This is a genomic window from Streptomyces sp. NBC_01176 (genome assembly GCF_045039825.1).
GTDB lineage: Bacteria > Actinomycetota > Actinomycetes > Streptomycetales > Streptomycetaceae > Streptomyces.
In genome coordinates this window covers 4,359,605-4,590,290 of the sequence record NZ_CP108600.1, presented here as the reverse complement: position 1 = coordinate 4,590,290, position 230,686 = coordinate 4,359,605, and the positions used below count along the sequence as shown (strand labels likewise).

Genomic DNA, 230,686 nt, shown 5'->3' with positions numbered 1-230,686 from the left:
CGCCGAAGCGGTCGATTCGACGGAGACGCCCGAGGACGTGGCCGGAACGGGCGAGGAGACGAACGCCGACGCGGGTGAGGGCACGGACGCGGAAGCGACGGCTGAGACGGCTGAGACGGCGGACAAGGGCGTCGGCGAGAAGGAGGCCGGCGCGGAGTCGGAAGCCGGGGCGTCGGACGTGCCCGAGGCCGCCGAGGCCTTCTCCCCGGCCGGATCGTCGCTCTTCCTGCGGGCCGACGCGGCGCTCAGCCGGATCGCGGGCGGTGCCGCGGAGGCGGACGTCCCCGACGGGGACGGCGACACCGGCAGCACCGACACCGGCACCGCCTCGGACAGCGCCCCCGCCACCGACGGTGAGGGCACCGCCGACGGCGACGCACACGGCGACGCGCACGGCGACGCACACGGCGATGCGGACACCGCCACCGAACCGGCCGCGGACTCCGATCCCGAGCCCGACCCCGATCCCGAGGCCGAGTCCGTGCCGGAGGACGACGACCCCGGGGCCTTCGCGGGTGCCGAGCCCGGCGACTCACCGGCGCAGGGGTCCGCGCACGACGCCCCCGCGGCTCCCGCGAGCGCTCTGAGCCTCTTGGACGAGCAGCGCGCGCGGGCCGACGCCACCGACGTCGCCCCGTCCGCGCCCGGAGCCGAGGACGAGACGGACGGGACACGGCCGGCGACGACGCCGGAGGCGGCCGACGAGCACGAGCGCACGGACACCGTTCCCGCGCCCACGCAGGCCCCCGCGCCCACGCCGACCCCGGCGCCCGCTCCCACCCCCGCTCACGCGAAGGCGTCCTCGGCGGCCGATGAGGTGGCCCACCCCGCGCAGCCGGTGAAGCCCGCCAAGCCGGTGCGTCCCTCCGGGCACTTCACCGTGCCGACCGCGGTGGCCGTCGTACCGACCACGCCCGCCCGGCGCCCGTCCGTCGAGGGCGGGTTCGACTTCTTCGGTACGCAGCAGGGGGCGTCCTCCGACGCGATGGAGTCCGTGCAGAACGAGGACCTGGCCGACGTGGTCGGCCAGGAGGCGCTCGCCCTGCACAAGGCCGAGGCCGAGGCCGGCTTCAAGCCCGCCGACGAGGAGTCCCGCGGGGTCGGCCAGGTCATCGACCTGACGGCGCACGACGAGACCGAGCACATCGACGTGGGCGTGCTGCGGAGCGCGGTTTCCTGACCGCGCCTCCCCCGGCCCGAGGCGTCAGGGGTTCACGTACATGAGGGCAGTGGCACCGAGCCACTGCCCTCTCGCCGTCAGACCCTCCCGCGGGCCCTCCCCGCCAAGCCTCCGCACCAGGCACTCCCGGTCATGCCATCCACCGGTCCGGCCGGGCCTCCCGCCGCCCCGTCCGTGACCGGTCCGCCTGCGCCTGAAGAAGCTCCGCGGCCTCCGGGGCGCTGCGCAGCCGAGCCGTCACCGTCTTGCCGGCCCCGGTGTCCACATGGACGTCGGCGAGGCCGTGGAGGCGTTTCCAGGGTCCCTGCGTCAGCCGGACGCTCTGGACCTTCGCATGGGGCACGAGGGAGAGGGTGCGGCGCAGCAGGCCGTGGCGCGCGGCGAACACGGTGTCGGTGACGGCGAGTCCGTACCCCCGCCACCAGAACGGCACGCACCACCCGGCCCGGCGCGGCGGCCGGGACAGGGCGGACGGCACCGTCACCCCCGGCAGCACGCCCGCGACCACCGCCTCGGCGACCTCGCGCGGGGCGACCGGCACGAGGACGGAGTTGGACGACCCCGCCACGTCCAGCTCGACCCGTACCCATCCGCGCCGCCGCCACAGCAGCGGCTCGGTGATCCGTACGGTCTGCACGCGCCCAGGCGGCACCGTCTCGTGCGTACGGTCGAGGAGGCCGTGGTCGATGCGGAGCCCGTCGGGGGAGTCGCCCACCGTCCAGTCGTACTCGCCGACGAACCGGCCCACACTGCGTGCGCCTGCCGCGCCGAGCAGCGGCACCCCGGTCGCGAGGACCGACCACACGCTGTGGGTGGCGAACCAGAGCACGGGCGGTACGACGAGCGCGGCGGCCAGGGAGCCCCAGGTGGCGCCGGTGAGGACCAGCGAGACGGCCAGGACGCCCCCCGGGACGTGCAGCAGCCGTCGTACCGGCGCCTCGCCGACCTCGTGCGCCGTCTCGGGGGCGAAACCGGCCGCGCGGGCGAGGAGTTCGGCGCGCAGGGCGCGGGCGTCGTCCTCGCCGAGGAAGGCGAGCTCGTCCTTCTTGTGCGTCCCGACGACATCGAGTTTGAGTTTGGTGACGCCCGCCACCCGGGCCAGCAGCGGCTGGGTGACGTCGACGGCCTGGAGCCGGTCGAGCCGGATGTGGGCGGTGCGCCGGAACAACAGGCCGGTGCGTATGCGCAGTTCCGTCTCGGTCACCGCGAAGTGCGTGAACCACCAGCTGAGGAACCCGTAGAGGGCGGCCGCCGGGACGATCACGGCGAGGCCGATGAGCAGCGCCGTCGTCGTCAGCCGGGTCAGCTGTTCCTGTGCCTGATCGGGGTCGTGCACGGCCCAGCCGGCTATCACGGCGACGGGCGCCCAGGCCCGCCGGAACGGCGTCACGGGATGCAGGCGCCGCTCGACCAGCGGCTTCGCCTCCCGGGCGGCGTCCTGCGGGTCGGGCGCCGGCGTCGTCACAGCCCCGCCGATCGGGCCTCGCCCAGCTCGGTCAGCCGGTCGCGCAGCCGCTCGGCCTCGGCCGGGTCCAGGCCCGGGATGCGCGCGTCCGTCGCCGCGGCCGCCGTGTGCAGCTGCACGCTCGCCAGCCCGAAGTGCCGCTCGACGGGGCCGGAGGTCACCTCGACCAGCTGCATCCGGCCGTACGGCACCACGGTCTCCTCGCGGAACAGCACCCCCCGGCTGATCAGCAGGTCGTCCGCGCGCTCGGCGTACCGCCAGGAGCGCCAGTTGCGCCCCAGCATCCGCCAGCCCCATCCCAGCAGAGCGAGCGGCAGCAGGGCGAAGGCGGCCCAGACCGGCCCCGCGAGCAGTCCCGGCAGCAGGGCGACGGCGAGGGTCAGCAGTCCCAGCCACACCACCAGCAACAGTCGGCGCATCCGCAGCAGCCCCGGCGGCAGCCCGGTCCAGACGGGCTCCGAGGCGGTGCCGACGGGGGCTTCCGTGCTCCGCTTTTCCATGCCGCAAGGGTACGTACGCCAGACTGTGTCCATGACTCCCAAGACGGAGACCACGATCGGTATCGGCGGCGCCGCGGAAAGCACCGACATGGTGCTCAACATCGGGCCCCAGCACCCGTCGACGCACGGCGTGCTGCGGCTGCGGCTCGTGCTCGACGGCGAACGGATCCAGCATGCGGAGCCGGTGATCGGCTACATGCATCGCGGTGCGGAGAAACTGTTCGAGGCACGCGACTACCGCCAGATCGTCATGCTCGCCAACCGCCACGACTGGCTTTCGGCGTTCTCGAACGAGCTGGGCGTGGTGCTCGCCGTGGAGCGGATGCTCGGCATGGAGGTCCCCGAGCGCGCGGTGTGGCTGCGCACGCTGCTCGCGGAGCTCAACCGCGTCCTCAACCATCTGATGTTCCTGGGCTCCTACCCCCTGGAGCTGGGCGGGATCACGCCGATCTTCTACGCGTTCACGGAGCGCGAGGAGCTCCAGCACGTGATGGAGGAGGTCTCCGGCGGGCGCATGCACTACATGTTCAACCGGGTCGGGGGCCTCAAGGAGGACCTCCCCGCCGGATGGACCGCCCGCGCGCGGGACGCGGTCACCGCTCTGCGCTCGCGGATGAGCGTGTACGACGACCTGGTGCTCGGCAACGAGATCTTCCGGGGGCGCACCCGGGACGTGGGCGTCCTCGCACCGGCGGCCGTGCACGCGTACGGCGTGAGCGGGCCGATCGCGCGCGCCTCGGGGGTCGACTTCGACCTGCGCCGCGACGAGCCGTATCTGGCGTACGGCGAACTCCAGGACACCCTGAAGGTCGTCACGCGGCAGGAGGGCGACTGCCTGGCCCGCTTCGAGTGCCTCCTGGAGCAGACGCACAACGCGCTCGACCTCGCGGACGCCTGTCTCGACCGGCTGGCCGAACTGCCGCCCGGACCGGTCAACCAGCGCCTCCCCAAGGTCCTCAAGGCGCCCGAGGGCCACACGTACGCCTGGACCGAGAACCCCCTCGGCATCAACGGGTACTACCTGGTCAGCAAGGGCGAGAAGACCCCGTACCGGCTGAAGCTGCGCTCGGCCTCGTTCAACAACATCCAGGCGCTGACCGAGCTGCTGCCCGGCACGCTGGTCGCGGACATGGTGGCGATCCTGGGATCACTGTTCTTCGTGGTCGGCGACATCGACAAGTAGCTCGACGGGCAGGCCGTCGAACAGGGTGCGGCGGCCGGACCGGGACACTCCCACCGGCTGCAGCAGCCAGCCGAAGTCGCCCAGGCCGCCGGGCGCGGTGAGCTCGGCGGCCTCGCCCGCGCTCGCGAGGGCGCGTACGTACGCGGCAGGGTCGCTCGAAGCCAGCGTGAGCGCCGGTCGTGCGCCGCTCACGCCCAGCGCGTGCAGCGCGGCCCGCTGGGTCACCACATGCCCCCCGGGCAGCACGCACGCGTCGAGGGCGACGTGCGCCGTGATGTCGCACGACCCGTCGGGCACGGGCCGCGTCTCCCGGCCCGCACGAAAGCCCGTGAGCGTCCCGAAGGGCGGCCGGGCGGCGGCGAGGTGGGCGTAGTCGACGGCGACGGCGAGTCCCCGGTCGAGGGCGGCCACGGCTCCGGCCCAGGCCGTGTCCCTGGAGAGCCCGATCTCGGCACGGCCGCCCTCGCCGGACGCGGGCCACCACGCGCGCAGCCACCGCGCCTCCGCGCCGGCGACGGGCTCCCCCAGGCGTTCGGTCCCGTCCTCGGCCCGTACGAGAACCAGTCGCCGTACGCCCTCGGAGTCCACCTCCGCCACGTCCACCGGCACGTTGTCCAGCCACTCGTTGGCGAACAGCAGTCCGGTGATCGCCCGCGGGGGCTCCGGGAGCCACTGGATCCGGGGGTCGAGTCCGGCGGGGCGCGCGGCGCGTTCGACGGCGTACCCGCGCGCGCGGGTGGCCACGTCGGCGGGGAGCGCGGCGAGGACACCCGTCACCAGTTCGCCGTGACCGGCCGCCATGTCGACGAAGTCCAGCACGGCGGGACGGCCGAGGGCCTCGTCGACCCGGCACAGCAGCCGGGCCACGGCCGCCGCGAAGAGCGGGGACGCGTGCACCGACGTACGGAAGTGGCCCGCGGGCCCCTCGGGCCTGCGGTAGAAGCCCGACGGGCCGTACAGCGCCTCCTGTGCCGCCTCGCGCCAACCCCGCCACACACCCGCCGTCTCATGCCTCACCGGGCCAGGCTAAGCGTCGGGAACGGGGAGAGTCTCCACCTTGGGGAGTACGAGCACCGCTCCCGGATCGGCCCTCCGGTTGACCCCTGCACACTGCACGCTTCCCTACTCTGGGTTACGTGCAGCGCCTCTATGACTTTCTCCGCAGACACCCGACGTGGGTCGACGGCTTCTGGGCCGTCGTCCTGCTCGGGATCTCCGCCGTGAGCCTCACCAATGTCAACGGCGCTGCGAACCACCACGGGTCGCTCGCGACGGCCCTCCCGATCGCCCTGGTCCTGAGCCTGGTGGTGGCGCTGCGCCGCCGTATGCCCGAGAAGATGCTGGTCCTGGCGGCCGCGATGGGCCTCGCCCAGCTCGTCCTGGACGTCGAGGTGGTGCCCGCCGACTTCGCGATGCTGGTGATCATCTACACCGTCGCGGCGGACGGCGCGCGCTGGGCCTCCCGCTTCGCGCTGATCGGCGGCCTGTGCGCGGCGACCCTCTCGCAGATCCGCTGGCCCCAGATGGAGTCCAGCTCGCTGGGCAACGTCCTGATAGCCGCCTTCCAGACGGTGCCGTTCGCGCTCGCCTGGGTGCTCGGCGACTCCATCCGCACTCGCCGTGCCTACCTCGCCCAGCTGGAGGAGCGTGCCGCCCGGCTGGAGAAGGAGCGCGAGGCGCAGGCCAAGGTCGCCGTCGCCGCCGAGCGCGCCCGGATCGCCCGCGAGCTGCACGACGTGGTCGCGCACAACGTCTCGGTGATGGTGGTCCAGGCCGACGGCGCCGCCTACGTCATGGACACCGCCCCCGAGCAGGCGCGGAAGGCCCTGGAGACCATCTCGGGGACCGGCCGCCAGGCGCTCGCCGAGATGCGCCGCCTGCTCGGTGTGCTGCGCACCGGCGAGCACCAGGAGGTCGGCGAGTACGTGCCGCAGCCCGACGTGGAGCAGCTCGACGACCTCATCGAGCAGTGCCGCACCTCGGGGCTGCCCGTCGACTTCAAGGTCGAGGGGACGCCGCGCCCCCTGCCCAGCGGCGTGGAACTCACGGCGTACCGCATCGTGCAGGAGGCGCTCACCAACACGCGCAAGCACGGGGGCCCGAACACCGGCGCGAGCGTGCGCCTGGTCTACTTCGACGACGGCCTCGGCCTGCTCGTCGAGGACGACGGCAAGGGCGCGCCCCACGAGCTGTACGAGGAGGGCGGCGCCGACGGGCAGGGGCACGGCCTGATCGGGATGCGCGAGCGCGTCGGCATGGTCGGCGGCACCCTGGACGCGGGACCGCGGCCCGGTGGAGGCTTCCGCATCAGTGCCCTGCTGCCGCTCAAGCCCGCGCACTGACACCTGTACATGTGCAATACGTCAGCATGTGCGATCCGTAAGCAAGTGAAGTGAAGGGACCCCGATGGCGATCCGCGTGATGCTCGTCGACGACCAGGTGCTGCTGCGCACCGGTTTCCGGATGGTGCTCGACGCCCAGCCGGACATGGAGGTCGTGGCCGAGGCGGGCGACGGTGTCGAGGCTCTCCAGGTGCTGCGGGCGACGGCCGTCGACGTGGTGCTGATGGACGTCCGCATGCCGAAGCTGGACGGGGTGGAGACCACGCGCCGCATCTGCTCGGACCCGAACCCCCCGAAGGTGCTGATCCTCACCACCTTCGACCTCGACGAGTACGCCTTCTCCGGGCTGAAGGCGGGCGCCTCCGGCTTCATGCTCAAGGACGTGCCGCCCGGCGAGCTGCTCACCGCCATCCGCTCCGTGCACAGCGGCGACGCGGTGGTCGCGCCCTCCACCACCCGGCGCCTGCTCGACCGCTTCGCGCCGATGCTGCCCAACGCCGGCAAGGACCCCCAGCACAAGGGGCTGGAGCGGCTCACCGACCGCGAGCGCGAGGTGATGATCCTGGTCGCGCAGGGCCTGTCGAACGGAGAGATCGCGGCACGCCTCGTGCTCTCCGAGGCGACCGTGAAGACCCACGTGGGGCGCATTCTGACGAAGCTGGGGCTGCGGGACCGGGTGCAGGTGGTGGTCCTCGCCTACGAGACGGGGCTCGTACGGGCGGGCGGACACCGCTGATCCGGAGGCGGGCCGGGCGCGCCCGGCCTCTCGCGGTCCCACCGGGGCCGTGGGGCGCGGCTCAGCGCAGGATGCCCTCGAGGAAGTCGCTGCCGAGCCGGGCCACGACCGTCACGTCCAGCTGGTGCAGCACGTACCGGCCACGGCGCCGCGTGGTGATCAGACCCGCCTTCTTGAGCACGCCCAGGTGCCGGGATATCTCGGGTGCCGTCATCCCGTTCACCTGGGCCAGCTCGCCCGTGGTGAACGCGCTGCGGGCCAGACTCCGGCAGATCCGCATCCGGACCGGATGCGACAGGGCGGTCATCCGCAGCGTCAGCTGCTCCAGGGAGGACGGGGCGGTCAGCTCGGGGGAGCCGACCGGGTAGTGCAGCACCGGCTGCCAGCCGTACCGGTGCAGCACCATCAGGTGCGGCCAGCCGAGACTCGTCGGCACCAGGAGGAGGCCGCCGTCCCCGGTGGACGTCCGGCCCTGGCCCAGCTTGTCGACCGTGATCGTCCGGGTGCTCTCGTCGAGCGCCAGCGCGGGGGAGACCGAGGCCACGGCCTCCGCCAGGCCCCTGCGTCGCAGGAGGTCCGTCTTGAGCCGGGCGTCCGCCGCGAGCTGGTGGCGCAGCCGGGACCAGGTCTCCGCGAAGAACGCCTCGTCGCAGTCCTCCAGGAACTGCCGCAGCCACGCCCGGATCTGCGGGGGATCGTCCAGCAGCCGCCGGCTGAACCGCACCTGCTGGGGTCCGCGCGCGGCGGCCAGCTCCAGCGCGCGGTGCTGCAGCTTCGGGTCGGAGAGCGTGTCGGGGCCGGGCCCCTCGTACGGGAGGGCGCAGGTGAACTCCAGCGCCGCGTCGACGAACTGCTCGTCCGTCAGCTTGTCCAGCTGGTCCAGCTCCTCGGCGAGCGTGGCGCCCGGGAGCGTGCTCCGGCCGGGAATGCCCGCGTACGGCAGGAACAGGTCGGAGAAGGTCGACCGCCACAGGAAGTCGGCCTCGCACATCCGGTCGGCGAGATGCGGGTCCAGCCGGGGGGTCACGCCGGTCGCCCAGCCCTGCAGCCCGGGGTGGTGCCCCGGCTCGGACAGCGCGTGCAGCGCCATCCCGAGCTCGGCCAGCGGCGAGGGCACGACGGCGATCCGCTCCGGCCGCAGCCCGCTGACATCGATACGCACGCTCATGACCTCATGGTGCACCCCACCACCGACAACGCCGCCGCCGATTGACGGCGGCCGTCAATCGGGGCGACGTGCGCCGGGCGCGGGCGCAGGCTGGGAGCGGAACCGGGGCGGACCGCGCGGGGCCCACGGATCCCCCGCCCGTCCCGAACCCGTCCCGAGAGGCGATCCGTCATGAGCGTCACCCAGCAGTACCTCCTCGACACCCACCGGGCCCGGCAGCTCGGTGAACCAGGCCCTCCCGCGCCCGGACGGCACGACTGGCGGGCCGTCCGGGCGCTGCGCGACCACCGGCGGTTCCGGGCCGTCGTGGCGGGCCGTCCGGCCCGCGGATCGTCCCGGGAGGTCCTGGGCCGGTGGCTGCGCGGACGGCGGCGCGCCGGCTGCTGACCCGGGCCGCGGACGGCCCGGCGGGTCCGGGATCTCAGCCGGGCAGCCGCGCCACGAAGTCCGCGACGGCCGCCTTCACGTCCTCGGCCGTCCACTCCAGACCCGGGGCCCCCACCGTGACCTCGGTGAGCGCCAGCCCCGGGCCGCCACGACTCCAGCGCGTGAAGAGACCGGTCCTCGTCTCCTCGGTGTGCAGCGTCGCCGTGTCCGTGAGCACCTCGGCGTCGTAAGGGAGCCAGACCTGGAACTGATGGGTGTGCGGCTCCTCGGGGTGGACGCGCGCCCAGGGCACCCCGGCCTCGGCGAACCCCTCGCGCAGGGCGGCGGCGACCACGCGCGCGTGGGCCACGTACGCGGGCAGCCGCGGCAGTTCCCGGTCCAGGCCGATCAGTGCCCCCAGGACGGTCGGGAACTGCTGGAAGACCATGCCGCCGTACCGGTGCCGCCAGGCCTTCGCCTCGTCGATCAGCGTCCTCGGGCCCGCGACCGCCGCGCCGCCGAGGCCGCCGAGCGACTTGTAGAACGACACGTAGACGCTGTCCGCGAGGCCCGCGATCTCGTCCAGGGTGCGGCCGAAATGCGGGGTGCACTCCCACAGCCGTGCTCCGTCGAAGTGCACGACGGCATCCCGCTCGCGCGCCGCCTCCGTGACCGCTTCCAGCTCCTCCCAGGTGGGCAGCACGAAACCGGCGTCCCTGAGAGGCAGTTCGAGCAGCAGAGACCCGAACGGCTCATCGAGGTCCCGGACCTCCTCGGCGGTCGGCAGCCGCGGTTCCCCTGTCACCCGGACCGGGCGCAGGCCGCTGAGCGTGCTGAACGCGTGCCGCTCGTGCACCTCGGGGTGGCCGAGCGCGTGCATCGCGACGGTCGCGTCGCCGGTACGGCCCGCCCAGCAGCGCAGGGCGACCTGCTGGGCCATGGTCCCGGTGGGGAAGAAGGCGGCCGCCTCCTTGCCGAGCAGCCCGGCGACCCGCTCCTCCAGGGTCTCCACGAGCCGGTCGCCGTACATGTCCACCGGCCGGTCGAGGTCGTACACGCTCTCGGCCCCGTCGTTCAGCCAGGCCAGCCGCGAACGGACCGTCTCCTGATGGCCGGCCCGCCACAGCACCCTTTCGGCCGCCTGCCACGCGGCACTTCGCCGCTCCCGCTTCCGCTCCGCCGTCTCGTCCCGGTCCTGCCCGGCCGTCTCTTCCGTGTCCCGCTCCGCGGCCTGTTCCCGGCCCCGCTCCGCCGAATCGCTCATCCCCGGATGATGCCGTGCGCCGTCCCGTACCGGCACCCCGATTTGCTCACCCCGCGTGACCTGCGGAAACCCACAGCCTGTGGACAACCGAAACGGCGCTCGAACCAATCGCGTTAACATGACGAGAAATCGTCCGGTACCCCGAGCGGACTGGAACGGAAGGCCGCCGTCGAGTGAGTACATCCCACCAGCCAGAACCCAAGGACCGACCCGCCCGCCTCAGCGTCGGCGTCGTCGGCGCGGGCCGCGTCGGTCCCGCCCTCGCGGCGGCCCTCCAGCTCGCCGGCCACCGCCCGGTCGCCGTGTCCGGGGTCTCCGACGCCTCCAGGCGCCGTGCCGCGCTGCTCCTGCCCGACGTGCCGCTGATGCCTCCGGCCCAGGTCTTCGAGCGCGCCGACCTCGTGCTGCTGACCGTCCCGGACGACACCCTGCCCGGACTCGTCGAAGGACTCGCGGAAACCGGCGCGGTCCGGCCCGGCCAACTGCTCGTGCACACCTCCGGGCGGTACGGCGCGCGGGTGCTCGACCCGGCGCTCAGGGTGGGCGCCCTGCCGCTCGCGCTGCACCCCGCCATGACCTTCACCGGCACCCCCGTGGACGTGCAGCGGCTGGCCGGATGCTCCTTCGGGGTCACCGCGCCCGAGGAGCTGCGTCTCGCCGCCGAGGCCCTCGTGATCGAGATGGGCGGCGAGCCCGAGTGGATCTCCGAGGAGTCCCGGCCGCTCTACCACGCGGCCCTCGCACTCGGCGCCAACCACCTGGTGACCCTGGTCGCCGAGTCCATGGACCTGCTGCGCGCGGCGGGCGTCGAGGCACCCGACCGGATGCTCGGCCCGCTGCTCGGCGCCGCCCTCGACAACGCCCTCAGGTCCGGCGACGCGGCCCTCACCGGGCCGGTCGCGCGCGGCGACGCGGGCACGGTCGCGGCCCACGTCGCCGAGCTGCGCAAGCACGCCCCGCAGACCGTCGCGGGCTATCTCGCGATGGCCCGCGCGACCGCCGACCGCGCCCTCGCCCACGGACTGCTGAAGCCGGAACTTGCCGAGGACCTCCTCGGGGTACTCGCCGACGGCGCGACCCTGCCCGACGACGGGAGCGACCGATGACCGTCCTGCTGCGCACCTCCGACGACCTGCACGCGCGCGGACGCGGCGACCGCCGGGTCGTGGTGATGACCATGGGAGCCCTGCACGAGGGCCACGGCACGCTGATCCGCACCGCACGCGAGATCGCCGGCCCACGGGGCGACGTCGTCGTCACCGTCTTCGTGAACCCCCTCCAGTTCGGCGCCGGCGAGGACCTCGACCGCTACCCGCGCACCCTCGAATCCGACGTCAAGATCGCCGAGCAGGCGGGCGCGGACGCCGTGTTCGCCCCCTCCGTCGACGAGGTCTACCCGGGCGGCGAACCCCAGGTCCGGCTCTCCGCCGGCCCCATGGGCGGTCGGCTGGAGGGCGCCACACGCCCCGGCCACTTCGACGGCGTGCTCACCGTCGTCGCCAAGCTGCTGCATCTCACCCGGCCCGACACGGCACTGTTCGGGCAGAAGGACGCCCAGCAGCTCGCCCTCATCCGCCGCATGGTGCGCGACCTGAACTTCGGCATCGAGATCGTCGGCGTACCCACCGTGCGCGAGGACGACGGACTCGCCCTCTCCAGCCGCAACCGCTTCCTCTCGCCCGAGGAGCGGCGCACCGCCCTCGCCCTCTCCCAGGCGCTGTTCGCCGGCCGCGACCGGCACGCCGCCCAGGAGGCCCTGCGCGCGCGGGCCCGCGAAGTACCCGCCACGCGCGCGCGTGCCGAGGCACTCAGCGCGATCGGCGAGTCCCGCGCCGCCGCCGACGCGCACGCCGTGTCCAAGGCCGCCCCCAGCGGCCCCTCCGGTGTCCGCGCGGCCGCCCGCGTGATCCTGGACGAGGCGGCCCGTCTCCGGCCGCCGCTGGCCCTCGACTACCTGGCACTGGTCGATCCGTCCGACTTCACCGAGATCCAGGACGACTTCACCGGCGAGGCGGTCCTCGCCGTCGCCGCCCGGGTCGGGACGACCCGCCTGATCGACAACATCCCCCTCACCTTCGGAGCCGCCTCGTGACCGGCAAAGGCACAGGTACCGGTAAAGGCACAGGTACTGGCATACGACTGCACGCGCCCGCCCCCGGCTGGGCCCTGACCGCCGACGTGGTGGTCGTCGGCTCCGGCGTCGCCGGTCTCACCGCCGCTCTGCGGTGCGAGGCCGCGGGCCTGACGACCGTCGTCGTCACCAAGGCCCGCCTGGACGACGGTTCCACCCGCTGGGCCCAGGGCGGCATCGCCGCCGCCCTCGGCGAGGGCGACACCCCCGAGCAGCACCTCGACGACACCCTGGTCGCGGGCGCGGGACTGTGCGACGAGGACGCGGTACGCATCCTCGTCACCGAGGGCCCCGACGCCGTACGCCGCCTCATCGCGACCGGAGCGCACTTCGACGAGTCCTCCGAGGGCGACCTGGCACTCACCCGCGAGGGCGGCCACCACCGCCGCCGCATCGCGCACGCGGGCGGTGACGCGACGGGCGCCGAGATCTCCCGGGCACTCGTCGAGGCGGTACGCGCGCGTGGCCTTCGTACGGTGGAGAACGCGCTCGTCCTGGACCTCCTCACGGACGCCGACGGCCGCACCGCGGGTGTGACCCTGCACGTCATGGGAGAGGGCCAGCACGACGGCGTGGGAGCCGTGCACGCCCCCGCCGTGGTCCTCGCCACCGGCGGCATGGGCCAGGTCTTCTCCGCGACCACCAATCCCTCGGTCTCCACGGGCGACGGCGTGGCCCTCGCGCTGCGCGCCGGCGCCGAGGTCTCCGACCTCGAATTCGTCCAGTTCCACCCGACCGTGCTGTTCCTCGGCCCGGACGCGGAGGGCCAGCAGCCACTGGTGTCGGAGGCGGTACGCGGCGAGGGCGCCCACCTGGTCGACGCGGACGGCGTGCGCTTCATGGTCGGCCAGCACGAGCTGGCCGAGCTGGCGCCCCGGGACATCGTCGCCAAGGGCATCATGCGCCGCATGCAGGAGCAGGGCGCCGAACACATGTACCTCGACGCCCGGCACTTCGGCGCCGACATGTGGGGGCACCGCTTCCCGACCATCCTCGCCGCCTGCCGCGCCCACGGCATCGACCCGGTGACGCAGCCCGTGCCGGTCGCCCCGGCCGCCCACTACGCCTCCGGCGGCGTCCGCGCCGACGCCCGGGGCCGCACCACGGTGCCCGGCCTCTACGCCTGCGGCGAGGTCGCCTGCTCCGGTGTGCACGGCGCCAACCGCCTCGCCTCCAACTCCCTCCTGGAGGGCCTGGTCTACGCCGAGCGCATCGCGGCCGACATCGCGCACAGCCGTGGGGAGGACGGCCTCCACGCGCGCGTGCCCGAGCCGGTCCCGCACCCCGACAAGCCCGCGCACCCGCTGCTCGCGCCGGAGGCCCGGTTCGCCATCCAGCGGATCATGACGGACGGCGCGGGCGTCCTGCGCTCGGCCGAGTCCCTCGCCCAGGCCGCCGACCGTCTCCAGCGGCTGCACACGGACGCCCGTGACGCCCTCGACGAGAACGGCAAGACCTCCGAGCCCGGCGTCGACACCTGGGAGGCCACCAACCTCCTGTGCGTGGCCCGGGTCCTGGTCGCCGCCGCCCTCCTGCGCGAGGAGACCCGCGGCTGCCACTGGCGCGAGGACCACGCCGACCGCGACGACCTGGACTGGCGCCGGCACATCGTCGTACGGCTGAATCCCGACCGCACGCTCGCCGTGCACACCACCGACACAGCAGACTTCCCCCCGACCCTCCCCCAGGCAGACGGCCCCGCCCGAGCAGGGGAGACCCCCATGCCCCCGCAGACGCCCCGCAACCAGGAGCAGTGACCGAAGTGAGCACCCCCGACCTTCCCCTCGCCCAGAGCGGCGGCTGCGGCGACGGCTGCGGCTGTGGCGGCGCCGACTACGACGGCGACGAGACGTACCTGGAGTGCGGCCTCGACCCCGCGCTCGCCCAGCTCCTCGCCGACGCCGGGCTCGACCCGCTGGAGGTCGAGGACATCGCGAACGTCGCCATCCAGGAGGACCTCGACAACGGCGTGGACGTGACGACCGTCGCGACCATTCCCGAGGACGCCGTCTCCACCGCGGACTTCACCGCCCGTGACGCGGGCGTCGTCGCGGGCCTGCGGGTCGCCGAAGCGGTCGTCTCCGTGGTCTGCACCGACGAGTTCGAGGTGGAGCGGCACGTCGAGGACGGCGACCGGGTCGAGGCGGGACAGAAACTCCTCAGCGTCACCACCCGCACCCGCGACCTCCTCACGGCCGAGCGCAGCGCGCTGAACCTGCTGTGCCGCCTGTCCGGCATCGCGACCGCCACGCGCGCGTGGGCCGACGCCCTGGAGGGCACCGGCACGCGCGTGCGCGACACCCGCAAGACGACCCCGGGCCTGCGCTCCCTGGAGAAGTTCGCGGTGCGCTGCGGCGGCGGAGTCAACCACCGCATGTCGCTCTCGGACGCCGCACTCGTCAAGGACAACCACGTGGTCGCCGCGGGCGGCGTGCAGCAGGCCTTCACGGCCGTCCGTGAGGCGTTCCCGGACGTCGCGATCGAGGTCGAGGTCGATACGCTGGACCAGCTGCGCGAGGTCCTGGAGGCGGGCGCCGACCTGATCCTCCTCGACAACTTCACGCCCGCGGAGTGCGAGGAGGCGGTGACCCTGGTCGCCGGCCGGGCGCTCCTCGAGGCCTCGGGCCGGCTCACCCTCGGCAACGCCGAGGAGTACGCCAAGACGGGCGTCGACTTCCTCGCGGTGGGCGCCCTGACCCACTCCTCGCCGATCCTGGATATCGGCCTGGACCTGCGCGACGCGTCGACGGACGAGGCTTCCACGGACGAGGCGGAGTAGGACCCATGCTCCTCACCATCGACGTCGGCAACACCCACACGGTCCTCGGCCTCTTCGACGGCGAGGAGATCGTCGAGCACTGGCGCATCTCCACGGACGCCCGCCGCACCGCCGACGAGCTCGCCGTGCTCCTCCAGGGCCTGATGGGCATGCACCCGCTGCTCGGCGAGGAACTCGGCGACGGCATCGACGGCATCGCCATCTGTGCCACCGTCCCGTCCGTGCTGCACGAGCTGCGTGAGGTGACCCGCCGCTACTACGGCGACGTCCCGGCCGTCCTGGTCGAGCCCGGCGTCAAGACGGGCGTGCCGATCCTCACGGACAACCCGAAGGAGGTCGGGGCGGACCGCATCATCAACGCGGTCGCGGCCGTCGAGCTCTACGGGGGGCCGGCGATCGTCGTCGACTTCGGTACGGCGACCACGTTCGACGCGGTCAGCGCGCGGGGCGAGTACGTGGGCGGTGTCATCGCGCCGGGGATCGAGATCTCCGTCGACGCGCTCGGGGTCAAGGGGGCCCAGCTGCGCAAGATCGAGGTGGCCCGGCCGCGGGCGGTCATCGGCAAGAACACCGTCGAGGCGATGCAGTCCGGGATCATCTACGGGTTCGCGGGGCAGGTGGACGGGGTCGTCAACCGGATGGTGCGGGAGCTCGCCGAGGATCCGGACGACGTCACGGTCATCGCGACCGGGGGGCTGGCGCCGATGGTTCTGGGGGAGTCCTCCGTCATCGACGAGCACGAGCCGTGGCTCACGCTGATCGGGCTCCGCCTGGTGTACGAGCGAAACGTGTCCCGTACCTGAGGTTCCTTCGCCCCCGTCCCATCCCTGGGGGCTCCGCCCCCGGACCCGCCTCGGTCTGGACGGCCTCGTCCTCAAGCGCCGGACGGGCTGATGGTGCCGGCCTGGGCTGCGGATCTTCAGCCCGTCCGGCGCTTGAGGACGAGCCCTTCGGGCGAAGCGGGGGTCCAGGGGGCGGCAGCCCCTTGGCGGGGGTCTGGGGGCGGTGCCCCAGGGGACGGGCGGGGTCAGGACACGCGTAGGGGGATATGGCGGATTTTGTCTGATTAGCGCGTATCGTCACGGCATGCCCACGCCCTACGGATCCCGCGGCGGCATGGCGTTCGGTGCGCAGGAGCTGCGTGTGCTCCGTCGCGCTCTCGCCCTCGCCCTCCATCCCGCTCCCGCCTCGGCCGAAGACGTCCAGGACTGCCTCCGGCTCGCCGAATCCGTCGACGAGGCGGCCCGCGAGGGAGCCAGGCTCCGGGCCTTCCTGCTGGCCGACCTCTCCCGCTACCGGGCCGCGCTGCCCGGCACGGCCGCCGGCTACCTCGTACTCCTGGAAGAGACCCTGGCCACCGGCTACCGGCCGAATCCGGACGATCTCGCCGCCCTGCGCGCCCTGCGCGGCAACCCCGCCGCGGCCGCCCTGCTGGAGCGCTGCTGCGACCTCGCCGAACGGGACGTCCGCGCCCGCCTGGCGGGCCGCACGGCCACTCCCACGGTCCCGGCTTCCCGCACCCGGCTGACAGCCCTCCCCGGCGGTCTGGCACGGGCCGCGGGCCCCGACGAGCCCGTCCGGAAGCCGTCGGACCGGCCGGCCGCCGATCCGAAGCCGAACCCCCCGGGCAGGAGTCCGCGCCCGGACCGCCCGATCCCCACCCCGGGCGAGGTCTTCCCGCCGAGGCGCAAGCCCGCGCCGCCCCCGGTGAACCCCCCTCAGCAGCTCGCGGCGGGCTAGCTACTCTGGAGGCATGGACTATGTCTCCGCGCTCGTGCCCCCCGTAGTGATGGCCGTGTTCTTCATCGGGTTGATCGTGACGATCGTCAAGACCCAGGGCGGTGCCAACAAGTCCAAGGAGGACGCGGTCGTCGACGCCGCGCTCGCGCGCGCGGACAGCGCCCGCCAGGTCTCCCGGGACTCCGAGGCCTGAGCGCCCGGCCCCTTCGGGGCGCTCATCGGCGTACGACTCATACGTTTTTCGAGTCGTACGCCCTTTTTGTTGCTGATCTCCCACTATTGTTCTGAGCTGTGCCTCGCCCATTGGGAGAACTCGAAGACTCGGTCATGACGCGGGTGTGGAAGTGGAACCGTCCGGTGACCGTTCGAGAAGTCCTGGAAGACCTTCAGCAGGAACGGTCCATCGCCTACACCACGGTGATGACCGTTTTGGACAATCTCCATCAGAAGGGCTGGGTGCGTCGCGAGGCGGAAGGCCGGGCCTATCGATATGAGGCGGTCTCCACGCGTGCCGCCTACTCCGCGGCCCTCATGAACGACGCATGGTCGCAGAGTGACAACCCCGCGGCCGCTCTCGTCGCCTTCTTCGGCATGATGAGCCAGGAACAGCGCCATGCGCTGCGCGACGCCATGCGTATCGTGCAAGGTCCCGAAGAAGGTCCGGGCGATGCCGAAACACGGGCGGCTCCGGAAGCTTCCGGCGAGAAGCACGAGGAGAAGTCGGGCGAGAACCCGGTCGAGAACCCGGGCGAGAACCCGGCCGGGAACGCAGGTGAGAAGCCGGGCGGCGAGAACCCCGCCTCGGACCGTGACGGCACCGGGCGATAGCGTCCGCTCATGCCAGCAGAGCATCCGGCGCGGCGGCCCGCGCCGCATCCCGCAGACACCGCGAAAGCCATCACCGTCCGGCGGGCCAGGACCGGCGATGTCCCGGCCGTGCGCCGCCTCCTCGACGCGAACGTCCGACGCCGCATCCTCCTCGACAAAGCCACGGTGACTCTTTACGAGGACATCCAGGAGTTCTGGGTCGCCGAGCGCGACGCCGGCTCGAGTACCGAGGTGGTCGGCTGCGGTGCGCTGCACGTGATGTGGGAAGACCTCGCGGAAGTGCGCACTCTCGCCGTGAACCCCGCGGTCAAGGGCGCGGGCGTCGGTCATCAGTTGCTGGAGAAGTTGCTGGAGACCGCCCGCTGGCTCGGTGTTCGCCGCGTTTTCTGTCTCACCTTCGAAGTGGACTTCTTCGCGAAGCACGGCTTCGTGGAGATCGGTGAGACACCGGTCGACACCGACGTGTACGCCGAGCTGCTGCGTTCCTATGACGAAGGTGTCGCGGAGTTCCTCGGTCTCGAACGAGTGAAACCGAACACCTTGGGCAACAGCCGGATGCTTCTGCATCTGTGATCGCCGGCCACTATTCCGCCGGACCGCCTTGCCCGCGTTCCCTATGTCCGAAACGCGCACGTTTCCGGGCTTCCAGTGGCCCCCGAGTCTCCCCCAGGGGTTTGTGTTTTTCCAGCAAAAGCGGTTTGCTTTCCGACGTACTGCAGTACTGCATATAACAGGGGACGCGAAACGGCGGCCTACGCCGCAGACCCTCGGCCCTCACGTTATCGATGAAAGGAAATCCGGTGGCACAGAAGGTTCAGGTCCTTCTTGTCGACGACCTCGACGGTGGCGAGGCGGACGAGACCGTGACGTTCGCGTTGGACGGCAAGACCTACGAGATCGATCTCACGACCGCCAATGCGGACAAGCTGCGTGGTCTTCTCGACCCCTACGTGAAGGGTGGGCGCCGTACCGGTGGCCGTGCTTCGGGGGGTCGCGGAAAGGCGCGCGTCGCTTCCGGTGGCAGCCAGGACACCGCGCAGATCCGCGCGTGGGCGAAGGAGAACGGTTACGAGGTCAACGACCGTGGCCGCGTTCCCGCGTCCATTCGCGAGGCCTACGAGAAGGCCAACGGCTGAGCGCACGCGCGCCGCAACCGGATGCGGTGGCACTGCGTCGCCATCGTGTCCACGAGTCGTACGAGATCGGGGGCGCCCCCACCGCCCCCCATGGCCGACAGAGTCGGCAGCGAGGATTCCACCTCGCCCCCCGGCTCAGGGGGCCGCAGCCAGACGGCGGCCCCCTGCGGACCGGACCCGCCGGCGGTGAGCGGCCCTTCGGGCATCCCCGGCGGCAGCGGAGCCCCGATGCTCCCGCCCACGCCGATCGCCGTGAGATCCAGCGCGAGGGCGCCCCACTCCAGCCAGTCGAGCAGCCCCGGCAGCTCCTCGGCGCTCCCCGCGGCCACCAGCAGCCGCATCCGCGCCCCGCGCCGGACCGGCCGGCCCCCGCGCCGGGACGGTGAATCCGCCGGGCCGACCGCGGAATCTCCTGAATCTCCGTGCGGCGCCCGGAAAACCGTCTCCTCCCGCGCTCCGGAATCCCGTGGATCGCCGGAATCAGTGGATTCACCGGATTCTCCGGAATCCGCATGCCGTTTCGGCGGGTTTCTGTGCAGCGCCACCGGGGACGTCGGACCCAGGTGCCGCAGGGCCGCGAATCCCGCCTCCGCGGGGACTTCCAGCACGTCGAAGCGCCTGCCGGTGGCCAGCCGCACCGGTGAGCCGGGCACGGTCGTCCAGCCCAGTTCGTTCTCGTACCACCTCCGCGTCCGGTCGCTCGGGTCGAGCGGGAGGCGAGGAAGGGGGACAGTGGGAACCATGACAGGAGCAACCGACGGAAGGGCTCCAGAGTTACGCTGGGTGTTTCGTGATGAGCGCAGAGTGTCGAACAAGGGGGCGCGCGGGGACGATCGGCGGCGCAAAGATGTTCGCCCGTAGCGGAGGGAACCTGTGCGCGCCGCATGGAGTGTCAGTGCGTACGGGTAAGACATCCCTAGTGGGAGGGGCGACACGCAGTGCCTTGGCACCTCACGTTCGCCATCGGCGTACAGCTCATGAGGGTATCTGCCTGGCCTGCGGGAACATCGTCTCGCACCATCAGGTTGGAGCAGATGTCGGCGTTCGGGGTCAGGAGGCCAAGGACGGTGTCGGCAGTTGGAATGAGCGGTCCCCGCTTGCGGGACTAAGCTGCGGAAGGACAGGGAGGGGAGCGTCCCCTTACTGCCTGACCGCTCTGAGGAGCGATTAACGATGTTCGAGAGGTTCACCGACCGCGCGCGGCGGGTTGTCGTCCTGGCTCAGGAAGAAGCCCGGATGCTCAACCACAACTACATCGGCACCGAGCACATCCTCCTGGGCCTGATCCACGAGGGTGAGGGTGTCGCCGCTAAGGCCCTGGAGAGCCTCGGGATTTCGCTCGAGGCGGTCCGCCAGCAGGTGGAGGAGATCATCGGGCAGGGGCAGCAGGCTCCGTCCGGCCACATCCCCTTCACCCCCCGTGCCAAGAAGGTCCTGGAGCTCTCGCTCCGCGAGGCCCTTCAGCTGGGCCACAACTACATCGGCACGGAGCACATCCTGCTCGGCCTGATCCGAGAGGGCGAGGGCGTCGCCGCCCAGGTCCTGGTCAAGCTGGGCGCCGATCTCAACCGGGTGCGGCAGCAGGTCATCCAGCTGCTCTCCGGTTACCAGGGCAAGGAGACCGCCACCGCCGGCGGTCCTGCCGAGGGCACCCCCTCCACGTCCCTGGTCCTCGACCAGTTCGGCCGGAACCTCACCCAGGCCGCTCGTGAGTCCAAGCTCGACCCGGTCATCGGGCGCGAGAAGGAGATCGAGCGGGTCATGCAGGTGCTCTCCCGCAGGACCAAGAACAACCCGGTCCTGATCGGTGAGCCCGGCGTCGGCAAGACCGCTGTCGTCGAGGGCCTGGCGCAGGCCATCGTCAAGGGCGAGGTGCCCGAGACCCTCAAGGACAAGCACCTCTACACCCTGGACCTCGGCGCGCTGGTCGCCGGCTCCCGCTACCGCGGTGACTTCGAGGAGCGCCTGAAGAAGGTCCTCAAGGAGATCCGCACCCGCGGCGACATCATCCTGTTCATCGACGAGCTCCACACGCTGGTCGGTGCGGGTGCCGCCGAGGGAGCCATCGACGCGGCCTCGATCCTGAAGCCGATGCTGGCCCGCGGTGAACTCCAGACCATCGGTGCGACGACTCTGGACGAGTACCGCAAGCACCTCGAGAAGGACGCGGCCCTCGAGCGCCGCTTCCAGCCGATCCAGGTGGCGGAGCCTTCCCTCCCCCACACGATCGAGATCCTCAAGGGCCTGCGCGACCGTTACGAGGCACACCACCGCGTCTCCATCACGGACGAGGCGCTGGTCCAGGCCGCCACCCTGGCCGACCGCTACATCTCGGACCGCTTCCTGCCGGACAAGGCGATCGACCTGATCGACGAGGCGGGCTCCCGGATGCGCATCCGCCGGATGACCGCGCCGCCGGACCTCCGCGAGTTCGACGAGAAGATCGCGGGCGTCCGCCGCGACAAGGAGTCGGCCATCGACTCCCAGGACTTCGAGAAGGCGGCCTCTCTCCGCGACAAGGAGAAGCAGCTGCTGGCGGCGAAGACCAAGCGGGAGAAGGAGTGGAAGGCCGGCGACATGGACGTCGTGGCCGAGGTCGACGGCGAGCTGATCGCCGAGGTCCTCGCGACCGCGACCGGCATCCCGGTCTTCAAGCTGACCGAGGAGGAGTCGAGCCGCCTGCTGCGCATGGAGGACGAGCTCCACAAGCGGGTCATCGGTCAGAAGGACGCCGTCAAGGCGCTCTCGAAGGCGATCCGCCGTACCCGGGCCGGTCTGAAGGACCCGAAGCGCCCGGGTGGTTCGTTCATCTTCGCGGGCCCGTCCGGTGTCGGTAAGACCGAGCTGTCCAAGGCCCTCGCCGAGTTCCTCTTCGGTGACGAGGACGCGCTGATCTCCCTCGACATGTCGGAGTTCAGCGAGAAGCACACGGTGTCGCGTCTCTTCGGTTCGCCCCCCGGTTACGTGGGCTACGAGGAGGGCGGCCAGCTGACGGAGAAGGTGCGCCGCAAGCCGTTCTCGGTCGTCCTCTTCGACGAGGTCGAGAAGGCCCACCCGGACATCTTCAACTCGCTGCTGCAGATCCTGGAGGACGGTCGGCTGACCGACTCCCAGGGCCGGGTGGTGGACTTCAAGAACACGGTCATCATCATGACGACCAACCTCGGCACCCGGGACATCTCCAAGGGCTTCAACCTGGGCTTCGCGGCCACGGGTGACACGAAGTCCAACTACGAGCGCATGAAGAACAAGGTGTCGGACGAGCTCAAGCAGCACTTCCGTCCCGAGTTCCTCAACCGCGTCGACGACGTGGTCGTCTTCCCGCAGCTGACGCAGGACGACATCCTCAAGATCGTCGACCTGATGGTCGGCAAGGTGGACGAGCGCCTCAAGGACCGGGACATGGGCATCGAGCTCTCCCAGTCCGCCAAGGAACTGCTGTCCAAGAAGGGTTACGACCCCGTTCTGGGCGCGCGGCCGCTGCGTCGCACGATCCAGCGCGAGATCGAGGACACGCTCTCGGAGAAGATCCTCTTCGGCGAGCTGCGTCCCGGTCACATCGTGGTCGTCGACACGGAGGGCGAGGGCGACACCGCGACCTTCACCTTCCGCGGCGAGGAGAAGTCGGCACTGCCCGACGTCCCGCCGATCGAGCAGGCCGCGGGTGGGGCCGGTCCCAACCTGAGCAAGGAGGCGTAACCCTCCGGGTTCGCCGCAGTAGGAGACGAGGGGCTGCCCCGGGACTTCGGTCCCGGGGCAGCCCCTCGTCCTGTTGTTCACGGCGGTAGGCATACGGGGACGGATCCGGCCGTGGCCCCGTCTCAGGCTCCGCCGACGGGGTTGCGGCCGGAGACAGGACCTCCGGGCGAGCCCGGGGCCGGATCAGGCCGTTCCGGAGCCCCTGGCGTGGCCGCACCCGAGCCGCTGACGTGGCCGCTCCAGAGCCCCTGCCGTGGCCGCTCCCGAGCCATTGGCGTGGCCGTAACGGAGCCCCTGGCGTGGCCGCTCCCGAGCCATTGGCGTGGCCGCGGACGGTACATGGCCGTGCCGCCCCCACCGGGCCGCTTGTGCGGGCCCGGAAGCCGTACGACAGGCGACGCCGACGGCAGGCGGATATGCAGGCAGGCCAACGTGCGCGGGGGCGTACGAGGGCCAGGCCTCGGCGCACGGTCCGTGCGCGCGGATCCGCCCACCTTCGTCTCTCCCCGAGAGGTCCGGTTCGCCTCGGGACCGGGGTCGCGGGAGGGACCGGACCGGGCCCTGTAGGCGCCTCCGCGGTGACATGACGCACAGGCGATTTGTCCCGTACTAGGACTGTTAGTGGAGGGACCCAGGGGGGCAAATCGGACTTTTCGAGCAAGGCTCACCCGGGGGTCCGGGGGCTCGCGGCAGGGGTGGGGCGAAGGGTCGTTCCCGCCCTGCTATGCGGGGTGAGAAGTGGGGTTAAACCTAACTTCTTCCAGAAAAAACGGACGAATCAGTGCACGGCGTAGCTTCTGTCAAGGAGTCGGTCGTTTCGGGGTCAAGTACGACCTAGCGTCGTAGAAGGGGGCTTTGGGGATTCGCCGGGGTCCGGGTTACCAAGGGATGGCCCCCTCCGGCAGCGACGAGCTCCGGGTGGGTTCAAGTCCCCCGTCCCCGTCTCCATGAGGTTCAGATGTCGAAGCGTGTCACGTCCCGTCACTCCCGTACGTCCCTGCTCCGTAGCCGGACGGCCGTCCTCGCCGCCTCGGTGGGCGCCTCGGTCGTGCTGGGCGCCGGGATCGCGTCCGCCAGCACCCTGGACAGCGCCGCCACCAGTACGACGGCCAGTGTGGTGCAGACCCAGGCCGCCGCCCAGGCCAAGGCCGCCGGGAAGGCTCAGCACACCACGGCCAAGAAGGCCGCTTCCTGGATCGACCCGGTGAAGAAGTACACGCTGTCCGCCACCTTCAACCAGGCCGGCGGCATGTGGGCCCACAAGCACTCCGGCCAGGACTTCGCGGTTCCGCTGGGCACCGACGTGTCCGCCGCCCACGGCGGCACCGTCGTCAAGGCCGGCGGCAACGGCGCCGGCGACGGCCCCGCGTACGGCAACGCCATCGTCATCAAGCACGGCAACGGGACGTACTCCCAGTACGCCCACCTCTCCCGGATCGACGTGCGCATAGGCCAGGTCGTCGCCACCGGCCAGCACATAGCGCTGTCGGGCAACACCGGGAACTCCAGCGGACCGCACCTGCACTTCGAGATCCGTACGACCCCGAACTACGGCTCGGCCATCGACCCGGTCGCCTTCCTGCGCGCCAAGGGCGTGACGGTCTAAGCACACCCGGGTGTGACCTCGAAGGCGTGATGGTTCACGGAGCGACGGGACCGCTGTGCGCCTGCGTCACCAGATCGACGGCGACCTCCAGGATGGCCTTGCGCTTCTCCTCGGGGTCGCCTTCGACGTCCTTCAGCATGAACATCCCGGCATGCATCGAGAACAGCGCGCTGATGCAGCGGACCTGGTTCGTCAGGTCCGCTTCCGGCTCCTTGAGCAGGTCGATCATGCGGATCATGCGGTCCTTGAAGTCCTCGCCGGTGCGCAGCTCACGGACGGCGGCCTGGTTCTCCTGCATGAAGCGGAAGAGCGGGGCCGCGTCCGCGAGGGCGTTGCTGTAGCGGTGCAGGATCTCCTGCTTCGTCGCCAGCGTGCGCGGCTGCTGCCGTCCCCACTCGATCAGCTCGTCCATGGGCCTGGACAGGTCCTGGAAGAGGCTCTTGAGGATGTCTTCCTTGGTCTTGAAGTGGTAGTACAGCGCCGCTTTGGTGACGTCCAGGTGCTCGGCGATCTCGCGCAGCGAGGTCTTCTCGTAGCCGTGCTCGGAGAAGAGTTCGAGGGCCACGTCCTGGATGCGCTGACGGGTGTCCCCGCGACGCTGTCGCTTGGTGCCGTCCATGGTGTCGTCGCCCATCCTGTTACTCCTCGCGCTCCTTGAAACGTACGTGACGCCTCACGGGCAAATCCAGGAAAACTTACTTGACGCCCGGCTAGTTACAGGGCTACTTTCCCTCAGTGTAGTCAACTTGCCGGTCGGCAAGTAAGTAGCAGAGCAGGGGCAGTCGCCCCGGACACCAGTGGGCATCCAGCGGGACCCAGGGGAGTGGGAATGATGGCGGACAACACGGAAGCGGTCATACAGACCGGGAAACAGGCCGAGAAGCAGCCACGCAGCGTACGGGTCGTCCTGCTCGCGCTCATGATCGCGATGCTCCTCGCGATGCTCGACAACATGATCGTGGGCACGGCGATGCCGACGATCGTGGGCGAGCTGGGCGGCCTGGAGCACCTGTCATGGGTCGTCACCGCGTACACGCTCGCGACCGCCGCCTCGACCCCGATCTGGGGCAAGCTCGGCGACATGTACGGGCGCAAGGGCGCCTTCATGACCTCGATCGTCATCTTCCTCGTCGGTTCCGCGCTCAGCGGCATGGCGCAGGACATGGGACAGCTGATCGGCTTCCGTGCCATCCAGGGTCTGGGCGCCGGCGGTCTGATGGTCGGCGTCATGGCGATCATCGGTGACCTCATCCCGCCGCGCGAGCGGGGCAAGTACCAGGGCATGATGGCCGGCATCATGGCGCTCGCCATGATCGCCGGACCGCTGGTCGGCGGCTCCATCACGGACCACTGGGGCTGGCGCTGGTCCTTCTACATCAACCTGCCGCTCGGCATCGTCGCGCTGCTGGCCGTCAGTGCCGTGCTGCACCTGCCGAAGAAGCGGGTCGAGGCGAAGATCGACTATCTCGGTGCCAGCCTGCTCACCATCGGCATCTCGTCGATCGTGCTCGTCACCACCTGGGGTGGCAGCGAGTACGCCTGGGGCTCCGCGCGGATCATGGAGCTCATCGGCATCGGCGTCGCCGCGCTCGTCGGCTTCGTCTTCGTGCAGACCAAGGCCGCCTCGCCGATCCTGCCGCTGCACATCTTCCGCAACCGCAACTTCACGCTGATGTCCGTCATCGGCTTCATCACCGGCTTCGTGATGTTCGGCGCCGTGCTCTTCCTGCCGCTGTACCAGCAGTCCGTGCAGGGCGCGTCCGCGACCAACTCCGGCCTGCTGCTCCTGCCGATGCTCGGCGCGATGCTGGTCACCTCGATGGTCGCCGGGCGGGTCACCACCAGCAGCGGCCGCTACAAGGCGTTCCCGGTCGTCGGCAGTGTGCTGATGTCGGTGGGCCTGTTCCTGCTCTCGCAGATGGACACCGGTACCACCCGGCTGACCTCGGGCCTGTACATGGCCGTGCTCGGCCTGGGCATGGGCTGCCTGATGCAGATCACGATGCTGGTGGCGCAGAACAGCGTCGAGATGAAGGACATGGGCGTCGCGTCCTCGTCCACCACCCTCTTCCGTACGCTCGGTTCGTCCTTCGGCGTCGCGATCATGGGCGCGCTCTTCAACCACCGCGTCCAGGACGTGATGGCCGAGCGGGCCGGGGCGCTGGGGTCCAAGATGACCGAGCAGTCCGCGCAGCTCGACGCGGCCAGCCTGGCCAAGCTGCCGGCCGCGGCGCGTGAGGCCTATCAGTTCGCGGTGTCCTCCGGGACGCACTCCGCGTTCCTGCTGGGATCCGTGGTGGCCCTGGGCGCACTGGTGGCGGCGGTCTTCGTGAAGGAGGTCCCGCTGCGGGGCGCGGGAGCGCCGGCCAAGTCCGAGGCCGAGCCCGCGCCGCCGATGGAAACCCTGGCGGAAACCGTCTGACCCCGCTCGATCCGAAGGCCCCCGGCGTGTCCGCCCCGGGGGCCTTCTCCCGTAACAGGGCGTCCATCGGGTGTCCGGGCGTCCACCGGCGTTCATGGGCGCCCAGAGACCTGTGATGTGTACCGGTGCCGCGAGGGCTCCCGCTCCCTCACGCCGGCAGCAGGGGGAAGCTGCCCGTGTTCGTGGGCGCGTGCTCCGGCAGCCACAGCACCGCGACCGCGCCCTCCGCGGCCACGTCCTCCGGGGCGCCCGCGGGCCGGATGTTGCGGAAGGTCAGCCGGGCGCCGAGCACCCGGGCCTGGCCCGCCGCGATGGTGAGGCCCAGCCCGTGGCCGTGGCCCGAGCGGTCGCTGCTGCCGGTGCGGAAGCGGCTGGGGCCGTCGGCCAGGAGTTCCTCGGGGAAACCGGGACCGTGGTCGCGCACCCGGATGACGCGGCCCTCCACGGAGACCTCGATCGGCGGTTTGCCGTGCCGGGCCGCGTTGGCCAGCAGATTGAACAGGACGCGCTCCAGGCGACGCGGATCCGTGGTGACCTCGGACTCGTGGATCACGCGTACGACGATGTCGGCGTCCTTGGCGGCCACCCGTCGCGTGACGAACTCGCCCAGCATGATGTCCTGCAGTTCGGCCCGCTCGGAGGCACCGTCCAGCCGGGCCACCTCCAGGACGTCCTCGACGAGCGTGCGCATGGCCTGTGCCCGGTCGCGGACGAGTTCCGTGGGGCGGCCGGGGGGCAGCAGTTCGGCCGCGGTCAGCAGTCCCGTGACCGGTGTGCGCAGCTCGTGCGCGATGTCGGCGGTCACCCGGCGCTCGGCCTCGATGCGCTGCTGGAGCGCGTCCGCCATGGCGTCCACCGCCCGCGCCAGGTCGTCGGTCTCGTCGCGCACGACCCCGCCGATCGCTTCCCGTACGCGGACGTCGGTCTCGCCCTTGGCGACCTGGTTCGCGGCGGCCGCGGCCTTGCGCAGCCGGCGCGACAACTGACCGCCGATCAGTACGCCGAGGGCGCTGCCGCCGAAGACGACCGCGATCGAGCCGATGATCAGCGCCTGGTCGAGGTCCTTCATGACGTCGGTGTTGCGGTCCGTGAACCCGGTGTGGAGCGAGAGGACACGGCCGTCCTTGAGGGGCACGGCCGCCCAGATGTCCGGTACGCCGTTGGGACGGTCGGCCACGTAGGTGGCTCGCCGTCCCTCCTCGACCTTCGCCAGCAGGTCTCCGGGGATCGTCGGGTCGTCGACCTTGACCCCGAAGGACTGCGTGCGGCCGGACTCGTACATACGCTGGGCGACCTGGATCCGCTCGTCCGCCAGATCACGCGAGTTGTCGAGCATCGAGACGCGTGCCGCGTTGTGCACGACGAGGCTCAGCGCGACCGCGACGAGGGCGCCGACCATGGCGATGGCCGCGCTCAGCTTCCACCGGATGCCGGTGCGCATACCGGTCGGTCCGGCCCCGGCGGGCCGGCGACCACGGGCGGGTCTGCCGCCGCCGCGGAGGCGCTCGCCGCTGCCGCTGTGGTCGCGGTGGTGGGGGCCGCCGTGGTTGCCACCCGAGCCCGCGCCGGTCCGGGCGCCGAAGCCGGCGGACCCGCCACCCGTACCGCCCGGTCCGCCGCCGTGGAAGGGAACGTCACCCGCTCCGCCGTACCCGCCGCCCGGTCCGCCACGGACGCCGCCCCGCCCGCTGCGATCGCCGACCGGTCCGCCAAGGGTGCCGCGCGGCCCGACGCGCTCGCCGTTCCGTCCGCCGTGAGCGCCACCTGGCCCGCCGGTGCCGGCGCCGGATGCGCCGAAGCCGGTGCCCGGTCCGCCGGAGCCGCCGCCCGGTCCGCCGTGGACGGTGCCCGGTCCGCCGGAGCCGCCCCCCGGTCCGCCGTGGACGGTGCCCGGTCTGTCGTCGTCCGCCGGATTCCGGCGCTGGAACATCCCCCGCATACCCTGCTCAGGCCTTCAACTTGTAGCCGAAACCACGGACCGTCTCGATCCGGTCCTGGCCGATCTTCGTGCGCAGTCGCTGGACATGGACATCGACGACGCGGGTGTCACCGCCCCAGCCGTAGTCCCACACCCGTTCGAGCAGCTTGTCGCGGCTCAGCACCGTGCCCGGCGCGGACGAGAACTCCAGCAGCAGCCGCATCTCGGTGGGTGTCAGTGCGACCCGCACCCCGCCCTTGAGCACCTCCATGCCCTCGGTGTCGATCTCCAGGTCCCCGTCCCCGAAGGAGAGCAGACCGCCGTCGACCGACGAGGGCGTGTCCGTGCCCGCGTTCGGACCGCTCGCGTGCCCGAAGCGCCGCAGCACCGCGCGGATGCGGGCGACCAGCACGGCCCCGTCGAAGGGCTTGGTCACATAGTCGTCGGCGCCCGCCTCCAGACCCAGGACGACATCGATCGAGTCGGCCCGCGCCGACAGCATGATCACCGGGACGGTGGACTCGTCACGGATACGACGGCACAGGCTGACGCCGTCGAGGCCGGGGACCATGACGTCCAGGAGGGCGATGTCGGGACGGTCCGCACGGAACGCCTCCAGGCCCGACAGGCCGTCGGGCATCGCGGTGACCGCGAAGCCATCGCGTTCCAGCGCGAGTTGCGTGGCCTCGCGGATGACATCGTCGTCCTCGACGAACAGGACGTGGGTCTGCTCTGCCATCCGGCTGCTCCGTTTTGTTGCGTCTGCTCTTCAGTTCGCGGCGGGGGAGGGGGCGTCGGTGGCGCCCACCGCATTGCTGTAGTCGTTGTGCGTCCGGGACTCCTCGGTGAAGTGGGTCGCGGACCAGCCGTAGGTGATCACTTCTTCGCTGGAGGGGTACGACACCGGGTCGCCCTTCTTGTACAGCTGCTGGGTGACCACCAGATCGCCCCGGTCGATCTCCGCGTAGACCGGTGGCTCCTCGGTCTTGAACACGTTCTCGTACCGGCCCTTCTCCTCGCGGTACACGTACGAGCCGATGCCGACAGCGTCTCCGCAGGTCATCACATTGACCACCACGTCGTCCGAGGGCCCCCCGGTCAGTTCCCCGTACGACACGTCGACCGGGTACTCGTCGGCCACGCACGGCTTGAGGGCGCTCTTGACCGACGGACTGACCTCGGGATCGTCCTTGACGAGCTTGACCACGTCCACCCGCTTGGGGGCCTTCGTGGCCGAGGGGGAGCCGGTGGGCGTCGTGGGGGCCTTGGCCACCGCCTCGCTGCCCGCCGGGCCCTCGTCACGGGCCCCCGTACCCCCCGTGGCACAGGCGGTCAGGAAAAGCCCGAGGGCGGCGAACACGGCCGTCGCCGCGCCCACCGCCTTCAGTACCCGGCCGGCCCTCCTGGCCCGAATTCCTAGGCCGCGCAACGCTCCCGCTCCTTACCCGGTTCGAGCGCGCGGGCGCCGCGCTCCTCCTGGTCCCGACTCTCCAGCTCCTCGCGGAGCCGGGCCAGCGCCCGGTGCAGCGTGCTCTTGACCGTTCCGGCCGACATGCCGAGCGCGGCGGCCGTCTCCTCCGTGGACATCTGCTCCCAGTGTCGCAGCACCACGACACTGCGCTGCTTCGGAGCGAGCACCTTCATGATGTCCATGAGGAGCGCGCGGTCCGCGTGCTGCTCGGTGGAGTCCTCGACGCGGGCGTCCGGCAGCTGCTCGGTGGGCACCTCCTCGAGCTTCCGCGCACGCCACCACTCGGTCCGCGTATTGATCATCACGCGGCGCAGGTACGCGTCGGCCAGCCGCTTGTCCGCGATGCCGTCCCAACGGCCGTACGTGCGTACGAGCGCGGTCTGGAGCAGGTCCTGGGCGTCGACGGGGTCGGGGACCAGGCGACGGGCACTGCGCAGCAGCGCGTCCTGCCGAGTGCGGACGTACTCCTCGAATTCGAGCACCTCGCCGTGCGCCATGATCAACCGCCTCCATCCCCGTTTCCGACCCGCCTGCTGACGCCTGCTGTCGGTGGTCCGTCGCTTGTGTACCGCTGTCGTTCCGCTGTGCGTGCGGTACGGAAATGAAGCTACGGAGGCGTTGTCACGGGGTTGTCCGAGACAGCCTGCGACGAGCAGTCGGCTGTACGTCGGTTGTGTAACGGAAGGAGGAGGCGGGTAAAGCGAGGCGGCTACATGTCCTGTTTGGGGATGTTTTGGCAGGTCAGGAAGCGAGGGATGGCCGACATCAGGTCAAGGGCAGCCGATACAAACCGCCCGTGAGGGGTTCGACGAGTCCGTCGGCGACGAGCCCGTCCAGAGCCCTCGCGCGCTGCACGGGCTCCTCCCACACGCGGTCCAGGGCGGACTGCGGGACGGGCGCGACGGCTTCCCTGAGTACGGCGAGCAGCTTGCCGCGCACCTGACGGTCGGTGCCGGCGTACGTCTGGCCGCGGCGCGGCGGGCCGTCGTGCTCCGGCTTGCCCGCCAGCCGCCAGGCGCACTGGTCGGCGATCGGGCAGCGGTGGCAGCTCTCGTTCTTCGCCGTACAGATCAGCGCGCCGAGTTCCATGGAGGCGGCGGCCCAGCGGGAGGCGGTGCGCTCGCTCTCGGGGAGCAGGGCGCGGGCGAGCTTGCGCTCGGCGGCCGTGGTGGCGTTCGGGGGGTACTGCACGCCTGCCACGGCCCGGGCGAAGACCCTGCGCACGTTCGTGTCCAGCACGGCGTGCCGCTGGCCGTACGCGAAGGAAGCCACCGCCGCGGCCGTGTACTCGCCGATGCCGGGCAGCGCGAGCAGCTGCGCGTGCTCCGTGGGTACGTCGCCGCCGTGGCGTTCCGTTATGGCGACCGCGGCGCCGTGCAGCCGGAGGGCGCGGCGGGGGTAGCCGAGGCGGCCCCAGGCGCGGACGGCTTCGCCCGGGGCCTCCTTGGCGAGGTCGGCGGGGCGGGGCCAGCGGGCCACCCACTGTTCGTACACGGGCAGGACGCGGCTCACCGGGGTCTGCTGCAACATGAACTCACTGACCATCACGCCCCAGGGGCCGGCGTCGGGGCGGCGCCAGGGGAGATCGCGGGCATGCTCGTCGAACCAGGTGATCACCGGCTCGTGCAGGGTCTCGCCGGGGGCGGAGGGCTGGGGGCTGGGTGTGGGCAAGGTGGGTGCAGTCATGACGTTTCCGATCCTGCCATGCGTCGGTGCCGGGGTGTGTTTCTCGCGTACATGGGCGGGTTGCGCGACCGCACCCCGGCGCCCTGCCCGACCCGTCCTGTCCCCGGGGCTCCGCCCCAGACCCCGCCAGGGGCGCTGCGCCCCCAGGACCCGCGCTTCGGCCTGGACGGCCTCGTCCTCGAGCGCCGGACGGGCTGGATGTGCGAGCCCGCGCTGATGGGGCGCCGTCAAAGGCTGACGCCCGGGGCCGGGAATTTCAGCCCGTCCGGCGCTTGAGGACGAGCCCTTCGGGCGAAGCGGGGGTCTGGGGGCGGAGCCCCCTGGTACGGATGACGGGGGCCCCCGCCCGTGCTCGAGCGAAGCCGAGAGCGTGGGGGAGGGTAGGGGCGGCGGGGGCGAAAACCGGACGGGGGTGACAACCTCACCGGGCTGTCGAGATGATGATCCGGAAAAGTTGACGCTCAGGGCGGCGGGTGGGGCAAGCCCCGGCTCCGATCTCTCGTACAGTTTGCGCCGTGGGATCTCTGCGCAATCCGGTCGGGCCGCTACCCTCCACCATCTACTGGCGTCGGAGGGCCGTTCTGCTGTCTCTGGTGGCGCTGTTGGCGCTGCTGACGGTCTGGATCGTCAGCACCGGGGGCGGTGGCGGCAAGAAGGGCGCGGACGGTTCCAACGGGAAGGGTCCCGTGGAGACGATCACCCCGGGCCCCTCCGGATCCGGCCCGGCGATAAGCCAACACCCGGGCGGACGCGACGAGTCGAGCGGCAGCGCGAACCCCGGCGGCAGTGGCGGCGGCAGCGGCGACGGCTCCGGCACCGGGGACGGTTCCGGCAGCGGTTCCGCCGGAGGCGCCGGCGGCTCGGACGGCGGCTCCGGCGGCGGAGGCATCGGATCCGCCGGATCCGCCGATCAGGTCCCGGCCGGTTCCACACTCCCCAACTGCACGGCAGGCGCGGTCAGGTTGACCCTGCGCAGCGTGCACAACTCGTACGGACCCGGCGCCAAGCCCTCGGTCCAGCTGGTCGCGAAGAACTCCTCCGGCAGTGACTGCAAGGTCGATCTCGGCCCGAAGAAAGCCGTCCTGACGATCACTCAGGCCGGGGAGGACAAGAGCTTCTGGTCCTCCGCCGACTGCCCCAAGGACGTCTCCAGTCTCTTCTTCCGTGTTCCGGCCGGCGGCCAGGTGACCTACACGGTCGACTGGGACCGCACGGCCAGTGCCCCCGAGTGCGCGACGCCTCCGGCGGGTTCGGCGTCCGCGGGCACCTACCTGGTGGAGGCGAAGGCGCCGGGGCTGGCCAAGGCACAGACCTCGTTCGTCCTGACGCAGGACTGAGACCCTGGGCGATCCGGCCTCCTAGGCGGTCAGGATCCCCGGGTGATCCGGGCGCGGGGGTGATCCGGGCGGGGGGGTGATCCGGTCCCGGGGGCGGTCAGGAGCCCTGGGTGACCCGGATTCTCGGGTCACCCCAGGGACAGGCAGGCCACCCGGCGGGCGGACCGCCCGTATCCAGGCCGGCGCCCACACCCCGGTCGCCCGTCAGACGTACCGTTCCAGGATCGACGACTCCGCCAGCCGCGAAAGCCCTTCGCGCACGCTGCGCGCCCGCGCCTCGCCCACCCCGTCGACCGCCTGGAGATCGTCGACGCTGGCCGCGAGAAGCTTCTGCAGACCACCGAAGTGCTCGACGAGACGGTCGATGATCGCGCCGGGCAGACGCGGGACCTTCGCGAGAAGCCGGAAACCGCGCGGCGAGACCGCGGAGTCGAGCGCCTCGGGCGAGCCGGTGTAACCCAACGCCCGTGCCACGGTGGGCAGTTCGAGGAGCTCGGCGTGGGCGAGGGCGTTCAGCTCGGAGAGTGCCTCGTCGACCGTGCGGGAGCGCTTCGCGGTCGGCTCGGGCACGTAGTCGCGGACCACCAGCTCACGCTCGGGCTCCACGCCAGCGATCAACTCGTCGAGCTGGAGGGCGAGCAGACGTCCGTCCGTGCCCAACTCCACCACGTACTCGGCGATCTCGGTCGCGATGCGGCGCACCATCTCCAGACGCTGCGCCACCGCCGACACGTCCCGGACGGTGACCAGGTCCTCGATCTCCAGCGCGGAGAGCGTGCCCGCGACCTCGTCGAGCCGGAGCTTGTAGCGCTCCAGCGTCGCGAGAGCCTGGTTGGCACGCGAGAGGATCGCGGCGGAGTCCTCCAGGACGCGGCGCTGACCGTCGACGTACAGGGCGATCAGCCGCATCGACTGGGAGACGGAGACGACGGGGAAGCCGACCTGCTTGCTCACCCGGTCCGCGGTGCGGTGCCGCGTACCCGTCTCCTCGGTGGGGATCGTCGGGTCCGGGACCAGCTGCACGCCCGCCCGGAGGATCTTGGTGAGGTCCTTGTCGATCACGATGCCGCCGTCGAGCTTGCACAGCTCGCGCAGCCGGGTCGCGGTGAACTCCACGTCCAGCACGAAGCCGCCGGTGCACATCGACTCGACGGTCTTGTCCCAGCCGAGCACGATGAGTCCGCCGGTGTTGCCGCGGAGAATTCGTTCGAGCCCGTCGCGCAGGGCCGTGCCGGGTGCCACGGCGCTCAAAGAGGCGCGCATCAGGCCATCGGCACCGGAGCTCCCACCGGACTTTCCGGGAGCTGCTGCCCGGTCGTTGGCTGCCACTGCACTCCTCCGGTCGCGGGTTTCCGGTCGCCCTGGGTTCGTACGGACGGGCGAGACCACGGCAAAGTCTACCGGCGCTCTTCGTCCTCCCGTGGGGCCTCTCGACGACGCGAGCGCGGAAGGACCCGCAGCGCCTCGCCCATGTCGGCGACTTCCAGGACCTTCATACCAGCCGGCGTCCTGCCCGGATCGCTCGGAACGAGGGCGTGGGTGAAGCCCAGTCGGTGGGCTTCGGCCAGCCTTCGCTGCACCCCCGTGACCCGTCTGACCTCCCCGGCGAGGCCCACTTCACCGATCGCGACGAGGTTCTTGGGGAGAGGAGTGTCACTCGCCGCGGACGCGAGCGCGAGGGCGATCGCGAGGTCCGCGGCCGGCTCGGAGAGCTTCACGCCGCCGACCGTCGCCGAGTAGATGTCACGCTTTCCGAGGGCGCTGATCCGGCCCCGCTGCTCCAGGACGGCCAGCATCATGGAGACGCGGGAGGTCTCCAGACCGGAGGTCGTCCGGCGGGGGGACGGGATCTGCGAGTCCACCGTGAGCGCCTGCACCTCGGCCACCAAGGGCCGGCGGCCTTCCAGGGTCACGGTCAGGCAGGTGCCCGGGACCGGCTCGGCACGGCGGGTGAGGAAGAGGCCGGAGGGGTCCGTCAGGCCCGTGATGCCCTCGTCGTGCAGCTCGAAGCAGCCGACCTCGTCCGTCGTCCCGTAACGGTTCTTGACGCCTCGGACCAGCCTGAGGCGGGCGTGCCGGTCGCCCTCGAAGCTCAGGACGACGTCCACGAGGTGTTCGAGCAGGCGGGGGCCCGCGATCGCGCCGTCCTTGGTGACATGGCCCACGAGGAGGGTTGACATGCCGCGCTCCTTGGAGGCGCGGATGAGTGCCCCGGCGACCTCACGGACCTGGGCCATACCGCCCGGGGCGCCGTCGATCTCCGGGGAGGCGACGGTCTGGACCGAGTCGAGGATGAGGAGCGACGGCTTCACCGCGTCCAGGTGGCCGAGGACGGCCGCGAGGTCGGTCTCCGCGGCCAGATAGAGGTGGTCGTCGATGGCCTTGATGCGGTCGGCCCGCAGCCGGACCTGGCTCGCCGACTCCTCACCCGTCACATACAGCGTGCGGTGCTCGTCGCTCGCCGCCTTCGCCGCCACGTCCAGGAGCAGGGTGGACTTCCCGACGCCGGGCTCGCCCGCGAGCAGGACGACCGCGCCGGGCACCAGGCCGCCGCCCAGGACGCGGTCCAGCTCGGGCACGCCGGTGCTGCGCGCGGTGGCCTGGCGGCCGTCGACCTGGCCGATGGGGACCGCGGAGGTGGTGACCCGGCCGGGCGTCGTGGTCCGCACCGCGGGTGCGCCGTACTCCTCGACCGTCCCCCACGCCTGGCACTCGGGGCAGCGGCCGAGCCACTTGGCCGTCTGCCAGCCGCACTCGGTGCAGCGGTAGGACGGACGGTCCTTCGCGGTTTTCGTACGGGCAGCCATGACCGAACCGTAGCCGAGGCCACCGACAGCGCGGCCGGCTGTCATGCCCGCCGCGAGCCCGCCACCGGCCCGCTCCCTCCGTCCTCCCGTGTCGCGCCGGGGGCTTACGCCGACCGGAACCCGTCGCGCGCCCCCCGTCCGTCGCCGCCCGTGGAGGCCCAGGCCACGGAATCGGAGTGTCGTGTCCCCTTATGAGGGATCGTTTCACCCGTACGGATTAAATATGCTCAAGGGGGAAGAAGGGGTCGCCGTCGGGCACCTACGGTCGCACGGGTGATGAGCAGCAGTCCGGAGACCTCGACACACACCACGCACACCACCGGCGCACACCGGGCGCACGGCGCAGCGCGCAAGCGGGTGGTGCCCCGTGGCGCAGCCCGCACGACGGCTCAGCACCCTCCCGCGCGCTACGAGCCGTATCTGGACGGCCTGTTCACCTACTGCCTGTCCGTGCTGTGCGACCACGACGCGGCCACCGCCGCGCTCGGTGACGTCCTGGCGCTCGCCGACCGCCGGGGCCAGCGCTGCCCGGAGTCCCCGGACGATCGCCGGGCCTGGCTGTACGCGCTCGCCCGCTGGTCCTGCCTGCGCAAGCTCACCGAGGCCCGGCGCAGACACCAGGCGACGCACGCCTCCGGCCGCCGTACGACCCCCAAGGGCGACAAGGAGGCCGCCGACCGGCGCGCGGCCGAGGCGCTCGCCGCCCCCCTCTCCGAAGAGGCCCGGGCCCAGCGACAGCGCGAACTCGCCCTGCTGGCCTGGCCGGAGGCCGCCGGCACCACCCCCGAGCAGCGGGAGGCGCTCGAACTCGCCGTCCGCCACCAGCTCGCCGCCCACGAGGTCGCCGCCGTCCTCGGCATGGACGCCACCAAGGCGCGCGAGCTGCTCGCCTCCGCGGCCTGTGAGGTCGAACGCACCCGCGCCGCCCTCGCCGTCGTCGAGACCGGCAGCTGCCCGAGCGTCGCCCTCCTCACCGGCGACAGCCAGCTGGTCCTGAGTGCCGGCCTGCGCCGCGAACTCGTCCGGCACGTCGACGACTGCCCGCGCTGCCGCCGCACCGCCGAACGCGCCGCGCCCGGCACCTGGCCCGGCACCGTCACGCCCGCCGCGCTCCCCGTCCTGCAGGCCCCGCGCGCCGCCCTGCACATCGCGCTCGCGCACGTCCCGCGGACGCGGGGCGGCGCGCCGCGCTTCGACCGGCGCGGTTTCCCGATGGACCCCAAGGACCGGGCCGCCCGCCGGGACCGGCTGCGGGCGCGCGCCGTCACCACGACCGTCGTCGCCACCGTCGTCGCCGCGCCCGTGCTCGCCCTCTGGGCGGCCTACCGCGGCGCGCCCCTCACCGGAGAGGGCGCCGACGGCCGCCCGGCCACCGCGAGCGAGGCGCACGGCCACGACGGCATCGGCGGCGAGAACGCGGGCGGCTACGAGAACGCGGGCAACGCCAGCACCAGACCCGGCAGCCGCTTCGCCAAGGGCGACAGCACGCCCGACGTGTCCGTGGAGGTCACCAGCGCCGCGGGCGCGGGCAGCGCCGCCGGACAGCTCTCCGTCCAGGCCACGGGCAGTGGCGACACGACCTTCATCACGCTGACCGCGTCCGGGAGTTCGCCGGTCCACTGGTCCGCGCGTTCCGGAGCGCCCTGGCTCTACCTCAGCCGGTCGTCGGGCACGATCGCTCCCGGGGAGAGGGTGACGATCAAGGTGTACGTCGATCAGCTCCGCCAGCCGGTGGGCGCCTGGCGCGCGCGCGTGGCGATCGCACCCGCGGGCGCCGTGGTCACGATCGGCGGGTACGGGAACGCGGGCCCGTCCGCCCCCGCAGGGTCCGGCCCCGGCCCGGTGCCGCCCGGTAGCCCCACCCCGTCCGGCCCCGGCTCGGCGACGCCCTCGTCCGGTCCCGACCCGTCGCCGACGCCTTCCGGCCCGTCGCCGACGCCCACGCCCACGGGCCCGACCCCGTCGAACCCGGACGGCTCGACCCCGCCGCCCGAGGGCACCGGCGACCCGGTCCCGTCCTGACGGTCAGACGACCGGGTCGGCGGGATGCGGCGCGACCAGCGGCAGCTGCGAGGCCAGCCGCTGCTCGCAGAGTTCGACCAGCCGGTCGTAGCCGGCCTTGCCCATCAGTTCCACGAGCTCCGGGCGGTACGAGACGTACACCGGGTCGCCCGCTCCGTGCGCCGAGGTCGCCGACGTGCACCACCAGTGCAGGTCGTGGCCGCCCGGACCCCAGCCCCGGCGGTCGTACTCGCCGATCGAGACCTGGAGCACCCGGGTGTCGTCGGGCCGGTCGATCCACTCGTACGTCCGGCGCACCGGCAGCTGCCAGCACACGTCCGGCTTGGTCTCCAGCGGCTCGCGGCCCTCCTTGACCGCCAGGATGTGCAGCGAGCAGCCCGCGCCGCCGGCGAAACCGGGCCGGTTCTGGAAGATGCACGAACCCTGGTACGGGCGCGTCTGGCGCTCGCCGTCCTCGTCCTGCGACACCCAGCCCGACTCCAGGCCGACGTCATGGTGCTGCCAGAGGTCAGGCGTGAGCCTCGCCACGTGCCCGGCCACCCGCTTCTCGTCGTCCTCGTCCGAGAAGTGGGCCCCCAGCGTGCAGCAGCCGTCGTCGGCGCGACCGGCCTGGATGCCCTGGCAGCCGCTGCCGAAGATGCAGTTCCAGCGAGAGGTCAGCCATGTCAGATCGCACCGGAAGACCTGCTCGTCGTCGGCGGGATCGGGAAACTCCACCCATGCCCGCGCGAAGTCGAGTCCCTTCTCGTCGGACGGCGAGGCCTTCACCGGCGCCGCCTTCGGGGACTTCTTGGACTTGGTGGCCTTCGCCTGCGAAGAACCCTTGGTCGAATTGTCAGGCTTCGCCTTTTTCGTCTTTGGCACGCGTCCAGGGTAAGTCGCCGGAGGCCGCTCCGGGGACGGCGGGCGGGCCCGGCCGCAGTAGCGTTCCGTACATGAGACTCGGTGTCCTCGACGTGGGTTCGAACACGGTGCATCTGCTGGTGGTGGATGCACACCCCGGCGCGCGCCCGCTGCCCGCGCACTCGCACAAGGCCGAATTGCGGCTCGCCCAACTGCTCGACGAGAGCGGGGCGATCGGTTCCGACGGTGTCGACAAACTCATCGAGACGGTCCGGGACGCGCTGGAGGCCGCCGAGGACAAGGGTGTCGAGGCGATGCTGCCGTTCGCCACCTCCGCCGTGCGCGAGGCCAGCAACGCGGACGACGTGCTGGCCCGGGTGCAGACCGAGACCGGTGTCGAGCTCCAGGTGCTGACCGGTGCGGAGGAGGCCCGGCTGACGTTCCTGGCCGCCCGTCGCTGGTTCGGCTGGTCGGCGGGGAAGCTGCTGGTCCTCGACATCGGCGGGGGATCGCTGGAGATCGCGTACGGCCTGGACGAGGAGCCGGACGCGGCGGTGTCGTTGCCGCTGGGCGCGGGGCGGCTGACCGCGGGCTGGCTGCCGACCGATCCCGCGGATCCGGCCGACATCAAGGCGCTGCGGCGTCATGTCCGGGCGCAGATCGCCCGTACGGTGGGGGAGTTCAGCCGCTTCGGTGCCCCCGACCATGTCGTCGCCACCTCCAAGACCTTCAAGCAGCTCGCCCGGCTGGCCGGGGCGGCGCGCTCCACGGACGGGCTGTACGTGCAGCGTGAGCTGAAGCGGCGCTCGCTGCAGGACTGGGTGCCGAGGCTCGCCTCGATGACCGTGGGCGAGCGGAAGGAACTTCCCGGGGTCTCGCCGGGGCGGGCGGGACAGTTGCTCGCGGGGGCGATGGTCGCCGAGGGGGCGATGGATCTCTTCGGGGTGGAGACCCTGGAGATCTGTCCCTGGGCTCTTCGGGAAGGTGTCATCCTGCGGCGTCTGGACCAGATGGAGTCCGTGTAGCCGTGTAGCTGTCACCGTGGCCGTCGGGCGGCCTGGAGACGCGGGCCCGCGATGATCGGGCGCCCTCAAAGGCCGACGTCCGGCGTCCTGTGTGTCAGCCCGTCCGGCGTTTGAGGACGATCCCTTCGCGCGACCGGGGGTCAGGGGGCGGAGCCCCTCGGCGAGGCCCGCGGGCACCCCCCTGCACGAGGTCCGAGGAAGAAGCCCTTGACGGGGCCGGGGGAGGAGCCCCCTGAAGCCGGCGCGGCCGGTTCGTGGGGGTCCGTGCGTCACCGCCTCCCCGCGCCCAGGCCACTCCCCGTACTCTGTCCTTCGTGGCAGAACCAGTGGTGCGCATCCCGGATGCGAAGGTCGCGCTGTCCACGGCGTCCGTGTATCCGGAGTCGACGGCGACGGCCTTCGAGATCGCGGCGCGCCTCGGGTACGACGGTGTCGAGGTCATGGTGTGGACCGACCCCGTCAGCCAGGACATCGACGCTCTGCGCCGGCTCTCCGACCACCACCGGATCCCGATCCTCGCCGTCCACGCCCCCTGCCTGCTCATCACCCAGCGCGTCTGGTCCACCGACCCCTGGACCAAACTCCAGCGCGCCCAGGCGGCGGCCGAGAAGCTCGGCGCGAGCACCGTCGTCGTGCACCCCCCGTTCCGCTGGCAGCGCCAGTACGTGCGCGACTTCGTCTCCGGCATCTGGCGCATGGCGAACGAGACGGACGTGCGCTTCGCCGTCGAAAACATGTACCCCTGGCGCTATCGCGACCGCGAGATGCTCGCGTACGCCCCCGACTGGGACGTCACGAAGGACGACTACCGCCACTACACGATCGATCTCAGCCACACCGCGACCGCCCGCACGGACGCCATGAACATGATCGACCGCATGGGCGACCGCCTGGGCCACGTCCACCTCGCCGACGGCAACGGTTCCAACAAGGACGAGCACCTGGTCCCGGGCCGCGGCACCCAGCCCTGCGCCGAGCTGCTGGAGCGCCTCGCGCTCGGCGGCTTCGACGGCCACGTCGTCATCGAGGTCAACACCCGCCGCGCGATGTCCAGCGCCGAACGCGAGGCGGACCTCGCCGAGGCCCTCGCCTTCACCCGCCTGCACCTCGCCTCCGCCGTCAAGGTGCCCCGCCGGTGACGGACGCAGCCCCCCGCCGCCGGGGGCGCCCCTCCCGTACGCAGACGGAGGCGGCCCCCGCCACCCGCGACCGCATCCTCGACGCGGCCCGCGAGGAGTTCTCGGAGCGGGGCTACGAGAAGACGTCGGTCCGGGGCATCGCGAAGGCGGCCGGGGTCGACTCCGCCCTGGTCCACCACTACTTCGGCACCAAGGAGCAGGTCTTCGAGGCGGCCGTCGAGGTCGCCTTCGCCCCCGCTCTGGCGGCCCCCACGGCGGTCGAGGACGGCCCCCTCGACGGCATCGGGGAACGCCTCACCCGCTTCATCTTCGGCGTCTGGGAGAACCCGGCCACCCGCGCGCCCCTCCTGGCGATCGTCCGTTCCGCCGTGAACAACGAGACCGCCGCCGCCGTCTTCCGCCGGCTCATCGCCGCGCAGCTGCTGCGCCGTATCGCCCGGCAGGTCGACCTCCCCGACGCCGAACTGCGCGCCGAGCTGGCCGCCGCCCAGCTGGTGGGGGTGGCGATGCTCCGTTACGTGATCAGGGTCGAGCCGCTGGCCTCGGCGGACCTGGAGCCGATCGTCGCGCGGGTGGCCCCGGTGGTTCAGGGCCATCTCACCCTTCCGTGAGCAGGTGAGCGCTCCGGTCCGGCGCACCCACGAGTGGCCCGTGCCCCGGGGGCTCTCGGTGTCCGGCGCCCGGATTCCACGGCTTCCGGCGCCCGGACGTCCACGGGATCCGGCGCCCGGCGTGCAGGAGTGGTGCCCGGCGCCCGGAGTCCAGGAGCGGTGCCCGGCGTCCAGGTGCGGTGCCCGGCGTCCAGGGGCATCCAGTGCCTCGGCGGCCACGGGCATCCGGGTCCCCGGCCCGCGAGGGCATCCTCCGCCCCGCGCGGGCGCGGCGCCCCGGTCCCCGCCCCCGCGCCCGCGCACCAAGGGAGGCACCGGCCGCGCGAGCGTCGTCCTCCACGGCGCGGCGCGCCGCCCCGTACCCGCGCACCGAGACAGGCATCCCGCATTCCGGACGCCGCGTCCGAATCCTGGCGGGGCGGCGTAGGCTCGATGCAGTCATAACTCTCCGAAGGAGCGAGCGACGATGCCCGAACTGAGGTCCCGCACAGTCACCCACGGCCGCAACATGGCGGGCGCACGCGCCCTTATGCGTGCCTCCGGTGTACCGGGCGCGGACATCGGACGGAAGCCGATCATCGCGGTCGCCAACTCCTTCACGGAGTTCGTGCCGGGCCACACCCACCTGCAGCCGGTCGGCCGGATCGTCAGCGAGGCCATCACGGCCGCCGGGGGCATCGCCCGCGAGTTCAACACCATCGCGGTCGACGACGGCATCGCGATGGGTCACGGCGGCATGCTGTACTCCCTGCCCTCCCGCGACCTGATCGCGGACTCGGTCGAGTACATGGTGGAAGCCCACTGCGCCGACGCCCTGATCTGCATCTCGAACTGCGACAAGATCACGCCCGGCATGCTGATGGCGGCCCTGCGCCTGAACATCCCGACGGTCTTCGTCTCCGGCGGCCCGATGGAGTCCGGCCGCGCCACCCTGGTCGACGGCACGGTGCGCACGCTCGACCTGGTCGACGCGATCTCCGACGCGGTGAACGACAAGATCTCGGACGAGGACATCCTCCGTATCGAGGAGAACGCCTGTCCGACCTGCGGCTCCTGTTCCGGCATGTTCACCGCCAACTCGATGAACTGCCTGACCGAGGCCATCGGCCTCTCCCTCCCCGGCAACGGCTCGGTGCTGGCCACCCACACGGCCCGCAAGGGGCTGTACCAGGACGCGGCCCGCACGGTGGTCGACATCACGCGTCGCTACTACGACGAGGACGACGAGTCGGTCCTGCCGCGCAACATCGCCACGCACGCGGCGTTCGAGAACGCCATGGCCCTCGACATCGCCATGGGCGGCTCCACCAACACGATCCTGCACCTGCTGGCCGCCGCCCAGGAGGCGGGCGTCCCCTTCGGCCTGGACGAGATCAACGACGTCTCGCGCCACGTGCCCTGTCTCGCCAAGGTCGCCCCGAACGTCGCCAAGGACCGCACGTACTACATGGAGGACGTGCACCGCGCGGGCGGCATCCCGGCCCTGCTCGGCGAGCTGCACCGGGCCGGCCTGCTCAACGAGGACGTCCACTCCGTGCACAGCCCGTCCCTCTCGGACTGGCTGAAGACGTGGGACGTGCGCGCGGGCTCCCCGTCCCCCGAGGCGGTCGAACTGTGGCACGCGGCCCCCGGCTGCGTCCGCTCCGCCGAGGCCTTCTCCCAGTCCGAGCGCTGGGAGGCCCTCGACGAGGACGCGGAGAACGGCTGCATCCGCTCCGCCGAGCACGCGTACTCCAAGGACGGCGGCCTCGCGGTCCTCAAGGGCAACCTGGCGGTGGACGGCTGCGTCGTGAAGACGGCGGGGGTCGACGAGTCCATCTGGACCTTCGAGGGCCCCGCGGTGGTCTGCGAGTCCCAGGAAGAGGCCGTCGACAAGATCCTCCGCAAGGAGATCACCCACGGCGACGTCGTCGTCATCCGCTACGAGGGTCCCAAGGGCGGACCGGGTATGCAGGAGATGCTCTACCCGACCTCCTTCCTCAAGGGCCGCGGCCTCGGCAAGACCTGCGCCCTGATCACCGACGGCCGTTTCTCCGGCGGCACCTCGGGCCTGTCGATCGGCCACGCCTCCCCCGAGGCGGCCTCCGGCGGCACCATCGCCCTGGTCCGGGACGGCGACCGCATCCACATCGACATCCCCAACCGCTCGATCGAGCTCCTGGTCGGGGACGAGGAGCTGGCCGCCCGCCGCTCCGCCCTGAACGGCGTGTACGCCCCCGCGAACCGCGACCGCAAGGTCTCGGCCGCCCTCCGCGCCTACGCCGCGATGGCGACGAGCGCGGACAAGGGCGCGGTCCGCGACGTCTCGAAACTGGGCTGACCCACCAGCGCACACCCCAGGGGCCGCTCCTGCCGGGGCGGCCCCTTCGCGCTGTGCCTCCCGCCCCACTCGACCCGACCTCGGGTTGCCCGCTCACCAGGCCGCTTCGCGGTACAGCGGGCGGAATGGTCATTCACCAGGTGGAGGGACGGCTCCCGTCGACGGCGAAGAGCGATCCGTCCGGAGCGGAGGAGTAGACCTTCCCGCCGGCCACGACCGGCGCCGGAATCACGCCGATCAGCGAGCCCCGGCCGTCACCGAGCCGTGCCCTGGTCTGCCCGAGCAGCGTGCCCCGCGCGGCGTCGACGGAGAGCAGCCGCCCGTCCACCGCGGTGAGATAGAGCCGCCGGCCGGCCACCACCGGAGCCGAGGCCATGGTCACCGAGGTCTCCGCGCGCCAGAGCTGGGCCGAGGCCCGGGTGTCGACAGCGACCAGCGTGCCGCCGCCGGCCAGCAGATACACGGTGTCGCCCTGTACGACGGCCTGTGACGACGACAGCGGGAGCGGCAGCGCGACGTGGCGCACCGAACCGGCCGAGACGTCGTAGCGCACGACGGCGTCCGTGGACTGGACACTGTCGATCGAGGTGAACCAGACCGTGCCGTCGTGGGCGCCCACCACGGTCAGCTGTCCGTCCAGGCGTCGGTGCCAGCGGGTGGAGCCGGTCTGCGGATCGACCGCGTCCACGCGCGAGCCGGTCCCGGCCTTCGTCACCGTGTAGGCGACGCCGTCTCCGAACGTGACGAAGCTCGGCTCCGACTGCCCGGGGACGGCGTGCCGCCATTTCTCCTCGCCGGTCGCGGCGTCCAGAGCGGTGACCTCGCCGTCGGGTCCGGTGAGCAGGACGACACCGCCGACATGGGTGATATGGCCCCTGTAGCGCGCGAGGTCATGGCTCCACCGGGTCGCGCCCGTGGCGGGATCCAGCGCCTGCAAGTGCAGGCCGTCCCCACTGAGGACCTGCAGCAGTCCGCCCGACAGCACCGGTGGCGCCGTCGAGCGGTGGTTCCCGCGGTGCGCGTCACCGCGCGACCACAGCACCCGCCCGTCGGCCGGGTCGACCGAGGCGGCCAGGACGCCCGGACGCACGCAGTACAACTCGTGCGGCGCGTAGGTGCACTGCGGCAGACCGGCGGCCTTGATGTCGGGGGCTCCCAGATACAGGTCCCACGGGTGGAAGGAGCCCCCCGACGGCAGCCCGCCCGTGTGCTCCTTCGGGACCCGGACGTCCGAGCCGCCGTGCAGGGCGAGGACGCCGATGACCACGGCGGCGAACACGCTCGCGGCGGCGGCGAGAGGGAGCCGCCAACGTCGCCCCGACACCTTCCCGGACCCCGGTCCGGAACGGCCGTCCCCCCGATTCGCGCCATCGCCCGGCAGCGCGCCACCCCGGCGATGCGTGGGATCGGGATCAGGACCGGGCTCCGGTGCCGGCACCAGCGGACGGGCCGCCCGCGCGGGCGCCGGGGAAGCGGCCTGCGCGGGCAGGGGACCGCCTTGCTGCGCGGCCCTCGCCCCCGGCCCGCTCGCACCGCGCTGGCCGGGAATGAACGCCTGGGTGTCGTACGAGGCCGACACCGACTTCAGCGCCGTCATCAGCTCGTCCGGTGTGGGCCGGTCCTCGGGTTCCTTGGCGAGGCAGCGTGACACCAGATCGGCCAGCTCTTCCGGAACCCCCGTCAAGTCCGGCTCGTCATGGACGACTTGATAGGCGACGAGATAGGGACTGTCGGAGGTGAAGGGACCGCTCCCGGTGGCCGCGTGCACGATCAGCGAGCCGAGTGCGAAGACGTCGGCGGCCGGTCCGACCTCGCGCGGACTGCGGAACTGCTCCGGAGCCATGAACGGCGGGGTGCCGATCAATTTGCCCGTCTCGGTGTGCAGTTCACTGTCGGAAGGCCGCGAGATGCCGAAGTCGATCACTTTGGGGCCGTTGTCGGCCAACAGCACGTTGCTCGGTTTGAGATCGCGGTGCACGACACCGGCCCGGTGGATGTCGCGCAGCCCCTCGGCGAGGCCGGCCATCAGATGACGCAGCGGGGCGGGACCCAGCGCGCCATTCCGCTTCACGTGTTCGGCGAGGGTGGGACCGGGGATGAAGAGCGTCGCCATCCACGGGTGTTCGGCCTCGGGATCCGCGTCCACCACGGGCGCGGTGAAGGCGCCGCTGACCCGTCGGGCCGCAGCCACCTCCTGCTTGAACCGCCCCCGGAACTCGGGGTCTTGGGAGTACTCCGCGTGTACGACCTTGACGGCGAGCCGCAACCCGGAGGCGGACCGCGCCAGATGTACGACGCCCATGCCGCCGGAGCCGAGCTGTGACTCCAGCAGGTACTGCCCGGCGTACATCGGATGTTCCGCTTCCGGTTCGGTTCCGGCGCTGCGCTGTGGCGGCATCACTCACCCCCGTGGGTATGTCCGCATGCGCGACGCGCAGAGCCTAGTCGATCCTTCGTGCGAAACATCGGCGGCTTGCTAGCCTCGGCGCTCGGCACCAACATGGCGTGAATCATTCAGCGGGGGAGGCCAGGATGGCCACGGAAGACATAGAGATCACCGGCGCGGCGGACACGGCGGACACGGAGTCCTTGCACGCGGCGGCGACCCAGACATATCCGATCGCTCCGGGCTACAGCGTGAACGTCCGCAGTGGCCCGGGCACGCACTACTCCGTCGTCCGCACGCTGTCGGCGGGCTCGTCGGTACCGATCTACTGCCAGTGCCCGGGCGAGTCCATCAGCGGCTACTACGGGACGACGAACATCTGGGACAACATCGCCAACGGCCAGTTCGTCTCCGACGCCTACGTGAAGACGGGCAGCGACGGCTACGTCGCGGGGCGCTGCGCCTGAACTCGCCCCCACGCCGGCGATGACCGGCGTGGGGTCACCCGCACCCCTAGTGACAGGACAGAGGGATGAAATTCGAGGGACGCAGATCCGCCGCGTTCGCAGGCGCCGCAGCCGGCGCTCTCCTGATGGTGATGGGGTCGCCCGTGGCCGCGTCCGCGGACGGGCCGCCGACCTACCCGATCGCGCCGGGCGCCAGCGTGAACGTCCGCAGCGGCCCCGGCACGGGCTACTCCATCGTCAAGGTCCTGCCGACGGGCTCAAGGGTCGTGATCTTCTGCCAGACCCCCGGTGAGACGGTCAGCGGGTACTACGGAACGTCGAAGATCTGGGACAACGTCGGCAACGGCGAGTACGTGGCCGACGCCTACGTGAAGACGGGCAGCGACGGCTACGTCGCGCCGCGCTGCGCCTGAGCTGAACGACGCCAGGGGTTCGGGCGAAGCCGGGTCCCGCGGTGACCGGAGCGATAATCGGCGTGTGAGCGATACGACCGAAACCGGTACCGGTACCCCCGTGGGACCCCAGCCCGAGCCCCTCCGCTTCTTCGGGACGTCCTGGGTGGAGCACGACGGCGGCTACACCGGCCGCCGCGCCGGCGTGGCCGTCGGCTCCTTCGCCGCCGCGGTGGCCGCCTGCTTCGTCCTGCGCTTCGCCTACCAGGGCCTGACGATCGCGGACGTCGGCAGGCCGGTGACGATCCTGGTCGTGGTGATGTTCGCGGTGTGCAGCGCGCTCGCCTTCCGTCACACCTGGGACGCGTTCTCCAAGCGCCCCGACCCCGACCGCCAGGCCTCCCTCCGGGGCCTGCTGGCCATCGGTTTCGTCGGCACCCTCCTCGCGTACTCCGTCCGTTCCCTCACCGAGGCCCCGGGCGAGAAGCTGCACCGCGAGGAGTACGACACGGCCCGCGCGCGGTACGAGCGCCGTTCCGCCGGCCGCACCCGCAATCCGTCGAGGAAGCGCCGGGCCGCCGGGTCCTGACGGCATCCCCGTCCGGCAGCGGAAGCCCGGGTTCGGGACCGGGCCGGCCGGGACGAAAACCCCTGTGCCCCCACAGCGACACCAGCCACCATGAACGTATGACCCCCTCCTCCCACTCCGACGCCGACACCGGACCCGAGGCGAAGACCCCGGCCGACCCGGGGTCCGGCACCGGACCCGAAGCTCCGGCCGACGCCGACGCCGACGCCGACGCCGACGCCGACGCCGACACCGGACCCGAGGCGAAGACCCCGGCCGACCCGGGGACCGGCACCGGACCCGAAGCTCCGGCCGACGCCGACGCCGACGCCGACGCCCGGAACAGGACCCGCGCCACCCGCGCCCACTCCTTCAACACCGCCGCGGCCCAGTACGCGGCGAACCGCCCCTCCTATCCTCCGGCGCTCTTCGACGCGATCGAAGAGCTCGCCGGCCGCTCCCTCACCGGCGCACAGGTCGTCGACGTGGGCGCCGGCACCGGCATCGCCAGCGCGCTGCTACGGGCGAGGGGCGCGCACGTCCTGGCCGTGGAACCCGGCGAGGGCATGACCGCGGAATTCCGCCGCACCGTCCCCGGCATTCCGATCGTCCGGGGCGACGGCAACGCCCTCCCTCTCCTCGACGCCCGCGCCGACTTCCTGACGTACGCCCAGTCCTGGCACTGGACCGACCCGGCCCGCTCCCTGCCGGAGGCATTCCGTGTGCTGCGTCCCGGCGGCGCCCTCGCGCTCTGGTGGAACACGGACGCCCTCGACGTCCCCTGGATCGCCGCCCAGACACGCCGTATCGAGCGGTACTTCGGCGACGAGCAGGCCAGCAAGCGAGGCACCGGCAGCAAGGAGGGCGTGGCCGGCACCCGTACCGAGCGCGCCTTCGAGGGCGCTGCCCACATCCCGGACCACGCCCACCGCGTCGTGCGCTGGAGCCGTCACGTCCCCGTCGACACCCACCTCGCCAACATCACCAGCCACTCGATCTTCCTGGTGCTCGGCGAGGAGGGCACCGAGGCCTTCCTCGCCGAGGAGCGGGCCCACCTGCTGGAGGCGTTCCCCGACGGGCAGGTCGAGGAGGTCTACGACGTGCTGGTGATCGTGGCGACCCGTTCGTGATCCCGCGCGGCGGTCCACCGTTCCAGGGCCGCCGCACACGCGTGATCCACATGCCGCAGCCCGCCCAGCTCCAGCCGTACGTCACGGTCGTCCGGCAGCGCCTCCAGGGCGTCCAGCAGCTTCGGCAGCCGCAGGAACGTCGCGTTCCCCACCACCCGTACGACCATCCCCGCGGCCCCCCGGTCCTCGGTCTCCACGTGCACATGGCTGATGTCCCACGCCGTCTTGGCCACGGCGAGCGCCAGTCCGACCAGCACCCCCTCGAACAGGTTCCCGGCCACGATGGCCACCGCCGTCACGCCCAGCACCACGACCTCACCCCGGTGCCCGCGCCACAGCACCCGCGCCTCCCGCACCGGCACCAGCTTGCAGCCCGCGTGCACGAGCAGTCCCGCCAGCGCCGCAACCGGAATGACCCCGAGGACTCCGGGCACCACCGCCGTGAAGACCAGCAGCCACAGGCCGTGCAGCACCCGCGAGGCCTTCGTCCGCGCCCCCGCCTGCACGTTCGCCGCACTTCGCACGATCACGGCGGTCATCGGCAGCGCCCCGAGTGCCCCGCACACGGCGTTCCCCGCGCCCTGCGCGATGAGTTCGCGGTCGTAGTCGGTCCGCGGGCCCCGGTGCAGCCGGTCCACCGCCGCCGCGCTGAACAGCGACTCGGCCGACGCGATCAGCGCGAACGCCAGCACCGTCCCGAGCACGCCCACTTCCGTGAGCCGCCCGAGCTCCGCCAGGGACGGCGGCTGCACGGAGTCCAGCAGCCCGCTCACCGTCACCCGCCGGACGGACAGTTCGAACAGGCCGGTCGCCGCCGACGCGAGCGCCACCGCCAGCAGCGGCGCGGGCACCATCCGCGCCCCGCGCCGCCACCGCGGCCACAGCAGGAGTACGGCCACGGTGGCGCCCCCGACCGCGAGGGCCACCGGGTCGGCGGCGCCGGGCAGCGAGACCAGCCCGGCGATCTTGCCGAGGCCGCTCGCGGGCGCGGGGGCATCTCCCATCGCGTACACCTGGCCCGCGATCAGCACGAGCCCGATCCCGGCGAGCATGCCCTGCACCACGGCCACGGACACGGCCCGGAACCAGCGCCCGAGCCGCAGCACCCCGAGCGCGAGCTGCACCAGCCCGGCGCCGAGCACCAGCACACCGAGCGCCTGCGGCCCGTACGTCCGCACCGCCTCGTACACCAGCACGGTCAGCCCGGCCGCCGGCCCGCTGACCTGGAGACTGCTGCCGGGCAGCACCCCGGCGACCAGCCCGCCGACGATCCCGGTCACCAGCCCCAGTTCGGCCGGCACACCGGAGGCCATGGCGACCCCCACGCACAGGGGCAGCGCCACGAGAAAGACGACGAGGGACGCCAACAGATCGGCTTTGCGCATCACAACAGCACCTCCGGTCGAGAGCGGCGGATGCGTGGGCTGCCGAGCCGGGGGAGGGCGCGGCGGACGTACGGGCGCGGTCCAGCGGCCGGTGGGCATATGACCGCGCACTGAAATCCATTGTCGGTAACGGGAGTTGATCGCGCAGCCCTTCCGTGTGACCGCCACGTGAACGTGGAAGCGCACCACCCGCACCGCACACCGGAGCGGTCCGTTCCGATCGCGCCGCCGCGCGCCTGCGCCGCCGAACGCGACCGGGCTTGACGGTCGTGTCCCGTGGGAGCAATATTCATCGCGTGATGAATATTTCGAGGCGCACACCGTCCCCGGCCGACCCTCCGGACCTCTCTGTCTCTCCCGTCCTCTCCGCCGCTTCCGGCTCTCCCGCATCCCGCCGGCCCGCCGTGCGCGCCGAGGGCCTCACCGTCGTCCGAGGCTCCCGTACCGTCCTGCGTGGCCTCGACTTCGCCGTACCGCGCGGCCAGATCACCGGACTGCTCGGCCCCTCCGGCTGCGGCAAGTCCACCCTCATGCGGTCCACCGTCGGCACCCAGGCGAAGGCGACCGGCACCCTCGAGGTCCTCGGCCGTCCGGCGGGCGACGCCGCCCTGCGCTCCCGCATCGGATACGTCACCCAGGCCCCGTCCGTCTACGACGACCTGACCGTCCGCCAGAACCTCGACTACTTCGCCGCGGTCCTCGACCCGGGACGCGCGGCCGCCGACCGCCGCCACGACCACGTCGACCGGGCCATCTCCGACGTCGACCTCACCTCCCACGCCGACTCCCTCGCGGGCAACCTCTCCGGCGGCCAGCGCAACCGCGTCTCCCTCGCGGTCGCCCTCCTCGGCACCCCGGAACTCCTGGTCCTCGACGAACCCACCGTCGGCCTCGACCCGGTCCTGCGCCGCGACCTGTGGACCCTCTTCCACGCCATCGCCGCCGACCGGGGCGCCACTCTGCTCGTCTCCTCCCACGTCATGGACGAGGCCGAGCGCTGCCACCGCCTCCTGCTGATGCGCGAGGGCGAGATCCTCGCCGACGACACCCCCGACGCCCTGCGCGAGCGCACCGGCACCGAGACCGTCGAGGCCGCCTTCCTCCACCTCGTCGACGAGGCGAACGCGACCGCCGACCGGCCCCGCAAGGAGACCGTCCGATGACCACCAGCACCAGCATCAGCACCGTCCCCGGCACGAGCACGAGCACGAGGGCGGCCGCCGTCAACCTCTCCCGTACGACGGCCACCGCGACGCGCGTGCTGCGTCAGCTCCGCCACGACCCGCGCACCATCGCGCTGTTGATCCTCATCCCGTGTCTGATGCTCGTCCTGCTCCGCTATGTCTTCGACGGGAGCCCGCGCACCTTCGACTCCATCGGCGCCTCGCTCCTCGGGATCTTCCCGCTGATCACGATGTTCCTCGTCACCTCCATCGCCACCCTGCGCGAACGCACCTCGGGCACGCTGGAACGCCTCCTCGCCATGCCGCTCGGCAAGGGCGACCTGATCGCCGGCTACGCCCTCGCGTTCGGCGCCCTGGCCGTCGTCCAGTCGGCCCTCGCCACCGGCCTCGCGGTCTGGTTCCTGGGCCTCGACGTCACGGGTTCCGCGTGGCTCCTCCTGCTCGTCGCCCTGCTCGACGCGCTCCTCGGAACGGCCCTCGGCCTCTTCGTCTCGGCCTTCGCGGCCTCCGAATTCCAGGCGGTCCAGTTCATGCCGGCGGTGATCTTCCCCCAGCTCCTCCTGTGCGGCCTCTTCGCGCCCCGTTCGAGCATGCACCCCGCTCTGGAAGCGGTCTCCGACGTGCTCCCCATGTCCTATGCCGTGGACGGAATGAACGAAGTCCTCAAACACACCGACATGACGGCCACGTTCCTCCGTGACGCGCTGATCGTGGCGGGCTGCGCCCTCCTGGTCCTGTTCCTCGGCGCCGCCACCCTCAGGCGCCGCACGCGGTGACGCGCCGTGGCCGTCCGCTCAACGGACGGACCACCCGGCCCGACCGCCCGGGTGCGAGGATGACCCCAGGACGACGCACCCCTGGAGGGCACCCGCACCATGAGCCAGAAAGTCGCAGTCCTCGGCACCGGAAAGATCGGCGAAGCCCTGCTGAGCGGAGTGATCCGATCCGGCTGGGACCCCGCCGACCTCCTCGTGACGGCCCGCCGCCCCGAGCGCGCCAGGGAACTCCAGGAGCGCCACGGTGTCACGGCCGTCACCAACGCCGAGGCCGCCAAGAACGCCGACATCCTGATCCTCACGGTCAAGCCGCAGGACATGGGCACCCTCCTCGACGAGCTCGCCCCGCACCTCCCCGCCGACCGTCTGATCATCAGTGGCGCGGCCGGCATCCCCACCTCGTTCTTCGAGGAGCGTCTGACCGCGGGCACCCCGGTGGTGCGGGTCATGACGAACACCCCCGCGCTCGTCGACGAGGCCATGTCCGTCATCTCCGCCGGCAGCCACGCCACCGAGGAGCACCTCGCCCACACCGAGGAGATCTTCGGCGCCGTCGGCAAGACGCTCCGTGTTCCCGAGTCCCAGCAGGACGCCTGCACCGCCCTCTCCGGCTCGGGCCCGGCGTACTTCTTCTACCTGGTCGAGGCCATGACGGACGCGGGCATCCTGCTCGGTCTGCCCCGCGACAAGGCCCACGACCTGATCGTCCAGTCCGCGATCGGCGCCGCCGTGATGCTCCGCGACAGCGGGGAGCACCCCGTGCGGCTCCGCGAGAACGTGACGTCCCCCGCGGGCACCACGATCAACGCGATCCGTGAACTGGAGAACCACGGCGTGCGCGCGGCCCTCATCGCCGCACTGGAGGCCGCCCGCGACCGCAGCCGCGAGCTGGCCTCCGGCAACAGCTAGTGCGGTGACCGGACCGGTTCACCGGGGTCTCGTGGCCCTGCCGCCTGCGGGTGTACGTGTCACCGCTGCCCGCCGGGTTCGGCCGGCCGCGGGGGCGATCGGCCTTGTTCACCTGGTGGATATCGACTTGCCGTCGCTTCCGGCGGCCGGGCAAGGTCTGGATCATGCTTGAACTGCGCGCTCTGGAATCGGACGACTGGCCCCTCTGGCGGGAGCTGCGACTGACGGCGCTCGCCGAGGCGCCCCACGCCTTCGGATCGACGCTGGCCGAGTGGCAGGGCTCCGGCGATCGGGAGGAACGCTGGCGTGCCCGTCTGTCGATTCCCGGCGCGCGGGATCTCGTCGCGCTCCTCGACGGGCTTCCGGCGGGCATGGTCAGCGGAGTGCCGGGCGAGGACCCGGAGAACGTGGAATTGATCTCGCTGTGGGTCGGCCCCACGGCTCGGGGCCGGGGCGTGGGTGACTACCTGATCCAGGCGGTCGAACGGTGGGGGGCGGAGCGCGGTGCCAGGACGCTCCGGCTGTCCGTGATGCCGGACAACCGCAGGGCGTTCGCGCTCTACGAACGGCACGGCTTCACGGACACGGGTGAGCCCGGCGATCTGCTGTCCGACGGCGTCGGCAGGGAGCGGGTCATGGCGAAGAGCCTGGCCATCGTCTGAGACCTCCGCTGAAATCCCCGCGCCGTTGCGCGGCGGGGTCTTTGGGTGGGTCGGGCACCGGCGGAACAGCGGCGAAGGGGCCGGGCACGCGCGCCCGGCCCCGCCGTCTCAGCCCGCCGCCAGCAGCCCGATCGCCCGGTACGCCGCGTCCACCCGCGGTCTGGCCATCTCCCTCGCCTTCACGGCGCCGTCCCGCAGCACACCTTCCACATAGGAGGGGTCGGCGCACAGCTGCTTGTGCCGTTCCCGCAGGGGCCGCAGGAGTTCGACCACGGCCTCGGCGGTGTCCTTCTTCAGGGCGCCGTACGACTGATAGGCACCACTCAGGGTCTCCGGGTCCGTGCCTTCACAAGCGGCGAGGATCTCCAGCAGGTTCGAGACCCCCGGCCGTCCCTCCGGGTCGTGGACGACGTCCTGCCCGCTGTCCGTCACGGCCCGCATGATCTTCTTCCGCGTCACGTCCGGCTCGTCGAGCAGATAGACGACACCCGGCCCCACGTCGTCGCTCTTCCCCATCTTGGACGTCGGGTCCTGGAGATTCATGACCCGCGCGGCGACCTCGGGGCGCGTGGCCCGGGGCACCGCGAACGTGTGCCCGTACCGCTGGTTGAACCGCACCGCGAGATCCCGGGTCAGTTCCACATGCTGTGTCTGGTCGTCCCCGACCGGCACCTCATCGGTTCCGTACGCCAGGATGTCGGCCGCCATCAGCACGGGATAGGTCAGCAGCGACAGCCGTACGCTCCCACCCCGCTCCCGTTCCCGCGCGGCCTTCTCCTTGTACTGGATCATCCGCCGCATCTCCCCGTCGGTGGCGACGCACTCCAGCAGGTACGACAGCCGGGCGTGCTCGTCGACATGGCTCTGAACGAAGACGGTGCACAGCTGGGGATCGAGCCCCGAGGCCAGCAGCAACGTCGCCGCCTGCCTGCTGAGTCTGCGGACCCGTCCCGGATCGTGGTCCACGGTCAGCGCGTGCAGATCGACGATGCAGAACAGGGCGTCGGCCCGGTGCTGATCGACGTCCGCCCAGCGGCGTACGGCCCCGAGGTAGTTCCCCAGCGTCAGATGCCCGGTCGGCTTGACCCCGCTGAAGATCCGCTTCATCTCTCCACCTTCTGGTCGAGGCCGCCGCACCCGCCGGCCGGCCCCCAGGAGGGAGATACAGAAACGGCCGCCGGGGCGGCGGCCGTTGTGTACATACGTGAGTACGGCCGCCGTCAGGCGGCCCACCACTGCTGGGTGCACGTATGTGTGGTCATGCCCCCGAGGGTACGCGCCAGAGGGGCGTCCGGCGCGGAGTTGACACACCCCTGCCCCGTACGTAGTGTTCTCCGAGTTGTCCGACGTGAGCGCCGACTCCGGTCGGTCCCCGGACAGCCATTCCGCAACAAGCATCCAGCGAACGGCGACTCGTCGTCGGCTCGTTTCCGTGCGCGTTTGCGAAATGAGGAATCCGCGTTCGAAAGGACGCCCCCGATTAGCTCGGGAGGCAGGAATCCGCTAAAGTCTCACTCGTCGGAACGGCCCAACAGCCGGGAAGACAAGCCCCTCTGACTGGGAATCAGGCCCGAAAGGATCTGATAGAGTCGGAACCGCCGGAAAGGGAAACGCGAAAGCGGAAACCTGGAAAGCACCGAGGAAATCGGATACGGAAACGGTCTGATAGAGTCGGAAACGCAAGACCGAAGGGAAGCGCCCGGAGGAAAGCCCGAGAGGGTGAGTACAAAGGAAGCGTCCGTTCCTTGAGAACTCAACAGCGTGCCAAAAATCAACGCCAGATATGTTGATACCCCGTCTCCGGCCGATCGGTCGGGGCGAGGTTCCTTTGAAAAAGTCCCGCTCCTTGACTGGGGTGGGCGCACAGCGAGGACGCTGTGAACCGGGAGGATTATTCCTCTTCCTGGTTCCGCTCTCGTGGTGTCGTCCCGATTACGGGAAAACATTCACGGAGAGTTTGATCCTGGCTCAGGACGAACGCTGGCGGCGTGCTTAACACATGCAAGTCGAACGATGAAGTCCTTCGGGGTGGATTAGTGGCGAACGGGTGAGTAACACGTGGGCAATCTGCCCTTCACTCTGGGACAAGCCCTGGAAACGGGGTCTAATACCGGATAATACCTGCCTGGGCATCTGGGTGGGTTGAAAGCTCCGGCGGTGAAGGATGAGCCCGCGGCCTATCAGCTTGTTGGTGAGGTAGTGGCTCACCAAGGCGACGACGGGTAGCCGGCCTGAGAGGGCGACCGGCCACACTGGGACTGAGACACGGCCCAGACTCCTACGGGAGGCAGCAGTGGGGAATATTGCACAATGGGCGAAAGCCTGATGCAGCGACGCCGCGTGAGGGATGACGGCCTTCGGGTTGTAAACCTCTTTCAGCAGGGAAGAAGCGAAAGTGACGGTACCTGCAGAAGAAGCGCCGGCTAACTACGTGCCAGCAGCCGCGGTAATACGTAGGGCGCAAGCGTTGTCCGGAATTATTGGGCGTAAAGAGCTCGTAGGCGGCTTGTCACGTCGGGTGTGAAAGCCCGGGGCTTAACCCCGGGTCTGCATTCGATACGGGCTAGCTAGAGTGTGGTAGGGGAGATCGGAATTCCTGGTGTAGCGGTGAAATGCGCAGATATCAGGAGGAACACCGGTGGCGAAGGCGGATCTCTGGGCCATTACTGACGCTGAGGAGCGAAAGCGTGGGGAGCGAACAGGATTAGATACCCTGGTAGTCCACGCCGTAAACGGTGGGAACTAGGTGTTGGCGACATTCCACGTCGTCGGTGCCGCAGCTAACGCATTAAGTTCCCCGCCTGGGGAGTACGGCCGCAAGGCTAAAACTCAAAGGAATTGACGGGGGCCCGCACAAGCAGCGGAGCATGTGGCTTAATTCGACGCAACGCGAAGAACCTTACCAAGGCTTGACATACACCGGAAAGCATTAGAGATAGTGCCCCCCTTGTGGTCGGTGTACAGGTGGTGCATGGCTGTCGTCAGCTCGTGTCGTGAGATGTTGGGTTAAGTCCCGCAACGAGCGCAACCCTTGTTCTGTGTTGCCAGCATGCCCTTCGGGGTGATGGGGACTCACAGGAGACTGCCGGGGTCAACTCGGAGGAAGGTGGGGACGACGTCAAGTCATCATGCCCCTTATGTCTTGGGCTGCACACGTGCTACAATGGCAGGTACAATGAGCTGCGAAGCCGTGAGGCGGAGCGAATCTCAAAAAGCCTGTCTCAGTTCGGATTGGGGTCTGCAACTCGACCCCATGAAGTCGGAGTTGCTAGTAATCGCAGATCAGCATTGCTGCGGTGAATACGTTCCCGGGCCTTGTACACACCGCCCGTCACGTCACGAAAGTCGGTAACACCCGAAGCCGGTGGCCCAACCCCTTGTGGGAGGGAGCTGTCGAAGGTGGGACTGGCGATTGGGACGAAGTCGTAACAAGGTAGCCGTACCGGAAGGTGCGGCTGGATCACCTCCTTTCTAAGGAGCATCTAGGCTGCCAGGCTTGCCTGGTGGTCCAGGGCCATTACGTCGGCACACGTTCGACGGTGGTTGCTCATGGGTGGAACGTTGATTATTCGGCACTTTCAGTCATCTCGGGCTGCCAGTACTGCTCTTCGGAGCGTGGAAAGCTGATCATGAGTGGCGAGGGTGTCGGGCACGCTGTTGGGTGTCTGAAGGTACGGCCGATTTTGGCTGCCTTCAGTGCCGGCCCCAGTGAACTTGCCTTCAGGGCAGGGTGATGGGTGGTTGGTCGTTGTTTGAGAACTGCACAGTGGACGCGAGCATCTGTGGCCAAGTTTTTAAGGGCGCACGGTGGATGCCTTGGCACCAGGAACCGATGAAGGACGTGGGAGGCCACGATAGTCCCCGGGGAGTCGTCAACCAGGCTTTGATCCGGGGGTTTCCGAATGGGGAAACCCGGCAGTCGTCATGGGCTGTCACCCTTGCCTGAACACATAGGGCAAGTGGAGGGAACGCGGGGAAGTGAAACATCTCAGTACCCGCAGGAAGAGAAAACAACCGTGATTCCGGGAGTAGTGGCGAGCGAAACTGGATGAGGCCAAACCATATGCGTGTGAGACCCGGCAGGGGTTGCGTATGTGGGGTTGTGGGATTTCTCTTTCACGGTCTGCCGGCCGTGAGACGAGTCAGAAACCGTTGATGTAGGCGAAGGACATGCGAAAGGTCCGGCGTAGAGGGTAAGACCCCCGTAGTCGAAACGTCAACGGCTCGTTTGAGAAACACCCAAGTAGCACGGGGCCCGAGAAATCCCGTGTGAATCTGGCGGGACCACCCGCTAAGCCTAAATATTCCCTGGTGACCGATAGCGGATAGTACCGTGAGGGAATGGTGAAAAGTACCGCGGGAGCGGAGTGAAATAGTACCTGAAACCGTGTGCCTACAAGCCGTGGGAGCGTCGCGCATTGAGTTTACTCAGTGCGTCGTGACTGCGTGCCTTTTGAAGAATGAGCCTGCGAGTTTGCGGTGTGTTGCGAGGTTAACCCGTGTGGGGAAGCCGTAGCGAAAGCGAGTCCGAATAGGGCGATTTAGTAGCGCGCTCAAGACCCGAAGCGGAGTGATCTAGCCATGGGCAGGTTGAAGCGGCTGTAAGAGGTCGTGGAGGACCGAACCCACCAGGGTTGAAAACCTGGGGGATGACCTGTGGTTAGGGGTGAAAGGCCAATCAAACTCCGTGATAGCTGGTTCTCCCCGAAATGCATTTAGGTGCAGCGTCGTGTGTTTCTTGCCGGAGGTAGAGCACTGGATAGGCGATGGGCCCTACCGGGTTACTGACCTTAGCCAAACTCCGAATGCCGGTAAGTGAGAGCGCGGCAGTGAGACTGTGGGGGATAAGCTCCATGGTCGAGAGGGAAACAGCCCAGAGCATCGACTAAGGCCCCTAAGCGTACGCTAAGTGGGAAAGGATGTGGAGTCGCACAGACAACCAGGAGGTTGGCTTAGAAGCAGCCACCCTTGAAAGAGTGCGTAATAGCTCACTGGTCTAGTGATTCCGCGCCGACAATGTAGCGGGGCTCAAGCGTACCGCCGAAGTCGTGTCATTGCAGCTATAGGGCCAACGCCTGCTGTGATGGGTAGGGGAGCGTCGTGTGCCGGGTGAAGCCGCGCCGGAAGGCAGTGGTGGACGGTTCACGAGTGAGAATGCAGGCATGAGTAGCGATACACACGTGAGAAACGTGTGCGCCGATTGACTAAGGGTTCCTGGGTCAAGCTGATCTGCCCAGGGTAAGTCGGGACCTAAGGCGAGGCCGACAGGCGTAGTCGATGGATAACCGGTTGATATTCCGGTACCCGCTGTGAAGCGTCAAACATTGAACCAGGCGATGCTAAGTCCGTGAAGCCGCCCTGGAGCCTTCGGGCAAAGGGGAGTGGTGGAGCCGATGGTCCAGACCTGTAGTAGGTGAGTGATGGGGTGACGCAGGAAGGTAGTCCATCCCGGGCGGTGGTTGTCCCGGGGTAAGGGTGTAGGCCGTGTGATAGGTAAATCCGTCGCACATCAAGGCTGAGACCTGATGCCGAGCCGATTGTGGTGAAGTGGATGATCCTATGCTGTCGAGAAAAGCCTCTAGCGAGTTTCATGGCGGCCCGTACCCTAAACCGACTCAGGTGGTCAGGTAGAGAATACCGAGGCGTTCGGGTGAACTATGGTTAAGGAACTCGGCAAAATGCCCCCGTAACTTCGGGAGAAGGGGGGCCATCACTGGTGATCCGATTTACTCGGTGAGCTGGGGGTGGCCGCAGAGACCAGCGAGAAGCGACTGTTTACTAAAAACACAGGTCCGTGCGAAGCCGTAAGGCGATGTATACGGACTGACGCCTGCCCGGTGCTGGAACGTTAAGGGGACCGGTTAGTCAAACTTCGGTTTGGCGAAGCTGAGAACTTAAGCGCCAGTAAACGGCGGTGGTAACTATAACCATCCTAAGGTAGCGAAATTCCTTGTCGGGTAAGTTCCGACCTGCACGAATGGCGTAACGACTTCTCGACTGTCTCAACCATAGGCCCGGTGAAATTGCACTACGAGTAAAGATGCTCGTTTCGCGCAGCAGGACGGAAAGACCCCGGGACCTTTACTACAGTTTGATATTGGTGTTCGGTTCGGCTTGTGTAGGATAGCTGGGAGACTTTGAAGTCATGGCGCCAGCCATGGTGGAGTCGTCGTTGAAATACCAGTCTGGTCGTGCTGGATGTCTAACCTGGGTCCGTGATCCGGATCAGGGACAGTGTCTGATGGGTAGTTTAACTGGGGCGGTTGCCTCCTAAAGAGTAACGGAGGCGCCCAAAGGTTCCCTCAGCCTGGTTGGTAATCAGGTGTTGAGTGTAAGTGCACAAGGGAGCTTGACTGTGAGACCGACGGGTCGAGCAGGGACGAAAGTCGGGACTAGTGATCCGGCGGTGGCTTGTGGAAGCGCCGTCGCTCAACGGATAAAAGGTACCCCGGGGATAACAGGCTGATCTTCCCCAAGAGTCCATATCGACGGGATGGTTTGGCACCTCGATGTCGGCTCGTCGCATCCTGGGGCTGGAGTCGGTCCCAAGGGTTGGGCTGTTCGCCCATTAAAGCGGTACGCGAGCTGGGTTTAGAACGTCGTGAGACAGTTCGGTCCCTATCCGCTGTGCGCGTAGGAATATTGAGAAGGGCTGTCCCTAGTACGAGAGGACCGGGACGGACGAACCTCTGGTGTGCCAGTTGTCCTGCCAAGGGCATGGCTGGTTGGCTACGTTCGGGAGGGATAACCGCTGAAAGCATCTAAGCGGGAAGCCTGCTTCGAGATGAGTATTCCCACCCCCTTGAGGGGTTAAGGCTCCCAGTAGACGACTGGGTTGATAGGCCGGATCTGGAAGGCGGGTAACCGCTGGAGGTGACCGGTACTAATAGGCCGAGGGCTTGTCCTCAGTTGCTCGCGTCCACTGTGTTGGTTCTGAAACCACGAACAACCGTCGTAGCTTTGCCACGGCTCCGGTTGACAGTTTCATAGTGTTTCGGTGGTCATAGCGTGAGGGAAACGCCCGGTTACATTCCGAACCCGGAAGCTAAGCCTTACAGCGCCGATGGTACTGCAGGGGGGACCCTGTGGGAGAGTAGGACGTCGCCGAACAAATTTTGAAGAAAACCCCCGTACCGGGAAATCGGTACGGGGGTTTTCTGCGTTTGCGGGTCTCCTCGTTTTAGTGTTGCCGTATGCGCTACGACCTGGTCATCTTCGACAACGACGGCGTCCTCGTGGACAGTGAGCCGATCTCCAACCGCCTCCTCGCCGCCTATCTGACCGAGCTCGGACACCCCACCTCGTACGAGGAGTCCATCCGGGACTACATGGGGTCCGCGATGCACCGTGTCCACGACCTGGTCCACGAGCGCACCGGGCAGCGGCTGCCCGAGGACTTCGACGACGTCTTCCACGGACGGGTCTTCGCCGCGTTCGAACGCGAACTGCGACCGGTCGCCGGAGTCGTACAGGTGCTTGAGAAACTGGCCGCGGACGGGGTGCCGTACTGCGTGGCCTCCTCCGGCAGCCACGAGCGGATCCGGGTGGGGCACCGCACGACCGGGCTCGACCAGTGGTTCGACGAAGGACGGGTCTTCAGCTCCCAGGACGTGGGACGGGGCAAGCCGGCGCCCGACCTGTTCCTGCACGCGGCCGAGCGGATGGGCGTACCGCCGCGGCGGTGCGTCGTCGTCGAGGACAGCCCGCTCGGGGTACAGGCGGCGAACGCGGCCGGGATGGACGTGTACGGCTTCACCGCCATGACACCCGCGGCACGGCTCACCGGCGCCACCCGGCTCTTCTCCGACCTAAGAGACCTCCCCGACCTGCTCGTATGACCCGCACCATCGGGCAGCGCTGACATTTGTCATGGCGAGCTCCGGACGATCGTTTCTGTCGGCCCGAGGGGTCCGGCCGCGAAGCTGAGTACATCGAAAGCGGCACGTACACGGCGACGACGGAGGGACCCGATCATGAGCGTCATGGCCACGGAGACCGGTAGCGCAACAGCTGCCACCGGCGACACATCGCAGGTCGCCACCCGGCAGCACCTGCTGCCGCTGATCGTGGACGTGGCGGTGCCGATCGGCTCGTACTACCTCCTCAGGAGCGGCCTCGGCATGAGCACCATGGCGGCGCTGGGGTGGAGCAGCGTGGTGCCCGCCGTACGGACCGTGTGGAGCGTGGCGCGGGAGCGGAAGGTCAACGCGCTGGCCGCGCTGATCCTGTTCGTCAACGTGGCCGGGCTGCTGCTGAGTCTGGTCGCAGGTGACCCGCGGCTGATGCTCGCCAAGGACAGCGGGGTGAGCAGCGTGATCGGGATCGGCGTCCTGGTCTCCGTGCTGGCGGGCCGGCCGATGATGACGACGGCGATGAAACCGTTCGTCACCAAGGGGGACCCTGCGAGGACGGCCGCCTGGGAGCGGCTGCTCAGCGGGTCCGAGCGGTTCCGGAAGTTCGAGCGGACCTTCTCCCTGGTGTGGGGCGTCGCGCTGCTCGGGGAGTGCGTCGTGCGGGTCGTGGGGGCGTACACGCTGCCCGTCGACACGATGGTGTGGCTCGGCACGGTCGTCATGATCGGCACGATGGCGCTGGCCATGCTGCTCAGCGGTGGCCTCGCCGCCGGTCCGATGGAGGCGATGGTCAGGGCGGAGGCCGGCGGCCGGACCGGCGAGCGGTGACGGCCTCGCCGCAGATGAGCAGAATTCATCTTCGGCTGGATCTACCCACCGGTAGGCCGGGGCCCTACGCTCGCCGCCATGACAGATGTGCTGCGGCGCGGCAGGGCCTCGCTGGCGTTCAGCTTCTTCGCCCAGGGCACCACCTTCGCGCTGCTCGTGACGCGCATCCCGGCCATCCAGGACCGGTACGGGGTCTCGGACGCGCTGCTGCCCGTCTTCCTGGCGGCCGTCCCGATCCTCGCCGGCGTCGGAAGCGTGACGACCGAGCACCTGGTCAAGCGGATACGGCCCAGCCGGCTGCTGCGCTGGTCCCAGCCGGTGGTGCTGCTGGCGCTGCTCGGGGTCGGGGCGGGGGACCGGCTGGTGGAACTGGCGGTGGCCCTCGGTGCCTTCGGGCTCGCGGTCGGCGCGCTCGACGCCTCCATGAACATGCTGGGGGTGAGCCTCCAGCGGACGTACGGGCGCAGCATCATGCTCGGTTTCCATGCCACGTACAGCCTGGGCGGGATCGTGGGCGCCTCGCTCGCGTGGGTGGGGGCGCACTGGCATCTGTCGTTGTTCACGTCCTATCTGCCGGTGGTGCTCGTGCTGCTGCCGGCCGCGTTCCTGGGCAGCCGGTGGTACGTCGACGGTGAGGCCGTGTCCGGGCCGGAGAAGGCGGAGGCCGGACCCGTCGTCTTCAAGCTGCTGCTGCCGCTGTGCCTGGTGATGACGTTCGCGTACATCGGGGACTCGACGGTCTCCAACTGGAGCGCGAAGTATCTGCAGGACGTGCTGGGCAGTTCCGAGCAGCTGGCGACCGTTCCGTACAACGTCTACATGGTGATGACGCTGGTGGGGCGGGCAGTCGGGGACGTCGGGGTGCGGCGGTTCGGGGCGGTGGCCGTCGTGCGGCTGGGGGCCGTGGTGGCGGCGCTGGGGTTCGCGGTGGTGGCGGCGGCCCCGGGGGCGTGGGTCGGGATGCTCGGGTTCACCCTGCTGGGGCTGGGGCTGTGTGTGCTGGTTCCGCAGACGTTCGCGGCGGCCGGGCGGCTCTTCCCGGGGGCTTCGGACACGGCCATCGCGCGTCTGAACATCTTCAACTACGTGGGGTTCCTGATCGGTTCACCGTTGGTGGGGGCACTGGGCGATGCCTGGAACTACCGCGGCGCCATGCTTGTGCCGATGGTGTTGGTCCTGGTGACGCTGGGGTACGCCCGCTCGTTCGCGCCCGAACCGGACCGATACGGTGACGGGCATGAGCGGCCGCGCACAGCTGATGTGGGACGAGGCAGTAACGGGCTATGACTTCGGTCCGGACCATCCGATGGATCCGGTCCGGCTGGCGCTGACCCGGGGACTGGTCGGCGCCTTCGGGCTCGACCGGGAGGTGGACGTGGTCGCGGCCAAGGCGGCCGGGGAGTCGACGCTGCGGCTCGTGCACCGGGAGGACTACGTGGAGGCGGTCAGGGCGGCCTCCGCCGATCCGGCGGCCGCGGACGCCTCGTACGGGCTCGGGACCATGGACGATCCCGCCTTCGCGGGGATGCACGAGGTGTCCGCGCTCATCGCGGGGCAGTCGGTCGGTGCGGCGGAGGCGGTGTGGCGCGGGGACGCGCTGCACGCGGTGAACTTCGCGGGCGGGCTGCATCACGCGATGCCGGGTGGCGCGTCGGGGTTCTGCATCTACAACGACGCCGCGCTGGCGATCGCGCGGCTGCTGGAGCTCGGGGCCGAGCGGGTCGCCTACGTGGATGTGGACGTGCATCACGGGGACGGGGTGCAGGCCGCGTTCTGGGAGGATCCGCGGGTTCTGACGATCTCGCTGCACGAGCATCCGCGGACCCTGTTCCCGCAGACCGGGTGGCCCGAGGAGACCGGCGCCCGGGGGGCGGAGGGCAGTGCCGTGAACGTGGCGCTGCCGGCCGGGACGGGAGACGCGGGGTGGCTGCGGGCCTTTCACGCCGTCGTTCCCGAACTGGTCGCGGACTTCCGGCCGCAGGTGCTCGTCACCCAGCACGGGGCCGACACCCACTTCGAGGACCCGCTCGCGCACCTCGCCGTCTCGCTCGACGCGCAGCGGGCCGTGCAGGTCGCCTGTCACGAGCTGGCGCACGGGTACGCCGACGGGCGGTGGATCGCGCTGGGCGGCGGGGGGTACGCGGTGGTGGACGTCGTACCGCGGTCGTGGACGCATCTGGTGGCCGTCGCCGCGGGGCGGCCGATCGAGCCCGAGACGGTGATCCCGGAGAGCTGGCGGCAGCAAGTGTTCGCCCGTACGCGGCAGTTGGCGCCGGTGCGGATGACGGACGGGCGGTGGCCGGTGTCCTGGGCGGACTGGGAGTCCGGGTACGACCCGGCGGACCGCCTCGACCAGGCGATCGTGGCGACGCGGCGCGCGGTGTTCCCGCTGCGGGGGCTGCTCGCGTAGGGCCCCGTCCCTGGGCGCTGCCCGGAGATGTCCATTACGCCAACTGTGGGGCGTTTTCGGGATTTTCGGGGTGAAAGTCCGGCGCATGCGTCAGCATCGCTGACGTGTTGAGCACCGGAGCATTGCGCGCGCACCTGCTGGCCGCCCGGCTGGCCGGGCCCGTCGCCACCTCGCGCGAGGAGAGTCTGCGGAGTTATCGGCTCTTCGCTGCCCGGGATCCTCGTGTGCTGCTCGGACTTGATCCCGAGTGGACCTGGCGGGAGCGGGATCTGATCGAGTTGATGGCCGACAAGTGCGGGGTTTCGGCCGATCCGGCGCACACGAGCGGGCATGATGTGATCGACCCGGAGAAGACCCTGGCCGCGCTGGAAGCCTTCGCGCGGCGGCTCGGGGAAGCGGCCCGCGACCGCGAACCGGTGCTTCTGGGTACCGGCCATCCGCACCGGCTGCTCGGTTTCTACGCCGCTCTCGCGGACGCGTTGTCGTCGGCGGGATGTGACGTCCTCACCCCCGCGCAGGGTAGCTCTGTCGACATAACGACCCGGTTCGGTCTACGCACGTACAACCTCGACTACGTACAGGGCGTCGCGTTGGTGCGTGAACCCGGTGTGCATGCCCCCCGTGGTGCGACCGGCGCGCACTCCCACTCACCGCTCCCGGTTCGTACTGTTCTGGCGGCCGCGGCGGAGGCCGGCGGGCCCCTCCCGGAGCTGGTGATCGGGGACCACGGATGGGTCTGCGGGGCAGGTCAGCTGGGGTTCGAGGCCATGGGGTTGGCCGATACGGACGATCCCGCGCTCTTCGTCGGAGAGGCGGAGGGGCGGGTGTCCGTCGTCGTTCCGGTTGATGACGCTGTGCGGTCTGATTACTACCGACCGCTTACTCGCTATGTACTCAATCGAGCGTGTCTGTCACAGTAGGCGGCCGATGCCATCCCCTCTTCCCCACTCGCATCACCCGCCCCTACATTGGGGAGTGAGCACGCAACGACGAAGAGTCACCGGAAGGGGAAGCCGGTGACCGTCGAGTGCGGAAGGTTCAGGTGTGTCATGGCTGCAGCGGGCGAGAGGCCTCTGAACGAGGTTCAGTTCCTTACCGTGGCGGAAGTCGCCTCGGTGATGCGAGTGTCGAAGATGACCGTGTACCGCTTGGTGCACAGCGGTCATCTGCCGGCGATCCGGGTGGGGAGGTCCTTCCGGGTGCCGGAGCAAGCTGTTCACGAGTACCTCCGCGAGAGCTATGTGGGGGTGGAGACGGCCTGACGGCGTCCCGGTGAAGTTCTCGGGGGCCCTCGTGGTCACCCCGGGAATGCACTCGGATCACCTCGATTACGACCTCGGCGCTCGGACGGGTAGGCTGGCCCCTCGTAGGTCGTGTGGGCCCATGCAGCCCAGCACCGAGTAAAGAGAAGTGAGCGAGGGTAGTCGTGGGCTCTGTTATCAAGAAGCGGCGCAAGCGGATGGCGAAGAAGAAGCACCGCAAGCTGCTCAAGCGCACTCGCGTTCAGCGTCGCAACAAGAAGTAAGGCCGTGCCCCGCCTGAGCGGGGCTCGCCCTTGCGCTTGCGCGGCGGCTGTCGACAGCGCGCTCTGTGGCCCCTCACCTACGGGTGGGGGGCCGCAGCGTTTTCCGGCCGCGGGCGGCCGCGCATCTGCGCCCCGGGCGCTCTCAGGGAGGATGCTGTGCGTACGCCTGCCGGCCGCGCGGTCCGGCCCGGTCGTAGGTCCCTGGCCCGCCGTCACTTCGTGCGCCGGGTGGTCATCACGGCGCAACATCGACCCGCTAGGTTGGCGGCACACGGGGAACACGGCAGGCTACGAGCAGAGCTACGTCCAGATACGTCCAGCACGGGAAGAGAGGCGCTGATCTTGGGGAAGGTCGTGCTCGTGACCGGAGTGGCCCGCCAGTTGGGGGGCCGGTACGTACGACGGATCCAGCGTGACCCACAGGTGGACCGCGTGATCGCCGTGGACGCGGTGGCGCCCGAGCACCATCTGGGCGGTGCCGACTTCGTCCGGGCCGACATCCGCCAGCCCACGATCGCCCGGGTGCTCGCCGAGCACTCCGTCGACACGGTCGTGCACATGGACGTGACGGGCACCGCGCTGAGCGGCGGCAGCCGGACCACGGTCAAGGAGACCAACGTCATCGGCACCATGCAGCTCCTCGGGGCCTGTCAGAAGTCCCCGACGGTCAAACGGCTCGTCGTGAAGTCCAGTACGAACGTCTACGGGTCGGCGCCCCGCGATCCGGCCGTGTTCACCGAGACCACCCCGCCCAAGTCGCTGCCCAGCGGCGGCTTCGCGAAGGACACGGTGGAGGTCGAGGGGTACGTACGCGGCTTCGCGCGCCGCCGGCCCGACGTCGCCGTGTGCGTGCTGCGGTTCGCGAACATCCTGGGCCCGAGCGCCGATTCACCGCTCGCCTCGTACTTCGCGCTGCCGGTGCTGCCGACGGTGTTCGGGTACGACCCGCGCCTCCAGTTCGTGCACGAGGACGACGTCATCGAGGTGCTGCGGATCGCCTCGGACGAGCCGGAGCGGGGCACCCTCAACAGCGGCACGTTCAACATCGCCGGAGACGGCGTCCTGTTGCTCTCCCAGTGCGCGCGGCGGCTGGGCCGCCCCACGGTGCCGCTGCTGCTGCCCGCGCTCACCTGGGCGGGCACGGCGGTGCGTACCCTGGGCGTGACGGACTTCTCCCCGGAGCAGTTGCGGCTGCTGACGCACGGCAGGGTCGTGTCGACGAATCAGATGCGCGAGACGCTGGGATACAAACCGAAGTACACGACCGCCGAGACCTTCGCGGACTTCGCACGCAGCCGGGGGCCCGGACTCCTGCCCCCCGAGGCCCTCGCGGGGGCCGTCGACCGGATCGCCGCGCTGTCCTTCCTGGGCGGCGGCCAACCCCCGACACTGAGCGCCAACTGAGGAGCGCATCGACGATGGCGGACGCCAAGGTCATTCCGTTCGACGACGACAGGTCGCGCGGGGGTGCTGCGCAGCGCCCGACGCGGCGGCGGACCACGGGGAGCAGGCGCACGGGCGATCCCGCGGTGGTCCGTGAGGTCCAGCCCCTGCCGGGCCGGAGCTTCCCGCAGGATGATGTTCCTGTGACGCGTGAGGAGAAGCCTGTTCAGCAGCCCCGGGGCGGTGGTGGGCTGGAACGGCGTGTCGCCGGGGGCCTCGCCTTCCTGCGCAGGCGTCTGACCGGTGACTACGAGGTCGACGACTTCGGGTACGACGAGGAGCTCACCGACCAGGTCCTGATGTCCCTGATCCGCCCGCTCTACGAGAAGTACTTCCGGGTCGAGGTCAAGGGCGTCGAGAACATCCCGTCCGAGGGCGGGGCGCTGATCGTCGCCAACCACTCCGGGACGCTGCCGCTGGACGGCCTGATGATGCAGGTCGCGGTCCACGACAACCACCCCGCGGGCCGGCATCTCCGGCTGCTCGCCGCCGACCTGGTCTTCATGCTGCCGGTCGTCAACGAGCTGGCCCGCAAGGCCGGTCACACGCTTGCCTGCGCGGAGGACGCCGAACGGCTGCTGGAGCGCGGTGAACTGGTCGGGGTGATGCCGGAGGGCTTCAAGGGCATCGGCAAGCCGTTCAGCGAGCGCTACAAGCTCCAGCGCTTCGGGCGTGGCGGATTCGTGTCGACGGCTCTGCGGCAGAGCACCCCGATCATTCCGTGCTCGATCGTCGGCGCGGAGGAGATCTATCCGATGATCGGGAACGCGAAGACCCTCGCGCGGCTCCTGGGGTTCCCGTACTTCCCGATCACGCCGACCTTCCCGTGGCTCGGCCCGCTGGGTGCCGTGCCGCTGCCGACGAAGTGGACGATCCAGTTCGGTGAGCCGATCCCGACGGACGGCTATCCGCCGGAGGCCGCCGAGGACCCGATGCTGATGTTCAACCTGACGGACCAGGTCAGGGAGCAGATCCAGCACACGCTGTACAAGCTGCTGGTGCAGCGCCGGTCGGTCTTCTTCTGACCCTCACGCATACGCCGGTGGGGCACCCTTCGGAGGAAGGGTGCCCCACCGGCGTATGTGCCCGCGGATCTACTTGTCGTCCTCGCTGTCGATGCCCAGGCCCGGAAGGAGACCGGGGAGCAGCGGGGGCAGGGTGACGTCGGGGGCGCCGCCGACCGGGTTGGACTTGCCGGCCGACGGGGACGAGCTGGTGGTGTCCTTGGGCGGGTCGAGCAGGCCGCCCGTGCTGCCGCCGAGCAGGCCTTCGCCGGTGCTGCCCGAGGCGGACGGCTTCGGCTTGCTGCTGCTGTGGCTGCCGGTGGTGGAGCCGCTGGTGGCACTGGGTGCCGGGCGGTCCGTGCCGGACGAGCCGGGGGCGTCCGAACTGGCGCCGCGGTGTCGGCCCGTGCCCTCCGGCACGGGGGGCTTCGGGAGCAGCGAGCGCAGCGGGTCGACCTCCTGGTCTATGGCGGCGAACACGGACGAGACCTGCTGACTGACGTCGCCGAGCTGGACGGGCAGTCGGTCGCGCAGCGCGCCCCAGGCCTGGCGGTGGGACTGGGCGAAGGCGGAGAGGGCCTGGATCGGGCCGAGTGAGCCGTCCCGTTCGTATGCCTCGTGCAGGAGGCGGTGGCCTTCTGCCGCGTCGTGCTGCATGCCGTTCAGGGCACGCCTGACCTCGCCCAGGGACTCGTGGTCGAGGCTGCCCCGGCGGTCGCGCTCCATCAGGCGGCGCGCCTCGCTCAGCCGGGTCGAGGCCTGGTCGAGGTAGAGCTCGCCCCGGTCGCTGTCGCCGTGGGCCAGGCCCAGCTTGATGTCCTCCATGCCTCGTTTGAGCCCGTAGAGCGAGTCTCCGGGCAGGGCGTCGGAGCTGGCGGCGGCCACACCGCCGAACGCTCCGGCGGCCACGCCGACGGTGAGCCCGCCCGCGGCGAGGCCCTTGGACAGGCGCGAACGCGGTCGTAGCTTCCCCAGCCCGCTCGCCCGGTGCGCGCCTCGTGCCCGGTGCGAGCGCTGCCCGGGCACGGAACGGTCCGGGCCCTCGCCCTCCGCGGCGGTGCCTTCCAGCAGCATGGCCTCCATCGCGGCGACGAGCTGGGCTCGCTGCACGACTTTGACCTCGGGGTCCAGCTCCGGTTTGGGCAGCTCGCCGAGACCGGTGGCGAGGGCCAACAGCAGGCCCTGCTCGGTCTGTTCCGCAGCAGCCGGGGACGGTGCCGATCCATCGGGCTGCTCGGCCGCCGTGCCCTGGTCGGACTGCTCGTCCAGGGCCTGGGCGAAGGCGTTCGCCCGCCGGTGTGCCGATACGTTCGCGATCACTGGCGGCACCTCCTCTCGTCATGACGGTCGACTCCCCAGGGGGTCCTGAGGGTTGCACGCCCCGGGCGTGTCCACACGATCGGGTGACCGGTGGGGGCCGGGGAGTGACCACAGGGAGCCTGTATCCCGCACAACGAGCGTCGCGGCACTTGGGTTACGGACGACGGATGATCGGACCACGAAGTCAACAGACTTTTACAGAAGGTGAGTTGAGCGTCGCCGAGCGTAGGGGTCGTGCGGGAGGGGGCGTGGTACGGGCTTCAGCGGGCGTCGTCCGGGAGGAGCCGGGCGAGGGTGCGGACAGCTCGGTACTGGAGTGTCTTGATGGCGCCCTCGTTCTTGCCCATCACCCGGGCGGTCTCGGCGACCGAGAGCCCCTGCAGGAAGCGCAGGGTGACGCACTCCTGCTGCTGGGGATTGAGGCGTCGTACGGCGTCGAGCAGTGCCGCGTTCGACAGTGACTCCAGGACGGAGTCCTCGGGGCTGCGTTCGACCTCGTTCGCGTCGAGCATCTCGCCCGTCGTCACTTCCAGGCGGAAGCGGCTCGACTTGAAGTGGTCGGCGACCAGGTTGCGGGCGATGGTCACCAGCCAGGCGCCGAAGTCACGGCCCTGCCAGGTGAAGGTGCCGATACGGCGCAGGGCGCGCAGGAACGTCTCGCTGGTGAGGTCTTCCGCGGTCGCCTTTCCGCCGACGCGGTAGTAGATGTAGCGGTACACGGTGTCGCTGTACTGGTCGTAGAGCCGCCCGAAGGCGTCGGCCTCGCCGGCCTGGGCGCGCTCGACGAGGTCCATCATCCGGGCGCTGTCGCTGTCTGCGGCCGGGCGGCGTGCGGTGGGCGTGGCGGACGAGCCGGAGCGGCCCCGCCTGCCGACCGCCGCGCTGCCGTCGGCCAGTGCGTAGCACGGGCCGACGGGCGCGGGGTAGGCGAAGGCGGGGACGGCGTACGCGGTGGGGACGAAGCCGCGCAAGCGGTCGAGGACCGTTGCGCGCAGCGTAGCCAGGCCCGAGGCGTCAACCCCGACGTGTGAGTACACGGGACTCCCAGAGGCAGAGCTTCCATCACGTTCAGTGCGGGACCATTCACCCGTCGTAGCGACGGAGGGGTACCGGTTTGCGTCTGAGGAGAATAACGCTTCGTACAGGCAGTGCTACACCCAGTTGCTCAAATCATCGATTACGTCGCTTCTGTAACCGATTGACGCCCGATCAAGTGCCTTTCGGTGACCGATTGTTGATCGGATCGGTTCGTGTTCCGGCTGGGTGCGGGGCGTGTTGTGGCCGGGTGGGAGCGGGGGGACTGGCCGGGGCGTTGTGGGGGTAGGACCGGGAGAATGTGCGGTCCCCTCCGGGGGTTCGGGTGGTTTTCGGGCGCGGGTGGGTGGGGGCTGAGCGCGCGGTTCCTCGCGCCCCTGGAGGGACGGGGCTGCGCCCCGGTCCCCTGAGGGGTGGGTTCTTCGGGTGCGGGTGGGTGGGGGCTGGGTGCGCGGTTCCCCGCGCCCCTGAAGGCATGGGGGCTGCGCCCCCGGCCCCGGCCCTCCGGCGGGTGGTTCTTCGGGTGCGGGTGGGTGGGGGCTGGGTGCGCAGTTCCCCGCGCCCCTGAAGGCGTGGCCCGCGTCCGGGGTTCTTGGGCCGGCTCGCATCTCCGCCTCGTGCGGAACCCTTCAGCGCGGGCCCACCGTCCAGCGCGTGCGGAACCGTATGGCGCGGCGCATCTTCAGCCCGTCCGGCGTTTGAGGACGAGCGGGCGATGCGGGGGTCCAGGGGGCGGCAGCCCCTTGGTGGGGGGGGCTGGGGGCGGAGCCCCCAGGGGGTGGGTGGGGGGGCTAGCGGCGGCGGCGGTGGAGGGCGATGGCCGCGGCCGTGCCGCCGGCCACCGCGCCCACGCCGGCCGCGGCCGGGATACCGACCTTCGCGGCCTTGCGCGCCGTGCGGTAGTCCCGCAGCCGCCACTCGAAGGCGCGCGCGTGCTTGCGCAGCTTGGCGTCCGGGTTGATCGCGTAGGGGTGGCCGACCAGGGACAGCATGGGGATGTCGTTGTGCGAGTCGCTGTAGGCCGCGCACCGGGTGAGGTCCAGGCCCTCCGCCGTGGCCAGCGCGCGGACCGCCTCCGCCTTCGCCGGGCCGTGCAGGGGCTCGCCGACCAGCTTGCCGGTGTAGACGCCGTCCACCGACTCCGCGACCGTGCCCAGCGCGCCGGTCAGACCGAGGCGGCGGGCGATCACCGTCGCGATCTCGACCGGGGCGGCCGTCACCAGCCACACCTTCTGGCCCGCGTCCAGGTGCGCCTGGGCGAGGGCGCGCGTGCCGGGCCAGATGCGCTCGGCCATGTACTCGTCGTAGATCTCCTCGCCGATGGACATCAGCTCGGCGACCCGGTGGCCCTTGACGATCGACAGCGCCGAGTCGCGGGCGTCCTGCATGTGCTCGGGGTCCTCGACCCCGGCCAGCCTGAACCATGCCTGCTGCCAGGCGAATCGGGCGAGATCGCGGGTCTCGAAGAACTTCCGCTTGTACAGGCCCCGCCCGAAGTGGAAGAGCGCGGCGCCCTGCATGACGGTGTTGTCCAGGTCGAAGAAGGCGGCGGCCTTGTCGTCACCGAGCACCGGGAAGTCCGGTTCGCGGTCGGGGACGTCCGGCTCGGCGTCGTGGGCCAGTTCCTCCAGTTCCTGCGAGGACTTGCGCGCTGCCTCCGCCGAGGCCTCGCCTGCCAACACGCTCCGCGCGGTGGCGGAGCGCCTACGGGGAGTGAGCCATCCGAGAGCGGCCATGGCGTGAGCATAGCCAGTTTGTTCGGTGCTACCGGAGTCGCGAGGGTTCGAAGCTGTGAACTCTCCGCGACCGAGCCGTTAAAGAAGCGGTCCGCGGCGTTCCCGATCGGCGCGTCGGGGCCCGTGTCCCGGGCCGGTTGTCGCCTCGCGCGCCGAAGAGGGGCCGGTGATGCGCCCGCGGCGGGAGAATGGCCGGTATGAGTCCCATGTTCGGGCGCGGTGAGCGCCGTACGGAGAAGGCGGAGCGGGTGGAGAAGACCGGGAAAGCGGAGACGAGGGCGCCGGGTGAGCGGCTGGTCACCCTGATCAGGAAGCCCGGCTGTCATCTGTGTGATGACGCACAGCAAGTGGTGGAGAAGGTGTGTGGAGACCTCGGCGTGCCGTGGGAGGGGAAGGACATCACGCAGGACGAGGAACTGCACCGCGCGTACTGGGAGCAGATCCCCGTTGTGCTGGTGGACGGCGCCCAGCACACGTTCTGGCGTGTGGACGAGGGGCGGCTGCGCAAGGCCCTGGCCTCGTAGCCGCTCGGCATCCGGCCCGAGTCCGTCCTGACCGAGCAGTCCAGGTGGTCCGGAAAGTCGCCTAGGATCGACGGCGATTGGTCTCGGGGGCGGGATTCGTTGAGGAGTGTGTGCGGCTTTGCCCCCTTCAGGTGCGGAACGAAGCTGTCCGCGCGCCGGTTCCATACCCGCGCGCCGGGCATGCGTGACCCCCGTCACGTTGCCCGGGCAAATCGGACACCATCTTTGTGCACGCGTTCACAAAGACATAGCCTGCATTCGACGGGGCGGTCTAGGTACGTGTGACCGCCTGCAGCCCCGCTCTACCCGCAGGAGCACCGTGGCAACTGGCCGAACTCACCGACCGGCGACCCGCAGCCGAGGAATTCCCGAGGCCACCGTCGCCCGTCTTCCGCTGTACCTCCGAGCCCTCACCGCACTGTCGGAGCGCTCGGTCCCCACGGTCTCCTCCGAGGAGCTCGCGGCCGCGGCGGGGGTCAACTCCGCGAAGCTGCGCAAGGACTTCTCCTACCTGGGCTCCTACGGGACGCGCGGTGTGGGGTACGACGTCGAGTATCTCGTCTACCAGATCTCCCGCGAGCTGGGCCTGACCCAGGACTGGCCGGTAGTGATCGTCGGCATCGGTAATCTCGGCGCCGCGCTGGCCAACTACGGAGGGTTCGCGTCCCGCGGCTTCCGCGTCGCCGCGCTGATCGACGCCGATCCGGAGATGGCCGGAAAGCAGGTCGCGGGCATCGCCGTGCAGCACAGCGACGGCCTGGAGAAGATCATCGACGAGAACGGCGTCTCCATCGGCGTCATCACCACCCCGCCGGGCGTGGCCCAGCAGGTCTGCGACCGCCTGGTCGCCGCCGGGGTCACCTCCATCCTGAACTTCGCGCCGACCGTCCTGTCCGTCCCGGACGGCGTCGACGTGCGCAAGGTCGACCTCTCGATCGAACTCCAGATCCTCGCCTTCCACGAGCAGCGCAAGGCCGGCGAGGAGGCCGAGGCCCAGGCCGGTGCCGCCGCCCAGGCCGCCGCCCGGGAGAACAACGGCAAAGGACCCGACGGGGACGTTCCCGCCGTGATGCCGGCATGAGTCTCCTCGTCGTCGGGCTGAGCCACCGCAGCGCCCCGGTCAGCGTCCTCGAGCGGGCCACGCTGACCGCGGACGCGCAGGTCAAGCTGGTCCAGGACACCGTCGCCGCCGAGCCGGCCGCCGAAGCCGCGGTGCTCGCCACCTGCAACCGCATCGAGCTGTACGCCGACGTGGACAAGTTCCATGCGGGCGTCGCCGAGCTGTCCACGCTGCTCGCCCAGCACAGCGGGGTCGGGCTCGAGGAGCTCACCCCCCACCTCTACGTGCACTACGAGGACCGGGCCGTCCATCACCTCTTCTCGGTGGCGTGCGGGCTGGACTCGATGGTCGTGGGCGAGGGCCAGATCCTCGGCCAGATCAAGGACGCGCTGGCGGCCTCGCAGGAGCTGCACACCGCGGGCCGTCTGCTGAACGACCTGTTCCAGCAGGCCCTGCGGGTCGGCAAGCGGGCGCACTCCGAGACCGGCATCGACCGGGCCGGGCAGTCCCTGGTCACCTTCGGCCTGGAACAGCTGTCCTCGGGCGCCCCCGTCGACGTCTGGGCCAAGGGCAAGCGGGCCCTCGTCATCGGAGCCGGCTCCATGTCCTCGCTGGCCGCGGCGACGCTCGCGCGCGCCGGGGTCGCCGAGATCGTCATCGCCAACCGCACGCCGGACCGCGCGCAGCGCCTCGCCCAGATCCTCAACGAGAACGAGGGCGGCGCCTCGGACGTGACCGCCCGCGCGGTACCGATGGACGCGGTGCCGGTCGAGCTGACACGTGCCGATGTCGCCGTCTCCTGCACCGGCGCGACGGGACTCGTCCTGACGGCCGAGTCGGTCATGGCGGCCGTGTCGGGACGCACGGGGCAGGGTGCCGTTCAGGGCGCCGGCTCCGCTCGTACGGCGTCGGGCGCGCCCGTGGACGACCACGCGCCGCTCGCGCCCACCGGCGTCGGCACCGAGGACGGCTGTCCGCTCGACGTGTCCACCGTGCAGGGCACGGCCGGTTTCTCCGTGCTCGGCGAGGCCGCCGTGGCCGGCATGGCCGCCGCCGAGCTGGAGCAGCACGCGGCCTGGGTGGACAAGGGCGACGCGGCGGCCCGCGCCCCGCGCGCGGCGGGCCTCCTCGACCCGGAGGCCGACACGGAGGCCATCGCGGCGCTCGCCGCGGCCGTCGCCGTCGTCGGCCGGGTTCCCGAGCGCCGCAGGCCCGAACCGGTCGCCGAGGCGCCCCGCCGCGCGCCCGCGCTCGCGCTGCTCGACCTCGCCATGCCCCGTGACATCGACGCGGCCGTGCACCGCCTGCTCGGCGTGCGCCTGGTCGACATCGAGTCGCTGGCCGAGGCGTCCGCGGACGCGCCGATGGCCGCCGACGTGGACCAGGTGCGGCGGATCGTCTCCGACGAGGTGGCCGCGTTCAGCGCCGCCCAGCGGGCCGCCCACATCACGCCCACCGTCGTGGCGCTGCGGACGATGGCCGCCGACCTGGTCGCGAGTGAGATCGCGCGGCTCGACGGACGGCTGCCGGACCTCGACGACAAGCAGCGGGGCGAGATCACGCAGACCGTACGGCGTGTCGTCGACAAACTGCTGCACGCGCCGACCGTACGGGTCAAGCAACTGGCCGCCGAACCCGGTGGCGCCGGGTACGCGGACGCGCTGCGGACCCTGTTCGACCTGGACCCGGAGACGGTCGCCTCCGTCTCGCGGGCCGAGAACAACACCGAGAACGCCAAGAACCGAGGGCGAGCATGAGTGAGCCGCGTGAGCCACAGGGGCGCACCGGCGGCGAGAGTCCGAGTGCGCACGGGCCCGATGGGCTGAGCACGGCCGGACTTCCGACGCCGGATGCACCGCCCCGAGGGGCTGAGCCGGAACAAGGGGCACTGAGGCTGGGGACCAGGCGCAGCAAACTCGCCATGGCCCAGTCCGCACTGGTGGCGGACGCAGTGAGCAAGGTGACCGGACGGCCCGTCGAGCTCGTGGAGATCACGACGTACGGCGACGTCTCCCGTGAGGACCTCGCGCAGATCGGCGGCACGGGTGTGTTCGTCGCCGCGCTGCGTGAGGCGCTGCTGCGTGGCGAGGTCGACTTCGCCGTGCACTCGCTCAAGGACCTGCCGACCGAGCAGCCCGACGGGCTGGTGCTGGCCGCCGTGCCGGTGCGGGAGGACGCGCGCGACGTACTCGTCGCCCGTGACGGTCTCACCTTCCCGCAGCTGCCCGAGGGTGCGCGGGTCGGTACGGGTTCGCCGCGCCGGATGGCCCAGCTGAACGCGTACGCACGCAACCACGGGATGACGATCGAGACGGTCGCGATCCGCGGGAACGTCGACACGCGGATCGGATACGTGCACGGTGGGGAGCTCGACGCCGTCGTGCTCGCCGCCGCCGGCCTCAGCCGCCTGGGGCGGCTGGGAGAGGCGACGGACTTCCTGCCCGTCGACACCGTTTTGCCCGCCCCCGGCCAGGGGGCCCTGGCGATCGAGTGCACCGCGGACGACGCGGATCTCGTCGCCGCGCTCGGAGAGCTCGACGACCCGTTCACCCGGATCGCCGTGACCGCCGAGCGGTCCCTGCTCGCCGCGCTGGAGGCCGGCTGCAGCGCACCTGTGGGTGCGCTCGCCGACCTGCTCGCGGACGGGCAGATTGTCAAGGAAATGCGCCTGCGCGGCGTCGTCGGTACGACCGACGGCTCGACGCTGGTGCAGATGTCCACCACCGGTCCCGTGCCCGAGAGGCACGACCAAGCAAGGGCGCTCGGCCGTGAACTCGCCGCCGAGATGCTTGCGAAGGGCGCGGCCGGTCTGATGGGGGAGCGAGCACATTGAGCCCCACCAACCTTCCCGCCGGTCCCGAACACGGGCACGTCACCTTCCTCGGTGCCGGACCCGGAGATCCGGGACTACTGACACTGCGCGCCGTGGAGGCGCTGGCGAACGCGGACGTCCTCGTCGCCGGGCACGAGGTGCTCGACGTCGTACGTACGCACGCCAGGCAGAACGTCGCCGTGCTGAACACGGATACGGAGACGGCTTTCGGCACGTCCGCCGGTCCGTACTCGGGCACAGGCGCGTCCCAGTCAGCGGTTGTTGACACCGTGTCAGCAGCCGTTGGTGACCCCGCGTCGAGGGACGCTGCCAATCTTGTCATGGAGGCCGCGCGGGGCGGCAAGCGGGTCGTGCGTGCGGTGTCCGGTGACCCCGGGCTCGACACGTACGCCGCCGAGGAGATGCTGGCCTGCGCCGCCGCGGGCGTGCCGTTCGAGGTGGTGCCCGGCGTCGCGGCGGCCGTGGGCGTGCCCGCGTACGCCGGTGTGCCGTTGCGGGACGCGCAGGGCGCGGACGTGCGGTTCGTCGACGCGCGGACGGCCTCCGACCGGTGCTGGACCGAGGTCGGGGCGTCGGACGGCACGGTCGTCGTGTCGGCGACGCTCGACTCCGTGGCCGCGGCCGCGGGAGAGCTGGTCGCGTCCGGCCGCAAGCCCGATACGCCGATGTCGGTGACGGTCGCGGGTACGACCACGCGTCAGCGGACCTGGTCGGCCACGCTCGGGACCATCGCGCAGACCCTGAAGCAGGCCAAGGTGCTGCCGTCCCCGGACGGCGGACGGCCGGTGATAGCCGTGGTCGGTGAGCGTTCCGCCGCCGCCCAGCGCGACCAGTTGTCGTGGTTCGAGTCCAAGCCGCTGTTCGGCTGGAAGGTGCTCGTGCCGCGCACGAAGGAGCAGGCGGCTTCGCTCTCCGACCAACTGCGTTCGTACGGCGCCGTGCCGCACGAGGTACCCACGATCGCCGTCGAGCCGCCGCGTACGCCGCAGCAGATGGAGCGTGCGGTCAAGGGACTCGTCACCGGGCGGTACGAGTGGATCGCCTTCACGTCGGTCAACGCGGTGAAGGCGGTGCGGGAGAAGTTCGAGGAGTACGGGCTCGACGCGCGGGCCTTCGCCGGGATCAAGGTCGCGGCGGTGGGCGAGCAGACGGCGCGGGCGCTGGTCGCCTTCGGTGTGAAGCCGGACCTGGTGCCGAGCGGGGAGCAGTCCGCGGCCGGGCTGCTGGACGACTGGCCGCCGTACGACCCGGTGTTCGACCCGATCGACCGGGTGTTCCTGCCGCGGGCCGACATCGCCACCGAGACGCTGGTCGCGGGGCTCATCGAGCTGGGCTGGGAGGTCGACGACGTCACGGCCTACCGGACCGTGCGGGCGTCGCCGCCGCCGGCGGAGACCCGTGAGGCGATCAAGGGCGGTGGCTTCGACGCCGTTCTGTTCACGTCCTCGTCGACGGTGCGGAACCTGGTGGGTATCGCCGGCAAGCCGCACAACGTCACGGTGATCGCGTGTATCGGTCCCGCCACCGCCAAGACGGCGGAGGAGCACGGGCTGCGGGTCGATGTCATGGCTCCGGAGCCTTCGGTGCACAAGCTGGCGGAGGCGTTGGCGGACTTCGGGCTGCGGCGGCGGGCTGCCGCGGCGGAGGCCGGGGATCCGGTGACGCGGCCCAGTGAGCGGCGGCCCGGGGCGCGGAGGCGGCGGGCCACGTAGGTGTTACGCGGGTGTTCGGGGCGGTCGGGGCGGTACTTCTTTCGCCCCGGCCGCCCCTGCCCGTCCCCTCCCTTGGGGCTCCGCCGCCAACCCCGCCAGGAGCGCTGCGCCCCCGGATCCCCGCTTCGCCCGAAGGGCCCGTCCTCGAACGCCGGACGGGCTGGAGACGCGCGCCCGCGCTGGAGATGCGCATCCGCGCCGTAGATGCCGGACCGGCTGAGGCACCCGGGGGCGCCGTGTCCCTACCGGCACGATGTCGGCAAAAGGGGTGGGGCGGCGGGCGTAGCGTGGGGGGATGACGAAGTACGGATCGTTCCCCGGTACGCGGCCGCGGCGGCTGCGTACGACGCCTGTGATGCGGCGCATGGTCGCCGAGACCCGGCTGCACCCCGCCGACTTCATCCTCCCCGCGTTCGTGCGGGAGGGCGTGAGCGAGCCGGTGCCGATCGCGGCGATGCCCGGTGTCGTGCAGCACACCCGGGACAGCCTGAAGAAGGCCGCCCTGGAGGCGGTGGAGGCCGGGATCTCGGGGATCATGCTCTTCGGGGTGCCGGAGGACTCGAAGAAGGACGCCGTGGGGACGCCCGGTACCGACCCGGACGGGATCCTGCAGGTCGCCCTCCGCGACGTGCGCGCCGAGGTCGGGGACGAACTCCTCGTCATGTCCGACCTGTGTCTCGACGAGACCACCGACCACGGGCACTGCGGAGTCCTCGACGCGGAGGGCCGCGTGGACAACGACGCGACCCTGGAGCGCTACGCCGAGATGGCGCAGGTCCAGGCCGACGCCGGGGCCCATGTGGTGGGCCCCAGCGGGATGATGGACGGGCAGATCGGCGTCATCCGGGACGCCCTGGACCAGATCGGCCGCGAGGACGTCGCCGTCCTCGCCTACACCGCCAAGTACTCCTCGGCCTTCTACGGGCCCTTCCGGGAGGCCGTCGGCTCCTCGCTCGTGGGCGACCGGAAGACGTACCAGCAGGATCCCGCGAACCTGCGGGAGTCCCTGCGGGAGCTCGCCCTCGACCTGGAGGAGGGCGCCGACATGGTGATGGTGAAGCCGGCCGGACCCTACCTGGACGTCCTCGCGCGGGTCGCCGACGCGGTGGACGTGCCCGTGGCCGCGTACCAGATCTCCGGCGAGTACTCGATGATCGAGGCGGCGGCGGAGAAGGGCTGGATCGACCGGGACAAGGCCATCCTGGAGACGCTGACCGGCATCAAGCGGGCCGGGGCGCGGAACATCCTCACGTACTGGGCGACCGAGGTCGCCCGGACGCTGCGCTAGGCCGCTAGGCATCGGTCCGTCGGCCCGCTAGGGACCGGCGGGCGCTCAGTAGGACAGCGCGTCGTCCAGGCTCTGCTGCCAGTACGTCACCGTGAGCTTGGCGTCGACGTACACGCCCTTCGCGGGCAGGGCCGGGGTCGAGGCGGCGCCCTTGGCGAAGCCGACCACCAGGGTCTTCGCCGTGTAGCCGTCGCCGCCGCTGCCGTCGCCGGCCGACAGGAGGACGCCCGCGTAGCCGGACTCGCCCGGGGCGAGGGTGACGACCGCCTGCGGGTGGGTCTCCTCGGCGACCGGGGGGACCGACTGGGCCTCGCCGAAGCGGGCGATCGGGTAGCCGGTCAGGTCGCAGTTCTTCGAGCCGGTGTTGGTGACGGTGAGGAGCAGGTGGTTGAGGGGGCGGGAGACCACGGTCGCGGAGGTCCTGGTGTTGGCGCCGTCGCAGGCGGCGTTCCGGGTGCCGCCCGTGCCGGTGCCGCCTCCCGTGGCCTTGCCGTTGCCCGTCCTGCCGGAGGAACCGTTCGTGGACCCCTTCGCGGAGCCCTTCGTCGGGGCGGCCGCCGAGCCGCCCGTCGAGGTGCCGCTGTCGCCCGCCGGTTTCGCCGTCGTCGACCGGCCCTGCTGGGCCGAGGACTGCGACGCGGCGGACGGGCCCTCGTCCCGTACGCCCTTTCCGTTGTCGCACGCCGTGAGGGCGAGCGCGGCGAGCGCGACCGTCGAAGCGGCGAGCAGACGGGTGCGGACGGTGCGTGCGGACATGGGTGATCCCCCTGTGGGTGTCGGACCGGGTCGGCCGCTCGACCGGTCGAGGCGAGCGGCGTGCTTGGATGGCCACAGCTTGTGGGGTGATCCGTCCCGGCCGCCACGGTTGCCGGGGGATACGGGACGCCGGAACGCTCGTAAGGGGTCTGACCTGGGGGAATGTCATCCCCCTGGAATGCGGCCCGGGACGCGGGGGATGGAGGAACGGTGGGCGGGGACGAGTTCGCGGGACTGCTTCGGGAGTTGAAGGAGCGGTCCGGGCTCAGTTACGGGGCGCTCGCGAAGCGGCTGCATGTGAGTACGTCCACGCTGCACCGGTACGTCAACGGGGACGCCGTACCGACGGACTACGCACCGGTGGAGCGGCTCGCGCGGGTGTGCAGGGCGACTCCGGAGGAGTTGGTGGAGCTTCACCGGCGGTGGGTCCTCGCGGACGCGCTGCGGGGGCAGAAGGGTACGGCCGCGGGGGCCCCGGCGGGAGCGGCAGCCGACGCCGGCACCGACGAGAACGCCGTCGGGAACGGCGACGGGAACGCCGACGGGAACAGGGCTGCGGTCGCGGCCGGCGTGCCGGACGTCGCCGCGGGGACCGGGCCGGGGTCCGTGCCGGACACCGGTCGGGAGGTCGGTCCGGGCGCTGGTCGGGAGGCCGTGGCGCAGGCCCCGGTGCGGCGGAGTCGACGCGCCGTGGCCCTCGCCGCCGCCGGTGCCGTCGTGGTGGCCGCCGTCGCCTCCACCGCGCTCGTCGTGCACCTCGGGTCGGGCAGGAGCGACGACGACGCCAAGGGGCATGCCGTGGCTGCCGGCGTCCCGCACGGCGCGCGCCTGCGTGCCGACAGCACCCCGACCGGCGCGCATCGGGGATCGGCGTCGCCGTCCGCCTCGCGCGCCGCCGGACCCGAGGTGTCCTCCTCGTCGGCCGGCGGGGCGGCGGACCAGGACCCAGCCACCGAGAAGGGTGCCGGAGAGGACGGATCCGCCGAGGACGGCGCCACCGCGCCGACCGTCGTCGCCGACCCGTACAAGTGGGACGACCCGTGCAGCCAGCACTACCTGGTGAACCGGAAGGCCGCACAGGTGCCACCGCCGCCGAACGAGGCGGACGCTCGGGGGTGGGTCGGCGCGCTCGGCGGGGTCGCCGGTGGGGAGCAGATGCTCGCGCTGACCGTCCAGGGCACCGGGAGGGCCACCGTCGTCCTGAAGGGTCTGCATGTGCGGGTGGTGGAGAAGAACGCGCCGCTCGCCTGGAACGACTACGCGATGGGCGTCGGCTGCGGCGGCGGTGTGCAGACCAAGTCGTTCGGCGTGGACCTCGACGCGGGGCGGCCCGTGACCGCGCCCAAGGCCGGACAACGGGATTTCCCCTACAAGGTCAGCGAGTCCGACCCCGAGGTGTTCTACGTCTTCGCGGACGTCCGGGCGCACGATGTGAGCTGGTACCTGGAACTGGACTGGTCCAGCGGGTCGAAGAGCGGCACCGTGCGCGTCGACGACCACGGGAAGCCGTTCCGGACGAGCGGGAGCGTGGGGCGTCCCGCGTACGACTATCCGCTGGGCGGAAGCGAGTGGCAGACGGCGGCTCCCCCCGGGTAGGGCCCTGGTGCCGCGGCCCGGGCACGATCAAGTCGCCCCAGGAGTTAGGTTGTTGCCCGTTTGATGACGCGACTCTCCAGGGAGAGGCTTTATGCCCGGTGATGCTCTCAGCCAGGACCCCGCCGAGCTGAGAAGGAGGATCGACACCACCAGGGCGCACCCGGCTCGCGTCTATGACGTCTTCCTCGGGGGCAAGGACAACTACCCGGTCGACCGGAACGCGGCCGCCGCGGCGCTCGCGGCGAACCCGCGCGGCTACCTCGACGTCCGGCACAACCGGGACTTCCTGCGGCGGGCGGTGACCACACTGACCCGGGACGAGGGCGTCCGCCAGTACCTGGACATAGGTACGGGACTGCCGACGCGGGAGAACGTGCACCAGATCGCCCAGCGGACCGACCCCACGTCACGGGTCGTGTACGTCGACAACGACCCGGTGGTCCTCGCCCACGCGCGGGCGCTGCTCACCAGCGGGCCGGAGGGCGTGACCGACTACGTCGACGCCGACCTCAAGCGGCCCGCGCAGATTCTCCAGGAGGCCGCGAAGACGCTCGACTTCGACCAGCCGGTCGCGCTCGTGCTGGTCGCGGTCCTGCACTTCATCGAGGACGACGAGGCCTATCCGATCGTGCGTGATCTGGTGAAGGCGCTGTCGGCCGGGAGCCGGGTGGTGCTCAGCCATCTCACCGAGGACCTGAACCCGGAGAACGTCCGGGCGGTGCAGCGGACGTACACCGAGCGGGGGTTCACGTTCGTGCTGCGGTCCAGGGCCGAGGTCGAGCGGTTCTTCACGGAGAACGGGCTCGAACTGGACGAGCCGGGTGTCGTTCCCGTGCATCACTGGCGGCCCGACGGGGCGGCGCCCGCGCCCGAGGCGGCCGACCCCGCGTACCTCGCGACCCTCGACGACATCGAGAAGGTCCGCTACCGCGACATCAACGACGTCACGGACGCCGACATCAACGTCTACGGGGCGACCGCCGTCAAGCGCTGAACTCCGGCGGGCGCGGCGGGCCGGGTCTCCCGCCGCGCCGCCCCCGCCGCCTGAGGGGGGCTCAGTCCCACCAGAAGGACCACACCCGCCGGCCGAGCACCTCGTGCTCCGCGTACGCGCGCAGCGTCTCGTGGTGGCCCTGGGTGATGTTGTCCGGGCAGAACGCGAAGTGCTCCGCCGCCACCGCCTCGGCCTCGTCCCGGGACCCGGGCGGCGCCGCCACCGACAGCACCAGCTGGTCGAAGGTGAGAGCCACGACCCGTATGCCGAAGCGGTCCTCCCAGGAGCGCAGCACCGCGCACAGGCGGGCCACGTCCCCTTCGTAGTTGAGCGGGCCGGACCAGCCGATCGCCGCCGGGATGTCCGCGCTGCGGCGCGCCGGGACCAGGGCCAGGCGCGGCTCCTTCAGCGACGAGCCGCTGTCCGCAAGGGAGTCGGCGACCTCGGCGGCACGCGTGTCCGGGTCGGCCTCCTGCTCCGTGGCGGGCGCGAGACCGGGCCAGGCGGGGCCGAACGGCGCGACCGTCTCGTCGTACGTCCCCCGCTCGCCGAAGACCTCGACGACGGCCCGCTCGCCGGGGTGGTCCTCGTCCGCGCCGAGTTCGTCCGCCGCGTACTCGTCCCAGAACTCCGCGAGCACCTCCTCGGCGTCGTGGTCCCCGGGATACGACATCTCGGCCGGCGTCAACTCCCAGTCCTGCGGCCCGCCCTGATCACCGCTCACGTCGATCAGGAGGGGGAGCAGCCCGGACGTCCGCCGCGCGGGCTCCAGCGCCGCCCAGCCGCCGGGGGCCGCCGGTCGGCCGGCGTGCCACAGCAACGGCTCGTGCCACGGGCCGTCCCTGGTCTCGTCGATCAGTCTCCCGGCCGGGAGTTCAAGCCCGAGCGTGTGCCCGCTCGGGTCGGCCGCCAGCTTCGGCAGCGGGTTCGGAAGTGTCGCCATGCCGGTGACTGTAGGGGCCGCCACTGACAACGGGTGGAGCGCGGTGCTTCGGCGGGCGGTGCACGCCGTGCACGCGGCCCGTGCCTCCGGCGAGGCAGGGAGGAGGGGGGCGCAGGGTTCTTGGAGTCCCGCACGTGGACGGCGGTCGACGGTGCGAGTTCGGTGACGGACGGTTCCGACGCGCCTGCGGCTGAAAGAAGTTGACGCCGAGAGGAAATGGTTCGACTGCGGTGCGTGGCCCTGGTTGCCTCTGGGGAACGGGTGCTCAGAAGGGGCGCCCGTCCTCATGGAGGGGGATGCATCCGTGCCCAGAAGCACAGGATGGAGACGCGTCCTGACCGGCGCGCTCGCGGGCCTGACCGCGACGATCGGTCTCACCGCGGCCCTGGCCGCACCAGCCGAGGCGGCCACCGGCACACCCACGGCCGTGACCAAGTACAGCCACACCAGCGTGCCCGGGGACTACATAGGCCAGGGCGCCACCGTCGCGTACACGCCAAAGACGGCCACGATCAGCGCGGGCGGCTCCGCGGAGTACGCCCGATTCCGTGTGTCGACCGGTGACACCTGGTGGGACGTCGACCTCGCCGCGCCACAGGGGGAGAGGCTCCACCCCGGCGTCTACCGCAACGCCGAGCGGGCCGCGTTCCGCACCGGACGCTCTCCGGGCCTCGACGTCTCCGGCGACGGGCGCGGCTGCAACGAGGTGTACGGGCAGTTCTCGGTCAACCAGATCGAGACGGACGCCGACGGCGCGATCACCCTGCTCGACGCCACCTACACCCAGCACTGCGAGAGGGCCGACGCCCCGGCCCTCAAGGGCGTCGTCAAGTACCGGGCGTACCCGCTGTCCTACGCGTACACCAGCGACGCGGGGGACTACATCGGGCAGGGCGGGACTGCCCACCACACCGGAGCCACCAGCACGTTCGGCATCCGCCCGTGGGGCGACGGCATCCAGTACGACGTCTCGGGCGAGCGCGCGTACTTCACCGCCCTGCTCACTCCGCCCACCGGTCAGAAGCTGGAGGCGGGGCGTACCTACGAGACGCGGCGCGACAGTGACGAGTCGTTCGCCGGCCTCGACGTCTTCGGCGACGGGCGCGGCTGCAACACCAGCACCGGTGAACTGACCGTCGGCAAGCTGGCGCTCGACGACGACGGCACCGTGAAAGCGTTCGCCGCGACCTTCGTCCAGCACTGCGAGGGCGGCACACCGGCGCTGCGGGGCACCATCCACTATTACGCCTGACAGGCGGGCGGCCCCGGCGGGACGGTGGTGGCCGTCCCGCCGGGGCCGAGCCTGCCGGTCCGGTGCGTCAGAGCCGCTCAGGCGTCCTGATGCCCAGCAGGGCCATGCCCTGGTGGAGCGTGCGGGCCGTGAGGTCGCAGAGGAACAGGCGGTTCTCCGCCACCTCCTGGGCCGGCGCCGGCTTGATCACCGGGCACTGGTCGTAGAACGTCGTGTAGAGCGACGCCAGTTGGTACAGGTACGCCGCCAGCTTGTGCGGCGCGTACTCCGCGGCGACCTCCTCCAGCGTCTCCCCGAACCGGTCCAGGTGCAGACCCAGCGCCCGCTCCGCCGGGGCCAGTTCGAGCTCCGGGTGCGCGAGCGGCGCACGGTCACCGGCCTTGCCGAAGATCGACCGGATACGGGCGTACGCGTACTGGAGATACACCGACGTGTCGCCGTTCAGCGAGACCATCTGGTCCAGGTCGAACTTGTAGTCCCGGACGGCGGAGGTGGAGAGGTCCGCGTACTTCACGGCGCCGATACCGACGTACCGGCCGTTCTCCCCGATCTCCTGCTCGCTCAGGCCCACCTTCTCGGCCTTCTCGCGGACCACGGTCGTCGCCCGCTCGATCGCCTCGTCCAGCAGGTCCACCAGCCGGATCGTCTCGCCCTCACGGGTCTTGAACGGCTTGCCGTCCTTGCCCAGCACCGTGCCGAAGGCGAGCTGGTGCGCCTTCACGTCGTCGTTCAGCCAGCCCGCCCTGCGCGCGGTCTCGAAGACCATCCTGAAGTGCAGGGACTGGCGGGCGTCCACGACGTAGAGGAGCGTCGACGCCTTGAGGCGGAAGACACGGTCGCGGATCGCGGACAGGTCCGTCGCCGCGTAGCCGTAGCCGCCGTCCGACTTCCGCACGATCAGCGGGACCGGGTTGCCCTCGGGGCCCTTGATGTCGTCGAAGAAGACGCACAGGGCGCCCTCCGAGCGGACGGCGACGCCGGACTCCTCCAGGAGACGGCAGGTCTCGTCCAGCATGTCGTTGTAACCGGACTCGCCGACCACGTCCGGGTCGCGGATCTCCATGTCCAGCTTCTCGAAGACCGAGTAGAAGTAGATCTTCGACTCGTCCACGAACTTCTGCCACATGGCCAGCGTCTCGGGTTCGCCCGCCTGGAGGTCCACCACCCGGCGCCGCGCCCGCGTCTTGAACTCCTCGTCGGAGTCGAAGAGCGTCCGCGCCGCCTTGTAGAGGCGGTTCAGGTTCGACATGGCCTCCTCGCCGGAGACCTCGCCGCCCTGGTGGTCCAGCTCGTGCGGGTGCTCGATCAGGTACTGGATGAGCATGCCGAACTGGGTGCCCCAGTCGCCGATGTGGTGGCGCCGTACGACCGACTCGCCCACGAACTCCAGGATCTGGACCACCGCGTCGCCGATCACGGCCGAGCGGAGGTGACCTACGTGCATCTCCTTCGCCACGTTCGGCTGCGCGTAGTCGATCACCGTCGTGCCCGGGTGCTCCACGAACGGCACGCCGAGGCGCTCGCCGTCCGCGTACCGCGCCGCGAGGTTCTCGGTGATCGCCCGGTCGGTGATCGTGATGTTCAGGAAGCCGGGTCCGGAGACCTCGATGTCCTTGATCACCTCGCCCGACTCGACCCGCGCCACGACCTGCGTCGCCAGCTCTCTCGGGTTCGCCTTCGCCTTCTTCGCGAGCGCCAGGATCCCGTTGGCCTGGAAGTCGGCCCGGTCGCTTCGTCGCAGCAGCGGGTCCGCGGAACCGGCCTCCGGCAGGGCTGCCGTGAGGGCGTCCGCGAGGCGCTGGTGGACGGAAGCGGTGAGGGACGTGACCGAGGCCATGGGGTGGATGCCGTTCTCCTCGAGGGATTCAGATGGACCCGGCCAGTATCCCATGGGGGAGCAAGCGGAATTCGCTGCGACGGCCCGGCCCCGCCGGGTGGCGAGGGGGCACTGAAAAGCCGTTTTCGTGGTTCCGGTCCCAGCTGGGAGAATGGTCCGGTCAGCCGTACTGGCGTATCAGAAAGAAGGACGTGCCGATCGTGGCTCAGAGCACCGAGACCACCGACTGGGTCTCCCGTTTCGCGGACGAGGTCATCGCCGAGTCGGAGCGTCGTGCCCCGGGCAAACCGGTCGTCGTCGCGTCCGGACTCTCCCCCTCCGGTCCCATCCACCTCGGCAACCTGCGCGAGGTCATGACCCCGCACCTGGTCGCCGACGAGATCCGCCGCCGCGGCCTCACCGTGCGCCACCTGATCTCCTGGGACGACTACGACCGCTACCGCAAGGTCCCCGTCGGTATCCCGGGCGTCGACGACTCCTGGGCGGAGCACATCGGCAAGCCGCTGACCTCCGTCCCGGCCCCCGAGGGCTCGGAGTACCCGAACTGGGCCGAGCACTTCAAGGCCGCGATGACCGCGGCGCTGGCCGAGCTCGGCGTCGAGTACGACCCGATCAGCCAGACCGAGCAGTACACCGCGGGCGCCTACCGCGAGCAGGTCCTGTTCGCGATGCGGCACCGCGGCGACATCGACGCCGTCCTGGAGCAGTACCGCACCAAGAAGGCCCCGGCCAAGAAGCAGCAGGGCCAGAAGCCCGTCGACGAGGCCGAGCTCGAAGCCGCCGAGGGATCCGGCGCCGCCGCCGAGGACGACGGCAGCTCCACCTCCGGGTACTTCCCGTACAAGCCCTACTGCGGGCGGTGCGAGAAGGACCTCACCACCGTCACGGCCTACGACGACGAGACGACCGAGCTGACGTACACCTGCTCGGCCTGCGGTTTCTCTGAGACCGTCCGGCTCAGCGAGTTCAACCGCGGCAAGCTGGTCTGGAAGGTCGACTGGCCGATGCGCTGGGCCCACGAGGGCGTGATCTTCGAGCCGAGCGGTGTCGACCACTCGTCCCCGGGGTCCTCCTTCCAGGTCGGCGGGCAGATCGTCGGGATCTTCGGCGGCGAGCAGCCGATCGGACCGATGTACGCCTTCGTCGGCATCTCCGGCATGGCCAAGATGTCCAGCAGCAAGGGCGGGGTCCCCACCCCGGCCGACGCGCTGCAGATCATGGAGCCGCAGCTGCTGCGCTGGCTGTACGCCCGCCGCCGCCCCAACCAGTCGTTCAAGATCGCCTTCGACCAGGAGATCCAGCGGCTCTACGACGAGTGGGACAAGCTGGCGGGCAAGGTCGCCGACGGTTCCGTGCTGGCCGCCGACGCCGCCGCGTACGCCCGTGCCGTGGGCACCGCCGCCGGGGAACTGCCCAGGACCCCCCGCCCGATGGCGTACCGCACCCTCGCCTCCGTCGCCGACATCACCGCCGGCGCCGAGGACCAGACCCTGCGCATCCTCAGCGAGCTCGACCCCGACAATCCGCTCGGCTCGCTCGACGAGGTCCGGCCCCGGCTCGACAAGGCCGAGACCTGGATCAACACCCAGGTCCCGGCGGAGGAGCGCACCGTCGTGCGCGCCGAGCCCGACGCCGGACTGCTCGCGTCCCTCGACGACCAGGGCCACGAGTCGCTGCGGCTGCTCCTGGACGGCCTGGACAAGAACTGGTCCCTGGACGGCCTGACCCATCTCGTCTACGGCGTCCCCAAGGTCCAGGCCGGCTTCCCGGCCGACGCCACCGCCAAGGAGCTCCCGCCGGAGATCAAGGTCGCCCAGCGCACGTTCTTCGCGCTGCTCTACCACCTGCTCGTCGGACGCGACACCGGCCCGCGACTGCCCACGCTGCTGCTCGCGGTCGGCCAGGACCGGGTGCGCAAGCTGCTCAGCGCGTAACCGCGCACAGCCGCACGAGGAGGGGGCGCCCGGTGAACACCGGGCGCCCCCTCCTCACACACGCTGACGTACCTACGCGATGTGGTCTTCCTGGAGTTCCGCCGTGTGGCGGTTGGTGAAGCGATTGACCATGCGGTCGGCCTCGCGCTGCGGGAGCGTGGTGCCGTACGTCGCCTCCACGTCGCCCCTGAACTGGCCCGAGGTCGGATAGCTGCCGTCTATCGACTTCTTGAAGACCAGGTAGTAGTCCTCCTCGGTCGGCTCCGAGCCGCCGCCCGCACCCAGCTCACGGGTACGCCCCGGGCCGGACGGGATCGGGAAGGTACCGGTGTCCTCCGGAGAGGGCTCCGGGGCCGGGACAGGCTCCTCGTACCGCTGCTGCGGGAACGTCTGCTGAGCGAACGCCTGCTGCTCGAACCGCTGCTGCTCCTCGAACCGCTGCCGAGCCCGGAACTGCTGCTGCTCCTCGAACTGCTCGGCCTGCTGCTGCTCCTCGTACCACTGCCGGTAGGCGACATCCGGGTCGTACGTCGGGTCGTAGCCGCCCTGATACGCGACGGACTGGGGGTCCCGCGCCTGAAGCCACTGACTCTGCGGCTCGGCGTAGTCCTCCGGCTGCTCGGGGGGCTCGTTCGCCTCGGCGGCGGGAAGCTGTTCCCGGACGGGCGCCGCGTTGCCCGGCACGGGGGGTGCCGTCGGTTCCGGCTCGCGCGCCACCTCCAACTGCGGCGCGGGAGGCAGCAGCGCGGGCTCGATACCGGCCGCCGCCAGGCCCGACGGGGCGGTCTCGGCCAGCGGGACGCCGTAGCGCGCCAGGCGCAGCGGCATCAGGGACTCCACCGGGGCCTTGCGGCGCCAGGCCCGGCCGAAGCGGGAGCGCAGCCGGGCCTGGTAGACCAGCCGCTCCTGCTCCAGCTTGATGACCTGCTCGTAGGAGCGCAGCTCCCACAGCTTCATCCGGCGCCACAGGAGGAAGGTGGGGAGCGGGGAGAGCATCCAGCGGGTGAGGCGGACGCCCTCCATGTGCTTGTCGGCGGTGATGTCCGCGATCCGGCCGATCGCGTGCCGGGCCGCCTCGACGGAGACCACGAACAGGACCGGGATCACGGCGTGCATGCCGACGCCCAGCGGGTCCGGCCAGGCCGCCGCGCCGTTGAACGCGATCGTCGCGACCGTCAGCAGCCACGCCGTCTGGCGCAGCAGCGGGAAGGGGATCCTGATCCAGGTGAGGAGGAGGTCCAGTGCCAGCAGGACGCAGATGCCCGCGTCGATGCCGATCGGGAAGACGTACGCGAAGTTCCCGAAGCCCTTCTTGAGGGCGAGTTCGCGTACGGCCGCGTACGAACCCGCGAAGCCGATTCCCGCGATGACGAGCGCGCCGGCGACGACCACGCCGATGAGAATCCGGTGCATCCGGGTGAGCTGAATGGGCGCGGACACCCGTACTCCCCTCCCCTTGCCTGTTGTTCCTTGCGTGTTGTTGCGCGCAACAGGGTGGCACATGTGTACGGCGTACGGGTGGGCGGTAGCGAAGGAGCCCGGTCCCCGCGGGATCCGGGCTCCGTCAAATGCACTGGAACGCCTACGAGTTGTGCCGCCGAAGCGGGCGCGATGTCAGCTCTTCGCGGCCGCGGACTTGGAAGGGGAAGCGCTCTTGGAGGCCGACTTCGAGGGGCTCGGGGACTTCGACGGCTTCGCGGACTTCGAGGCGGAAGCGGACGGGGACGCCGACTTCGAGGGTGCGCCGGACCGGTCGGGCGCACCGCCCGACCTGCTGCCGTCCCGGTTCGCGGTGGCCACCGCGGCCACCACCTCCTTGGCCGCCTTCTCGGCGGCCTTCGTCAGGTCGTCCGCGCCGGGTGCCTTGTCGCCGGCCAGACCGGCGCCGTTGTAGTCGAGCGTGATGACGACGTTCTCGACGCGCGTCACGACCGTCTGCTGCTTGAAGGTGCCTTCCTTCTTCTTCAGGTCGTAGTGCACCGCCGTCGACGCGTCGCCGGCCCCGGAGACGGGCGCCGAACCGGAGCCCTTCGCGCCGGTCACCGTCTGCGCGTCCTTGACCTGCTTCTCGTAGTAGGTCTGCGCGAGCTGGTTGCCCTCGCCGCGGGCCGCGTCCGAGTCGAAGCGCAGCAGGGAGACGTTCAGCCAGCGGAACTGGGAACCCTTGACGCCCTTGTTGTCGAGGCTGTTCCAGGAGCAGTTGCCGCGGGTCGCGGCGTCGTTCGACTGGCCCGCCTTGGCCGACTTCAGACCCTTCGGGACGAGCTCGCCCAGCGTCTTCTTCGAGAGCACGGAGCAGGGGTTCGGCAGCGTCGCGTACGCGGCCTCCTTGACGGCGTTCGCGGTCGCGTCCGGGGACGCCGCCGAGCTCGTGCCGGTGCTCGCCTTCGCGTCACCGGAGCCGGTGCCGGAACCGGAGTCCGAGCCGGAGTCCGAGGAACAGCCGGCGGCGACGAGCATCACCGGGACGGCGGCTGCGCTGACAAGGATGCGGGTGAGTCGCGGGGCTCGGCCTACTCGCTGTGCTGGTCGGTGCATGGTTCCTTCACTCGTGGCGCTCGTGGTGCGGCCGCACATGGAACGTGCGGCCGGTCGGGTCCGAGGGGCCACGGTACGCGGTGAGGCAGCCGGGTGTTTCCGGTTCCAGGGGTTCGCGGGGGAGCCCCGGCCGCCCCCGCGGACCCGTCAGTCGTTGAACCTGTCGACCAGCTTCTGGGCCAGATTCCGTGCCTTGTCCTGCATTTCCTTGCTGTCCGGGGTGCCGGTGGAGGCGGTCGGCTGCTCGGCGTACTCGACGGTCACGATCACGTTGGACGTGCGGAACACCACAGTCACCGTGCGCTGCTGGCTCGTCGAGGAGGCCGAGTTGAGCTTGTCGTCGAGGAACGCCTCGTCGCCCATGGAGGAGAGCTCGCGGGGCTGGAGGTCGGCCGGGGTCCCGCTCGTACCGGCGGAGGCGGTGCCGCCACCGGACACGGGAGTGGACGCGGAGGAGGACGGAGTGGGGGCCTCGCTGCTGCCGCTGCCGCTGCCGCTGCCGCTGCCGCTGCCGGAGGGGGAGGGGGAGCCGGTGGCGGACGCGGTGGGCGAACCGACGGGCTCGGGGAGGTCCGCCGCGGCTTCCTTGGCCGCGTAGATGTCCTGGGCGCGGGTGTCGTCGCTGATCGCGTTGTCGTACGAGACCACGCGCTCGAAGTCGACGTGGAGATGGTCGGTGGCGTCGGTCGACTCCACCTTCCAGCCGCAGCCGACGCGGCGGTCGGTGTCGTAGGTGAGGGTGGCCTCGCCCTCGTACGCGGTGTCGCGCTGCTCCTGGTCGGTGATCTGCTTGATGCCGGGCAGCAGCGCGTCGAGACTGTCGTGGCTGACGGCGGCGCAGGCCTCCGGAAGCGTGCGGTACTTGCCCGGCTGCGCGGCCGGAGTGGACGCGCCGGCGTCGCCCGGCTTGGGGTCCGTCGGGGTGTCCGCGCCTCCCGAACCGCCGGTGCAGCCGGCCAGCAGGGCCGCGAGGAGCACGGCGGTCCCGGGGACGTACGCCTTCCGCTGCACGGTGAGGCTCCTCTCGACGGATTCCGGGGCGCGCGGCCCGGGAGGTCCTGTGGTGCTGTCCTGTGGTTATTCGGTTGCCGCGCGGGGGCGGCCCCTGCAGACAATGTGTATCGCACGCACTGCCGTGGACGCCGGTCCGTTGTCCTGTACGTCGACCTTGGCCCCGCTTTTGCGTTGTGTGACTTTTGTTGTTGTCCGGGGGAATGAGGGTGTTATGTCGTACGTGGAGATGCCGGGCGCGCAGGTGCCCATCCGGATGTGGGCCGACCCGGCGTCGGTCGAGGACGTCGCGCTGCGCCAGCTGCAGAACGTGGCGACCCTGCCGTGGATCAAGGGCCTCGCGGTGATGCCGGACGTGCATTTCGGGAAGGGTGCCACGGTGGGGTCGGTCATCGCGATGCGGGACGCGGTGTGCCCGGCGGCGGTGGGGGTCGACATCGGGTGCGGGATGTCCGCGGTGAAGACGTCGCTGACCGCGGGTGACCTGCCGGGGGATCTGTCCCGGCTCCGGTCGAAGGTCGAGCAGGCGATTCCGGTGGGGCGGGGGATGCATGACGCGCCGGTCGAGCCCGGTGACGTGTACGGACTGGCCACGGCGGGGTGGGACGATTTCTGGGGGCGGTTCGACGGAATTGCCGAATCGGTCAAATTCCGTCGGGAGCGTGCCGCGAAGCAGATGGGAACGCTCGGTTCCGGGAATCACTTTGTCGAAATCTGCACGGACACGACCGGTTCCGTCTGGCTGATGCTGCACTCCGGTTCGCGGAACATCGGCAAGGAACTGGCCGAGCACCACATCGGCGTCGCCCAGAAACTCCCGCACAACCAGGGCCTGGTCGACCGTGACCTGGCGGTCTTCGTCGCGGACACCCCGCAGATGGCGGCCTACCGCAACGACCTGTTCTGGGCGCAGGAGTACGCGAAGTACAACCGCACGCTGATGATGGCGCTCCTGAAGGACGTGATCCGCAAGGAGTTCAGGAAGGCGAAGCCGACTTTCGAGCCGGAGGTCAGCTGCCATCACAACTACGTCAACATCGAGCGTTACGAAGGCATGGACCTGCTCGTCACGCGCAAGGGCGCCATCAGTGCCCGGGCCGGGGAGTTCGGCATCATTCCGGGGTCGATGGGGACGGGCTCGTACATCGTGAAGGGCCTCGGCAACGAGAAGTCCTTCAACTCGGCGTCGCACGGCGCGGGCCGGCGCATGAGCCGCAACGCGGCGAAGCGCCGCTTCTCGACGCGGGACCTGGAGGAGCAGACGCGGGGCGTCGAGTGCCGCAAGGACTCCGGTGTCGTGGACGAGATCCCGGGCGCGTACAAGCCGATCGAGCAGGTCATCGAGCAGCAGCGCGACCTCGTGGAGGTCGTGGCGAAGCTGAAGCAGGTCGTCTGTGTGAAGGGCTGAACCGTGAGCGGGGCCCGGGCCGTTGCCGGTCCGGGCCCCGCACGCGCGCGTACGGGCTCACTTCGCGTGCATCACCGCGTAGATCATCACGAACGCCACGATGTGGATGCCGAAGAGGAAGTACGCGAGGTAGTACCAGACCATGCGTTCGTTCTTCTTCTCCTCGGCCAGCCGGCGCTGCTCCAGGGAGGGGGCGTCCGGCGTCCCGTCCGGCATCACAGTTCCCGGTGGACCTTCGTGTTGGACGCCTGGGCGCGGGGGCGCACCACGAGGAGGTCGATGTTGACGTGGCTGGGGCGGCTGACCGCCCAGGTGATGGTGTCCGCCACGTCGTCGGCGGTGAGCGGCTCGGCCACGCCCGCGTACACCTTCTCCGCCTTCTCCGTGTCGCCGCCGAAGCGGGTCAGCGCGAACTCGTCCGTCTTGACCATGCCGGGTGCGACCTCGATGACACGGACCGGGGTGCCGACGATCTCCAGCCGGAGGGTCTCGGCGAGGACGTGCTCGGCGTGCTTGGCCGCGACGTAGCCGCCGCCGCCCTCGTAGGTGGCGTGGCCGGCGGTGGAGGAGAGCACCACCACCGTTCCGTCGCCGCTGGAGGTGAGGGCGGGGAGCAGGGCCTGGGTGACGTTCAGCGTGCCGATGACGTTCGTCTCGTACATCTGCCGCCACTCGGCCGGGTCGCCGGTGGCCACCGGGTCGGCGCCCAGCGCGCCGCCCGCGTTGTTGACCAGGACGCCGATCGTCCGGAAGGCGGTGGCGAACTCGTCGACCGCCGCGCGGTCCGTGACGTCCAGCGTGTACGCGGTGGCCTGGTGCCCGGCCGCGTTGATCTCCTCGGCCAGCGCCTCGATGCGGTCCTTGCGGCGGGCGGTCAGGACGACGCGGTAGCCGGCCGCGGCGAGCTGCCGGGCCGTCGCCGCGCCGATGCCGCTGCTCGCGCCGGTGACGACGGCGATGCGGGAGGAGGCGGAGGGCGCGGCGGACGTCATGGGCTGCTCCTGAGGCGTACGGCGTACGGCCGCGCGCACGTCGGGGTGCGCGCTCGGGCGTACGGCATGCGGTGATCGGTCTTGGCCAGGATAGGCAGGCGGCCGTCGCGCGCGTCGAGTCCGTCCGCTCCCCGGGCGGAGGCGTCTCAGCGGCCGCCGCGCGGCGCGTACATGATCACGGCCATCCCGGCGAGGCAGATCAGCGCGCCGGTGATGTCCCAGCGGTCGGGGCGGTAACCGTCCGCGACCACGCCCCAGGCGAGCGAGCCGGCCACGAAGACTCCGCCGTACGCGGCGAGGATGCGGCCGAACTCGGCGTCCGGCTGGAGTGTGGCCACGAAGCCGTATACGCCCAGTGCCATGACGCCGGCGCCGATCCAGAGCCAGCCGCGGTGCTCGCGGACGCCCTGCCAGACCAGCCAGGCGCCACCGATCTCGAAGAGCGCGGCGACGACGAAGAGGACCACGGAACGGACGATCACCATGGGGTCACCTTCGCACGGGCGTTCCGCGCGGCCGCCGTCACCTGTTGGACGGCGCCTGTCGGCGACCAGGGGTGGCATACATCGGGTGACCTGATGAGCGTTCTGGATGTTCCGAGCGAAGGAAGTGACGGCATGCGGATTCTCTCCGCGGTGGGTGCGATGGGGGCGGGGGCGGCCGTGGTGGTGGCCGGGGCCTGCCCGGTCCAGGCCCTCTCCCCGGAGGCCGACCTCGCCTACCACGGCTCCGTGGCCATGGCGGCAGGAGTCTTCGACCTGCGGCTGACCCCGCGGAACCACGGCCCGAGCGCGGTCACCGAGGCGACGGTCCGGCTGCGCTGGTCGGTCCCGCTCGCGGACGAGCAGCGGCTGCCGGGCGGCTGCGCGCGCTCGGGCGAGCGCAGCGTGGTGTGCCGGACGGGGGAGCTGCCGGCGGACGGGCTGGGGAGCCCGGTCGAGCTGACGGTACGGCTGCGGGAGGCGCCGTCCGAGGTGACGCTGGAGATCGACACGGTGTGGGGCGGCGGCGCGGTGGACCGCAACCACGCCAACGACCGGCAGCGGGTGCTCGCGCTGGACACGGGTGACTCGTACGCCTTCTAGGTGTATTGACCCGAAGCGTTGTTCACACGGCTGATCGGTTGGTGGCCGCCGAGTGCGGTGTGGCAGCGGTGGTGGTTGTAGGTGTGCAGAAAGTCTGCCAGGGCCGCGGTCCGCTCGTCGTTGCTCGTGTAGGGCCGCAGGTAGGCCCACTCGTCGAGCAGGGTGCGGTTGAAGCGTTCGACCTTGCCGTTGGTCTGCGGCCGGTAGGCGCGGGTGAGCTTGCCGGCCGCGCCGAGGTCGGCCAGTGCCCCTCGCCAGGCGAAGCTCTTGCGGTAGGGCCAGGCGTTGTCGGTCAGAACCCGCTCGATGCGGTCAATGCCCGATGCGGCGAAGAATGCTGCGGCCCGGCGCAGGAAGCCGGCGCAGGTGTCGGCCTTCTCGTCGCCGTGGATCTCGCTGTAGGCCAGGCGGCTGTGGTCGTCGACGGCGGAGTGGACGTAGTCGAAGCCCATGGAGCTGCGGGTGGCGCGGCCGGCCTGGCGGCCCAGCACCTTGTGGCCGCCGCCGTCGGGGATCCGGCCGAGCTTCTTGACGTCCACGTGGACCAGTTCACCGGGGCGGTCGCGTTCGTAGCGGCGGATGACCTGGCCGGTGGGCCGGTCCAGTAAGGCCAGGCGGTTCAGGCCGTGCCGGGTGAGGATGCGGTGCACGGTGGAGGCGGGCAGGCCCAGGATGGGGCCGATGCGTGCCGGGCCGAGTTTGCGGTCCTGTCGCAGCCTGCAGACGTGCGCCTCGGTGGCGGCTGCGGTCCGGTGCGGTGTCCTGCGGGGGCGGCTGGAACGGTCGATGAGTCCGCTCTCGCCCTCGGACCGCCAGCGCCGGATCCACTTGTGGGCGGTGGGACGGGAGATGCCCATCTCGGCGGCGACATGGGCGACGGGACGGCCGGAGCGGACACGCTCGACGAGCAGGCGCCTGCCGTGAACGGTCAGCCGGGCATTACGGTGGGACACGAAGGCCTCCGTGCGGTGAAGATTCGACACCTCCACCACACACGGGGGCCTTCGCCACGATCAAGTCCGACCCGCGTTAACAACGCTCGTGATCAATACAGTCGTAGCGCTCGCGCGCCTCGTTGACCTGCTCGATGTGCAGCTCGGCCCAGTCCTTCACGGCGGAGAGCAGGCCGGCGAGGCTGCTGCCGAGCGGGGTCAGTTCGTAGTCGACGCGGACGGGCACGGCGGGGGTCACCGTCCGCATCAGGATGCCGTCCCGCTCCAGTGAACGCAGCGTCTGCGTCAGCATCTTGGGGCTGACTCCCGCGATCCTGCGGCCGAGGTCGCTGTAGCGCATCGAACCGCGGGCATCGGCGAGCGCGCTGACGACCAGGCTGACCCACTTGTCGCTGATCCGGTCGAGGAGCTGGTTGGTGGGGCAGCTCCGGATGAACGCGTCGTACTCGATCCGCGCCTGCTCGCGCCGCTGCGCCGCGGTCGTGGTCGCCATGGCTCACCTCCGGGTGAGGTACGCACCTTCAGGTGCCTGCTTACCAAAGGAGAGTAGCTCTTCCTAGGGTTGTTGCAACGGGATGGATAGCCCGTCGGGCAGTCATCAGAGGGCAAGTTCCCTGAGGAGAGTCGAGATGCGTGCAGCAGTCGTGACGGCGTTCGGTGGCCCGGAGGCCGTGGAGATCGTGGAGACCGACGTGCCGGAGCCCGCCGCCCGGCAGATCCGGATCAAGGTGGCGGCCGCCGCGCTCAACCCGGTCGACGCCGGGGTGCGCGCGGGCGTTTTCGGGGGCGCGGGCAAGCGGCTCGGGCTCGGCTGGGACGTGGCCGGCACCGTCGACGCGGTGGGCGTGGCGACCGGCTGGACGGTCGGTGACGAGGTGGTGGCGCTGGCGTACGGCACCGCCAAGTCGCTGGGGACGCACGCCGACCACGTGGTCGTCGACGCCGACGCGGTGGCCAAGGCGCCCGCCTCGGTGGACGCGGTGCACGCGGCCACGCTTCCCCTGAACGCCCTCACCGCCGCGCAGGCACTGGACCTGTTGGCCCTGGAGCCGGGGCGGAGCCTGCTGGTGACGGGCGCGGCGGGAGCGGTCGGCGGGTACGCCGTGCAGCTCGCCGCGCACCGGGGCCTGGCGGTGACGGGGGTGGCCCGCGCGGCCGACGAGGAGCTCGTACGGTCGCTGGGGGCGACGCGCTTCGCGGCGGGCGCGGTGGCCGCGGGCAGCGTGGACGGGGTGCTGGACGCGGCGATCCTCGGTGCGGTGGCGCTGGAGTGGGTGCGGGACGGCGGAGTGTTCACGGGTGTGATCCCGCACGCGCACCCGGCGTCCGTGCGGGGCGTGCGGACCGGCTCGGTGGAGGTGGCCGCGGACGGGGCGCGCCTGGCGGAGCTGGTGGCGCTCGTCGACGCCGGGGTGCTCACGCCCCGGGTCGCCGAGACGTTCGCGCTGGACGGGGCGGTCAAGGCGCACGCCCGGCTGGCGGAGGGCGGGCTGCGGGGGCGGGTGGTCCTTGTCCCGTAGGGCGGCCGGGGGCCGTGTCCCGTAGGGCCGGGCGCGGGAGCGACGGGGTGCGGGGGTGCGGGGTGGTGGAGTGGTGGGGTGGGAGTGGCGCTCGGGGAGAGGGGCGGGAGTGGCCCCGGAGGAGAGGGGCGGGAATAGGTCGGCGGGGGTCGTCGTTTGCGGGTATAGTTGAATCGTAAACAACCTGGAGGGCGAGCGACCATGCAGTTCGGGATATTCACCGTCGGCGACGTGACACCGGATCCGACCACCGGCCGGTCACCGAGCGAGCACGAGCGCATCAAGGCCATGGTCGCCATCGCGCAGAAGGCCGAGGAAGTCGGCCTGGACGTCTTCGCGACCGGTGAGCACCACAACCCGCCCTTCGTGCCCTCGTCGCCGACCACGATGCTCGGCTACGTGGCGGCGCGCACCGAGAACCTCATCCTGTCCACCTCCACCACCCTCATCACCACCAACGACCCGGTGAAGATCGCCGAGGACTTCGCGATGCTCCAGCATCTGGCGGAGGGCAGGGTCGACGTGATGATGGGCCGCGGGAACACCGGACCGGTCTACCCCTGGTTCGGGCAGGACATCCGCCAGGGCATCAACCTCGCCGTCGAGAACTACGCGCTGCTGCACCGCCTGTGGCGCGAGGACGTGGTGACGTGGGAGGGCAAGTTCCGTACGCCGCTCCAGTCGTTCACGTCGACTCCCCGGCCGCTGGACGGGGTGCCGCCGTTCGTCTGGCACGGCTCGATCCGCTCCCCGGAGATCGCCGAGCAGGCCGCGTACTACGGCGACGGCTTCTTCCACAACAACATCTTCTGGCCGGCCGACCACACCCAGCGGATGGTCGAGCTCTACCGCGAGCGGTACGCGCACTACGGGCACGGCACCGCCGAGCAGGCCATCGTCGGCCTGGGCGGTCAGGTCTTCATGCGGCACAACTCGCAGGACGCCGTACGGGAGTTCCGGCCGTACTTCGACAACGCGCCGGTGTACGGACACGGGCCGTCCCTGGAGGACTTCACCGACCAGACGCCGCTGACCGTCGGCTCGCCCCAGCAGGTCATCGAGAAGACGCTGACCTTCCGGGAGTACGCCGGTGACTACCAGCGCCAGCTGTTCCTGGTGGACCACGCCGGGCTGCCGCTGAAGACCGTGCTGGAGCAGATCGACATGCTGGGCGAGGAGGTCGTTCCCGTCCTGCGCGAGGAGTTCGCCAAGAACCGTCCGGCCACGGTGCCGGACGCCCCGACCCACCAGGCGCGTGTGGCCGCCGCCCGGGAGGTGACCGTCGTATGAGGCTCGTCGTCGTCTCGGCGGGGCTGAGCGTCCCGTCGTCCACGCGGCTGCTGGCCGACCGGCTGGCGGCGGCGACCGTCCGTGGGACCGCCGCGCGGGTCGAGGTCGTCGAACTGCGCGACCTCGCCGTGGAGATCGCCCACAACTTCACCAACGGGTTCCCCGGGCGGGCACTGAGCTCGGCGCTCGACGCCGTGACGACCGCGGACGGACTGATCGTCGTCACGCCGGTGTTCTCGGCGTCGTACAGCGGCCTGTTCAAGTCCTTCTTCGACGTACTGGACAAGGACGCGCTCGCCGGGAAGCCGGTGCTGATCGCCGCGACCGGCGGCTCGTCCCGGCACTCCCTGGTGCTCGAACACGCCCTGCGCCCGCTCTTCGCCTACCTGCGCGCCGTCGTCGTACCGACCGCGGTGTACGCCGCCTCCGAGGACTGGGGCGCGGAGGGGCTCGCCGAAAGGATCGACCGGGCGGCGGGGGAGTTGGGGGCACTGATGACGGGGCTCTCGGCGGCCGCCTGTACGGCGACGGGGGCGGAGGGTGCCGAGGGCGCTCGGGATGCCGGGGGTGCCGAGGGCACCGGGTTGGTGCAGCCGGTCGGGGCGGCGCCCGCGCCCAGGGCACCCGTCACGACCGGGACCGCGCCTGTTCGTGCCGTGGCCGCGCGGACCGCGTCCGGTGGTGGCTTCGAGGTCGTCCCTTTCGAGCAGCAGCTCGCGGCGCTGCGGTCGTAGGCGAGCGGGCCGGAAGGCCGGGCGGCGGCCCGCGGCGTGGCAGGGGTGGGCCGCCACCGTCGTGCGCTTCCGGCCCACCCCCTCCGCACCGGCCCGACCCGAATCGGGGGGGTCCTCGGGTCGGCCGGGCGGGTACCGGGTGATGCCGGACGGGTACCGCGTGACATCGGGTGACATCGGGTGCGAAGGAGTCATGACGCGGGGTCGCCGTCTGTTCGGCCGGTGCCGCCGATGTCGTAGGCGCGGCGCGGCGGGGACGCGCTCCCGGAGCGTCTCGCCCGGCGTTCCCTCACCGGAGCGTCCCCGGTCCGCCGGTCCGTCCTGGCATACGGGACACAGTGACCCGGCGAGGTAAGGGGCTCGCGCGGGGAGGGGTGAGAGCCGGGTAAGAAGCCCACGCTCACCTGGCCCATCAGGTGGTGGGCGGCCGGGGGCTTGGCAGACTGGTGAGGTGCCCCAGACTGTGCTGCTCGCCGAGGACGACCGTGCCATCCGCCATGCCCTGGAAAGGGCACTGACGCTGGAGGGCTACGCGGTGACGGCCGTCGCCGACGGCGTCGAGGCGCTGGCGCAGGCCCACCGCACCCCACCGGACATCCTGGTCCTGGACGTCATGATGCCCGGCATCGACGGACTCCAGGTGTGCCGCGTGCTGCGCGCGGAGGGGGACCGCACACCGATCCTGATGCTCACCGCCCTGGTAGAGACGGCCGACCGCATCGCGGGCCTGGACGCCGGGGCCGACGACTACGTGGTCAAGCCGTTCGACGTGGAGGAGGTGTTCGCCCGGCTGCGGGCGCTGCTGCGCCGTACGAGCCCGGTGAACGGCGCCCCCGCCGCCCTGCCGGAGGCCACGTCCGCCCCGGCCCCGGCGTCCCGCGAGGCCCTGGGGCAGATCGCCGCGGCCGGCCTGCACATGGACATCCAGGCGCGTCGCGCGTGGCGCGGGCAGCGCGAGCTGGAACTCACCCGCACCGAGTTCGAACTGCTCGAACTCCTCGTCCGCAACGCGGGCATCGTCCTCGACCACGCCACGATCTACGACCGCATCTGGGGCTACGACTTCGGGCCCGGTTCCAAGAACCTCGCCGTCTACGTGGGATATCTGCGGCGCAAACTCGACGGGCCGGGCGCGCCGGCGCTGATCCACACGGTCCGGGGCGTGGGGTACGTCCTGAGGGAGGACTGAGTGCCCTCGGGATGGCTCGCGGGGCTGCGGCCCCGACGGCTGTCCTCCCTTCGGGCGACCTTCACCCTGTCGTTCGCGGCCGTGGCCGCCGCGGTCACGGTCCTCGTCGGGTTCCTCAGCTACGACGCCGCGGCCCGGCTGGTGCGCGTGGACCAGCAGACCGTCTTCTCCGAGGTCGTGCAGGACCTGCGCGGCCAGGTGCGGGAGACGCCGCTCGACCCGGGTGACTTCTCGTCGTCCGACCCCGACCACGACGGGCCGCTCGACGACGTCATCCGGCCCAGCCGTACGGATGTGCAGGTGCTCGGACGCGGCGGGGCGGTCGCCGACCGCGGGCGACCGGTCCTGCCCGTCGTCGCCGGCGACCGGCGGATCGCCGCGGCCCCGGCCGCGGGTACGTGGGTGGAGCACCGGGAGGTGGACGTCGGAGGGGACCTCTACCGGGTGGCCACCGTCGCGCTCGGCGGCGGGCGGGGCGCGGTGCAGGTCGCCCAGCAGTTCAGCGACACGGAGGATCTGCTGCGGGAGCTCCAGCAGCGGACCGTGCTGCTCGTCGGGGCGGTGGTGATCGCCGCGGGGCTGTTCGGATGGTGGCTGGCGCGGCGGATCACCCGGCGGCTGGTACGGCTGGCGGGGGCCGCCGAGGACGTGGCGCGCACCGGGCGGCTCGGCATCCAGGTGCCGGTCGCCGGATACGACGAGGTGGCGCGGCTCGGCCGGTCCTTCGACCGGATGCTCGGGCGTCTCGCCCGGTCCGAGGAGGACCAGCGGCGGCTCGTCCAGGACGCGGGGCACGAACTCCGTACGCCGCTGACCTCGCTGCGCACGAACATCTCGATGCTCCGGCGCATCGACGAGTTGCCGCCCGGCGCCCGGGAGGAGCTGGTCGCCGATCTGGCCCAGGAGTCCCGTGAGCTGACCGACCTCGTCAACGAACTGGTGGCGCTTGCGGCCGGACAGTCCGACACCGAGCCCGTGCAGCGGATCGATCTCGCCGATCTCGCCGAGGACGTCGCGATCGTCGCGCGGCGGCGCAGCGGGCGGGATGTCGTCGTGCGGGTGAGTGGGGACACGGCGGTGGACGGGCGTCCGACGGCGTTGCAGCGGGCGGTGTCGAATCTGGTGGAGAACGCGGTGAAGTTCGACCGGGACGGGAAGGTGCCGATCGAGATCGCGGTCACGGGGCCGGTGCGGGTGCGGGTGCGGGTCGGTACGGGTTCCGGTCCCGGGGGTGGTGCCGGTGTCGGCGCCGGGGGTTCCGGTCCCGGGGGTGGTGCTGGTGTCGGCGCCGGGATGGGTGCCGGTGTCGTCCGTCCGGGCAACGTCCGTATCGAGGTGCTCGATCGGGGGCCGGGTATCGCCGAGGGTGATCTCGTGCGGGTGTTCGACCGCTTCTACCGTGCGGCCGACGCGCGGAGTCTGCCCGGGTCCGGGCTCGGGTTGTCCATCGTGCGGGAGGTCGCCATGGCGCACGGTGGGGGGTCGTTCGCCTTTCGGCGGGAGGGGGGCGGGGCGGTGTTCGGGTTCACGGTGAGCGGCACGGGTGACCGTCCCCCGCCGGATCCTTGACCCCGGGTTCCCTCGCCCCCGCCGCCCCTACCCGACCCATCCCCGGGGGCTCCGCCCCCGGACCCCCGTTCGGCCTGGACGGCCTCGTCCTCGAGCGCCGGACGGGCTGATGGTGCCGGCCTGGGCTGCGGATCTTCAGTCCGTCCGGCGCTTGAGGACGAGCCCTTCGGGCGAGCGGGGGTCCAGGGTGCGGCAGCCCCTTGGCGGGGTCCGGGGCGGAGCCCCGGGGACGGGTCGGGTAGGGGCGGCGGGGGCGAGGAAACCCGGGGTTCAGCCGACGTGGACGCGGGGCCGGCACGTGGGGTCCGGTTCGGCCTCGCGGAGAACTTCCCGGGTGACGGGAGCGACCTCCCCCTGGCCGAAGAGGAAGAAGCGGAGGAAGTTCGCGAAGGGGTTCCCCTCGGTCCACTCGAAGTAGATGTGCGGGGTGCACCGGGTGCTGTCCCGGACGTGAAGCAGAAGCGCCGCGAGCGCGTTGGGCACGGACGACGACTCCAGCGTCAGCACGCGATAACGCCCGTGCAGCACCTCCCCCCGCACCGTGAGCCCCGTCTCGAACTCGGACGCGTCGAGGACGGTGACCTCGACGAACACGAAGTCCTCCGTGGCGGGGACGTCGTTGTCGGCGCGGATCTGTTTGATCTTCTCCCGGTACTCGCCGATGTCACGGCTGTCCGGCTCGTTGGCGATGAAGCGGATCCGACGGCTCGCGATGTCACGGACGAAGCGTTCGGCCATGGCGTCGAGGCTCACGCTGGTCACGCGCAGCTCGAAGGCGCGGGCGAGCCGCGAGAGGAGCGAGACGAGGATGATGCCGGCGATGAAGCAGGCGCCGATCTTGACACCGTCGGGACGCTCGATGACGTTGACGACGGTCGTGTAGAGGAAGACCACGGAGATGACGCCGAAGCCGAGGGTCCAGTGGTGCTGCCCGGCCTTGCGGGCGGCGATGGTCACCGCGATCGCCGCGGAGCTGATCAGCACCAGCACACCGGTGGCGTACGCACCGCCCTGGGCGTCGACGTCGGCGTCGAAGATCCAGGTGACCAGGAAGGCGACCAGGGTGAAGACGATCACCATGGGGCGGACGGCGCGCGCCCAGTGGGGAGCCATGCCGTAGCGGGGCAGGTAGCGGGGCATCAGGTTGAGCAGTCCGGCCATGGCGGAGGCGCCGGCGAACCACAGGATGGCGATCGTCGACACGTCGTACACCGTGCCGAAGACGCCGCCGAGGTACTCGTGCGCGAGGTACGCGAGCGCGCGGCCGTTGGCCTGGCCGCCCGACTTGAACTCCTTCTCCGGGATGAGCACGGTGGTGATGAAGCTGGTCACGATCAGGAACACGCTCATGATCACGGCGGCCGTGGTCAGCAGCTTCTTGGCGCCCCGGATCCGGCCGGTGGGCTTCTCGTCGGTGTCGCCCGGGTCGCCCTCGACGTGCGGCATGACCGCCACGCCGGTCTCGAAGCCGGACAGTCCGAGCGCGAGCTTCGGGAAGACGAGCAGGGCCACCCCGATCATCGCGAAGGCGTTCCCGTGCTCCGCGGTCAGGGCCGTGCTCCAGTCGGTGATCACGTGCCCCTCGGTCGCCACGTGCCACAGCCCGGTCACCGCGACCACCACGTTGAGCCCCAGGTAGATCGCCACGAGGACGACCGCGACGCCGATCGCCTCCAGGAAGCCCTTGAGGAAGACGGCACCGAGCAGGGCCACCAGGATGAGCGTGATCAGCATCTGCCGGTCGTGCAGGGCGTTGGTGAGGTGCGGGTTCTCGACGAGGTGGGTGGAGGCGTCCGCGGCCGAAAGGGTGATGGTGATCAGGAAGTCGGTGGCGGCGAAGCCCAGCAGGGTCAGGACGAAGAGCTTGCCCTTCCAGAACGACAGCAGCCGTTCCAGCATCGCGATCGAACCCTCGCCCCGGGGGCTCTCCTCGGCCACCCGCCGGTAGACGGGCAGCGCGCCCGCGAGGGTGACGACGACGAGCACGATGGTCGCCACCGGGGACAGCAGTCCGGCGGCCAGGGCCGCGATGCCGGGCTGGTAGCCGAGGGTGGAGAAGTAGTCGACGCCGGTGAGGCACATGACGCGCCACCACCGCTGGCCCTGGTGCACGGGCTCCGGCTCGGCGGGCTCCGGCACCCGGCGGCCCTTGCCCATGTCGGAAAGGCCCTCCAGCATCCACGCCCGCAAGCGGCTCGTGGGGGCGTGCTCGGTGCCGGCCATCGGCGTGCTCTCCTGACGTGCGGCCCTTCGGTGTCCCGGGTTTCGGCCATCGAGGAGACGGCGCCATCAGCGTATGCGGAGAGTGGTGCAACGGCCCGTGGACGGGAGGCCGGACGCGTCAAGCCTGCGTCAGGAGCGGCCGGTCGCGCATCACGGGCGCGCCGGAGAGCTCCGGATCGCGGGGCGGCCCGCGATCCGCCGCCGGGGCGGGAGAGGGCCGGGCGGCGTGACCCGTGGGTGCGCTCCTGCCCCGTCCGCCGCACGCCGCGGACCGGCGCGCCCGCCCGTCAAGGCGGTGTCAACTTCCCCGTGAGCGGCGCCAGGGAAGCGTCAAGACCGCTGCGCCGCGCGGACGCCGGGGCTTGGCTGAGTGGTGATGAACGATGTGAGGCCGATGCGTGAGGTGCGGCCCGGACGGCTGAAGGTCTACCTCGGGGCTGCCCCGGGCGTCGGAAAGACGTACCGCATGCTCGACGAGGGCCACCGCCGGGCGGCCCGTGGCGCCGACGTGGTGGTGGGGTTCGCGCGGTGCCACGGACGCCCGCGCACCGAGGCGATGCTCGACGGCCTGGAGCTGGTGGCACCGGTCCGTTGCCACCACCGGGGTGCGGAGTGCGAGGAGATGGATCTCGCCGCGGTCCTCGCGCGCCGTCCGCAGGTCGTGATCGTCGACGAGTTCGCCCACGCCAACGTCCCCGGCGGCGGCCGCAACCCGGAGCGCCGCCAGGACATCGAGGAACTGCTGGCCGCCGGGATCGACGTCATCACGGCACTGGACATCCAGCACCTGGAATCGCTCGGCGACGTCGTCGAGAGGATCACGCGGGTACCCCAGCGCGAGACGGTGCCCGACGAGGCCGTCCGCCGCGCCGACCGGATCGAACTGGTGGACATGGACCCGCGGGACCTGCGCCGCCGGATGGCGCACGGCACCATCTACCCGCCCGAACGGATCGACGCGGCCCTCGCCGACCACTTCCGCCCCGCCAACCTGACCGCGCTGCGCCGGCTCGCCCTGCTGTGGATGGCCGACCGGGTCGACGAGGCGCTGCGGTCGTACCGCCCGGAGCGGGCCGACGCCGGGGGACGGGAGCCCCGCGAGCGGGTCGTGGTCGCGCTCACCGGCGGCCGCGAGGGCGAGACCCTCATCCGGCGCGCCGCCCGTATCGCGGGCCTCCCGCGCTCTCCCGACGCTCTCTCGCCCGTCGGCGGCGGGGCGGCCCCGCGGGCCGGCAGCGATCTGCTCGCCGTGCACGTGACGCGCAGCGACTCGCTCGCCGCGGGCGCCTCGCACGCCTCCCTCGCCCGGCAGCGGCGGCTCGTCGAGAACCTCGGCGGCAGCTACCACTCGGTCGTCGGCGACGACGTGGCCACCGCGCTGGTCGAGTTCGCGCGGGCCGAGAACGCCACCCAGCTCGTCCTCGGCACCAGCCGCCGCGGACGCGTCGAGCGGTTCGTGACCGGGCGCGGCACCGGGGAGACGGTGGTCGGGCTCTCCGCCGACATCGACGTCCACATGGTCATGCACGAGCGGGCGGGCCGCGGCACACTGCTGCCGTCGAGGCGCCGTACGCTGCCCACCGCGCGGCTGGTCGCCGGGCCGGTCGCCGGGCTCGTCCTGCCGGTGCTGCTCACCCTTCTCCTCGCCCAGGTGCGGGGCACCGTCAACCTCACCAGTGAGGCGCTGCTGTTCCTGCTCACCGTGGTGGGTGTGGCCTGCATCGGCGGTGTCGCCTCGGCCGTGATCGCCTCGGTCACGGCGTCGCTGCTGCTCAACTACTGGTTCATCCCGCCGGTCGGCTCGTTCACGCTCGCCGATCCCAACGCGGTGCTCGCGGTGGGCGTCTTCACCCTGGTCGCCGCCACGGTCGCGGCCGTCGTCGACCGGTCGCTGCGGCTGTCCCGGCGGGCCGCGCGCGCCACCGCCGAGGCGGAGACCATGTCGTCACTCGCGGGCACCATCGTGCGGGGCGGCGAGACGATCCCGGCCCTGCTGGAACGTACCCGCGAGACGTTCGGGACGGACTCCGCGGAACTGGTGGACCGGCCGCCCCCGCCGGGCACCGAGACGGATGACGGGGCGGTCGTGGTCGTGCCCGCGGGGCCGGGCTCCCACCTGGTCCTGCGCGGCCGCACACTCGCCTCCTCCGAGCGGCGGGTGCTGGCCGCCTTCGCCGCGCACGTCGGCTCCGCCGTCGAGCGGGCGAGGCTGGCGGAGGCCGCCGCCGAGGTGGAGCCGGTCCGGGCCGCCGACCGGATGCGTACGGCGCTGCTGCGGGCGGTCGGCCACGACCTGCGCACTCCGCTCGCCGCCGGCTGGGCCGCCGTCGCCTCGCTGCGCAGCCGTGACGTCGAGTTCTCGGCCGCGGACCGCGACGAACTCCTCGCCACCGCCGACGAGTCGATGGCCAAGCTGAACCGGCTGGTGGAGAACCTGCTCGACCTGAGCCGTCTGCAGGCCGGCGCGCTCCGTCTGAACCTGCGGGCCACCGCTCTGGAGGAGGTGCTCCCGGCGGCGCTCGCGGACGTCCCCGGCGTCGAGGTCTGCGACCTGGAGAGGCTCCCGGCCGTCCTCGCCGACCCGCCGCTGCTGGAACGGGTGATCGCCAACCTGGCAGGCAACGCCGCCCGGCACACCCCCGCGGGGCGCCCGGTGCTGCTGACCGCCAGCGCCCACGCGGGCCGGGTCGAGGTACGGGTCGTGGACCGCGGTCCCGGTATCCCGCCGTCCGACCGCGACCGCCTCTTCGAGCCCTTCCAGCGGCTGGGCGACACCGACAACTCGACCGGTCTCGGCCTGGGCCTCGCCCTGTCCCGGGGCCTGACCGAGGCGATGGACGGCACCCTCGTCCCGGAGGACACTCCGGGCGGCGGGCTCACGATGGTGCTGTCACTGCCGTGCGCGCAGGACGCGGAGGACTGTGTGCCGCCGGTGGCGGTGCCGTAGAAGCCGGTGTCGGTGCCGTAGAAGGGTGTCGGGTGTCGCGGGGGTGTCCTGGAGGGGCGGGGCGCGCCGTCAGCGGTGGTGTCGCAGCGCGGTGTTCCGCGGCTCGCCCCGGCGCACCGAGCCGGGCGCGCGGGCGGCCGGCCGGTCGGCGTGGGCCGCCGAGGTCAGCTGCCACGGCACGCTCGTGACCATGACGCCCGGTGTGAACAGCAGCCGGTTCTTCAGCCACAGGGCCGACTGGTTGTGGAGGAGGTTCTCCCACCAGCGGCCGACCACGTACTCGGGGATGAAGACGGCGACGATGTCGCGCGGGCTCTCCCGGCGCACCGAACGGACGTACTCCACGACCGGCCGGGTCACCTCGCGGTAGGGCGAGTCGATGACCTTGAGGGGGACCTCGATGCCGTACTCCTCCCAGTGCCTGCGCAGCGCCGCCGCCTCGTCGCGGTCCACGGAGACCGTGAGCGCCTCCAGATGGTCGGGGCGCAGGGCCCGCGCGTAGGCGAGGGCGCGCAGCGTGGGTTTGTGCAGGGTGGACACCAGGACGATGGCCAACACCCGGGAGGGGAAGGTGAGTTCGGTCTTCGGGTCGGTCACAGCCAGCTCCGCCGCGGTGGTGTCGTAATGGCGTCGGATCCCGCGCATCATCACCCACAGGACGACGGCCGCGAGGACGGCGAGCCACGCGCCCTGGGTGAACTTGCTGGCCAGCACGATCACCAGGACCAGGCCGGTGACGACCGCGCCGATCGTGTTGATCACCCGGGCCGTGTGATGGTGGCGGCGCCGTGCCGGGTCGTGTTCGGCGCGCAGTTCGCCGTTCCAGTGCCGGACCATGCCGAGCTGGGAGAGCGTGAAGGAGGTGAACACGCCCAGGATGTAGAGGTGGATGAGGCTGGTGACGTTCGCCCTGAAGCCCCACAGCAGCAGGCAGGCGACGATCGCCAGCGCCAGGATGCCGTTGGAGAAGGCCAGCCGGTCGCCGCGGTTGTGCAACTGGTGCGGCAGGAAGCGGTGCTGGGCCAGGATCGAGGCGAGCAGCGGGAAGCCGTTGAAGGCGGTGTTCGCCGCCAGGATCAGGACGAGCGCGGTCACGGTCTGGATGAGGTAGAAGCCGAGGCTGTGCTCGCCGCCGAAGACCGCCGCCGCGATCTGGGCGATGACCGTGCGCTGGGTGTAGGCGGAGCAGGAGCCGGTCAGGCCGGTCAGGCGGCACGGGTCGCCCGTGATGTGGACCTTCGTGATCAGCGCGAGTGCGGTGACGCCCGCGAACATGACGACCGCGGTGATACCCATCGCCGCGAGCGTGGCGGCCGCGTTCGCCGACTTGGGCTTGCGGAACGCCGGTACGCCGTTGGAGATGGCCTCCACTCCCGTCAGCGCCGTACAGCCGGAGGAGAACGCGCGCAGCACCAGCATCAGCAGGGCCAGGCCCGTCAGGCCCGCGTCGGAGGGGGCCGCGGTGACGCCGTAGCCCGCGCTCTCGGCGACCGGTGTGTCCCCGAGGGCGCAGCGGACCAGCCCCGTGATCACCATGATGAGCACGCCGCCGACGAAGAGGTAGGTGGGGGCGGCGAAGGCCCGTCCCGACTCGCGCACGCCCCGCAGGTTGATCGCGGTCAGGACCGCGACGAAGCCGATGGCCAGCAGGACGCGGTGGGGGGCCAGCTGGGGGAGGGCCGAGATGATGTTGTCCACGCCGGAGGCGACCGAGACGGCCACCGTCATGACGTAGTCGACGAGCAGGGAGGCGGCCACCACGAGACCGGCGGAGGGGCCGAGGTTGGTCGACACCACCTCGTAGGAGCCGCCGCCGCTCGGGTACGCGTGCACCACCTGGCGGTACGACAGCACCACGACGGTCATCAGGGCGATGACCGCGGCCGCGATCCACGGGGCGAAGTGCAGATACGCCAGGCCGCCGAGGGTGAGGACGAGCAGGATCTCCTGGGTCGCGTACGCCACCGAGGACAACGGGTCCGAGGCGAAGACGGGCAGCGCGAGCCGCTTGGGCAGGAGCGTCTCGTGCAGCTCTTCGCTCCGCATGGCCCGGCCGATGACCAGCCGTTTGAGGATCCCCGTCACGTTGAACACGGCCGGAGACTAAGCCGGGCGGCCGTCCGGCGCGGGGAGGGCGAACGGCCCGGGGACCTTTAAGGGACCGTTAGGGTCCCGCCGCGCAGGTGCAGATGGAGCAAGGGGGCGGGGTGGTCCGGGCCCACTCCGACCCCGCCGTCACTCCAGCCCCGACATCCTGAAGACCGTCTGCGCCGTCTCGCGGTCGATCCGCTCCGAGACGCGGCGCAGTGCCGTCTCCCCGCAGGTCAGCGAGCCGCGGCGGGCGGAGCGGCGGGCGTCCTCGTCGAGGCGGTGCCACAGCGGGGGGTTGGCGACCAGGACGCGGGGGTCGATCTCGGCACGGGCGCCGAAGGCGTCCCGCAGGACGAGGCGCTGCCCGACCCCGTCCAGGCAGCGCACCGACACCAGGTGGTCGGTGCGCACCCGGTGCCCGCGCAGCGGTCCGCGTGTGCTCAGCCAGCCCTCACCGGCGGCGACCCGGGAGGGGTACAGCACCAGGAGGAGCAGCGCCGCGAGCGCGGTCCACAGCCCGGCGCGTACGGGGGTGAGGCTGCCGGCGGCGCCGTCGATCAGCAGCAGGAGGGCGAGGAGAGCGCCCGCGCAGCGGAGCGAGCTGCGCAGGTCTCTTTCCCAGAGGCGGTCGTACGCCACCTCGGCCGGTTCCCTGTGCGGTACCGGTGCGGGGGCGTCGCGGGTGTGGTCGCGGCGGTCCATGGCACCGACGGTAGAGACCGCGAAAGCCGGGGTCACCCCGCCTTGACGGGCCTCTGACGGGCCGGGGCGTCAGGGTTGCGACAAGGCCGGGAAGGCGCCGGATGCGAGGTGATCGCCGTCCCGGCGTCGCCGCCCGGGGCCCGCGTATGGGTTGCGTCAAGGCCGCACGAGCCGCCGTAAGGGTGACGTCAACGGCGCTCAATTCCGGCCATCGAGGGGTTTTGCTCTTAAGCGTCCGAGTCGTTTTCCGAACCTCATCCAGGAGCTCACGATGGCCGATGTGGCCTTCGTCGTCACCACGATCGCGGTGTTCGCGCTGGTGGCCCTCGTCGCCAAGGGGGTGACGAAGCTGTGACCGCCGAGAACATCGTCGGCCTGATCGTGGCCGTCGCCCTGCTGGGCTATCTCGTCCTCGCCCTCGTCTTCCCGGAGAGGTTCTGAGTCTCGACATGAGTCCCGTCCTCGCCGGCGTGCTCCAGCTGGTCGCTCTCATCGCGGCGCTGGCTCTCGCCTACATCCCGCTTGGCGACTACATGGCCAAGGTCTACTCCTCCGACAAGCACTGGCGGGTCGAGAAGTGGATCTACAAGGGCATCGGCGCCAATCCGAACACGGAGATGCGCTGGCCCGCGTACCTGCGCGGGGTCCTCGCCTTCTCCGCCGTCAGCGTGCTCTTCCTCTATCTGCTCCAGCGGCTCCAGGGTCACCTGCCCGGTTCGCTCGGCTTCTCCGCGATCGACCCGGACCAGGCGTTCAACACGGCCGCATCGTTCGTGTCGAACACCAACTGGCAGTCGTACTACGGCGAGCAGGCCATGGGCCACGTCGTGCAGACCGCCGGTCTCGCCGTCCAGAACTTCGTCTCCGCGGCCGTCGGCATCGCGGTCGCCGTGGCCCTCGTACGAGGGTTCGCGCGCTCCCGCACCGGTGAGCTCGGCAACTTCTGGTCGGACCTGGTGCGCGGCACCATACGCATCCTGATCCCGCTCTCGGTGGTCGGCGCGATCATCCTGGTGGCGTGCGGGGCGATCCAGAACTTCGCCGGGATCCACGAGGTCGGCCAGTTCATGGGCGGCTCGCAGCAGTGGAACGGCGGCGCGGTCGCCTCGCAGGAGGCCATCAAGGAGCTCGGCACCAACGGCGGCGGCTACTTCAACGCCAACTCCGCGCACCCCTTCGAGAACCCCACCCCGTTCACCAACCTCTTCGAGATCTTCCTGCTGCTGGTCATCCCGTTCGCGCTGACCCGCACCTTCGGCCGGATGGTCGGCTCCCTCAAGCAGGGTTACGCGATCCTCGCCACCATGGCCACCATCTGGGTCGGTTTCGTCGCCCTGATGATGTGGACCGAGTTCGCCCACCACGGCCCGGCGTTCCAGATCGCCGGCGGGGCGATGGAGGGCAAGGAACAGCGCTTCGGCGTCGGTGCGTCCTCGATCTTCGCGGTGTCCACGACCCTGACCTCGACCGGTGCGGTGGACTCCTTCCACTCGTCGTTCACCGGTCTCGGCGGCGGCATCACGATTCTGAGCATGCAGCTCGGCGAGATCGCGCCCGGCGGTACCGGGTCCGGCCTCTACGGCATCCTGATCATGGCGATCATCGCGGTGTTCATCGCCGGTCTGATGGTCGGCCGCACCCCGGAGTACCTGGGCAAGAAGATCGGCACCCGCGAGATCAAGTTCGCGGCCTGCTACATCCTCATCACGCCGGCCCTGGTGCTCGTCTTCACCGCCGCTGCGATGGCGCTGCCCACCCCGGGCAACTCGATGACCAACAGCGGGGCGCACGGATTCTCCGAGATCCTGTACGCCTACTCCTCGGGCGCCAACAACAACGGTTCGGCCTTCGCGGGTCTGAACGCGGACACCCAGTGGTTCAACACCACGATCGGTCTCGCGATGCTGCTGGGCAGGTTCCTGCCGATGGTGTTCGTGCTGGCGCTGGCGGGCTCGCTCGCCGAGCAGAAGCCGGTCCCCGCCACCGCGGGCACCCTGCGCACCGAGAAGCCGCTGTTCACGGGTCTGCTGGTGGGCGCGATCCTGATCATCACCGGTCTGACCTACTTCCCGGCCCTCGCGCTGGGCCCGCTGGCCGAGGGGCTGGCGTCATGACCACCGACGTAACGAACCAAGAGGACGAGATGTCCACAGCCACTCCGACCCGGGCGCCGCACAGCGATGTGCCGACCGGCCACAAGTCCGACGAAGGCCGTGTCGGTGCGGGTCTGTTCGACCCGCAGCAGCTGCTGAGGTCGCTGCCGGACGCCTTCCGCAAGCTCGACCCGCGGGTGATGATCAAGTCGCCCGTCATGTTCGTGGTGCTGGTCGGCTCGGTCCTGACGACGGTCTTCTCCTTCAAGGACCCGGGTGACTGGTTCGGCTGGGCGATCAGCGCCTGGCTGTGGCTGACCGTGATCTTCGCCAACCTGGCGGAGGCGGTGGCCGAGGGCCGCGGCAAGGCTCAGGCGGACACCCTGCGCAAGGCCAAGACCGACACGATCGCCCGTCGGCTCTCCTCGGACGGCAAGAGCGAGGAGCAGGTGCCCGGCACCGAACTGCGCGTCGGCGACCTGGTGGTCTGCGAGGCGGGCGACATCATCCCCGGCGACGGTGACGTCGTCGAGGGCGTCGCGTCCGTCGACGAGTCGGCCATCACGGGCGAGTCGGCCCCGGTCATCCGTGAGTCCGGCGGCGACCGCTCGGCCGTCACCGGCGGCACGAAGGTCCTCTCCGACCGGATCGTCGTCAAGATCACGACGAAGCCCGGCGAGACCTTCATCGACCGGATGATCGCGCTGGTCGAGGGCGCGGCCCGGCAGAAGACCCCGAACGAGATCGCGCTGAACATCCTTCTCGCGTCCCTCACGATCGTCTTCCTGCTCGCCTGCGCCACGCTGCCCCCGTTCGCGGACTACGCGGGCACGCACCTCACCATGGTCGTGCTGGTGGCCCTGCTGGTCTGTCTGATCCCGACCACGATCGGCGCCCTGCTCTCCGCGATCGGTATCGCGGGCATGGACCGGCTGGTGCAGCGCAACGTGCTGGCCATGTCCGGCCGCGCGGTCGAGGCGGCGGGCGACGTGTCGACCCTCCTCCTGGACAAGACCGGCACCATCACGCTCGGCAACCGCCAGGCCGCCGAGTTCGTACCGGTGACCGGCACCACCGAGGCCGAGGTCGCGGACGCCGCCCAGCTCTCCTCGCTGGCCGACGAGACGCCCGAGGGCCGCTCCATCGTCGTCCTGGCGAAGGAGAAGTACGGGCTGCGCGAGCGCCACCAGGGCGAACTCGCGGGCGCCGAGTGGATCGCCTTCACCGCCCAGACCCGGATGTCGGGTGTGGACGTCGACGGGCGCATGATCCGCAAGGGCGCGGCCGGTTCGGTCGTGGCCTGGGTCAGGGAGCGGGGCGGTGAGGTGTCCGCGGACGCCGCGACCCTCTCCGACCGCATCTCCCAGGCGGGCGGCACCCCGCTGCTGGTGGCCGTCGAGGACACCGAGGGCGCGCGCGTCCTCGGGGTGATCCACCTCAAGGACGTCGTCAAGGAGGGCATGCGCGAGCGGTTCGACGAGCTGCGCCGCATGGGCATCAGGACCGTCATGATCACGGGTGACAACCCGCTGACGGCCAAGGCGATCGCGGACGAGGCCGGCGTCGACGACTTCCTCGCGGAGGCCACTCCCGAGGACAAGATGGCGCTCATCAAGCGCGAGCAGGCCGGCGGCAAGCTGGTCGCGATGACCGGCGACGGCACCAACGACGCACCGGCTCTCGCGCAGGCGGACGTCGGCGTGGCGATGAACACGGGTACGTCGGCCGCCAAGGAGGCCGGCAACATGGTCGACCTCGACTCGAACCCGACCAAGCTCATCGAGATCGTCGAGATCGGCAAGCAGCTGCTGATCACCCGGGGCGCGCTGACGACGTTCTCCATCGCCAACGACGTCGCGAAGTACTTCGCGATCATCCCGGCGCTGTTCGCGGCGGTCTACCCGGGCCTGGACAAGCTGAACATCATGCACCTGTCCTCGCCCGACTCCGCGATCCTGTCGGCGGTCATCTTCAACGCGCTGATCATCATCGCGCTGGTGCCGCTGGCCCTGCGGGGTGTGCGGTACCGGCCCATGAGCGCCGACCGGATGCTGCGGCGCAACCTCGGGATCTACGGCATCGGCGGCCTGATCGCCCCCTTCGTCGGCATCAAGATCATTGACCTGCTCATCTCCCTCATCCCCGGAATCGGCTGATCGCCATGAACAACTCGGTTACGAACACGGCCCGGTTGCTCTGGGCCGGCCTGCGGGCCCTGCTGGTCCTCACCGTCGTCTGCGGGGTGATCTACCCGCTCGCGGTCACCGGCGTCGGCCAGGCGCTGTTCCACGACAAGGCCAACGGCTCGGAGATCAGCGCGAACGGGAAGGTCGTCGGCTCCTCGCTGATCGGCCAGTCCTACAACCTGCCGCTGAAGAAGGGCCAGGAGACCCCGGACCCCGACCTGAAGTGGTTCCAGGGACGGCCCGCCAATGGTCTGGGGGCGAACTCGGTCAACACGCAGTACAAGCTGATCCTGTCCGGCGCCACCAACCGGTCGGGCGACAACAAGGACCTCATCGACTGGGTGACCGCCGCCAAGAAGGCCGTCGTCAAGGACAACTCGGTGAACGGCTACACGGTCAAGCCCTCCGACGTGCCCGCCGACGCGGTGACGTCCTCCGGCTCCGGCCTGGACCCGGACATCTCCCCCCAGTACGCCGACATCCAGGTCCACCGGATCGCGGAGAAGAACGGCCTGACCGTCGCCCAGGTGCAGAAACTGGTCGACGAGCACACCGACAGCCGCACCCTCGGCTTCATCGGCGAACCCCGCGTCAACGTCCTCGAACTCAACATCGCGCTCAAGGCCCTGACCGGGAAATGACCGGGAGTCAGTGAATCGACGATGACCCGGGTGCTGGTCGTGGAAGACGACCCCCAGCTCGTACGAGCGCTCGTGATCAACCTGCAGGTCCGCCAGTACGGAGTGGACGCGGCGTCCGACGGCACCACGGCCCTCCGGCTGGCGGCCGTACGGCAGCCCGATGCCGTCGTGCTCGACCTCGGGCTGCCCGACATGGACGGTGTGGACGTCATCAGGGCGCTGCGCGGCTGGACCCGCGTACCGATCCTGGTGCTGTCCGCGCGTCGCGCCTCCGGCGAGAAGGTCGCCGCGCTCGACGCGGGGGCCGACGACTACATCACCAAACCGTTCAGCATGGACGAACTCCTGGCCCGGCTGCGCGCCGCCGTCCGGCGCACGGAGAGCCCGGCGCTCCTGCCCGGCTCCGACATGGTCACCACCGCCGAATTCACCGTCGACCTGGTGGCCAAGAAGGCGAGGCGCGCGGGCCGGGACGTCCGTCTCACGCCCACGGAGTGGCACCTGCTGGAGATTCTGGTCAGCAACCCCGGCCGCCTCGTGCCGCAGCGCCGGCTGCTCCAGGAGGTGTGGGGCGCGTCCCGGAGCAACAAGACCAACTATCTGCGGGTCTACATGGCCCAGCTCCGCCGCAAGCTCGAAGCCGACCCGTCCCATCCCCGCCACTTCATCACGGAGCCGGGAATGGGGTACCGCTTCGAGGCCGGGGACTGAGACCCGGGTGACGCGCGGGCCGGAGGGGAGCCCGTGTTTCACGCGCCGAGGACGGCGCGCAGGGCGCCGAGGAGGGCGCGCAGGGCGCCGCCTTCACGGACGGGCGCCGGGGCAGCGGTGCCGCCCCCGCGTACGGCGGGCCGGCCCGGCCCGCGGGCAAGGCGGTGTGGTTCGACCCGTCCCGCCGAGGCGATGACGACCGGGCGAACGGCCTCACCGGGCGCACCCCGCCTGGCGCGTCCTTGACGGCTCGCGACCAGGTGGACCCGCCACACTGACTCCGGACAGGACGAACCACTCGAAACCACCCTGTATCGCGAGGTCCCGATGGCGTACGGACTGGCCCGCCGCGAGCTGCGGCCGAGAGTGCCCCTGCGGCACGGGGAGGGCGACAAGTACCGCCTGACCAGCATCGAAGGGCTCGCCGCACTGTCCCTGGACGCGCTCAGCTCGGTGGCGTACGGACCCGAGGCGATCGTGCTCGTCCTGGTCGCCGCCGGGACGGGCGCGCTGACCGCCACGCTGCCGGTGACGCTGGTCATCGCCGCGCTGCTGGCGGTGCTCGTCGTCTCGTACGGGCAGGTGATCGCCGTCCATCCGGACGGGGGCGGCGCGTACGCGGTGGCGAAGAAGGACCTGGGACCGACCACCAGCCTGCTCGCGGCGGCCAGCCTCGTCGTCGACTACGTGCTCACCGTGACGGTCAGTCTGGCGGCGGGCGCCGCGAGTCTCGCCTCCGCCTTCCCGTCCCTCGGTTCGCACCTGCTGGCGATCTGCCTGATCGGCCTCGCCCTGCTCACCGCCGTGAACCTGCGGGGCGTGGCCGAGAGCGCCCGGGTGCTGATGCTGCCCACCGCGCTGTTCGTCGTGAGCATCCTCGGCATCGTCGTGCTCGGGCTGCTGCGCGGCCACCCCGTGGCCGTCGTGGGCACCGCGCACCCCGTGCACGCCACCGAGGCACTGGGCATCCTGCTGCTCCTCAAGGCGTTCTCCTCCGGCTGCTCGGCGCTCACCGGGGTGGAGGCGATCGCCAACGGGGTGCCCTCCTTCCGGGATCCGCGCGTCAAGCGGGCCCAGCGCACCGAACTGATGCTCGGCGCGCTGCTCGGCGTGATGCTGCTCGGCATGGCCCTGCTGATCCAGCGGGACCGGGTGGCCCCGCGCGGCGGCGTGACCGTGCTGGCGCAGCTCACGGCGGGCGCGTACGGGACGGGATGGCCGTACTACGCCACGAACCTCGTCGTCACCCTGGCCCTCGCCCTGGCCGCCAACACCAGCTTCGGCGGACTGCCCGTCCTGATGAGCCTGCTCGCCAGGGACCACCGGCTGCCGCACTTCTTCGGGCTGCGCGCGGAGCGCCCGGTGTACCGCTGGGGAGTGGTCTCCCTCGCGCTGCTCGCGGCGCTGCTGCTGATCGCCGTGGACGCCGACACCCACCGCATGATCCCGCTCTTCGCGATCGGGGTGTTCATCGGATTCAGCATCAGCCAGATCGGGCTGGTGCGGCACTGGGCGGGGGAGCGGCCGCGCGGCTGGCTGCGGCACGCCGCCCTCAACGGGATCGGCGCCGTCCTGACCGTCGTGGCGGGGATCGTCCTGCTGGCCACCAAGTTCCTGGAGGGCGCCTGGGTGGTGGTCGTCACCATCCCGCTGCTGATGCTGCTGTTCTCCCGCATCCAGCGTTACTACACGGAGGCCGGCCGGGAACTCGGGCTCGGCGAGACCCCGCCACCGCTGAGCGTCGCCGACTCCCTGGTCATCGTTCCGGTCAGCGAGGTCAGTCGGCTCACCCGGCACGGTCTGCAGGCCGCCCTCTCCCTCGGCCACGAGGTCGTCGCGGTCGCCGTCTACGGCGACCCGGCCAAGGTCCGTACGCTCAGGGCGAGCTGGGAGCGCTGGAACCCCGGGGTACGGCTGGACATCATCGACAGTCCGCAGCGCTCACTGGTGGAACCGATCGTCGAGTACGTCCGGCGGGCGGCGGAGGGAGGCCGGCAGATCGCCGTCCTCATCCCGGAGGTCGAACCGCTCCACCGCCGCTACCAGATCCTGCAGAACCAGCGCGGCCTGCTGCTCGCCACGGTGCTGCGGGCCCGTACGGACGTGGTCGTCTGTGTGGTGCCGTACCGGCTGAACCTCTGAGACCCCGGGCGTTCGGCGAAGGGGAAGCGGGTAGCCGGGAGGCGAGGTGCCGCGGGTGCGAGGGGCGTCGGCGCACGGGGGAGCGTCGCTTCCCGCGGATTGACGTGCGTCTTACCCCGGCCTGCCACACTGACCGCCGGACGAAGGGAGGACCGCATGTCGATGGTCGGGAACCTGCGCAAGGTCGCCCGGCTGGCGCGCGGTGGAGGCCAGGTGGACCTCAGTCATCCGGCCCGCTCCCCGCTCGGATCGGCCGTCGTCAACTGCGTCATCTACCGCGACGGGGTCCGGCAGGAGGCCGCCTCCAGCGTGGAGGAAGCCGTCGCTCGGGTACGCAAGCACGGGGGTCGCGGCTTCGTCTGGCTCGGCCTGCACGAGCCCACCGAAACGGAGTTCACCCGCGTCGCCGACCTGTTCGGCCTGCACCCGCTCGCCGTCGAGGACGCCGTCCACGCCCATCAGCGCCCCAAGGTCGAGCAGTACGGCGACATCCTCTTCGCGGTCTTCAAGTCCGTCGCCTATGTCGAGCACGAGGAACTGACCGCCACCAGCGAGGTCGTCGACACCGGCGAGATCATGGTCTTCACCGGCACCGACTTCGTGGTGACCGTACGGCACGCGAGCCACGGCTCGCTGGGCCCGCTGCGCGAGGACCTGGAAGCCGACCCGGAGCAGCTGGCCAAGGGGCCGGCCGCGGTGCTGCACGCCATCGCCGACCACGTCGTCGACGACTACCTGTCCGTCACCGACGCCGTCCAGGACGACATGGACCAGGTGGAGTCGGACGTCTTCTCACCGCAGGGTTCGAAGACCGCCGACGCCGGGCGCATCTACCAGCTCAAGCGTGAACTCCTCGAATTCAAGCGGGCCGTGGTCCCGCTCGGCCGCCCGCTGCACGCCCTGGCCACCCGGCCCATGCGCGCGGTCGACCCGGAGATCCAGGCGTACTTCCGCGACGTCGCCGACCACCTGGACCGGGTCACCGAGCAGATCACCGCCTTCGACGCGCTGCTCGACTCCGTCCTCCAGGCCCATCTGGCCCAGGTGTCCGTGGGCCAGAACGAGGACATGCGCAAGATCACCGCCTGGGCCGCGATCATCGCCGTACCCACCATGGTGTGCGGCGTCTACGGCATGAACTTCGACCACATGCCCGAACTCCACTGGCGCTTCGGCTACCCCCTGGCCCTCGCCGTCATCGCCCTGGCCTGCGTGGTCATCCACCGGGGGTTCAAGCGCAACGGGTGGCTGTGAGCCACGGAGAGGGCGGCAGGCGGGTGGGCCCGGGTGCGGTGCCGGTCCCGGCGCGGGGGACGCGGTGGGCCGCCGTGGCCGGGTCGGCGACCGGAACCGGTGCCTCGTCGGCCGGGTGCCCCTCGTCGGCCGGGTGGCGGCAGCAGTGCGGGCGGGACCCGGAGGCCCCGCCCGTCGTCACTCCCGAAGTCGCGCCCGTGTCACCGGAGAACGGAGCTCACGGCCACACCAGGCAGTACGGCTGATGCCCCGCCTCGTGCAGACGGTGGCTGAAATCCTGCCATTCGTGGAGAAGCTGGTACACGTTGAACGCGTCCCGGGGTCCGCCCCGGTCCGGCACCGTCGACCAGATGAACGCGGCCGCGCCCACCGCCTCCTCGCCGATGCCACGGAGCGGGTCGACGACGGTCATGGGGAGCTTCACGACGGCGTAGTCGGGGTGCAGGACGACGAGTTCCAGCGGGGGCACCTTGTGCAGGGGGACGCCCTCGATACCGGTGAGGACCATCGCGGCCATCGTCTCCGGCTTGATCTTGGTGAACATGCCGTTCATGCCGAGCTCGTCGCCACCGAGTTCCTCGGGGCGCATGGAGATCGGCACCCGGGCCGCGGTCGCGCCGTCCGGTGCGCCGAAGTATTTGTACGTCACCCCCACCCGGCCACCATTCCCGCTTCCTGCCCTGAGCCGGTCTGCCCCGCGGTCCGTGTAGTCCATACCGTCCATACGAGCCGACGAGTCGATCCGCTCAGGATCGCCCTGTGATCCTTGTGACCCTTGCGATCCCGGCGTGCCCTGTGCCTGCCGTGCCTCGGCTTCCTCCGCCTCGCGCCGGTGCTTCCCCCGCCGGGCACGCCGAGGACCGAGGTCGTCGGTCCCCTCGCCCAGTCCGCCACCGCGATGCATATCTCCACCCGACTGCTTTTCTAAGGCGCGCGACCCCCGCCACGCAACCCGATCATCGTGACAGTGACCTCCCCCACGGCCGCACGCCGAAACGTACGCTGAAACACCTGTCCGCAGGATCTTCGCAGCCTCTGACACCATGGTCCGTGTGAGCTATCCGTACGAAGCCCCAGTTTCGCAGACTCTTTTCGACCGTGCGGCTGCCGTCACGCCGGGCGGCGTGAACTCTCCGGTGCGCGCGTTCCGCGCCGTGGGCGGTACGCCCCGCTTCATGGTGTCCGGAAACGGTCCATACCTGACCGATGCCGACGGGAGGGAATACGTCGACCTCGTTTGTTCCTGGGGGCCGATGATCCTCGGTCATTCCCGGCCCGAGGTCGTCGCCGCCGTGCAGGGGGCCGTCGCCCGCGGCACCTCCTTCGGTACGCCGGGCGAGGGCGAGGTCGCGCTCGCGGAGGAGATCGTCGCCCGCGTCGAGCCGGTCGAGCAGGTCCGGCTCGTCTCCAGCGGGACCGAGGCGACGATGTCCGCCATCCGTCTCGCGCGCGGGTTCACCGGGCGGCCCAAGGTCATCAAGTTCGCCGGCTGCTACCACGGACACGTGGACGCCCTGCTCGCCGCGGCCGGCAGCGGCCTCGCGACCTTCGCCCTGCCCGACACCCCCGGCGTCACCGGCGCCCAGGCCGGCGACACGATCGTCCTTCCCTACAACGACCTCGAAGCCGTGAACGCCGCCTTCCACGCGCACCCGGGCGAGATCGCCTGTGTGATCACCGAGGCCTCGCCCGGCAACATGGGTGTCGTGCCGCCGCGCCCCGGCTTCAACCAGGGACTCAAGGACGCCTGCGCGAAGAACGGCGCCCTGTTCATCTCCGACGAGGTCATGACCGGGTTCCGTACCAGCAGGTCAGGCTGGTACGGCATCGACGGGGTCAAGCCCGACCTGATGACCTTCGGCAAGGTCATGGGCGGTGGCTTCCCGGCCGCGGCCTTCGGGGGCCGCAAGGACGTCATGGGGCACCTGGCTCCCGCCGGGCCCGTGTACCAGGCCGGCACGCTCTCCGGGAACCCCGTCGCGACCGCCGCCGGACTCGCGCAGCTGCGGCTGCTCGACAACGCCGCGTACGAGACGGTCGACGCCGTCTCCGCGCAGATCCGCGCGCTCGTCACGGAGGCACTCGCCAAGGAGGGCGTGGCGCACCGGCTGCAGAACGCCTCCAACATGTTCTCGGTCTTCTTCACCGGGCGTGAGGTGCGCGACTACGAGGACGCGAAGGCACAGGAGTCCTTCCGGTTCACCGCCTTCTTCCACGCGATGCTGGCGCAGGGCGTCTATCTGCCGCCGTCGTCCTTCGAGTCGTGGTTCGTGTCAACGGCCCACGACGAGCGGGCCATCCAGCGGATCGCCGACGCCCTCCCGGCGGCGGCACGGGCAGCGGCGGAGGCCACGGCATGAGCGAGAGCATGGGCGAGAGCATGAGCGAGAGTCAGCGTCAGGACATCACCGTCGTCCATCTCATGCGGCACGGCGAGGTCGCCAACCCGGACGGGGTGCTCTACGGGCGGCTGCCCGGGTACCACCTCTCCGAGCTCGGGCGGCAGATGGCCGACCGGGTCGCCGAGCACCTGGCGTCGCGGGACGTCACGCAGGTGATCGCCTCCCCGCTGGAGCGGGCGCAGGAGACCGCGACGCCGATCGCCAAGGCGCACGGACTCGACCTCGGCACCGACGGGCGGCTGATCGAGGCCGAGAACACCTTCCAGGGCAAGACCTTCGGGGTGGGCGACGGCGCGCTGCGCAGGCCCGAGAACTGGAAGTACCTCGTCAACCCGTTCAAGCCGTCCTGGGGCGAGCCGTACGTGGAGCAGGTCGTCCGGATGATGGGGGCGCTGGACGCCGCCAAGGACGCGGCCCGCGGTCATGAAGCGGTGCTGGTCAGCCACCAGTTGCCGATCTGGATCGTGCGTTCCTTCGTCGAGCGGCGGCGGTTGTGGCACGACCCGCGCAAGCGGCAGTGCACGCTGGCGTCCCTCACGACCTTCACCTACCGCGGCGACAAGATCGTCTCCGTCGGCTACAGCGAGCCCGCCCGGGATCTCGTCCCGTCCCATCTCCTCGCGGGTGCCAAGCCGGTGAAGGGGAAGAGCAAGGCATTCGGCGCGTAGTCATCTGTTTCCGGCCCCGCATATGAATTTCCGGTGACTGTGATGTGTGCCACTCGGATCGATCTTCGTAAAATACGATCAATATGAGCGAGTTGGCGGAACCCATCTGCACTTCGTGCCCTCTCATTATGTGTCTGCTGAGAGACAGCTGAGAGGGCGCGAAGGAGATGGGAACCGCATGCGGGACATCAGCCGGAGGGGAATGATCGGCCTCGGGGCGGGTGCCACGGCGGCACTCGGACTGGCGGCGTGCGGCACCGCGGACCACGACGCCGCCAACGGTGCCGGCGATTCACGGCCGGGTACATCCGGTAAGCCGTCCCGGCCCGGCGCCCCCAAGCCCACCGCGCGCCCGATAGGTGACGGCTCCACCTCCTTCACCGGCAAGCAGCCGAAGCAGCCCAAGGCCCCCGTGCCCCTGGAGCCCGGCGAGACCCCTCCGCAGTTCGTGATCTTCTCCTGGGACGGTGCGGGAGAAGTCGGGACCGGCCTCTTCTCCCGGTTCCTGCGGCTCGCCGAGGAACACGACGCGCACATGACCTTCTTCCTCTCCGGGCTCTATCTGCTGCCCGAGTCGAAGAAGCGCATGTACCTGCCGCCGAACAACCCCCGCGGCGCCTCGGACATCGGCTATCTCACCGACGACCACGTCAAGGCGACCCTCGGGGGCGTCCGGCAGGCCTGGCTCGACGGCCACGAGATCGGCACGCACTTCAACGGCCACTTCTGCTCCGGCCACGGCACCGTCGCCAACTGGACGCCGGCCCAGTGGCGCAGCGAGATAGACCAGGCCAAGGCCTTCGTCAAGGAGTGGCGGACCAACACGGGCTGGCACGATCTGCCCTCGCTGCCGTTCGACTACGACAAGGAACTCATAGGCGGGCGGACCCCCTGCCTGCTCGGCCAGAACAACCTGCTGCCGACCGCCAAGGAACTCGGCTGGCGCTACGACGCCTCCTCGCCCGGCGGACGCCAGCGCTGGCCGCAGAAGAACCAGGGGCTGTGGGACCTCCCGCTGCAGGCCGTCCCGTTCCCGGGCCACAGCTTCGAAGTCCTGTCCATGGACTACAACATGCTCGCCAACCAGTCGGTCAACTCGACGAAGGCGCCGTCGTACAACTACCCGGGCTGGCGCAAGCAGGCGGCCGAGGCCTACATCGCCGGATTCCGGCGGGCGTACGAGTCGAACCGGGCGCCCTTCTTCATCGGCAACCACTTCGAGGAGTGGAACGGCGGCATCTACATGGACGCCGTCGAGCAGGCCTTCAAGCACATCGCGCGGGAGAAGGAGAAGGGCGAGGACGTGCGGCTCGTCTCCTTCCGGCAGTTCGTGGACTGGCTGGACGTGCAGCCGCCCGAGATCGTGGCCAAGCTGCAGACCCTGGACGTGGGCCAGCGGCCGGCCGGCGGCTGGAAGACGTTCCTGGGCGACACGGGCAAGGGGGCCGGCGGCGCATCCGCCACGTCCTCGTCCAGCGCGTCGGGGAGCGCCACCTGAAATGGTGTTTTCCGCCCGCAAGGGGGGTGCGGAAGATCCCCGAAACGGGCATGCGAAACTTTTCACATGAGTGCCGCCTGTCGCGCCGAACAACGCTCGAACCGCACCCGTGGCCGCGTCGCCCTGCTCACCGCCGGGGCCGCCGTCGCCACGCTCGTCCTGTCCGCATGCGGATCCGGGGGGACCTCCGGGGGATCGGGCAACAGCAACTTCGTCGCGGGCAAGGACGGCATCTCCACTGTGGCGAAGAGCTCCCGGGTCGACGCCCCCGACCTCTCCGGCGCGACCGTCGACGGCAGGAAGCTCGACGTCGCGGACTACAAGGGCAAGGTCGTCGTCCTGAACGTGTGGGGTTCCTGGTGCCCGCCGTGCCGTGCCGAGGCGCCGAACTTCGTGAAGGTCGCCAAGGACACCGAGGCGAAGGGCGTGCAGTTCGTCGGCATCAACACCCGTGACTCCGAGACCTCGCTCGCCCACGCGTTCGAGAAGGAGTTCGGGGTCACGTACCCCAGCCTGTACGACCCGACGGGCAAGCTGATGCTCCGCTTCAAGAAGGGCACGCTCAACCCGCAGACGATTCCCTCCACGCTCGTCATCGACCGGGACGGGAAGGTCGCGGCGCGGACGCTGCAGGCCCTCAGCGAGGACAAGCTGCGCGAGATGCTCGACCCGATCATCGCGGAGAAGTGACGCGACGTGTCCCTTCTCGCCGCCTCCGCCGACGGAATGAACGGCACCGTGTACAGCGGGGCCCTGCTGCTCGCCCTGCCCGTTGCCGTGCTCGGCGGGCTCGTCTCCTTCTTCTCGCCGTGCGTGCTGCCGCTCGTACCGGGCTATCTGTCGTACGTCACCGGTGTCACCGGCACCGACCTGGCGGAGGCCAGACGGGGGCGGATGGTCGCGGGCGCCAGCCTGTTCGTGCTCGGCTTCACCGCCGTGTTCGTCTCCGGCGGGGCGCTGTTCGGGTACTTCGGGTCGACGCTGTACGAGCAGCAGGGCGCTCTGTCCAAGGTGCTCGGCGTGCTCATGATCCTGATGGGCGTCTTCTTCATGGGCATGATGCCCTGGCTGACCCAGCGCGAGTTCCGCTTCCACCGGCGGCCGGTGGCGGGTCTGGTCGGGGCGCCTCTGCTCGGCGCGCTGTTCGGGATCGGCTGGACGCCCTGCATCGGCCCGACCCTCGCCTCCGTGCTGGCGCTCTCCTCCAACGAGGCGAGCGCGGGCCGCGGGGCCATACTGACCGTCGCGTACTGCCTCGGACTCGGCGTGCCCTTCGTGCTCGCCGCTGTCGCCTTCCGCAAGGCGCTCGGCGCCTTCGGCTGGGTCAAGCGCCACTATGTCTGGGTCATGCGCATCGGCGGCACCATGATGATCGTGACCGGTGTGCTCCTGCTGACGGGTGCCTGGGACAGTCTGGTGCAGGAGATGCAGACGTGGTCCAACGGCTTCACGGTAGGGATCTGATCGATGAGCACGACCGACACCGATACCGACAACGGCACCGGTAGGACGGCGGCGGAACCGGCGGCCGCCAAGCGGCACATCGGGGTGAGCGCCGACGGTGAACTCGGCGAGGCCGGATCCCAGCTGTCCACGGCGCCCGTCGACACGGCCGTGCCCGGTTCGTTCGGCGGGATGCGGGCGCCCGGTCCGGCCGGGGCGCTGGCGTGGACCGGCCGTGAGGTCGTCGGCTGGGCGCGCTGGTTCTGGCGGCAGCTGACCTCCATGCGGGTCGCGCTGATCCTGCTCTTCCTGCTGTCGCTCGGCGCGATCCCCGGGTCGCTGATCCCGCAGTCCGGGACCGACGCGCAGAAGGTCGCGGACTTCAAGAACGCGCACTCATTCCTCGGTGCGGTCTACGACCGGCTGGGCCTCTTCCACGTCTACAGCTCGGTGTGGTTCTCGGCGATCTACATCCTGCTCTTCGTCTCCCTCATCGGCTGCATCGTGCCCCGCACCTGGCAGTTCGTGGGGCAGCTGCGCGGCCGTCCGCCGGGCGCGCCGAAGCGGCTGGACCGGCTGCCCGCGTACGCGACCTGGCGCACCGCCGCCGAGCCGGAGCAGGTCCGCGAGGCCGCGCTCCAGGTGCTCGGGCGGCGCCGCTTCCGGGCGCACGTCGAGAAGGACGCCGTCGCCGCCGAGAAGGGCTACCTCCGCGAGACCGGCAACCTGCTCTTCCACATCGCGCTCGTCGTGATGCTCGTCTCCTTCGCCTGGGGCCAGCTCTTCAAGTCCGAGGGCAACAAGCTGATCGTCGAGGGCGACGGCTTCTCCAACACGCTCTCGCAGTACGACGACTTCAAGTCGGGCAACCTCTTCGGCAGCGACGACCTCACACCGTTCAGCTTCGACCTGAAGAAGTTCACGGGAACCTACGAGCGGACCGGACCCAACAAGGGCACCCCGCGGACGTACCAGGCGGCCGTCACCTACAGCGTGGGCGCCTACGGCAAGGACCAGAAGACCCTCATCAAGGTCAACGAGCCGCTGAAGATCGGTGACTCGAAGGTCTACCTCACCGCCCACGGCTACGCGCCCGTCGTCACGGTCCGCAACGGCAAGGGCGACGTCGTCTTCCACGACGCCGTGCCGATGCTGCCGCTCGACTCGAACGTCACCTCGCAGGGCGCGATCAAGGTCATGGACGGCTACCGGAACGGGCGGGGGCAGCCCGAGCAGCTCGGCTTCTCCGGCGTCTTCGTGCCGACCTTCGCGGGCGCGGGCAAGGGCACGATGCTCTCGCAGTTCCCCGCACTCGACTTCCCCGTGCTCGCGCTGACCGGATACCACGGCAGCCTGGGGGTCGACGCGGGCATCCCGCAGAACGTGTACCAGCTCGACAAGTCCAAGCTGACGCAGTTCAAGGACGCGAAGGGCGACCCGCTCGCGGCGCGTCTGCTGCCCGGCGAGACCATGAAGCTGCCCGACGGCGCCGGCTCGATCACCTTCGACAAGGGCGTCAAGCAGTGGGCGAACTTCCAGGTCACCCAGCAGCCCGGCAGTGACTGGGCGCTCGCCGGAGCCTTCACGGCGATCTTCGGTCTCGCCGGCTCGCTCTTCATCCAGCGCCGCCGGGTCTGGGTGCGCGCCACCACGGGCGCGGACGGTGTGACCGTGGTGGAGATGGCGGGCCTGGGCCGCAGCGAGTCCGCGAAGCTTCCCGAGGAGCTCGGCGACCTGGCCGCGCTCGTGCACGAACAGGCACCCACCAAGACCGACGATCCCGACCCGGGGACGGGCTCCGAAGCCGGGGCGGACCCCGCCGCCGGGACGGACCCCGAAGCCGAGCCGGACGCCGATTCGGACACCACCGACCCCGACCCTCACGCCGTACCTGCCGCCGAAGGGGCTGAGAAGCAGTGACTCTCGCCACCGCTACCAACGAACACCTCGCCAACGTCAGCAACACGCTGGTCTACTCCTCGATGGCCGTCTACACGCTGGCCTTCTTCGCGCACATCGCCGAGTGGATCTTCGGCAGCCGCAGCAAGGTCGCCCGCACGGCGGCCGCGCTCACCTCCGGACCGAAGGCGGCGGCCCCCGCGGTCACCGTGAAGTCGGCGGGCGGTACCGCGGTCCTGGAGCGGCCGCAGGTCGTCACCCGGTCCGCGACAGGTTCCCGCGACGTGCCCGACGGTCCGGGAGCGCACGGCGGGGACGAGCAGGGCGACCTGTACGGCCGTATCGCGGTGTCCCTCACCGTGGTCGCCTGGGCCGTCGAGACGGCCGGCGTGGTGGCCCGCGCCCTGTCGGTGCAGCGTGCGCCGTGGGGCAACATGTACGAGTTCAGCATCACCTTCTCGACCGTCGCCGTGACCGTGTACCTGGCGTTCCTGCTGGCGCGGAAGGACATCCGCTGGCTGGGCCTGCCCCTGGTCACCACGGTCCTGCTCGACCTCGGTCTCGCGGTCACCGTCCTGTACACCGCCAGCGACCAGCTCGTCCCCGCCCTCCACTCGTACTGGCTGTACATCCACGTCTCGACCGCGATCCTCTGCGGCGCGATCTTCTACGTGGGCGCGGTCGGCACCCTGCTGTACCTCTTCAAGGACTCCTACGAGAACAAGCTGGCCACCGGTGGGCAGCCGGGACGTTTCGCCACCTCCGTCATGGAGCGGCTGCCCTCCTCGGCCTCCCTCGACAAGTTCTCCTACCGGGTCAACGCCGCCGTCTTCCCGCTGTGGACCTTCACGATCATCGCGGGCGCGATCTGGGCGGGCGACGCGTGGGGCCGTTACTGGGGCTGGGACCCGAAGGAGACCTGGGCGTTCATCACCTGGGTCGCCTACGCCTGCTATCTGCACGCCCGTGCCACGGCCGGCTGGAAGGGCCGCAAGGCCGCCTACATCGCGCTGATCGCCTTCGCGTGTTTCCTCTTCAACTACTACGGCGTCAACATCTTCGTCTCCGGCAAGCACTCCTACGCCGGCGTCTGACGTCCGTACCGTCGTGACCACGGGTGCGGAACCCTCCGCCCCGGGCCACGCTGGTGTCATGACCGGAACCATCGAAGAGGGAGCCGTCGAGACCCGGGGGGACACGCACGTACGGCACTGGCTGCTGCGTCTTCCCCAGCCTGTGGAGAAGGTCTGGGCGGCGATGGCCACCCCCGAGGGACTCATGGGGTGGCTGGCGCGGGCGGAGGTGTTCGAGCCGCGGCTCGGCGGGGCGGTCGACCTGCGCGGGCTGGGCGTCGGCCGGATCACCGCCTGGGACGTGGAGCGGGTCGCCGAGTACACGATGGAGAGCCGCGGCCGGGTCCGGTTCCACCTGGAGCCCGCGCCGCCGGACGACAGCGGCCCCGGCACCACCGTCCGGTTCACCCACGAGTACGAGGGCGACTACGAGCCCGGACCGTGGCAGCTCCGCTTCGAACGGCTGCTGACCCTGCTGACGCCCTAGCACCGCGACAGAGGTTCCCGGCCCGGCTACGACGGCGGCAGGCACTCCTTCGCCGGCGGCTTTCCCTCCGGCCAGGCGATCTTCACGAAGCGGGCGTGGGACTCGGGGGTCAGCTGCACGATCGGTACGGCCTTGTCGTACGGATTGCCGTGGGCGTCCAGACAGATCCACCCGCTCGCCCCGTTCACCCGCAGCTCCCTGCCCTTGACCTGCGGCCACTGGAGCCCCACGTCCGCGAGGGCCGGGATTCTCCCGGTCGGCGACGCCCCGCGGATGCCTCGCACGGCGAGCCGCATGGCGTCATGGGCGATGATCAGCTGGCCGTCGTCCAGGGCGATCGGGCCGACGGGGCCGACCGGTTCCTTCGTGGCGCGGGCCAGCAGCGCCTGGAGGGCCTTCGCGTCGGCCGCGCCGCCCCCGGTGCTCGCGGAGTCCTTCAGCCAGGCGTCCGGGTGGGCGAGAGCCGTGTACCGCACGGTCAGCAGCGGGTCCTTCAGGGCGGCCGGGTCGAGGTCCCGGTCGCCGGCGAGGTACGAACCCTCGTCGCCGGTGAGCACGGTGAACCGGCGGTCGTGGCAGCCGCGCTGGCCCAGCGTGTTGATGAACTGGCGCAGTTGGGTGTGGCGCCCGGCGAACAGCACGGTGTCGGTACTGGCCGGGGTGTTGCACAGGATGTTGGTGATCTGCGCGAAGACGTTGGAGGTGCTGCCCTCCTTGCTGCGGTCGGCGGGCGGCGTGAAGGGCTGGGCCTCGTAGCGCGAGCCCGTCAGCATCTTCTCGAAGGACCCCTGCAGGGTGCGCGTGTACGGGTCGCCCGTCCGGTCGTAGACCAGGAAGGCGTTGACGGCCGAGACCCTGGCGAAGGAGGCGAGGGCACGGGCCTCGTCCGTGTTGGTGGGGGAGACGCGGGCGAGGCCGGGGAAGGGGTCCTTGCCGTGCTGCCCGTTGGCGAGGTCGTCGGCGCTGATCGAGCTCCCTATCACCGGGATGCCCCGGGCGGTCAGCTCCGCGACCGCCTTCTTGTTGTTGTCGGTGCTCTGTCCGACCCCGGTCACCGCGCGCAGCCGGTCGGGTCCCTTCGCCATGCGCTCCAGCCGGTCGACCGTGTACCGCCAGTACGTGCCGGTGGAACCGGGGTTGGCCAGCACCAGACGGATCTTCGGCTTCAGCCCTGTGGTGTCGTGGTTGGCCTGGTACTGGGCCAGATAGGCGCCCTGGAGTTCGTGCAGCACGTCGGCCAGGAGGTCGGCGTCGGTCGCGGTGAAGGGCTCCAGCAGGGCGACGGTGACGTAACTGCCGGGCCCCAGGCGGGCGTTCTCCCGGTGGATGGCCCGTACGGTGTCGGCGAACTGCGGCCGGCCGAAGGCGTACGCGGACCACGAGACGCCCACGCACTCGCGACTGCCCTCGGGCTGGACGACGCCCGCTGCGCAGGACCGATTCTCCTTGGTGGCCGTCATACCGCCCCAGATGCCGAGGCCCGCGAGGACGGCGACCAGGGTCAGCGCCACGTACCGGCGGAAGCGGATCTCCCAGACGTCCTCGCGCAGCCAACGCCACCAACGCGCCATCATCGGTCCCCGTCCCGTGTCATGCCTGGCCCCCGGTCCCGTTCTCGTCGTCGGCCGGGACGCGCAGCGGGCGTCCGGCCAGCGCGTCCGACGGCCACTCCCGCGAGGCCCGCCACAGCAGCGGGTTGCCGGCGGGCCGCAGGTTCGACAGCTGCTCCAGTTCGAAGCGGAGCCGTTCGCCCACCTTCGGGTCCGGCAGCACCAGCGGATCGCTCAGCTGCCAGACGGCGTGCAGCAGCCGTCGTACCCGCAGATGCAGTACGGCGTCCACGCTGTCCGGCGGCCGCTGGGCCGCGTCGGTGCGGCCGAGCGCGATCGACGCCCGGTCGTCGTGGCCGGCGTGGCCGTCGGCGTCCCGGCCGTCCGGACCGTGTGCGTGGTAGTACGGCGCCGACGCGATGAAGAGCAGCGTCGCGAGCCAGCTCCCGGTGTCGGCGCGCGGGAAGGTGTCGCGCAGGTGCGCCACCGCGAAGTCCGCCTTGCCCAGGGCGAGTTCGTGGTGCAGCCGATAGCGGTCCCGGTCGGGCAGGTCCTCGTCGCCGTAGTGGTCGACGAGGGTGCGGTGCACGGCCCGCCACCGCTCGTGGTCCGGGTCGCCGTGGTGCAGGCGCAGCAGGAGCAGCGCGCGCAGGAACGGATCGCCCACGAACTGCCCGGCGGCCGTGGGCAGGCCCTCCCGCGCGAGCCGTTCCTCCAGGTCGAGGACGCCCGAGGCGCCGAAGTCGTCCGGGAGCTGGACCTCCGCGAGGGCGCACGCCGAGTCGCGGTCGTGGGCGGCGGCGAGCACGGTCAGCTCGTCGAGCCGGCCGCCGGGCACCAGCCGGTCCAGCAGTTCCAGATAGGTGGGGCGGCCGTCGTGGTCCTCGTGGACGACGACGGCCGCGGTGAGCAACGCGCCCAGCGAGGCGGCTCCGCGCGGCAGGTTCTGCCGGGCGGACTCCGCGAGCAGGGTCACGCCGAGCGGGTTGCCGCCGGTCAGCCGGTGGGTCGCGTGCGGGAGGTGCGGCGGCACGTCCAGGCCCTGGGCGGTGCCGCCCAGCAGGTGCAGGGTGTCGTCCGGGGTCAGGGGCGGCAGCGAGAGGAGCAGTGCCCGCGAGGACGGCGAGGTGCCCGGCTCCCAGCCGGTGTGCCGGACCACCTCGGGGAGGGTGCGCCGGCCCGCGTTGCGCAGCGCCGGGTGGGTGTCCCCGCGCAGGGCGGCGAAGAAGACGACCTGGTCGGCGATGCCGTCGGCGCGGTCGCGCAGCACGGGTTCCAGCAGGCCGAGGCCGGCCGGCTCCCGCACGTTGTCGATCAGCACGACCGGGCGGCCCAGCCGGTGCGAGCGCTGCATGACCCCCGCGTACGCGTCGTCGAGATCGGCCAGCAGGGCCCGTACGAGATGGCGTTCGGCGTGCGTGCGGGAGTCGCCGCCGGCGCGGAAGTGCGCGGAGAGCAGGATCAGTCCGAGCTTGGCGTTGCCGCCCGCGTTCGGGTAGTCGCGGTACCAGGTGGCGGCCCTGCGCAGTCTGCGGTGGGTGGGGGCGATCCCCTCGGCGAAGGCCTCCAGGGTCGCCTCGATGATCGGCTCCACGACCGGGCCCGTACTGCTCATCGAGGCGATGAGTTTGGCGACGACCTTGCTCACCCAGCGGCCCGCGAAGCCCGACAGACGTGAGCCCGTCTCGTTCAGGAGCAGGATGCGTTCCGCCTCCTGCCGGATGCGTGGCACGTCGCGGTCGCTCCAGCCGCCCGCCGCCACCGCGAGCAGCCCGGAGGCCAGCCGCGGGAAGCCGATCCGCCCGGCGCCGGTCACCGGCTCGGCGAGCTGCTCGGCGATCGTGGTGAGCGCCTGCCCGACCGGCGACCAGGACTCCGCGGGCCGCTCGGGCGCGGGAGCGGTGAACTGCCGTTCCTCGCCGTCGACGAGCGCGACCGGCGTATGGCCGCGGTAGGCGTCCCGCAGCTCGCGCAGCACCGCGCTCCCGCCCAGGCCCCGGCCGCCCGTGAACACCACGAAGGGCGGTTCCTTCGGGTGTTCGACGGGGATCGAGCGCAGTTGGTACGGGCGCAGCCCGACGAGACGTGAAGCGAGACCGGGCGGGTCGGTGTCGAACAACGCCCCGCGTCCGTGCAGCCCTCTGTGCACCGCATCTCCCCCTGGCGCGGTCCGGTCCTGCCTGTGCTGCTGTGAGGTGTATCAATACCAGTGTAAAAAGGGGGAGTTGTTTCGGACTAGGGTGCGTGATGTCCGTTTGGTTACGGAAATCTTCCGCGTCCTTTCCGGCGGCTAGCCCACAGTGATCGAATCGAGCTTGTCCCGCAGGTACGCGTGGGAGTCGACCGGCGGGTACGCGACGCGGCCCACCGGAGCCGGTACGGACTCCACCAGCGTCCCCGGCGTGCACTCGCCGAAGTAGACCAGTGACATCAGCTCCTCGGCGGGCGCGTCCGCGGGCGGCGGCAGCACCCGGTGCCGCCCCGAACGCCACCGGTCGCCCGTCCAACGGGCCATCAGGTCGCCGATGTTGACGGTGAAGGCCGCCGGATCGAAGGGCGCGTCCTGCCAGCCGTCCTCGTCCGTGAAGACCTGCAGCCCGCCCTTGCCGGCCTGCCGGTCGAGGAGGGTGACGGTGCCGAAGTCGGTGTGCGGGCCGATACGGAACTGGCCCGGCTCGGGCGCGCCCACGACCTCCGTCCCCGGATACCAGTTGATGTTGAAGCCGTACGTCGGGTGGTCCATGTGCCGGGTGAAGAAGTCCGGCTCCAGGCCGAGCGCCTCGCCGAGGAGGGCGAGCAGGTGGTTCTCCAGTTCGCCCATCCGGGCCAGGTACTCCTCGCACAGCGCCCGCAGCCCGGGAGCCTCGGCCGGCCACACGTTGGGCGCGTACCACTCCGCGTTGGTCTCCGGGTCCTCGAACGGCTCGTGCGTCGCGAAGGTCAGCGACTCCTTGAGGTCCGGCGGGGTCTCGGTGCCCTCGGCGTACCCGTTGGCCTCGGCGCCTGGACCGAGCCAGCCGCGTCCGCCGACCCGGGCGGCGTACGGCTGTTTCGTCTCCGTGGGCAGCACGAAGAAGGCGCGCGCCGCCGCCCGGATCCGGGCACGCAGGGACGGGTCGACGCCGTGGCCGGTGACGAGGAGGAAACCGGCGGTCCGCAGGGCGTCGTCGACGGTACGGGCGATCCGCGCGCGGGTCGCCCGGTCGCCGGCCAGCCACGGCCGCAGATCGACGGTCGGGATACGGGGACGGGACGCGGGTTCCGCCCGGCGGGGGGCGCGGGGGTCACTCACCGATGTCCTCGTTCCACAGGGCCGGGTTCTTCCCGACGAAGTCGCGCATCATGGCCGCGCACCCGGGATCGTCCAGCAGGACGATCTCCACACCGTGCCCGGCCAGCCACTCGTGGCCGCCGTGGAAGGTCGCGGCCTCCCCGATCACCACCCGCGAGATGCCGAACTGCCGGACCAGACCACTGCAGTACCAGCACGGCGACAAGGTGGTCACCATGGTCGTACCGCGGTAGGTCCGCTGCCGTCCGGCGGCACGGAAGGCCGCGGTCTCCGCGTGCAGGGACGGGTCGCCGTCCTGGACGCGCCGGTTGCGGCCCCGCCCGAGGAGGGTGCCGTCGGCGCCGTACAGCGCGGCGCCGATGGGGATGCCGCCCTCCGCGAGACCGGCGCGCGCCTCCTCGACGGCGGTGGCGAGCCACGCGCGGGCCCGTGCCGGGTCGACTGCCTGATCGATGCGCTCCATGTCTCCACTGTCCTGTGGGCGGAGCGCGAGGGCAACGCACGAAGCACTCTCCCGGCGAGCCGGACCCGGACGGACCGTCAGCGGCGGTGCCGCGCGTACTGCCGGGCCAGCGCGTGGAAGGACTCCTTCGGCTCCCAGTGCCAGCCGGCGGCCTCGGGAGCGCCGGGCCGACGGTCCTCGACCGCCTTGACGAGGGAGTAGCTCGCCGTGTCGAGGTCGTGGCGCGGGTCGCGGGGACGGTGCGGGGCGTCCGGGGTGACGAAGGTGTACGCCATCGCCGAGTACAGGCCCATCGACTCGAACACCGACAGCACGTCCGTCAGATACGCGGCCTGCGCGCGCTCGCTGCGGACGACGCCCTGCTTGATCTCCGGCGGCTCCTTGCCGTAGTCGACGACGTCCCAGCCCATGCCGCCGCGCTCCGGGGCGCCCTCGAAGGTGCAGCAGCCGAACTCCATGACGGCGACGGGCTTCCCGAACCGGCAGTACCGGGAGAGATCGCGGACGTACGCGTCCCGGTGCCGGAAGAACCCGTAGTAGTCGATGCCGACGAGATCGAAGAGCCCCCAGTCGACGTCCTCGTCCTGCGCGGCGGCGTACGTCAGCCGCCCGCGGAAGACGGAGCGGCCCACGCCCGCCGCCCGCGCCGTGAAGCGGTGCAGACGCCGTGCCATCGTCACCGGGTCGAACGTACCGTTGAGGAGGTTCTCGACGCGTTCCTGGGCGTTGGCGCCGGGCACGATCCCGGGCACGTACAGCACGAACTCGCACCCCACGCTGAGGTGCACCCCGGCACCCTGCCGCCGCAGCCGCTCCGCGTACCGCCCCGTCTCCGCGAGATGGTCGAGGATGTCACGCTCCGGCACGTCGCCCAGGGTCGGTTCGAGCCAGACGTGCAGGCCCCGCTCCGCGGCCTCGGCGGCCGTGGCGGCGAGCCGTTCGACGCCGTCGCCGGTGACCTTGACGGAGTTGGCGTGCAGGTCGTGCGCGAGGGCGCGCACGTCGCCGCGCATCCGCCGGGCGCTCCACCCCGTACCGGGCGTCTCCCCGTCCGTCACCTCGTAGACCGCGCCCCGGTAGGTCAGTCCGCGCCGGCCGGCCGTCGCCCCGGCCCGCCCCGCGGGCAGCACCGCCGCCGCCGTCCCCGCCGCGGCCATTCCCAGGAACCGTGCCCGGCTGATCCCCTGCATCGCGCCTCCCCGTGTCGTCGTCCCGGCCCAGTCTGGGCAGCGGTCCGCCGCGGCGCCGTCCGCCGATGGTCTACGGGCGGCGGCCGAAGGTATGAGCCGGGGCGGGGCGCGTAGACCATCGGCGGACAGCGCGGACAGCGCACGGGTGGGGCGCCGGGTTCTTCGGCTACTCCCGCTCCCTGCGGGCCAGTACGAACGCCTGGGGCGTGCTCTCCCGCGCGTCGGCCTCGCGGACGAGACGCGCGACCTCGACCAGCCCGGCGGCGCGCAGCAGTCCCGCGACCCGCTCGGGCGGGAAGCGGTGGACGTCGAGGTCGAGGTCGTGCCCGTACGCGTGGTCCAGGCGCACCCGCTCGTCCCCCACCTTGTAGGCGAGGAGGAGATGGCCGCCGGGGGCCAGTACGCGGTGGAACTCCCCGAAGAGCACGGGGAGTTCCACCAGTGGCGTATGCACGGTGGAGTACCAGGCCAGCGCTCCGGCGAGTGCGCCGTCCGCGATGTCGAGGGAGGCCATGGTGCCCACCTCGAACCGCAGTTCCGGGTGGCTGCGGCGGGCCACCGCCACCATCCCCGGCGACAGATCGATCCCGTACGCGTCCAGCCCGAGCCCGTCCAGATACGCGGTCACCCGCCCCGGCCCGCACCCGAGATCCGCGACCACCCCGCCCCCGCCGTCCGTCACCTTCTCCGCGAAGGCCCCGAGCACGGCCCGGTCGAACGGCTTGTCCGCCAACTCCGCCCTGAGCAGCTCGGCGTAGTCGTCGGCGACGGTGTCGTACGACGCCCTGATGGCGTCCGGGCGAGAGGTCATGGCGGCGGACCCCAGCCCGCGTCACTGACAACGCGTTCCCGACGACGGGCGTCCGCCGGGCTGTTCGCCCGATCGTCCGCCCGGCTCAGGATTCGTCGTCGGACTTGCTCTGCTGCTCCCGCCGCCGCAGCTCCTCCTCGCGGCGCTGCAGGTCGGCCTCCCAGTCCTTCAGGAGCGCCTCGTCACGGTCCGGCCGCTCGGCCTTGTCGGTCCTGAGGGAGTTGAGGAACTCCGGGTTGTCGTCCGGGGCGACGTACGGCGCGCCCTGGTCGCGGCGCCATCCGGTGGCCGCGGCGCCCGCCGGGCCCCCGCGGCGCGTGCGGCCCGCGACGAGCCAGGCGACCGGCCCGACCAGTACCTCGCCGAAGAGCAGGATGATGATCACCCACACCACCTTCGGCAGGCCGCGGACCTCTTCCTCGGGGGTGTTCAGGCAGTCGATGAAGGCGTAGATCCACAGCGCCAGGACCAGCAGGAAGGGCAGATACCTGAGCATGGCCGAACGGTCCCCCAGTGAGCGACGGCGGGGCGGCACACGGCCCCGGTGACGCGGCCAGGGTAGCGGTTGGCCCCGCCGGGGCGAGCCGGGTCGGCCCCGATCGCCGGACGGGGCGGCCCCCGCCCGCGCGGCGACGGTGGGGCGCACGCAGCCGCCCAGCAGGCCTCGGCGATACTGGAACGCATGGCTTACGACGATCTTCGCTCCCTGCTGCGGGCACTGGAGCGCGAGGGCGACCTCAAGCGCATCAAGGCCGAGGTGGACCCGTACCTGGAGGTGGGGGAGATCGTCGACCGGGTGCAGAAGGCCGGCGGCCCCGCGCTGCTCTTCGAGAACGTGCGCGGTTCCGCCATGCCGCTCGCCATGAACGTCTTCGGGACCGACCGGCGCCTGCTGAAGGCCCTCGGGCTGAAGTCGTACGGCGAGATCTCCGACAAGATCGGCGGACTGCTCAGGCCCGAGCTGCCGCACGGATTCGTGGGTGTCCGCGAGGCCTTCGGGAAACTCGGCGCGATGGCCCACGTACCGCCCAAGAAGGTCAAGGAAGCACCGGTGCAGGAGGTCGTCCTGCGCGGCGACGACGTCGATCTCGACGCGCTGCCCGCCCTCTTCACCTGGCCCCAGGACGGCGGCTCCTTCTTCAACCTCGGGCTGACCCACACCAAGGACCCCGAGAGCGGCATCCGCAATCTCGGGCTCTACCGACTGCAGCGCCACGACAAGCGCACCATCGGTATGCACTGGCAGATCCACAAGGACAGCCGGAACCACTACCAGGTCGCGGCGCGCAGGGGGGAGCGGCTGCCCGTCGCGATCGCCTTCGGCTGTCCCCCCGCCGTGACGTACGCCTCCACCGCCCCGCTGCCCGGTGACATCGACGAGTACCTCTTCGCCGGGTTCATCCAGGGCAAGCGGATCGAGATGGTGGACTGCAAGACCGTCCCGCTCCAGGTCCCCGCGCAGGCCGAGGTGGTCCTGGAGGGGTGGCTGGAGCCGGGCGAGACGCTGCCCGAGGGGCCGTTCGGCGACCACACCGGGTTCTACACGCCGCAGGAGCCCTTCCCGGCGCTCACCATCGACTGCGTGACCATGCGGAAGCGGCCGCTGCTCCAGTCGATCGTCGTGGGCCGGCCGCCGACCGAGGACGGCCCGCTGGGCCGGGCCACCGAGCGCTTCTTCCTGCCCCTGCTGAAGATCATCGTGCCGGACATCGTGGACTACCACCTGCCGGAGGCGGGCGGCTTCCACAACTGCGCGATCGTCGCGATCGACAAGAAATACCCCAAGCACGCCCAGAAGGTGATGCATGCCGTCTGGGGCGCCCACATGATGTCCCTCACCAAGCTCATCGTGGTCGTCGACTCGGACTGCGACGTCCACGATCTCCACGAGGTCGCGTGGCGGGCCCTGGGCAACACCGACTACTCCCGTGACCTCACAGTCGTGGAGGGTCCCGTCGACCACCTCGACCACGCCTCCTACCAGCAGTTCTGGGGCGGCAAGGCGGGTATCGACGCGACGAGGAAATGGCCCGAGGAGGGCTACACCCGGGACGGCGGCTGGCCCGAGATGGTGCTGTCCGACCCACGGACGGCAGCGACGGTCGACCGCCGCTGGAAGGAGTACGGGCTGTGAGTTCAGCTTCCGCGGCGCTCCCGCAGCCGGGCCGCACCAAGGCGTTCCTGCGCCTCGTCATGATCGAGCACTCGGTGTTCGCACTGCCCTTCGCGTACATCGCGGCGCTGACCGCGATGTACGAGCTGGACGAGAACATCCACTGGGGACGGCTGTTCCTGGTGACGGTCGCGATGGTCGGGCTGCGCACCTTCGCGATGGCGGCGAACCGGATCATCGACCGCGAGATCGACGCCCGCAACCCCCGCACCGCCCACCGCGAACTGGTCACCGGCGCGATGAGCGTGAAGCACGCGTGGACCGGCGCGCTGGTCGCCCTGGTCTTCTTCCTGGGCGCGGCGGCCCTGCTGAACCCGCTCTGCCTGGCGCTCGCGCCCATCGCCGTGATCCCGATGGTGGTGTACCCCTACGGCAAGCGGTTCACGAACTTCCCGCAGGCCATCCTGGGGCTCGCGCAGGCGATGGGGCCGATCGGCGGCTGGCTGGCGATCACCGGCGAGTGGTCCTGGAACGCGGTGATCCTGGGACTCGCGGTCGGCGTCTGGATCGGCGGCTTCGACCTGATCTACGCCTGCCAGGACGTCGAGACGGACCGCGAGGTCGGCGTCATGTCCGTACCCGCGCGCTTCGGCATCCCCGCCGCCGTCCGCGGAGCACGGGTCTGCCACGCCGTCACCACGGCGCTCTTCGTCTGGTACGCCCTCGCCACCGGCGCCGGTGCCTTCTTCTGGTTCGGCCTGGTGATCGTCGCGGGCGCCTTCCTCTACGAGCACAGCATCGTCAAGCCGCACGACCTGTCCCGGCTGAACCGCGCGTTCTTCAGCGTCAACGGGTTCATCGGCATCGCTCTGTTCGTGTGCGCCCTGCTCGATCTGCTCGTCCGCGGGCTCACGGTCTGAATCCCGACAGCCGCCGGATACCCTCGACATCATGAAGCCAGGACAGACGCAGCGACGGCCTTGGATCGTGGGGGTGTCCGGCGCGTCGGGTACGCCGTACGCCGCCGCTGTGCTGCGTGCGCTGCTGGCCGCGGGCGAGAGCGTGGACCTGGTCGTCAGCAGGGCCTCGCGGCTCACGCTCCTCGACGAGACCGGGCTCTCCTTCCGCGACGCGCACTGGCGTGACGACCTGCGGGAATGGCTGGCGCGGGGCGCGGACGGCAAGCCCGGCACCTTCGACGTTCCCGAGGGGCACCTCGACGCCGTACGGCACTGGAGCGCGGGCGACCTGGCGGCGGGACCGTCCTCGGGTTCGTACCCCTCCAAGGGCATGCTCATCGTGCCCGCCTCGACGGCCTGTGTGGCGGGCGTCGCCCTCGGCCTGTCGAAGGACCTGCTGCAACGCGCCGCGAGCGTGACACTGAAGGAGGGGCGGCGGCTGGTCGTCGCCGTCCGCGAGACCCCGCTGAACGGCCAGACGCTGCGCCACCTGGTCTCCCTGGACGACGCGGGCGCGACCGTACTGCCCGCCTCGCCGGCTTTCTACGCGGGCGCCACGCACATCCAGGACCTGGTGGACTTCGTCGCCGGGCGGGTGCTGGACGCGGCCGGCGTCGAGCACCGGCTGTACCGCCGGTGGGAGGGCGAACTCGGCGGTGGCTCCCGCGCGACCTGAGCACCGGCGGCAGGACCTCCCGGCACCACCCGGTACCACCTCGGTACCGCGTCAGCACCACCTCGACACGACCGAACGACCTCGCACGACTCAGCGGACTCACACACTTCAGGACTCACACACTTCAGCGGAAGGCTAGCGATCGCATGGACGCGGTGGACAGGCAGCTCATCCAGGCCCTGAGAGAGAACGGCAGGGCCTCCTACGCGGAGCTGGGGCGCCTCGTCGGTCTGTCGGGGCCCAGCGTCACCGACCGCATCAACCGGTTGGAGGCGGCCGGGGTCATCACCGGGTACCGCGCCACCGTCGACTCCGCCTCGCTCGGTCTCGGCGTCACCGCCCTGATCGGCATCTCGCTGTCCGACGCGGCCGACCACGAGGACGTGGCCCACCGCATGCGGGACCTCGGTGAGATCGAGGACTGCTGGTTCATCGCGGGCGACGACTCGTTCATGCTCAAGGTGCGGGCGAGCGACGTGGACGGCCTGGAGAAGACCATCCGGCGACTGTCGGGAACGAAGGGCGTCTCCAGGACCCGTACGACGATCGTGCTCTCCACGAAGTGGGAGAACCGGGTGGGGGAGCTGCCCGAGGAGGAATAGGAGGAGGCCGGGACCTGCTTCCGGGGACGCCGGGGGTACGTCGTGCCGGGGGGCCCGTGGCGGGCGCCGGTCAAGTGCTCGCGCCCGTATGCCACTTCCCTCTCCTCGCGCCGGTTCCCGCCGCCGTCGGGTCGAGCGGGCGTCCGAGATCTCGTCCTGCCGGAGTTCCGCGAGTGCCATGATGGGGCGTGCAGGATCTTCGTACCTGCACGCCGGGGACTCCGACGCCGACAGCAAGGAAGCCGACATGGCCACCGGAACCGGAACCACCTCCGCCGACAGCCCCGCGGCCCTCTACGGGCCGGTGTCGCTCGGTCTCGGCATCGTCGCCCTGATCGCCGTGGCACTCTCCGGCTTCGTCGGCATCGCGATCCCGCTCCTGGCCGGCAGCCTCGCCGTCACCTTCGGCATCCTCGGCCTGACACGCGGTCCCAGTCGGGGTCAGAGCGTCATCGGACTCGCCACCGGCTCCCTGGGCGTGCTCTACCCGGTCCTGGCCGTCATCGCCTTCGCTTCCTGACACCCCGGTCCGGGAGTGAACTCCCCGTCCGCCATGGGGAGTTCCCCGACCTCCGGGGGCACTTGAGGCCCAATGAAGTCCAGGTGCTGGGCGTTAGCACCGACACGGACAGCGGCGACGGCCGAGCCTTCCGGCGCGAGCACCACCTCGCCCATCCCGGTTGTGCGCGCGAACCGTCCGTGGTCCGGTCGTCGCCGAAGCGGTCCCTGCCGGCGCCTCCGTCACCGTAGGTCCCGCCACCGCCGTCACCTCCGCGCCCGCTGGTCACTCCGAGTGATGATGGTGGGCGCACTCTCGGGGCTCGCCCCCTCCCGAGCGCCCGCCGGGTCCCCTCCGGCGGGGCCGTGAACCGGCGGCGACCAGGCTGGGCGTACGGTTGGGGGGTCTGTCGGAGAAAGGTGTGAGCATGGATGTCGGGCTCAAGCGCGAGCTGGAGGACAAGGTCCGGGCCGGTGAGCGGCTGACCCGCGAGGACGGCATCGCGCTCTACGAGTCGGACGACCTGGCCTGGCTCGGCGGACTCGCCCACGAGGTGCGCACGCGGAAGAACGGCGACGTCGTCCACTTCAACGTCAACCGCCACCTCAACATGACGAACGTGTGCACCGCGTCGTGCGCCTACTGCTCGTTCCAGCGCAAGCCGGGCGAGAAGGACGCGTACACGATGCGCATCGAGGAGGCCGTCCGCCTCGCCAAGGCGATGGAGAACGAGAACCTCACCGAGCTGCACATCGTCAACGGCCTGCACCCGAGCCTCCCGTGGCGCTACTACCCGCGCTCCCTCAGCGAGCTGAAGAAGGCGCTGCCGAACGTCTCGCTGAAGGCGTTCACGGCGACGGAGATCCACCACTTCGAGACGATCTCCGGTATGTCGGCCTCCGACATCCTGGACGAGCTGATCGAGGCGGGCCTGGAGTCGCTGACCGGCGGCGGCGCGGAGATCTTCGACTGGGAGGTGCGTCAGCACATCGTCGACCACCGCACCCACTGGGAGGACTGGTCGCGCATCCACCGCCTCGCGCACTCCAAGGGTCTCAAGACCCCCGCGACCATGCTGTACGGGCACATCGAGGAGCCCCGCCACCGCGTCGACCACGTCCTCAGGCTCCGTGAGCTGCAGGACGAGACCGGCGGCTTCCAGGTGTTCATCCCGCTGCGCTACCAGCACGACTTCGTGGACATGAAGGACGGCAAGGTCCGCAACAAGCTCCAGGCACGCACCCAGATGGCGACCGGCGCCGAGGCGCTGAAGACCTTCGCGGTCTCCCGGCTGCTGTTCGACAACGTGCCGCACGTCAAGGTGTTCTGGGTCATGCACGGCGTACAGACCGCTCAGCTCGCCCTCCAGCACGGCGCGGACGACATGGACGGCTCGGTCGTCGAGTACAAGATCACGCACGACGCGGACAACTACGGCACCCCGAACAAGCTGACCCGCGAGGATCTTCTCGACCTGATCCGCGACGCCGGCTTCCGCCCGATGGAGCGAAACACCCGCTACGAGATCATCCGCGAGTACGACGGTCCGGACCCGGAGCGCCGCGAGGCGCCGCAGGCGATGCGCGTCTGACGTACCGGCGCGCGCCGGCCGCTGTTCAACGGAGTGACCTCCGCGGTTGAGGGAGCTCTGACCTCGATGTTCTAGCCTGGGTGACCGTGCCACTGACGTTCACCCTCTTCACCGAGGACACGAAGCCGACCCCGTCCCTGCCCGACCAGTTGCTCGCGCTCTGGACGGACGTCACCAACGCGGGCGGCGCGGTCGGATTCGTGCCGCCGGTGACCCCCGCCGACATACGCCCCCGCGCCGAGGCCCACCTCGGCGCCATGGCGGAGGGCCGCACCCGGCTCCTCGCCGCCTTCACCGACGACGGCCGGCTCGCCGCCACCGCCTTCCTCTCCTTCAACGACCACCCCCTGATGCGCCACTGGGCCTGGCTCTACACCGTCATGGTCGACCCCGCGCTCCAGGGCCGCGGCTACGGCGCCGAGCTGCTCCACGAGGCCGAGCGGCGGGCCCGTGACCTCGGCCTCGACGCGCTCCGGCTCACCTGCCGGGGCGGGGAGGGACTGGAGCGCTTCTACGCCTCCTGCGGCTACAAGGAGGTCGGCCGGGTCCCCGAGGCGATACGCGTCGCCCCGGGCGACGACCGGGACGACATCATCATGCTGCTGCCTCTGCCGCGCGGCGAGTGAGGCCCCCCTGAGTGATCCGCACTCCCGGCGTGCTTCACTGGACGGTGCCCTTTGGGAACGTTCGAAACGGTTCGGAACGGAAGAGTGGATTGACATGGGCCGCTACACGCTGATGCGCCTCGGTATCTTCGCAGGCTGCCTCGTGGTCGTCTGGGGTCTCGTCTACTCGGGCATCGCTCCGCGCGGTCTGGGCGACTCCAACTACATGTGGGTCGTCCTGCTCGCCCTGGTGATCTCCGCACCGATCAGTTTCGTCGTGCTGCGCAAGGAGCGGGACCGGGCCTCCGCCCAGGTCGTCGCGCGCGTGGACCGCGCCAGGGCCAACCTGGAGGAGAACCGCCGCCAGGAGGACCAGGCGGACGACGCCGCCCGCGGCGCGCAGAGCCAGGCCTCCTGACACCGGCCTCCCGAATCCCAGCCTCCTGACACCAGCCTCCTGACGCCCCCGCACGGCAGGTCGCACGGTCCCGGGCCCCGGCCCGTCCGGTGCTGGTCCGGCGGCGGCCGATCGTACGCTTGCCCGTATGGGTGCTGTGAAGAACAAGCGGATGCCGCGTGCGGTGCGCGAGCAGCAGATGCTGGACGCCGCTGTGCGGATCTTCGGGCAGCGGGGATACCGGTCCGCGTCGATGGACGAGATCGCCGATCTGGCAGGCGTGTCCAAGCCGTTGGTGTACCTGTACCTGAACTCGAAGGAAGACCTGTTCACCGCCTGCATCCGGCGTGAGGCCGTCGCACTGACCGCGGCGGTGCGCGCGGGTGTCGGGCCGGGTCTGACCGCCGACCGCCAACTGTGGGAAGGGCTGCGGGCGTTCTTCACCCACACGGCGCAGAACCCCGACGGCTGGTCGGTGCTGCACCGTCAGGCGCGCACGCACGGCGAGCCGTTCGCGGCCGAGGTCGCCACGATGCGCGAGGAACTCGTCGCGTTCGTCACCCGGTTGATCCTGGTCGCCGCACGTGAGGCGCATCGCGATCCGTCCCTGCCCGAGCGCGAGGTCGCCGGGCTCGCCGAGGCCCTCGTCGGCGCCGCGGAGTCCCTCGCGGCCTGGGCCAACGCCACGCCGGGCGTCTCCGCGAAACAGGCCGCGGCGACCCTGATGAACTTCGCCTGGGCGGGCCTGGGCGACCTCATGGAGAACCGACCCTGGTCGCCACCGCTGCCGCTGCCCCTCGACGGCCAGGGACGGAGCGGCCTGGACCCCGTGCGGACTCGGCCTACACCCGGTCAGGGTCTCCGGGGCGCACCTCCCCGGTGAGGTGCGGGTGGCCCTGGTCGCCGGGGGCGCGCAGTTCGAAGGCGGGGCCGTCGGCGGCGTAGGTGACGGTGCCCGGCAGGAGGACGGGGGCCCTGAAGTCCGCGCGCACGCGCACCGGGCCCTGCGGCCCCTGCTCCGCGAGGCACCGGGCGACGGTCCACATGCCGTGCGCGATGGCCCGGGGGAAGCCGAAGAGGCGGGCCGTGAACGGGTGCAGGTGGATGGGGTTGCGGTCCCCCGACACGGCACCGTAGCGGCGTCCGACGTCGCCGCCGAGACGCCATTCGGCGCGGGCGGGGAGGGGACGCGTCGCCGTGTCCGCGTTCCCCGACGGTGCCGTTCCCGGCACTGTCGAGGGGGATTCCCCGGTCGTCCGGTGCCGCGCCAGATACGTACTCCTCGACGCCCACACGAGTTCGCCGCCCGCTCTCGCCTCGGTCACGACGCGGGCCTCGGTCCCGCGGCGGTGCGGTGCCAGTCCCTCGACGTGCACGGCGAGTTCGTACGTTCCGGTGACGGCCGGTGCCCGCCGCTGCCTGATCTCGATCGACGTGTGGACCAGGCCGAGCAGCGGCAGCGGGAACGGGCGGCTCGCCATGATGCGCATGGCGAGCGGAAAGCCGAGGACGTGCGGGTACGTGATCGGGAGCGCGTCCGAACCTGTGGCGAAGCCGCAGACGCGTTCGTAGCCGGCCAGGTGGGCGAGGTCGATGGACAGATCCTGGCGGACGAGGCGGGTCGGGGGGACGGGGGCGTCCGGGCGGGGGCGCTTGAGGGGGGAGAGGAGGGCACCGCGGAGAAGGTGGGGGGTCATGGAGAGCATGGGGCGGTCGGCCATTTGTCCAACTCCCGGCGGGGACGTAGATTTACTCCAGAGTAAGTTACCCAGGGTAAGGCCGAGGTCGCTTCTTTTCAGCCCGTCCGGCGGTCAAGGGCGAGCCCTTCGGTCGTGTGGGGGTCCAGGGGTGGAGCCCCTTCGCGGGGTCCAGGGCGGAGTGCCGGGGCTGGGACAGGTGGGAGCGACGACGGGGTGCAGGAAAGGGCTACCTCGGGTAACTCGCACCTCGCCCGCCCCAAACACCCACAAACCCCACACCCGGGCCCCGTACGATCCCGCTCACCCCTGTCTCGCATGAACCCCCCACCCTCCAGGCCCGTATGAGGCTTCGGCCCCCTCGGGCCGACCTGGTCCCGGCAGACAAAGGAGTCGCCCCGTGCCCAGCCCGTACCACTCCCCGCCCTCCCTCGTGGAGCCGGAGATCAGGCGGTTGGACGGCGTCGTGCGCGAGGTGTCCGTGCCGCCCCTGGTGGCCCCGGTGACCCACGGCTCACTCGCCGACATCCCGTTCGACAACGCCGCCGAGGCCCCCGCGGCACCCGTCCTCAGTCGCAAGGACCCCGAGGGTGGCTGGGAGGACGTGACGGCGGCCGAGTTCGCCGCCCAGGTACTGGCGGTCGCGAAGGGGCTGATCGCCGAGGGCCTGGCGCCGGGCGACCGCATCGCGATCATGGCGCGGACGACGTACGAGTGGACGCTGCTGGACTTCGCCGCCTGGGCCGCCGGGCTCGTCACCGTGCCGATCTACCCCACCTCGTCCGTCTTCCAGGTCCGCTGGATCCTCCAGGACTCTGGAGCCGTCGCCCTCGCCACGGAGACCGTGGCCCAGGCGTCCGCGCTCGGCCCGGAGCGCGACCGGATCCCCGACCTGCGGCACATGTGGGTCTTCGAGAAGGGGCACGTGGAGCGGCTGGCCGAGCGGGGCAGGGACATTCCGGACCAGGAAGTCGCCGTGCGCCGCGGCGTGTTGGGCCCCGACACGCTCGCCACTCTCATCTACACCTCGGGCACCACCGGCCGGCCCAAGGGCTGCGTGCTCACCCACGGCAACTTCTTCGCCGAGATCGACAACGCGGTCGAGCTGCTCTACCCGATCTTCAGGACCAAGACGTCGGACGCCGCGTCCATGCTCCTCTTCCTGCCCCTCTCGCACGTCTTCGGACGGATGGTCGCGGTGGCCTGCCTGCGCGCCCGGGTACGGCTGGGGCACGCGCCGAGCCTGGACACCGAGGACCTCCTCGCCGACCTGGCGAGCTTCCGGCCCACGTTCCTGCTGGCCATCCCGTACGTTCTGGAGAAGGTGTTCAACACCGGCCGGGCGACGGCCGAGAAGATGGGCCGAGGCGCGTCCTTCGACCGGGCGGCGCGCATCGCGTGCGGTTACGGCGAGGCGGTCGAGGCCCGGCAGCACGGCACCGGCCCCGGTCCCTCCCGCTCCCTCCGGGCGGCCCGCGCCCTCTACGACCCGCTGGTCTACCGGCGCATCCGCAACGCGCTCGGCGGCAGGGTCCGTTACGCGATCTGCGGCGGCTCCCCGCTCGGCCGCCGCCTCGCCGCGTTCTACGCGGGCGCCGGTATCGAGATCTACGAGGGGTACGGCCTGACGGAGGCCACCGCGGCCGCCACGGTCACGCCCCCGCTCAAACCCCGGCTGGGAACGGTGGGCTGGCCGCTGCCGGGCACCCGGGTACGGATCGCGGGCGACGGTGAAGTCCTGCTGAGCGGCGCACAGATCTTCCGCGGCTACTGGGATCCGCACGCGGGCGGAGTGGTCGACGCGGCTCCGGACGGCTGGTTCGCCACCGGCGACATCGGAGAGCTGGACGACGGCGGCTATCTGTCCATCACCGGCCGCAAGAAGGAGATCCTGATCACCGCGGGCGGCAAGAGCGTGGCCCCCGCGCCCCTGGAGAACTGGCTCCGCTCGCACCCCCTGATCGCCCAGTGCATCGTCCTCGGCGACCGCCGGCCCTACGTGACCGCCCTCGTCACCCTCGACCTCGACGGCATCACCCACTGGCGCCAGATGATCGGCAAGCATCCGGTGCCACCGGAGCTCCTCGTCGACGACCCCGAGCTGAACGTCATCCTCCAGCGCGCGATCGACGAGGCCAACAAGCTCGTCTCCCGGCCCGAGTCCATCCGCCGCTTCGCCGTCCTTCCGGTGGACTTCACGGAGGAGGCCGGCCATGTGACCCCCACCCTGAAGCTCAAGAGGGCCGCGATCGAACGTGACTTCGGCAAGGAGATCGAGAGCCTGTACCTGAAGTCGTGACGCCGTGACGCCGTGACGCCGTGGAGCGGCGGGGGATCCGGCGGAGTGGTGAACGGTGGGAAAGGCAGGAGCCCCGCGACCGGCTGGCGCGGGGCTCCTTGGGTACTGCTATCCGTTCCGGATCAAAGCATTGGGCTCATGGAGCCGAAGGCTTAGAGCGGAGTGACGTTCTCCGCCTGCGGGCCCTTCGGACCCTGCGTGACGTCGAAGGAAACCGCCTGGTTCTCTTCGAGAGAGCGGAATCCGCTCGCGTTGATCGCGGAGTAGTGGACGAAGACGTCCGGGCCGCCGCCTTCCTGGGCGATGAAACCAAAGCCCTTTTCGGCGTTGAACCACTTCACGGTTCCGGTAGCCATAAGCCCTCCTTGGGCCCAAAGGGTTGCCCTGCTCCAGAACCTGCGATTGTGTAAACAACTGCATACGTCTGAAAACGACGAGAGCCCGCGGTCACATGCTCCGCAGGCTCTGTACTGCAAGGGAAACCAAACTGCAACTTGCGGCGAGCCTAGCACGCAGGCACCCGAAAGCAATAGGGGGAAAGATCACGTCACCCGGATGTCTGATCCGTCCGGCGTTTGCGTTGACGTCGTGGTGTCGGCCCATCGGCGCGAGGGTGGACACAAGGGGTCGGGACGGCCGACGAAGCCTCGCGGGGACCCTGAGGACTGCACCGTATCGCATGGGGTCTAGCCTCGCGATGTGGACAATTCTCGCACCCGGCCGCGCGTCGGCCACATCCAGTTCCTGAACTGCCTGCCCCTCTACTGGGGGCTCGCGAGAACGGGCACGCTCCTCGACTTCGAGCTCACCAAGGACACCCCGGAGAAGCTCAGCGAGAAGCTGGTGCAGGGCGACCTCGACATCGGGCCCATCACGCTCGTCGAGTTCCTCAAGCACGCCGACGAGCTGGTGGCCTTCCCCGACATCGCGGTCGGCTGCGACGGTCCGGTGATGTCCTGCGTGATCGTCTCGCAGGTCCCGCTGGACCGGCTGGACGGCGCCAGGGTCGCCCTCGGCTCGACCTCTCGTACGTCGGTACGCCTGGCGCAGCTGTTGCTGGCCGAGAGCGTGGGGGTCCAGCCGTCCTACTACACGTGCCCGCCCGACCTCAGCCTGATGATGCAGGAGGCCGACGCCGCCGTACTCATCGGTGACGCGGCGCTGCGGGCCAATCTGCTCGACGGACCGAAGTTCGGTCTGGAGGTGCACGACCTCGGCACCCTGTGGAAGGAGTGGACGGGGCTGCCGTTCGTCTTCGCCGTGTGGGCCGCCCGCCGCGACTACCTGGAGCGCGAGCCGCTCGTCACCCGCAAGGTGCACGAGGCCTTCCTCTCCTCCCGGGACCTCTCCCTCGACGAGGTCTCCAAGGTCGCCGAGCAGGCGGCCCGCTGGGAGGCCTTCGACGAGCGGGTCCTGGAGCGGTACTTCACCACGCTCGACTTCCGCTTCGGGGCCCCGCAGCTGGCGGCCGTGCGGGAGTTCGCCCGCCGGGTCGGCTCGACGACCGGGTTCCCGGCGGACGTACGGGTGGAGCTGCTGAAGCCCTGAAGCCCTGAAGCCCTGAAGCTCTGAAGCCCTGAGGCCCCGGGCGCTCGGAGGCGTACGGAACTACCCTGCTGGGCAGTGCGTCCAGTGCGTACGGGGGAGGGATGAGCTGTGAGTGTCATGCAGCCGCTCGGAGTCGACGAACCCACGGTCGTGGGGCCCTACCGGCTGCTCGGCCGGCTCGGCTCCGGCGGCATGGGGCGTGTGTACCTGGGCCGCAGCGCGGGCGGGCGTACGGTCGCGGTCAAGATCGTGCACCCGCACTTCGCGCTGGACGAGGAGTTCCGCGCCCGGTTCCGTCGTGAGGTCGAGGCCGCGCGACGGGTGGGCGGCGCGTGGACGGCCCCGGTCCTGGACGCGGACCCCGAGGCACCGGTGCCCTGGGTGGCGACGGGATACGCGGCCGGACCCTCGCTCGCGGCCGCCGTGGCGGACGCCGGCCCCCTGCCCGTTCCGTCCGTACGGGTGCTGGGCGCGGGCCTCGCCGAGGCGCTCGGGGCGGTTCACGTGCTGGGCCTCGTCCACCGCGACGTCAAGCCCTCCAACGTCCTGCTGACCCTCGACGGTCCTCTCCTCATCGACTTCGGCATCGCCCGCGCGACCGACGGCACGGCCTCGCTCACCTCGACGGGCGTCTCCGTCGGCTCTCCCGGATACATGTCGCCGGAGCAGATCCTCGGCAAGCCGGTCACGGGGGCGGCCGACGTCTTCTCGCTCGGCGCGGTGCTGGTGTACGCGGCGACGGGGGAGTCCCCTTTCCCCGGTGACTCCTCGGCCGCCCTCCTCTACAAGGTGGTGCACGAGGAACCCCGGCTCGGCTCCCTGGAGGGCGAGTTGCGGGACCTGGCGGCGGCCTGTCTGGCGAAGAACCCGGACGGGCGGCCGACCCCCGCCGAGGTGGCCGCGCGCCTGGCTCCCGGCGGGGCGGCCCGCTCGGTGACGGCGGGATGGCTGCCGGGGCCGCTGGTCGAGCAGGTCAGCCGCAGCGCCGTGCAGTTGCTGAACCTGGAGGCGACGGAGGCCGCGCCGTCGGGACCGGTGGGGTTCAACAGCCCCTCGGTGGGCACGGATTCCGGCGCCGGGTCGTCGGAGGTCGGGACGTCGGAGACCGGGATGCCCGGCGCCGGGACGCAGGGGGCCGGCGGAGTCTTCGGGCCGCCGCCCGCGATGCCCCCGTACCCCGCGCATCCCACGCATCCCACGCACGTACCCGACCAGCGGGAGCCGCGGGACGCGGCCCAGGCCCAGGCCGGCCACTCCACCGGTCCCGGCCACGACCCCGGCAAGCTCTCCGTCAGTCTGGCCGCGACCTCGGCCTCCGGCACGAACGGCCGTGGACGCAGGGTCAGTTGCACGGTCGCTCTCGCGGTCGCCGGAGCGCTGGCGGCGGTGACGGTGGGCTCGGCGTTCCTCTTCGACCTGCTGCCGGGCGGCGATCACACCTCGGCCTCCGGCGGCGCCGACGCGACGGCGAGCCGTCCGGCGGCCTCACCGGGCGCGTCCGGCCCGGCGGACACGGAGCTCGGTTCGGTGCCCGCGAAGTACCTCGGCACCTGGGAGGGCGACGCCTACGCGCTGGACGGGAAGCTGCCCGCGGGCACGTTCCGCGTCACCCTGCACCGCGCCGCCGTGGGCAAGGAACTGGGCACGTTCCGGTCGACCGACCTGATCGGCGGCGTCTGCGACGACGTACTCGTCCTGAAGAAGGTCACGGACCAGCGGCTGACCGCTACGAGCATCGCCAGGAAGTCCAACCCCGGCACCTGCACGACCGGCAGCCACGAGGTGCGGCTGACACCCGCCGGGGGCGACCTCAAGTACGCGACCGACAACACGGACGCGGGCGATCCGGTGGCGCGGATGTCGAAACTGCCCAAGTAGCCGACGAGGCACGGCCCGTGGGGTCCGGGCCGGGGCGAGGGACCGCGGGGGACAGACCCTGCCCGGACCGCGGCCGGCTGCGTAGGGTGTGCGTGTGGACCCCGTTCTCTGGCTGACCGCCGTCGCCGCCGCCTGGGGCGCGGCGGTGGGTGTGCTCGTACCACGGGCCGCCCACCGCTTCTGTGTCGAGCCGGACCAGGCATGGCGGGACCGGTGTCCCGGCGGGCACGTCATCACCGGTGTCGCGGGCGGCTGGCTCGGACCCGCCCGCTGCGCCGAGTGCGCCGGCCGTACCGTGCCGGCGGCGTCCGGCGACGCGGGCCGCCCGGCGCGGGTCGCCGTCGCGGCGTCGTACGGACCGCGCACGCCCCTCGTGGCCCTCACCACCGCGCTGGTCTGCGCCGGTCTCGCCCTCGCCACCGGCGTCCGTCCCGAGCTGGGCGCCTGGCTGCTGCTCGCGCCGCTCGGCGTGCTGCTCGCGGTCGTGGACTTCGGGGTGCAGCGGCTGCCGGACGTGCTCACCCTGCCGCTCGCGGGCCTCGCGCTCGCGCTGCTGGGCGCCGCCGCCGTCCTCCCCGAGCACGCCGGGAACTGGCCGACCGCGCTGTTCGGGGCACTCGCGCTGGGCTGCGCCTACTTCGTCCTCTTCCTCGTCAATCCGAACGGCATGGGGTTCGGGGACGTGAAGCTCGCGCTGGGCCTCGGGGCGGTGCTCGGCTGGTACGGATGGGGGACCGTCGTCCTCGGGACCTTCGCGGGGTTCCTGTTCGGCGGACTGTACGGACTGGGCCTCGTCCTCGCGCGCCGCGCCGGGCGCAGGACATCGATCCCGTTCGGGCCGTTCCTGATCGCGGGGGCGTACGTCGGGCTCCTGATGGGGGCGTACGCGGCCTGACGTCGGGCTCCTGGTGGGGCTGGCGTAGGCTGGCCAGGTCCGTCCACACCCTTATGAAAGGGACGCTCCCGGTGACCGAGAAGGCCGACCTTCAGTCCGTCCTCGACCGTGCCGCCGAGGGCGGGCGCATCACCCCGGAAGAGGCGCTCGACCTCTACCGTGACGCCCCGCTGCACGCGCTGGGCGCCGCCGCCGACGCCGTACGCCGCCGCAGGTACGCCGGCACCGAGCACATCGCGACGTACATCATCGAGCGGAACATCAACTACACGAACGTGTGCGTCACGGCGTGCAAGTTCTGCGCCTTCTACGCCGCGCCCAAGGACACCGCCAAGGGCTGGACCCGCGACCTCGACGACATCCTGCGCCGCTGCGCGGAGACCGTCGAACTCGGCGGCACCCAGATCATGTTCCAGGGCGGACACCACCCCGACTACGGCGTGGAGTACTACGAGAAGCACTTCTCCGCGATCAAGGAGAACTTCCCCCAGCTGGTCATCCACTCCCTCGGCGCGTCCGAGGTCGAGCACATGGCCCGGATCTCCAAGGTCGGCGTGGAGGAGGCCATCACCCGGATCCACTCCGCGGGTCTGGACTCCTTCGCGGGCGCCGGCGCCGAACTCCTCCCGTCGCGTCCGCGCAAGGCGATCGCCCCGCTCAAGGAGTCCGGCGAGCGCTGGCTGGAGATCATGGAGACCGCGCACGGGCTGGGTGTCGAGTCGACCTCGACGATGCTCATGGGCACCGGCGAGACCAACGCCGAGCGCATCGAGCACCTGCGGATGATCCGCGACGTACAGGACCGGACCGGCGGTTTCCGCGCCTTCATCCCGTACACCTACCAGCCCGAGAACAACCACCTCAAGGGCCGCACGCAGGCCACGCTCTTCGAGTACCTGCGCATGATCGCGATCGCCCGGCTCTTCTTCGACAACGTGGCCCACATCCAGGGCTCCTGGCTGACCACCGGCAAGGAGGTCGGCCAGCTCTCGCTGCACTACGGCGCGGACGACCTCGGCTCGATCATGCTGGAGGAGAACGTGGTCTCCTCGGCGGGCGCCAAGCACCGCTCCAACCGCATGGAGATCATCGACCTGATCCGCAAGGCCGGGCGGGTGCCCGCCCAGCGGGCCACGACGTACGAGCACATCGTCGTCCACGACGACCCGGCGGACGACCCGGTCGACGAGCGGGTCATGTCACACATCTCGTCCACCGCGATCGCGGGCGGCACCGCCCACCCCGAGCTGAAGCTGCTCGCGTCCAACTGACCCTGCCGTGCTGACCATCCACGCCGCCGACGAGCTGCGGCTCAGCTGGGACACCGAGGCCGTGCGGGACGGCGCGGTGGCCGTGCGGGGCGACCGGGTCGTGGGCACCGGGTCCCTGGGTGAGCTGCTGGAGCGCTTCCCGGAGGCACGGCTGAGGCGCTGGCCCGGTGTGCTCGGGCCCGCTCTGGTCCACGAGGGCCCGCTGCCGCAGGCGCCGTCCCCGCGCGAACGGCTGCACGCGGTCCTGAAGTCGGGCTGCACCGCCGTACTGGAGCGGTACGCGGACCCGCCCGACCTGCGTGCCGCGGCCGTCCGCAACGACGTCACCGTGCTTCCCCGTACCCGCGAGACCGCGATCGCCGACACCGGACGTGCCGACCTCGCGGTCTTCGACACGGACGGGGCGTGCGTCGCCACCGTCTGCGCCGGCCGGCTGGTGCACCGGCGCCGCTGAGCCGCTTCGGGCCGGCCGTCGAACGCCCGCCGCTCGGCCGTCGAACGTCCCCGCCCGACTGGCGTAGAGGTTCGCTCGGGACTTCACGGCCGCCTCGCCGACGGCGTCCCTTCCTCATTCTCATTGCGTGGGCACCCGCTCTCGTTATTTCCGTCCCGGGACTGGAACAACATGCGATTCCGGCGATTCCGGAGCTCAGAGGTGGCACATCCGACGGCCGTCCCTGAATGCGGGAGGTCCCTGGGCAACCCAGGAACAGGGGGTCTCGAACCGGAAGAGTCGGACATGCGACCCAGGCATAGGGTTCATATGCACCGACCTTGAGCCGCACGGCCGTTCAGGGATTCTCACGGGGGACGGACAGGTCGGACAGAATTTCATACGCGCCTCACATGAGGACCAGGGAATTGGACACATAAAGGCGCCCTCATGTCCGAGGAATGCAACCGGGTAGGCCGTCGAAAACCGAGCTCCCCGCACGGTGCCGCAGCTCCCCGCATACGGAGGGGTCGACGAACACGGCGCCGTCCTCGGGCCCGTTGCCGCCGCAGGGTTCCGGTCGCAGTCATGGAAGGAGCCCGCCTTCGAGAAGTGGCCGCCACTGGAGAGCCAGTGGTTCATCTGCGGTGTCGACCGGGTGCTGATCCGGATCGCGATCCCGCCGTGCGGCTGGGCCGAGGACGTGCCGGCCCGGAAGAAGCCGAAACCGTTCCCCTGACTGGTCGTACGACACCCGTGTACGGGCCGGGCGCCGGAGAGCCGCCCGTCCCGTGCTGCCACAATGGGACCGTGACCCGCGCATCCCTGGACAAGCAGCCGCACGAAGTCGCCTCGATGTTCGACGACGTGGCGGAACGGTACGACCTGACGAACGACCTGCTGTCCCTCGGCCAGGACCGGGTGTGGCGCAGAGAGGTCGCGAAAGCGGTCGACGCGCGCCCCGCGCAGAAGATCCTGGACCTGGCGGCCGGTACGGCGACCTCGTCGCTCCCCTTCGCCCGCACCGGCGCCTACGTCGTCCCGTGCGACTTCTCCCTCGGCATGCTCCGGGTCGGCAAGAAGAACAACCCCTGGCTGCCGCTGACCGCCGGCGACGCGACGAAGCTGCCCTTCAAGGACGACACCTTCGACGCGGTGACGATCTCCTTCGGTCTGCGCAACGTCCAGGACACCGACACGGCGCTGAGCGAGCTGTACCGGGTGACCAAGCCGGGCGGCCGTGTCGTGATCTGCGAGTTCTCCCACCCGACCTGGGCACCCTTCCGCACGGTCTACACCGAGTACCTGATGCGGGCGCTGCCGCCGGTCGCCCGCGCGGTGTCGTCCAACCCCGACGCGTACGTCTACCTCGCCGAGTCCATCAGGGAGTGGCCCGACCAGCCGGCCCTTGCGGAGCGGCTGGGCAAGGCGGGCTGGTCGAAGGTGGCGTGGCGGAACCTGACGGGCGGCGTGGTCGCCCTGCACCGGGGCTTCAAGGCCTGACGGTTCTCAGCACCTCGAACGTGTCTCCCGGCTCGTCGAGCTCACGGCGCAGACCGCCCGACGGCGGGAGCGGCAGCCGGGGTTCACGCACCCCGGCGCCTCCCTCGGCGTCACCGAGGTCGAACCACACGGTGACCACGGCACCGCGGGGGATCTCGGAACCGGGCGGCGGGTATTGGCGTACGACGTAGTCGACGACGGTGAGAGGGAAGTCGGGCCGGTCGGGCGCGGCGAGCAGCACGCCGCGCGCCTCGGCCCTCTCCCGCGCGTCCACGGCCATCAGGCCGATGAGTCGCGGTACGCGCACTTCGGGTGTCTCGGGTGTCAGGCGCACGGACGTCACCCCCCAGCGGTACCGGCAGGGTAAGCCCCGGCCGGTCCCTCGCGGAAGGCGTCAGCGGCCCTCGCGCGAGCTGTCCGCGGCCCTCGCGGGAGCCGTGAGCGGCCCTCGCGGGAGCCGCGCGCCGCCTTCGTACGCGGCCCGCGCGGGAGGCGTCAGAGGGTGAGCCGGTAGCAGTGCGCGGCATCCTCTGGGGTGGGATAGGAGAACACCTCGGCCAGTTCCATGCCCACGCGTCGGGTCACGGCGATCGACCGTTCGTTGGCGGGTCTGACCATGGCGACGACCCGGGCGACGCCCGCCGCCCGTACCCGCTCCAGGGTGGTCAGCGCGGCCGCGGTGACGTACCCCTTGCCCCAGTGCGCCCGCCCGAGCCGCCAGCCGATCTCGATCTCGCCTCTGGGCCCCCACTCGCCCGGCCAGGGCTGCGCACCCGTGAAGCCGAGGACCTCGCCCTCGGAATCGACGATCGTCCACAGACAGAACCCGAGCTCGGCGTCGTGCCGCCGCTGCCGCGCGGTGAGCTCCTCGTACACGGACAACTCGGCCGCCCGGCCGCCGTGGAACTCCATGACCTCCGGGTCGGCGAAGACCCGGTGCCAGGCGAACGCGTCCTCGTCGGTGGGGACACGGAGTCGGACGTCGGGGAGAGCTCGGTTCACGGGGGCAGCCCTTCAGCCAGGTCATCAGTACCGCTGCATAGACTGCCCATGTCCAGTGCCCGTCAGCACGCAGATTTCGAGTCTTGGGGAGACCCCGCCGTGACCGAGCCCCAACCCCTCTCCGAAAACACCGCAGATGTGATCGTCGTCGGGGCTGGGCCAGCCGGTTCCACGACCGCGTACTACCTGGCGAAGGCCGGACTCGACGTCCTGCTCCTGGAGAAGACCGCGTTCCCCCGGGAGAAGGTCTGCGGTGACGGGCTGACCCCGCGCGCCACCAAGCAGCTCGTCTCGATGGGCATCGACATCTCCGAAGAGGCCGGCTGGCTGCGGAACAAGGGGCTGCGCATCATCGGCGGCGGTGTCCGCCTCCAGCTCGACTGGCCGGATCTCGCCACGTACCCGGACTACGGGCTCGTCCGCAAGCGCGACGACTTCGACGAGCAGCTGGCACGACAGGCGCAGAAGGCGGGCGCGCGGTTGTTCGAGCGCTGCAACGTCGGCGCCCCGATCATCGACGACCGCACGGGCCGCATCACGGGCGTGCACGCCAAGCTCGGCGACTCGGGGGAGAAGCGGGAGGTCACCTTCCACGCGCCGCTGGTCGTCGCGGCCGACGGCAACTCCACCCGCCTCTCGCTGGCCATGGGCCTGCACCGCCGCGAGGACCGCCCGATGGGCGTCGCGGTCCGTACGTACTTCACCTCCCCGCGCCACGAGGACGACTACCTGGAGTCCTGGCTGGAGCTGTGGGACCGCCGGGGCGCCGAGGACCGTCTGCTGCCCGGCTACGGCTGGATCTTCGGCATGGGCGACGGCACGTCGAACGTCGGCCTCGGTGTGCTCAACACCTCCGACTCCTTCAAGGAGCTGGACTGGCGCGAGGTCCTGAAGGCGTGGTGCGCCTCGATGCCGGAGGACTGGGGCTACACGCCCGAGAACATGACCGGCCCGATCCGCGGCGCCGCCCTTCCGATGGCCTTCAACCGCCAGCCGCACTACACGAAGGGGTTGTTGTTGGTCGGTGACGCCGGCGGCCTGGTGAACCCCTTCAACGGCGAGGGCATCGCGTACGCCATGGAGTCCGGCCAGATCGCAGCGGACGTCATCGTCCAGGCCCACGCCCGCTCGACGCCGTCCGGGCGCGAACTGGCCCTCCAGCGCTACCCCCGGGTCCTCAAGGACACCTATGGCGGGTACTACACCCTCGGCCGCGCCTTCGTGAAGCTGATCGGCAACCCGAAGGTCATGAAGATCGCGACGCAGCGGGGCCTGACCCACCCCCTCCTGATGAAGTTCACCCTCAAGATGCTGGCGAACCTGACGGACCCGACCGGCGGCGACGCGATGGACCGGATCATCAACGGGTTGTCGAAGGTGGCCCCGAAGGCCTGAGGCCGGGTCCGCCGCGCGGGCGCAGGGAGGCCGGCCCTTGGGCCCGGCCTCCGTGGCGGCCAGGCACGCGGGGACGTCTTCACGCCGGTACTCCATCCGCCGAGGCGCGTCCCTGCGGCCGGGCCGGGAGAGCCGGCGCGGACAGACGTGCCCGGGATGCGAACAGGACGACCTCTCGTCCCCTCTGCGGTAGTTGGAACGTTTTGGTCATTCCGAGGGGATCTCGTGGAGCGGGGGGTGCGCCCGGCCGCGGCGCTCGGCGGGCACGCTCGACCGTGGCGACCGTGGCGACCGTGGCGACCGTGGCGACCGTGGCGGGCAACGGTGGGTGCTGATGCTGGCCCCGGCGAGGCGCGGGCGCGCGGGGGGCCGGATGCGGGCGTGGGGGCGCGGCTCGGCGGCGCGTGCCGGCGGGTCCGTGAGCGGCGGCCGTACACCCGGCGACCGGGGGCGCATCCGGTGGCCGTCACCGACAGGCTCTTCCCGTGGCTGTGAGGGCCCTCCGGGGCCCGAAGGGGCGGCGGTGGGCCCCGGACATGACGGCGGGGACCGCCGCCTTCAGGCGGCGGCCCTCAAGCCGTAGGACTTCAAACGCGGGTGCGGCTCAGAGAACGCGTACCGCGCCGGTGGCCGGGTAGCCCGAAAGGTCCTGGATCACCACACCCTTGGAGGGGTTGGCCGCGTCCAGGTACTGCCCGTTACCGATGTACACGCCCACGTGGTACGCCGAACCGGCCGAACCCCAGTACAGGATGTCGCCGACCTGGACGTTGGACAGCGAGACCGGCGTACCGGACGTCGACTGGTCCTGGGAGACGCGCGGCAGGTCGACACCGACCTGCTTGAACGCGGCCTGCACGAGACCGGAGCAGTCCCACGCGTTGGGGCCCGTCCCACCCATCACGTACGCGTCGCCGACCTGTGCCTTGAGGAAGGCGATGACGGTCGCGACGCTGCCGCTGGCGGGCGCCGAGACGGTCGAGGTCGTGGAGGTGGAGGCCGAAGCGGACAGGGTGGTCCGCGCGGCGGAACGCGACGCGGCCTGCTCGGCCGCCGCCTTCCGCGCGGCCTCGGCCTTCTTCTTGGCCTCCGCTTTCTTCTTGGCGTCGGCGAGGTCCGCCTTGGCCTGCTTCGCGGCATTTGCCGCAGCCGCGTCGCGCTCGGCCTGCAACTCGTAGTTGGCCGCGGCCTGCTGGGTGGCGTCCGCGGACTGGGCGACCTGGGTCGCGAGGTCGGCCGTCAGGGTCGGCAGTTCAAGGGTCTGCGTCACGGGCTCGGCCGCGTTCGCGGAACCGGCCGCACCGGCGACGGCCAGGGTGCTGAGAACGCCACCGGCAACTCCGGCGCGCATCGCGAGCGTCGACGCGTTGCGGCGGGGCTTCCGGTGGCTACGTATGTGAGCGGTGTGGGACATGGGTACAACCGGTATCAGGGGCTCCCTCATACCTTCAAGAAACGTGTGGTGCGCCACAGTTGTTCAATCCGCGGCCGAATCCGGGGCGCGTCACTCCTTATTGACGCCGTAACGGGCATTGCGGACAGAGATGATCAAGCCTGTGATCATGCTGTTTCTGTAATACGCCCGAATTGCCCTCCGCCTACCACTGGTTGCGGCCAGTGGCCAAGCCCCACTTATCTGGCACATAGACAGATGTGGCACAGGTCACAGGGCCGTCTCACGGATGGCATGTGTCGCGCGTAGATCCCGAGAGTCCCCTGCTCGTGAACGCGTGCACGCGTGGACGTCGTCCACATCCGTCCACACCCTTCCCTCGGAGGTGTGAACGAGGTCCTCTATCAAGCCTTGCCGTCCATCGCCAATTTGCATGCGGAGGAAGTCTCTTGATATGGAGACGTCGCCCCGGACCTGGGACGACTAGCGGAAATGTCACCTCTGGTGACCGTGCGGACGCTTCGCGTGTGAAGATCACCGCTCATCCGACTTCATGATCCTTCGTCAGGTGGTGGAGATCACAAAGCTTGTGCAATACCCCGTGTCGCAGATCACAGACCGGCGGGCATAGGATGCGAGGCAGTTGGGCTTGTGACCTGCTTCACATGTACGCGATCTTCGTCGGGACGCACGGGGCTCGTGGAACGGGTGGGCGGAAGTGCTTGCCCGACGCAACCGCCAGCAGTCAGTGCCGACTGAGAGGAGCGAGGAGCGTGAACGCGTATGCGCCGATCCTCGTACTGGGAGCCCTCGGGGCAGGCTTTGCGATCTTCTCCGTGGTCATGGCCACGCTTATCGGTCCAAAGCGATACAACCGGGCCAAGCTCGAGGCTTACGAGTGCGGAATCGAGCCGACCCCCACGCCGGCCGGCGGCGGGCGCTTCCCGATCAAGTACTACCTGACGGCGATGCTCTTCATCGTCTTCGACATCGAGATCGTCTTCCTCTACCCCTGGGCCGTCACCTTCGACGCCCTGGGTGTTTTCGGGCTCGTGGAGATGCTGCTCTTCGTGCTCACCGTCTTCGTCGCGTACGCGTACGTATGGCGGCGCGGCGGCTTGGAATGGGACTGAGGGGCCTTAAGACATGGGACTCGAAGAAAAGCTGCCGAGCGGATTCCTGCTGACCACCGTCGAGCAGGCCGCGGGCTGGGTACGCAAGGCGTCCGTCTTCCCCGCCACGTTCGGACTCGCCTGCTGCGCCATCGAGATGATGACGACCGGCGCGGGCCGCTACGACCTGGCGCGCTTCGGTATGGAGGTCTTCCGCGGGTCACCGCGCCAGGCCGACCTGATGATCGTCGCCGGGCGGGTCAGCCAGAAGATGGCGCCCGTACTGCGGCAGGTCTATGACCAGATGCCCAACCCCAAGTGGGTGATCTCCATGGGCGTCTGTGCCTCATCGGGCGGAATGTTCAACAACTACGCCATTGTGCAGGGGGTCGACCACATTGTTCCGGTCGACATCTATTTGCCCGGCTGCCCACCGCGGCCCGAGATGCTGATGGACGCGATTCTCAAGCTCCATCAGAAGATCCAGTCCTCGAAGCTCGGCGTGAACGCCGAGGAGGCGGCCCGCGAGGCGGAGGAAGCGGCACTCAAGGCGCTCCCCACCATCGAGATGAAGGGCCTGCTGCGGTGAGCGACGCGAACGGCGCCGGCAACGGCGTGAACCCGGAGAAGGACCTCGGCGCGTCCAACCTCCCCGGCCAGCGCGGCGACGGTGGCGAGGAGATCCGCGTCCAGCGCGGCATGTTCGGCGCCAACAACGGCGGCGACACCTCCGGCTACGGCGGTCTGGTCCGCTCCGTCCGGCTGCCCGGGCCGGCCGCCCGCCCCTACGGCGGCTGGTTCGACGAGGTGGCCGACGAGCTGGAGGGCGCCCTGGAGGAACAGGGACTCGTCCCCGAGAACGCGATCGAGAAGACGATCGTCGACCGCGACGAGCTCACCTTCCACATCGAACGCGAGTACCTGGTCCGGGTCGCCCAGACCCTCCGCGACGACCCGGCCCTCCGCTTCGAACTGTGCACGGGCGTGAGCGGAGTGCACTACCCCAGCGACAAGGGCCGCGAGCTGCACGCCGTCTACCACCTGCGCTCGATCACCCACAACCGGCTGATCCGCGTCGAGGTCAGTGCCCCCGACGCCGACCCGCACGTCCCGTCACTCGTCCCCGTCTATCCGACGAACGACTGGCACGAGCGCGAGGCGTACGACTTCTTCGGCCTGGTCTTCGACGGTCACCCGGCGCTGACGCGGATCATGATGCCGGACGACTGGCAGGGCCACCCGCAGCGCAAGGACTATCCCCTCGGTGGCATCCCCATCGAGTACAAGGGCGCCCAGATCCCGGCTCCGGACCAGCGGAGGTCGTACTCATGAGCACACAGACCCCTTCTTCTGCCGCATCCGCCCGCGAGACGACCGAGGGCACCGTCTACACGGTCACCGGCGGCGACTGGGACGAGATCGCGCAGTCCGCGGCGAGGTCCGACGACGAGCGCATCATCGTCAACATGGGCCCGCAGCACCCGTCCACGCACGGCGTGCTCCGGCTCATCCTGGAGATCGACGGCGAGACGGTCACCGAGGCCCGCTGCGGCATCGGCTACCTCCACACCGGCATCGAGAAGAACCTCGAATACCGCACGTGGACGCAGGGCACCACGTTCGTGACGCGCATGGACTACCTGACGCCGTTCTTCAACGAGACGGCGTACTGCCTCGCGGTCGAGAAACTTCTCGGCATCGAGGACCAGATCCCCGACCGCGCCTCGATCATCCGCGTGCTCCTGATGGAGCTGAACCGGCTCTCCTCCCACCTGGTGTGCATCGCCACCGGCGGCATGGAGCTCGGCGCCACCACGATCATGATCTACGGCTTCCGGGACCGTGAACTGATCCTCGACATCTACGAGCTGATCACCGGCCTGCGGATGAACCACGCGTACATCCGCCCCGGCGGACTCGCCCAGGACCTGCCGCCCGGCGCGGTGGACCAGATCCGCGAGTTCGTGAAGAAGATGACGAAGAACCTTCCCGAGTACGACAAGCTCGCCACCGGGAACCCCATCTTCAAGGCCCGTATGCAGGACGTCGGCTATCTCGACCTGGCCGGCTGCATGGCCCTCGGCGCCACCGGACCCGTCCTGCGCTCGGCGGGCCTGCCGCACGACCTGCGCAAGTCCCAGCCGTACTGCGGCTACGAGACGTACGACTTCGAGATCCCGACCGCCGACACCTGCGACTCCTACGGGCGCTTCCTGATCCGCCTGGAAGAGATGCGGCAGTCGCTGCACATCGTCGAACAGTGCCTGGACCGGCTGCAGCCGGGCCCGGTCATGGTCGCCGACAAGAAGATCGCCTGGCCCGCGCAGCTCGCGCTCGGCCCCGACGGTCTGGGCAACTCCCTCGACCACATCAAGAAGATCATGGGCACCTCCATGGAGGCCCTCATCCACCACTTCAAGCTGGTGACCGAGGGCTTCCGCGTCCCGCCGGGACAGGCGTACGCGGCGGTCGAGTCACCCAAGGGCGAACTCGGGGTGCACGCCGTCTCCGACGGAGGCACCCGCCCCTACCGGGTCCACTTCCGGGACCCGTCCTTCACCAACCTGCAGGCCATGGCGGCGATGTGCGAGGGCGGCCAGGTCGCCGACGTCATCGTCGCCGTCGCGTCCATCGACCCCGTGATGGGAGGCGTCGACCGGTGACCACCACCCCCGAGGGCGTCAGCCTGGGCATGCCCCGACTGCCCGCGCCCGACTACCCGGACGACGTTCGGACCCGGCTCGAGGCGGACGCGCGCGAGATCATCGCCCGCTATCCGGACTCCCGCTCGGCGCTTCTTCCGTTGCTGCACCTCGTGCAGTCGGAGGAGGGCCATGTCACACGCACGGGGATGCAGTTCTGCGCGGACGTACTGAGCCTGACCACCGCCGAGGTCACCGCGGTCGCGACCTTCTACTCGATGTACCGGCGCAAGCCGAGCGGTGACTACCAGGTGGGTGTGTGCACCAACACCCTGTGCGCGGTCATGGGCGGCGACGCGATCTTCGAGGCCCTGCAGGACCACCTGGGCGTCGGCAACGGCGAGACCACCGGTGACGGCAAGGTCACCCTGGAACACATCGAGTGCAACGCGGCCTGCGACTTCGCACCCGTCGTGATGGTCAACTGGGAGTTCTTCGACAACCAGACCGTGGCCTCCGCGAAGCGCCTCGTCGACGACCTGCGCGCGGGAACGACTGTCGAGCCCACCCGCGGCGCCCCCCTCTGCACCTTCAAGGACACCGCCCGGATCCTGGCGGGCTTCCCCGACGAGCGCGCCGGGGCCGTCGAAGCGGGTGGCAGCGCGGGCCCCGCCTCCCTCATCGGCCTCCGTCTGGCCAAGGGGGAGAGCGGTGCCGCGCGCGTGGTCCATCCGCGAGGCGGAGGCGCTCCGCAGGACCAGCCGCCGGCCGAGCACCTGAGCTCGCACGACGCGCCGCAGGACACATCGGCCTCCGACCCGTCGCACCCGGCGGGTCCCACAGCCGAGGAGGGGGAGTGATGACCTTGGCACCCGAGAACGGGGGCACCGCCCGCGCGAGCGCATTCGAGCGCGGCGGAGAGACCAGCCCCGAGAAGCTGCTCGCACCCGTGCTGTCGGCCTTCTGGGACGAGGAGCAGTCCTGGACGCTCGACGTCTACCGGAGGCACGAGGGATACGAGGGGCTGCGCAAGGCGCTGGCCATGTCGCCGGACGACCTGATCGCGTACGTCAAGGACTCCGGTCTGCGCGGCCGGGGCGGCGCGGGATTCCCCACCGGAATGAAATGGCAGTTCATTCCGCAGGGCGATGGCAAACCCCACTATCTAGTTGTCAACGCCGACGAGTCGGAGCCGGGCACCTGCAAGGACATCCCGCTCCTCTTCGCGAACCCGCACAGCCTCATCGAGGGCATTGTGATCGCGTGTTATGCCATCCGGTCTTCGCATGCCTTCATCTATCTCCGCGGTGAAGTCGTCCCCGTGCTGCGGCGGTTGCACGAGGCCGTCCGTGAGGCCTACGACGCCGGCTACCTCGGCGAGAACATCCTGGGCAGCGGACTCGACCTCCAACTCACCGTGCACGCGGGCGCGGGCGCGTACATCTGCGGTGAGGAGACCGCACTGCTCGACTCGCTCGAAGGCCGCCGTGGTCAACCGCGGCTTCGTCCCCCTTTCCCAGCCGTCGCAGGGCTCTATGCATGCCCAACTGTGGTGAACAACGTCGAGTCGATCGCGTCAGTTCCCGCAATCCTGCAAAAAGGCAAGGAATGGTTCAGGTCGATGGGGAGCGAGAAGTCCCCGGGCTTCACGCTCTACTCGCTCAGCGGCCACGTCACCAGCCCCGGCCAGTACGAGGCCCCGCTCGGTATCACGCTCCGTCAACTCCTCGACATGAGCGGCGGGATGCGCGCCGGACACCGGCTGAAGTTCTGGACCCCGGGCGGCTCCTCGACGCCGATGTTCACCGAGGAGCACCTCGACGTCCCTCTTGACTACGAAGGAGTGGGCGCCGCCGGTTCCATGCTCGGCACCAAGGCGCTCCAGTGCTTCGACGAGACGACCTGTGTCGTCCGGGCGGTCACCCGGTGGACCGAGTTCTACGCGCACGAGTCCTGCGGCAAGTGCACCCCGTGCCGCGAAGGGACCTACTGGCTCGTGCAGTTGCTGCGCGACATCGAGGCCGGCAAGGGCGTCATGTCCGACCTCGACAAGCTGGGCGACATCGCCGACAACATCAACGGCAAGTCGTTCTGCGCCCTCGGCGACGGTGCCGCCTCGCCGATCTTCTCCTCGCTCAAGTACTTCCGCGAGGAGTACGAGCAGCACATCACGGGCCGCGGCTGCCCCTTCGACCCGGCCAGGTCGACGGCCTGGGCGGACAAGCACACGGAGGTGAACGCATGACGGTGACCACCAGCGCTCCCTCGGGAGGGGGAGAGGCGGCGGTTCCGCCGGAGGACCTCGTCTCGCTGACGATCGACGGCGCCGAGATCAGCGTGCCCAAGGGCACCCTGGTCATCCGCGCCGCGGAACAGCTCGGCATCGAGATCCCCCGCTTCTGCGACCACCCGCTGCTCGACCCGGCCGGCGCCTGCCGCCAGTGCATCGTCGAGGTCGAGGGACAGCGCAAGCCCATGGCGTCCTGCACGATCACGTGCACGGACGGGATGGTGGTGAAGACACAGCTCACCTCGCCCGTCGCCGAGAAGGCGCAGTACGGCGTGATGGAGCTGCTGCTCATCAACCACCCGCTGGACTGCCCGGTCTGCGACAAGGGCGGCGAGTGCCCGCTGCAGAACCAGGCGATGTCGCACGGCAGCGCCGAATCCCGTTTCGAGGGAAAGAAGCGGACGTACGAGAAGCCGGTCCCGATCTCCACGCAGGTGCTGCTCGACCGCGAGCGGTGCGTGCTGTGCGCCCGCTGCACCCGTTTCAGCAACCAGATCGCGGGCGACCCGATGATCGAGCTGATCGAGCGCGGGGCTCTCCAGCAGGTCGGCACCGGTGAGGGCGATCCCTTCGAGTCGTACTTCTCCGGGAACACGATCCAGATCTGCCCGGTCGGAGCACTGACCTCGGCGGCGTACCGCTTCCGTTCCCGCCCCTTCGACCTCGTCTCCTCGCACTCGGTGTGCGAGCACTGCGCGGGCGGCTGCGCGACGCGCACGGACCACCGGCGCGGCAAGGTGATGCGACGCCTCGCGTCCCCCGACCCCGAGGTCAACGAGGAGTGGCTGTGCGACAAGGGGCGCTTCGGCTTCCGGTACGCACAGCAGCGTGACCGGCTGGAGACGCCTCTGGTCCGCGGCGCCTCCGGTGAACTGGAACCCGCCTCCTGGCCGGAAGCCCTGGAGGCCGCGGCCCGCGGACTGCTGGCGGCCCGGGGCAGGACCGGTGTCCTGACCGGCGGCCGGCTCACCGTCGAGGACGCCTACGCCTACAGCAAGTTCGCACGCGTGGCCCTCGACACCAACGACATCGACTTCCGCGCGCGCGTGCACAGCGCCGAGGAGGCCGACTTCCTGGCGGCCCGGGTGGCCGGCCGGGGACGGGACCTCGACGGTACGGGCGTCACGTACACCTCCCTGGAGAAGGCGCCCGCGGTCCTGCTGGTCGGCTTCGAGTCCGAGGAGGAGGCGCCCGGGGTCTTCCTGCGCTTGCGCAAGGCCTGGCGCGGACACGGGCAGAAGTCCTTCTCCCTCGCCACGCACGCGACGCGCGGCCTGGCCAAGGCGGGAGGCACCCTGCTGCCCGCCGCGCCCGGTACCGAGACCGAGTGGCTGAACGCCCTCGCGAGCGGGGTCGGTCTGGAGGGCGACGGAGCCGGAGCCGCCGAGGCACTGCGCGGTGAAGGAGCGGTGATCGTCGTCGGCGAGCGGCTCGCCGCCGTGGCGGGCGGACTCACCTCCGCCGTACGGGCCGCGGCCGCGACCGGCGCCACGCTGGTGTGGATCCCGCGGCGGGCGGGGGAGCGCGGCGCCATCGAGGCGGGCGCTCTGCCGTCGCTGCTGCCGGGCGGACGTCCGGCCACCGATCCGCGCGCCCGGGAGGAGGTCGCCGCGGCCTGGGGCGTCTCCCAGCTCCCGCACCGCTACGGTCGCGACACCGGCCAGATCGTCGAGGCCGCCGCGGCCGGCGAGTTGCAGGCCCTGGTGGTGGCGGGTGTGGAGGTCGACGACCTGCCCAACCCGGCACGCGCGCGTGCGGCACTTTCGGAGATCGGCTTCCTGGTGTCCCTCGAACTGCGTCCCGGTGCGGTCACCGAACACGCGGATGTCGTCCTCCCGGTGGCCGCGGTCGCCGAGAAGTCGGGCACCTTCCTCAACTGGGAAGGCAGGGCCCGCCTCTTCGAGGCCGCGCTCAAGCCCGACCAGATGACACGCAACCTGGCACCCACCGACGCGCGGGTGCTGCAGATGCTGGCCGACGCCATGGACGTACACCTCGGTCTGCCGGACCTGCGCACCACGCGCGGCGAGCTGGACCGGCTCGGCGCCTGGGGCGGTCCGCGGGCCGCCGAACCCGTCGAGATCGCGGCGTCGCTGCCGCGTCCCGCCGCCGGGGAGGCCGTCCTCGCGGGCCATCGGCTGCTGCTCGACCGAGGGCGTCTCCAGGAGGGCGACGAGGCGCTGGCCGGCACGCGGCACGCGGCACGCGCACGCGTGTCGCCCGCCACGGCCGCCGAGGCGGGTGTCAAGGAGGGCGACCTCCTCGCCGTCACCGGCAACGCCGGGACCATCGCCCTGCCGCTGCAGATCACCGAGATGCCCGACCGGGTGGTCTGGCTCCCGCTGAACTCCGCGGGCGGGGGCGTCGCCTCCGACACGGGGGCGCTGCCCGGCGCACTCGTCCGCATCGGTCCGGCGACGCTCGCCACCGAGGCCCCCAAGGAGGTGGAGGCATGACGCCGTACACGCCGTACCTCGCCACGGAAGACCTCTCCATGTTCGGCCGCGACCCCTGGTGGCTGGTCGTCGTCAAGGCGGTCTTCTGCTTCGCCTTCCTGATGATCACCGTGCTCTTCTCCATCGTGTGGGAGCGCAAGGTCGTCGCCTGGATGCAGCTGCGCATCGGCCCCAACCGGCACGGCCCCTGGGGCATGCTCCAGTCGCTCGCCGACGGCATCAAACTGATGCTCAAGGAAGACGTCATCGTCAAACGCGCGGACAAGGTGGTCTACGTCCTCGCACCGGTCGTCGCGGCCATCCCGGCCTTCATGGCGATCGCGGTGATCCCCTTCGGGCCCGCGGGCAACGAGGTCTCGATCTTCGGGCACCGCACCACGATGCAGCTCACCGACCTGCCGATCGCGATGCTCTACATCCTCGCGGTCGCCTCGGTCGGCATCTACGGGATCGTGCTCGCGGGCTGGTCCTCCGGGTCGACGTATCCGCTCCTCGGCGGACTGCGGTCATGCGCGCAGATGATCTCCTACGAGATCGCCATGGGCGCCGCGTTCGCCTCGGTGTTCCTCTACTCCGGGTCGATGTCGACCTCGACGATCGTCGAGCAGCAGCACGACCGCTGGTACGTCCTGCTGCTGCCGGTCTCCTTCGTGATCTACATCATCACGATGGTCGGTGAGACCAACCGTGCCCCCTTCGACATGCCGGAGTCCGAGGGCGACCTCGTCGGGGGCTTCAACACCGAGTACTCGTCCATCAAGTTCGCGCTGTTCATGCTCGCCGAGTACGTGAACATGGTGACGGTCTCGGCCGTGTCGACGACGCTCTTCCTCGGCGGCTGGCGGGCCCCGTGGCCGATCAGCACCTTCTGGGAGGGCGCCAACCACGGCTGGTGGCCGATGCTCTGGTTCGTGGTGAAGGTGCAGCTGCTGCTGTTCTTCTTCATCTGGCTGCGCGGCACGCTCCCGCGCGTCCGCTACGACCAGCTGATGAAGCTCGGCTGGAAGGTCCTCATCCCGGTCTCCGTGGTGTGGCTGATGCTCGTCGCGACCGTACGGACCCTGCGCAACCAGAACTACGACTTCGCCGACATCGCCCTGTACGTCGGGGGAGGTGTCCTCGTGCTGCTGTTGATCTCCTTCGCCGTGGACATCTTCCGCGAGAAGCCGGAGGCCGGGGAGGCGCCCGCCGAGGCCGCCTTCGACCCGATGGCCGGTGGATTCCCGGTGCCGCCGCTGCCGGGACAGGAGCTGCCGCCGGTGCCGCGGCGCCGCCCGCGCCGCGAGCGGGAGTTGATTGTCAGTGGTGGGTCCGATACTGCGAGTGACGGACCGAACGGCGGATCTCGTGACGGAAAGGAGGGGTCGGATGTCTGAGGAGCCGAAGGAGACCAAACCCGGTTTCCAGAACCCCGTCGCCGGCTTCGGTGTGACCTTCAAGGCCATGTTCAAGAAGCGGCTGACGGAGCAGTACCCGGAGCAGCACAAGACCACGGCCCCGCGGTTCCACGGCCGGCACCAGCTCAACCGCCATCCGGACGGCCTGGAGAAGTGCGTCGGCTGTGAGCTGTGCGCGTGGGCCTGTCCCGCGGACGCCATCTACGTGGAGGGCGCGGACAACACCGAGGAGGAGCGCTACTCGCCCGGCGAGCGCTACGGCCGCGTCTACCAGATCAATTACGCGCGCTGCATCCTGTGCGGTCTGTGCATCGAGGCGTGCCCCACGCGCGCGCTGACGATGACGAACGAGTTCGAGCTCGCGGACAGCAGCCGCGCCAACCTCATCTACACCAAGGAGCAGCTGCTCGCCGGTCTCGAGGAGGGCATGGTCGAGTCACCGCACTCGATCTTCCCCGGGACGGACGAGCAGGACTACTACCAGGGTCTGGTCACGGAGGCGGCGCCCGGCACCGTGCGCCAAGTGGCCGTCTCCAAGGGTGAGAAGCCCCATGAGGAGGGGGTGGAAGCATGAGCGCGCAGCTCGCCGCCTACTCCACCTCCACCGGAGAGGCCTTCCAGTTCTGGGTGCTCGGCACCGTCGCCGTGATCGGCGCCCTGTGCACCGTCTTCATGAAGAAGTCCGTGCACAGCGCGCTCTGTCTCGCCGGGACCATGATCGTCCTGGCGGTGTTCTACCTCGCCAACGGCGCGTACTTCCTGGGCATCGTGCAGATCGTCGTCTACACCGGCGCGATCATGATGCTGTTCCTGTTCGTGGTCATGCTCGTCGGCGTCACCGCGGCGGACTCCCTCAAGGAGACCATCAAGGGGCAGCGCTGGCTGGCCCTGGTCTGCGGTCTCGGCTTCGGCGTCCTGCTGATCGCGGGCATCGGCCACGCGTCCCTGACGGAGTTCAACGGCCTGAGCAAGGCCAACGCCAACGGGAACGTGGCGGGTCTCGCGGCCCTCATCTTCACGAAGTACGTGTTCGCCTTCGAGATCACCGGCGCGCTGCTCATCACGGCCGCCGTCGGCGCCATGGTGCTCACGCACCGGGAGCGCACCGAGCGCCCCAAGACCCAGCGCGAGCTGTCCGAGCAGCGGGTGCGGGAGGGCAAGCACCTGCCGCCGCTGCCGGCCCCGGGTGTCTACGCCCGGCACAACGCGGTGGACATCGCGGGTCTCCTCCCGGACGGCACCCCCTCGGAGCTGACCGTCAACAAGACGCTGCGGGAGCGCGGCCAGGTCCGTGACGTGTCCACCGAGGCACTGAGCGACCTGAAGGCCCTGGAGCAGCGCGCCGAAGAACGCCTGGAGCGCACGAAGACGGAGGAGGCGTCCCAGTGAATCCGGTCAACTACCTCTATCTCGCTGCCCTGTTGTTCACGATCGGCGCCACCGGCGTGCTGATCAGGCGCAACGCGATCGTGGTGTTCATGTGCGTCGAGCTCATGCTCAACGCCTGCAACCTCGCGTTCGTCGTCTTCTCCCGCATGCACGGCAATCTCGACGGCCAGATCATCGCCTTCTTCACGATGGTCGTCGCCGCCGCGGAGGTCGTGGTCGGGCTCGCGATCATCGTGTCGCTGTTCCGTTCCCGCCACTCGGCCTCGGTCGACGACGCCAGCCTGATGAAGCTGTAAGGGGTCGCTGAATCGTGGAAGATCTGATTGCGCTGCTGGTAGCGGCGCCCCTGCTCGGAGCGGCCGTACTGCTGTGCGGTGGCCGGCGGCTCGATGCCGTCGGCCACTGGATCGGCACGGCGCTCGCGGCAGCCTCGTTCGTGATCGGCGCCGTGCTCTTCGCCGACATGCTGGGCAAGAGCGCCGCCGACCGGCCCCTCGGCCAGCACCTGTTCAGCTGGATCCCCGTCGCGGGCTTCCGGGCGGACGTCTCCTTCCAGCTCGACCAGCTGTCGATGACGTTCGTTCTGCTGATCACGGGCGTGGGCTCGCTGATCCACCTGTACTCCATCGGGTACATGGAGCACGACGAGCGGCGCCGCCGCTTCTTCGGCTATCTGAACCTGTTCCTCGCGGCGATGCTGCTGCTCGTCCTCGCGGACAACTACCTGCTGCTGTACGTCGGCTGGGAGGGCGTGGGTCTCGCCTCGTACCTGCTGATCGGCTTCTGGCAGCACAAGCCCAGCGCCGCCACCGCCGCGAAGAAGGCCTTCCTGGTCAACCGCGTCGGCGACATGGGCCTGTCGATCGCCATCATGCTGATGTTCACCACCTTCGGGACCTTCGCCTTCGGACCGGTGCTCGGCAGCGAGGGGCACCCGGGGCTGGTCGGCGGCGCCACCGAGGGCAAGCTCACCGCCGTCGCGCTGATGCTGTTGCTCGCCGCCTGCGGCAAGTCAGCCCAGGTGCCGCTGCAGTCCTGGCTCGGGGACGCGATGGAGGGCCCGACCCCGGTCTCGGCCCTCATCCACGCCGCGACGATGGTGACCGCCGGCGTCTACCTGATCGTCCGCTCGGGCGCCGTCTTCAACGCCGCGCCCGACGCGCAGTTGGTCGTCACCGTGGTCGGTGCCGTCACGCTGCTGTTCGGTGCGATCGTCGGTTGCGCGAAGGACGACATCAAGAAGGCGCTCGCCGGCTCGACGATGTCGCAGATCGGCTACATGGTGCTGGCCGCGGGCCTCGGCCCCATCGGCTACGTCTTCGCGATCATGCACCTGGTGACGCACGGCTTCTTCAAGGCGGGGCTGTTCCTCGGCGCCGGTTCGGTGATGCACGGCATGAACGACGAGGTCGACATGCGGAAGTACGGCGGCCTCAGGAAGTACATGCCGGTCACCTTCGTCACCTTCGGCCTCGGCTACCTGGCCATCATCGGCTTCCCGGGCCTGTCGGGCTTCTTCTCCAAGGACAAGATCATCGAGGCGGCCTTCGCCAAGGGCGGTACCGAGGGCTGGATCCTCGGCGGCGCCGCCCTGCTCGGCGCGGCGATCACCGCGTACTACATGACGCGCGTCATGATCATGACCTTCTTCGGTGAGAAGCGCTGGCAGCCGGACGCGGAGGGCCACGAACCGCACCCGCACGAGTCGCCCAGGTCCATGACGATCCCCATGATCGTGCTGGCCTTCGGCTCGGTCTTCGCGGGTGGCTTCTTCAGCGTCGGCGACCGCTTCCTGCACTGGCTGGAGCCGATCACCGGGCACTCCGAGGGCGACTCGCCCGTCAGCGCCCTCACGGTCACGCTGGCCACGATGGTCCTCCTGGTCGTCGGTGCCGGAATCGCCTACCTCCAGTACGGGCGCAGCCCCGTCCCGGCCGTCGCCCCGCGCGGTTCCCTGCTCACCCGGGCCGCCCGGCGCGACCTTCTCCAGGACGACTTCAACCACGTCGTGCTGGTGCGCGGCGGGGAGCACCTCACGCGCTCCCTGGTGTACGTCGACCACACCCTGGTCGACGGGGTCGTGAACGGGACGGCGGCCTCGATGGGCGGCCTCTCCGGGCGGCTGCGCAAGCTGCAGAACGGCTATGCCCGCAGTTACGCGGTCTCGATGTTCGGCGGTGCGGCGGTCCTCATCGCCGCGACCCTGCTGATGAGGGCGGTCTGATACCGATGTCCTTTCCTCTGCTGACAGCGACGGCGGCGCTCCCGGCCCTCGGAGCGGTCGCCACGGCCGCCGTGCCGGCGGCGCGACGTGTCGCGGCCAAGTGGCTGGCGCTGCTCGTCTCGCTCGCCACACTCGTCCTGGCCGCGGTCGTGCTCGTACGATTCGACCCCGGCGGCAACCGCTACCAGCTCACCGAATCCCACGCCTGGATCAAGGACTTCGGGGTGCGGTACGAGCTGGGTGTGGACGGCATCGGGGTGGCGCTGGTGGCGCTGACCGCGCTGCTGATCCCGTTCGTGATCCTCGCGGGCTGGCACGACGCTGACCCGCAGGAGACCGGGAACACGCGCTGGCGGCCGACGCAGGGCTTCTTCGCCCTGATCCTGGCCGTCGAGGCGATGGTGATCATCTCCTTCGAGGCCACCGACGTCTTCCTCTTCTACATCTTCTTCGAAGCCATGCTGATCCCGATGTACTTCCTCATCGGCGGCTTCGGGGACAAGGCCCACGAGCACGGCGACGAGGTCGCGGCGACACAGCGGTCGTACGCCGCGGTGAAGTTCCTCCTCTACAACCTGGTCGGCGGTCTGATCATGCTGGCCGCGGTCATCGGCCTCTATGTGGTCGCCGGGAACTTCTCGCTCCAGGAGATCGTGCAGGCCCGCGCCAACGGCTCGCTGCACATGGCGACCAGCACGGAGCGCTGGCTGTTCCTGGGCTTCTTCTTCGCGTTCGCGGTGAAGGCCCCGCTGTGGCCGCTGCACACCTGGCTGCCCAACGCCATGGGGGAGGCCACGGCCCCGGTCGCGGTCCTGATCACGGCGGTGGTCGACAAGGTCGGCACCTTCGCGATGCTCCGCTTCTGCCTCCAGCTCTTCCCCGAGGCCAGCAAGTGGGCGACGCCGGCCATCCTCGTCCTCGCCCTGATCAGCATCGTCTACGGGGCGCTGGTCGCGGTCGGCCAGCGGGACATCAAGCGGCTGGTGGCGTACGCGTCGATCTCGCACTTCGGCTTCATCATCCTGGGCATCTTCGCGATGACGAGCCAGGGTCAGTCGGGCGCGACGCTCTACATGGTCAACCACGGGATCTCGACGGCCGCCCTGATGCTGGTGGCGGGCTTCCTGATCTCGCGGCGCGGCTCGCGTCTGATCGCCGACTACGGAGGGGTGCAGAAGGTCGCCCCGGTGCTCGCCGGCACCTTCCTGGTCGGCAGCCTCGCGACCCTCTCCCTCCCAGGGCTCGCGCCCTTCGTGAGTGAATTCCTCGTCCTGGTGGGCACGTTCACGCGCTACCCGGTCGTCGGGATCGTCGCCACCTTCGGCATCGTGCTCGCCGCGCTCTACACGCTCGTCCTCTACCAGCGGACGATGACGGGCCCGGTGAAGGCCGAGGTCTCCGAGATGCCCGACCTCAGGGTGCGCGAGCTCCTGGTGGTCGCTCCGCTGATCGCTCTGCTGATCTTCCTGGGCGTCTACCCGAAGCCCGTCACCGACATCGTCAACCCCGCGGTCCAGCAGACCATGTCGGACGTACACAAAAAGGACCCCCAGCCCGAGGTGGAGGCGGCCAAGTGAGCGCAGCAGCCGTCCACAGCCTGTGGACAACCGCGGCGGAGCCGATCGCGAAGATCGACGCGCCGAAGATCGAATACGGGCAATTGTCGCCCACCCTGATCGTCATCGGGGCGGCACTCGTCGGGGTGCTGATCGAGGCCTTCGTCCCGCGCAAGTCCCGCTACTACGCACAGGTGTTCGTGTCCGTCGTCGCGCTCGCCGCCGCCTTCGCCGCGGTGGTCGCGCTGGCGGCGGGCGGCTACGGGACGACGAAGGCGCACATCGCGGCGATGGGCGCGATCGCCGTCGACGGGCCCGCCCTGTTCCTGCAGGGCACGATCCTGCTGGCGGGCATCCTCGGCGTCTTCACCTTCGCCGAGCGCCGGCTCGACCCGGAGGCGCACGGCAACCGCGTCGACTCGTTCGCCGCGCAGGCCGCCTCCGTGCCCGGAAGCGACAGTGAAAAGGCCGCGGTCAAGGCCGGGTTCACCACCACCGAGGTGTTCCCGCTGCTGCTCTTCGCGATCGGCGGCATGCTGGTCTTCCCGTCGGCCAACGACCTGCTGACGCTGTTCATCGCGCTGGAGGTCTTCTCGCTGCCGCTGTACCTGCTGTGCGCCGTGGCCCGCCGCAAGCGGCTCATGTCGCAGGAGGCCGCGGTCAAGTACTTCCTGCTCGGTGCCTTCGCCTCGGCGTTCACCCTGTTCGGCATCGCCCTGCTCTACGGCTACGCGGGCTCGGTGTCGTACGCCAAGATCGCGCAGGTCGTCGACGGCACGGTCACCAACGTCGACCCGGCACTCGCCGGCACCATGGGCAACGACGTGCTGCTGCTGATCGGCGCCGCGATGGTCGTCATGGGCCTGCTCTTCAAGGTCGGCGCGGTGCCCTTCCACATGTGGACGCCGGACGTCTACCAGGGTGCGCCGACACCGGTCACCGGCTTCATGGCGGCGGCGACGAAGGTGGCCGCCTTCGGGGCGCTGCTGCGTCTCCTGTACGTCGTCCTGCCGGGCCTGCGCTGGGACTGGCGGCCGGTCATGTGGGCCGTCGCGATCGTCACCATGCTGGGCGGCGCCATCGTCGCGATCACCCAGACCGACATCAAGCGCCTGCTGGCGTACTCGTCGATCGCGCACGCGGGCTTCATCCTCGCGGGCGTCATCGCGGCCTCGCCGGACGGTGTCTCGTCGGTCCTCTTCTATCTGGCCGCCTACTCGTTCGTGACGATCGGGGCCTTCGCGGTCGTGACCCTGGTCCGCGACGCGGGCGGCGAGGCGACACACCTGTCCAAGTGGGCGGGCCTCGGACGCCGCTCCCCGCTGGTGGCGGCCGTCTTCGCGGTCTTCCTGCTGGCCTTCGCGGGCATCCCGCTCACCTCGGGCTTCGCCGGAAAGTTCGCCGTGTTCAAGGCGGCGGCGGAGGGCGGCGCGGGCGCGCTGGTCGTGGTCGGTGTGATCTCGTCGGCGATCGCGGCATTCTTCTACATCCGGGTGATCGTGCTGATGTTCTTCAGCGAGCCGAAGCCGGAGGGGCCCACGGTCGCGGTGCCCTCGCCACTGACCATGACGGCGATCGCGTTCGGCGTCGCGGTCACGCTGGTGCTGGGAGTCGCGCCGCAGTACTTCCTCGACCTGGCGAGCCAGGCGGGCATCTTCGTCCGCTGACCGGGACCGCCCACGCCTCGGGCCCCGCTCCTCCGGGAGCGGGGCCCGAGGCGTTCTCAGTGGGCCATGTGGGTCGACGCCGCAGAGTGCGTCGAGGCGGCCGGGCACGTCACCCGGGGGTTCCACCGGTTGAACAGGCCGTCGGGGTTGTGCTTCCAGAGCCAGACGTGCAGGTCGTAGTGGACCGGCATGCCGGGGTAGTGACCCGGCATCGGACCTTCGAACTTCTGGCCGAACAACGAAGGCCGGTCGCCGGAGGTCTTCACGTCCTGGTCCGCGTCCACCACGATCCACTCCACCCCCGCCAGCCTGCGCCTTCCGTCCGGTCCGTCCTCGAAGAGCAGAGCTCCCGGCTTCGCCGGGTCGAGGGAGCCGTAGCGGGACTCGTTGAAGTAGTGGTACCCCATGGCGCCGTGGCCCGCGGGATCCGCCGAGCACGGGTAGGGAACGTAGCCGTCGGCGAGGGCGGCCGACTCGTCGAGATACTTCGTGCTGGCCGCGTACGCCGTGTTCAGGTCCCGTACGGACTTGGGGTCCACCGGGGCCGCGGGACCGCCCGCGGCGGGGGCGGGCGCGGCGGCCAGGGCGAGCGAGGCGGCGACGGCCGTCACGAGGGCGAAAGCGGTCCTGAGCGGACGCTGGGACATGCGATGACTCCTAGAGGCGCGAGAGCGGTGTACGGGACGGTGCCGGTCCGTCGGCTGCGGCCCCTCCGCCGGCTCGAGCAGCATGTCCCGCGGTCGTGCGGGGTCGCCATACGAGAGGGGCCAACGGGTGGAACGCGGGTGAGGTGCGTCGCCCGGGGGAGTGAGCGGGGCGCGACAACGGAGCGCAGAGAAGCCGGCCGGTCGCAGCCTGTGGATAACTCCGAGGCTGTCGGCGCGGACCCCTATCGTGGAGGCAGTGGTCGAGGCGCGACGCACGGGGGACAGGACGATGGGCGGGACGGGTGTGATGACCGAAGCGGACGCGACGGAGCAGCTGGGGGAGGGCGAGGCACTGGCCACGCTCCACCGGGTCTTCGGGTACGACGCCTTCCGCGGCGAGCAGGAAGCGATCATCGAGCACGTGGTGGCGGGCGGTGACGCCGTCGTCCTGATGCCGACGGGTGGCGGCAAGTCACTCTGCTACCAGATTCCGTCCCTGGTCAGACCGGGTACGGGCGTGGTCGTCTCGCCCCTCATCGCCCTGATGCAGGACCAGGTGGACGCCCTGCGCGCGCTGGGAGTGCGCGCGGGCTTCATGAACTCCACGCAGGACTTCGACGAGCGCCGCGTGGTGGAGGCCGAGCTGCTGGCAGGCGAGCTCGACCTGCTCTATCTGGCCCCGGAGCGGCTGCGGCTGGACAGCACGCTCGACCTGCTGTCGCGGGCGAAGATCTCCGTCTTCGCGATCGACGAGGCGCACTGCGTGGCCCAGTGGGGTCACGACTTCCGCCCCGACTACCTGGCACTCTCCCTGCTCGGCGAGCGCTGGCCGGATGTCCCGCGCATCGCGCTGACGGCCACGGCCACCCGCGCGACGCACAAGGAGATCACCCAGCGCCTGGCCATGCCGCACGCGCGCCACTTCGAGGCGAGCTTCGACCGGCCCAACATCCAGTACCGGATCGTCCCGAAGGCCGACCCCAAGAAGCAGCTGCTGTCGTTCCTGCGCGAGGAGCACGCGGGTGACGCGGGCATCGTGTACTGCCTCTCCCGCAACTCGGTCGAGAAGACCGCCGAGTTCCTCTCCCGCAACGGCGTCGAGGCGGTGCCGTACCACGCGGGCCTGGACGCGCGCACCCGCGCCGCGCACCAGTCGCGTTTCCTGCGCGAGGAGGGCCTCGTCGTCGTCGCCACCATCGCCTTCGGCATGGGCATCGACAAGCCGGACGTGCGGTTCGTCGCCCACCTCGATCTGCCCAAGTCGGTGGAGGGCTACTACCAGGAGACGGGCCGCGCGGGCCGTGACGGCCAGCCGTCCACGGCGTGGATGGCGTACGGCCTCCAGGACGTCGTGCAGCAGCGCAAGCTGATCCAGGGCTCCGAGGGCGACGAGGCGTTCCGCCGGCGGGCGGCCGCCCACCTGGACTCGATGCTGGCGCTGTGCGAGACGGCCCAGTGCCGGCGTTCCCAGCTGCTGGCCTACTTCGGCCAGGACCCGCACACCCCGGCCTGCGGCAACTGCGACACGTGTCTGACGCCGCCCGAGACCTGGGACGGCACGGTCGCGGCGCAGAAGCTGCTGTCGACGGTGGTCCGGTTGCAGCGGGAGCGCGGGCAGAAGTTCGGCGCGCTCCAGATCGTCGACATCCTGCTGGGTCGCCGCACCGCCAAGGTGATCCAGTTCGACCACGACCAGCTCTCCGTGTTCGGCATCGGCGAAGACCTGTCGGAGTCCGAATGGCGCGGCGTCGTGAGGCAGTTGCTCGCCCAAGGGCTGCTCGCGGTCGAGGGCGAGTACGGGACGCTGGTGCTGACCGAGGAGAGCGGGACCGTACTGCGGCGCGAGCGCGACGTGCCGTTGCGCAAGGAGCAGCCGAAGCCCGCCGCCTCCCGTTCGTCGTCCTCGTCGTCGCGGGGCGAACGCAAGGCCAAGGCCGTCGTGGAGCTGCCTGAGGCACTCGTCCCCGCCTTCGAGGCCCTGCGCGCGTGGCGTGCCGAGCAGGCCAGGGAACAGGGCGTCCCGGCGTACGTCATCTTCCACGACGCGACGCTCCGGGAGATCGCGACGGTGTGGCCCACCTCCGTGGCGGACCTCGGGGGTATCAGCGGGGTGGGCGAGAAGAAGCTCGCGACGTACGGAGAGGGCGTGGTCGGGGTGCTCGCCGCCCTGGGCGGCGCCCCCGGAGGGGCGCCGGCACCCGCGTCCGACGAGGCACCGGACCCCGACTGGCCGGAGATGGACGCGGAGCCGGAACCGGAGGACTGGATGTAACGCCGGACCCGAGGCCGGGATCCGGGCACGAGGTCGGGATCCCGGGGCGCAGGACAGGGGCCTGTCGGGCGGCACCCCGCACCGGGCCGGGCGCGGGGTGGAAGACGGCGAGGGCGAGGGAACTAGCGGATGCGGCCCGTCACCTCGCCGAGGGCGACTCGGGTTCCGTTCGGGCCGGGAGCCCAGGCTGTCATCGTCACCTCGTCGCCGTCCTCGAGGAAGGTCCGCTTGCCGGTGGGGAGTTCGAGGGGGTCGCGGCCGTTCCAGGTGAGTTCGAGGAGGGAGCCACGCTCCCGCGGTGAGGGTCCGCTGACCGTTCCCGAGCCGTACAGGTCGCCGGTGCGCAGGGAGGCTCCGTTGACCGTCATGTGGGCCAGTTGCTGGGCGGCCGTCCAGTACATGGTGGAGAAGGGCGGCTCCGAGACGACGTGGCCGTTGACGGCGACGGAGATGCGGAGGTCGTAGCCGCCGGGGTCCTCCGAGGAGTCGTCCAGATAGGGGAGAAGGGGGTGCGTGCGGGCCGGAGGCGCGACACGGGCGTCGTCCAGCGCGTCGAGCGGGGTGACCCACGCCGACACCGAGGTGGCGAAGGACTTGCCGAGGAAGGGACCGAGCGGGACGTACTCCCAGGCCTGGATGTCGCGCGCCGACCAGTCGTTGAGGAGACAGAGGCCGAAGACGTGGTCGCGGAAGTCGGCGAGGGGCACCGGAGTACCGAGGGGCGAGGGGGTGCCGACCACGAACCCGACCTCCGCCTCGATGTCGAGCCGGACGGACGGACCGAAGGCGGGCACGGCGTCCGTGGGGGCCTTGCGCTGGCCCGACGGACGCACCACCTCCGTGCCCGACACCACCACCGTGCCAGCGCGGCCGTGGTAGCCGATCGGCAGATGCTTCCAGTTGGGGGTGAGGGAGTCCGCGGCGTCGGGGCGGAAGATCTGTCCGACGTTACGGGCGTGGTTCTCGGAGGCGTAGAAGTCGACGTAGTCCGCGACCTCGAACGGGAGGTGCAGGGTCACCTCGGAGAGCGGGTACAGATGGGGCTCCACGGTCTCCCGGTGGGCCGGGACCGTCACCCAGGCCGTCAGCGCGCGACGCACGTCGGACCAGGCCGTGCGGCCCGCCGCGAGCAGCGGGTTCAGGGTCGGCCGCGCGAGCAGTTCGGCGTACGGGGAGCCGAGCGCCAGGGCCGCCGCGCCCGCGTCGAGGACGTGGTCGCCGAGCCGGACACCGACGCTCCGTTCGGACGAGCCGGCCCGGGAGAAGACGCCGTAGGGAAGGTTGTGCGGGCCGAAGGGATCGCCCTCGGGGACATCGAAGGGGGGCATCGGGTGGTGCCTCGCTTTCGTGGTCGTACGCGCCGTGATCCATGTGTTCCACGCGTTCCGTGTGGTCGCGGCACACGTTACGGGGGAGTGGCCGTGCTGTGGCAGTGCCTAAAGAGTTCGCAATGTCCGAATAGGTCTTGTCGGACGCGGTAATTCCGGCTTAGCGTCCTTTGGGGACATGGACGGGGTGGGTCCGGTCCGTAGGGGGGACACGTGGGGGGACCCGTGGCCAGGGGCGTCAGTGGAGTGCCGGTCGACGCCGACCGGGACGTTCCGGGGCTGATAGTGAAATTCGGTGACTATCCGCTGCATCACGGTGGAGTGGGTGCGATACGGAGCCTGGGCCGCCTGGGCATACCGATGTACGCGATCACCGAGGACCGTTACACGCCTGCCGCGGCCTCACGTTATCTGCGCCGTGCCTTCGTCTGGCCGACGACGGGGACGGAGGAGCCGGAGCGCCTGGTCGAGGGGCTGCTGCGGATCGGCCGCCGCATAGGGCGGCCCACGGTGCTCGTCCCGACGGACGAGGAGGCCGCCGTCCTGATAGCGGAGCATCAGGAGGCACTCGCGGAGCGCTTTCTCTTTCCCCGGGTGGACGCCAAACTGCCCCGCCGCCTCGCCAGCAAACAGGGCCTGCACGAGCTGTGCGTGGAGCACGGCATCCCCAGTCCGGCGGCCGCCTTTCCGCAGTCGTACGAGGAGATCGAGCGCTTCGCGGCCTCGGCCCGCTTTCCTCTCGTGGCCAAGAACCGTGAGGCGTTCGTGCGCCGCAGCCGGCCCGCGGTCAACGGGACGACGAGGATCGCGACCCGGGAGGGGCTGCTGGCGCTCGCCCGGGACTGGGGCGGGCACCCGGGTGTGATCCTCCAGGAGTACCTGCCCAGGGAGGAGGCGGAGGACTGGATCGTGCACGCGTACTTCGACGCGGACTCGACACCGCTCGCGATGTTCACGGGCGTGAAGGTCCGCTCCTGGCCCCCGCACGCGGGCATGACGGCGAACGCGTACGTCGTCGACAATCCGGAACTCGCTGACCTCGCCGCACGTTTCATCAAACAGATCGGCTTCAGCGGCGTCATCGACCTCGACCTGCGCTTCGACCGCAGAGACGGGCAGTACAAGCTTCTCGACTTCAACCCCCGCATGGGCGCGCAGTTCCGGCTCTTCGAGAACGAGTCGGGGATCGACGTCGTCCGGGCCATGCATCTCGACCTGACCGGGCGCACCGTTCCCGAGGGGGAACAGCGGGCCGGTCACCGGTACATCGTGGAGAACATCGACCTGCCGGCCCTGCTCGCCTACCGGCGCAGCGGCTACACCACCCCGCACGCGCCGACTCGCGCGAGCGGTACGGAGCTGGCCTGGCTCGCGGGTGACGACCTGCGGCCGTTCTTCACGATGCTCGCGCGCTTCGTGCGACCGGGCGCGAGGCATCTGTACCAGCTGTGGCGGACCAACCGCCGCGGCAGCAGTACCAGCACGACCACGAAGTGACGGAAGAACGTCCTGGGGAGGGGACTTCGTGATTCATCCGGTAGCAGTCATCGGTGCGGGCCCGTTCGGCCTGTCCACCGCCGCCCATCTGCGGGCGCGCGGCATCCCGGTGCGCGTCTTCGGCCGGCCCATGGTGAGCTGGCGCGACCACATGCCCGAGGGAATGCTCCTCAAGTCGACCCCGGCCGCATCCAGCATCGACGCCCCGCAGCAGGGCCACACACTCCGTGACTACTGCGACGCCGCCGGGATACCGCGGCTCGTCACGGACGAGGACATCATCCCGGTCGAGACGTTCATCGCGTACGGGGAGTGGTTCCAGCAGCGGCTCGTGCCCGAGCTGGAGCAGGTGCGGGTCGTCTCCGTCGACCGGCGGGGCGGCGAGGGCTTCGAGCTGAAGCTGGACTCGGGGGAGTCGTTCACGGCACGCGCGGTCGTCGTGGCCACCGGACTGTACGGCCTCGCCCATCTGCCGCCCGAGCTCGGTGAGGCGGCGGCGGACGGACCGGCGCCCACCGGCCCCGTCTCGCACAGCTCCCAGCACCACGACCTCACCCGGTTCTCCGGCAAGGAACTGATCGTCGTCGGAGCGGGACAGTCCGCCCTCGAGACGGCCGCACTCGCGGCGGAGGCGGGGGCGCAGGTGCGCGTGGTGTCCCGGGGCCGGGGCAGGGTCGCCTTCGGCGCGCCGCCCTGGGGGCAGCCGAAGCTGCGCCCGGAGTCGCCCTTCGGACGCGCCTGGTCGCTGTGGGCGCTCAGTTACTACCCGCATCCCTACCGCTACCTGCCCGCCGAGACCCGGCACTATCTCGTCCGCCGGGTGCTCGGCCCGCTCGGCGCGTGGTGGCTCCGGGACCGCTTCGAGGGCAAGGTCGAGGTCAGCGAGATCGCCCGGATCGAGCGTGCCTCGGTCTCCGGGAGCCGCCCGGTGCTCTCCGTGCGGACCCTGGGCGGTTCGGCCGAGGAACTCGCGGCCGACCACGTCATCGCGGCGACGGGCTATCGCGTCGACCTCGCCGCGATGGACTTCCTGGGACCCGCGTTGCGGACGGAGCTGACGGTGAGCCGCGGTACTCCGAAGCTCGGTGCCGGATACCGGTCCTCGGTGCCCGGGCTGTACTTCACGGGGTTGCCGGCCGCGGCCTCGTACGGGCCCGTGATGCGGTTCGTGTGCGGGACGGAGTTCGCCTCGCCGCGATTGGCCAAGCACCTGGCGGCGGCTCACGGTTGAGGTGAGGCACGGCGCTCGCGCGTAGGGCGGCGGGGGTGGTGGCGGGGGGCCACGGCCCCCGCGTCGTCAGGAAGTACCCGAAAGCCCGCAGTCCGTAACCGGCCGGTCCGCGGCGGGTGTTGGAGCCCGTGCCGCGGCGCTTCCGGGCGCCCGGCGCGGCGGATCGGACGGTGTGACGCCGTCCGTCACGCGTGGCCCGTGCGGTGAACGGCGTTGCTGACGGGATACCGGACGTCGTCCGGTTCACGCCGGGCCGATGAGTCACCGGATCCGTATTCTTCGGATCATGGCCGCTCCGACTGCATATTCACTCATCGCCACTGACCTGGACGGAACGCTGCTCCGCGGCGACGACACACTCTCCGAGCGGACCCGGGCCGCGTTGGCGAGGGCGGTGGGGGCGGGCGCCCGGCATCTGGTCGTGACGGGGCGCCCGGCGCCGCGCGTGCGCCCGCTCCTCGCCGAACTCGGCGGCGCGGGACTGGCGGTGTGCGGGCAGGGGGCGCAGCTCTACGACGCGGGCGAGGACCGTCTGCTGTGGTCGGTGACCCTGGACAGGGAACTCGCGGAGACGGCGCTCGGAAAGATCGAGGCGGAGGTCGGGCTGCTCTACGCGGCGGTGGACCAGGACGGCGTGGACGGACTGACACTCATCGAGCCCGGCTATGTGATGCCGCACCCGACGCTTCCCGCGGTACGGGTCGGACGCCGTGACGACCTCTGGACGGAGCCGATCAGCAAGGTGCTGCTGCGCCACCCGCTGCTGTCCGACGACGAGTTGGCCGCGGCGGCCAGGGGGGTGGTGGGTTCTCTGGCCACCGTCACCATGTCGGGGCCCGGCACGGTCGAACTCCAGCCATGCGGGGTGACCAAGGCGACGGGGCTGGCTCTCGCCGCCGCCCATCTCGGGCTGGCCTCCGAAGCCACCGTCGCCTTCGGCGACATGCCCAACGACATCCCCATGTTCGACTGGGCCGCCCACGGGGTCGCCATGGCCAACGCCCACCCAGAGCTCAAGGCGGTGGCCGACGAGGTGACGCTGTCGAACGAGGACGACGGGATCGCGGTGGTGCTGGAGCGGCTGTTCCCGCTCTCCACTCCGTAGCCCCGGTTTCCCGTGGGCCGGTTCCCCGTGACCCCGGTTTCCCGAGGCCTCGGATTCCCGTGGCCCGGTTCCCCGTGGTTCCGGCTTCCCGGGGCGCCGGATGTCCGGTCCGGCGCCCCGGGCACGTGGCGTCCCTCAGTAGGCGCCGTTGACGTTGTCGATGGAGCCGTACTTGGCCGCGGCGTAGTTGCAGGCGGCGGTGATGTTCGCGACCGGGTCGTAGGAGTCCCACGACGTGCCGGGCACGTGGTAGGCCTTGAACGTCGGGTCGATGACCTGGAGCAGGCCCTTGGAGGGGATACCGGCGGCGGCGTTGGAGTCCCAGTTGTTGATGGCCTTGGGGTTTCCGGAGGACTCCCGCATGACGTTGCGGTAGATGCCGTTGTAGGTGCCCGGGATTCCGTTCTTGGCCATGACGTCCAGCGACTGCTTGATCCAGCCGTCGAGGTCGTTCGTGTACGTCTTCACGGCGGCCGTGGTCTTGGCGGCCGTGGTCTTGACCGTCGTGGTCTTGGCGACCGCTGCCGTGGCCTTTGTCGTCTTTGCGGTGTTCTGGACGGTTTTTGTCCCGACCGTCAGGGTGAGGCCCGGACGGAGCGCCGACGGGTTGGGGCCGATGACCGCGCTGTTGGCCTCGTACAGCTTCTTCCAGCCGCCGCTGGAGGGGTACTTCCGCGCGATCTTGGCCAGGGTGTCGCCCGTGACCACCTTGTACGTGACGAGCTTGACGTCGGAGGCGCCCGTGGCGGCCTGTGCGCAGGTGGCGCCCAGGAGCGGAAGGGCGAGTACCGCCGCGCCCGTGCTCGCAGCGAGAATGCCGCGGACGAGGGTGCTGCGGGTCTTCGGGTGGCAGTGTCTACCTGCTGCGGCCATGACGTGTTCCTCTCCGGCGCCTGCGAGGTGAGCTGTCGGGTTCGGGCGGGAGCTGCCCGGCCGCACAGTGAGTGCGACTTCACCCCTAGCCGTTCCGGACTTCGGATCGGCGGCTTACCTGGGTCCCCCGCTCCTGCCGTGCGTGTGTGGTCGGGTGTGGGTTTCCGGTCGGCGGCAGGATTGGGCGGTCCGTCCGGAGTGACGTGAAGGTATGCGAGAGCACATGTCCGGAACAAGCCTTGATGTCGCGGTGTAGATCGTTTTCACCTGGACATAAGGGCAGATGAATTGCCCGATTAATCCGGAATGCTTCGCTCAACTTGGCTTCTGCAAACGGGTAGTCGCTGGACGGTGCTGTGGAGTGGATCACCTGCCGGCGTGACTCAACTCACTCGACGCGGCAGGAATAAAGCGGCAATGAAGGCAAGTCGGGCATATAAGGCACAGATAAGAGGCTGCTGAGCCCCCGGTCGGAGCCGGGCGCGCCGCTCGTACGGACGGGTCCGAGCCGGGGTCGGCGTGGAGGAGCCGGTACTCGCCGGGCCTCAAGTGGTGTCCGAGAAGCCGGTGTTCAGGGAGTTCGTGCCATTTCCTGGCGGGGGGAGGGTCGAACTCAGGCCCCATGTATGGCCTGTTGATCCCGGCCACCGCTTCCACTCCGACGCTGCCGAGTCCCGCGACCGTCTCCTGGCCGCCCGTGGAAGCGGGCGGGCGTCCCCGCCGGGGTGCGTCAGGAATTCAGCGGTCCGCGCTCTGCTCCGCGGGGTCGCCGATGACGTCGCCGAGGCCCTGGCCCGCCGTGCGCGGAATTCTCCGCTCCCACGTCCGATGGAAGACCACCTCGTCGCCGTCCTTGCAGACCAGCTCGCTGGAGGTGATGAAGTCCCGTGTGTCGCAGGTGACTTCGGAGCGGACCTCGATCCTCGCGTCCCAGGCGGGTTCCGGGCGGTGCAGACGGATCGACCAGGAGAAGTGGGCGCGGGCGCTCAGGGGGTCGGCTTCCTGGACGGAGTACGTCTCCAGCGCGTCCTCCGTGTGCTCGAGGCCGTCCGGGTGGACGCGGGTCCCGCAGTGGCGCGGGACGACTTCTAGACGCCACTCGTCCTTCGCCACGTCGCGTACGACCAGGCGTTCGGGGCGGGGTTCGTCGAGGGTGGCGGCGGAGGCCACCCCGAGCGGTACGGAGTGCTCCGGCTCCGCGAAGGTGATCGCGGGGTCCGACTCCCGTGCCCGCACCGGGAGTTCGAGGAAACTGCCCGACGGATCCAGGGTGAATCCGGCCTCCGAGCCCGGCTCGGGCCACCTCCACGGCCAGTACGCGGAGGAGAGGGAGAGGCGGATGCGATGGCCCGGCGGGACGGCGTAGCCGATGGCGTCGAGGTCGAGACGCACGTCCTCCGAGGTGCCCGGTGCTCGGGGGACGGCCGGATCGCCGCCGTCGCGCGCCGACACGTTCAGGGCACCCCGAGTGACCAGGGTCGAGGTGCCGTCGGGGGCCACGTCGCAGACCCGGGCGATCACCTGGCCCCGGGCCGAGTGGAAGGTCAGACGCAGGCGCACGCTCGGCCGGCCCAGGATCCAGGTCTCTCCCGGCACCTCGAACTCGAAGCAGGCGGATCTCGCGTCCTCCTCCCGCTGGTCCGGCGGCAGGTCCGCGTCGCCTCCGGTGGGGCGGAAGCGACCCGCGTCCACGCCGGTGTGCTGAGGGGAGCGCACGAGCACCGGCGCACCCCGGAGCGCGTACGCGATGGGGGTGACCAAGGGGGAGGGCCAGGCGCCGTCGCCGACCCAGCGGCCGGGCAGGGAGGCGTACGTCGTCGCCGGTGGGTGCGCGTCCATGACGTAGCAGCGCAGAAGGGGCTCGGACATCACTGTGCCGCTGTCCGTGCTGGCTGCGGAACCGGCGTCCAGGCCGGCTGAGGAACCGGCGTCCGTGCCGGCTGAGGAACCGGCGTCCGGGCCGGCCGAGGTGCGCGCGTCCAGGTCGGCCGAGGTGCGCGCGTCCGTGCCGGTCGAGGTGCGCGTGCCGTGCGGCCTGAGCCAGTGGTCCCACCAGCGCAACGTCTCCTGGAGGAAGCCGATCGCCGGGCCGGGCGGGCGGTCCTGGTCCGGGTACTCGTGCGACCAGGGGCCGATCACGCCTCGTACGCGGTCCGGCGGGAGGCTCCGGACCAGGCGCAGCACCGAGTCGCGGTAGGGGTCGTGCCAGCCGCCCACCGCGAGGACGGCCGCACGGATCACGGAGCCGCTCTCGGGGGCGCCGCCGTCGCTCCCGTACGGGTCCTGGGCCGGGTGCGACGGCCCCGTACGGATGAACGGGTCCACCGTCTCCAGCCGCTTCACCCACATGTCACGCCACATCACCTGGCCGACGTGGGCGGGGTCCGGCGGGCGGGCGACGTGGGCGAGTGCCGCTGCCGCGCGGGCGTGCGCGCCGGGGGCGGGGACGGCACCTCCCGCGCGGTCGATGCCGCGGTCCGTGCTGGGGCCGATGCCGTCGTCGAGGCGGTCGTCCGCCGAGCAGACCGTGACGACCGCCTTGAGCGGTTCGGGGGCGAGAGCCGCGATCCGGAGGGAGGTGGTGCCTCCCCGGGAGAGACCGAACATGCCGACCCGGCCGCTGCACCAGGGCTGGGCGGCCAGCCAGTGGATCACCTCCACGCCGTCGGCCGGCTCGGTGGTCTCCGCGTCCGCCGGCACGCCCTCCGAGTTGCCGTGGCCGCGGACGTCCACCCGGACGGAGGCGTAGCCGTGGCCCGCGTACCAGGGATGGCGCTGCGCGTCGCGCGGCGCGGTCGCGTCGCTGAGGCGGTCCGGGAGGTATTCGAGCAGGGCGGGGACGGGGTCCCCGGTCAGCGGGCGCCACATGCGTGCGTACAGCCGGGTGCCGTCCGCCAGGGGGATCCAGAGGTCCTCGTGAGTCGTCTCGTAGGGGAAGGCCGTACGGGTGTGCATGCTCTTCTCGGTGTCCTCGGTCGGTGTCCTCGGTGTCCTCGGTGGTGTCCTCGGTGCTCGCGGGTGATTCGGTTTATCTGCTGCCATATCGGCCTATCACGAACATACCGTCCGTGACAGGCAGCCGCCCGGACGGAGGACTGCCTGCCCCGCGGGGGACATCGGACGGCGGGCGAGAGGGAAGTCGGGAGGAAGTCGACAGTGGGGACGGTGGGCGCTCGTGGTGATCGAAACGTGACCGGATACGCTGACTTGAGTGATGGCAGCGACACATCGACAAACCGTGTCATCGACCGAATGATCGACCGAGTTCGCCATGTGATCGTCAGCAGACAGGAGAACCTCTCGTGACCGTCGTCGGGCCGTTCGGGCTGAGCGTGCGGGACCAGGCTCTCGAAGCCGATGTCCAGGCCGGATTGGCGGCTGTCGAGGAGGGCTTGCTCGAAGTCACCAAGAGCGAGGTCCCCTTCATCACGGAAGCCGCGCAGCATCTCCTGCGGGCCGGCGGGAAGCGGTTCCGTCCGCTGCTCGTGATGCTCGCGGCGCAGTTCGGTGACCCCTACGCGCCGGGTGTCGTGCCCTCGGCCGTGGTCGTCGAGCTGACCCATCTCGCCACGCTGTACCACGACGACGTGATGGACGAGGCCGACGCGCGGCGCGGGGTGCCCAGCGCGAACACCCGCTGGGGCAACTCGGTCGCCGTCCTCACCGGCGATTTTCTCTTCGCGCGCGCGTCGCACACCCTGGCCGACCTCGGGCCCGAGGCCGTCCGCGTCCAGGCCGAGGCGTTCGAGCGGCTGGTCACCGGACAGATCCTCGAGACGGCGGGGCCGCGCGACGGGCGGGACCCGGTCGAGCACTACCTCGACGTGCTGAGCGGCAAGACCGGTTCGCTGGTCGCCGTGGCGTGCCGCTTCGGCGCGATGATGTCGGGGGCCGACGAGACGGTCGTGGACGTGCTGACGCAGTACGGGGAGCGGCTGGGCGTCGCCTTCCAGCTCGCGGACGACGTGCTGGACATCGCGTCCGACTCGCACGAGTCGGGAAAGACGCCGGGGACGGATCTGCGCGAGGGCATTCCCACGCTGCCGGTGCTGCGGTTGCGCGAGCGGGCGGAGCGGCTCGGTCTCGCCGAGGACATCGCGCTGTGCGAGCTCCTGGACTCCGATCTCACGGATGACGACCGGCACGCCGAAGCGCTGGCCCGGCTGCGGGCGCACCCGGCGCTGGAGCAGGCGCGGCGGGACACCGTGCGGTACGCGGAGGAGGCTCGGGCCGCGGTGGCTCCGTTGCCCGAGTGCGACGCGAAGGCGGCGTTGGTGGAGCTCGTGGACGCGGTGGTGCACCGGGCGGGCTGACGCCTCCGCCCGCGCCGGTTCCGGACGCCCGCAGCGGTGTACGCGCGGGTGTCGGCCCGGCGGACCGGCCGTTTCCCTCTCGTGTGACGTGTGTCACATAATGGAGGGGCTTTCGCCCGGCGGGACATCGTCGCTCCGCTCGGTGGATAAATCGAGCACACGTTCGTGAAGCCCAGCTCCGGGACGGCTCGGCGGGTCGCCTCCGGCCGCGATGCGTGCGAGGCGGCGTCCTCGGCAACCCTTACGGGTCGCGGGAGACACGGCCTCCCCGTGTCATACCGCAGGAGTACGTGGAGTTGCGTCCGGGGTCTGACGCATCTCTCCGCCCGATTTGGTCATATGGAGAGCACCACTCCTCACCGGTTCGGGTGAGAATGGCGGCTATAGGGGTGGGGAAGCGCAGGATGGCAGGCCGCCGCCGACGACGGAGGTATGGCACACATGGCACCGAACGAATCCGACAGGACCGCCGGGGCGGAAGGGCTGCGGGACGAGGCCGACGAGATGCGCGCCGGCCGGCGCAAGGCCGCGCGGTACGTCGTCCCGGTCGCGGTGGTGGGGGTGGCGGCGGTGACCATCGGGCTCGTCCCGGCGCTCGCCGACTCCGGTGACCCCAGCCTGCCGAAGATCACCGCGCAGCAGCTCGTCGAGAAGATCGCCAAGTCCGACGTCCAGCAGCTCTCCGGCACGGTCAAGATCAGCACCGACCTCGGGCTGCCCGACCTGGGCGGCCTGGAGAACAGCCTGATGTCCGGTGCCGCCCAGGGCGCCGACGGCTCTTCCGCCGACCCGCAGTCCAAACTCATGGAGCTGGCCTCCGGCACGCACACGCTGCGCGTCGCGGCCGACGGCCCGGACAAGGGCAAGGTCTCCCTGCTGGAGAACGCCGCCGAGTACAGCGTCATCCGCAACGGCGACGACGTGTGGGCGTACGACAGCAAGTCGAACGAGGTGTACCACTCGAAGGCGCCCGCGTCCGACGAGCGGCGCGGGGCGGCGCCCGAGGACGTCCCGAGCACGCCCAAGGAGCTCGCCGACGAGGCCCTGAAGGCCGCCGGCGACACGACCTCCGTGACCGTGGACGGCACGGCGCAGGTCGCCGGCCGGGACGCCTACAAGCTCCTCATCAAGCCCAGGCAGTCCGGCTCCACGGTCGGTGCGATCAGCGTCGCGGTGGACGCGAAGACCGGGGTGCCGTTGAAGTTCACGCTGACGCCGGCGAGCGGCGGCGCGGCCGTCGTGGACGCGGGCTTCACCAAGGTCGACTTCTCCAGGCCGGCCGCCTCGACGTTCGACTTCACCCCGCCGAAGGGCGCGAAGGTCACCGAGGGCGACCACCTGGGCAAGGACCTCGGCAAGAGCCAGGACAAGGGCGACAAGGGCGCGAACAACGACGAGGGCAGGCACGGCAAGCTCCCGGAGGGCTCCCCGAAGCCCGGTGAGGACCTCGGCAAGGGGCTCGACGGCATGAAGACCGTCGGTGAGGGCTGGAGCTCGATCGTCGAGTTCGACACGGGCGGCCAGGGCGTCCCCTCGGGCTCCGCGTCCGGCAACAGCCCCGCCTCCGGGTTCCTGGACTCGCTCGGCGACCACGTCTCCGGCAAGTTCGGCTCGGGCACGGTCTTCTCGACCCGCCTGATCAACGCGCTGATCACGGACGACGGCAAGGTGTACGCGGGCGCCGTCACCAAGTCCGCGCTGGTGAAGGCGGCCGACGCCGCCCAGTAGGCGCGTCCGCGAAGCTCGAATCGAGGGAGCCCATGGAGGAACTGTCCGCCGCGGAACCGGACATGGTGGAGACGGTGATCGCCACCCGCGCGCTCACCAAGCGCTACCGCGGCGGACAGCTCGCCGTCGACGGCCTCGACCTGACGGTCCCGGCGGGCAGCGTCTTCGGCTTCCTCGGGCCGAACGGTTCGGGCAAGACCACCACCATCCGCATGCTGATGGGCCTGATCGAGCCGACCTCGGGCACGGCGCGGGTCCTGGGCCGTGCCATGCCCGGCGCCGGCCGCGTGGTGCTCCCGCAGGTGGGCGCTCTCATCGAGGGCCCCGCGCTGTACGGCTTCCTCTCCGGCCGCGACAACCTCCTGCGGTACGACGCCGCCGACCCGACCGCCGACCCGCGCACCCGGCGCGCGCGGGTCGCGTCCGCCCTCGACCGGGTCGGACTCACCGCCGCCGCGGGCAAGAAGGCCAAGGCGTACTCGCTCGGCATGAAGCAGCGGCTCGGGCTCGCCGCGGCGCTCCTCCAGCCCCGCCGGCTGCTGGTCCTGGACGAGCCGACCAACGGCCTCGACCCGCAGGGCATGCGGGAGATCCGCTCCTTGGTACGCGAACTGGCCTCGGACGGCACGACGGTCTTCCTCTCCTCGCATCTGCTCGACGAGATCGAACAGGTATGCACCCATGCGGCCGTGATGGCGCAGGGGCGGCTGGTCACGCAGGGCGCGGTGGCCGATCTCGCGGCGGACGCGCGGGGCCGCCTCGTGGTGACCACGCCCGATCCCGGGGACGCGGCGCGCGTCCTGAAGGAACAGGGGGTGGGGGACGTGGTGGTGACCGAGACGGGGGTGACGGCTGAACCCCCGGACCAGAGCCGCGACCTCGCCGAACTGAACGCCGCGCTGGTCACGGCGGGCGTCCGGGTACGTGGCTTCGGGGTGGAACGGGCCTCGCTGGAGGACGCGTTCCTGGCGCTGACGGGAGAGGGATTCGATGTCGCGGGCTGACGTGCCGGCCGAGCCGAGCAGGGCGCGGGCCGCGCAGAACAGGGCATCGGCCGAGCGGAACAAGGCGTCGGGGCGGAGCGGGGCGTCGGCCGCGCGGAACAGGACGCCGAGCGCGCAGGGCGGGGCGCGGGCCCCGGGGAGCGGGCCGCCGGCCGTGCGGACGCCCCGCGCCCTGTGGACGTTCGGGCTGCTGCGCAGCGAACTCGTCACGACCTTCCGGCGCTGGCGGACGATCGCGCTGCTGGGCGTCCTCGCGGCCGTACCGGTCCTCATCGGCGTCGCCCTCAGGATCGAGACGCGCGACGGCTCGTCGGCGGGGGGCGGAGACGGCGGGGGACCGGCGTTCATCGCGCAGGTCACCAACAACGGCCTGTTCCTGGTGTTCACGGCACTCGCCGCGACGCTGCCCTTCTTCCTGCCGATGGCGATCGGCGTCATCGCGGGGGACGCCATCGCGGGCGAGGCGAACGCCGGGACCCTGCGCTATCTCCTTGTCGCCCCCGCGGGCCGGACCCGTCTGCTGCTCACCAAGTACGCGACCACGATGGCGTTCTGCCTGGTCGCGACGGTGGTGGTGGCGGTCTCGGCGCTCGCGGTGGGTGCGCTCCTCTTCCCGCTGGGCGAGCTGACGACGATCTCCGGAACGCGGATCAGCCTGGCCGAGGGGCTCGGCCGGGCGTTCCTCATCGCACTGGTCGTCGCCGCGTCACTGATCGGCGTGGCGGCCCTCGGTCTGTTCGTCTCGACGCTGACCAACAGCGGCATCGCGGCGATGGCGACGACGGTCGGGCTCCTCATCACCGTCCAGATCCTCGACCAGATCCCCCAGTTGCACGCCCTCCAGCCGTACTTCTTCTCCCACTACTGGCTGTCCTTCGCCGACCTCATGCGCGACCCGGTGTACTGGGACGACCTCGTCCGCAACCTCGGCCTCCAGGGCCTGTACGCGGTGGTGTTCGGCTCGGCGGCGTGGGCGCGGTTCATGGCGAAGGACATCACCGCGTAGTGGCCGGGGCGGGTGTCCTCAGGGGCGCCCCGCGGACGCGGTCAGCCGGGCCAGCGCGGCGCTCTCGCGCGGCGGCTCGGCACCGAGGTCACCGATCCGCCAGGCCGGCACCCACGGCACCTGGTGGACGTCGACCACCGCGGCCAGCGCCTTGACCCGCTGGGCGAGCGGCCGAGGCAGCCGGCCGGGCGCGTCCGCCACCAGAACGACCGCCTCGAGGTCGACCCCCGGCGGCGCCTCGCCCCGGCGGAAGATGTCCAGGGTGTACGAGACGGCCTCCAGCCCCGACGCGTGCGTACGCCCCACGAGAAGGACCGACCACGACTCGTCGCGCTCGGACCGCGGCCAGTCGCGTCCCGCGTCCTGGCCGCCGAAGACCGTCGCGAGGGTCGAGGTGCCGGCCCCGCCATGGGTGGCGACCCAGGCGAACCGCCGCGCTCCCGCCAGGACTTGCCCGTGCTCCGCCCGTGGCGGCGCCGCTTCGCCCACCGGCCCGCGGATCCAGATCTCGGGCCCGTCCGGCCCTTGCCGCGCGATTCCCATCGCCAGTCTCCTCCGTCATCGGCGCACCGGTCGTGACGCGCCGGAGTTCACGGCGCCCCGACAGGTTAAGCAGCAGGGGACGGGTTCCTGGAACGAGCCTGTGACGCCATGGTGACGCGGGGACCGGTCGGGAACCGGGAGACTGGTGGGCAGGCTGGGCCGGCACCACGGCGACGGGCCCGCAGGAGGGAGTCGAGGATGCGTACGAGGACGTTGCCGCCTTGGCTGTGCCCGGCGCCGGACCGATCCCGTGAACCGGGTGGTGCGCAGCTCCGTTCTCCCCTGATCACCCTCCCCTGATCACCCCCCGAGTGAGGGAACCAATGTCTCGACTCAGCCGCGAACAGAAGCGGGAACTCAAGCGGCAGCGCTCGGCGGCCGTCCCGGGCGGACACGCGGACGAGCCGGCGCCGGCCCTCGAGGTCCGTGTGCCGACGTCCGCCGTGGGCGCCACCGTGGGGGGCGTGCCGTTGGCCGTCACGCCCGGTGAGACCGTCCAGGGCGCCGTCCTGGACCACCTTCACCGGATCGCCCGCGCCACCGGGCACCCCGTCCTCGCCCGGGTCCACGACGAACGCATCGGCTTCGTCGTCCCGCTCCAGGTGTACGGCGACGGGTCGAGCCGGTACGCGGGCGAGCCGGTACGGGTGGGAACACCGCCTCCGCCTCCGGTTCCGGCTCCGTCTCCGCCGCCACGGCCGTCCGTCCTGCCGCCCTCCCCGCCACCGCCACCGTCACCGCCACCGGTGACGGGGAAGGACGCCGGGACGCAGGCGCTGCGGCCGGTCCCGGACCGGTCGCCTGAGCCGGCGCTCGCCCCGGCAACCGATCCGGCGCTCGACCCGACAACCGATCCGGCGCTCGACCCGGCAACCGATCCGGCAGCCGGGCCGGGCCCCGAGCGCGCTGCGGATCCGCTTCCTGAGCCGCTTTCCGGGCCGGCTCCGCACCGCGTCTCCGGGCCGCTCCCCGAGCCGGCTCCGGACCCCGTCGCCCGGCCGGTCCCGGAAGCCGTCCCGGATCCGGGATCGGCGGCGGTCCCGGAGCGAGTCCCGGAGCCGGACTCGGAGTTGGTCCCGGATCGGCCCTCGGAGTGGGTATCGGACCGGCCCACGAAGTTGCTCTCGGAGTCGGTCCCGGAGTCGGTCTCTCGGACTCCGGTGTGGCCCGAGCCGGTCTCCGACGCGGAGCCGGGGCCTGAGCCCGTATCGGAGCCCCTCCCGGAGCCCACGGTCTGGCCCGAGGCCCCGTCGACGCACGTCCTGCGCGTGGTCCAGGGGCCGGTGGCGGGCGCCCGGCCCGGTGTCGCGGTCGCCCCGACGGGCGAGTTCGGCCCGGCACCCGAGATGCCTCCCGCTCCCGTGCCGCTGCCCCCCGCTCCCGTGCCGCTGCCCCCCGCTCCCGCACGGGCGACCCCGACAACCGGAGTGGTCTTCGCCCGGCATCCGTCGCTGGCCGCGGAGGCCATGGCCGTGATGGAGCCGGAGCCGGACCCGAAGCCCACGCCGGCACGGGGCTTCGACGCCGTCGCCGAGTCGGTGCTGACCCCGGTCGTGGAGACGGAGGGCGCCGCGTTCCTCGCGGAGCCCGTGACGCGGATCAATGAAGCCGTGAAGGAGGGCAGGATCGAAGAGGCCGCGACGATGGCCGAGCGGACCGTGGCGGAAGCGGCACGGACGCTGGGACCCGACCATCCCGAGGTGCTGCGACTGGGCGAACTCTCCTCGTACATCGCCTACTTGGCCGGTGACGCGCTCAGGTCGTTCCATCTGTCGCTCGACCTCGCCCGGGTCCGGCGTCAGCAGCGGGACCCGGACGCCGCGTACGGCAACGTACAGAGCGCGGCCACGGCCTGGCGCGCCGTCCGTGATCCCGCGCAGGGGATGAACCTCGGACGCGTTCTGATCGAGGTGTGGACCGGGCTCGTGGCCGACGGCGGCCCCGCCGCCGACGACCTCGAACAGCTCGAATCGGCCCGCACCCGCATGGGGCGCCTCGCCGAACGCGCCCGCGCGCGGTCCGGCGAGGGCGCGACCTGAGGACCGCTAGGAGGACAGTCCCCACACCGCGTACGCCAGCGCGTCGGCGTTCCGGTTCAGCGCCGTGTCGTTGATGTTGGACGAGGTGTCGCAGGACGCGTGGTAGCAGCGGTCGAAGGCCTGCCCCGAGGTGCCGCCCCACTTCGCCGCCTGCGCCGCCGTCTTGATGTAGTCGGCGCCGCTGAAGAGACCGCCGACCGGGATGCCCACGTTCTTGAAGGGCGAGTGGTCCGAGCGGCCGTCGCCCTCGGTCTCCGGCTCCGTCGCGATGCCGAGGCCGGCGAAGTAGTCCTTGAAGGTCTTCTCGATGGTGGGATCGTCGTCGTAGACGAAGTAGCCGGGGTTCGGCGAGCCGATCATGTCGAAGTTCAGATAGTCGCTGATCTTCGCCCGGTTCGCCGAGGACAGGTTGTTCACGTAGTACTTCGAGCCGACCATGCCCAGCTCCTCCGCGCCCCACCAGGCGAACCGCAGATGCTTGGTGGGCTGGTACTGCGTTCTGGAGACGGCGAGCGCGGTCTCCAGGATCGCGGCGGATCCGGAGCCGTTGTCGTTGATGCCGGGACCCGCCGTCACGCTGTCGAGATGCGCTCCGGCCATGACGACGTGGCCCGTGTCTCCGCCGGGCCAGTCGGCGATCAGGTTGTAGCCGGTGCGGCCGGAGGACGTGAACTGCTGGAGGACCGTGGTGAATCCGGCCGCGTCCAGCTTCGCCTTCACATAGTCGACGGAGGCCTTGTACCCGGTGCGGCCGTGCGCCCGGTTGCCGCCGTTGGCGGTGGCGATGGACTGGAGCTGGGCGAGGTGGCTCTTGACGTTGGCCACGGGGATGTCGGGAGCGGCGGCCGCGGCAGTGGGGGCCGCGGGGCTGAGGGCGGGCGCCGCGCCGGATATCGCACCGGTCGTGAGGAGCGTGACGGCCGTGATGAGCGCGGCCGAGGTGACGCGCCCGGGAACGGAGAGCTTCATGTGGGGGGCTCCGAATTCCATGGGGATTCCAGGGGAATCCCACAGTGAATGGGGTGCCTGATGGTGAAGCTGTGGCTGACGTGACGTCAAGAGCGCGATCCGGCCGCGTCGGACGGCCCGTACGTCACTGCACGCAGAACTCGTTCCCCTCGGGGTCGGCCATCACCACCCACTCGCCGCCCGGCTCCTTGACGTGTCGCAGGACGCCCGCGCCCAGTCCCTGGAGGCGGGCCACCTCCTCCGCGCGGCGGCCGGGGCCCGCGTGCACGTCGAGGTGCAGCCGGTTCTTCGACGACTTGAGTTCCGGCACCCGCTGGAAGAGCAGCCGCCGGCCCTGCCCGATTCCGGTCTCCTCCTCGTACGGGTCGTCCGGGTGCCGTACGGCGATCAGGTCGCGCCAGGCGCGGCGGCCGTGGGACTCGACGGTGGCCTCCGGCGGGGCGGCGCCGAGGGTGAGGAGACGTTCGATCAAGGCGCTGTTGTCCTCCAGCAGGTAGCCGAGGGCTGCCGCCCAGAAGTCGGCCTGGGCGTGGGGGTCGGCTGCGTCGATGACGAGCTTCCAGTGCAGGGGCGGGGTGTGGGTCATGGAGCCACTCATAGTGGTTCCGTCCACGACGGGGCAACGCAACCGCCGGTCCCGCCCCGACTTTTCTTCGCCCCCGCCGCCCCTACCCGACCCGTCCCGTTCCCTGGGGCTCCGCCCCCGGACCCCGCCAAGGGGCTGCCGCCCCCTGGACCCCCGCTCGCCAGAAGGGCTCGTCCTCAAGCGCCGGACGGGCTGAAAAATCCGCAGCCCAGGCCGGCACCAACAGCCCGTCCGGCGCTTGAGGACAAGGCCGTCCAGGCCGAACGGGGGGCTGGGGGCGGCAGCCCCCAGGGATGGGTCGGGCACTGGCGGTGGGGGCGAAGAAACCCGACGGCAGGATTACGGCTTCGCGTCCGCAGGAGCCGCGTCGGCCGAGGCCTCACGGGGGCCGACGACACCGGCCTCGACGACACCCGCACCCGCACCCGCGCCGGCACCGGCACCGGCGGCGTCGTCGACGACACCGCCCCGCGCGCGAAGCGCGAGCGCCGCCCGCCGAGCCGTCCGCAACGCGTCGAACGTGAGCAGAGACAACGCGAGCCACACCAGGGCGAACCCGGCCCACCGCTCGGCCGGCATGGCCTCATGGAAGTACAGGATCCCGAGCAGGAACTGGAAGACGGGGGCCAGGTACTGGAGCAGCCCCAGCGTGGAGAGCGGCACCCGGATGGCGGCCGCGCCGAAACAGACCAGCGGCACCGCGGTCACCACCCCCGTCGCGGCGAGCAGCGTCGCGTGCCCCGCCCCGTGCGCGGCGAAGGTCGCGTCCCCCTTCGCCCCGAGCCACAGCAGATACCCGAGCGCGGGCAGGAACTGGACCGCGGTCTCGGCGGCGAGCGACTCGATGCCGCCGAGGTTGACCTTCTTCTTCACCAGCCCGTACGTGGCGAACGAGAAGGCGAGCGTGAGGGAGATCCACGGCGGACGCCCGTACCCGATGGTGAGGACGAGCACCGCGCCGAGGCCGACGCCGACGGCCGCCCACTGCGCCGGGCGCAGCCGCTCCTTGAGGAGCAGGACGCCCATGGCGATGGTGACGAGCGGATTGATGAAGTACCCGAGGGACGCCTCCACCACATGTCCGCTGTTCACGGACCATATGTAGACGCCCCAGTTGACCGTGATCACGGCCGCCGCGACGGTGATCAGCCCGAGCTTGCGCGGCTGCCGCAACAGCTCGCCGAGCCAGGCCCAGCGCCGCATCACGATCAGCGCGACACCGACCACGCCAAGGGACCACACCATCCGGTGGGCGAGGATCTCAAGGGCCCCGGCGGGTTCGAGCAGCGGCCAGAAAAGGGGAACGAGACCCCACATCCCGTACGCCGCGAAGCCGTTCAGCAGCCCGACGCGCTGCTCGCTCCTGGCGGCCTTGGAACTTGTGGAGCCGGATGCGCTCCTCGCCTGGTGCTGCACGGCCACCGGCCCTCTCTCTCGCACAGCTGCTCCCGTGCAGCCTCCAAGAAGGTAGCGCCGCACACCCCCGCCTGTCATGTCCGTATCGCCATACGGTCATGACAGGCGGGGGTGGCAGGGTGACGGGCCGGTGTCCGGGCGGGGTCAGTCCTTCAGGGCCGCGGCGATCGACTCGGCGATCGGGGTGGTGGGACGGCCGGTCAGGCGGGACAGGTCGCCGCCGGTCGCGGCGAGTTCGCCCTTCTCGATGGACGCGTCGACGCCGGCGATGATCGCGGCGAGGGGCTCGGGCAGGCCCGCCCCGGCGAGGATGCTGGTGAAGGCCTCGACGGAGACGGGGTGGTAGGCGATCTCCTTGCCGGACTGCTTCGCGACCTCGGCGGCGTACTCGGCGAAGCCCCAGGCGGTGTCGCCGCTCAGCTCGTAGGTCTTGTTCTCGTGGCCTTCGCCGGTCAGCACGGCCACGGCGGCGGCCGCGTAGTCGGCGCGGGCGGCGGGGGCGATCCTGCCCTCCCCGGCGGCCTGGGTGACGGCGCCGTACTCGAGGACCGGGGCGAGGTTCTCGGTGTAGTTCTCGTTGTACCAGCCGTTGCGCAGCAGGGTGTAGGTGATGCCGGAGTCGGTGATGGCCTGCTCGGTGCCGCGGTGGTCGTCGGCGAGGGCGGCCGTCAGGCTGCCCGGGGCGCTGGTGTAGGCGAAGAGCGCGACCCCGGCGGCCTTGGCGGCGTCGAGGACGATCCGGTGCTGGTGCACGCGGCCCTTGTCGAACTCGTTGCCGGAGATCAGCAGCACCCTGTCGCCGGGGGAGAAGACGGTGTCGAAGGTCTCGGGCTCGTTGTAGTCCGCGACCGCGATCCGCACGCCGCGGGCCGCGAAGCCGGCGGCCTTCTCCGGGTCGCGGACGACGGCGGTGATCTGGTCGGCCGGAACCCTCTCCAGCAGCCCTTCGACGACGTGGCGGCCGAGGTGTCCGGTGGCTCCGGTGACGACGATGCTCATGGGTCAGCTCCTTGTGGGGTGGTCTGTCACTAACCCTAGGAGGTGCGCTAACTATGGGAAAGTACCCACTTTGAAGTAAGGTACGTACATGGCAGTAAGTACCCGAGCGGTCAGCAGGGCCGCCGCCGGCGGGCCGGCGGTCGGCAAGTACGACACCGGCGAGGCGATGTGCCCGTACCGTCTCGTCCTGGAGCACGTCACCAGTCGCTGGGGTGTGCTCGTACTGATCGAGCTCCTCGACCGCCCCTACCGCTTCAGCGAGCTGCGCCGGGCGATCGGCCGGGTCAGCGAGAAGATGCTCACCCAGACCCTCCAGACCCTGGAGCGCGACGGTCTGGTCCACCGCGACGCGAAGCCCGTGATCCCGCCGCGCGTCGACTACTCGCTCACCGGACTCGGCCGCGAGGCCGCCGAGCAGGTGCGTGCGCTGGCGGCCTGGACCGAGGACCGGATGGACGACGTCGAGAAGGCCCGCCTCGGATACGACGAGGCCCGGGCGTCAGGCACCCGGGCCTCCTGAACCGCTGGGTCCGGTCCGGTCAGCCGACGACCGTCCAGGTGTCCCCGCCGGCGAGCAGCGTGGCCAGGTCCCCCTTGCCGTTCTGCTCGATGGCCGCGTCCAGTTGGTCGGCCATCTGGGTGTCGTAGACCGGCCGGTCGACGGAGCGCAGGACACCGATCGGGGTGTGGTGCAGGGTGTCCGGATCAGCGAGCCGGGAGAGCGCGAAGGCGGTGGTCGGCGACGGGGCGTGGGCGTCGTGGACCAGGACCTGCGACTCGTTCTCCGGGGTGACGGCGACGACCTTCAGGTCGCCGGTCAGCGCGTCCCGTACGACGCCCTTGGCCCCGTCCGTGCCGAAGCGGATCTGCTGCCCGTGTTCGAGGCGGATGACCGCTTCCTCGGCCTGCTGCTTGTCCTTCAGCACCTCGAAGGCGCCGTCGTTGAAGATGTTGCAGTTCTGGTAGATCTCCACCAGTGCCGTGCCCGGGTGGGCGGCGGCCTGCCGCAGGACGTCGGTGAGGTGCTTGCGGTCGGAGTCCACGGTCCGGGCGACGAAGGAGGCCTCCGCGCCGATGGCCAGGGACACCGGGTTGAAGGGCGCGTCCAGCGAGCCCATCGGCGTCGACTTGGTGATCTTGCCGACCTCGGAGGTCGGCGAGTACTGGCCCTTGGTGAGGCCGTAGATCCGGTTGTTGAACAGCAGGATCTTCAGGTTCACGTTGCGGCGCAGCGCGTGGATGAGGTGGTTGCCGCCGATCGACAGCGCGTCGCCGTCACCGGTCACCACCCATACGCTCAGGTCGCGGCGGGAGGAGGCGAGTCCCGTGGCGATGGCGGGCGCGCGGCCGTGGATGGAGTGCATGCCGTACGTGTTCATGTAGTACGGGAAGCGGGACGAGCAGCCGATGCCCGAGACGAAGACGATGTTCTCCTTGGCGAGGCCGAGTTCGGGCATGAAGCCCTGCACGGCGGCCAGGATCGCGTAGTCCCCGCAGCCGGGGCACCAGCGCACTTCCTGATCGGACTTGAAGTCCTTCATGGACTGCCTGGCCCCGGCCTTGGGCACCAGACCGAGCGCCTCGATCGTGTCCGCGCCTTCCGTGGTCGTCTCAGCCATCGATGGCCTCCTTGAGCACCTTGGCGAGCTGTTCGGCCTTGAACGGCATGCCGTTGACCTGGTTGTAGGAGCGCGCGTCGACCAGGTATCTGGCCCGGACGAGGGTGGCGAGCTGGCCGAGGTTCATCTCGGGGATCACCACCTTGTCGTACCGTCCCAGCACCGAGCCGAGGTTGTGCGGGAAGGGGTTGAGGTGGCGCAGGTGCGCCTGCGCGATGGACTCCCCGGCCGTCCGCAGCCGCCGTACCGCCGCGGTGATGGGGCCGTACGTCGAACCCCAGCCCAGCACCAGCGTGTCGGCCTCGTCCGAGGGGTCGTCGACCTCCAGGTCCGGGACGTCGATGCCGTCGATCTTGGCCTGCCGGGTGCGCACCATGAAGTCGTGGTTGGCGGGATCGTAGGAGATGTTGCCCGTGCCGTCCTGCTTCTCGATGCCGCCGATGCGGTGTTCGAGGCCCGGCGTGCCCGGGACCGCCCAGGGGCGGGCCAGGGTCGCGGGATCGCGCTTGTAGGGCCAGAAGACCTCGGTGCCGTCGTCCAGTGTGTGGTTCGGACCCTGCGCGAACCGCACCCGCAGGTCCGGGAGTTCGTCGATGTCCGGGATGCGCCAGGGCTCCGAGCCGTTGGCCAGGTAGCCGTCCGACAGGAGCAGGACGGGGGTGCGGTAGGTGAGGGCGATGCGCGCCGCCTCCAGCGCGGCGTCGAAGCAGTCCGCGGGGGTGCGCGGCGCGACGACCGGGACGGGCGCCTCGCCGTTGCGGCCGTACATCGCCTGCAACAGGTCGGCCTGCTCGGTCTTGGTCGGCAGCCCGGTGGAGGGGCCGCCGCGCTGGATGTCGATGACCAGCAGCGGCAGTTCGAGGGAGACGGCGAGCCCGATCGTCTCCGACTTCAGCGCCACCCCCGGCCCCGAGGTCGTCGTGACCGCCAGCGAGCCGCCGAAGGCGGCGCCCAACGCGGCGCCGATGCCCGCGATCTCGTCCTCGGCCTGGAAGGTGCGTACGCCGAAGTTCTTGTGCTTGCTGAGTTCGTGCAGGATGTCGGAGGCGGGCGTGATCGGGTACGAGCCGAGGTAGAGCGGCAGGTCCGCCTGCTCGGAGGCGGCGATCAGACCGTACGACAGGGCCAGGTTCCCCGAGATGTTGCGGTACGTGCCGGTCGGGAAGGTGCGCTCGGCCGGGGCGACCTCGTACGAGACCGCGAAGTCCTCGGTCGTCTCGCCGAAGTTCCAGCCCGCCCGGAACGCGGCGAGGTTGGCCGCCGCGATCTCGGGCCTCTTCGCGAACTTGGCCCGCAGGAACTTCTCGGTTCCCTCGGTCGGCCGGTGGTACATCCAGGACAGCAGGCCCAGCGCGAACATGTTCTTGCTGCGCTCGGCCTCCTTGCGGGACAGCTCGAACTCCTTGAGCGCCTCGACCGTCATCGTCGTGAGAGGCACCGGGTGGACGCTGTAGCCGTCCAGGGAGCCGTCCTCCAGCGGGTTCGTCGCGTAACCGACCTTCGACATCGCCCGTTTGGTGAACTCGTCCGTGTTGACGATGATCTCCGCGCCGCGCGGCACATCGGCGATGTTCGCCTTCAGGGCGGCCGGGTTCATGGCGACGAGGACGTTCGGCGCGTCGCCCGGAGTGAGGATGTCGTGGTCCGCGAAATGCAGCTGGAACGAAGAAACGCCCGGCAGGGTGCCTGCGGGCGCTCGGATCTCGGCGGGGAAGTTCGGCAGTGTGGAGAGGTCGTTGCCGAAGGACGCGGTCTCGGAGGTGAAACGGTCGCCGGTGAGCTGCATTCCGTCGCCCGAGTCGCCCGCGAACCGGATGATCACCCGGTCGAGCCGGCGAACGTCCTTCGCCCCCGCCGGATTGCGCTGTTCTCCTACGACGGTTTCGTCGGCCTGCTCCGCTGGGCTACTGACCTGGCTGGTCACTTAACTGGACCTCCTTCGAGGCGGCTGTCTGGGAGCGGCCTTCCCGAAGGCCTTCCCAGGACCAACCCTACGTCCGTAAGGGTCGCCTTCCCTCGGCGGTTCGCATGATGGACACCGTTTTGAGACGATTCGACGCCCTGACTTGTCATGATTTGCTCGCCCCCCGATTCTTCTCCCGAAGATGCTCCCCGCTCACCCCCTGGTTCTCACGCCGGCCTTGCGTCGACCTCGTGCGAACCTCGTACCGGTCTTCCGGCCACCGCTTTCCGCATACCTGACACAGTGTCAGCCATTCAGGAGTTGAGGTAGGTCAGAACCGCCAGAACACGCCGGTGATCCCCGTCGCTCGGGGACAGCCCCAGCTTCAGGAAGATGTTGCTGACGTGCTTCTCGACCGCTCCGTCGCTCACCACCAGCTGCCGCGCGATCGCCGAGTTGGTCCGGCCCTCGGCCATCAGCCCCAGCACCTCCCGCTCACGGGGCGTGAGCCCGGCCAGCACGTCCTGCTTGCGGCTGCGCCCCAGCAGCTGCGCGACCACCTCGGGGTCGAGCGCGGTACCCCCCTGGGCCACCCGCACCACCGCGTCCACGAACTCGCGCACCTCGGCGACCCGGTCCTTGAGCAGATAGCCCACACCACGGCTGGAACCGGCCAGCAGTTCGGTGGCGTAGCGCTCCTCCACGTACTGCGACAGAACCAGCACCCCCAGTCCGGGGTGGTGCTTGCGCAGCTGCACGGCCGCCTTCACGCCCTCGTCGGTGTGGGTCGGCGGCATCCGTACGTCGGCCACCACGACGTCCGGCAGCGCGCCCTCGGCCGCCAGCTCGGTGATGGTCTTGATCAGTGCGTCGCCGTCACCGACACCGGCCACGACGTCGTGCCCACGGTCGGTCAGCAACCGGGTCAGGCCCTCCCTGAGCAGCACTGAATCCTCGGCGATGACCACCCGCACCCTGTCCTCCACGATGTTTCGGCCCCCCACAGCCCGTACCCGGCCGGCGCCGGTTGCGCCCCGCTCGTACGACAGCCCTCAGCATTCCAGCATTCGGACCGTCGGGCGCCCGGGCAACGGGAATCGCCGGGGGGAGAGGGACGGGGGGTGGCGCGGAGGGCGTCATCGGGCGTCGCGGGCCGGGGGCAGGGGGTGGGTGTGCGAGGCCCGGCTCGTCGTGCGCGCGCCGCACCCGGTGCACTCTCCGTGCCGCGCCGCCACCCTCCGCGTCCGGCTCAGCCCCGCCAGGGCAGTTCCGCCGTGATCCGGGTGGGGCCGCCCGGGGCGGAGTCCACCACCAGAATCCCGTCCACCGCGTCCAGCCGCTCCGCGAGCCCCGCCAGACCCGAGCCCGCCGAGACGTCGGCGCCGCCCACGCCGTCGTCGACGACCTGAAGCATCAGCCGGTTCTCGATGCGCCAGACGTCGACCGAGGCCCGGGTCGCCCGCGCGTGCTTGCTGATGTTCTGCAGCAGCTCGGAGACGGTGAAGTAGGCGATCCCCTCGATCGCCGGGGCGGGCCGGGCGGGAAGGTCCACGTCCACCGCCACCGGCACCGTGCAGCGCGAGGCGACCGAGGAGAGCGCCGCGTCGAGACCGCGGTCGGTGAGAACGGCCGGGTGGATGCCGCGGGCCAGATCCCGCAGCTCCTGCAACGCCGTCTTCACCTCGCCGTGCGCCTCGTCCACCATGCGCGCCGCGGCGCGCGGGTCCTCGGTGAGCTTCTCCTTGGCCAGGCCGAGTCCCATCGCGAGGTTGACCAGCCGGGCCTGTGCCCCGTCGTGCAGATCCCGCTCGATGCGCCGCAGGTCCGCCGCCGCCGTGTCGACCACGACCCCCCGGTCGGACTCCAGCTCGACCACCCTGGTCGCCAGCCGCGACGGCCCGAGCAGCCCCAGCACCAGCAGCCGGTCCACCGTGGTCAGCGCCCGTACGATCCACGGCGTCGCCATGGTGATCAACAGCCCCAGCAGCGCGGTCACGGTGATCTCGAAGGGGTTGTCCAGGTAGATGCTGTGGGTGCCGTCGCCGTAGAGCTGAAGGCCGCCCTGGCCGCCGTAGACCGGGAAGAGCCAGAACCACAGCGGATACGTCAGCATCGCCCAGCCGTACGCCCAGAAGGTCAGCGCCACCACGAACGAGAACACCGCCCACGGGAACTGCACCACCGCGTACAGCAGGTGCCGCCACGACGCGCCGCTCTTGAGGATCGCCCCCATCCAGGCCATCGCCCCCGACCTGCGCACGAGTACGCGCTCCGGCGAGGCCACCTCCACCCCGAGCAGCCCCCGCGCCCGCGCACGCTCCAGCGCGCCGAACCCGCGGCAGCCCGCCAGTGCGCCGGCGAGCACCGGGACCCCCAGGAAGGTGATCAGGAGGCCGGCGCCCAGCGAGAACATCGTGACGGCGAACGTGAACATGGCGATGCCGAGCGGCAGGCCGAGCATCACGTAGCCGAACTCGCGCCAGCTGCGGGCCTCGATCGGCGCCCGCAGCGGTGCGGGGAGGCGGTGGCGCCGCTGCCCCGCTGCCGCCCCGTGGAATCCGGGCCCGCTCCCGTGCCCGTACCCCTGTCCGTACTCCGTGGCCATCGGCGTCGTCCGTTCTACTCGTCCTGCTCGTCGGCTCGTACCTCAACTCTGCTGGCCGCGGAGCGTGGGGAACATGGAGCGGGTCGGCCTCTTGGGGCGGGGGTTTTCCCTACCCCGGTCTTGGTCGTCGGGTCGCCATGGCTGTCGGTCGCTTGGCTGTCGGGTCGCCTGGTCATCGGGCTGCCGTGGCTGTCGGGTCGCCATGGCCATCCCACGTCGCTACGGTCGTCGCGTTCGTCGCGTTCGTCGCGGTCAGCGGGTGACCGGGGTCGCCCGGGTCCCCCGAGGCACAGGGGCGCCAGGGTGCAGGAGTGCGGGGGCGCCGGGGTACCGGGGTGCGGGGCTCGTGGGTCCCCGAGGCACCGGAAGTACAGGGGCACCGGGCCCTCGGGGTACGGCGGCGCGCTCGGACCCGGCCCGGTGCGCCGGCCTGGCCGGGCCCGGGCCCGGGGACCGATCCGCACGGCACGCCCTACCGCGCCGATCCGCACGGCACGCCCTACCGGGTCGGCTCGTCCTGCCGGTCCCGCCAGGGCAGTTCGGCCGTGATGGTGGTCGGGCCGCCGGGCGGCGAGTCGATGACGAACAGCCCGTCCACCGCGCCGAGCCGGTCCGCGAGCCCCGCCATCCCCGTACCGCCGTCGAGCCGGGCGCCGCCGCGCCCGTCGTCCTGGACCTGGATGAGCAGCCGCTGGTCCGTCCGCCACACGTCGACGGACGCCGACCTCGCCCCGCTGTGCTTGCTGATGTTCTGCAGCAGCTCGGAGACGGTGAAGTAGGCGATCCCCTCGATCGCCGCGGCCGGTCTCGACGGCAGGTCGGCGGTCACCTTCACGGGCACCGTGCAGCGCGTGGCGACCGAGGAGAGCGCCGCGTCGAGACCGCGGTCGGTGAGGACCGCCGGGTGGATGCCGCGGGCCAGGTCGCGCAGCTCCTGCAGGGCCAGCTTCACCTCGCCGTGCGCCTCGTCGACCATGGCCGCGACGGTCTCGTCGGCCTGGCCCTCCAGGAGTTTCTCCTTGGCCAGGCCGAGTCCCATCGCGAGGTTGACCAGCCGGGCCTGTGCCCCGTCGTGCAGATCCCGCTCGATGCGCCGCAGGTCCGCCGCCGCCGTGTCGACCACGACCCCCCGGTCCGACTCCAGCTCGGCGATGCGCCGCTCCAGTTCGTCGGAGGGCGACAGCAGCCCGCGCACCATCGCCCGGTCCACGTTGGTCAGACCGCGCGCGATGAACGGCAGCACCGGCCACAGCACGAAGAGCGACGTCAGCGTGACCGCGAATGTCAGCACACCCCACGGCAGTCTGATCAGGTCGTACAGCACCGTCCGCCAGCCCACCGGGTCCTTCAGGCTCGACCACAGCCAGGCGAAGAAGCCGGTCCGGCGCACCGGCAGCGGGCTCGGCTCGTCGATCCGCAGACCGAGCAGCGCCCGTGCCCGGGCCCGCTCCAGCTTGCCCAGCTGCCGTGCGCCCAGCAGGCCGCCCGCGAGCAACGGCAGTCCCACCACCGTCACCGCGAGCGCCGAGCCCGTGGACACCATCGTCACGACGTACACGAAGCCGAGGATCGAGACCGGCAGATTGGCGAGCAGGTGCGCGATCTCCTGCCAGGTGCGGCGGCCGAGGGCGAGACGGGGGGACGGCAGCCGGTCGCCGTCGGGCGTCCCGCCGGGCGTTCCATCGGACGGGGCGTCGGGCGGCGCGTCGGGTGTCCCGGCAGTCGTCCCTGAGGGTGTCCCGCCCGGCGGGACGATCGCGGTGATGCGTTCGGTCATATTCGCTAGCCTGCCCGGCGGCGAGCCGCCGCGCCATGAGGTGAGCCGCCCCGATCCACTGGGGAAAGCCCTACCTTCGTGAGGCTCCGGGCTGTGCCGGGCGCCGGCCTGCGGTCCAATGGAAAGCGATCGCGAGAGACGGACGAGAATCGCGTGGCGCACGAGCCGGACGAGTCCAGCACTCGACCATGACGTGTCCACGATAGCCAGGGTGTGACGGCCTGCTTACCGTTTCTTTAGCAGGCCCTAGACTCCCGTCCGTACAGATCGTCGAACAGGGCGTATCGCAGCGTGCGCGATAGGCGCACGGCGGGCGCCACGAGGTCAGGGAGCGAGGGGCTGACGTGCCGGAACCGACCGTCGTCGCGGCGGGCTACTTCCAGTCCTACTCGGTCGTCGGACTGCTCGCCGTCGTGGGCGTGCTCTTCGTCGCCGTCGCGTTCGGGGCGGGCCGACTGCTGCGGCCGGTCGTCCCCACACCCGAGAAACTCCTGACGTACGAGTGCGGCGTCGACCCCGTCGGCGAGGGCTGGGCCCACACCCAGGTCCGCTACTACGTCTACGCGTTCCTCTACGTCATCTTCGCCGTCGACTCGATCTTCCTCTTCCCCTGGGCGACCGTCTTCGCCGCTCCCGGCTACGGCGCCGCGACGCTCGCGGAGATGTTCATCTTCCTCGGCTTTCTCGCCGTGGGACTGCTGTACGCATACAAGAAGGGCGTCCTCACATGGACGTGACCCCCAAGACCTCGGGCCAGACCTCGGGCAAGATCTCGGGCAAGCCCTCGGAGCAGCCGGTCCTGCTGCCGGAGCCGAAGCGGCTGGGCGTGCTCTCCCGCCTCGCCCCCGAGCCCATGAAGGTCGTCCTGAACTGGGGCCGCCGCTACTCGCTCTGGGTCTTCAACTTCGGCCTCGCCTGCTGTGCGATCGAGTTCATCGCCGCGTCGATGGCCCGGCACGACTTCATCCGGCTCGGCGTGATCCCGTTCGCGCCGGGCCCGCGCCAGGCCGACCTGATGGTGGTCTCCGGCACGGTCACGGACAAGATGGCCCCGGCCGTCAAGCGCCTCTACGAGCAGATGCCCGAGCCCAAGTACGTCATCTCCTTCGGCGCGTGCTCGAACTGCGGCGGCCCCTACTGGGACTCGTACTCCGTCACCAAGGGCGTCGACCAGATCATCCCCGTCGACGTCTACGTGCCCGGCTGCCCGCCCCGGCCCGAGGCACTCCTCCAGGGCATTCTCAAGCTCCAGGAGAAGATCGCCAGGGAGTCGCTGGGCGAGCGCTACGGCTCTTCGCAGCGGCCGTCGGCGGCCGCGCTCCAGAGCGGGCTGGTGGCCCCGCCGGCCGCGACGGGCGGGGAGACCCGGACGTCCGTGGAGACACCGGTCTCCGGCCAGGACGCGGTCTCCGGCGGGAATCCGGCTTCCGGGGAGGGTGACAAGTGACCGGCTGGCTCCCCGCACCCGTCGAGGAACTCTTCGGCCCGGAGGCCACGGCCGAGGAGTCGTACGACGTCCTGACCGTCGACGTACCGCCCGCTTCCTGGACCGCGGCCCTCGACACGGCCCGGACCACCCTCGGCTGCAGCTATTTCGACTGGCTGAGCGCCGTCGACGAACCGGGTACGGGCTTCCGCGTCGCGGCTCACGTGGTGGCCCTGTCCCCGGTACGCCGCCTCCTCGTCCGTACGACCGTCCCGCACTCGGCACCCGTCCTGGCGTCGGCGGTCTCCGTGTACGCGGGCGCCGGCTGGCACGAGCGCGAGACCCACGAGATGTTCGGCGTGACCTTCGAGGGCCACCCCGGCCTCGACCCGCTCCTCCTCCCCGAGGGCTTCGAGGGCCACCCCCTCCGCAAGGACTTCGTCCTCGCCGCCCGCGTGGCCAAGGCGTGGCCCGGTGCCAAGGAGCCGGGGGAGTCCGACCACGGCGGTCCGAAGCGCCGCCAGATGCTTCCGCCCGGTGTTCCCGACCCCAACGACTGGGGTCCGCTGAAGGGCCAACTCCCGCCGGCCCCCGCCCGTCCGGCCCGGGGCGGCGCCCGCGCCGCCGCCGGTGACCGCCCGGTGCGCCGGGCGCGTACGGCGGGAGACGGCTCCGCCAGCCAGACGCCCACCGCCGGCGCGGGTGGCGGTGCGGCAGGGGTCGACGCCGGTGCCGGTGCCGGTGCCGGTGTCGATGCGGGTGCGGGTGCGGGTCCGGGTGTGGGTGCCGGCACGGGTGCCGCGGTGCCGCCCCGTCGTGCGCGCAGTGCGAGTCAGGGTTCCGCGAGCCAGAGCCCCACGGGTCGGGCTCCCGAGGGTCGAGGTTCCGCGGATGAGCGGACCGCGGTCCCGGACGCCGAGGGGCGGACGGCCCCGGCCGCGCCTGCTGGACCGCGCCGCGCGCGCCGTGCCGGCCAGGGATCGGCCTCCCAGCGGTCCGGGGGGACGGGGGACACCCCGGCGGTGACGCCCGTGAGTACCGACGGGCCGACGGCCTCCGCTGCGCCGGCGAGGCCCACCGCGCCCCGCGACTCGGACGCTCCGTGGCACCACGCCCGCCCCGCCTTCGAGGAGCCGAGACCAGAACCGCAGCCGGGGACGCAGTCGCAGCCACGGTCGGAGCCGCCTTCCGAGGACACGGCTGAGCGCACGGCTCAGGACACGGCTGAGGGCACGTCCGAGGAAGCGCCGGAGAGCCCGACCGGGCCGACCGAGCCGGCCGAGCCCACCGAGTCGGCCGAGAGCGCGCCCGAGGACTCGTCGAAGAGCACGACCAGAAGCACCCCGGAGTCCGAGCCGAAGCCCTCCGCCGAAGCGGAATCCGCCCCGGAGCGCGCACCCGGTCCTGACCCCGCACCTGGTCCCGACCCCGCACCCCCTTCTGACTCCGCCCCCACGCCTGACCGCGCACCCGACCCCACCCCCGGCGAACGGCAGCCCGACCCCGACGAGCCCTCTGGAGGCACGCAGTGAACGACGCCCTCGACGTCGCCCTGCGACTCGTCGTCGTCTTCGTCGTCTTCCTGACGTTCCCCCTGATCGTCGGTCAGACCGAGCACAAGGTGATGGCCCACATGCAGGGCCGCCTCGGCCCGATGTACGCGGGTGGCTTCCACGGCTGGGCCCAGCTCGTCGCCGACGGCGTGAAGTTCGCGCAGAAGGAGGACATCGTCCCGGCGGGCGCGGACCGTCGTATCTTCCAGCTCGCCCCTGCCGTGGCCCTCCTCCCGTACCTCCTCGTCCTGCTCGCCATTCCCATCGGTCCGGGCGAGGGCGCCGTCGGCGAGGTCGTCGACGCGGGCATCTTCTTCGTCCTCGCGGTGATGGGCGTGGGCGTCCTCGGCTCGCTCATGGCGGGCTGGGCCTCGGCCAACAAGTTCTCCCTCCTCGGCGGCCTGCGCACCGCCGCCCAACTGCTCGCGTACGAACTCCCGATGCTGCTGACCGCCGCCTCCGTCGCGATGGCGGCCGGCACGGTCTCCCTCCCCGGCATCGTCGACGCGTTCCAGTGGTGGTGGCTGCCGTGGCAGATCGTCGGCGCGATCGTCTTCTTCGTGGCGGGCCTCGCCGAGCTCCAGCGTCCCCCCTTCGACATGCCGGTCGCCGACTCGGAGATCATCTTCGGCGCGTACACCGAGTACACGGGCCTGCGCTTCGCGCTCTTCCTCCTCGCCGAATACGCCGGGATCGTCGTCCTGTGCGGTCTGACCACCGTCCTCTTCCTGGGCGGCTGGCACGGCCCTTGGGGCGCGGACGGCCTCGGCTGGGTCTGGACCCTGCTGAAGACCGCGATCCTCGCCTTCGTCGTGATCTGGCTCCGCGTCACCTATCCCCGCCTGCGCGAGGACCAGCTCCAGAAACTCTCCTGGACCCTCCTCGTCCCCCTCTCCCTCGCCCAGATCGCCCTCACCGGCATCGTCAAGGTGGTGATCTCGTAACCATGGCTCCCCTCCCCGGCTCAGGCCTGGCCAAGGGCCTGGCCGTCACCCTCCGCACGATGACGAAGAAGACCGTCACCGCGCAGTACCCGGACGTCCAGCCCGAACTGCCGCCGCGCTCCCGCGGTGTCATCGGCCTCTTCGAGGAGAACTGCACGGTCTGCATGCTGTGCGCCCGCGAGTGCCCGGACTGGTGCATCTACATCGACTCCCACAAGGAGACGGTCCCGGCCGCCGCCCCGGGTGGACGCGAACGCAGCCGCAACGTCCTCGACCGTTTCGCCATCGACTTCTCCCTGTGCATGTACTGCGGTATCTGCATCGAGGTCTGTCCCTTCGACGCGCTGTTCTGGTCACCGGAGTTCGAGTACGCGGAGACCGACATCCACGAACTCACCCACGAGCGCGACAAGCTGCGCGAGTGGATGTGGACGGTCCCGGCCCCGCCCGCCCTCGACGCCGGCGCCGAGGAGCCGAAGGAACTGGCCGCAGCCCGCAAGAGCGCCGACAAGCTCGCGGCCGAGGCCGAGAAACTCGCGGCCCAGGCAGCCGAGGCGGCCGAGGCCGAGAAGCTCGCAGCCGAAGCGACCGAAGCGACCGAAGCGACCGAAGCGACCGAAGTAGCAGAGACGGCTTCTGCGGAGACGGCCACCCCGCCCGCGACGTCCACCGGGTCCACCGGGTCCGCCGGGTCCGCCGAACAGGCGGCCGGGACCGAGCCCCGGACCGGCCCCCCGGCCTCGGACCCGTCCAGGCCCGCCGCACCACAGGAAGGTGACGCGTGAGCCCCGCAGCAGCCACGGTCCTCGCGACGCACGCCACGACCACCGCCGCCGGGAGCCACGGCTTCCTCTCCCCGACCGGTGTCGAGATCGCCTTCCTCCTCGTCGGCCTGGTCACCTTCGGCGCCGCGATCGTCACCGTCACCACCAGGCAACTGGTGCACGCCGCCCTGTGGCTGGTGGTGACCCTCGGCGGTCTCGCCGTCGAATACCTCCTGCTCACGGCCGAGTTCATCGCCTGGGTGCAGGTCCTCATCTACGTCGGTTCCGTCGTCGTCCTCCTCCTGTTCGGCCTGATGCTCACCAGGGCCCCGATCGGCCGCTCCCCGGACGCCGACTCCGGGAACCGCTGGGCCGCCCTGACCGTGGCCGTCGCCGCGGCCGCCGCCCTGGTCTGGGTCGTCGTCGACGCCTTCCGCACCACCTTCGTCGACCTGGCGGGTCCCGCAGCCGGCTCCACCGAGGTGACCGGAGCGAGCCTCTTCCAGAACTGGGTGCTCCCCTTCGAAGCGCTGTCCGTCCTCCTCCTCGCCGCCCTGGTGGGGGCGATCGTCCTCTCCCGCAAGGCGAAGTCCTCGGAGAAGGAAGAGGCCCGCTGATGCACCTCGTCTATCCCGCCGTGCTCGCCGCCCTCCTCTTCTGCACGGGTCTGTACGGAGTCCTCGCCCGCCGCAACGCGATCCTGGTCCTGATGTCCGTCGAGCTGATGCTCAACGCCGTCAACCTCAACCTCGTCGCCTTCGACGTGTGGCTCTCCAAGGCCGCTCGCGACACGCTCCACTCCGGGCAGGCCCTGACCCTGTTCACCATCGCCATCGCCGCCGCCGAGATCGGCATCGGCCTGGCGATCGTCCTCGCCGTCCACCGCAACCGCGGCACCTCGGACATCGACAGACTCCGCGACACCGCCGAGGGCCCCGGAACGGGCCCCGACGACGGCGGCCCCGACCGTCACGGCCCGGACGGTGCCGGCCCCGACGACGACGGCCCCGAAGGAGCCCCCGTCCCGGCAGACGAGAAGGCTGAGGCCGCCGCGTGACCACGACCACCCTCGCCGTCCTCGTCCCCCTCCTGCCGTTCCTCGGCGCCGTGACCGGACTCCTCCTCGGCCGCACGGCCCCAGGCTTCGTCCGCCCCCTCGCCGTACTCCCGCCCCTCGCCTCCCTCGCAATCGCCGTCCTCGTCGCCGTGCGCCAGGGCGGCGACCAGGCCGTCAGCGCCGCCACCGAACTGACACCCACCGGCTCGGTCCCGGTCGAACTCGCCCTGTACATCGATGGCTTCGCCGCCCTCGTCGCCGTGCTCGTCGGCGTCGTCGCCACCTGCGTGCAGATCTACTCGACGGGCTATCTGCGCGACGACCCCCGCTACCCCTCCTACGCCGCTCTCGTCTCCCTCTTCACCTCCGCGATGCTCCTCGTCGTGTACTCGGGCGACCTGATCGTGCTGCTGGTCGGCTGGGAAGTCATGGGCATCTGCTCGTACTTCCTGGTCGGCCACTACTGGGAGACCCCCGAGGCCCGCGCCGCCTCCCTCAAGGCCTTCCTGGTCACCAAACTCGGCGACGTCCCCTTCCTCATCGGCCTGTTCGCCCTGGCCACCGACGCCGGGTCCTTCCGCATCACCACGGTCCTCGGCACCGTCGCGAGCGGCGGACTGCACCATCCGACGCTGATCGCCCTGCTGCTCCTCGCCGGTGTCGCGGGCAAGTCCGCGCAGTTCCCGCTGCACACCTGGCTGCCCGACGCCATGGCGGGCCCGACACCCGTCTCCGCGCTGATCCACGCCGCGACGATGGTCGCCGCCGGTGTCTACTTCGTCGCCCGGCTCCTCCCCGTCTTCCAGGCCTCAGCGGCCGCGATGACCGTCCTCGCCGTCATGGCCGCCGTCACGATGGCCGGCTCGGCACTCGCCGCACTCGCCCAGGACGACATCAAGCGCGTCCTCGCGTACTCCACGATCGGCCAGCTCGGCTACATGACCGGCGCCCTCGCCGTCGGCGACCGCGGTGCCGCCGTCTTCCACCTCCTCGCGCACGGCGCCTTCAAGGCGCTGCTGTTCCTCGCCGCCGGCGTGATCATCCACGCCTCCGGCACCAACTCACTGGCCGTCATGTCCCGGATGAAGGACCTGCGGACCCGCGTCCCGGACGCCTACTGGACGATGACGGTGGCACTCCTCGCACTCGCGGCGATCCCTCCGTTCAGCGGCTTCTTCTCCAAGGAGGCCGTCCTCGGCGCCGCCGAACACGTCGCCACCGGCCACACCGAGCACGCCCCCGGCGCCGCGGGCTGGATCGTCCTCGTCGCCGGTCTGATCACGGCCGTGCTCACCGCGGCGTACGCCACCCGACTGTGGCTGCTGGCCTTCCGCGGCCGGGGCGCCGAGGCCCCCGACCACGGCAGGCAGCCCGTCACCATGACCGCCGTCCTGTGGGTGCTCGCCGTCCCGTCGCTCGCCTTCGGCCTGCTGTACGGGACGCTGCCCGACTGGTTCGACGGCCGCGACCTGACACCGGTACTCACCACCTCCGTCCTCGGCACGGGGCTCGCCCTGGTCGGCGGACTCGTCACCTACGGCGCCTGGCGGCAGACCACCGTGCTCGCGGCCCGCGTCCCGCTGGGCGCGGTCGCGGCCCACCCGGACGCCGACGCCGGACAGGTCGAGGCCGAAGCGATCGCCAGCCACGAGCCCGCCTTCGGAGACGTGGCCTACGCACCCGACCCCGCGGACCCGGGCCGACTGCTGCTCGGTCCGCTGCACCGGCACGCGGCCGTCGGCTTCCACCTCGACGCCGTGTACACCGTGCTCTTCGTCCGCCCGGTCCAGGCCGGAGCCTCGCTCGTCCGGTTCCTCGACCGCGAGGTCGTCGACACCTACGTACGCGCCGCGGGCGCCCTACCCCGCTGGCTCGGCGCCGCCGTACGGCGCGCGCAGACCGGCAATGTGCAGACCTATGTGAGCGCGCTGCTCGCCGGCACCGTCGTCCTGGTGGTCGCCGCCCTCCTCGTCGCCACGGGAGCGTGAGCTGGCGTGATCGATATCAGTGAATCCGTGATGCAGATCCTTCTGGCGTTCATCGTCGTCGGACCGCTCATCGGCGCCGCCGCCGCTCTGCTGCCGGCCCCGCCCGGACTGAAGGGGAAGTCGCCCGGACAGGCCGTGCTGCGGCACGGTGTGATCGTCACCGGCGCGGTGCTCATCGCGGCGATCGTCCTCGCGCTCGGCTTCGACCACGACCACCCGTCGAAGATGCAGGCCACGACGGACATCAGCTGGATCCCCGCACTCGACGTGCGGATCCACCTCGGTACCGACGGCATTTCCCTCCCCCTCCTGGTCCTGACCGCGCTGCTGACCTTCCTCTGCGCGCTGTACAGCTACTTCAAGATGCCCGCGGGCCCGACCCCGAAGGCCTTCGTCGCACTCGTCCTCGTGCTCGAGTCCGGCACCCTCGCGACCTTCGCCGTCCTCGATCTGCTGCTGTTCTTCCTCGCGTTCGAGATGGTGCTCATCCCGATGTACTTCCTCATCGCCCGCTGGGGCGGTGCGCAGCGGCAGGCAGCCGCCTGGAAGTTCATCCTCTTCACCCTGCTCGGTTCGGTCGTGATGCTGCTGGGCCTGCTCCTGATCGGAATCAAGGCGGGCACGTTCGACATGGTGGCACTCGCCACTGACAACGGCCGGTCGCTGACCACATCCGTGCAGGTCATCGCCGTTCTGGCGATCGGCATCGGGCTTGCGGTCAAGACGCCGATGTGGCCGCTGCACAGCTGGCTGCCGGACGCGCACACCGCCGCGCCCACCGTCGGCTCGGTGCTGCTGGCCGGCGTGCTGCTGAAGATGGGCACGTACGGTTTCGTCCGGATTCTGCTGCCGGTCGCGCCGGAGGGCCTGCACACCTTCGCCCCCTACCTCGCCGCCTTCGCCGTGGTCGGGATCATCTACGGATCCCTGGCCTGTCTGGCCCTCGTCAGACAGGGTGCGAAGGGCGATCTCAAGCGGCTCATCGCCTACTCGTCCGTCGGCCACATGGGCTTCGTCCTGCTCGGCATCGCCACGATGACCCCGACCGGCGTGAACGGCGCGCTGTTCGCCAACATCGCCCACGGCCTCATCACCGGCCTGCTCTTCTTCCTCGTCGGGGCGCTGAAGGACCGCACGGGCACGACCGACCTCGACACCCTCGCCGAGGAGACCGGAGCCGCGCTGTACGGCAAGGCCCCGCGTCTCGGCGGCCTGCTCGCCTTCGGCGCCGTCGCCTCGCTCGGACTGCCGGGCCTCGCCGGGTTCTGGGGCGAGATGCTGGCGCTGTTCGGCGCGTTCAAGCCCGCCGACGACCTCAGCCGCCCGGCGTTCCTGACCTTCATGGCCGTCGCCGCCTTCGGCACCCTCCTCACCGCCGCGTACATGCTCCTCGTCGTACGCCGGGTGTGCATGGGCGCGACCCCGCGGCCGGACGCCCCGAAGCTCGCCGACGTCCACAGCTACGAGTTCGCGGCCTGGACGCCGCTCGTCGTCCTCACCGTCGTCGCCGGCCTGTGGCCCAAGGCCCTCCTCGGGCTGACCGACCCGGCCGTCCAGCAGCTCCTCGCAGGAGGCACCCGATGAGCTCCATGGTCCAGTCCGTCGACTGGCTCGCGATCGCGCCGCCCACCATCACCGCGGTCGTCGGACTCGTCGTGCTCGTCGCCGACCTCTTCGTGGGCGACGGCAGGAAGGCCCTCCTCGGCTGGGTCTCGGTCGCCGGACTCGCCGCGTCCGCGCTCATGCTGCTGCCCCTCCTGGACGGCGACCGCGCCACCTTCTGCCTGACGGGTGACACCAACCTCTGCAGCTACACGGCGGACCGCTTCACCCTCGTCATCCAGCTCCTCGTCCTCGGCGGAGCGCTCCTCGCCGCCCTGCTGTCGGTCACCGCCCTGAAGGACGCCGACAAGGGACTGCCCGAAGGTGAGTACTGGTTCCTGCTGCTCTCCTCGGCCGCCGGCGCCGCCCTGCTGCCCGCCTCGCGCGACCTGGCGACCCTCATCGTCGCCCTGGAAGTCGCCTCACTGCCCGCCTTCGCACTCGTCGGCATCAAGCACGGCGACAAGAAGTCCTCCGAAGCGGCCCTGAAGTTCTTCCTGTCCTCGGTCACCGCCACCGCCGTGAGCCTCATGGGCGTCAGCTTCGTCTACGCCACGACCGGCTCCCTCTACCTCACCCGGATCGCGGACGAGATCCAGCACGTCGACGGACAGTTCCACACGCTCGCCCAGGCCGGCGTCGTCCTCACCCTCGTCGGCTTCGCCTTCAAGACGGCCGCCGTGCCCTTCCACTTCTGGGTGCCCGACACCTACGTGGGGGCGCCCCTGCCGATCGCCGCCTACCTGTCGGTCGTCGGCAAGGCGGTCGGCTTCTCCGGACTGATCCTCGTCACCGTCGTCGCCTTCCCGTCCTACGCGGACGTCTGGGGCCCGGCGCTCGCCGCGCTGGCCGCCCTCACCATGACCGTCGGCAACGTCGGCGCCCTGCGACAGCAGGCCACGCGCGCGTACAGCGCGGTACGGCTGCTCGCCTGGTCCTCCGTCGGCCAGGCCGGCTACCTCCTGGTGCCGATCGCGTCCGCCGCCTACTCCAAGGACGCCGAGAAGGCCATCGGATCCACCGTCGCGTACGCCCTGATGTACGCGGCCGTGAACCTCGGCGCCTTCGCGGTGGCCGCCCTCGTCGCCCGCACAAGCCCTCTGAACCGCATCAGCGACTACCGCGGGCTGTATGCGAAGAGTCCCCTCTCGGCCCTCCTCCTCGGCTTCTTCCTGCTCTGCCTGGCAGGACTGCCGCCGGGCATCATCGGGCTCTTCGCGAAGGTCACCGTCTTCTCGGCGGCCGTCGACGCGGGCCTCGGCTGGCTCGCCGTGGTCATGGCCGTCAACGTCGTGATCGCGCTCTTCTACTACCTCCAGTGGACGACCCTGCTCTTCCGCTCCCCCGAGGGCGAGGCCGAGAGGCACCCGGTACCGGCCCCGCTGACCGCGGCGATGGCCCTGACGGCGGTCCTGGGAATCGCCCTCTCCGGGGCGCCCCAGCTGATCCTGCGCTTCTCGTCGACCGGCCTGTTCTGACCTCCGCGGGGCATCCGCACGTGCCGACCGCGGGCCTCCCGCGCGCGTGGGGTGACGTCGGCGGTCACCCGGACGGCCGACACGCGCTGCGGTGCGCACAAGGGAACTAGTGCTCCCCGCCTGGCGTTGACCAGTACGGGAGGGTCCACTGAAGAGTGGAAGCAGAGCATCAGCAAGCAAAGGGTTCCCCTGCCGCACCACTTGGAGGGCGTACCGTGCACCGCCGGCACAACGGGCTCAGGACAGCCGTACTCCTCGGGGGACTGTCCGCACTCATCATCGCCATCGGCAGCTTCTTCGGGCGAACCGGCCTCGTCGTCGCGCTGCTCATCGCGATCGGGACGAACGCGTACGCGTACTGGAACAGCGACAAGCTGGCTCTACGCGCGATGCGCGCGCGCCCGGTGAGCGAGTTCGAGGCCCCGGCGCTGTACCGCATGGTCCGTGAGCTCTCGACCCAGGCCCGCCAGCCCATGCCACGCCTGTACATCTCCCCGACGGAGGCACCGAACGCGTTCGCGACGGGCCGCAATCCGCGCAACGCGGCGGTGTGCTGCACCGAAGGGATCCTGCGCATCCTGGACGAGCGCGAGCTGCGCGGTGTCATCGGCCACGAACTCAGCCATGTCTACAACCGCGACATCCTGATCTCGTCGGTCGCGGGCGCCCTCGCCTCCGTGATCATGTTCCTGGTCCACTTCGCCTGGCTGATCCCGTTCGGCCGCTCGAACGACGACGAGGGCCCCGGCATCTTCGGCATGCTGCTGATCATGATCCTGGGCCCACTCGCCGCGTCCCTCATCCAGCTCGCCATCAGCCGCTCCAGGGAGTACGAGGCGGACGCCTCCGGCGCCCAGCTCACCGGCGACCCGCTCGCCCTCGCGAGCGCCCTGCGCAAGCTCGACGCCGGCACCAGGCAACTGCCCCTGCCGCCGGAGCCGCGCATCGAGACCGCGAGCCACATGATGATCGCGAACCCCTTCCGTCCGGGGCAGGGAATGTCGAAGATGTTCTCCACGCACCCGCCCATGGCGGAGCGCATCTCCCGCCTCGAGCAGATGGCAGGTCGCCAGCGATGAAGACAATTCTGAACGTCATCTGGCTCGTCCTGAGCGGCTTCTGGCTGTTCCTCGCGTACCTCGCCGCGGGCGCGCTCCTGTGCATCACGATCATCGGCATCCCCTTCGGCATCGCCGCCTTCCGTATCGGCGTCTACGCCCTTTGGCCCTTCGGCTACACGACGGTCGAGCGCCAGGACGCGGGCGCGCCCTCCTGCGTCGGCAACGTCCTGTGGCTGGTCCTCGCGGGCTGGTGGCTCGCCCTCGCCCACATCGTCACCGGCGTCCTGCTCTGCGTCACGATCATCGGCATCCCCTTCGGCCTCGCCAACTTCAAGCTCATCCCGGTCTCGCTGCTTCCTCTGGGACGCGAGATCGTGCGCACGGACGAGCCGTTCGCGGCGCGCTAGCCGCCACCCCCGCACGCGAGCAGTCTCCGCGACGCCCGCGAAGAGCGCGTCGGCGTCCCCTTCGCCCCACGGCTGTCCGCCCTCGCCCGAGGGTTGTCCACAGGCTGCCCGAATGTCGGTGGCGCGCTGCATCATGAACCCATGACCGAAATCGAGCAGTTGCTGGCAAGGGTCGGCACGGAGGCCCGCAACACCCGCCCGTGGGGCTGGCCTTCGCTCCCCGAGCCGGTGGACGCGGCGTCGGTCGTCCGTGCCGAGGCCGCTCTCGGCTTCGCGCTGCCGCCCCTGCTCGCCGCGCTCTATCTGCGGATAGGGGACGGCGGATTCGGTCCGGAATACGGCCTGCTGCCGCTGCTCGACGGATCCCCGTCCGGTGAGCCGGCCGCCGTCCCGCAGTACCTCGCGCACCGCGAGAGCGGTCGCAAGGACCCGGACTGGCCGTGGCCGGAGGGTGTCCTGCCGATATCCCACTGGGGCTGCGGGATGTACGCGTGCGTGGACTGCCGCAGCCCCAGGGCCACGGTCCTGCTCTTCGAGCCGAACGCCGACGGGGCCGACCACGCGTGGTACGTGGACGCGCCCGACCTCGAGGCCTGGCTGCGTATCTGGCTGGAGGGCACCGGCTGGTACGAGGAGTCCAACGACGACGCGGACCTGGACCCTTGGCCCGACTTCCGCCCCCGCACGACGACCGCACCGGCCTCGTAGCCACCCGCCTCGCTGACGACCGATGTCCGGCGCCCGGCGCCGCCCCTGCGACTACCGCGAGGTCGCCCGCTTCCGCACGCCGTACGCGGCCGCGCCCGCCCCCAGCACGGCCGCACCCACGACCACGGAAACCCACGGCAGGGCGAACGCCAGCGTCACGCATCCGATGAACCCCACGACCGGCACGAACCGCGCCGCCGGAGTCGGCCGCAGCGTCCAGGCGGACGCGTTGGCCACCGCGTAGTAGGCCAGCACACCGAAGGAGGAGAACCCGATCGCGCCCCGGACGTCCACCGTCGCGGCCAGCGCGGCCACCACCGCGCCCACGGCCAGCTCCGCCCGGTGCGGCACCTGGAAGCGGGGATGTACGGCGGCCAGGGAGCCCGGCAGATGACGGTCGCGGGCCATGGCCAGCGTCGTCCGTGACACACCCAGAATCAGGGCGAGGAGGGAGCCCAGCGCCGCCACGGCCGCCCCCACCCGCACCACCGGTACGAGCCCCGGCACACCGGCCGCCCGTACCGCGTCGGCGAGTGGCGCCGGGGCCATCCCCAGCCCATCCGGACCGAGCACGGAAAGGACCGAGACAGCGACCGCCGCGTACACCACCAGCGTGATGCCCAGTGCCGTAAAAATCGCGCGCGGAATGATGCGGGCGGGATCCCGTACCTCCTCACCGAGCGTGGCGATCCGCGCGTACCCGGCGAAGGCGAAGAACAGCAGCCCTGCCGCCTGGAGCACACCACCCACGCCGCCGGAGACCCCGACCTCCAGCCGCCCGGCGTCGAAGGCGCCCGAGCCGAGACATACGACCACCACGGAAGCGAGGACCGCGAGGACCGCCGTCACGATCGCCCGCGTCAGCCAGGCGGACTTCTGTACGCCGCCGTAGTTCACCGCGGTGAGAGCCACCACGGCCGCGACCGCCACCGCGTGCGCCTGCTCCGGCCAGACGTACGCGCCCACGGTGAGCGCCATCGCCGCGCAGGAGGCCGTCTTCCCGACGACGAACGACCAGCCCGCCAGATACCCCCAGAAGTCCCCGAGCCGCTCACGTCCGTACACGTAGGTGCCGCCCGAGGCGGGATACAGAGCGGCCAGCCGCGCCGAGGACATCGCATTGCAGTACGCGACCACGGCGGCGACCGCGAGTCCGAGCAGCAGCCCCGAACCGGCCGCCCGTGCCGCCGGGCCGAGCGCCGCGAAGATCCCCGCTCCGAGCATCGCACCGAGGCCGACGACCACGGCGTCCGCCGTGCCCAGCGTGCGCCGCAGAGAGGAACCGGACTGTGTCATGTGCCGCACCCTATTGACCGTTGCAACCACCCGGCGCCGACCAGGCGTCCTTCCCGGTAACGCGCCACGAACACCGGTGTCCACCACCGACTGCTCGAAGTGGAAGGCATGGACACAGCCAGGCCGGAGCATGAGCACCACACAGGCACAGCGCGGAGAGGCAGGTTCAGGGCATGAGCATCATCAGCTGGATCATTCTGGGACTGTTGGCCGGGGCCATCGCCAAACTCCTGCTGCCGGGCCGTGACCCGGGCGGTTTCATCGGCACGACCCTCATCGGGGTCACGGGGGCCTTCCTGGGCGGCTGGATATCCGCGCGCTGGCTGGACCACCCGGTCAGCAAGCACTTCTACGACGGTGCCACGTGGGCGGCGGCGATCGGCGGCTCGCTCGTCCTGCTGATCCTCTACCGCATCCTGTTCGGCGACTCGCGCCGCTGACCGCGCATCCCTCGGGCCGCATCACTCAGACCGCAGGCCGCAGCAGACAGACGAGAAGGGCGGGCGCACCGGGCGCCCGCCCTTCCTCGTACACACGGTCGTACGCGCCGTACGCGCAACGGACCGACGACTACCGGTAGTTCACGAACTGCAGCGCGAAGTCGAAGTCCTTGCCCTTGAGCAGGGCCTGTACGGCCTGCAGGTCGTCACGGCTCTTCGAGCTGACGCGCAGCTCGTCGCCCTGCACCTGAGCCTTCACGCCCTTGGGGCCCTCATCGCGAATGATCTTCGCCACCTTCTTCGCGTTCTCCTGGGAGATGCCCTCCTCGATCGACGCGAAGATCTTGTACTCCTTGCCGGAGAGCTGCGGCTCCCCGGCGTCCAGCGACTTAAGCGAGATGCCGCGCTTGATCAGCTTGGTCTCGAACACGTCGAGGATGGCCTTCACCCGCTCCTCGGAGTTCGCCTCCATGAGGATCTTCTCGCCGGACCAGGAGATGGCGGCACCGACGTTCTTGAAGTCGTAGCGCTGCGAGATCTCCTTGGCGGCCTGGTTGAGGGCGTTGTCGACCTCCTGCCGCTCGACCTTCGAGACGATGTCGAAACTGGAGTCGGCCATGTCCTGTGGCTCCTTGTATCGGGGTGCGTAGGGGCGGCCGTCAGCCCGGCGTAGGCCCCCGGCCGCATCCGCATAAGCCTAGTCACCCGCTCCCCTTCGAGCGCAGATCAATCGGGTGGCGGAGCACCCCTGGGCATCAGGTATCGTTTACGTCGTTGCCAGAGAGCACCGCCGAAAAGCGGTCTCAGGGCAGCAACCCCGGCGGTGTGCCCGAGCGGCCAAAGGGAGCAGACTGTAAATCTGCCGGCTCAGCCTTCCCAGGTTCGAATCCTGGCGCCGCCACATGAAGGTAAACCCCCTCTGATCTGTGTTGACGCAGATCAGAGGGGGTTTCTTCGTGTTCGGGACGTGGGCCTGGGGAGGCTGCTGCCAGTGCGAGGGCTGGGGCGGGGTGTGCTTCCGGGGCAGGACGGGGCAGCCGCGGGGGAGGGCTCAGGGGGAGGGCGGGCCGGTGCCGTGAGGGCACACTGATCTCATGTCATCGCGCCGCAGGAACTGCCCCGAGTGCCACCGGGAGATCGCCGTTGTCGCGGGACGGTTCGCCCGGCACGATCCGCCGGGCGCGCGCGGCAGTGGGGAACTGGTCTCGTGCCCCGGGTCGCGCAGGCAGGCGCAGTTGGGGGCCGCGCAGCCGGCACTCGACGGGTATGCCGTCGCGGAGTTCCCCGGTCAGCTCCCGCTGTTCTGAACGGTTCCGGCCGGCCCGGCCGACACCTTGACGGCGACCTCCCCCGGCCCCCGACCCCGGCCCCCCGGCGACCCCCGGCGGGCCTTCGCTTCCGCCTCCCCGGTCAGTTCCCCGCCACCGACTTGACCGCCACCGAGACAGGCGTCGAACCGCTGATCAGTTCCAGGGTCAGCCCGGCCGTCGCCGAGGTGTCCACCAGCTCCGCGAGGACGGCCGCGACGTCGTCCCGCGGAATCGTGCCGCGGCCGGTCGAGGCCTCCAGGCGTACGAGGCCGGTTCCGGCGTCGTCGATCAGACCGCCGGGGCGCAGGATCGTCCAGTCCAGGGCCGTACGGCCGCGTACGTACTCGTCGGCCTCGCCCTTGGCGCGCAGGTACACGTCGAACACGTCGTCGCCCTGGTGGGACGGGTCCGCGCCCATGGAGGACACGACCACGTAGCGCCGTACTCCCGCCTGCTCCGCCGCGTCCGCGAACAGGATCGCGGCGCCCCGGTCCACGGTCTCCTTGCGGGCCGCGCCGCTGCCCGGGCCCGCGCCCGCCGCGAAGACGGCCGCGTCGGCACCCCGTAGATGTGCGGCGACCCCGTCCACCGTGGCCGACTCCAGATCGCACAGGATCGGTTCGGCTCCGGCCGCCCGCAGATCGTCGCCCTGCTCGGCGCGGCGGATGATCCCCGCGACCTCGTCACCGCGTGCGGCGAGCAGACGCTCCAGCCGCAGCGCGATCTGACCATGACCTCCAGCGATGACAATGCGCATGTTTCCGACCGTACGCCCGGACGCACGCGTTCGCCGCATGACCTGTGGACAACTCACTGGTCACGAGAGTGATCTTGCGAACGGGTGATCGGACGCGGGAGTGAGGCAGGAGGAAACGGGAGCGAGAAGGGGGAGCGAGAAGGGGGGAGGGGGGAGGTGGAAAGGGAGAAGCGAACAGGGAGGAGTTAGGAGGGAGACTGCGGACCACTTTCCGTTCTCCGTTCTCCGCTCCCCACCCTCAACGCACGGCAAGCGGACCGCTTCTGAGGGTCGGGCAGGGCGAGAGCGCCTCAGGAAGGATCCCCGCCGCCCTGTCGCGGCAGGTCCAGGCCCGCGGCCGAGTCGCAGTACTCACGCACGGCGCTGGTCCGCGCCACCACGCGCCCCCGGTGCACCACGATCCGGCTGTACGCGAGCGACAGTGCTCCCGCGAGCCCGTCCCCGCGCACCGCGAGCAACTCGGCCGGAAATCCCGCCTCCACGCGCACCTCGGGCAACCCGAGCGCGCACCGTGCCCCGGAACTCACGGCGTCGTACGCGTCCTCGGGGCGCAGCCCGTACCGCGAGGCCAGCAGGTACGCCGCGTCCAGGGGGTCCCCGCGGCCCACCGGGTTCGCCACGTCGCGCAGTGCGCCGCCGCCCGCCACGACCCGTACTCCGGCAGCCCGTAACAGCCGTACCGGGGCCGTCCCGCGACGCTCCGACCCCCCGCACCCGCCCTGTGGCAGGCACACCACGGTGACGCCCGCGGCGGCGAGTTGGTCGGCCGCCAGCGCGGCCGCCTCGGCGTGCAGTCGGCCGAGCCCGGCGCACGGGCTCAGCGTCACCCCGGACCGCAGTCCGCCCGCCATCGCCGCGAGCCGCCCGAGCCGGGCGGGGTCGGTGGCGTCCGTGTGCAGGTCGACCGGGCAGCCGTGCTCGGAGGCGAGTTCCAGGACCGCCTCCACGTACCCCGTCGGATCGGGGTCGGCGTCCGGGCAGCCGCCCACCACCGAGGCGCCCATCTTCACGGCGTCCCGCAGCATCGCGAGACCGTCGGCCCCGGCGATCCCGCTGAGGACGCGCGGCATGGCCACCACGGACAGCTCGGTGAGCCCTCGCAGCGCCCGCCCCGCCTGGAGCACCGCGTCCAGCGCGCCGAGCCCCTGTACGTCGCCGACGCGCACGTGCGAGCGCAGTGCCGTCGCCCCGTGGGCGAGCTGCAGCAACGCGGCCTCGGTGGCCCGGCGCTGGACCTCGTGCGGGTCGTAGGAGACGGGTCCGTCGCCCTCGGCCGTCAGGGCCGTGTCGCCGTGTGCGTGGGGCTCGGCGGGGGCCGGCAGGAGCAGGTAGCCCCCGAGGTCCACCTTCGGGGTCCGCGTTCCGGAGGGCTCCGTCGCCAGGCTGCCCGCGGTACCGACCGCCTCGATGCGCCCGCCGCCGAGCCGTACGTCCACGGTCCGGCCGTCGGTGAGCCGCGCTCCGCACAGCAGCAGGGTGGCGGTGGTGGTCCGCCCCGACGCCGAGGACGAGGACGACGAGGACGACGAGTGGGGCGGCTGCGACTGACTGTCGGGCATCGCGCTCCTGGGGCTCGGGGGCGACTGCGGGGAGTCGGTTGCGGAGAGTGCTGTGGTGGACGGTGGGGTGACGGAGAGTGGGCGGTCAAGATCACGCAGCGTGGGTCGAGCCTAGGGTGGTGAACCGTCCTCGTCGGGGAGGAGCGCAATAGTCGTACCGGTGTGGTCCGTCGCTCGGGACGGGCCCCGGACCTGGGGATGCGTCCGTGCACCAGGGGGCGCGAGCGCCGCGTGTCGCGGTCGGGGCGCACCGTCCGAGAGGGGCGTCAGGAACGGGTGGGAGACTGGCCGGTGAGCGGTCGGGAAGCAGCCGGGAACAGGCCGGGGCGGGTGCCGCGAAACGGATTTGGGCGATCGGCGGGCGAGCGTGTAATGTCTTCATCGCTCGCCCCAATAGCTCAGTCGGCAGAGCGTCTCCATGGTAAGGAGAAGGTCTACGGTTCGATTCCGTATTGGGGCTCTGGTGTGTGAGGTACCCGTCGCAAGGCGGGTTCTGATCGCATCACAGCGGTGTAGCTCAGTCGGTAGAGCAAGCGGCTCATAATCGCTGTGTCACCGGTTCAAGTCCGGTCACCGCTACAGACAGTAGCCGATTGTGGGGTCGGTCCTTCGATCGGCTACTCTTCTATGCGTTAAACGTCTTAATGTCCCATCCGTTCGTCAAGGAGCACTCCTGTGGCTGCCACCGACGTCCGCCCGAAGATCACGCTGGCCTGCGTGGAGTGCAAGGAGCGGAACTACATCACCAAGAAGAACCGGCGTAACGACCCGGACCGACTGGAGATGAAGAAGCACTGCCCGCGTTGCAACGCGCACACCGCGCACCGCGAAACGCGATAATTTCAGGCTCGTACACGAGGCCGTCCCCAGTAACGGGGGCGGCCTCGCGTCGTTCACCCATCGGATGCCGGGCGTGCCGAACGCCGGGCGGTCGTCACCGGCCGCCGGCCAGGACCGAGTGCCGCAGCGCGGCGCCGGACACCGGCCGGGACCCGCTGCACCGCGGCGTACGCCGCACCGGCTGAATATCAGGAGGTTCCGGGCCCATGGCGCTCGACCAGTCCTTCGTGGGGCGGTCCTACCCGCCCACCGAGCCCTATGAGGTGGGCCGGGAGAAGATCCGCGAATTCGCGGAGGCCGTGGGGGACACCAACCCGGCGTACACGGACCCGGAGGCCGCCAAGGCCCTCGGGCACGCCGATGTGATCGCCCCGCCGACCTTCGTGTTCGCCATCACCTTCAAGGCCGCGGGGCAGGTCGTCGAGGACCCCCAACTGGGTCTCGACTACAGCCGCGTGGTGCACGGCGACCAGAAGTTCGCCTACACCCGCCCGGTGCGCGCGGGCGACCGGCTCACGGTCACCTCGACCATCGAGGCGATCAAGTCCATGGCCGGCAACGACATCCTGGACATCCGCGGTGAGGTCCACGACGAGACGGGCGAGCACGTGGTGACGGCCATCACCAAACTCGTGGCACGGGCGGAGGGCTGATCATGGCGGCGAAGGTTACCTACGGTGATGTCGAGGTCGGTACGGAGCTGCCGGCCCAGACCTTCCCCGTGACTCGCGCCACACTCGTGCAGTACGCGGGCGCCTCCGGGGACTTCAATCCGATCCACTGGAACGAGAAGTTCGCGGTCGAGGTCGGTCTCCCCGACGTCATCGCGCACGGCATGTTCACCATGGCCGAGGCGATCCGCGTCGTCACCGACTGGGTCGGCGACCCGGGCGCGGTGGTCGAGTACGGCGTGCGGTTCACCAAGCCCGTCATCGTGCCGAACGATGACAAGGGAGCGACCGTCGAGGTCAGCGCCAAGGTCGCGGCCAAGCTGGACGACAACACCGTCCGCGTCGACCTCACCGCCACGAGCGCGGGCCAGAAGGTCCTGGGCATGTCGCGAGCGGTCGTGCGACTGGCCTGACCGGGGCGCCGACCGCCAACGCGTAAGGGGCGCCCGCCCATTGCGGACGCCCCTTACACGTTCTCGCCTCACAGAACCCGCTCCGCGCACCCCACGGAGACACGCCCCGCCCCGTTCCCCGAACCCCCTTGACGTAGTTAGTGATTGAGTACTAACTTTCTCGCATGGTCAGGATGAGCGCAGAGGACAGGCGCGAAAGCGTCATCCGCGCGGCGATCAGCGAGTTCGCCCGCGGCGGCTACTACGGCACCTCCACCGAGGCGATCGCCAAGCGTGTGGGCGTCTCGCAGCCGTACCTCTTCCGGCTCTTCCCGGGCAAGAAGGCGATCTTCCTCGCGGCGGCCGAACGCTGCCTCGAGGACATCCGCCGCACCTTCGAGGAGGCCTCCGAGGGGCTGGAGGGCGAGGAGGCCCTGCACTCCATGGCGACCGCGTACACGCGGGTCATCGCGGAGCACCCGGAGCGGCTGCTCATGCAGATGCAGACGTACACCGCGGTGGCGGCCGCCGAGGAGGCCGGCGACCGCGAGTTCGGCGAGGCGGTGCGGGGCGGCTGGACGCGACTGTGGGACACGGTCCATCTGCCGCTCGGGGCCGACGTGGGGGAGACGACGAGTTTCCTGGCGTACGGAATGCTCATCAACTGCTTCGTGGCCATGGGGTTTCCGGCCGGCCACCGGGTCTGGGAAGGGATCTATCCGGAGGCGCGGGTGGCCGGACGCGCCAGGGTTTCGGGCGGATAGGTGTTCATCGGGAAGGCGGCGGGTGTCGCCTTTTCATGGACGCGAAAGTTAGTCATCAATAACTAATCAACGTGAGTGAATCACTCTTAGGGGGAGCGATGTCACAGCAGACAGCACGGCGCGGGGGAGCCACCTGGGCCCTCGTCATCACCAGCGTCGCCGGATTCATGGCGGCCCTCGACAACCTCGTGGTCACGACCGCGCTGCCCTCCATCCGCAAGGACCTCGGAGGAGCGCTGGACGACCTGGAATGGACCGTGAGCGCGTACACGCTCACCTTCGCCGTCCTGCTGATGTTCGGCGCGGCGCTGGGCGACCGCTTCGGCCGCCGCCGGCTCTTCCTCGTCGGCCTCACCGTCTTCACCGGCGCCTCCGCCGCCGCGGCCATGGCCCCGGGCATCGACTCGTTGATCGCCGCCCGCGCGGTCCAGGGTGTCGGCGCCGCCATCATGATGCCGCTGACGCTGACCCTGCTGACGGCCGCCGTACCGGCCGCCAGGCGCGGGATGGCGTACGGGATCTGGGGCGCCGTGAACGGACTCGCGGTCGCTTCCGGGCCCCTCATCGGCGGCAGCCTCACCGAACACGTGTCCTGGCACTGGATCTTCTGGCTGAACGTTCCGCTGGGCCTCGCCCTCCTCCCGCTCGCCCGGCTTCGTCTGGCCGAGTCCCACGGCGCCGGTGCCCGGCTCGACATCCCCGGCACCCTGCTCGCCAGCGGCGGCCTCTTCGGAATCGTGTACGGCCTGGTCCGCGGTCCCGCCGACGGCTGGACCAGCCCGATCGTGCTGACCGGCCTGCTCGCCGGGGCCGCGCTGCTCGCCGCCTTCGTCCTGCACGGCATTCGGGCGAAGAACCCGATGCTCCCGATGCGGCTCTTCCGCTCCCGCGCCTTTGCCGGGATCAACGCCGCGAGCCTGCTGATGTTCCTCGGGATGTTCGGTTCGATCTTCCTGCTCAGCCAGTACATGCAGGGCGTCCTCGGCTACTCGCCCACCGAGGCGGGCCTGCGGATGCTGCCCTGGACCGGTATGCCGATGCTCGTGGCGCCGATCGCCGGCTACCTCTCCGACCGCATCGGCGGACGCCCCGTCGTCGCCACCGGGCTCTTCCTCCAGGCGGTCGGGCTCGCCTACTACGCCCTGGTGGTCGCCGCCGACGTCTCGTACGCCGAGCAGCTGCCCGCCCTGATCATCAGC

The 230,686-nt window shown here is 70.8% G+C and carries 201 protein-coding genes, 3 tRNA genes, 3 rRNA genes, 2 pseudogenes and 1 riboswitch (2 of these 210 cut by a window edge); of the genes and pseudogenes, 142 read left to right on the top strand and 67 right to left on the bottom strand.

Annotated features, from left to right (window positions below):
• Positions 1-1,180 carry the 3' portion of a hypothetical protein gene (locus tag OG199_RS19700; RefSeq protein WP_405830528.1) on the top strand. 524 nt of this gene lie to the left of the window's left edge, so only the last 1,180 of its 1,704 coding nucleotides appear in the window; its start codon lies off the left edge, out of view; the stop codon is at positions 1,178-1,180.
• A gap of 130 nt (positions 1,181-1,310) precedes the next feature.
• On the opposite strand, the gene OG199_RS19695 is transcribed toward OG199_RS19700, so the two are convergent.
• Together OG199_RS19695 and OG199_RS19690 are read right to left on the bottom strand one after the other, a co-directional pair.
• The gene (locus OG199_RS19695) at positions 1,311-2,645 is read right to left on the bottom strand and encodes a PH domain-containing protein (protein ID WP_405830526.1); all 1,335 of its coding nucleotides are present in this window, start codon (positions 2,643-2,645) and stop codon (positions 1,311-1,313) included.
• Positions 2,642-3,145, bottom strand: a complete 504-nt coding sequence (locus OG199_RS19690) for a PH domain-containing protein (RefSeq protein ID WP_401803875.1) — start codon at positions 3,143-3,145, stop codon at positions 2,642-2,644. Before OG199_RS19690 ends, OG199_RS19695 begins: the two co-directional genes overlap by 4 nt.
• 31 nt (positions 3,146-3,176) lie before the next feature.
• Between OG199_RS19690 and OG199_RS19685 the strand changes: the two genes are divergently transcribed.
• A complete protein-coding gene (locus OG199_RS19685) occupies positions 3,177-4,328 on the top strand; it encodes an NADH-quinone oxidoreductase subunit D (RefSeq protein ID WP_356806610.1) in 1,152 nt (383 codons plus the stop codon).
• On the opposite strand, the gene OG199_RS19680 is transcribed toward OG199_RS19685, so the two are convergent.
• A complete protein-coding gene (locus OG199_RS19680; protein WP_405830524.1) occupies positions 4,293-5,345 on the bottom strand; it encodes an SAM-dependent methyltransferase in 1,053 nt (350 codons plus the stop codon). The genes OG199_RS19685 and OG199_RS19680 overlap by 36 nt on opposite strands.
• A gap of 119 nt (positions 5,346-5,464) precedes the next feature.
• Here OG199_RS19680 and OG199_RS19675 point away from each other — a divergent pair, with 119 nt between their 5' ends.
• Both OG199_RS19675 and OG199_RS19670 read left to right on the top strand, forming a co-directional pair.
• Positions 5,465-6,670: a sensor histidine kinase gene (locus tag OG199_RS19675; RefSeq protein ID WP_266700646.1), complete on the top strand. Its 1,206-nt coding sequence runs from the start codon at positions 5,465-5,467 to the stop codon at positions 6,668-6,670.
• A 64-nt stretch (positions 6,671-6,734) separates the two neighbouring features.
• Positions 6,735-7,406, top strand: a complete 672-nt coding sequence (locus tag OG199_RS19670; protein WP_168529327.1) for a response regulator transcription factor — start codon at positions 6,735-6,737, stop codon at positions 7,404-7,406.
• Between the two features lie 61 nt (positions 7,407-7,467).
• Here the strand turns inward: OG199_RS19670 and OG199_RS19665 are convergent, their stop codons facing one another.
• Entirely contained in the window at positions 7,468-8,574 is a 1,107-nt protein-coding gene (locus OG199_RS19665; protein WP_356806606.1) for a DUF5937 family protein, read from the bottom strand.
• A gap of 171 nt (positions 8,575-8,745) precedes the next feature.
• Between OG199_RS19665 and OG199_RS19660 the strand changes: the two genes are divergently transcribed.
• Positions 8,746-8,961 (top strand): hypothetical protein, encoded by a 216-nt coding sequence (locus tag OG199_RS19660; protein WP_405830521.1) that lies wholly within the window; start codon positions 8,746-8,748, stop codon positions 8,959-8,961.
• A gap of 34 nt (positions 8,962-8,995) precedes the next feature.
• On the opposite strand, the gene OG199_RS19655 is transcribed toward OG199_RS19660, so the two are convergent.
• Positions 8,996-10,204, bottom strand: coding sequence for a threonine aldolase family protein (locus OG199_RS19655; protein ID WP_405830520.1), 1,209 nt, complete (start codon positions 10,202-10,204; stop codon positions 8,996-8,998).
• A gap of 173 nt (positions 10,205-10,377) precedes the next feature.
• Between OG199_RS19655 and OG199_RS19650 the strand changes: the two genes are divergently transcribed.
• The 10 genes from OG199_RS19650 to OG199_RS19605 all read left to right on the top strand — a co-directional run bounded on the left by OG199_RS19650 (position 10,378) and on the right by OG199_RS19605 (position 18,818).
• Positions 10,378-11,310, top strand: coding sequence for a DUF2520 domain-containing protein (locus OG199_RS19650; RefSeq protein ID WP_356806600.1), 933 nt, complete (start codon positions 10,378-10,380; stop codon positions 11,308-11,310).
• A complete protein-coding gene (gene panC, locus OG199_RS19645) occupies positions 11,307-12,296 on the top strand; it encodes a pantoate--beta-alanine ligase (RefSeq protein WP_405830518.1) in 990 nt (329 codons plus the stop codon). The genes OG199_RS19650 and panC overlap by 4 nt, the downstream gene beginning before the upstream one ends.
• On the top strand, positions 12,293-14,092 hold the full coding sequence (locus OG199_RS19640; protein WP_405830516.1) for an L-aspartate oxidase: 1,800 nt from the start codon (positions 12,293-12,295) through the stop codon (positions 14,090-14,092). The genes panC and OG199_RS19640 overlap by 4 nt, the downstream gene beginning before the upstream one ends.
• Before the next feature lie 5 nt (positions 14,093-14,097).
• Positions 14,098-15,114 carry a carboxylating nicotinate-nucleotide diphosphorylase gene (gene nadC, locus OG199_RS19635; protein ID WP_401803860.1) on the top strand — a complete coding sequence of 339 codons (1,017 nt, stop codon included), beginning with the start codon at positions 14,098-14,100 and terminating at the stop codon, positions 15,112-15,114.
• Between the two features lie 5 nt (positions 15,115-15,119).
• On the top strand, positions 15,120-15,917 hold the full coding sequence (locus tag OG199_RS19630) for a type III pantothenate kinase (protein WP_075032429.1): 798 nt from the start codon (positions 15,120-15,122) through the stop codon (positions 15,915-15,917).
• Between the two features lie 313 nt (positions 15,918-16,230).
• Positions 16,231-16,854, top strand: a complete 624-nt coding sequence (locus OG199_RS19625; protein ID WP_351716396.1) for a hypothetical protein — start codon at positions 16,231-16,233, stop codon at positions 16,852-16,854.
• Positions 16,855-16,867: 13 nt separating this feature from the next.
• Positions 16,868-17,047 (top strand): hypothetical protein, encoded by a 180-nt coding sequence (locus tag OG199_RS19620; RefSeq protein WP_168529340.1) that lies wholly within the window; start codon positions 16,868-16,870, stop codon positions 17,045-17,047.
• Between the two features lie 134 nt (positions 17,048-17,181).
• On the top strand, positions 17,182-17,682 hold the full coding sequence (locus OG199_RS19615) for a BlaI/MecI/CopY family transcriptional regulator (protein WP_405830514.1): 501 nt from the start codon (positions 17,182-17,184) through the stop codon (positions 17,680-17,682).
• 9 nt (positions 17,683-17,691) lie between these two features.
• Positions 17,692-18,255: an amino-acid N-acetyltransferase gene (locus tag OG199_RS19610; RefSeq protein WP_356803784.1), complete on the top strand. Its 564-nt coding sequence runs from the start codon at positions 17,692-17,694 to the stop codon at positions 18,253-18,255.
• A gap of 227 nt (positions 18,256-18,482) precedes the next feature.
• Entirely contained in the window at positions 18,483-18,818 is a 336-nt protein-coding gene (locus OG199_RS19605) for an Lsr2 family protein (RefSeq protein ID WP_266700657.1), read from the top strand.
• Here the strand turns inward: OG199_RS19605 and OG199_RS19600 are convergent.
• Together OG199_RS19600 and OG199_RS19595 are read right to left on the bottom strand one after the other, a co-directional pair.
• Positions 18,797-19,186, bottom strand: a pseudogene (locus tag OG199_RS19600) (SCO3374 family protein); the annotation flags it as partial. The gene OG199_RS19605 and the pseudogene OG199_RS19600 overlap by 22 nt on opposite strands.
• A gap of 168 nt (positions 19,187-19,354) precedes the next feature.
• Positions 19,355-19,561 (bottom strand): annotated as a pseudogene (locus tag OG199_RS19595) (hypothetical protein); the annotation flags it as partial.
• 430 nt (positions 19,562-19,991) lie between these two features.
• Between OG199_RS19595 and OG199_RS19590 the strand changes: the two are divergent.
• Together OG199_RS19590 and OG199_RS19585 are read left to right on the top strand one after the other, a co-directional pair.
• Positions 19,992-22,517 carry an ATP-dependent Clp protease ATP-binding subunit gene (locus tag OG199_RS19590; protein ID WP_148012285.1) on the top strand — a complete coding sequence of 842 codons (2,526 nt, stop codon included), beginning with the start codon at positions 19,992-19,994 and terminating at the stop codon, positions 22,515-22,517.
• A 958-nt stretch (positions 22,518-23,475) separates the two neighbouring features.
• Positions 23,476-24,123, top strand: a complete 648-nt coding sequence (locus OG199_RS19585) for a M23 family metallopeptidase (protein WP_401803852.1) — start codon at positions 23,476-23,478, stop codon at positions 24,121-24,123.
• Positions 24,124-24,157: 34 nt separating this feature from the next.
• Here the strand turns inward: OG199_RS19585 and OG199_RS19580 are convergent, their stop codons facing one another.
• Entirely contained in the window at positions 24,158-24,757 is a 600-nt protein-coding gene (locus tag OG199_RS19580) for a helix-turn-helix domain-containing protein (protein WP_356803788.1), read from the bottom strand.
• A 198-nt stretch (positions 24,758-24,955) separates the two neighbouring features.
• Here OG199_RS19580 and OG199_RS19575 point away from each other — a divergent pair, with 198 nt between their 5' ends.
• Positions 24,956-26,545 carry an MDR family MFS transporter gene (locus tag OG199_RS19575; RefSeq protein ID WP_405834595.1) on the top strand — a complete coding sequence of 530 codons (1,590 nt, stop codon included), beginning with the start codon at positions 24,956-24,958 and terminating at the stop codon, positions 26,543-26,545.
• A gap of 148 nt (positions 26,546-26,693) precedes the next feature.
• Here OG199_RS19575 and cseC read toward each other — a convergent pair whose 3' ends face one another.
• From cseC to OG199_RS19550, 5 genes are all read right to left on the bottom strand, one after another.
• Positions 26,694-27,986 (bottom strand): two-component system sensor histidine kinase CseC, encoded by a 1,293-nt coding sequence (cseC, locus tag OG199_RS19570; RefSeq protein ID WP_401804360.1) that lies wholly within the window; start codon positions 27,984-27,986, stop codon positions 26,694-26,696.
• A gap of 505 nt (positions 27,987-28,491) precedes the next feature.
• A complete protein-coding gene (cseB, locus tag OG199_RS19565) occupies positions 28,492-29,202 on the bottom strand; it encodes a two-component system response regulator CseB (RefSeq protein ID WP_266700661.1) in 711 nt (236 codons plus the stop codon).
• 30 nt (positions 29,203-29,232) lie between these two features.
• On the bottom strand, positions 29,233-29,892 hold the full coding sequence (locus OG199_RS19560) for a hypothetical protein (protein ID WP_356803792.1): 660 nt from the start codon (positions 29,890-29,892) through the stop codon (positions 29,233-29,235).
• Positions 29,880-30,431: a SigE family RNA polymerase sigma factor gene (locus OG199_RS19555; RefSeq protein ID WP_168529360.1), complete on the bottom strand. Its 552-nt coding sequence runs from the start codon at positions 30,429-30,431 to the stop codon at positions 29,880-29,882. Before OG199_RS19555 ends, OG199_RS19560 begins: the two co-directional genes overlap by 13 nt.
• Before the next feature lie 268 nt (positions 30,432-30,699).
• Positions 30,700-31,620 (bottom strand): A/G-specific adenine glycosylase, encoded by a 921-nt coding sequence (locus OG199_RS19550; protein WP_405830510.1) that lies wholly within the window; start codon positions 31,618-31,620, stop codon positions 30,700-30,702.
• 515 nt (positions 31,621-32,135) lie between these two features.
• On the opposite strand from OG199_RS19550, the gene OG199_RS19545 reads away from it, so the two are divergent.
• Entirely contained in the window at positions 32,136-32,957 is an 822-nt protein-coding gene (locus tag OG199_RS19545; protein ID WP_405830509.1) for a hypothetical protein, read from the top strand.
• A gap of 204 nt (positions 32,958-33,161) precedes the next feature.
• Here the strand turns inward: OG199_RS19545 and disA are convergent, their stop codons facing one another.
• Together disA and radA are read right to left on the bottom strand one after the other, a co-directional pair.
• Positions 33,162-34,286, bottom strand: a complete 1,125-nt coding sequence (disA, locus tag OG199_RS19540) for a DNA integrity scanning diadenylate cyclase DisA (protein WP_266700665.1) — start codon at positions 34,284-34,286, stop codon at positions 33,162-33,164.
• A 68-nt stretch (positions 34,287-34,354) separates the two neighbouring features.
• A complete protein-coding gene (gene radA, locus OG199_RS19535) occupies positions 34,355-35,764 on the bottom strand; it encodes a DNA repair protein RadA (protein WP_356803797.1) in 1,410 nt (469 codons plus the stop codon).
• A gap of 273 nt (positions 35,765-36,037) precedes the next feature.
• Between radA and OG199_RS19530 the strand changes: the two genes are divergently transcribed.
• On the top strand, positions 36,038-37,786 hold the full coding sequence (locus OG199_RS19530) for a BACON domain-containing protein (protein ID WP_356803799.1): 1,749 nt from the start codon (positions 36,038-36,040) through the stop codon (positions 37,784-37,786).
• 3 nt (positions 37,787-37,789) lie between these two features.
• On the opposite strand, the gene OG199_RS19525 is transcribed toward OG199_RS19530, so the two are convergent.
• Positions 37,790-38,650: a hypothetical protein gene (locus OG199_RS19525; RefSeq protein ID WP_405830507.1), complete on the bottom strand. Its 861-nt coding sequence runs from the start codon at positions 38,648-38,650 to the stop codon at positions 37,790-37,792.
• A 71-nt stretch (positions 38,651-38,721) separates the two neighbouring features.
• Here OG199_RS19525 and OG199_RS19520 point away from each other — a divergent pair, with 71 nt between their 5' ends.
• The 4 genes from OG199_RS19520 to ilvD all read left to right on the top strand — a co-directional run bounded on the left by OG199_RS19520 (position 38,722) and on the right by ilvD (position 43,724).
• Complete coding sequence (locus OG199_RS19520) at positions 38,722-39,654, top strand: Ppx/GppA family phosphatase (protein ID WP_405830505.1); 933 nt, start codon at positions 38,722-38,724, stop codon at positions 39,652-39,654.
• A gap of 314 nt (positions 39,655-39,968) precedes the next feature.
• Positions 39,969-40,793 (top strand): sugar phosphate isomerase/epimerase family protein, encoded by an 825-nt coding sequence (locus OG199_RS19515; RefSeq protein WP_401803839.1) that lies wholly within the window; start codon positions 39,969-39,971, stop codon positions 40,791-40,793.
• Complete coding sequence (locus tag OG199_RS19510; protein ID WP_356803805.1) at positions 40,790-41,404, top strand: TetR family transcriptional regulator; 615 nt, start codon at positions 40,790-40,792, stop codon at positions 41,402-41,404. The genes OG199_RS19515 and OG199_RS19510 overlap by 4 nt, the downstream gene beginning before the upstream one ends.
• Positions 41,405-41,870: 466 nt before the next feature.
• Positions 41,871-43,724 (top strand): dihydroxy-acid dehydratase, encoded by a 1,854-nt coding sequence (gene ilvD / locus OG199_RS19505; RefSeq protein ID WP_356806728.1) that lies wholly within the window; start codon positions 41,871-41,873, stop codon positions 43,722-43,724.
• A gap of 133 nt (positions 43,725-43,857) precedes the next feature.
• Here the strand turns inward: ilvD and OG199_RS19500 are convergent, their stop codons facing one another.
• A complete protein-coding gene (locus OG199_RS19500) occupies positions 43,858-46,122 on the bottom strand; it encodes a protein kinase domain-containing protein (protein WP_405830502.1) in 2,265 nt (754 codons plus the stop codon).
• Positions 46,123-46,256: 134 nt separating this feature from the next.
• On the opposite strand from OG199_RS19500, the gene OG199_RS19495 reads away from it, so the two are divergent.
• The 4 genes from OG199_RS19495 to OG199_RS19480 all read left to right on the top strand — a co-directional run bounded on the left by OG199_RS19495 (position 46,257) and on the right by OG199_RS19480 (position 48,667).
• Positions 46,257-46,577, top strand: a complete 321-nt coding sequence (locus OG199_RS19495; RefSeq protein WP_356806724.1) for a peptidase — start codon at positions 46,257-46,259, stop codon at positions 46,575-46,577.
• A 65-nt stretch (positions 46,578-46,642) separates the two neighbouring features.
• A complete protein-coding gene (locus OG199_RS19490; protein WP_405830500.1) occupies positions 46,643-46,990 on the top strand; it encodes a hypothetical protein in 348 nt (115 codons plus the stop codon).
• Between the two features lie 64 nt (positions 46,991-47,054).
• Positions 47,055-47,558: an EamA/RhaT family transporter gene (locus tag OG199_RS19485; RefSeq protein ID WP_356806723.1), complete on the top strand. Its 504-nt coding sequence runs from the start codon at positions 47,055-47,057 to the stop codon at positions 47,556-47,558.
• Between the two features lie 98 nt (positions 47,559-47,656).
• Positions 47,657-48,667 carry a class I SAM-dependent methyltransferase gene (locus tag OG199_RS19480; protein ID WP_405830498.1) on the top strand — a complete coding sequence of 337 codons (1,011 nt, stop codon included), beginning with the start codon at positions 47,657-47,659 and terminating at the stop codon, positions 48,665-48,667.
• On the opposite strand, the gene OG199_RS19475 is transcribed toward OG199_RS19480, so the two are convergent.
• Entirely contained in the window at positions 48,631-50,052 is a 1,422-nt protein-coding gene (locus OG199_RS19475) for a SulP family inorganic anion transporter (RefSeq protein ID WP_401803826.1), read from the bottom strand. The two genes, OG199_RS19480 and OG199_RS19475, sit on opposite strands and share 37 nt — an antisense overlap.
• A 299-nt stretch (positions 50,053-50,351) precedes the next feature.
• Between OG199_RS19475 and OG199_RS19470 the strand changes: the two genes are divergently transcribed.
• The 4 genes from OG199_RS19470 to OG199_RS19455 all read left to right on the top strand — a co-directional run bounded on the left by OG199_RS19470 (position 50,352) and on the right by OG199_RS19455 (position 53,583).
• Positions 50,352-51,215 (top strand): ABC transporter ATP-binding protein, encoded by an 864-nt coding sequence (locus OG199_RS19470; RefSeq protein ID WP_356806718.1) that lies wholly within the window; start codon positions 50,352-50,354, stop codon positions 51,213-51,215.
• Positions 51,212-52,012, top strand: coding sequence for an ABC transporter permease (locus OG199_RS19465; protein ID WP_405830496.1), 801 nt, complete (start codon positions 51,212-51,214; stop codon positions 52,010-52,012). The genes OG199_RS19470 and OG199_RS19465 overlap by 4 nt, the downstream gene beginning before the upstream one ends.
• Before the next feature lie 99 nt (positions 52,013-52,111).
• Positions 52,112-52,921 carry a pyrroline-5-carboxylate reductase gene (gene proC, locus OG199_RS19460; RefSeq protein WP_405830494.1) on the top strand — a complete coding sequence of 270 codons (810 nt, stop codon included), beginning with the start codon at positions 52,112-52,114 and terminating at the stop codon, positions 52,919-52,921.
• A 164-nt stretch (positions 52,922-53,085) separates the two neighbouring features.
• On the top strand, positions 53,086-53,583 hold the full coding sequence (locus OG199_RS19455; RefSeq protein ID WP_356806713.1) for a GNAT family N-acetyltransferase: 498 nt from the start codon (positions 53,086-53,088) through the stop codon (positions 53,581-53,583).
• 108 nt (positions 53,584-53,691) lie between these two features.
• Here OG199_RS19455 and trpS read toward each other — a convergent pair whose 3' ends face one another.
• On the bottom strand, positions 53,692-54,690 hold the full coding sequence (trpS, locus tag OG199_RS19450) for a tryptophan--tRNA ligase (RefSeq protein WP_356806711.1): 999 nt from the start codon (positions 54,688-54,690) through the stop codon (positions 53,692-53,694).
• 838 nt (positions 54,691-55,528) lie between these two features.
• Here trpS and OG199_RS19445 point away from each other — a divergent pair.
• From OG199_RS19445 to OG199_RS19390, 12 genes are all read left to right on the top strand, one after another.
• Positions 55,529-57,054: ribosomal RNA gene (locus OG199_RS19445) — 16S ribosomal RNA — on the top strand.
• A 313-nt stretch (positions 57,055-57,367) separates the two neighbouring features.
• Positions 57,368-60,490: ribosomal RNA gene (locus OG199_RS19440) — 23S ribosomal RNA — on the top strand.
• 86 nt (positions 60,491-60,576) lie between these two features.
• Positions 60,577-60,693 (top strand): 5S ribosomal RNA (gene rrf, locus OG199_RS19435).
• The 16S, 23S and 5S rRNA genes sit together here, the layout of an rRNA operon.
• 83 nt (positions 60,694-60,776) lie before the next feature.
• Positions 60,777-61,421: an HAD family hydrolase gene (locus OG199_RS19430; RefSeq protein ID WP_405830491.1), complete on the top strand. Its 645-nt coding sequence runs from the start codon at positions 60,777-60,779 to the stop codon at positions 61,419-61,421.
• Positions 61,422-61,565: 144 nt separating this feature from the next.
• Positions 61,566-62,264 carry a VC0807 family protein gene (locus OG199_RS19425; RefSeq protein ID WP_356808802.1) on the top strand — a complete coding sequence of 233 codons (699 nt, stop codon included), beginning with the start codon at positions 61,566-61,568 and terminating at the stop codon, positions 62,262-62,264.
• 78 nt (positions 62,265-62,342) lie between these two features.
• Positions 62,343-63,551 carry an MFS transporter gene (locus OG199_RS19420; RefSeq protein WP_405830489.1) on the top strand — a complete coding sequence of 403 codons (1,209 nt, stop codon included), beginning with the start codon at positions 62,343-62,345 and terminating at the stop codon, positions 63,549-63,551.
• Positions 63,502-64,674: an acetoin utilization protein AcuC gene (locus OG199_RS19415; RefSeq protein WP_356808800.1), complete on the top strand. Its 1,173-nt coding sequence runs from the start codon at positions 63,502-63,504 to the stop codon at positions 64,672-64,674. Before OG199_RS19420 ends, OG199_RS19415 begins: the two co-directional genes overlap by 50 nt.
• 104 nt (positions 64,675-64,778) lie before the next feature.
• The gene (locus tag OG199_RS19410) at positions 64,779-65,594 is read left to right on the top strand and encodes a phosphatase (protein ID WP_356808799.1); all 816 of its coding nucleotides are present in this window, start codon (positions 64,779-64,781) and stop codon (positions 65,592-65,594) included.
• Positions 65,595-65,723: 129 nt separating this feature from the next.
• Positions 65,724-65,936: a helix-turn-helix domain-containing protein gene (locus OG199_RS19405; RefSeq protein WP_004984898.1), complete on the top strand. Its 213-nt coding sequence runs from the start codon at positions 65,724-65,726 to the stop codon at positions 65,934-65,936.
• A 164-nt stretch (positions 65,937-66,100) separates the two neighbouring features.
• Positions 66,101-66,199, top strand: a complete 99-nt coding sequence (locus OG199_RS19400) for a 30S ribosomal protein bS22 (protein WP_003948845.1) — start codon at positions 66,101-66,103, stop codon at positions 66,197-66,199.
• 342 nt (positions 66,200-66,541) lie between these two features.
• Positions 66,542-67,603 (top strand): NAD-dependent epimerase/dehydratase family protein, encoded by a 1,062-nt coding sequence (locus OG199_RS19395; RefSeq protein ID WP_405830487.1) that lies wholly within the window; start codon positions 66,542-66,544, stop codon positions 67,601-67,603.
• A 14-nt stretch (positions 67,604-67,617) separates the two neighbouring features.
• Positions 67,618-68,667: a lysophospholipid acyltransferase family protein gene (locus OG199_RS19390; protein WP_405830485.1), complete on the top strand. Its 1,050-nt coding sequence runs from the start codon at positions 67,618-67,620 to the stop codon at positions 68,665-68,667.
• A gap of 69 nt (positions 68,668-68,736) precedes the next feature.
• Here OG199_RS19390 and OG199_RS19385 read toward each other — a convergent pair whose 3' ends face one another.
• The 3 genes from OG199_RS19385 to OG199_RS19375 all read right to left on the bottom strand — a co-directional run bounded on the left by OG199_RS19385 (position 68,737) and on the right by OG199_RS19375 (position 72,737).
• On the bottom strand, positions 68,737-69,966 hold the full coding sequence (locus OG199_RS19385; RefSeq protein ID WP_356809824.1) for a DUF5667 domain-containing protein: 1,230 nt from the start codon (positions 69,964-69,966) through the stop codon (positions 68,737-68,739).
• A 260-nt stretch (positions 69,967-70,226) separates the two neighbouring features.
• The gene (locus OG199_RS19380) at positions 70,227-71,003 is read right to left on the bottom strand and encodes an ECF subfamily RNA polymerase sigma factor, BldN family (RefSeq protein WP_401809539.1); all 777 of its coding nucleotides are present in this window, start codon (positions 71,001-71,003) and stop codon (positions 70,227-70,229) included.
• A gap of 789 nt (positions 71,004-71,792) precedes the next feature.
• Positions 71,793-72,737, bottom strand: coding sequence for an HAD family phosphatase (locus OG199_RS19375; protein WP_266700690.1), 945 nt, complete (start codon positions 72,735-72,737; stop codon positions 71,793-71,795).
• A 188-nt stretch (positions 72,738-72,925) separates the two neighbouring features.
• Here OG199_RS19375 and OG199_RS19370 point away from each other — a divergent pair, with 188 nt between their 5' ends.
• From OG199_RS19370 to hemB, 6 genes are all read left to right on the top strand, one after another.
• Complete coding sequence (locus tag OG199_RS19370) at positions 72,926-73,261, top strand: glutaredoxin family protein (protein WP_401809541.1); 336 nt, start codon at positions 72,926-72,928, stop codon at positions 73,259-73,261.
• A gap of 319 nt (positions 73,262-73,580) precedes the next feature.
• Positions 73,581-74,342 (top strand): redox-sensing transcriptional repressor Rex, encoded by a 762-nt coding sequence (locus OG199_RS19365; protein ID WP_266700692.1) that lies wholly within the window; start codon positions 73,581-73,583, stop codon positions 74,340-74,342.
• Positions 74,339-76,078 (top strand): glutamyl-tRNA reductase, encoded by a 1,740-nt coding sequence (locus OG199_RS19360; RefSeq protein ID WP_356805270.1) that lies wholly within the window; start codon positions 74,339-74,341, stop codon positions 76,076-76,078. The genes OG199_RS19365 and OG199_RS19360 overlap by 4 nt, the downstream gene beginning before the upstream one ends.
• Positions 76,079-76,209: 131 nt before the next feature.
• Positions 76,210-77,154 carry a hydroxymethylbilane synthase gene (gene hemC, locus OG199_RS19355; protein WP_405834593.1) on the top strand — a complete coding sequence of 315 codons (945 nt, stop codon included), beginning with the start codon at positions 76,210-76,212 and terminating at the stop codon, positions 77,152-77,154.
• The gene (locus OG199_RS19350; RefSeq protein ID WP_356805272.1) at positions 77,151-78,866 is read left to right on the top strand and encodes a bifunctional uroporphyrinogen-III C-methyltransferase/uroporphyrinogen-III synthase; all 1,716 of its coding nucleotides are present in this window, start codon (positions 77,151-77,153) and stop codon (positions 78,864-78,866) included. Before hemC ends, OG199_RS19350 begins: the two co-directional genes overlap by 4 nt.
• A 295-nt stretch (positions 78,867-79,161) precedes the next feature.
• Positions 79,162-80,154: a porphobilinogen synthase gene (gene hemB, locus OG199_RS19345; RefSeq protein ID WP_356805273.1), complete on the top strand. Its 993-nt coding sequence runs from the start codon at positions 79,162-79,164 to the stop codon at positions 80,152-80,154.
• A 45-nt stretch (positions 80,155-80,199) separates the two neighbouring features.
• On the opposite strand, the gene OG199_RS19340 is transcribed toward hemB, so the two are convergent.
• Positions 80,200-80,910: a DUF4232 domain-containing protein gene (locus OG199_RS19340; RefSeq protein ID WP_405830481.1), complete on the bottom strand. Its 711-nt coding sequence runs from the start codon at positions 80,908-80,910 to the stop codon at positions 80,200-80,202.
• Between the two features lie 210 nt (positions 80,911-81,120).
• Between OG199_RS19340 and OG199_RS19335 the strand changes: the two genes are divergently transcribed.
• Entirely contained in the window at positions 81,121-82,506 is a 1,386-nt protein-coding gene (locus tag OG199_RS19335; RefSeq protein ID WP_405830480.1) for a helix-turn-helix domain-containing protein, read from the top strand.
• 91 nt (positions 82,507-82,597) lie between these two features.
• Positions 82,598-83,500 carry an SAM-dependent methyltransferase gene (locus OG199_RS19330; protein ID WP_405830478.1) on the top strand — a complete coding sequence of 301 codons (903 nt, stop codon included), beginning with the start codon at positions 82,598-82,600 and terminating at the stop codon, positions 83,498-83,500.
• Between the two features lie 61 nt (positions 83,501-83,561).
• Here OG199_RS19330 and OG199_RS19325 read toward each other — a convergent pair whose 3' ends face one another.
• Complete coding sequence (locus tag OG199_RS19325) at positions 83,562-84,443, bottom strand: DUF4253 domain-containing protein (RefSeq protein WP_405830476.1); 882 nt, start codon at positions 84,441-84,443, stop codon at positions 83,562-83,564.
• Between the two features lie 304 nt (positions 84,444-84,747).
• Here OG199_RS19325 and OG199_RS19320 point away from each other — a divergent pair, with 304 nt between their 5' ends.
• A complete protein-coding gene (locus OG199_RS19320) occupies positions 84,748-85,695 on the top strand; it encodes a hypothetical protein (protein WP_401809555.1) in 948 nt (315 codons plus the stop codon).
• Positions 85,696-85,762: 67 nt separating this feature from the next.
• On the opposite strand, the gene argS is transcribed toward OG199_RS19320, so the two are convergent.
• On the bottom strand, positions 85,763-87,532 hold the full coding sequence (gene argS / locus OG199_RS19315) for an arginine--tRNA ligase (protein WP_356805283.1): 1,770 nt from the start codon (positions 87,530-87,532) through the stop codon (positions 85,763-85,765).
• Between the two features lie 191 nt (positions 87,533-87,723).
• Between argS and lysS the strand changes: the two genes are divergently transcribed.
• On the top strand, positions 87,724-89,466 hold the full coding sequence (gene lysS / locus OG199_RS19310) for a lysine--tRNA ligase (RefSeq protein ID WP_401809559.1): 1,743 nt from the start codon (positions 87,724-87,726) through the stop codon (positions 89,464-89,466).
• A gap of 72 nt (positions 89,467-89,538) precedes the next feature.
• On the opposite strand, the gene OG199_RS19305 is transcribed toward lysS, so the two are convergent.
• From OG199_RS19305 to OG199_RS19295, 3 genes are all read right to left on the bottom strand, one after another.
• Entirely contained in the window at positions 89,539-90,879 is a 1,341-nt protein-coding gene (locus OG199_RS19305) for a DUF2637 domain-containing protein (RefSeq protein WP_401809640.1), read from the bottom strand.
• 201 nt (positions 90,880-91,080) lie between these two features.
• The gene (locus tag OG199_RS19300; protein ID WP_405830474.1) at positions 91,081-92,004 is read right to left on the bottom strand and encodes a DUF3558 family protein; all 924 of its coding nucleotides are present in this window, start codon (positions 92,002-92,004) and stop codon (positions 91,081-91,083) included.
• Between the two features lie 147 nt (positions 92,005-92,151).
• Entirely contained in the window at positions 92,152-93,015 is an 864-nt protein-coding gene (locus OG199_RS19295) for a DUF3558 domain-containing protein (RefSeq protein ID WP_405830472.1), read from the bottom strand.
• 214 nt (positions 93,016-93,229) lie between these two features.
• On the opposite strand from OG199_RS19295, the gene OG199_RS19290 reads away from it, so the two are divergent.
• Entirely contained in the window at positions 93,230-94,423 is a 1,194-nt protein-coding gene (locus tag OG199_RS19290) for an RtcB family protein (RefSeq protein WP_356807359.1), read from the top strand.
• Between the two features lie 57 nt (positions 94,424-94,480).
• Here OG199_RS19290 and OG199_RS19285 read toward each other — a convergent pair whose 3' ends face one another.
• The 3 genes from OG199_RS19285 to OG199_RS19275 all read right to left on the bottom strand — a co-directional run bounded on the left by OG199_RS19285 (position 94,481) and on the right by OG199_RS19275 (position 95,900).
• On the bottom strand, positions 94,481-94,639 hold the full coding sequence (locus OG199_RS19285; RefSeq protein WP_356807361.1) for a hypothetical protein: 159 nt from the start codon (positions 94,637-94,639) through the stop codon (positions 94,481-94,483).
• Positions 94,639-95,415 (bottom strand): SDR family NAD(P)-dependent oxidoreductase, encoded by a 777-nt coding sequence (locus OG199_RS19280; RefSeq protein ID WP_356807363.1) that lies wholly within the window; start codon positions 95,413-95,415, stop codon positions 94,639-94,641. Before OG199_RS19280 ends, OG199_RS19285 begins: the two co-directional genes overlap by 1 nt.
• A 146-nt stretch (positions 95,416-95,561) precedes the next feature.
• Positions 95,562-95,900 (bottom strand): YnfA family protein, encoded by a 339-nt coding sequence (locus OG199_RS19275; RefSeq protein ID WP_266700708.1) that lies wholly within the window; start codon positions 95,898-95,900, stop codon positions 95,562-95,564.
• 132 nt (positions 95,901-96,032) lie between these two features.
• Here OG199_RS19275 and OG199_RS19270 point away from each other — a divergent pair, with 132 nt between their 5' ends.
• Positions 96,033-96,500 carry a hypothetical protein gene (locus OG199_RS19270; RefSeq protein ID WP_356807365.1) on the top strand — a complete coding sequence of 156 codons (468 nt, stop codon included), beginning with the start codon at positions 96,033-96,035 and terminating at the stop codon, positions 96,498-96,500.
• Here OG199_RS19270 and OG199_RS19265 read toward each other — a convergent pair.
• A complete protein-coding gene (locus tag OG199_RS19265; protein ID WP_405828108.1) occupies positions 96,497-97,453 on the bottom strand; it encodes an IS481 family transposase in 957 nt (318 codons plus the stop codon). The genes OG199_RS19270 and OG199_RS19265 overlap by 4 nt on opposite strands.
• A 76-nt stretch (positions 97,454-97,529) precedes the next feature.
• Positions 97,530-97,946, bottom strand: coding sequence for a winged helix-turn-helix transcriptional regulator (locus OG199_RS19260; RefSeq protein ID WP_405830469.1), 417 nt, complete (start codon positions 97,944-97,946; stop codon positions 97,530-97,532).
• 136 nt (positions 97,947-98,082) lie between these two features.
• On the opposite strand from OG199_RS19260, the gene OG199_RS19255 reads away from it, so the two are divergent.
• From OG199_RS19255 to OG199_RS19235, 5 genes are all read left to right on the top strand, one after another.
• The gene (locus OG199_RS19255) at positions 98,083-98,973 is read left to right on the top strand and encodes an NADP-dependent oxidoreductase (RefSeq protein ID WP_356807368.1); all 891 of its coding nucleotides are present in this window, start codon (positions 98,083-98,085) and stop codon (positions 98,971-98,973) included.
• 201 nt (positions 98,974-99,174) lie between these two features.
• Complete coding sequence (locus tag OG199_RS19250; RefSeq protein WP_356807370.1) at positions 99,175-100,263, top strand: LLM class flavin-dependent oxidoreductase; 1,089 nt, start codon at positions 99,175-99,177, stop codon at positions 100,261-100,263.
• On the top strand, positions 100,260-100,997 hold the full coding sequence (locus tag OG199_RS19245) for an FMN reductase (RefSeq protein WP_405830466.1): 738 nt from the start codon (positions 100,260-100,262) through the stop codon (positions 100,995-100,997). Before OG199_RS19250 ends, OG199_RS19245 begins: the two co-directional genes overlap by 4 nt.
• A gap of 451 nt (positions 100,998-101,448) precedes the next feature.
• Entirely contained in the window at positions 101,449-102,186 is a 738-nt protein-coding gene (locus OG199_RS19240) for a response regulator transcription factor (RefSeq protein ID WP_356807374.1), read from the top strand.
• On the top strand, positions 102,187-103,755 hold the full coding sequence (locus tag OG199_RS19235; protein WP_405830464.1) for a sensor histidine kinase: 1,569 nt from the start codon (positions 102,187-102,189) through the stop codon (positions 103,753-103,755).
• Positions 103,756-104,025: 270 nt separating this feature from the next.
• Here the strand turns inward: OG199_RS19235 and OG199_RS19230 are convergent, their stop codons facing one another.
• Positions 104,026-105,978 (bottom strand): amino acid transporter, encoded by a 1,953-nt coding sequence (locus OG199_RS19230; RefSeq protein WP_405830463.1) that lies wholly within the window; start codon positions 105,976-105,978, stop codon positions 104,026-104,028.
• A 394-nt stretch (positions 105,979-106,372) separates the two neighbouring features.
• On the opposite strand from OG199_RS19230, the gene OG199_RS19225 reads away from it, so the two are divergent.
• The gene (locus OG199_RS19225; RefSeq protein ID WP_356801104.1) at positions 106,373-108,925 is read left to right on the top strand and encodes an ATP-binding protein; all 2,553 of its coding nucleotides are present in this window, start codon (positions 106,373-106,375) and stop codon (positions 108,923-108,925) included.
• Positions 108,926-108,994: 69 nt separating this feature from the next.
• On the opposite strand, the gene OG199_RS19220 is transcribed toward OG199_RS19225, so the two are convergent.
• Positions 108,995-110,971 (bottom strand): APC family permease, encoded by a 1,977-nt coding sequence (locus OG199_RS19220; RefSeq protein ID WP_405834590.1) that lies wholly within the window; start codon positions 110,969-110,971, stop codon positions 108,995-108,997.
• Positions 110,972-111,160: 189 nt separating this feature from the next.
• Positions 111,161-111,718, bottom strand: coding sequence for a hypothetical protein (locus OG199_RS19215; RefSeq protein WP_356801099.1), 558 nt, complete (start codon positions 111,716-111,718; stop codon positions 111,161-111,163).
• 351 nt (positions 111,719-112,069) lie between these two features.
• Between OG199_RS19215 and kdpF the strand changes: the two genes are divergently transcribed.
• From kdpF to OG199_RS19180, 7 genes are all read left to right on the top strand, one after another.
• Positions 112,070-112,159, top strand: a complete 90-nt coding sequence (kdpF, locus tag OG199_RS19210; protein ID WP_055544543.1) for a K(+)-transporting ATPase subunit F — start codon at positions 112,070-112,072, stop codon at positions 112,157-112,159.
• Between the two features lie 8 nt (positions 112,160-112,167).
• The gene (gene kdpA, locus OG199_RS19205) at positions 112,168-113,832 is read left to right on the top strand and encodes a potassium-transporting ATPase subunit KdpA (protein WP_356801098.1); all 1,665 of its coding nucleotides are present in this window, start codon (positions 112,168-112,170) and stop codon (positions 113,830-113,832) included.
• A complete protein-coding gene (gene kdpB, locus OG199_RS19200) occupies positions 113,829-115,967 on the top strand; it encodes a potassium-transporting ATPase subunit KdpB (RefSeq protein ID WP_405830461.1) in 2,139 nt (712 codons plus the stop codon). The genes kdpA and kdpB overlap by 4 nt, the downstream gene beginning before the upstream one ends.
• A gap of 5 nt (positions 115,968-115,972) precedes the next feature.
• On the top strand, positions 115,973-116,638 hold the full coding sequence (locus OG199_RS19195) for a potassium-transporting ATPase subunit C (protein ID WP_356801096.1): 666 nt from the start codon (positions 115,973-115,975) through the stop codon (positions 116,636-116,638).
• Positions 116,639-116,659: 21 nt separating this feature from the next.
• A complete protein-coding gene (locus OG199_RS19190; protein ID WP_405830458.1) occupies positions 116,660-117,349 on the top strand; it encodes a response regulator in 690 nt (229 codons plus the stop codon).
• 327 nt (positions 117,350-117,676) lie between these two features.
• Complete coding sequence (locus tag OG199_RS19185; protein WP_405830457.1) at positions 117,677-119,491, top strand: APC family permease; 1,815 nt, start codon at positions 117,677-117,679, stop codon at positions 119,489-119,491.
• A 156-nt stretch (positions 119,492-119,647) separates the two neighbouring features.
• Entirely contained in the window at positions 119,648-120,745 is a 1,098-nt protein-coding gene (locus tag OG199_RS19180; protein ID WP_405830455.1) for a magnesium and cobalt transport protein CorA, read from the top strand.
• 217 nt (positions 120,746-120,962) lie between these two features.
• Here OG199_RS19180 and OG199_RS19175 read toward each other — a convergent pair whose 3' ends face one another.
• A complete protein-coding gene (locus tag OG199_RS19175; protein ID WP_194280607.1) occupies positions 120,963-121,649 on the bottom strand; it encodes a hypothetical protein in 687 nt (228 codons plus the stop codon).
• A gap of 139 nt (positions 121,650-121,788) precedes the next feature.
• Here OG199_RS19175 and hemL point away from each other — a divergent pair, with 139 nt between their 5' ends.
• From hemL to OG199_RS19135, 8 genes are all read left to right on the top strand, one after another.
• Positions 121,789-123,105 carry a glutamate-1-semialdehyde 2,1-aminomutase gene (hemL, locus tag OG199_RS19170; protein WP_405830454.1) on the top strand — a complete coding sequence of 439 codons (1,317 nt, stop codon included), beginning with the start codon at positions 121,789-121,791 and terminating at the stop codon, positions 123,103-123,105.
• A complete protein-coding gene (locus OG199_RS19165; protein ID WP_401809594.1) occupies positions 123,102-123,815 on the top strand; it encodes a histidine phosphatase family protein in 714 nt (237 codons plus the stop codon). Before hemL ends, OG199_RS19165 begins: the two co-directional genes overlap by 4 nt.
• Before the next feature lie 178 nt (positions 123,816-123,993).
• Positions 123,994-125,313 (top strand): hypothetical protein, encoded by a 1,320-nt coding sequence (locus tag OG199_RS19160; RefSeq protein ID WP_405830453.1) that lies wholly within the window; start codon positions 123,994-123,996, stop codon positions 125,311-125,313.
• Positions 125,314-125,379: 66 nt separating this feature from the next.
• On the top strand, positions 125,380-126,003 hold the full coding sequence (locus OG199_RS19155) for a TlpA disulfide reductase family protein (RefSeq protein ID WP_356801089.1): 624 nt from the start codon (positions 125,380-125,382) through the stop codon (positions 126,001-126,003).
• A gap of 36 nt (positions 126,004-126,039) precedes the next feature.
• Positions 126,040-126,777 carry a cytochrome c biogenesis protein CcdA gene (locus OG199_RS19150; protein WP_356801103.1) on the top strand — a complete coding sequence of 246 codons (738 nt, stop codon included), beginning with the start codon at positions 126,040-126,042 and terminating at the stop codon, positions 126,775-126,777.
• A gap of 3 nt (positions 126,778-126,780) precedes the next feature.
• Positions 126,781-128,676 carry a cytochrome c biogenesis protein ResB gene (locus OG199_RS19145; protein WP_356801088.1) on the top strand — a complete coding sequence of 632 codons (1,896 nt, stop codon included), beginning with the start codon at positions 126,781-126,783 and terminating at the stop codon, positions 128,674-128,676.
• The gene (gene ccsB, locus OG199_RS19140; RefSeq protein WP_401809602.1) at positions 128,673-129,749 is read left to right on the top strand and encodes a c-type cytochrome biogenesis protein CcsB; all 1,077 of its coding nucleotides are present in this window, start codon (positions 128,673-128,675) and stop codon (positions 129,747-129,749) included. Before OG199_RS19145 ends, ccsB begins: the two co-directional genes overlap by 4 nt.
• 58 nt (positions 129,750-129,807) lie before the next feature.
• The gene (locus tag OG199_RS19135; protein WP_405830450.1) at positions 129,808-130,215 is read left to right on the top strand and encodes a hypothetical protein; all 408 of its coding nucleotides are present in this window, start codon (positions 129,808-129,810) and stop codon (positions 130,213-130,215) included.
• Positions 130,216-130,241: 26 nt separating this feature from the next.
• Here OG199_RS19135 and OG199_RS19130 read toward each other — a convergent pair whose 3' ends face one another.
• The 7 genes from OG199_RS19130 to OG199_RS19100 form a co-directional block, all read right to left on the bottom strand.
• Positions 130,242-131,786 carry an ABC transporter substrate-binding protein gene (locus OG199_RS19130; RefSeq protein WP_405834588.1) on the bottom strand — a complete coding sequence of 515 codons (1,545 nt, stop codon included), beginning with the start codon at positions 131,784-131,786 and terminating at the stop codon, positions 130,242-130,244.
• A gap of 19 nt (positions 131,787-131,805) precedes the next feature.
• Positions 131,806-133,914 carry a hypothetical protein gene (locus OG199_RS19125; protein WP_405830449.1) on the bottom strand — a complete coding sequence of 703 codons (2,109 nt, stop codon included), beginning with the start codon at positions 133,912-133,914 and terminating at the stop codon, positions 131,806-131,808.
• Positions 133,915-134,055: 141 nt separating this feature from the next.
• The gene (locus tag OG199_RS19120) at positions 134,056-135,057 is read right to left on the bottom strand and encodes an isopenicillin N synthase family dioxygenase (protein ID WP_405830447.1); all 1,002 of its coding nucleotides are present in this window, start codon (positions 135,055-135,057) and stop codon (positions 134,056-134,058) included.
• The gene (locus OG199_RS19115; RefSeq protein ID WP_356801083.1) at positions 135,050-135,520 is read right to left on the bottom strand and encodes a nucleoside deaminase; all 471 of its coding nucleotides are present in this window, start codon (positions 135,518-135,520) and stop codon (positions 135,050-135,052) included. Before OG199_RS19115 ends, OG199_RS19120 begins: the two co-directional genes overlap by 8 nt.
• A gap of 77 nt (positions 135,521-135,597) precedes the next feature.
• Complete coding sequence (locus OG199_RS19110) at positions 135,598-136,710, bottom strand: abortive phage infection protein (protein ID WP_401809614.1); 1,113 nt, start codon at positions 136,708-136,710, stop codon at positions 135,598-135,600.
• A gap of 166 nt (positions 136,711-136,876) precedes the next feature.
• Positions 136,877-137,521: a class I SAM-dependent DNA methyltransferase gene (locus tag OG199_RS19105; RefSeq protein WP_405830446.1), complete on the bottom strand. Its 645-nt coding sequence runs from the start codon at positions 137,519-137,521 to the stop codon at positions 136,877-136,879.
• An 85-nt stretch (positions 137,522-137,606) separates the two neighbouring features.
• Entirely contained in the window at positions 137,607-138,017 is a 411-nt protein-coding gene (locus OG199_RS19100) for a PLD nuclease N-terminal domain-containing protein (protein ID WP_356801080.1), read from the bottom strand.
• A gap of 186 nt (positions 138,018-138,203) precedes the next feature.
• On the opposite strand from OG199_RS19100, the gene OG199_RS19095 reads away from it, so the two are divergent.
• From OG199_RS19095 to OG199_RS19055, 9 genes are all read left to right on the top strand, one after another.
• Positions 138,204-139,655 (top strand): menaquinone biosynthesis decarboxylase, encoded by a 1,452-nt coding sequence (locus OG199_RS19095; protein ID WP_356801079.1) that lies wholly within the window; start codon positions 138,204-138,206, stop codon positions 139,653-139,655.
• Positions 139,652-140,554 (top strand): menaquinone biosynthesis prenyltransferase MqnP, encoded by a 903-nt coding sequence (gene mqnP / locus OG199_RS19090; RefSeq protein ID WP_356801078.1) that lies wholly within the window; start codon positions 139,652-139,654, stop codon positions 140,552-140,554. Before OG199_RS19095 ends, mqnP begins: the two co-directional genes overlap by 4 nt.
• Positions 140,555-140,585: 31 nt before the next feature.
• Complete coding sequence (locus OG199_RS19085; protein ID WP_401809620.1) at positions 140,586-141,269, top strand: UbiX family flavin prenyltransferase; 684 nt, start codon at positions 140,586-140,588, stop codon at positions 141,267-141,269.
• 146 nt (positions 141,270-141,415) lie between these two features.
• Entirely contained in the window at positions 141,416-141,871 is a 456-nt protein-coding gene (locus tag OG199_RS19080; RefSeq protein WP_148009934.1) for an Lrp/AsnC family transcriptional regulator, read from the top strand.
• Between the two features lie 247 nt (positions 141,872-142,118).
• Positions 142,119-142,391 carry a hypothetical protein gene (locus tag OG199_RS19075; protein WP_405830443.1) on the top strand — a complete coding sequence of 91 codons (273 nt, stop codon included), beginning with the start codon at positions 142,119-142,121 and terminating at the stop codon, positions 142,389-142,391.
• 406 nt (positions 142,392-142,797) lie between these two features.
• A complete protein-coding gene (gene mqnE / locus OG199_RS19070; protein ID WP_401809624.1) occupies positions 142,798-143,961 on the top strand; it encodes an aminofutalosine synthase MqnE in 1,164 nt (387 codons plus the stop codon).
• Between the two features lie 86 nt (positions 143,962-144,047).
• Entirely contained in the window at positions 144,048-144,587 is a 540-nt protein-coding gene (locus tag OG199_RS19065; protein ID WP_405830441.1) for a GNAT family N-acetyltransferase, read from the top strand.
• 94 nt (positions 144,588-144,681) lie between these two features.
• Positions 144,682-144,984 carry a DUF4229 domain-containing protein gene (locus OG199_RS19060; protein ID WP_356808312.1) on the top strand — a complete coding sequence of 101 codons (303 nt, stop codon included), beginning with the start codon at positions 144,682-144,684 and terminating at the stop codon, positions 144,982-144,984.
• A 127-nt stretch (positions 144,985-145,111) separates the two neighbouring features.
• Positions 145,112-145,846: a TetR/AcrR family transcriptional regulator gene (locus tag OG199_RS19055; protein ID WP_356808310.1), complete on the top strand. Its 735-nt coding sequence runs from the start codon at positions 145,112-145,114 to the stop codon at positions 145,844-145,846.
• Here OG199_RS19055 and OG199_RS19050 read toward each other — a convergent pair.
• Positions 145,806-146,684, bottom strand: coding sequence for a MaoC family dehydratase (locus tag OG199_RS19050; protein ID WP_405830439.1), 879 nt, complete (start codon positions 146,682-146,684; stop codon positions 145,806-145,808). The two genes, OG199_RS19055 and OG199_RS19050, sit on opposite strands and share 41 nt — an antisense overlap.
• A gap of 376 nt (positions 146,685-147,060) precedes the next feature.
• On the opposite strand from OG199_RS19050, the gene OG199_RS19045 reads away from it, so the two are divergent.
• A complete protein-coding gene (locus OG199_RS19045) occupies positions 147,061-148,959 on the top strand; it encodes an AMP-dependent synthetase/ligase (protein ID WP_405830437.1) in 1,899 nt (632 codons plus the stop codon).
• Between the two features lie 152 nt (positions 148,960-149,111).
• Here OG199_RS19045 and OG199_RS19040 read toward each other — a convergent pair whose 3' ends face one another.
• Complete coding sequence (locus OG199_RS19040) at positions 149,112-149,315, bottom strand: cold-shock protein (RefSeq protein ID WP_148009945.1); 204 nt, start codon at positions 149,313-149,315, stop codon at positions 149,112-149,114.
• A 343-nt stretch (positions 149,316-149,658) separates the two neighbouring features.
• Between OG199_RS19040 and OG199_RS19035 the strand changes: the two genes are divergently transcribed.
• From OG199_RS19035 to OG199_RS19005, 7 genes are all read left to right on the top strand, one after another.
• Entirely contained in the window at positions 149,659-150,507 is an 849-nt protein-coding gene (locus OG199_RS19035; RefSeq protein WP_168529507.1) for a menaquinone biosynthetic enzyme MqnA/MqnD family protein, read from the top strand.
• Between the two features lie 117 nt (positions 150,508-150,624).
• Positions 150,625-152,385 carry a serine/threonine-protein kinase gene (locus tag OG199_RS19030; RefSeq protein WP_405834586.1) on the top strand — a complete coding sequence of 587 codons (1,761 nt, stop codon included), beginning with the start codon at positions 150,625-150,627 and terminating at the stop codon, positions 152,383-152,385.
• Between the two features lie 88 nt (positions 152,386-152,473).
• On the top strand, positions 152,474-153,280 hold the full coding sequence (locus OG199_RS19025) for an A24 family peptidase (RefSeq protein WP_356808306.1): 807 nt from the start codon (positions 152,474-152,476) through the stop codon (positions 153,278-153,280).
• Positions 153,281-153,351: 71 nt separating this feature from the next.
• Positions 153,352-154,551: a cyclic dehypoxanthinyl futalosine synthase gene (gene mqnC / locus OG199_RS19020; protein WP_405830435.1), complete on the top strand. Its 1,200-nt coding sequence runs from the start codon at positions 153,352-153,354 to the stop codon at positions 154,549-154,551.
• A gap of 7 nt (positions 154,552-154,558) precedes the next feature.
• Positions 154,559-155,005, top strand: coding sequence for an imidazolonepropionase-like domain-containing protein (locus OG199_RS19015; protein WP_405830433.1), 447 nt, complete (start codon positions 154,559-154,561; stop codon positions 155,003-155,005).
• A gap of 481 nt (positions 155,006-155,486) precedes the next feature.
• The gene (locus OG199_RS19010; RefSeq protein WP_405830432.1) at positions 155,487-155,723 is read left to right on the top strand and encodes a hypothetical protein; all 237 of its coding nucleotides are present in this window, start codon (positions 155,487-155,489) and stop codon (positions 155,721-155,723) included.
• Positions 155,724-155,794: 71 nt separating this feature from the next.
• Entirely contained in the window at positions 155,795-156,487 is a 693-nt protein-coding gene (locus OG199_RS19005; RefSeq protein ID WP_402178726.1) for a demethylmenaquinone methyltransferase, read from the top strand.
• Here the strand turns inward: OG199_RS19005 and OG199_RS19000 are convergent.
• The gene (locus tag OG199_RS19000) at positions 156,477-156,821 is read right to left on the bottom strand and encodes a PASTA domain-containing protein (protein WP_356809087.1); all 345 of its coding nucleotides are present in this window, start codon (positions 156,819-156,821) and stop codon (positions 156,477-156,479) included. The two genes, OG199_RS19005 and OG199_RS19000, sit on opposite strands and share 11 nt — an antisense overlap.
• A gap of 161 nt (positions 156,822-156,982) precedes the next feature.
• A complete protein-coding gene (locus OG199_RS18995) occupies positions 156,983-157,489 on the bottom strand; it encodes a GNAT family N-acetyltransferase (protein ID WP_356809084.1) in 507 nt (168 codons plus the stop codon).
• A 99-nt stretch (positions 157,490-157,588) separates the two neighbouring features.
• On the opposite strand from OG199_RS18995, the gene OG199_RS18990 reads away from it, so the two are divergent.
• The gene (locus OG199_RS18990; RefSeq protein WP_356809083.1) at positions 157,589-158,884 is read left to right on the top strand and encodes a geranylgeranyl reductase family protein; all 1,296 of its coding nucleotides are present in this window, start codon (positions 157,589-157,591) and stop codon (positions 158,882-158,884) included.
• A gap of 604 nt (positions 158,885-159,488) precedes the next feature.
• Here the strand turns inward: OG199_RS18990 and OG199_RS18985 are convergent.
• Entirely contained in the window at positions 159,489-160,328 is an 840-nt protein-coding gene (locus OG199_RS18985) for a C40 family peptidase (protein ID WP_405830429.1), read from the bottom strand.
• Between the two features lie 722 nt (positions 160,329-161,050).
• On the opposite strand from OG199_RS18985, the gene OG199_RS18980 reads away from it, so the two are divergent.
• From OG199_RS18980 to nuoN, 14 genes are read left to right on the top strand one after another with little or no spacing between them, the layout of a single operon-like run.
• A complete protein-coding gene (locus tag OG199_RS18980; RefSeq protein WP_007383963.1) occupies positions 161,051-161,410 on the top strand; it encodes an NADH-quinone oxidoreductase subunit A in 360 nt (119 codons plus the stop codon).
• A 13-nt stretch (positions 161,411-161,423) separates the two neighbouring features.
• The gene (locus OG199_RS18975; RefSeq protein WP_007383964.1) at positions 161,424-161,978 is read left to right on the top strand and encodes an NADH-quinone oxidoreductase subunit B family protein; all 555 of its coding nucleotides are present in this window, start codon (positions 161,424-161,426) and stop codon (positions 161,976-161,978) included.
• On the top strand, positions 161,975-162,721 hold the full coding sequence (locus tag OG199_RS18970) for an NADH-quinone oxidoreductase subunit C (protein ID WP_356809279.1): 747 nt from the start codon (positions 161,975-161,977) through the stop codon (positions 162,719-162,721). The genes OG199_RS18975 and OG199_RS18970 overlap by 4 nt, the downstream gene beginning before the upstream one ends.
• On the top strand, positions 162,718-164,052 hold the full coding sequence (locus tag OG199_RS18965) for an NADH-quinone oxidoreductase subunit D (protein ID WP_356809280.1): 1,335 nt from the start codon (positions 162,718-162,720) through the stop codon (positions 164,050-164,052). The genes OG199_RS18970 and OG199_RS18965 overlap by 4 nt, the downstream gene beginning before the upstream one ends.
• Positions 164,053-164,081: 29 nt before the next feature.
• On the top strand, positions 164,082-164,891 hold the full coding sequence (gene nuoE / locus OG199_RS18960; RefSeq protein ID WP_266706163.1) for an NADH-quinone oxidoreductase subunit NuoE: 810 nt from the start codon (positions 164,082-164,084) through the stop codon (positions 164,889-164,891).
• Entirely contained in the window at positions 164,891-166,276 is a 1,386-nt protein-coding gene (nuoF, locus tag OG199_RS18955) for an NADH-quinone oxidoreductase subunit NuoF (protein ID WP_351724109.1), read from the top strand. Before nuoE ends, nuoF begins: the two co-directional genes overlap by 1 nt.
• The gene (locus OG199_RS18950; RefSeq protein ID WP_405830426.1) at positions 166,273-168,777 is read left to right on the top strand and encodes an NADH-quinone oxidoreductase subunit G; all 2,505 of its coding nucleotides are present in this window, start codon (positions 166,273-166,275) and stop codon (positions 168,775-168,777) included. Before nuoF ends, OG199_RS18950 begins: the two co-directional genes overlap by 4 nt.
• The gene (nuoH, locus tag OG199_RS18945) at positions 168,774-170,153 is read left to right on the top strand and encodes an NADH-quinone oxidoreductase subunit NuoH (RefSeq protein ID WP_401805411.1); all 1,380 of its coding nucleotides are present in this window, start codon (positions 168,774-168,776) and stop codon (positions 170,151-170,153) included. The genes OG199_RS18950 and nuoH overlap by 4 nt, the downstream gene beginning before the upstream one ends.
• Positions 170,146-170,748 carry an NADH-quinone oxidoreductase subunit NuoI gene (nuoI, locus tag OG199_RS18940; protein ID WP_168529530.1) on the top strand — a complete coding sequence of 201 codons (603 nt, stop codon included), beginning with the start codon at positions 170,146-170,148 and terminating at the stop codon, positions 170,746-170,748. Before nuoH ends, nuoI begins: the two co-directional genes overlap by 8 nt.
• On the top strand, positions 170,745-171,563 hold the full coding sequence (locus OG199_RS18935) for an NADH-quinone oxidoreductase subunit J (protein WP_356804788.1): 819 nt from the start codon (positions 170,745-170,747) through the stop codon (positions 171,561-171,563). Before nuoI ends, OG199_RS18935 begins: the two co-directional genes overlap by 4 nt.
• Entirely contained in the window at positions 171,560-171,859 is a 300-nt protein-coding gene (gene nuoK / locus OG199_RS18930; protein WP_018568277.1) for an NADH-quinone oxidoreductase subunit NuoK, read from the top strand. The genes OG199_RS18935 and nuoK (OG199_RS18930) overlap by 4 nt, the downstream gene beginning before the upstream one ends.
• A gap of 14 nt (positions 171,860-171,873) precedes the next feature.
• Complete coding sequence (nuoL, locus tag OG199_RS18925) at positions 171,874-173,787, top strand: NADH-quinone oxidoreductase subunit L (protein WP_405830424.1); 1,914 nt, start codon at positions 171,874-171,876, stop codon at positions 173,785-173,787.
• Positions 173,788-173,792: 5 nt separating this feature from the next.
• Complete coding sequence (locus OG199_RS18920; protein ID WP_356804792.1) at positions 173,793-175,364, top strand: NADH-quinone oxidoreductase subunit M; 1,572 nt, start codon at positions 173,793-173,795, stop codon at positions 175,362-175,364.
• Positions 175,361-177,010, top strand: coding sequence for an NADH-quinone oxidoreductase subunit NuoN (gene nuoN, locus OG199_RS18915; protein WP_356804794.1), 1,650 nt, complete (start codon positions 175,361-175,363; stop codon positions 177,008-177,010). Before OG199_RS18920 ends, nuoN begins: the two co-directional genes overlap by 4 nt.
• 56 nt (positions 177,011-177,066) lie before the next feature.
• On the opposite strand, the gene OG199_RS18910 is transcribed toward nuoN, so the two are convergent.
• The gene (locus OG199_RS18910) at positions 177,067-177,657 is read right to left on the bottom strand and encodes a hypothetical protein (protein ID WP_356804796.1); all 591 of its coding nucleotides are present in this window, start codon (positions 177,655-177,657) and stop codon (positions 177,067-177,069) included.
• A 289-nt stretch (positions 177,658-177,946) separates the two neighbouring features.
• Between OG199_RS18910 and recQ the strand changes: the two genes are divergently transcribed.
• Positions 177,947-179,929, top strand: coding sequence for a DNA helicase RecQ (gene recQ / locus OG199_RS18905; protein ID WP_356804808.1), 1,983 nt, complete (start codon positions 177,947-177,949; stop codon positions 179,927-179,929).
• Between the two features lie 122 nt (positions 179,930-180,051).
• Here recQ and fahA read toward each other — a convergent pair whose 3' ends face one another.
• Positions 180,052-181,257: a fumarylacetoacetase gene (fahA, locus tag OG199_RS18900; RefSeq protein WP_405830421.1), complete on the bottom strand. Its 1,206-nt coding sequence runs from the start codon at positions 181,255-181,257 to the stop codon at positions 180,052-180,054.
• Between the two features lie 246 nt (positions 181,258-181,503).
• On the opposite strand from fahA, the gene OG199_RS18895 reads away from it, so the two are divergent.
• The 3 genes from OG199_RS18895 to OG199_RS18885 all read left to right on the top strand — a co-directional run bounded on the left by OG199_RS18895 (position 181,504) and on the right by OG199_RS18885 (position 185,090).
• Positions 181,504-182,754 carry an ATP-grasp domain-containing protein gene (locus tag OG199_RS18895; protein WP_401805679.1) on the top strand — a complete coding sequence of 417 codons (1,251 nt, stop codon included), beginning with the start codon at positions 181,504-181,506 and terminating at the stop codon, positions 182,752-182,754.
• 28 nt (positions 182,755-182,782) lie between these two features.
• The gene (locus OG199_RS18890; protein ID WP_356804800.1) at positions 182,783-183,985 is read left to right on the top strand and encodes an FAD-dependent oxidoreductase; all 1,203 of its coding nucleotides are present in this window, start codon (positions 182,783-182,785) and stop codon (positions 183,983-183,985) included.
• Positions 183,986-184,271: 286 nt separating this feature from the next.
• The gene (locus OG199_RS18885) at positions 184,272-185,090 is read left to right on the top strand and encodes an HAD family hydrolase (protein ID WP_356804802.1); all 819 of its coding nucleotides are present in this window, start codon (positions 184,272-184,274) and stop codon (positions 185,088-185,090) included.
• Positions 185,091-185,225: 135 nt separating this feature from the next.
• On the opposite strand, the gene OG199_RS18880 is transcribed toward OG199_RS18885, so the two are convergent.
• Together OG199_RS18880 and OG199_RS18875 are read right to left on the bottom strand one after the other, a co-directional pair.
• A complete protein-coding gene (locus OG199_RS18880) occupies positions 185,226-185,963 on the bottom strand; it encodes a transglycosylase SLT domain-containing protein (RefSeq protein ID WP_405830418.1) in 738 nt (245 codons plus the stop codon).
• Between the two features lie 4 nt (positions 185,964-185,967).
• Positions 185,968-186,126: riboswitch (cyclic di-AMP (ydaO/yuaA leader) on the bottom strand.
• Positions 186,127-186,701: 575 nt separating this feature from the next.
• On the bottom strand, positions 186,702-188,918 hold the full coding sequence (locus OG199_RS18875; protein WP_405830416.1) for a CocE/NonD family hydrolase: 2,217 nt from the start codon (positions 188,916-188,918) through the stop codon (positions 186,702-186,704).
• Positions 188,919-189,265: 347 nt separating this feature from the next.
• Here OG199_RS18875 and OG199_RS18870 point away from each other — a divergent pair, with 347 nt between their 5' ends.
• The 4 genes from OG199_RS18870 to OG199_RS18855 all read left to right on the top strand — a co-directional run bounded on the left by OG199_RS18870 (position 189,266) and on the right by OG199_RS18855 (position 194,014).
• A complete protein-coding gene (locus OG199_RS18870; protein ID WP_148009971.1) occupies positions 189,266-190,276 on the top strand; it encodes a polyprenyl synthetase family protein in 1,011 nt (336 codons plus the stop codon).
• 441 nt (positions 190,277-190,717) lie between these two features.
• Positions 190,718-192,004 carry an outer membrane lipoprotein carrier protein LolA gene (locus tag OG199_RS18865; protein ID WP_401805421.1) on the top strand — a complete coding sequence of 429 codons (1,287 nt, stop codon included), beginning with the start codon at positions 190,718-190,720 and terminating at the stop codon, positions 192,002-192,004.
• Positions 192,005-192,036: 32 nt separating this feature from the next.
• Positions 192,037-193,008, top strand: coding sequence for an ABC transporter ATP-binding protein (locus tag OG199_RS18860; RefSeq protein ID WP_405830415.1), 972 nt, complete (start codon positions 192,037-192,039; stop codon positions 193,006-193,008).
• Positions 192,995-194,014: an ABC transporter permease gene (locus tag OG199_RS18855; protein ID WP_405830414.1), complete on the top strand. Its 1,020-nt coding sequence runs from the start codon at positions 192,995-192,997 to the stop codon at positions 194,012-194,014. The genes OG199_RS18860 and OG199_RS18855 overlap by 14 nt, the downstream gene beginning before the upstream one ends.
• An 18-nt stretch (positions 194,015-194,032) precedes the next feature.
• Here the strand turns inward: OG199_RS18855 and OG199_RS18850 are convergent, their stop codons facing one another.
• On the bottom strand, positions 194,033-194,557 hold the full coding sequence (locus tag OG199_RS18850; RefSeq protein WP_405830413.1) for a DUF6668 family protein: 525 nt from the start codon (positions 194,555-194,557) through the stop codon (positions 194,033-194,035).
• Between the two features lie 323 nt (positions 194,558-194,880).
• On the opposite strand from OG199_RS18850, the gene OG199_RS18845 reads away from it, so the two are divergent.
• A complete protein-coding gene (locus OG199_RS18845; protein ID WP_405830411.1) occupies positions 194,881-196,596 on the top strand; it encodes a hypothetical protein in 1,716 nt (571 codons plus the stop codon).
• A gap of 6 nt (positions 196,597-196,602) precedes the next feature.
• Here the strand turns inward: OG199_RS18845 and OG199_RS18840 are convergent, their stop codons facing one another.
• From OG199_RS18840 to OG199_RS18825, 4 genes are all read right to left on the bottom strand, one after another.
• Positions 196,603-197,565 carry a M28 family metallopeptidase gene (locus OG199_RS18840; protein ID WP_356809066.1) on the bottom strand — a complete coding sequence of 321 codons (963 nt, stop codon included), beginning with the start codon at positions 197,563-197,565 and terminating at the stop codon, positions 196,603-196,605.
• A gap of 124 nt (positions 197,566-197,689) precedes the next feature.
• Positions 197,690-198,151 (bottom strand): VOC family protein, encoded by a 462-nt coding sequence (locus OG199_RS18835; protein WP_401805428.1) that lies wholly within the window; start codon positions 198,149-198,151, stop codon positions 197,690-197,692.
• Positions 198,152-198,490: 339 nt separating this feature from the next.
• Positions 198,491-199,468, bottom strand: coding sequence for an EamA family transporter RarD (gene rarD, locus OG199_RS18830; RefSeq protein WP_405834583.1), 978 nt, complete (start codon positions 199,466-199,468; stop codon positions 198,491-198,493).
• Between the two features lie 243 nt (positions 199,469-199,711).
• The gene (locus tag OG199_RS18825; protein ID WP_405830409.1) at positions 199,712-200,566 is read right to left on the bottom strand and encodes an SDR family oxidoreductase; all 855 of its coding nucleotides are present in this window, start codon (positions 200,564-200,566) and stop codon (positions 199,712-199,714) included.
• A gap of 166 nt (positions 200,567-200,732) precedes the next feature.
• On the opposite strand from OG199_RS18825, the gene OG199_RS18820 reads away from it, so the two are divergent.
• Positions 200,733-201,086, top strand: coding sequence for a helix-turn-helix domain-containing protein (locus tag OG199_RS18820; RefSeq protein ID WP_356808965.1), 354 nt, complete (start codon positions 200,733-200,735; stop codon positions 201,084-201,086).
• A gap of 19 nt (positions 201,087-201,105) precedes the next feature.
• On the opposite strand, the gene OG199_RS18815 is transcribed toward OG199_RS18820, so the two are convergent.
• From OG199_RS18815 to OG199_RS18795, 5 genes are all read right to left on the bottom strand, one after another.
• Positions 201,106-202,185 (bottom strand): 2-oxoacid:ferredoxin oxidoreductase subunit beta, encoded by a 1,080-nt coding sequence (locus OG199_RS18815; RefSeq protein ID WP_356808963.1) that lies wholly within the window; start codon positions 202,183-202,185, stop codon positions 201,106-201,108.
• Positions 202,178-204,109 carry a 2-oxoacid:acceptor oxidoreductase subunit alpha gene (locus OG199_RS18810; RefSeq protein WP_401805431.1) on the bottom strand — a complete coding sequence of 644 codons (1,932 nt, stop codon included), beginning with the start codon at positions 204,107-204,109 and terminating at the stop codon, positions 202,178-202,180. The genes OG199_RS18815 and OG199_RS18810 overlap by 8 nt, the downstream gene beginning before the upstream one ends.
• A gap of 293 nt (positions 204,110-204,402) precedes the next feature.
• Positions 204,403-205,062 (bottom strand): response regulator transcription factor, encoded by a 660-nt coding sequence (locus tag OG199_RS18805; RefSeq protein WP_351722209.1) that lies wholly within the window; start codon positions 205,060-205,062, stop codon positions 204,403-204,405.
• Positions 205,063-205,337: 275 nt separating this feature from the next.
• On the bottom strand, positions 205,338-206,693 hold the full coding sequence (locus OG199_RS18800; RefSeq protein WP_405830407.1) for a sensor histidine kinase: 1,356 nt from the start codon (positions 206,691-206,693) through the stop codon (positions 205,338-205,340).
• Positions 206,694-207,192: 499 nt separating this feature from the next.
• The gene (locus tag OG199_RS18795) at positions 207,193-208,470 is read right to left on the bottom strand and encodes a sensor histidine kinase (RefSeq protein WP_405830406.1); all 1,278 of its coding nucleotides are present in this window, start codon (positions 208,468-208,470) and stop codon (positions 207,193-207,195) included.
• A 344-nt stretch (positions 208,471-208,814) separates the two neighbouring features.
• Here OG199_RS18795 and OG199_RS18790 point away from each other — a divergent pair, with 344 nt between their 5' ends.
• From OG199_RS18790 to OG199_RS18730, 13 genes are all read left to right on the top strand, one after another.
• Complete coding sequence (locus OG199_RS18790; protein ID WP_356279055.1) at positions 208,815-209,207, top strand: NADH-quinone oxidoreductase subunit A; 393 nt, start codon at positions 208,815-208,817, stop codon at positions 209,205-209,207.
• The gene (locus OG199_RS18785; RefSeq protein ID WP_405830403.1) at positions 209,198-209,917 is read left to right on the top strand and encodes an NADH-quinone oxidoreductase subunit B; all 720 of its coding nucleotides are present in this window, start codon (positions 209,198-209,200) and stop codon (positions 209,915-209,917) included. The genes OG199_RS18790 and OG199_RS18785 overlap by 10 nt, the downstream gene beginning before the upstream one ends.
• A complete protein-coding gene (locus OG199_RS18780; protein WP_405830401.1) occupies positions 209,914-211,428 on the top strand; it encodes an NADH-quinone oxidoreductase subunit C in 1,515 nt (504 codons plus the stop codon). The genes OG199_RS18785 and OG199_RS18780 overlap by 4 nt, the downstream gene beginning before the upstream one ends.
• Positions 211,425-212,393 carry a complex I subunit 1 family protein gene (locus OG199_RS18775; RefSeq protein ID WP_153289159.1) on the top strand — a complete coding sequence of 323 codons (969 nt, stop codon included), beginning with the start codon at positions 211,425-211,427 and terminating at the stop codon, positions 212,391-212,393. The genes OG199_RS18780 and OG199_RS18775 overlap by 4 nt, the downstream gene beginning before the upstream one ends.
• Before the next feature lie 2 nt (positions 212,394-212,395).
• On the top strand, positions 212,396-213,178 hold the full coding sequence (locus OG199_RS18770; protein ID WP_405830399.1) for a NuoI/complex I 23 kDa subunit family protein: 783 nt from the start codon (positions 212,396-212,398) through the stop codon (positions 213,176-213,178).
• Positions 213,175-213,774 carry an NADH-quinone oxidoreductase subunit J gene (locus tag OG199_RS18765; RefSeq protein WP_356804492.1) on the top strand — a complete coding sequence of 200 codons (600 nt, stop codon included), beginning with the start codon at positions 213,175-213,177 and terminating at the stop codon, positions 213,772-213,774. Before OG199_RS18770 ends, OG199_RS18765 begins: the two co-directional genes overlap by 4 nt.
• On the top strand, positions 213,774-214,214 hold the full coding sequence (gene nuoK, locus OG199_RS18760) for an NADH-quinone oxidoreductase subunit NuoK (protein ID WP_401805442.1): 441 nt from the start codon (positions 213,774-213,776) through the stop codon (positions 214,212-214,214). The genes OG199_RS18765 and nuoK (OG199_RS18760) overlap by 1 nt, the downstream gene beginning before the upstream one ends.
• Positions 214,211-216,202, top strand: a complete 1,992-nt coding sequence (locus OG199_RS18755) for an NADH-quinone oxidoreductase subunit L (protein WP_356804494.1) — start codon at positions 214,211-214,213, stop codon at positions 216,200-216,202. Before nuoK (OG199_RS18760) ends, OG199_RS18755 begins: the two co-directional genes overlap by 4 nt.
• A gap of 6 nt (positions 216,203-216,208) precedes the next feature.
• The gene (locus OG199_RS18750) at positions 216,209-217,786 is read left to right on the top strand and encodes an NADH-quinone oxidoreductase subunit M (RefSeq protein WP_356804496.1); all 1,578 of its coding nucleotides are present in this window, start codon (positions 216,209-216,211) and stop codon (positions 217,784-217,786) included.
• Positions 217,783-219,282 carry an NADH-quinone oxidoreductase subunit N gene (locus OG199_RS18745; RefSeq protein ID WP_405830396.1) on the top strand — a complete coding sequence of 500 codons (1,500 nt, stop codon included), beginning with the start codon at positions 217,783-217,785 and terminating at the stop codon, positions 219,280-219,282. The genes OG199_RS18750 and OG199_RS18745 overlap by 4 nt, the downstream gene beginning before the upstream one ends.
• 215 nt (positions 219,283-219,497) lie before the next feature.
• Positions 219,498-220,361 (top strand): zinc metalloprotease HtpX, encoded by an 864-nt coding sequence (gene htpX, locus OG199_RS18740; RefSeq protein ID WP_351722199.1) that lies wholly within the window; start codon positions 219,498-219,500, stop codon positions 220,359-220,361.
• A complete protein-coding gene (locus OG199_RS18735) occupies positions 220,358-220,750 on the top strand; it encodes a YccF domain-containing protein (RefSeq protein ID WP_351722198.1) in 393 nt (130 codons plus the stop codon). Before htpX ends, OG199_RS18735 begins: the two co-directional genes overlap by 4 nt.
• Before the next feature lie 141 nt (positions 220,751-220,891).
• Positions 220,892-221,458 carry an SMI1/KNR4 family protein gene (locus tag OG199_RS18730; RefSeq protein WP_356804501.1) on the top strand — a complete coding sequence of 189 codons (567 nt, stop codon included), beginning with the start codon at positions 220,892-220,894 and terminating at the stop codon, positions 221,456-221,458.
• A gap of 51 nt (positions 221,459-221,509) precedes the next feature.
• Here OG199_RS18730 and OG199_RS18725 read toward each other — a convergent pair whose 3' ends face one another.
• Positions 221,510-222,754 carry an APC family permease gene (locus OG199_RS18725; protein WP_405830394.1) on the bottom strand — a complete coding sequence of 415 codons (1,245 nt, stop codon included), beginning with the start codon at positions 222,752-222,754 and terminating at the stop codon, positions 221,510-221,512.
• A gap of 173 nt (positions 222,755-222,927) precedes the next feature.
• Here OG199_RS18725 and OG199_RS18720 point away from each other — a divergent pair, with 173 nt between their 5' ends.
• Complete coding sequence (locus OG199_RS18720; RefSeq protein WP_356804504.1) at positions 222,928-223,194, top strand: GlsB/YeaQ/YmgE family stress response membrane protein; 267 nt, start codon at positions 222,928-222,930, stop codon at positions 223,192-223,194.
• Positions 223,195-223,324: 130 nt separating this feature from the next.
• Here OG199_RS18720 and OG199_RS18715 read toward each other — a convergent pair whose 3' ends face one another.
• Entirely contained in the window at positions 223,325-223,813 is a 489-nt protein-coding gene (locus OG199_RS18715; RefSeq protein WP_148009996.1) for a YajQ family cyclic di-GMP-binding protein, read from the bottom strand.
• A 200-nt stretch (positions 223,814-224,013) separates the two neighbouring features.
• On the opposite strand from OG199_RS18715, the gene OG199_RS18710 reads away from it, so the two are divergent.
• Both OG199_RS18710 and OG199_RS18705 read left to right on the top strand, forming a co-directional pair.
• Positions 224,014-224,095 (top strand) — tRNA-Tyr (locus OG199_RS18710).
• Positions 224,096-224,288: 193 nt separating this feature from the next.
• The gene (locus OG199_RS18705) at positions 224,289-224,501 is read left to right on the top strand and encodes a hypothetical protein (protein ID WP_266700812.1); all 213 of its coding nucleotides are present in this window, start codon (positions 224,289-224,291) and stop codon (positions 224,499-224,501) included.
• A gap of 103 nt (positions 224,502-224,604) precedes the next feature.
• Here OG199_RS18705 and OG199_RS18700 read toward each other — a convergent pair whose 3' ends face one another.
• A complete protein-coding gene (locus tag OG199_RS18700; protein ID WP_405830392.1) occupies positions 224,605-225,261 on the bottom strand; it encodes an SDR family oxidoreductase in 657 nt (218 codons plus the stop codon).
• 290 nt (positions 225,262-225,551) lie between these two features.
• Positions 225,552-226,820, bottom strand: coding sequence for an amidohydrolase family protein (locus OG199_RS18695; RefSeq protein ID WP_405830391.1), 1,269 nt, complete (start codon positions 226,818-226,820; stop codon positions 225,552-225,554).
• 387 nt (positions 226,821-227,207) lie between these two features.
• Between OG199_RS18695 and OG199_RS18690 the strand changes: the two genes are divergently transcribed.
• The 7 genes from OG199_RS18690 to OG199_RS18660 all read left to right on the top strand — a co-directional run.
• Positions 227,208-227,280 (top strand) — tRNA-Thr (locus OG199_RS18690).
• A 46-nt stretch (positions 227,281-227,326) separates the two neighbouring features.
• Positions 227,327-227,399, top strand: a tRNA-Met gene (locus OG199_RS18685).
• Positions 227,400-227,495: 96 nt separating this feature from the next.
• Positions 227,496-227,660 carry a 50S ribosomal protein L33 gene (rpmG, locus tag OG199_RS18680; RefSeq protein WP_004571794.1) on the top strand — a complete coding sequence of 55 codons (165 nt, stop codon included), beginning with the start codon at positions 227,496-227,498 and terminating at the stop codon, positions 227,658-227,660.
• A 206-nt stretch (positions 227,661-227,866) separates the two neighbouring features.
• Positions 227,867-228,313 carry a MaoC family dehydratase N-terminal domain-containing protein gene (locus tag OG199_RS18675; protein ID WP_356801562.1) on the top strand — a complete coding sequence of 149 codons (447 nt, stop codon included), beginning with the start codon at positions 227,867-227,869 and terminating at the stop codon, positions 228,311-228,313.
• 2 nt (positions 228,314-228,315) lie between these two features.
• A complete protein-coding gene (locus OG199_RS18670) occupies positions 228,316-228,744 on the top strand; it encodes a MaoC family dehydratase (protein WP_356801564.1) in 429 nt (142 codons plus the stop codon).
• A 164-nt stretch (positions 228,745-228,908) separates the two neighbouring features.
• Positions 228,909-229,487 (top strand): TetR/AcrR family transcriptional regulator, encoded by a 579-nt coding sequence (locus tag OG199_RS18665; RefSeq protein WP_356801565.1) that lies wholly within the window; start codon positions 228,909-228,911, stop codon positions 229,485-229,487.
• A gap of 98 nt (positions 229,488-229,585) precedes the next feature.
• Positions 229,586-230,686 carry the 5' portion of a DHA2 family efflux MFS transporter permease subunit gene (locus OG199_RS18660; RefSeq protein ID WP_405830388.1) on the top strand. Its footprint extends 351 nt past the window's final position, so 1,101 of the gene's 1,452 nt are visible here — the first part of the coding sequence; the start codon lies at positions 229,586-229,588; the stop codon falls past the right edge of the window.

Coding starts and splice junctions, on each gene's coding strand:
- OG199_RS19055 (WP_356808310.1), top strand. CDS start 145,112: ATGGGTGCTGTGAAGAACAAGCGGATGCCGCGTGCGGTGCGCGAGCAG.
- OG199_RS19580 (WP_356803788.1), bottom strand. CDS start 24,757: ATGGGCGACGACACCATGGACGGCACCAAGCGACAGCGTCGCGGGGAC.
- trpS (WP_356806711.1), bottom strand. CDS start 54,690: ATGAAGCGGATCTTCAGCGGGGTCAAGCCGACCGGGCATCTGACGCTG.
- OG199_RS18815 (WP_356808963.1), bottom strand. CDS start 202,185: ATGGCTGAGACGACCACGGAAGGCGCGGACACGATCGAGGCGCTCGGT.
- OG199_RS19220 (WP_405834590.1), bottom strand. CDS start 110,971: ATGCGGAGCGAAGAGCTGCACGAGACGCTCCTGCCCAAGCGGCTCGCG.
- OG199_RS19685 (WP_356806610.1), top strand. CDS start 3,177: ATGACTCCCAAGACGGAGACCACGATCGGTATCGGCGGCGCCGCGGAA.
- OG199_RS18855 (WP_405830414.1), top strand. CDS start 192,995: ATGTCGCGGGCTGACGTGCCGGCCGAGCCGAGCAGGGCGCGGGCCGCG.
- OG199_RS19630 (WP_075032429.1), top strand. CDS start 15,120: ATGCTCCTCACCATCGACGTCGGCAACACCCACACGGTCCTCGGCCTC.
- OG199_RS19155 (WP_356801089.1), top strand. CDS start 125,380: ATGAGTGCCGCCTGTCGCGCCGAACAACGCTCGAACCGCACCCGTGGC.
- OG199_RS19145 (WP_356801088.1), top strand. CDS start 126,781: ATGAGCACGACCGACACCGATACCGACAACGGCACCGGTAGGACGGCG.
- nuoI (WP_168529530.1), top strand. CDS start 170,146: ATGTCTGAGGAGCCGAAGGAGACCAAACCCGGTTTCCAGAACCCCGTC.
- ilvD (WP_356806728.1), top strand. CDS start 41,871: ATGCCCGAACTGAGGTCCCGCACAGTCACCCACGGCCGCAACATGGCG.
- OG199_RS19620 (WP_168529340.1), top strand. CDS start 16,868: ATGGACTATGTCTCCGCGCTCGTGCCCCCCGTAGTGATGGCCGTGTTC.
- OG199_RS18730 (WP_356804501.1), top strand. CDS start 220,892: ATGACCGAAATCGAGCAGTTGCTGGCAAGGGTCGGCACGGAGGCCCGC.
- OG199_RS18975 (WP_007383964.1), top strand. CDS start 161,424: ATGGGACTCGAAGAAAAGCTGCCGAGCGGATTCCTGCTGACCACCGTC.
- OG199_RS18910 (WP_356804796.1), bottom strand. CDS start 177,657: ATGTCCCAGCGTCCGCTCAGGACCGCTTTCGCCCTCGTGACGGCCGTC.
- OG199_RS19405 (WP_004984898.1), top strand. CDS start 65,724: ATGGCTGCAGCGGGCGAGAGGCCTCTGAACGAGGTTCAGTTCCTTACC.
- OG199_RS18920 (WP_356804792.1), top strand. CDS start 173,793: ATGTCCTTTCCTCTGCTGACAGCGACGGCGGCGCTCCCGGCCCTCGGA.
- hemL (WP_405830454.1), top strand. CDS start 121,789: ATGGTCCGTGTGAGCTATCCGTACGAAGCCCCAGTTTCGCAGACTCTT.
- OG199_RS19080 (WP_148009934.1), top strand. CDS start 141,416: ATGGACGCGGTGGACAGGCAGCTCATCCAGGCCCTGAGAGAGAACGGC.
- OG199_RS18700 (WP_405830392.1), bottom strand. CDS start 225,261: ATGCGCATTGTCATCGCTGGAGGTCATGGTCAGATCGCGCTGCGGCTG.
- OG199_RS18965 (WP_356809280.1), top strand. CDS start 162,718: ATGAGCACACAGACCCCTTCTTCTGCCGCATCCGCCCGCGAGACGACC.
- OG199_RS19190 (WP_405830458.1), top strand. CDS start 116,660: ATGACCCGGGTGCTGGTCGTGGAAGACGACCCCCAGCTCGTACGAGCG.
- OG199_RS18860 (WP_405830415.1), top strand. CDS start 192,037: ATGGAGGAACTGTCCGCCGCGGAACCGGACATGGTGGAGACGGTGATC.
- kdpA (WP_356801098.1), top strand. CDS start 112,168: ATGAGTCCCGTCCTCGCCGGCGTGCTCCAGCTGGTCGCTCTCATCGCG.
- OG199_RS18935 (WP_356804788.1), top strand. CDS start 170,745: ATGAGCGCGCAGCTCGCCGCCTACTCCACCTCCACCGGAGAGGCCTTC.
- OG199_RS19615 (WP_405830514.1), top strand. CDS start 17,182: ATGACGCGGGTGTGGAAGTGGAACCGTCCGGTGACCGTTCGAGAAGTC.
- rarD (WP_405834583.1), bottom strand. CDS start 199,468: ATGTGGGGTCTCGTTCCCCTTTTCTGGCCGCTGCTCGAACCCGCCGGG.
- OG199_RS18865 (WP_401805421.1), top strand. CDS start 190,718: ATGGCACCGAACGAATCCGACAGGACCGCCGGGGCGGAAGGGCTGCGG.
- OG199_RS19230 (WP_405830463.1), bottom strand. CDS start 105,978: ATGGCCGGCACCGAGCACGCCCCCACGAGCCGCTTGCGGGCGTGGATG.
- OG199_RS18825 (WP_405830409.1), bottom strand. CDS start 200,566: ATGAGCATCGTCGTCACCGGAGCCACCGGACACCTCGGCCGCCACGTC.
- hemB (WP_356805273.1), top strand. CDS start 79,162: ATGACGAAGTACGGATCGTTCCCCGGTACGCGGCCGCGGCGGCTGCGT.
- OG199_RS19390 (WP_405830485.1), top strand. CDS start 67,618: ATGGCGGACGCCAAGGTCATTCCGTTCGACGACGACAGGTCGCGCGGG.
- OG199_RS18950 (WP_405830426.1), top strand. CDS start 166,273: ATGACGGTGACCACCAGCGCTCCCTCGGGAGGGGGAGAGGCGGCGGTT.
- OG199_RS19465 (WP_405830496.1), top strand. CDS start 51,212: ATGACCACCAGCACCAGCATCAGCACCGTCCCCGGCACGAGCACGAGC.
- OG199_RS19490 (WP_405830500.1), top strand. CDS start 46,643: ATGAAATTCGAGGGACGCAGATCCGCCGCGTTCGCAGGCGCCGCAGCC.
- OG199_RS18795 (WP_405830406.1), bottom strand. CDS start 208,470: ATGACCGAACGCATCACCGCGATCGTCCCGCCGGGCGGGACACCCTCA.
- OG199_RS19455 (WP_356806713.1), top strand. CDS start 53,086: ATGCTTGAACTGCGCGCTCTGGAATCGGACGACTGGCCCCTCTGGCGG.
- OG199_RS19270 (WP_356807365.1), top strand. CDS start 96,033: ATGCGGATTCTCTCCGCGGTGGGTGCGATGGGGGCGGGGGCGGCCGTG.
- OG199_RS18880 (WP_405830418.1), bottom strand. CDS start 185,963: ATGGCCGCAGCAGGTAGACACTGCCACCCGAAGACCCGCAGCACCCTC.
- OG199_RS19095 (WP_356801079.1), top strand. CDS start 138,204: ATGGCTTACGACGATCTTCGCTCCCTGCTGCGGGCACTGGAGCGCGAG.
- OG199_RS19165 (WP_401809594.1), top strand. CDS start 123,102: ATGAGCGAGAGCATGGGCGAGAGCATGAGCGAGAGTCAGCGTCAGGAC.
- radA (WP_356803797.1), bottom strand. CDS start 35,764: ATGGCTGCCCGTACGAAAACCGCGAAGGACCGTCCGTCCTACCGCTGC.
- OG199_RS19180 (WP_405830455.1), top strand. CDS start 119,648: ATGTCGATGGTCGGGAACCTGCGCAAGGTCGCCCGGCTGGCGCGCGGT.
- OG199_RS19420 (WP_405830489.1), top strand. CDS start 62,343: ATGACAGATGTGCTGCGGCGCGGCAGGGCCTCGCTGGCGTTCAGCTTC.
- mqnE (WP_401809624.1), top strand. CDS start 142,798: ATGGATGTCGGGCTCAAGCGCGAGCTGGAGGACAAGGTCCGGGCCGGT.
- OG199_RS19495 (WP_356806724.1), top strand. CDS start 46,257: ATGGCCACGGAAGACATAGAGATCACCGGCGCGGCGGACACGGCGGAC.
- OG199_RS19060 (WP_356808312.1), top strand. CDS start 144,682: ATGGGCCGCTACACGCTGATGCGCCTCGGTATCTTCGCAGGCTGCCTC.
- OG199_RS19470 (WP_356806718.1), top strand. CDS start 50,352: ATGAATATTTCGAGGCGCACACCGTCCCCGGCCGACCCTCCGGACCTC.
- OG199_RS19245 (WP_405830466.1), top strand. CDS start 100,260: ATGAGGCTCGTCGTCGTCTCGGCGGGGCTGAGCGTCCCGTCGTCCACG.
- proC (WP_405830494.1), top strand. CDS start 52,112: ATGAGCCAGAAAGTCGCAGTCCTCGGCACCGGAAAGATCGGCGAAGCC.
- OG199_RS18800 (WP_405830407.1), bottom strand. CDS start 206,693: ATGGCCACGGAGTACGGACAGGGGTACGGGCACGGGAGCGGGCCCGGA.
- OG199_RS19290 (WP_356807359.1), top strand. CDS start 93,230: ATGTCGTACGTGGAGATGCCGGGCGCGCAGGTGCCCATCCGGATGTGG.
- OG199_RS18770 (WP_405830399.1), top strand. CDS start 212,396: ATGGCTCCCCTCCCCGGCTCAGGCCTGGCCAAGGGCCTGGCCGTCACC.
- OG199_RS18715 (WP_148009996.1), bottom strand. CDS start 223,813: ATGGCCGACTCCAGTTTCGACATCGTCTCGAAGGTCGAGCGGCAGGAG.
- OG199_RS19275 (WP_266700708.1), bottom strand. CDS start 95,900: ATGGTGATCGTCCGTTCCGTGGTCCTCTTCGTCGTCGCCGCGCTCTTC.
- OG199_RS19185 (WP_405830457.1), top strand. CDS start 117,677: ATGGCGTACGGACTGGCCCGCCGCGAGCTGCGGCCGAGAGTGCCCCTG.
- OG199_RS19480 (WP_405830498.1), top strand. CDS start 47,657: ATGACCCCCTCCTCCCACTCCGACGCCGACACCGGACCCGAGGCGAAG.
- OG199_RS19500 (WP_405830502.1), bottom strand. CDS start 46,122: ATGCCGCCACAGCGCAGCGCCGGAACCGAACCGGAAGCGGAACATCCG.
- OG199_RS19160 (WP_405830453.1), top strand. CDS start 123,994: ATGCGGGACATCAGCCGGAGGGGAATGATCGGCCTCGGGGCGGGTGCC.
- OG199_RS19150 (WP_356801103.1), top strand. CDS start 126,040: ATGAACGGCACCGTGTACAGCGGGGCCCTGCTGCTCGCCCTGCCCGTT.
- cseC (WP_401804360.1), bottom strand. CDS start 27,986: ATGCGCACCGGCATCCGGTGGAAGCTGAGCGCGGCCATCGCCATGGTC.
- nuoF (WP_351724109.1), top strand. CDS start 164,891: ATGACCTTGGCACCCGAGAACGGGGGCACCGCCCGCGCGAGCGCATTC.
- OG199_RS19195 (WP_356801096.1), top strand. CDS start 115,973: ATGAACAACTCGGTTACGAACACGGCCCGGTTGCTCTGGGCCGGCCTG.
- OG199_RS19340 (WP_405830481.1), bottom strand. CDS start 80,910: ATGTCCGCACGCACCGTCCGCACCCGTCTGCTCGCCGCTTCGACGGTC.
- OG199_RS18885 (WP_356804802.1), top strand. CDS start 184,272: ATGGCCGCTCCGACTGCATATTCACTCATCGCCACTGACCTGGACGGA.
- OG199_RS18695 (WP_405830391.1), bottom strand. CDS start 226,820: ATGCCCGACAGTCAGTCGCAGCCGCCCCACTCGTCGTCCTCGTCGTCC.
- OG199_RS19625 (WP_351716396.1), top strand. CDS start 16,231: ATGGCGTTCGGTGCGCAGGAGCTGCGTGTGCTCCGTCGCGCTCTCGCC.
- OG199_RS19085 (WP_401809620.1), top strand. CDS start 140,586: ATGAAGCCAGGACAGACGCAGCGACGGCCTTGGATCGTGGGGGTGTCC.
- OG199_RS19660 (WP_405830521.1), top strand. CDS start 8,746: ATGAGCGTCACCCAGCAGTACCTCCTCGACACCCACCGGGCCCGGCAG.
- OG199_RS19330 (WP_405830478.1), top strand. CDS start 82,598: ATGCCCGGTGATGCTCTCAGCCAGGACCCCGCCGAGCTGAGAAGGAGG.
- OG199_RS19050 (WP_405830439.1), bottom strand. CDS start 146,684: ATGGCCGACCGCCCCATGCTCTCCATGACCCCCCACCTTCTCCGCGGT.
- OG199_RS18835 (WP_401805428.1), bottom strand. CDS start 198,151: ATGACCCACACCCCGCCCCTGCACTGGAAGCTCGTCATCGACGCAGCC.
- OG199_RS19215 (WP_356801099.1), bottom strand. CDS start 111,718: ATGGACCGCCGCGACCACACCCGCGACGCCCCCGCACCGGTACCGCAC.
- OG199_RS19670 (WP_168529327.1), top strand. CDS start 6,735: ATGGCGATCCGCGTGATGCTCGTCGACGACCAGGTGCTGCTGCGCACC.
- OG199_RS19110 (WP_401809614.1), bottom strand. CDS start 136,710: ATGCAGGGGATCAGCCGGGCACGGTTCCTGGGAATGGCCGCGGCGGGG.
- OG199_RS19115 (WP_356801083.1), bottom strand. CDS start 135,520: ATGGAGCGCATCGATCAGGCAGTCGACCCGGCACGGGCCCGCGCGTGG.
- OG199_RS19665 (WP_356806606.1), bottom strand. CDS start 8,574: ATGAGCGTGCGTATCGATGTCAGCGGGCTGCGGCCGGAGCGGATCGCC.
- OG199_RS19430 (WP_405830491.1), top strand. CDS start 60,777: ATGCGCTACGACCTGGTCATCTTCGACAACGACGGCGTCCTCGTGGAC.
- OG199_RS19300 (WP_405830474.1), bottom strand. CDS start 92,004: ATGCACCGACCAGCACAGCGAGTAGGCCGAGCCCCGCGACTCACCCGC.
- OG199_RS19105 (WP_405830446.1), bottom strand. CDS start 137,521: ATGACCTCTCGCCCGGACGCCATCAGGGCGTCGTACGACACCGTCGCC.
- kdpB (WP_405830461.1), top strand. CDS start 113,829: ATGACCACCGACGTAACGAACCAAGAGGACGAGATGTCCACAGCCACT.
- cseB (WP_266700661.1), bottom strand. CDS start 29,202: ATGGCAGAGCAGACCCACGTCCTGTTCGTCGAGGACGACGATGTCATC.
- OG199_RS18820 (WP_356808965.1), top strand. CDS start 200,733: ATGTGCCCGTACCGTCTCGTCCTGGAGCACGTCACCAGTCGCTGGGGT.
- OG199_RS19325 (WP_405830476.1), bottom strand. CDS start 84,443: ATGGCGACACTTCCGAACCCGCTGCCGAAGCTGGCGGCCGACCCGAGC.
- OG199_RS19175 (WP_194280607.1), bottom strand. CDS start 121,649: ATGCATCGCGGTGGCGGACTGGGCGAGGGGACCGACGACCTCGGTCCT.
- OG199_RS19375 (WP_266700690.1), bottom strand. CDS start 72,737: ATGGCCGCTCTCGGATGGCTCACTCCCCGTAGGCGCTCCGCCACCGCG.
- OG199_RS18840 (WP_356809066.1), bottom strand. CDS start 197,565: ATGAAGCTCTCCGTTCCCGGGCGCGTCACCTCGGCCGCGCTCATCACG.
- OG199_RS19550 (WP_405830510.1), bottom strand. CDS start 31,620: ATGACTGCACCCACCTTGCCCACACCCAGCCCCCAGCCCTCCGCCCCC.
- OG199_RS18670 (WP_356801564.1), top strand. CDS start 228,316: ATGGCGGCGAAGGTTACCTACGGTGATGTCGAGGTCGGTACGGAGCTG.
- OG199_RS19555 (WP_168529360.1), bottom strand. CDS start 30,431: ATGGCGCACGGCGAGGTGCTCGAATTCGAGGAGTACGTCCGCACTCGG.
- nuoK (WP_401805442.1), top strand. CDS start 213,774: ATGCACCTCGTCTATCCCGCCGTGCTCGCCGCCCTCCTCTTCTGCACG.
- OG199_RS19040 (WP_148009945.1), bottom strand. CDS start 149,315: ATGGCTACCGGAACCGTGAAGTGGTTCAACGCCGAAAAGGGCTTTGGT.
- OG199_RS18675 (WP_356801562.1), top strand. CDS start 227,867: ATGGCGCTCGACCAGTCCTTCGTGGGGCGGTCCTACCCGCCCACCGAG.
- OG199_RS18785 (WP_405830403.1), top strand. CDS start 209,198: ATGGACGTGACCCCCAAGACCTCGGGCCAGACCTCGGGCAAGATCTCG.
- OG199_RS19475 (WP_401803826.1), bottom strand. CDS start 50,052: ATGCGCAAAGCCGATCTGTTGGCGTCCCTCGTCGTCTTTCTCGTGGCG.
- OG199_RS19690 (WP_401803875.1), bottom strand. CDS start 3,145: ATGGAAAAGCGGAGCACGGAAGCCCCCGTCGGCACCGCCTCGGAGCCC.
- nuoH (WP_401805411.1), top strand. CDS start 168,774: ATGACGCCGTACACGCCGTACCTCGCCACGGAAGACCTCTCCATGTTC.
- OG199_RS19225 (WP_356801104.1), top strand. CDS start 106,373: ATGCGTGAGGTGCGGCCCGGACGGCTGAAGGTCTACCTCGGGGCTGCC.
- OG199_RS18985 (WP_405830429.1), bottom strand. CDS start 160,328: ATGAGGGAGCCCCTGATACCGGTTGTACCCATGTCCCACACCGCTCAC.
- OG199_RS18850 (WP_405830413.1), bottom strand. CDS start 194,557: ATGGGAATCGCGCGGCAAGGGCCGGACGGGCCCGAGATCTGGATCCGC.
- OG199_RS19305 (WP_401809640.1), bottom strand. CDS start 90,879: ATGCACCGGATTCTCATCGGCGTGGTCGTCGCCGGCGCGCTCGTCATC.
- OG199_RS19280 (WP_356807363.1), bottom strand. CDS start 95,415: ATGACGTCCGCCGCGCCCTCCGCCTCCTCCCGCATCGCCGTCGTCACC.
- OG199_RS19610 (WP_356803784.1), top strand. CDS start 17,692: ATGCCAGCAGAGCATCCGGCGCGGCGGCCCGCGCCGCATCCCGCAGAC.
- OG199_RS19260 (WP_405830469.1), bottom strand. CDS start 97,946: ATGGCGACCACGACCGCGGCGCAGCGGCGCGAGCAGGCGCGGATCGAG.
- OG199_RS18875 (WP_405830416.1), bottom strand. CDS start 188,918: ATGCACACCCGTACGGCCTTCCCCTACGAGACGACTCACGAGGACCTC.
- OG199_RS19030 (WP_405834586.1), top strand. CDS start 150,625: ATGCAGCCGCTCGGAGTCGACGAACCCACGGTCGTGGGGCCCTACCGG.
- nuoE (WP_266706163.1), top strand. CDS start 164,082: ATGCCCCGACTGCCCGCGCCCGACTACCCGGACGACGTTCGGACCCGG.
- OG199_RS18665 (WP_356801565.1), top strand. CDS start 228,909: ATGGTCAGGATGAGCGCAGAGGACAGGCGCGAAAGCGTCATCCGCGCG.
- OG199_RS19655 (WP_405830520.1), bottom strand. CDS start 10,204: ATGAGCGATTCGGCGGAGCGGGGCCGGGAACAGGCCGCGGAGCGGGAC.
- recQ (WP_356804808.1), top strand. CDS start 177,947: ATGGGCGGGACGGGTGTGATGACCGAAGCGGACGCGACGGAGCAGCTG.
- fahA (WP_405830421.1), bottom strand. CDS start 181,257: ATGCCCCCCTTCGATGTCCCCGAGGGCGATCCCTTCGGCCCGCACAAC.
- OG199_RS19585 (WP_401803852.1), top strand. CDS start 23,476: ATGTCGAAGCGTGTCACGTCCCGTCACTCCCGTACGTCCCTGCTCCGT.
- OG199_RS19575 (WP_405834595.1), top strand. CDS start 24,956: ATGGCGGACAACACGGAAGCGGTCATACAGACCGGGAAACAGGCCGAG.
- OG199_RS19590 (WP_148012285.1), top strand. CDS start 19,992: ATGTTCGAGAGGTTCACCGACCGCGCGCGGCGGGTTGTCGTCCTGGCT.
- OG199_RS19100 (WP_356801080.1), bottom strand. CDS start 138,017: ATGCTCAGGTATCTGCCCTTCCTGCTGGTCCTGGCGCTGTGGATCTAC.
- OG199_RS19360 (WP_356805270.1), top strand. CDS start 74,339: ATGAGTCTCCTCGTCGTCGGGCTGAGCCACCGCAGCGCCCCGGTCAGC.
- OG199_RS18745 (WP_405830396.1), top strand. CDS start 217,783: ATGAGCTCCATGGTCCAGTCCGTCGACTGGCTCGCGATCGCGCCGCCC.
- OG199_RS19075 (WP_405830443.1), top strand. CDS start 142,119: ATGGCCACCGGAACCGGAACCACCTCCGCCGACAGCCCCGCGGCCCTC.
- argS (WP_356805283.1), bottom strand. CDS start 87,532: ATGGCCTCGGTCACGTCCCTCACCGCTTCCGTCCACCAGCGCCTCGCG.
- OG199_RS19285 (WP_356807361.1), bottom strand. CDS start 94,639: ATGCCGGACGGGACGCCGGACGCCCCCTCCCTGGAGCAGCGCCGGCTG.
- OG199_RS19370 (WP_401809541.1), top strand. CDS start 72,926: ATGGCCGGTATGAGTCCCATGTTCGGGCGCGGTGAGCGCCGTACGGAG.
- OG199_RS19425 (WP_356808802.1), top strand. CDS start 61,566: ATGGCCACGGAGACCGGTAGCGCAACAGCTGCCACCGGCGACACATCG.
- OG199_RS19255 (WP_356807368.1), top strand. CDS start 98,083: ATGCGTGCAGCAGTCGTGACGGCGTTCGGTGGCCCGGAGGCCGTGGAG.
- OG199_RS18845 (WP_405830411.1), top strand. CDS start 194,881: ATGTCTCGACTCAGCCGCGAACAGAAGCGGGAACTCAAGCGGCAGCGC.
- OG199_RS19250 (WP_356807370.1), top strand. CDS start 99,175: ATGCAGTTCGGGATATTCACCGTCGGCGACGTGACACCGGATCCGACC.
- OG199_RS19520 (WP_405830505.1), top strand. CDS start 38,722: ATGAGACTCGGTGTCCTCGACGTGGGTTCGAACACGGTGCATCTGCTG.
- OG199_RS19415 (WP_356808800.1), top strand. CDS start 63,502: ATGAGCGGCCGCGCACAGCTGATGTGGGACGAGGCAGTAACGGGCTAT.
- OG199_RS18735 (WP_351722198.1), top strand. CDS start 220,358: ATGAAGACAATTCTGAACGTCATCTGGCTCGTCCTGAGCGGCTTCTGG.
- OG199_RS18725 (WP_405830394.1), bottom strand. CDS start 222,754: ATGACACAGTCCGGTTCCTCTCTGCGGCGCACGCTGGGCACGGCGGAC.
- OG199_RS19135 (WP_405830450.1), top strand. CDS start 129,808: ATGACCGGAACCATCGAAGAGGGAGCCGTCGAGACCCGGGGGGACACG.
- OG199_RS18705 (WP_266700812.1), top strand. CDS start 224,289: ATGTCATCGCGCCGCAGGAACTGCCCCGAGTGCCACCGGGAGATCGCC.
- OG199_RS19130 (WP_405834588.1), bottom strand. CDS start 131,786: ATGGCGCGTTGGTGGCGTTGGCTGCGCGAGGACGTCTGGGAGATCCGC.
- OG199_RS18720 (WP_356804504.1), top strand. CDS start 222,928: ATGAGCATCATCAGCTGGATCATTCTGGGACTGTTGGCCGGGGCCATC.
- panC (WP_405830518.1), top strand. CDS start 11,307: ATGACCGTCCTGCTGCGCACCTCCGACGACCTGCACGCGCGCGGACGC.